222 protein-coding genes, 9 pseudogenes and 1 riboswitch (2 of these 232 only partly in view) are annotated in these 227,995 nt (G+C 51.2%); of the genes and pseudogenes, 112 read left to right on the top strand and 119 right to left on the bottom strand.

Annotated features, from left to right (window positions below):
• Together EE896_RS20485 and EE896_RS20480 are read left to right on the top strand one after the other, a co-directional pair.
• Positions 1 to 781, top strand: the final stretch of a protein-coding gene (locus EE896_RS20485; protein ID WP_140915943.1) for a DUF2534 family protein. Its footprint begins 950 nt before the window's first position; the window shows 781 of its 1,731 coding nt (coding positions 951-1,731); its start codon lies beyond the left edge, outside the window; its stop codon occupies positions 779 to 781.
• Positions 782 to 907: 126 nt separating this feature from the next.
• Complete coding sequence (locus EE896_RS20480) at positions 908 to 1,585, top strand: pirin family protein (protein ID WP_008924744.1); 678 nt, start codon at positions 908 to 910, stop codon at positions 1,583 to 1,585.
• 27 nt (positions 1,586 to 1,612) lie between these two features.
• Here EE896_RS20480 and EE896_RS20475 read toward each other — a convergent pair whose 3' ends face one another.
• Positions 1,613 to 1,840, bottom strand: coding sequence for a hypothetical protein (locus tag EE896_RS20475; protein ID WP_003851555.1), 228 nt, complete (start codon positions 1,838 to 1,840; stop codon positions 1,613 to 1,615).
• Positions 1,841 to 2,005: 165 nt separating this feature from the next.
• Here EE896_RS20475 and EE896_RS20470 point away from each other — a divergent pair, with 165 nt between their 5' ends.
• The 6 genes from EE896_RS20470 to crtB all read left to right on the top strand — a co-directional run bounded on the left by EE896_RS20470 (position 2,006) and on the right by crtB (position 8,517).
• A complete protein-coding gene (locus EE896_RS20470; protein ID WP_033742868.1) occupies positions 2,006 to 2,536 on the top strand; it encodes a YtfJ family protein in 531 nt (176 codons plus the stop codon).
• 219 nt (positions 2,537 to 2,755) lie between these two features.
• Positions 2,756 to 3,664, top strand: a complete 909-nt coding sequence (locus EE896_RS20465; protein WP_033762527.1) for a polyprenyl synthetase family protein — start codon at positions 2,756 to 2,758, stop codon at positions 3,662 to 3,664.
• A 9-nt stretch (positions 3,665 to 3,673) separates the two neighbouring features.
• Positions 3,674 to 4,969: a glycosyltransferase gene (locus EE896_RS20460; protein ID WP_140915944.1), complete on the top strand. Its 1,296-nt coding sequence runs from the start codon at positions 3,674 to 3,676 to the stop codon at positions 4,967 to 4,969.
• Complete coding sequence (gene crtY, locus EE896_RS20455; RefSeq protein WP_140915945.1) at positions 4,956 to 6,116, top strand: lycopene beta-cyclase CrtY; 1,161 nt, start codon at positions 4,956 to 4,958, stop codon at positions 6,114 to 6,116. The genes EE896_RS20460 and crtY overlap by 14 nt, the downstream gene beginning before the upstream one ends.
• Positions 6,113 to 7,591, top strand: coding sequence for a phytoene desaturase (locus EE896_RS20450; protein WP_140915946.1), 1,479 nt, complete (start codon positions 6,113 to 6,115; stop codon positions 7,589 to 7,591). The genes crtY and EE896_RS20450 overlap by 4 nt, the downstream gene beginning before the upstream one ends.
• The gene (gene crtB / locus EE896_RS20445) at positions 7,588 to 8,517 is read left to right on the top strand and encodes a 15-cis-phytoene synthase CrtB (protein ID WP_140915947.1); all 930 of its coding nucleotides are present in this window, start codon (positions 7,588 to 7,590) and stop codon (positions 8,515 to 8,517) included. Before EE896_RS20450 ends, crtB begins: the two co-directional genes overlap by 4 nt.
• Here crtB and EE896_RS20440 read toward each other — a convergent pair.
• Positions 8,456 to 8,983, bottom strand: coding sequence for a sterol desaturase family protein (locus EE896_RS20440; protein WP_033762477.1), 528 nt, complete (start codon positions 8,981 to 8,983; stop codon positions 8,456 to 8,458). The two genes, crtB and EE896_RS20440, sit on opposite strands and share 62 nt — an antisense overlap.
• 133 nt (positions 8,984 to 9,116) lie before the next feature.
• The gene (locus EE896_RS20435) at positions 9,117 to 9,386 is read right to left on the bottom strand and encodes a hypothetical protein (RefSeq protein WP_003851569.1); all 270 of its coding nucleotides are present in this window, start codon (positions 9,384 to 9,386) and stop codon (positions 9,117 to 9,119) included.
• A 320-nt stretch (positions 9,387 to 9,706) separates the two neighbouring features.
• Between EE896_RS20435 and EE896_RS20430 the strand changes: the two genes are divergently transcribed.
• Both EE896_RS20430 and EE896_RS20425 read left to right on the top strand, forming a co-directional pair.
• Positions 9,707 to 10,249, top strand: coding sequence for a DsbA family protein (locus EE896_RS20430; RefSeq protein ID WP_003851571.1), 543 nt, complete (start codon positions 9,707 to 9,709; stop codon positions 10,247 to 10,249).
• Positions 10,250 to 10,474: 225 nt separating this feature from the next.
• Positions 10,475 to 10,888: an ASCH domain-containing protein gene (locus EE896_RS20425; RefSeq protein ID WP_003851573.1), complete on the top strand. Its 414-nt coding sequence runs from the start codon at positions 10,475 to 10,477 to the stop codon at positions 10,886 to 10,888.
• A gap of 9 nt (positions 10,889 to 10,897) precedes the next feature.
• Here EE896_RS20425 and EE896_RS20420 read toward each other — a convergent pair whose 3' ends face one another.
• The 6 genes from EE896_RS20420 to EE896_RS20395 form a co-directional block, all read right to left on the bottom strand.
• Positions 10,898 to 11,866: a HesA/MoeB/ThiF family protein gene (locus EE896_RS20420; RefSeq protein ID WP_140915948.1), complete on the bottom strand. Its 969-nt coding sequence runs from the start codon at positions 11,864 to 11,866 to the stop codon at positions 10,898 to 10,900.
• Between the two features lie 9 nt (positions 11,867 to 11,875).
• Complete coding sequence (locus EE896_RS20415; RefSeq protein ID WP_003851577.1) at positions 11,876 to 12,631, bottom strand: thiazole synthase; 756 nt, start codon at positions 12,629 to 12,631, stop codon at positions 11,876 to 11,878.
• A gap of 2 nt (positions 12,632 to 12,633) precedes the next feature.
• Positions 12,634 to 12,831, bottom strand: coding sequence for a sulfur carrier protein ThiS (gene thiS, locus EE896_RS20410; RefSeq protein WP_003851578.1), 198 nt, complete (start codon positions 12,829 to 12,831; stop codon positions 12,634 to 12,636).
• A complete protein-coding gene (locus EE896_RS20405; RefSeq protein ID WP_140915949.1) occupies positions 12,815 to 13,759 on the bottom strand; it encodes an FAD-dependent oxidoreductase in 945 nt (314 codons plus the stop codon). The genes thiS and EE896_RS20405 overlap by 17 nt, the downstream gene beginning before the upstream one ends.
• Positions 13,760 to 13,890: 131 nt before the next feature.
• Positions 13,891 to 14,010: riboswitch (TPP riboswitch) on the bottom strand.
• A gap of 141 nt (positions 14,011 to 14,151) precedes the next feature.
• Positions 14,152 to 14,466 (bottom strand): ArsR/SmtB family transcription factor, encoded by a 315-nt coding sequence (locus EE896_RS20400; protein ID WP_008924754.1) that lies wholly within the window; start codon positions 14,464 to 14,466, stop codon positions 14,152 to 14,154.
• Positions 14,467 to 14,482: 16 nt separating this feature from the next.
• Positions 14,483 to 15,601 (bottom strand): alkene reductase, encoded by a 1,119-nt coding sequence (locus EE896_RS20395; RefSeq protein WP_105099678.1) that lies wholly within the window; start codon positions 15,599 to 15,601, stop codon positions 14,483 to 14,485.
• Positions 15,602 to 15,815: 214 nt separating this feature from the next.
• On the opposite strand from EE896_RS20395, the gene EE896_RS20390 reads away from it, so the two are divergent.
• Positions 15,816 to 16,364, top strand: coding sequence for a P-loop NTPase family protein (locus tag EE896_RS20390; RefSeq protein ID WP_085980545.1), 549 nt, complete (start codon positions 15,816 to 15,818; stop codon positions 16,362 to 16,364).
• 15 nt (positions 16,365 to 16,379) lie between these two features.
• Here EE896_RS20390 and EE896_RS20385 read toward each other — a convergent pair whose 3' ends face one another.
• The 3 genes from EE896_RS20385 to EE896_RS20375 all read right to left on the bottom strand — a co-directional run bounded on the left by EE896_RS20385 (position 16,380) and on the right by EE896_RS20375 (position 18,177).
• A complete protein-coding gene (locus EE896_RS20385; protein ID WP_105099677.1) occupies positions 16,380 to 16,808 on the bottom strand; it encodes a GFA family protein in 429 nt (142 codons plus the stop codon).
• Positions 16,809 to 16,897: 89 nt separating this feature from the next.
• Positions 16,898 to 17,530 (bottom strand): LysE family translocator, encoded by a 633-nt coding sequence (locus tag EE896_RS20380; RefSeq protein WP_140915968.1) that lies wholly within the window; start codon positions 17,528 to 17,530, stop codon positions 16,898 to 16,900.
• A 137-nt stretch (positions 17,531 to 17,667) separates the two neighbouring features.
• The gene (locus EE896_RS20375; protein ID WP_008924758.1) at positions 17,668 to 18,177 is read right to left on the bottom strand and encodes a GNAT family N-acetyltransferase; all 510 of its coding nucleotides are present in this window, start codon (positions 18,175 to 18,177) and stop codon (positions 17,668 to 17,670) included.
• 63 nt (positions 18,178 to 18,240) lie between these two features.
• On the opposite strand from EE896_RS20375, the gene EE896_RS20370 reads away from it, so the two are divergent.
• Complete coding sequence (locus tag EE896_RS20370; RefSeq protein WP_039661367.1) at positions 18,241 to 18,819, top strand: XRE family transcriptional regulator; 579 nt, start codon at positions 18,241 to 18,243, stop codon at positions 18,817 to 18,819.
• A 495-nt stretch (positions 18,820 to 19,314) separates the two neighbouring features.
• Here EE896_RS20370 and EE896_RS20365 read toward each other — a convergent pair whose 3' ends face one another.
• The 3 genes from EE896_RS20365 to EE896_RS20355 form a co-directional block, all read right to left on the bottom strand.
• Positions 19,315 to 20,346 (bottom strand): methionine synthase, encoded by a 1,032-nt coding sequence (locus tag EE896_RS20365; protein WP_003851594.1) that lies wholly within the window; start codon positions 20,344 to 20,346, stop codon positions 19,315 to 19,317.
• A gap of 27 nt (positions 20,347 to 20,373) precedes the next feature.
• Positions 20,374 to 21,354 (bottom strand): DUF1852 domain-containing protein, encoded by a 981-nt coding sequence (locus tag EE896_RS20360; RefSeq protein ID WP_140033832.1) that lies wholly within the window; start codon positions 21,352 to 21,354, stop codon positions 20,374 to 20,376.
• A gap of 281 nt (positions 21,355 to 21,635) precedes the next feature.
• Positions 21,636 to 22,346 (bottom strand): IclR family transcriptional regulator, encoded by a 711-nt coding sequence (locus EE896_RS20355; protein WP_008924761.1) that lies wholly within the window; start codon positions 22,344 to 22,346, stop codon positions 21,636 to 21,638.
• 173 nt (positions 22,347 to 22,519) lie between these two features.
• Between EE896_RS20355 and EE896_RS20350 the strand changes: the two genes are divergently transcribed.
• The 3 genes from EE896_RS20350 (at position 22,520) to EE896_RS20340 (ending at position 24,599) form a co-directional block, all read left to right on the top strand.
• Positions 22,520 to 23,212 (top strand): RraA family protein, encoded by a 693-nt coding sequence (locus EE896_RS20350; RefSeq protein ID WP_105099674.1) that lies wholly within the window; start codon positions 22,520 to 22,522, stop codon positions 23,210 to 23,212.
• Complete coding sequence (locus tag EE896_RS20345; RefSeq protein ID WP_140915950.1) at positions 23,212 to 24,162, top strand: hydroxyacid dehydrogenase; 951 nt, start codon at positions 23,212 to 23,214, stop codon at positions 24,160 to 24,162. The genes EE896_RS20350 and EE896_RS20345 overlap by 1 nt, the downstream gene beginning before the upstream one ends.
• Positions 24,163 to 24,251: 89 nt before the next feature.
• Positions 24,252 to 24,599, top strand: coding sequence for a cupin domain-containing protein (locus tag EE896_RS20340; protein ID WP_140915951.1), 348 nt, complete (start codon positions 24,252 to 24,254; stop codon positions 24,597 to 24,599).
• 60 nt (positions 24,600 to 24,659) lie between these two features.
• Here the strand turns inward: EE896_RS20340 and EE896_RS20335 are convergent, their stop codons facing one another.
• From EE896_RS20335 to EE896_RS20285, 11 genes are all read right to left on the bottom strand, one after another.
• Positions 24,660 to 25,103 (bottom strand): GNAT family N-acetyltransferase, encoded by a 444-nt coding sequence (locus tag EE896_RS20335; protein WP_105099671.1) that lies wholly within the window; start codon positions 25,101 to 25,103, stop codon positions 24,660 to 24,662.
• Positions 25,104 to 25,305: 202 nt separating this feature from the next.
• Positions 25,306 to 26,475, bottom strand: a complete 1,170-nt coding sequence (locus tag EE896_RS20330) for an alpha/beta hydrolase family protein (protein WP_140915952.1) — start codon at positions 26,473 to 26,475, stop codon at positions 25,306 to 25,308.
• Positions 26,476 to 26,846: 371 nt separating this feature from the next.
• Positions 26,847 to 28,187: an MFS transporter gene (locus EE896_RS20325; protein ID WP_003851611.1), complete on the bottom strand. Its 1,341-nt coding sequence runs from the start codon at positions 28,185 to 28,187 to the stop codon at positions 26,847 to 26,849.
• Between the two features lie 644 nt (positions 28,188 to 28,831).
• Positions 28,832 to 29,458, bottom strand: coding sequence for a LysE family translocator (locus EE896_RS20320; protein WP_003851614.1), 627 nt, complete (start codon positions 29,456 to 29,458; stop codon positions 28,832 to 28,834).
• Positions 29,459 to 29,489: 31 nt separating this feature from the next.
• Positions 29,490 to 30,461 (bottom strand): ornithine cyclodeaminase family protein, encoded by a 972-nt coding sequence (locus EE896_RS20315; protein ID WP_003851617.1) that lies wholly within the window; start codon positions 30,459 to 30,461, stop codon positions 29,490 to 29,492.
• A 15-nt stretch (positions 30,462 to 30,476) separates the two neighbouring features.
• Positions 30,477 to 31,022 (bottom strand): carboxymuconolactone decarboxylase family protein, encoded by a 546-nt coding sequence (locus EE896_RS20310; RefSeq protein WP_003851618.1) that lies wholly within the window; start codon positions 31,020 to 31,022, stop codon positions 30,477 to 30,479.
• Between the two features lie 3 nt (positions 31,023 to 31,025).
• Positions 31,026 to 31,613, bottom strand: coding sequence for a type 2 periplasmic-binding domain-containing protein (locus EE896_RS20305; RefSeq protein WP_003851620.1), 588 nt, complete (start codon positions 31,611 to 31,613; stop codon positions 31,026 to 31,028).
• Positions 31,614 to 31,634: 21 nt separating this feature from the next.
• A complete protein-coding gene (locus EE896_RS20300) occupies positions 31,635 to 32,606 on the bottom strand; it encodes a branched-chain amino acid transaminase (protein ID WP_003851622.1) in 972 nt (323 codons plus the stop codon).
• Positions 32,603 to 34,012, bottom strand: a complete 1,410-nt coding sequence (locus EE896_RS20295; RefSeq protein ID WP_140915953.1) for a phenylacetate--CoA ligase family protein — start codon at positions 34,010 to 34,012, stop codon at positions 32,603 to 32,605. The genes EE896_RS20300 and EE896_RS20295 overlap by 4 nt, the downstream gene beginning before the upstream one ends.
• Before the next feature lie 97 nt (positions 34,013 to 34,109).
• On the bottom strand, positions 34,110 to 34,532 hold the full coding sequence (locus EE896_RS20290) for a DUF2000 domain-containing protein (RefSeq protein ID WP_003851626.1): 423 nt from the start codon (positions 34,530 to 34,532) through the stop codon (positions 34,110 to 34,112).
• A 29-nt stretch (positions 34,533 to 34,561) separates the two neighbouring features.
• Entirely contained in the window at positions 34,562 to 34,918 is a 357-nt protein-coding gene (locus tag EE896_RS20285) for a Dabb family protein (RefSeq protein WP_003851627.1), read from the bottom strand.
• Between the two features lie 161 nt (positions 34,919 to 35,079).
• Here EE896_RS20285 and EE896_RS20280 point away from each other — a divergent pair, with 161 nt between their 5' ends.
• Together EE896_RS20280 and EE896_RS20275 are read left to right on the top strand one after the other, a co-directional pair.
• Positions 35,080 to 35,553, top strand: a complete 474-nt coding sequence (locus EE896_RS20280; RefSeq protein WP_003851630.1) for an Lrp/AsnC family transcriptional regulator — start codon at positions 35,080 to 35,082, stop codon at positions 35,551 to 35,553.
• A gap of 435 nt (positions 35,554 to 35,988) precedes the next feature.
• The gene (locus EE896_RS20275; RefSeq protein WP_008924768.1) at positions 35,989 to 36,789 is read left to right on the top strand and encodes an SDR family oxidoreductase; all 801 of its coding nucleotides are present in this window, start codon (positions 35,989 to 35,991) and stop codon (positions 36,787 to 36,789) included.
• 175 nt (positions 36,790 to 36,964) lie between these two features.
• On the opposite strand, the gene EE896_RS20270 is transcribed toward EE896_RS20275, so the two are convergent.
• Positions 36,965 to 37,513 carry a TetR/AcrR family transcriptional regulator gene (locus EE896_RS20270; RefSeq protein WP_003851633.1) on the bottom strand — a complete coding sequence of 183 codons (549 nt, stop codon included), beginning with the start codon at positions 37,511 to 37,513 and terminating at the stop codon, positions 36,965 to 36,967.
• 128 nt (positions 37,514 to 37,641) lie between these two features.
• Here EE896_RS20270 and EE896_RS20265 point away from each other — a divergent pair, with 128 nt between their 5' ends.
• The 5 genes from EE896_RS20265 (at position 37,642) to EE896_RS20240 (ending at position 42,193) form a co-directional block, all read left to right on the top strand.
• Positions 37,642 to 38,733, top strand: coding sequence for an alkene reductase (locus EE896_RS20265; RefSeq protein WP_140915954.1), 1,092 nt, complete (start codon positions 37,642 to 37,644; stop codon positions 38,731 to 38,733).
• A gap of 67 nt (positions 38,734 to 38,800) precedes the next feature.
• On the top strand, positions 38,801 to 39,583 hold the full coding sequence (locus EE896_RS20260) for an SDR family NAD(P)-dependent oxidoreductase (RefSeq protein ID WP_140034039.1): 783 nt from the start codon (positions 38,801 to 38,803) through the stop codon (positions 39,581 to 39,583).
• Between the two features lie 123 nt (positions 39,584 to 39,706).
• Positions 39,707 to 40,528, top strand: coding sequence for an oxidoreductase (locus EE896_RS20255; protein WP_033762490.1), 822 nt, complete (start codon positions 39,707 to 39,709; stop codon positions 40,526 to 40,528).
• The gene (locus EE896_RS20250) at positions 40,528 to 41,550 is read left to right on the top strand and encodes an NADP-dependent oxidoreductase (RefSeq protein ID WP_140915969.1); all 1,023 of its coding nucleotides are present in this window, start codon (positions 40,528 to 40,530) and stop codon (positions 41,548 to 41,550) included. The genes EE896_RS20255 and EE896_RS20250 overlap by 1 nt, the downstream gene beginning before the upstream one ends.
• Before the next feature lie 166 nt (positions 41,551 to 41,716).
• Positions 41,717 to 42,193, top strand: a complete 477-nt coding sequence (locus EE896_RS20240) for a glutathione peroxidase (RefSeq protein WP_140915955.1) — start codon at positions 41,717 to 41,719, stop codon at positions 42,191 to 42,193.
• 42 nt (positions 42,194 to 42,235) lie between these two features.
• On the opposite strand, the gene EE896_RS20235 is transcribed toward EE896_RS20240, so the two are convergent.
• Together EE896_RS20235 and EE896_RS20230 are read right to left on the bottom strand one after the other, a co-directional pair.
• Positions 42,236 to 43,594 (bottom strand): esterase-like activity of phytase family protein, encoded by a 1,359-nt coding sequence (locus EE896_RS20235; protein ID WP_128755145.1) that lies wholly within the window; start codon positions 43,592 to 43,594, stop codon positions 42,236 to 42,238.
• Between the two features lie 394 nt (positions 43,595 to 43,988).
• Positions 43,989 to 45,236, bottom strand: coding sequence for a sensor domain-containing diguanylate cyclase (locus EE896_RS20230; RefSeq protein WP_033762496.1), 1,248 nt, complete (start codon positions 45,234 to 45,236; stop codon positions 43,989 to 43,991).
• A gap of 766 nt (positions 45,237 to 46,002) precedes the next feature.
• On the opposite strand from EE896_RS20230, the gene EE896_RS20225 reads away from it, so the two are divergent.
• Positions 46,003 to 46,776, top strand: coding sequence for a COG4705 family protein (locus EE896_RS20225; RefSeq protein ID WP_003851656.1), 774 nt, complete (start codon positions 46,003 to 46,005; stop codon positions 46,774 to 46,776).
• Positions 46,777 to 46,884: 108 nt separating this feature from the next.
• Here EE896_RS20225 and EE896_RS22740 read toward each other — a convergent pair whose 3' ends face one another.
• On the bottom strand, positions 46,885 to 47,211 hold the full coding sequence (locus EE896_RS22740; protein ID WP_003851658.1) for a hypothetical protein: 327 nt from the start codon (positions 47,209 to 47,211) through the stop codon (positions 46,885 to 46,887).
• A 184-nt stretch (positions 47,212 to 47,395) separates the two neighbouring features.
• Positions 47,396 to 48,466: a LacI family DNA-binding transcriptional regulator gene (locus EE896_RS20215; RefSeq protein ID WP_003851659.1), complete on the bottom strand. Its 1,071-nt coding sequence runs from the start codon at positions 48,464 to 48,466 to the stop codon at positions 47,396 to 47,398.
• 266 nt (positions 48,467 to 48,732) lie between these two features.
• Here EE896_RS20215 and EE896_RS20210 point away from each other — a divergent pair, with 266 nt between their 5' ends.
• Positions 48,733 to 49,995: a maltoporin gene (locus EE896_RS20210; RefSeq protein WP_140915956.1), complete on the top strand. Its 1,263-nt coding sequence runs from the start codon at positions 48,733 to 48,735 to the stop codon at positions 49,993 to 49,995.
• Between the two features lie 105 nt (positions 49,996 to 50,100).
• On the opposite strand, the gene EE896_RS20205 is transcribed toward EE896_RS20210, so the two are convergent.
• The 6 genes from EE896_RS20205 to EE896_RS20180 all read right to left on the bottom strand — a co-directional run bounded on the left by EE896_RS20205 (position 50,101) and on the right by EE896_RS20180 (position 57,610).
• A complete protein-coding gene (locus tag EE896_RS20205) occupies positions 50,101 to 50,418 on the bottom strand; it encodes a PTS sugar transporter subunit IIB (RefSeq protein WP_003851663.1) in 318 nt (105 codons plus the stop codon).
• A gap of 449 nt (positions 50,419 to 50,867) precedes the next feature.
• Complete coding sequence (locus EE896_RS20200; RefSeq protein ID WP_140915957.1) at positions 50,868 to 52,940, bottom strand: beta-galactosidase; 2,073 nt, start codon at positions 52,938 to 52,940, stop codon at positions 50,868 to 50,870.
• Between the two features lie 41 nt (positions 52,941 to 52,981).
• Positions 52,982 to 54,175, bottom strand: coding sequence for a glycoside hydrolase family 53 protein (locus tag EE896_RS20195; protein WP_140915958.1), 1,194 nt, complete (start codon positions 54,173 to 54,175; stop codon positions 52,982 to 52,984).
• A 3-nt stretch (positions 54,176 to 54,178) separates the two neighbouring features.
• On the bottom strand, positions 54,179 to 55,030 hold the full coding sequence (locus EE896_RS20190; RefSeq protein WP_003851665.1) for a sugar ABC transporter permease: 852 nt from the start codon (positions 55,028 to 55,030) through the stop codon (positions 54,179 to 54,181).
• Positions 55,031 to 55,040: 10 nt separating this feature from the next.
• A complete protein-coding gene (locus tag EE896_RS20185; RefSeq protein WP_373681462.1) occupies positions 55,041 to 56,390 on the bottom strand; it encodes a carbohydrate ABC transporter permease in 1,350 nt (449 codons plus the stop codon).
• A complete protein-coding gene (locus EE896_RS20180) occupies positions 56,390 to 57,610 on the bottom strand; it encodes an extracellular solute-binding protein (protein ID WP_140915959.1) in 1,221 nt (406 codons plus the stop codon). The genes EE896_RS20185 and EE896_RS20180 overlap by 1 nt, the downstream gene beginning before the upstream one ends.
• A gap of 265 nt (positions 57,611 to 57,875) precedes the next feature.
• On the opposite strand from EE896_RS20180, the gene EE896_RS20175 reads away from it, so the two are divergent.
• The gene (locus tag EE896_RS20175; RefSeq protein WP_375150438.1) at positions 57,876 to 59,054 is read left to right on the top strand and encodes an ABC transporter ATP-binding protein; all 1,179 of its coding nucleotides are present in this window, start codon (positions 57,876 to 57,878) and stop codon (positions 59,052 to 59,054) included.
• A 148-nt stretch (positions 59,055 to 59,202) separates the two neighbouring features.
• On the opposite strand, the gene EE896_RS20170 is transcribed toward EE896_RS20175, so the two are convergent.
• Positions 59,203 to 59,760: a hypothetical protein gene (locus EE896_RS20170; protein ID WP_140033817.1), complete on the bottom strand. Its 558-nt coding sequence runs from the start codon at positions 59,758 to 59,760 to the stop codon at positions 59,203 to 59,205.
• 71 nt (positions 59,761 to 59,831) lie between these two features.
• On the bottom strand, positions 59,832 to 60,173 hold the full coding sequence (locus EE896_RS20165; RefSeq protein ID WP_003851674.1) for a hypothetical protein: 342 nt from the start codon (positions 60,171 to 60,173) through the stop codon (positions 59,832 to 59,834).
• A gap of 394 nt (positions 60,174 to 60,567) precedes the next feature.
• On the opposite strand from EE896_RS20165, the gene EE896_RS20160 reads away from it, so the two are divergent.
• From EE896_RS20160 to EE896_RS20150, 3 genes are all read left to right on the top strand, one after another.
• Complete coding sequence (locus EE896_RS20160; RefSeq protein ID WP_033762506.1) at positions 60,568 to 61,005, top strand: DUF2628 domain-containing protein; 438 nt, start codon at positions 60,568 to 60,570, stop codon at positions 61,003 to 61,005.
• Positions 61,006 to 61,370: 365 nt separating this feature from the next.
• Positions 61,371 to 63,230, top strand: coding sequence for a M48 family metallopeptidase (locus EE896_RS20155; RefSeq protein ID WP_140915961.1), 1,860 nt, complete (start codon positions 61,371 to 61,373; stop codon positions 63,228 to 63,230).
• Between the two features lie 193 nt (positions 63,231 to 63,423).
• The gene (locus EE896_RS20150) at positions 63,424 to 63,666 is read left to right on the top strand and encodes a YiiG family protein (protein ID WP_258317756.1); all 243 of its coding nucleotides are present in this window, start codon (positions 63,424 to 63,426) and stop codon (positions 63,664 to 63,666) included.
• A gap of 70 nt (positions 63,667 to 63,736) precedes the next feature.
• Here EE896_RS20150 and EE896_RS20145 read toward each other — a convergent pair whose 3' ends face one another.
• Positions 63,737 to 64,621 carry a LysR family transcriptional regulator gene (locus EE896_RS20145; protein WP_181405308.1) on the bottom strand — a complete coding sequence of 295 codons (885 nt, stop codon included), beginning with the start codon at positions 64,619 to 64,621 and terminating at the stop codon, positions 63,737 to 63,739.
• A gap of 123 nt (positions 64,622 to 64,744) precedes the next feature.
• Here EE896_RS20145 and gstA point away from each other — a divergent pair, with 123 nt between their 5' ends.
• Positions 64,745 to 65,350, top strand: coding sequence for a glutathione transferase GstA (gene gstA / locus EE896_RS20140; RefSeq protein ID WP_140915962.1), 606 nt, complete (start codon positions 64,745 to 64,747; stop codon positions 65,348 to 65,350).
• 105 nt (positions 65,351 to 65,455) lie between these two features.
• A complete protein-coding gene (locus tag EE896_RS20135; protein ID WP_140915963.1) occupies positions 65,456 to 66,166 on the top strand; it encodes an alpha/beta hydrolase in 711 nt (236 codons plus the stop codon).
• Positions 66,167 to 66,187: 21 nt separating this feature from the next.
• Here EE896_RS20135 and EE896_RS20130 read toward each other — a convergent pair whose 3' ends face one another.
• Entirely contained in the window at positions 66,188 to 66,499 is a 312-nt protein-coding gene (locus tag EE896_RS20130; protein WP_140915964.1) for a cupin domain-containing protein, read from the bottom strand.
• A 213-nt stretch (positions 66,500 to 66,712) separates the two neighbouring features.
• On the opposite strand from EE896_RS20130, the gene EE896_RS20125 reads away from it, so the two are divergent.
• Together EE896_RS20125 and EE896_RS20120 are read left to right on the top strand one after the other, a co-directional pair.
• Entirely contained in the window at positions 66,713 to 67,387 is a 675-nt protein-coding gene (locus tag EE896_RS20125; protein ID WP_140915965.1) for a hypothetical protein, read from the top strand.
• A 167-nt stretch (positions 67,388 to 67,554) separates the two neighbouring features.
• The gene (locus EE896_RS20120; RefSeq protein ID WP_003851694.1) at positions 67,555 to 68,175 is read left to right on the top strand and encodes a protein phosphatase CheZ; all 621 of its coding nucleotides are present in this window, start codon (positions 67,555 to 67,557) and stop codon (positions 68,173 to 68,175) included.
• 160 nt (positions 68,176 to 68,335) lie between these two features.
• On the opposite strand, the gene EE896_RS20115 is transcribed toward EE896_RS20120, so the two are convergent.
• Positions 68,336 to 68,773, bottom strand: coding sequence for a VOC family protein (locus EE896_RS20115; RefSeq protein ID WP_008924790.1), 438 nt, complete (start codon positions 68,771 to 68,773; stop codon positions 68,336 to 68,338).
• Between the two features lie 382 nt (positions 68,774 to 69,155).
• Between EE896_RS20115 and EE896_RS20110 the strand changes: the two genes are divergently transcribed.
• A complete protein-coding gene (locus EE896_RS20110) occupies positions 69,156 to 69,356 on the top strand; it encodes a hypothetical protein (RefSeq protein ID WP_008924791.1) in 201 nt (66 codons plus the stop codon).
• Entirely contained in the window at positions 69,340 to 69,753 is a 414-nt protein-coding gene (locus EE896_RS20105) for a hypothetical protein (protein ID WP_008924792.1), read from the top strand. The genes EE896_RS20110 and EE896_RS20105 overlap by 17 nt, the downstream gene beginning before the upstream one ends.
• A 228-nt stretch (positions 69,754 to 69,981) precedes the next feature.
• Here EE896_RS20105 and EE896_RS20100 read toward each other — a convergent pair whose 3' ends face one another.
• Both EE896_RS20100 and EE896_RS20095 read right to left on the bottom strand, forming a co-directional pair.
• Positions 69,982 to 70,587 carry a hypothetical protein gene (locus EE896_RS20100; protein WP_110411853.1) on the bottom strand — a complete coding sequence of 202 codons (606 nt, stop codon included), beginning with the start codon at positions 70,585 to 70,587 and terminating at the stop codon, positions 69,982 to 69,984.
• Between the two features lie 241 nt (positions 70,588 to 70,828).
• Positions 70,829 to 71,821, bottom strand: a complete 993-nt coding sequence (locus EE896_RS20095; RefSeq protein WP_008924793.1) for a threonine ammonia-lyase — start codon at positions 71,819 to 71,821, stop codon at positions 70,829 to 70,831.
• A gap of 52 nt (positions 71,822 to 71,873) precedes the next feature.
• On the opposite strand from EE896_RS20095, the gene EE896_RS20090 reads away from it, so the two are divergent.
• Entirely contained in the window at positions 71,874 to 72,212 is a 339-nt protein-coding gene (locus tag EE896_RS20090; protein ID WP_110411854.1) for an ArsR/SmtB family transcription factor, read from the top strand.
• A gap of 313 nt (positions 72,213 to 72,525) precedes the next feature.
• On the opposite strand, the gene EE896_RS20085 is transcribed toward EE896_RS20090, so the two are convergent.
• Positions 72,526 to 72,993 (bottom strand): DUF1203 domain-containing protein, encoded by a 468-nt coding sequence (locus EE896_RS20085; protein ID WP_008924794.1) that lies wholly within the window; start codon positions 72,991 to 72,993, stop codon positions 72,526 to 72,528.
• Positions 72,994 to 73,307: 314 nt separating this feature from the next.
• Between EE896_RS20085 and EE896_RS20080 the strand changes: the two genes are divergently transcribed.
• Positions 73,308 to 73,619, top strand: a complete 312-nt coding sequence (locus EE896_RS20080; RefSeq protein ID WP_105099641.1) for a hypothetical protein — start codon at positions 73,308 to 73,310, stop codon at positions 73,617 to 73,619.
• Between the two features lie 114 nt (positions 73,620 to 73,733).
• Entirely contained in the window at positions 73,734 to 74,105 is a 372-nt protein-coding gene (locus EE896_RS20075) for a nuclear transport factor 2 family protein (RefSeq protein ID WP_337769775.1), read from the top strand.
• Positions 74,106 to 74,304: 199 nt separating this feature from the next.
• On the opposite strand, the pseudogene EE896_RS20070 reads toward EE896_RS20075, so the two are convergent.
• A pseudogene (locus EE896_RS20070) lies at positions 74,305 to 76,243 on the bottom strand (methyl-accepting chemotaxis protein).
• A gap of 359 nt (positions 76,244 to 76,602) precedes the next feature.
• On the bottom strand, positions 76,603 to 77,346 hold the full coding sequence (locus EE896_RS20065) for a metallophosphoesterase (protein ID WP_084227965.1): 744 nt from the start codon (positions 77,344 to 77,346) through the stop codon (positions 76,603 to 76,605).
• 757 nt (positions 77,347 to 78,103) lie between these two features.
• On the opposite strand from EE896_RS20065, the gene EE896_RS20060 reads away from it, so the two are divergent.
• The gene (locus tag EE896_RS20060; protein ID WP_003848391.1) at positions 78,104 to 78,706 is read left to right on the top strand and encodes a site-specific integrase; all 603 of its coding nucleotides are present in this window, start codon (positions 78,104 to 78,106) and stop codon (positions 78,704 to 78,706) included.
• 88 nt (positions 78,707 to 78,794) lie between these two features.
• On the opposite strand, the gene EE896_RS20055 is transcribed toward EE896_RS20060, so the two are convergent.
• The 3 genes from EE896_RS20055 to EE896_RS20045 are packed head-to-tail and all read right to left on the bottom strand — an operon-like array spanning position 78,795 to position 81,593.
• Entirely contained in the window at positions 78,795 to 79,655 is an 861-nt protein-coding gene (locus EE896_RS20055) for an SMP-30/gluconolactonase/LRE family protein (protein WP_140915682.1), read from the bottom strand.
• A 58-nt stretch (positions 79,656 to 79,713) separates the two neighbouring features.
• Positions 79,714 to 80,181 carry a DMT family transporter gene (locus EE896_RS20050; RefSeq protein ID WP_003848389.1) on the bottom strand — a complete coding sequence of 156 codons (468 nt, stop codon included), beginning with the start codon at positions 80,179 to 80,181 and terminating at the stop codon, positions 79,714 to 79,716.
• A gap of 14 nt (positions 80,182 to 80,195) precedes the next feature.
• Positions 80,196 to 81,593 carry an amidohydrolase family protein gene (locus EE896_RS20045; protein WP_003848388.1) on the bottom strand — a complete coding sequence of 466 codons (1,398 nt, stop codon included), beginning with the start codon at positions 81,591 to 81,593 and terminating at the stop codon, positions 80,196 to 80,198.
• A 129-nt stretch (positions 81,594 to 81,722) separates the two neighbouring features.
• Between EE896_RS20045 and EE896_RS20040 the strand changes: the two genes are divergently transcribed.
• A complete protein-coding gene (locus tag EE896_RS20040; protein WP_140915681.1) occupies positions 81,723 to 82,640 on the top strand; it encodes a LysR family transcriptional regulator in 918 nt (305 codons plus the stop codon).
• A 91-nt stretch (positions 82,641 to 82,731) separates the two neighbouring features.
• Here EE896_RS20040 and EE896_RS20035 read toward each other — a convergent pair whose 3' ends face one another.
• Positions 82,732 to 83,922 (bottom strand): MFS transporter, encoded by a 1,191-nt coding sequence (locus tag EE896_RS20035; RefSeq protein WP_140915680.1) that lies wholly within the window; start codon positions 83,920 to 83,922, stop codon positions 82,732 to 82,734.
• 87 nt (positions 83,923 to 84,009) lie between these two features.
• On the opposite strand from EE896_RS20035, the gene EE896_RS20030 reads away from it, so the two are divergent.
• A complete protein-coding gene (locus EE896_RS20030) occupies positions 84,010 to 84,804 on the top strand; it encodes an AraC family transcriptional regulator (RefSeq protein ID WP_003848385.1) in 795 nt (264 codons plus the stop codon).
• 356 nt (positions 84,805 to 85,160) lie between these two features.
• Here the strand turns inward: EE896_RS20030 and EE896_RS20025 are convergent, their stop codons facing one another.
• Complete coding sequence (locus EE896_RS20025; protein WP_140915679.1) at positions 85,161 to 86,045, bottom strand: PhzF family phenazine biosynthesis protein; 885 nt, start codon at positions 86,043 to 86,045, stop codon at positions 85,161 to 85,163.
• Between the two features lie 859 nt (positions 86,046 to 86,904).
• Between EE896_RS20025 and EE896_RS20020 the strand changes: the two genes are divergently transcribed.
• Positions 86,905 to 87,342, top strand: coding sequence for a GNAT family N-acetyltransferase (locus EE896_RS20020; protein WP_064690675.1), 438 nt, complete (start codon positions 86,905 to 86,907; stop codon positions 87,340 to 87,342).
• An 85-nt stretch (positions 87,343 to 87,427) separates the two neighbouring features.
• Here EE896_RS20020 and EE896_RS20015 read toward each other — a convergent pair whose 3' ends face one another.
• From EE896_RS20015 to EE896_RS20005, 3 genes are all read right to left on the bottom strand, one after another.
• Positions 87,428 to 88,048 (bottom strand): LysE family translocator, encoded by a 621-nt coding sequence (locus EE896_RS20015; protein WP_140915678.1) that lies wholly within the window; start codon positions 88,046 to 88,048, stop codon positions 87,428 to 87,430.
• 168 nt (positions 88,049 to 88,216) lie between these two features.
• Positions 88,217 to 88,945, bottom strand: coding sequence for an alpha/beta fold hydrolase (locus EE896_RS20010; RefSeq protein WP_238343252.1), 729 nt, complete (start codon positions 88,943 to 88,945; stop codon positions 88,217 to 88,219).
• Between the two features lie 384 nt (positions 88,946 to 89,329).
• Positions 89,330 to 89,641, bottom strand: a complete 312-nt coding sequence (locus tag EE896_RS20005) for an antibiotic biosynthesis monooxygenase (RefSeq protein WP_140915676.1) — start codon at positions 89,639 to 89,641, stop codon at positions 89,330 to 89,332.
• Positions 89,642 to 89,773: 132 nt separating this feature from the next.
• Here EE896_RS20005 and EE896_RS20000 point away from each other — a divergent pair, with 132 nt between their 5' ends.
• Entirely contained in the window at positions 89,774 to 90,280 is a 507-nt protein-coding gene (locus EE896_RS20000; RefSeq protein WP_167518486.1) for a GNAT family N-acetyltransferase, read from the top strand.
• A gap of 147 nt (positions 90,281 to 90,427) precedes the next feature.
• Here the strand turns inward: EE896_RS20000 and EE896_RS19995 are convergent, their stop codons facing one another.
• On the bottom strand, positions 90,428 to 91,024 hold the full coding sequence (locus EE896_RS19995; RefSeq protein WP_105099652.1) for a glutathione S-transferase family protein: 597 nt from the start codon (positions 91,022 to 91,024) through the stop codon (positions 90,428 to 90,430).
• A 258-nt stretch (positions 91,025 to 91,282) separates the two neighbouring features.
• Here EE896_RS19995 and EE896_RS19990 point away from each other — a divergent pair, with 258 nt between their 5' ends.
• From EE896_RS19990 to EE896_RS19975, 4 genes are all read left to right on the top strand, one after another.
• Positions 91,283 to 91,606: an antibiotic biosynthesis monooxygenase family protein gene (locus tag EE896_RS19990; protein WP_105099651.1), complete on the top strand. Its 324-nt coding sequence runs from the start codon at positions 91,283 to 91,285 to the stop codon at positions 91,604 to 91,606.
• A complete protein-coding gene (locus tag EE896_RS19985) occupies positions 91,599 to 91,991 on the top strand; it encodes an amino acid-binding protein (protein ID WP_105099650.1) in 393 nt (130 codons plus the stop codon). The genes EE896_RS19990 and EE896_RS19985 overlap by 8 nt, the downstream gene beginning before the upstream one ends.
• Positions 91,988 to 92,698 carry an ArsR/SmtB family transcription factor gene (locus EE896_RS19980; protein ID WP_105099649.1) on the top strand — a complete coding sequence of 237 codons (711 nt, stop codon included), beginning with the start codon at positions 91,988 to 91,990 and terminating at the stop codon, positions 92,696 to 92,698. The genes EE896_RS19985 and EE896_RS19980 overlap by 4 nt, the downstream gene beginning before the upstream one ends.
• A 349-nt stretch (positions 92,699 to 93,047) precedes the next feature.
• Positions 93,048 to 93,443: a VOC family protein gene (locus tag EE896_RS19975; protein WP_105099827.1), complete on the top strand. Its 396-nt coding sequence runs from the start codon at positions 93,048 to 93,050 to the stop codon at positions 93,441 to 93,443.
• A gap of 74 nt (positions 93,444 to 93,517) precedes the next feature.
• Here the strand turns inward: EE896_RS19975 and EE896_RS19970 are convergent, their stop codons facing one another.
• Positions 93,518 to 93,760: a hypothetical protein gene (locus EE896_RS19970; RefSeq protein ID WP_105099648.1), complete on the bottom strand. Its 243-nt coding sequence runs from the start codon at positions 93,758 to 93,760 to the stop codon at positions 93,518 to 93,520.
• 157 nt (positions 93,761 to 93,917) lie between these two features.
• On the opposite strand from EE896_RS19970, the gene EE896_RS19965 reads away from it, so the two are divergent.
• Positions 93,918 to 94,424, top strand: coding sequence for a GNAT family N-acetyltransferase (locus EE896_RS19965; protein ID WP_167518485.1), 507 nt, complete (start codon positions 93,918 to 93,920; stop codon positions 94,422 to 94,424).
• Between the two features lie 216 nt (positions 94,425 to 94,640).
• On the opposite strand, the gene EE896_RS19960 is transcribed toward EE896_RS19965, so the two are convergent.
• On the bottom strand, positions 94,641 to 95,756 hold the full coding sequence (locus EE896_RS19960; RefSeq protein ID WP_231001636.1) for an FAD-dependent monooxygenase: 1,116 nt from the start codon (positions 95,754 to 95,756) through the stop codon (positions 94,641 to 94,643).
• Between the two features lie 100 nt (positions 95,757 to 95,856).
• On the opposite strand from EE896_RS19960, the gene EE896_RS19955 reads away from it, so the two are divergent.
• The 5 genes from EE896_RS19955 (at position 95,857) to EE896_RS19935 (ending at position 101,360) form a co-directional block, all read left to right on the top strand.
• Positions 95,857 to 96,765, top strand: coding sequence for a LysR family transcriptional regulator (locus tag EE896_RS19955; protein ID WP_181405303.1), 909 nt, complete (start codon positions 95,857 to 95,859; stop codon positions 96,763 to 96,765).
• Between the two features lie 337 nt (positions 96,766 to 97,102).
• Positions 97,103 to 97,804, top strand: a complete 702-nt coding sequence (locus tag EE896_RS19950; RefSeq protein ID WP_003851707.1) for a glutathione S-transferase family protein — start codon at positions 97,103 to 97,105, stop codon at positions 97,802 to 97,804.
• A gap of 248 nt (positions 97,805 to 98,052) precedes the next feature.
• Positions 98,053 to 98,616: a TetR/AcrR family transcriptional regulator gene (locus EE896_RS19945; protein ID WP_140915781.1), complete on the top strand. Its 564-nt coding sequence runs from the start codon at positions 98,053 to 98,055 to the stop codon at positions 98,614 to 98,616.
• A gap of 697 nt (positions 98,617 to 99,313) precedes the next feature.
• Positions 99,314 to 100,663: an MFS transporter gene (locus EE896_RS19940; protein ID WP_105099639.1), complete on the top strand. Its 1,350-nt coding sequence runs from the start codon at positions 99,314 to 99,316 to the stop codon at positions 100,661 to 100,663.
• Position 100,664: 1 nt separating this feature from the next.
• Positions 100,665 to 101,360, top strand: a complete 696-nt coding sequence (locus EE896_RS19935) for a cyclase family protein (RefSeq protein ID WP_003851719.1) — start codon at positions 100,665 to 100,667, stop codon at positions 101,358 to 101,360.
• 330 nt (positions 101,361 to 101,690) lie between these two features.
• Here the strand turns inward: EE896_RS19935 and hemH are convergent, their stop codons facing one another.
• Positions 101,691 to 102,662, bottom strand: coding sequence for a ferrochelatase (gene hemH / locus EE896_RS19930; protein WP_008924801.1), 972 nt, complete (start codon positions 102,660 to 102,662; stop codon positions 101,691 to 101,693).
• 681 nt (positions 102,663 to 103,343) lie between these two features.
• Between hemH and EE896_RS22855 the strand changes: the two are divergent.
• The 3 genes and pseudogenes from EE896_RS22855 to EE896_RS22725 form a co-directional block, all read left to right on the top strand.
• Positions 103,344 to 103,874 (top strand): annotated as a pseudogene (locus tag EE896_RS22855) (DUF2778 domain-containing protein).
• Between the two features lie 1,055 nt (positions 103,875 to 104,929).
• Complete coding sequence (locus EE896_RS19920; RefSeq protein WP_140915780.1) at positions 104,930 to 106,174, top strand: aromatic amino acid transporter; 1,245 nt, start codon at positions 104,930 to 104,932, stop codon at positions 106,172 to 106,174.
• Between the two features lie 376 nt (positions 106,175 to 106,550).
• Positions 106,551 to 106,780 (top strand): annotated as a pseudogene (locus EE896_RS22725) (transposase); the annotation flags it as partial.
• Positions 106,781 to 106,990: 210 nt separating this feature from the next.
• Here EE896_RS22725 and EE896_RS19915 read toward each other — a convergent pair.
• Positions 106,991 to 108,388, bottom strand: coding sequence for an amidohydrolase family protein (locus tag EE896_RS19915; RefSeq protein WP_140915779.1), 1,398 nt, complete (start codon positions 108,386 to 108,388; stop codon positions 106,991 to 106,993).
• 130 nt (positions 108,389 to 108,518) lie between these two features.
• Here EE896_RS19915 and EE896_RS19910 point away from each other — a divergent pair, with 130 nt between their 5' ends.
• Positions 108,519 to 109,436 carry a LysR family transcriptional regulator gene (locus EE896_RS19910; protein WP_140915778.1) on the top strand — a complete coding sequence of 306 codons (918 nt, stop codon included), beginning with the start codon at positions 108,519 to 108,521 and terminating at the stop codon, positions 109,434 to 109,436.
• Between the two features lie 404 nt (positions 109,437 to 109,840).
• On the opposite strand, the gene EE896_RS19905 is transcribed toward EE896_RS19910, so the two are convergent.
• On the bottom strand, positions 109,841 to 110,776 hold the full coding sequence (locus tag EE896_RS19905; RefSeq protein ID WP_140915777.1) for an aromatic alcohol reductase: 936 nt from the start codon (positions 110,774 to 110,776) through the stop codon (positions 109,841 to 109,843).
• 85 nt (positions 110,777 to 110,861) lie between these two features.
• On the opposite strand from EE896_RS19905, the gene EE896_RS19900 reads away from it, so the two are divergent.
• Positions 110,862 to 111,263, top strand: a complete 402-nt coding sequence (locus EE896_RS19900) for a winged helix-turn-helix transcriptional regulator (RefSeq protein ID WP_008924809.1) — start codon at positions 110,862 to 110,864, stop codon at positions 111,261 to 111,263.
• A 435-nt stretch (positions 111,264 to 111,698) separates the two neighbouring features.
• Here EE896_RS19900 and EE896_RS19895 read toward each other — a convergent pair whose 3' ends face one another.
• On the bottom strand, positions 111,699 to 112,151 hold the full coding sequence (locus tag EE896_RS19895; RefSeq protein ID WP_110411859.1) for a GNAT family N-acetyltransferase: 453 nt from the start codon (positions 112,149 to 112,151) through the stop codon (positions 111,699 to 111,701).
• Positions 112,152 to 112,513: 362 nt separating this feature from the next.
• Here EE896_RS19895 and EE896_RS19890 point away from each other — a divergent pair, with 362 nt between their 5' ends.
• Complete coding sequence (locus EE896_RS19890) at positions 112,514 to 114,115, top strand: methyl-accepting chemotaxis protein (protein ID WP_238343250.1); 1,602 nt, start codon at positions 112,514 to 112,516, stop codon at positions 114,113 to 114,115.
• A 363-nt stretch (positions 114,116 to 114,478) separates the two neighbouring features.
• Here EE896_RS19890 and arsC read toward each other — a convergent pair whose 3' ends face one another.
• The 3 genes from arsC to EE896_RS19875 form a co-directional block, all read right to left on the bottom strand.
• On the bottom strand, positions 114,479 to 114,880 hold the full coding sequence (arsC, locus tag EE896_RS19885; protein WP_140915776.1) for an arsenate reductase (glutaredoxin): 402 nt from the start codon (positions 114,878 to 114,880) through the stop codon (positions 114,479 to 114,481).
• A gap of 48 nt (positions 114,881 to 114,928) precedes the next feature.
• Positions 114,929 to 116,212, bottom strand: a complete 1,284-nt coding sequence (locus EE896_RS19880; RefSeq protein ID WP_008924814.1) for an arsenic transporter — start codon at positions 116,210 to 116,212, stop codon at positions 114,929 to 114,931.
• Between the two features lie 86 nt (positions 116,213 to 116,298).
• Positions 116,299 to 116,652, bottom strand: a complete 354-nt coding sequence (locus EE896_RS19875; protein WP_008924815.1) for a metalloregulator ArsR/SmtB family transcription factor — start codon at positions 116,650 to 116,652, stop codon at positions 116,299 to 116,301.
• Between the two features lie 485 nt (positions 116,653 to 117,137).
• Here EE896_RS19875 and EE896_RS19870 point away from each other — a divergent pair, with 485 nt between their 5' ends.
• A complete protein-coding gene (locus EE896_RS19870) occupies positions 117,138 to 118,616 on the top strand; it encodes a SulP family inorganic anion transporter (protein WP_105099632.1) in 1,479 nt (492 codons plus the stop codon).
• A 59-nt stretch (positions 118,617 to 118,675) separates the two neighbouring features.
• Here EE896_RS19870 and EE896_RS19865 read toward each other — a convergent pair whose 3' ends face one another.
• Entirely contained in the window at positions 118,676 to 119,596 is a 921-nt protein-coding gene (locus EE896_RS19865; protein WP_140915775.1) for an AraC family transcriptional regulator, read from the bottom strand.
• A gap of 106 nt (positions 119,597 to 119,702) precedes the next feature.
• On the opposite strand from EE896_RS19865, the gene EE896_RS19860 reads away from it, so the two are divergent.
• The 3 genes from EE896_RS19860 to EE896_RS19850 all read left to right on the top strand — a co-directional run bounded on the left by EE896_RS19860 (position 119,703) and on the right by EE896_RS19850 (position 123,500).
• On the top strand, positions 119,703 to 120,536 hold the full coding sequence (locus EE896_RS19860; RefSeq protein WP_140034279.1) for an oxidoreductase: 834 nt from the start codon (positions 119,703 to 119,705) through the stop codon (positions 120,534 to 120,536).
• Between the two features lie 488 nt (positions 120,537 to 121,024).
• A complete protein-coding gene (locus EE896_RS19855; protein WP_140915774.1) occupies positions 121,025 to 121,393 on the top strand; it encodes a hypothetical protein in 369 nt (122 codons plus the stop codon).
• Positions 121,394 to 121,442: 49 nt separating this feature from the next.
• On the top strand, positions 121,443 to 123,500 hold the full coding sequence (locus tag EE896_RS19850) for a pyrroloquinoline quinone-dependent dehydrogenase (RefSeq protein ID WP_373681453.1): 2,058 nt from the start codon (positions 121,443 to 121,445) through the stop codon (positions 123,498 to 123,500).
• A gap of 757 nt (positions 123,501 to 124,257) precedes the next feature.
• Here EE896_RS19850 and EE896_RS19845 read toward each other — a convergent pair.
• The 5 genes and pseudogenes from EE896_RS19845 to EE896_RS19825 form a co-directional block, all read right to left on the bottom strand.
• Positions 124,258 to 124,952 (bottom strand): IS6 family transposase gene (locus tag EE896_RS19845; protein WP_140915772.1). Its coding sequence is split into 2 segments (ribosomal slippage): positions 124,258 to 124,379 and positions 124,379 to 124,952, totalling 696 coding nucleotides; the frame shifts between segments, so codons are not numbered across the junction.
• 45 nt (positions 124,953 to 124,997) lie between these two features.
• A complete protein-coding gene (locus EE896_RS22805; protein ID WP_140915771.1) occupies positions 124,998 to 126,161 on the bottom strand; it encodes a PAS domain-containing protein in 1,164 nt (387 codons plus the stop codon).
• A gap of 376 nt (positions 126,162 to 126,537) precedes the next feature.
• Positions 126,538 to 127,671, bottom strand: a complete 1,134-nt coding sequence (locus EE896_RS19835) for a glutathione-independent formaldehyde dehydrogenase (RefSeq protein WP_008924432.1) — start codon at positions 127,669 to 127,671, stop codon at positions 126,538 to 126,540.
• A 328-nt stretch (positions 127,672 to 127,999) separates the two neighbouring features.
• A complete protein-coding gene (eptB, locus tag EE896_RS19830; protein ID WP_140915770.1) occupies positions 128,000 to 129,658 on the bottom strand; it encodes a kdo(2)-lipid A phosphoethanolamine 7''-transferase in 1,659 nt (552 codons plus the stop codon).
• Between the two features lie 607 nt (positions 129,659 to 130,265).
• A pseudogene (locus EE896_RS19825) lies at positions 130,266 to 131,509 on the bottom strand (esterase-like activity of phytase family protein); the annotation flags it as partial.
• A gap of 120 nt (positions 131,510 to 131,629) precedes the next feature.
• On the opposite strand from EE896_RS19825, the gene EE896_RS22710 reads away from it, so the two are divergent.
• The 3 genes from EE896_RS22710 to gapS1 all read left to right on the top strand — a co-directional run bounded on the left by EE896_RS22710 (position 131,630) and on the right by gapS1 (position 134,243).
• A complete protein-coding gene (locus tag EE896_RS22710) occupies positions 131,630 to 131,959 on the top strand; it encodes an RNase A-like domain-containing protein (protein WP_309148311.1) in 330 nt (109 codons plus the stop codon).
• Between the two features lie 73 nt (positions 131,960 to 132,032).
• Positions 132,033 to 132,371, top strand: a complete 339-nt coding sequence (locus EE896_RS19820) for a contact-dependent growth inhibition system immunity protein (protein ID WP_140915769.1) — start codon at positions 132,033 to 132,035, stop codon at positions 132,369 to 132,371.
• A gap of 285 nt (positions 132,372 to 132,656) precedes the next feature.
• Positions 132,657 to 134,243 (top strand): GapS1 family protein, encoded by a 1,587-nt coding sequence (gene gapS1 / locus EE896_RS19815; RefSeq protein WP_153574585.1) that lies wholly within the window; start codon positions 132,657 to 132,659, stop codon positions 134,241 to 134,243.
• 39 nt (positions 134,244 to 134,282) lie between these two features.
• Here the strand turns inward: gapS1 and EE896_RS19810 are convergent.
• Both EE896_RS19810 and EE896_RS19805 read right to left on the bottom strand, forming a co-directional pair.
• A pseudogene (locus EE896_RS19810) lies at positions 134,283 to 135,280 on the bottom strand (phage portal protein).
• Between the two features lie 3 nt (positions 135,281 to 135,283).
• Positions 135,284 to 135,601, bottom strand: a pseudogene (locus EE896_RS19805) (phage terminase large subunit family protein); the annotation flags it as partial.
• Between the two features lie 296 nt (positions 135,602 to 135,897).
• Here EE896_RS19805 and EE896_RS19800 point away from each other — a divergent pair.
• Together EE896_RS19800 and EE896_RS19795 are read left to right on the top strand one after the other, a co-directional pair.
• A complete protein-coding gene (locus EE896_RS19800) occupies positions 135,898 to 138,105 on the top strand; it encodes a DUF4401 domain-containing protein (protein WP_140915418.1) in 2,208 nt (735 codons plus the stop codon).
• Positions 138,098 to 138,628, top strand: a complete 531-nt coding sequence (locus EE896_RS19795) for a GDYXXLXY domain-containing protein (protein WP_140915417.1) — start codon at positions 138,098 to 138,100, stop codon at positions 138,626 to 138,628. Before EE896_RS19800 ends, EE896_RS19795 begins: the two co-directional genes overlap by 8 nt.
• An 85-nt stretch (positions 138,629 to 138,713) precedes the next feature.
• On the opposite strand, the gene EE896_RS22705 is transcribed toward EE896_RS19795, so the two are convergent.
• Entirely contained in the window at positions 138,714 to 138,890 is a 177-nt protein-coding gene (locus EE896_RS22705) for an SseB family protein (protein WP_255694377.1), read from the bottom strand.
• Positions 138,891 to 139,323: 433 nt separating this feature from the next.
• Between EE896_RS22705 and EE896_RS19785 the strand changes: the two genes are divergently transcribed.
• From EE896_RS19785 to eptA, 3 genes and pseudogenes are all read left to right on the top strand, one after another.
• Positions 139,324 to 139,932, top strand: a complete 609-nt coding sequence (locus tag EE896_RS19785; RefSeq protein ID WP_140915416.1) for a dTMP kinase — start codon at positions 139,324 to 139,326, stop codon at positions 139,930 to 139,932.
• Between the two features lie 168 nt (positions 139,933 to 140,100).
• Positions 140,101 to 141,414 (top strand): annotated as a pseudogene (locus EE896_RS19780) (NAD(P)/FAD-dependent oxidoreductase).
• Between the two features lie 512 nt (positions 141,415 to 141,926).
• Positions 141,927 to 143,576, top strand: coding sequence for a phosphoethanolamine transferase EptA (gene eptA / locus EE896_RS19775; protein WP_140915414.1), 1,650 nt, complete (start codon positions 141,927 to 141,929; stop codon positions 143,574 to 143,576).
• Between the two features lie 566 nt (positions 143,577 to 144,142).
• Here the strand turns inward: eptA and EE896_RS19770 are convergent.
• The gene (locus tag EE896_RS19770; RefSeq protein ID WP_008924444.1) at positions 144,143 to 144,712 is read right to left on the bottom strand and encodes a DUF4142 domain-containing protein; all 570 of its coding nucleotides are present in this window, start codon (positions 144,710 to 144,712) and stop codon (positions 144,143 to 144,145) included.
• 655 nt (positions 144,713 to 145,367) lie between these two features.
• Here EE896_RS19770 and EE896_RS19765 point away from each other — a divergent pair.
• Positions 145,368 to 145,877: an anti-virulence regulator CigR family protein gene (locus EE896_RS19765; protein ID WP_140915413.1), complete on the top strand. Its 510-nt coding sequence runs from the start codon at positions 145,368 to 145,370 to the stop codon at positions 145,875 to 145,877.
• A gap of 240 nt (positions 145,878 to 146,117) precedes the next feature.
• On the opposite strand, the gene EE896_RS19760 is transcribed toward EE896_RS19765, so the two are convergent.
• Entirely contained in the window at positions 146,118 to 147,197 is a 1,080-nt protein-coding gene (locus EE896_RS19760; protein ID WP_039661773.1) for an alcohol dehydrogenase catalytic domain-containing protein, read from the bottom strand.
• 104 nt (positions 147,198 to 147,301) lie between these two features.
• Here EE896_RS19760 and EE896_RS19755 point away from each other — a divergent pair, with 104 nt between their 5' ends.
• The gene (locus EE896_RS19755) at positions 147,302 to 148,072 is read left to right on the top strand and encodes a helix-turn-helix transcriptional regulator (protein WP_003855869.1); all 771 of its coding nucleotides are present in this window, start codon (positions 147,302 to 147,304) and stop codon (positions 148,070 to 148,072) included.
• A 3-nt stretch (positions 148,073 to 148,075) separates the two neighbouring features.
• Here the strand turns inward: EE896_RS19755 and EE896_RS19750 are convergent, their stop codons facing one another.
• Positions 148,076 to 148,645, bottom strand: coding sequence for a TetR/AcrR family transcriptional regulator (locus EE896_RS19750; protein WP_003855868.1), 570 nt, complete (start codon positions 148,643 to 148,645; stop codon positions 148,076 to 148,078).
• A gap of 180 nt (positions 148,646 to 148,825) precedes the next feature.
• Here EE896_RS19750 and EE896_RS19745 point away from each other — a divergent pair, with 180 nt between their 5' ends.
• A complete protein-coding gene (locus tag EE896_RS19745; protein WP_181405296.1) occupies positions 148,826 to 149,488 on the top strand; it encodes a glutathione S-transferase in 663 nt (220 codons plus the stop codon).
• Positions 149,489 to 149,615: 127 nt separating this feature from the next.
• On the opposite strand, the gene EE896_RS19740 is transcribed toward EE896_RS19745, so the two are convergent.
• The 9 genes from EE896_RS19740 to EE896_RS19700 all read right to left on the bottom strand — a co-directional run bounded on the left by EE896_RS19740 (position 149,616) and on the right by EE896_RS19700 (position 156,546).
• Positions 149,616 to 150,395: an ABC transporter ATP-binding protein gene (locus EE896_RS19740; RefSeq protein ID WP_140915529.1), complete on the bottom strand. Its 780-nt coding sequence runs from the start codon at positions 150,393 to 150,395 to the stop codon at positions 149,616 to 149,618.
• Complete coding sequence (locus tag EE896_RS19735) at positions 150,392 to 151,078, bottom strand: ABC transporter permease (RefSeq protein ID WP_039661765.1); 687 nt, start codon at positions 151,076 to 151,078, stop codon at positions 150,392 to 150,394. The genes EE896_RS19740 and EE896_RS19735 overlap by 4 nt, the downstream gene beginning before the upstream one ends.
• A gap of 9 nt (positions 151,079 to 151,087) precedes the next feature.
• Positions 151,088 to 151,813: an ABC transporter permease gene (locus tag EE896_RS19730; RefSeq protein ID WP_181405294.1), complete on the bottom strand. Its 726-nt coding sequence runs from the start codon at positions 151,811 to 151,813 to the stop codon at positions 151,088 to 151,090.
• A 6-nt stretch (positions 151,814 to 151,819) separates the two neighbouring features.
• Positions 151,820 to 152,668: an ABC transporter substrate-binding protein gene (locus EE896_RS19725; protein ID WP_181405295.1), complete on the bottom strand. Its 849-nt coding sequence runs from the start codon at positions 152,666 to 152,668 to the stop codon at positions 151,820 to 151,822.
• Positions 152,669 to 152,689: 21 nt separating this feature from the next.
• Positions 152,690 to 153,877, bottom strand: coding sequence for a M20 metallopeptidase family protein (locus EE896_RS19720; RefSeq protein WP_140915531.1), 1,188 nt, complete (start codon positions 153,875 to 153,877; stop codon positions 152,690 to 152,692).
• Between the two features lie 240 nt (positions 153,878 to 154,117).
• On the bottom strand, positions 154,118 to 154,549 hold the full coding sequence (locus EE896_RS19715) for an alpha/beta fold hydrolase (protein WP_238343248.1): 432 nt from the start codon (positions 154,547 to 154,549) through the stop codon (positions 154,118 to 154,120).
• Between the two features lie 185 nt (positions 154,550 to 154,734).
• Positions 154,735 to 155,454: a DJ-1/PfpI family protein gene (locus EE896_RS19710; protein WP_105099618.1), complete on the bottom strand. Its 720-nt coding sequence runs from the start codon at positions 155,452 to 155,454 to the stop codon at positions 154,735 to 154,737.
• A 103-nt stretch (positions 155,455 to 155,557) separates the two neighbouring features.
• Positions 155,558 to 155,881 carry an AzlD domain-containing protein gene (locus tag EE896_RS19705; RefSeq protein WP_140915543.1) on the bottom strand — a complete coding sequence of 108 codons (324 nt, stop codon included), beginning with the start codon at positions 155,879 to 155,881 and terminating at the stop codon, positions 155,558 to 155,560.
• Positions 155,878 to 156,546, bottom strand: a complete 669-nt coding sequence (locus tag EE896_RS19700) for an AzlC family ABC transporter permease (RefSeq protein ID WP_003855851.1) — start codon at positions 156,544 to 156,546, stop codon at positions 155,878 to 155,880. The genes EE896_RS19705 and EE896_RS19700 overlap by 4 nt, the downstream gene beginning before the upstream one ends.
• A gap of 111 nt (positions 156,547 to 156,657) precedes the next feature.
• Between EE896_RS19700 and EE896_RS19695 the strand changes: the two genes are divergently transcribed.
• Positions 156,658 to 157,206, top strand: coding sequence for a helix-turn-helix domain-containing protein (locus EE896_RS19695; protein ID WP_003855850.1), 549 nt, complete (start codon positions 156,658 to 156,660; stop codon positions 157,204 to 157,206).
• Here the strand turns inward: EE896_RS19695 and EE896_RS19690 are convergent, their stop codons facing one another.
• On the bottom strand, positions 157,207 to 157,545 hold the full coding sequence (locus EE896_RS19690; RefSeq protein WP_003855849.1) for an ASCH domain-containing protein: 339 nt from the start codon (positions 157,543 to 157,545) through the stop codon (positions 157,207 to 157,209). It abuts the gene before it with no gap.
• A gap of 121 nt (positions 157,546 to 157,666) precedes the next feature.
• Here EE896_RS19690 and zigA point away from each other — a divergent pair, with 121 nt between their 5' ends.
• Positions 157,667 to 158,896: a zinc metallochaperone GTPase ZigA gene (gene zigA, locus EE896_RS19685; protein WP_140915532.1), complete on the top strand. Its 1,230-nt coding sequence runs from the start codon at positions 157,667 to 157,669 to the stop codon at positions 158,894 to 158,896.
• Positions 158,897 to 158,989: 93 nt separating this feature from the next.
• Entirely contained in the window at positions 158,990 to 160,168 is a 1,179-nt protein-coding gene (locus EE896_RS19680; protein WP_140915533.1) for an NAD(P)/FAD-dependent oxidoreductase, read from the top strand.
• Positions 160,169 to 160,171: 3 nt separating this feature from the next.
• On the opposite strand, the gene EE896_RS19675 is transcribed toward EE896_RS19680, so the two are convergent.
• Positions 160,172 to 161,542 (bottom strand): aldehyde dehydrogenase family protein, encoded by a 1,371-nt coding sequence (locus tag EE896_RS19675; protein WP_140915534.1) that lies wholly within the window; start codon positions 161,540 to 161,542, stop codon positions 160,172 to 160,174.
• A 458-nt stretch (positions 161,543 to 162,000) separates the two neighbouring features.
• On the opposite strand from EE896_RS19675, the gene EE896_RS19670 reads away from it, so the two are divergent.
• The 5 genes from EE896_RS19670 (at position 162,001) to EE896_RS19650 (ending at position 171,693) form a co-directional block, all read left to right on the top strand.
• The gene (locus EE896_RS19670; protein ID WP_003855845.1) at positions 162,001 to 162,930 is read left to right on the top strand and encodes a RepB family plasmid replication initiator protein; all 930 of its coding nucleotides are present in this window, start codon (positions 162,001 to 162,003) and stop codon (positions 162,928 to 162,930) included.
• Positions 162,931 to 164,546: 1,616 nt separating this feature from the next.
• The gene (locus EE896_RS19665) at positions 164,547 to 165,746 is read left to right on the top strand and encodes an AAA family ATPase (protein WP_003855844.1); all 1,200 of its coding nucleotides are present in this window, start codon (positions 164,547 to 164,549) and stop codon (positions 165,744 to 165,746) included.
• 7 nt (positions 165,747 to 165,753) lie between these two features.
• Complete coding sequence (locus EE896_RS19660) at positions 165,754 to 166,725, top strand: ParB family protein (RefSeq protein ID WP_140915535.1); 972 nt, start codon at positions 165,754 to 165,756, stop codon at positions 166,723 to 166,725.
• 1,688 nt (positions 166,726 to 168,413) lie between these two features.
• On the top strand, positions 168,414 to 169,865 hold the full coding sequence (locus tag EE896_RS19655; RefSeq protein ID WP_003848221.1) for a sugar porter family MFS transporter: 1,452 nt from the start codon (positions 168,414 to 168,416) through the stop codon (positions 169,863 to 169,865).
• Positions 169,866 to 170,193: 328 nt separating this feature from the next.
• Positions 170,194 to 171,693 carry an alpha/beta hydrolase gene (locus EE896_RS19650; protein ID WP_105099616.1) on the top strand — a complete coding sequence of 500 codons (1,500 nt, stop codon included), beginning with the start codon at positions 170,194 to 170,196 and terminating at the stop codon, positions 171,691 to 171,693.
• A gap of 39 nt (positions 171,694 to 171,732) precedes the next feature.
• Here EE896_RS19650 and EE896_RS19645 read toward each other — a convergent pair whose 3' ends face one another.
• Positions 171,733 to 172,587: an aldo/keto reductase family oxidoreductase gene (locus EE896_RS19645; RefSeq protein ID WP_008924462.1), complete on the bottom strand. Its 855-nt coding sequence runs from the start codon at positions 172,585 to 172,587 to the stop codon at positions 171,733 to 171,735.
• A 95-nt stretch (positions 172,588 to 172,682) separates the two neighbouring features.
• Here EE896_RS19645 and EE896_RS19640 point away from each other — a divergent pair, with 95 nt between their 5' ends.
• Positions 172,683 to 173,642, top strand: coding sequence for a LysR family transcriptional regulator (locus tag EE896_RS19640; protein ID WP_105099615.1), 960 nt, complete (start codon positions 172,683 to 172,685; stop codon positions 173,640 to 173,642).
• Here the strand turns inward: EE896_RS19640 and EE896_RS19635 are convergent.
• Together EE896_RS19635 and EE896_RS19630 are read right to left on the bottom strand one after the other, a co-directional pair.
• Positions 173,594 to 178,126, bottom strand: coding sequence for an ATP-dependent helicase (locus EE896_RS19635; protein ID WP_238343255.1), 4,533 nt, complete (start codon positions 178,124 to 178,126; stop codon positions 173,594 to 173,596). The genes EE896_RS19640 and EE896_RS19635 overlap by 49 nt on opposite strands.
• Before the next feature lie 103 nt (positions 178,127 to 178,229).
• Positions 178,230 to 179,423 carry an MFS transporter gene (locus EE896_RS19630; RefSeq protein WP_140915537.1) on the bottom strand — a complete coding sequence of 398 codons (1,194 nt, stop codon included), beginning with the start codon at positions 179,421 to 179,423 and terminating at the stop codon, positions 178,230 to 178,232.
• Positions 179,424 to 179,711: 288 nt separating this feature from the next.
• Between EE896_RS19630 and EE896_RS19625 the strand changes: the two genes are divergently transcribed.
• On the top strand, positions 179,712 to 180,104 hold the full coding sequence (locus EE896_RS19625; protein WP_003848232.1) for a VOC family protein: 393 nt from the start codon (positions 179,712 to 179,714) through the stop codon (positions 180,102 to 180,104).
• A 50-nt stretch (positions 180,105 to 180,154) separates the two neighbouring features.
• Here EE896_RS19625 and EE896_RS19620 read toward each other — a convergent pair whose 3' ends face one another.
• Positions 180,155 to 180,772, bottom strand: coding sequence for a pyridoxamine 5'-phosphate oxidase family protein (locus EE896_RS19620; protein ID WP_003848235.1), 618 nt, complete (start codon positions 180,770 to 180,772; stop codon positions 180,155 to 180,157).
• A gap of 245 nt (positions 180,773 to 181,017) precedes the next feature.
• Here EE896_RS19620 and EE896_RS19615 point away from each other — a divergent pair, with 245 nt between their 5' ends.
• The 3 genes from EE896_RS19615 to EE896_RS19605 all read left to right on the top strand — a co-directional run bounded on the left by EE896_RS19615 (position 181,018) and on the right by EE896_RS19605 (position 184,309).
• Positions 181,018 to 182,571: a methyl-accepting chemotaxis protein gene (locus tag EE896_RS19615; RefSeq protein WP_105099612.1), complete on the top strand. Its 1,554-nt coding sequence runs from the start codon at positions 181,018 to 181,020 to the stop codon at positions 182,569 to 182,571.
• 204 nt (positions 182,572 to 182,775) lie between these two features.
• Positions 182,776 to 183,330, top strand: a complete 555-nt coding sequence (locus EE896_RS19610; protein WP_140034262.1) for a GNAT family N-acetyltransferase — start codon at positions 182,776 to 182,778, stop codon at positions 183,328 to 183,330.
• Positions 183,331 to 183,721: 391 nt separating this feature from the next.
• The gene (locus EE896_RS19605) at positions 183,722 to 184,309 is read left to right on the top strand and encodes a TetR/AcrR family transcriptional regulator (protein WP_008924471.1); all 588 of its coding nucleotides are present in this window, start codon (positions 183,722 to 183,724) and stop codon (positions 184,307 to 184,309) included.
• Here the strand turns inward: EE896_RS19605 and EE896_RS19600 are convergent.
• Positions 184,263 to 185,156 (bottom strand): LysR substrate-binding domain-containing protein, encoded by an 894-nt coding sequence (locus EE896_RS19600; protein ID WP_105099610.1) that lies wholly within the window; start codon positions 185,154 to 185,156, stop codon positions 184,263 to 184,265. The two genes, EE896_RS19605 and EE896_RS19600, sit on opposite strands and share 47 nt — an antisense overlap.
• A gap of 96 nt (positions 185,157 to 185,252) precedes the next feature.
• Between EE896_RS19600 and EE896_RS19595 the strand changes: the two genes are divergently transcribed.
• Genes EE896_RS19595 through EE896_RS19585 form a run of 3 tightly spaced genes read left to right on the top strand, consistent with a single transcriptional unit; the run spans position 185,253 to position 186,471 of the window.
• Positions 185,253 to 185,558 (top strand): carboxymuconolactone decarboxylase family protein, encoded by a 306-nt coding sequence (locus tag EE896_RS19595; RefSeq protein WP_039661740.1) that lies wholly within the window; start codon positions 185,253 to 185,255, stop codon positions 185,556 to 185,558.
• Positions 185,558 to 185,947, top strand: coding sequence for a tautomerase family protein (locus EE896_RS19590; protein ID WP_140915538.1), 390 nt, complete (start codon positions 185,558 to 185,560; stop codon positions 185,945 to 185,947). Before EE896_RS19595 ends, EE896_RS19590 begins: the two co-directional genes overlap by 1 nt.
• Positions 185,944 to 186,471 carry a DUF4865 family protein gene (locus EE896_RS19585; protein ID WP_140915539.1) on the top strand — a complete coding sequence of 176 codons (528 nt, stop codon included), beginning with the start codon at positions 185,944 to 185,946 and terminating at the stop codon, positions 186,469 to 186,471. The genes EE896_RS19590 and EE896_RS19585 overlap by 4 nt, the downstream gene beginning before the upstream one ends.
• 25 nt (positions 186,472 to 186,496) lie before the next feature.
• On the opposite strand, the gene EE896_RS19580 is transcribed toward EE896_RS19585, so the two are convergent.
• Entirely contained in the window at positions 186,497 to 186,874 is a 378-nt protein-coding gene (locus EE896_RS19580; RefSeq protein WP_008924475.1) for a RidA family protein, read from the bottom strand.
• 527 nt (positions 186,875 to 187,401) lie between these two features.
• Positions 187,402 to 187,812 (bottom strand): hypothetical protein, encoded by a 411-nt coding sequence (locus EE896_RS19575; RefSeq protein WP_140915540.1) that lies wholly within the window; start codon positions 187,810 to 187,812, stop codon positions 187,402 to 187,404.
• A 1,064-nt stretch (positions 187,813 to 188,876) separates the two neighbouring features.
• Between EE896_RS19575 and EE896_RS19570 the strand changes: the two genes are divergently transcribed.
• A complete protein-coding gene (locus EE896_RS19570) occupies positions 188,877 to 190,796 on the top strand; it encodes an NACHT domain-containing protein (protein WP_153574584.1) in 1,920 nt (639 codons plus the stop codon).
• Between the two features lie 454 nt (positions 190,797 to 191,250).
• Here EE896_RS19570 and EE896_RS19565 read toward each other — a convergent pair whose 3' ends face one another.
• The 5 genes from EE896_RS19565 to EE896_RS19545 all read right to left on the bottom strand — a co-directional run bounded on the left by EE896_RS19565 (position 191,251) and on the right by EE896_RS19545 (position 194,934).
• A complete protein-coding gene (locus EE896_RS19565) occupies positions 191,251 to 192,018 on the bottom strand; it encodes a hypothetical protein (protein ID WP_140915917.1) in 768 nt (255 codons plus the stop codon).
• The gene (locus EE896_RS19560) at positions 192,015 to 192,608 is read right to left on the bottom strand and encodes a hypothetical protein (RefSeq protein WP_140915916.1); all 594 of its coding nucleotides are present in this window, start codon (positions 192,606 to 192,608) and stop codon (positions 192,015 to 192,017) included. Before EE896_RS19560 ends, EE896_RS19565 begins: the two co-directional genes overlap by 4 nt.
• 247 nt (positions 192,609 to 192,855) lie before the next feature.
• A complete protein-coding gene (locus EE896_RS19555; protein WP_140915915.1) occupies positions 192,856 to 193,452 on the bottom strand; it encodes a hypothetical protein in 597 nt (198 codons plus the stop codon).
• Between the two features lie 67 nt (positions 193,453 to 193,519).
• Positions 193,520 to 194,218: a hypothetical protein gene (locus EE896_RS19550; RefSeq protein ID WP_140915914.1), complete on the bottom strand. Its 699-nt coding sequence runs from the start codon at positions 194,216 to 194,218 to the stop codon at positions 193,520 to 193,522.
• A 41-nt stretch (positions 194,219 to 194,259) separates the two neighbouring features.
• Entirely contained in the window at positions 194,260 to 194,934 is a 675-nt protein-coding gene (locus EE896_RS19545; RefSeq protein WP_140915913.1) for a hypothetical protein, read from the bottom strand.
• Positions 194,935 to 195,130: 196 nt separating this feature from the next.
• On the opposite strand from EE896_RS19545, the gene EE896_RS19540 reads away from it, so the two are divergent.
• From EE896_RS19540 to EE896_RS19525, 4 genes are all read left to right on the top strand, one after another.
• Complete coding sequence (locus EE896_RS19540) at positions 195,131 to 196,504, top strand: RES family NAD+ phosphorylase (protein ID WP_140915912.1); 1,374 nt, start codon at positions 195,131 to 195,133, stop codon at positions 196,502 to 196,504.
• Between the two features lie 249 nt (positions 196,505 to 196,753).
• Positions 196,754 to 197,560 (top strand): DcrB-related protein, encoded by an 807-nt coding sequence (locus EE896_RS19535; RefSeq protein ID WP_140915911.1) that lies wholly within the window; start codon positions 196,754 to 196,756, stop codon positions 197,558 to 197,560.
• Positions 197,557 to 198,720, top strand: coding sequence for a PAAR domain-containing protein (locus EE896_RS19530; protein WP_140915910.1), 1,164 nt, complete (start codon positions 197,557 to 197,559; stop codon positions 198,718 to 198,720). Before EE896_RS19535 ends, EE896_RS19530 begins: the two co-directional genes overlap by 4 nt.
• A gap of 1 nt (position 198,721) precedes the next feature.
• Entirely contained in the window at positions 198,722 to 198,949 is a 228-nt protein-coding gene (locus EE896_RS19525; protein ID WP_008924478.1) for an Imm74 family immunity protein, read from the top strand.
• A gap of 58 nt (positions 198,950 to 199,007) precedes the next feature.
• On the opposite strand, the gene EE896_RS19520 is transcribed toward EE896_RS19525, so the two are convergent.
• The 3 genes from EE896_RS19520 to EE896_RS19510 all read right to left on the bottom strand — a co-directional run bounded on the left by EE896_RS19520 (position 199,008) and on the right by EE896_RS19510 (position 201,542).
• Positions 199,008 to 199,946 (bottom strand): DUF1173 family protein, encoded by a 939-nt coding sequence (locus tag EE896_RS19520; protein ID WP_238343254.1) that lies wholly within the window; start codon positions 199,944 to 199,946, stop codon positions 199,008 to 199,010.
• A 464-nt stretch (positions 199,947 to 200,410) separates the two neighbouring features.
• On the bottom strand, positions 200,411 to 200,731 hold the full coding sequence (locus tag EE896_RS19515) for a hypothetical protein (RefSeq protein ID WP_110411875.1): 321 nt from the start codon (positions 200,729 to 200,731) through the stop codon (positions 200,411 to 200,413).
• Positions 200,732 to 200,846: 115 nt separating this feature from the next.
• The gene (locus tag EE896_RS19510; RefSeq protein ID WP_033761316.1) at positions 200,847 to 201,542 is read right to left on the bottom strand and encodes a B3/B4 domain-containing protein; all 696 of its coding nucleotides are present in this window, start codon (positions 201,540 to 201,542) and stop codon (positions 200,847 to 200,849) included.
• A 43-nt stretch (positions 201,543 to 201,585) separates the two neighbouring features.
• Here EE896_RS19510 and EE896_RS19505 point away from each other — a divergent pair, with 43 nt between their 5' ends.
• Positions 201,586 to 202,188: an XRE family transcriptional regulator gene (locus EE896_RS19505; RefSeq protein ID WP_033761318.1), complete on the top strand. Its 603-nt coding sequence runs from the start codon at positions 201,586 to 201,588 to the stop codon at positions 202,186 to 202,188.
• Here EE896_RS19505 and EE896_RS19500 read toward each other — a convergent pair.
• Positions 202,185 to 202,700, bottom strand: coding sequence for a MarR family winged helix-turn-helix transcriptional regulator (locus EE896_RS19500; RefSeq protein WP_033761321.1), 516 nt, complete (start codon positions 202,698 to 202,700; stop codon positions 202,185 to 202,187). The genes EE896_RS19505 and EE896_RS19500 overlap by 4 nt on opposite strands.
• A gap of 137 nt (positions 202,701 to 202,837) precedes the next feature.
• Here EE896_RS19500 and EE896_RS19495 point away from each other — a divergent pair, with 137 nt between their 5' ends.
• The 4 genes and pseudogenes from EE896_RS19495 (at position 202,838) to EE896_RS19480 (ending at position 206,068) form a co-directional block, all read left to right on the top strand.
• Entirely contained in the window at positions 202,838 to 203,992 is a 1,155-nt protein-coding gene (locus EE896_RS19495) for an MFS transporter (RefSeq protein ID WP_140915908.1), read from the top strand.
• 67 nt (positions 203,993 to 204,059) lie between these two features.
• Positions 204,060 to 204,752 carry an aspartate/glutamate racemase family protein gene (locus EE896_RS19490; protein ID WP_140915907.1) on the top strand — a complete coding sequence of 231 codons (693 nt, stop codon included), beginning with the start codon at positions 204,060 to 204,062 and terminating at the stop codon, positions 204,750 to 204,752.
• Between the two features lie 33 nt (positions 204,753 to 204,785).
• Positions 204,786 to 205,114 (top strand): annotated as a pseudogene (locus EE896_RS19485) (DHCW motif cupin fold protein).
• Positions 205,115 to 205,273: 159 nt separating this feature from the next.
• On the top strand, positions 205,274 to 206,068 hold the full coding sequence (locus EE896_RS19480) for a YoaK family protein (RefSeq protein ID WP_008924487.1): 795 nt from the start codon (positions 205,274 to 205,276) through the stop codon (positions 206,066 to 206,068).
• A 39-nt stretch (positions 206,069 to 206,107) separates the two neighbouring features.
• Here the strand turns inward: EE896_RS19480 and EE896_RS19475 are convergent, their stop codons facing one another.
• Positions 206,108 to 206,833, bottom strand: a complete 726-nt coding sequence (locus EE896_RS19475; protein WP_039661722.1) for an SDR family oxidoreductase — start codon at positions 206,831 to 206,833, stop codon at positions 206,108 to 206,110.
• Positions 206,834 to 206,932: 99 nt separating this feature from the next.
• On the opposite strand from EE896_RS19475, the gene EE896_RS19470 reads away from it, so the two are divergent.
• Positions 206,933 to 207,817, top strand: a complete 885-nt coding sequence (locus EE896_RS19470) for a LysR family transcriptional regulator (RefSeq protein ID WP_008924489.1) — start codon at positions 206,933 to 206,935, stop codon at positions 207,815 to 207,817.
• Positions 207,818 to 207,836: 19 nt separating this feature from the next.
• On the opposite strand, the gene EE896_RS19465 is transcribed toward EE896_RS19470, so the two are convergent.
• A complete protein-coding gene (locus EE896_RS19465; RefSeq protein ID WP_008924490.1) occupies positions 207,837 to 208,235 on the bottom strand; it encodes a (R)-mandelonitrile lyase in 399 nt (132 codons plus the stop codon).
• 115 nt (positions 208,236 to 208,350) lie between these two features.
• Positions 208,351 to 209,367, bottom strand: coding sequence for a LacI family DNA-binding transcriptional regulator (locus EE896_RS19460; protein ID WP_008924491.1), 1,017 nt, complete (start codon positions 209,365 to 209,367; stop codon positions 208,351 to 208,353).
• 403 nt (positions 209,368 to 209,770) lie between these two features.
• Between EE896_RS19460 and EE896_RS22700 the strand changes: the two genes are divergently transcribed.
• Entirely contained in the window at positions 209,771 to 209,965 is a 195-nt protein-coding gene (locus EE896_RS22700; RefSeq protein ID WP_003848268.1) for a hypothetical protein, read from the top strand.
• A 472-nt stretch (positions 209,966 to 210,437) separates the two neighbouring features.
• Here the strand turns inward: EE896_RS22700 and EE896_RS19450 are convergent, their stop codons facing one another.
• The 4 genes from EE896_RS19450 to EE896_RS19435 all read right to left on the bottom strand — a co-directional run bounded on the left by EE896_RS19450 (position 210,438) and on the right by EE896_RS19435 (position 212,171).
• The gene (locus tag EE896_RS19450; RefSeq protein ID WP_003848273.1) at positions 210,438 to 210,692 is read right to left on the bottom strand and encodes a biofilm/acid-resistance regulator YmgB/AriR; all 255 of its coding nucleotides are present in this window, start codon (positions 210,690 to 210,692) and stop codon (positions 210,438 to 210,440) included.
• A 160-nt stretch (positions 210,693 to 210,852) separates the two neighbouring features.
• Positions 210,853 to 211,146, bottom strand: coding sequence for a hypothetical protein (locus EE896_RS19445; protein ID WP_039661719.1), 294 nt, complete (start codon positions 211,144 to 211,146; stop codon positions 210,853 to 210,855).
• 195 nt (positions 211,147 to 211,341) lie between these two features.
• On the bottom strand, positions 211,342 to 211,587 hold the full coding sequence (gene ycgZ / locus EE896_RS19440; RefSeq protein WP_003848277.1) for a regulatory protein YcgZ: 246 nt from the start codon (positions 211,585 to 211,587) through the stop codon (positions 211,342 to 211,344).
• Between the two features lie 245 nt (positions 211,588 to 211,832).
• Positions 211,833 to 212,171 (bottom strand): hypothetical protein, encoded by a 339-nt coding sequence (locus tag EE896_RS19435; RefSeq protein WP_231001642.1) that lies wholly within the window; start codon positions 212,169 to 212,171, stop codon positions 211,833 to 211,835.
• Between the two features lie 399 nt (positions 212,172 to 212,570).
• Here EE896_RS19435 and EE896_RS19430 point away from each other — a divergent pair, with 399 nt between their 5' ends.
• Genes EE896_RS19430 through EE896_RS19415 form a run of 4 tightly spaced genes read left to right on the top strand, consistent with a single transcriptional unit; the run spans position 212,571 to position 216,011 of the window.
• Complete coding sequence (locus EE896_RS19430) at positions 212,571 to 213,485, top strand: metal ABC transporter substrate-binding protein (protein ID WP_039661716.1); 915 nt, start codon at positions 212,571 to 212,573, stop codon at positions 213,483 to 213,485.
• Positions 213,482 to 214,297 (top strand): manganese/iron ABC transporter ATP-binding protein, encoded by an 816-nt coding sequence (locus EE896_RS19425; protein ID WP_008924494.1) that lies wholly within the window; start codon positions 213,482 to 213,484, stop codon positions 214,295 to 214,297. Before EE896_RS19430 ends, EE896_RS19425 begins: the two co-directional genes overlap by 4 nt.
• A 2-nt stretch (positions 214,298 to 214,299) precedes the next feature.
• The gene (sitC, locus tag EE896_RS19420) at positions 214,300 to 215,160 is read left to right on the top strand and encodes an iron/manganese ABC transporter permease subunit SitC (protein ID WP_008924495.1); all 861 of its coding nucleotides are present in this window, start codon (positions 214,300 to 214,302) and stop codon (positions 215,158 to 215,160) included.
• Positions 215,160 to 216,011 (top strand): metal ABC transporter permease, encoded by an 852-nt coding sequence (locus EE896_RS19415; protein WP_003854336.1) that lies wholly within the window; start codon positions 215,160 to 215,162, stop codon positions 216,009 to 216,011. The genes sitC and EE896_RS19415 overlap by 1 nt, the downstream gene beginning before the upstream one ends.
• Before the next feature lie 210 nt (positions 216,012 to 216,221).
• Here the strand turns inward: EE896_RS19415 and EE896_RS19410 are convergent, their stop codons facing one another.
• From EE896_RS19410 to EE896_RS19400, 3 genes are read right to left on the bottom strand one after another with little or no spacing between them, the layout of a single operon-like run.
• Positions 216,222 to 217,049 (bottom strand): MBL fold metallo-hydrolase, encoded by an 828-nt coding sequence (locus EE896_RS19410; RefSeq protein ID WP_039661714.1) that lies wholly within the window; start codon positions 217,047 to 217,049, stop codon positions 216,222 to 216,224.
• Positions 217,050 to 217,062: 13 nt separating this feature from the next.
• Entirely contained in the window at positions 217,063 to 217,389 is a 327-nt protein-coding gene (locus tag EE896_RS19405; RefSeq protein ID WP_039661712.1) for a hypothetical protein, read from the bottom strand.
• A gap of 4 nt (positions 217,390 to 217,393) precedes the next feature.
• Positions 217,394 to 217,927 (bottom strand): hypothetical protein, encoded by a 534-nt coding sequence (locus EE896_RS19400; protein ID WP_003854331.1) that lies wholly within the window; start codon positions 217,925 to 217,927, stop codon positions 217,394 to 217,396.
• Positions 217,928 to 218,079: 152 nt separating this feature from the next.
• Between EE896_RS19400 and EE896_RS19395 the strand changes: the two genes are divergently transcribed.
• The gene (locus tag EE896_RS19395; RefSeq protein WP_003854328.1) at positions 218,080 to 218,988 is read left to right on the top strand and encodes a LysR substrate-binding domain-containing protein; all 909 of its coding nucleotides are present in this window, start codon (positions 218,080 to 218,082) and stop codon (positions 218,986 to 218,988) included.
• Between the two features lie 294 nt (positions 218,989 to 219,282).
• On the opposite strand, the gene EE896_RS19390 is transcribed toward EE896_RS19395, so the two are convergent.
• Positions 219,283 to 219,771, bottom strand: coding sequence for a DinB family protein (locus EE896_RS19390; RefSeq protein ID WP_003854327.1), 489 nt, complete (start codon positions 219,769 to 219,771; stop codon positions 219,283 to 219,285).
• A gap of 267 nt (positions 219,772 to 220,038) precedes the next feature.
• Between EE896_RS19390 and EE896_RS19385 the strand changes: the two genes are divergently transcribed.
• Both EE896_RS19385 and EE896_RS19380 read left to right on the top strand, forming a co-directional pair.
• The gene (locus tag EE896_RS19385; RefSeq protein ID WP_110411882.1) at positions 220,039 to 220,953 is read left to right on the top strand and encodes an alpha/beta hydrolase; all 915 of its coding nucleotides are present in this window, start codon (positions 220,039 to 220,041) and stop codon (positions 220,951 to 220,953) included.
• A 371-nt stretch (positions 220,954 to 221,324) separates the two neighbouring features.
• On the top strand, positions 221,325 to 221,906 hold the full coding sequence (locus EE896_RS19380; protein ID WP_140915906.1) for a DUF6886 family protein: 582 nt from the start codon (positions 221,325 to 221,327) through the stop codon (positions 221,904 to 221,906).
• 209 nt (positions 221,907 to 222,115) lie between these two features.
• On the opposite strand, the gene EE896_RS19375 is transcribed toward EE896_RS19380, so the two are convergent.
• Both EE896_RS19375 and EE896_RS19370 read right to left on the bottom strand, forming a co-directional pair.
• Positions 222,116 to 222,412, bottom strand: a complete 297-nt coding sequence (locus EE896_RS19375) for a hypothetical protein (RefSeq protein ID WP_008924502.1) — start codon at positions 222,410 to 222,412, stop codon at positions 222,116 to 222,118.
• A 398-nt stretch (positions 222,413 to 222,810) separates the two neighbouring features.
• On the bottom strand, positions 222,811 to 223,716 hold the full coding sequence (locus tag EE896_RS19370) for a LysR family transcriptional regulator (RefSeq protein ID WP_105099594.1): 906 nt from the start codon (positions 223,714 to 223,716) through the stop codon (positions 222,811 to 222,813).
• Positions 223,717 to 223,814: 98 nt separating this feature from the next.
• On the opposite strand from EE896_RS19370, the gene EE896_RS19365 reads away from it, so the two are divergent.
• Both EE896_RS19365 and EE896_RS19360 read left to right on the top strand, forming a co-directional pair.
• Positions 223,815 to 224,339 (top strand): GNAT family N-acetyltransferase, encoded by a 525-nt coding sequence (locus EE896_RS19365; protein WP_110411883.1) that lies wholly within the window; start codon positions 223,815 to 223,817, stop codon positions 224,337 to 224,339.
• Positions 224,339 to 224,602, top strand: a complete 264-nt coding sequence (locus EE896_RS19360; protein WP_008924505.1) for a hypothetical protein — start codon at positions 224,339 to 224,341, stop codon at positions 224,600 to 224,602. The genes EE896_RS19365 and EE896_RS19360 overlap by 1 nt, the downstream gene beginning before the upstream one ends.
• A gap of 275 nt (positions 224,603 to 224,877) precedes the next feature.
• On the opposite strand, the gene EE896_RS19355 is transcribed toward EE896_RS19360, so the two are convergent.
• Entirely contained in the window at positions 224,878 to 225,732 is an 855-nt protein-coding gene (locus EE896_RS19355; protein WP_105099592.1) for a LysR family transcriptional regulator, read from the bottom strand.
• A gap of 74 nt (positions 225,733 to 225,806) precedes the next feature.
• On the opposite strand from EE896_RS19355, the pseudogene EE896_RS19350 reads away from it, so the two are divergent.
• A pseudogene (locus EE896_RS19350) lies at positions 225,807 to 226,319 on the top strand (EamA family transporter); the annotation flags it as partial.
• A gap of 381 nt (positions 226,320 to 226,700) precedes the next feature.
• Here EE896_RS19350 and EE896_RS19345 read toward each other — a convergent pair.
• Positions 226,701 to 227,477 carry an SDR family NAD(P)-dependent oxidoreductase gene (locus EE896_RS19345; protein WP_039661665.1) on the bottom strand — a complete coding sequence of 259 codons (777 nt, stop codon included), beginning with the start codon at positions 227,475 to 227,477 and terminating at the stop codon, positions 226,701 to 226,703.
• Between the two features lie 176 nt (positions 227,478 to 227,653).
• Between EE896_RS19345 and EE896_RS19340 the strand changes: the two genes are divergently transcribed.
• On the top strand, positions 227,654 to 227,995 hold the 5' portion of the coding sequence (locus tag EE896_RS19340) for a LysR substrate-binding domain-containing protein (RefSeq protein ID WP_110411896.1). It continues 579 nt past the right edge of the window; the window shows 342 of its 921 coding nt (coding positions 1-342); the start codon lies at positions 227,654 to 227,656; its stop codon lies off the right edge, out of view.

The following is a 227,995-nucleotide window of genomic DNA, read 5'->3' as shown; positions in this document are numbered from 1 at the left end:
GCCTAAGAACGCTGAACAGGCATGGACAGTGTCAGAGATTGATCGCAGCTGGCCGAGCCAGGTCGATGCAGTTTCCATCAATCCGGTTAATTTCAGCGTGGTCGATCGCGTTGAGTTCGCCAGCTTCCCGCTGGTGGCGAAACTGACCCGCTGGGGCGTGGATGCCCATATGGGCGTGCTGTTTGGCCTGCCCAACCAGCTGATTCTGGCGCTGTTTGGCTTTGGTCTCTGCACAATGATTGTGCTGGGCTACCGCATGTGGTGGATACGTCGCCCGGCTGTTCCTCAGCTCAGCCCATCGCAGACGCTGTTGTCCGCCTGGCTGTCACTGCCGCGCTACGCACAGGGTACCAGTCTGATTGTCATGCTGGCCCTGGGCTATGCCCTGCCCGTTATGGGTGTCAGCCTGATAGTGCTGATTCTGCTGGATATTCAGCGCTGGCGCAGTGCGCAGCGAGCCGCTATCGTTCAGGTGGAAATCGCCCCGGATAAGCAGTCGCCGCTGGCTATCGTTCAGTCGCGCTTCGCCGGTAAACGTAAAGAGATGCGTTATTTTCTGCGCAGCGTCACGGTGCTGGCGTTGATTGTCATCTCGGTAATGGCAAATGCGATGATTGGTGGCGTGATTGATCAGTATCAGATCCCTTTCAGCCACTGGTCACTGACTATGTATATCACTCAGGCGATGATGATCCTGCTCTACTCCACCGTCTTTACCGGGCTGTTGTCGATTCCACTCTGGTATTTCTTTCTGGGTGAAAGTGACGAACAGGGCAAGTAGGCTGCCAGCACGGCAAATTGTCTATTATTCAAAATAACTGACGAAGCCGGGCAAATCCCCCGGCTTCTCATTTTACGTCTGAGGTCTATGATCGTTGTTATTGGTCACTTTATTTAAGAGCTAATCATGAACATTGTGCGAGCAAATCCTGAGCAACTTTTTGAGTACGGTCCTTTCACCGTTCGTCGCCAGCGGCCCGGCGCTGCCCTGAGCCCGCTGATCAGTGTTGACCTGATGTCGTTAAAACTGGATGCCCGGATTCCGATGCAGCAGCATCAGAATGAAGAAGTGTTCACTTACCTTTGGCGCGGTTCGATGCAACATCAGGACAGCAACGGCGAGCGCACACAGCTCTCTGCAAAGAAAGTGATGGTGGTCAATGCGGGTGAAGGTGTTCAGTACGAAGAGTCGGTGCCGCTGTATGAAGCGGAGCTGTTGCAGGCCGTGATTCGGCCTTCACAGCCGGGCGGGGAAGCGATGACTCAGGTGCTGGAACGCGACCAGGGCATTATGACCAACGGCTGGACCGAACTGGCCGGGCCAGAAACGTCTGACGCGCCACTGGAACTGCGCCAGGAGGTCTATATCTACGACACGCTGCTGGCGCGCAACCATACGCTCAATGTGCCTTCAATGCCGGGATTTGTCGCTTATCTCACCGTGCTTGAAGGCATTATCCGCGTGGGCGATCACCGTCTGGGTCGTGGAGACGCAGTCAGCGGGCTGGATGACACCATTGAAATCGTGGGCGACCGTGAGGCTAATCTGGTCTGTTTCCTGGTGAAGCCCGATAATTTTGCATAAGAAAGCGCGGGACTATCCCCGCGCTGATTAAAGCGTTTTACGTTGCTGCCTCGCCTGAACCCGTTTATAGGCATGATCAAACTGACAGACATCGTCGCGCAGCCAGTGACGCTGCGTCAGCGGGGCATCATCCAGCGCCTGTGGCAGCGGCACGCCTCCCAGCGATCCCCGACAGCAAAAGGCGCGCGCCAGCGTTGGGGTTGCGATGCCAATATAACGGGCAAATTCAGGTAGCGTCATCAGTGTTGTACTCATTTCACACCTCCAGTAATCAGATCTTCCCCGCTATTTTGACTCCAGTTATTAAATGCCTTTATTGATCTGAAACATAGATGTGATACTAATCTTCTGCCTGCTGATGAGATAGCTGGCCTACGTAAACCAAAAAGAAGTGAGGACCCTGTGCGCCATTATGGATTGATGATAGCCCTTCTTTTTTCGGGTTTCGCCACTGCCCACACCCTGAAAACGGGTTTTCCTGTCCCCACCGTCTATGTCGCCGACAAAGGCGAAATGGTGCTGAAACAGGGCGACATTCATTATCAGCGCTGGAATAGTCAGACTCTGACCGGAAAAGTGCGTCTGGTGATTCATGTGGCGGGTCGTCTCTCTGCGAAAGATCAGAGCGAGCCTTTAATCAATGCCATTCAGCAGGCCCGACTGCCGCGAGACCGTTTCCAGACCACCACCATCGTCAATACTGACGATGCTCTGCCCGGCAGTGCCATTTTTGTAGTGCGCAGCATTGCGTCCAGTAAAAAGGCTGACCCATGGCAGCAATTCATTATCGACAGCAGTGGCGTTACCGCTCACAGCTGGCATCTTCTGCCGGAAAACGCGTCAGTGGTCGTCATTGATCCGAAGGGAATTGTGCGTTTCGCCAAAGATGGCGCATTATCTGACGAGGATGTCGCCAGCGTGATAAAAACGCTGCGCGCATTACTGGGTTGATTCAGGCAGAATGCCCCGTTAATTATCGACGTTAAACACGGAATGCTGCTGAATTTACCGACATTTTTATCTCTGTGAACTACGCTTAGTTGTAATGGAATTACCCGCCGTTCTTTGAAAACCTGCCCACTATGCAAGGGCAGTCGGGGACGATTATTGAAGATGGCATCGAAGAATTTCGACCTGCTGTGACTTCCTCTGTAGATAAGGACAGCCATGATGACGGTCTGTGCAGAACAACACGTCAATTTCAACCGCAGTGAGGCTGCGAGCCTGTTGAACGAGATTGAGCAACGGCTCGACCAGCTTTTACCGGTTGAAAGTGAACGTGACCTGGTCGGCGCTGCAATGCGCGACGGTGCGCTGGCACCGGGAAAGCGTATTCGTCCGCTGCTGCTGCTGCTGGCCGCGCGCGATCTCGGTTGCGACGTCACGCCCGCCGGTTTGCTTGATCTCGCCTGTGCAGTGGAGATGGTCCATGCCGCCTCCCTGATTCTGGATGACATGCCCTGCATGGATGATGCGCAGTTGCGTCGTGGACGGCCGACCATTCACTGTCAGTATGGCGAACATGTGGCGATTCTGGCCGCGGTTGCACTGCTGAGTAAGGCATTTGGCGTGGTCGCCATGGCAGAAGGCTTAACAGCGGCCGCCAGAGCAGACGCCGTCGCGGAGTTATCCCATGCGGTCGGTATGCAGGGACTGGTGCAGGGTCAATTCAAAGATCTCTCAGAGGGTGACAAACCACGCAGTGCTGATGCCATTCTGATGACCAATCACTATAAAACCAGCACGCTGTTCTGCGCCTCAATGCAGATGGCCTCCATTGTGGCAGAAGCATCTGCAGAGACCCGCGAAGAGCTGCACCGTTTTTCACTGAATCTCGGTCAGGCTTTCCAGTTGCTGGACGATCTTACCGACGGCATGGCCGATACCGGCAAAGATACCCATCAGGATGAGGGTAAATCGACGCTGGTGAATCTGCTTGGGCCTCAGGCAGTGGAAACGCGACTGCGAGACCATCTGCGTTGCGCCAGCGAGCATCTGCTCTCGGCCTGTCAGGACGGTTATTCCACACATCATTTTGTTCAGGCCTGGTTTGAGAAAAAACTCGCTGCCGTCAGTTAAGGATGCTGCATGAGCCACTACGCGGTCATCGCACCGCCCTTTTATAGCCATGTGCAGGCGCTTCAGCATCTTAGCCAGGCTTTAATCGCGCGCGGACACCAGATTACCTTTATCCAGCAGACGGACGTCAGCGCGCTTCTCACTGACCGGCGAATTGGCTTTTTCCCGCTGGGCTTAGCCTCGCATCCCGCGGGCAGTCTGGCGCATACCCTGCAGCTGGCGGCGCATCCTCTTGGCCCGTCGATGCTGAAACTGATCAATGAGATGGCGCGCAGCACCGATATGCTCTGTCGCGAATTGCCGGTGGTGCTGAACACGCTGGCGATCGATGGCGTCATCGTCGATCAGATGGAACCTGCCGGTGCATTAGCAGCAGAGTTTCTGAATCTGCCTTTCGTTTCGGTTGCCTGTGCGCTGCCGCTAAACCGTGAGGCAGATTTTCCGCTGGCCGTGATGCCATTTGACTATGCAGGGACAGATCAGGCGCGCGAACGCTATCGCACCAGTGAAAAAATCTACGACTGGCTGATGCGGCGTCACGATCGGGTGATCGCCCGCAATGCTCATGCAATGGGATTAGCATCGCGCGAAAAACTGCATCACTGTTTTTCACCGCTGGCACAGATCAGCCAGCTTATCCCGGCACTCGATTTTCCCCGCCAGACCCTGCCCGACCATTTCCACGCGGTTGGACCTCTGCGCGCTGCGGAATCGTCATCGGCTGCGTCGAAGACACGCTATTTCACGCAGGACGACAAACCGAAGGTTTTTGCTTCACTCGGCACCCTGCAGGGTCATCGCTACGGCCTGTTTAAAACCATCGTCCGTGCCTGTCAGGAGATTGACGCGCAGTTATTGCTGGCGCATTGCGGTCGCCTGTCACCGTTTCAGGCGGAGAAACTCGCGCAGGCCAGCCATGTTCAGGTGGTCGATTTTGCCGATCAGGCAGCGGCTCTGGCGCAGGCCGATCTGGCCATCACCCACGGCGGGATGAACACGGTGCTGGATGCAGTTAACCACCTGACGCCGCTTCTGGCGATCCCCCTGGCCTTTGATCAGCCAGGCGTTGCGGCCAGAGTGGTCTGGCACGGTATCGGACGTCGCGCATCACGCTTTACCACCAGCCACTCAATGGCCCGCCAGCTCCAGACCTTGCTGGCAGATGAGAGTTACGTTGAGCAGATGAAAACGCTGCGCACCGCCCTTCGTCAGGCGGGCGGGACAACACTGGCAGCGGACATTGTCGAACAGGCGATGCTGACCCGTAAACCGGTGCTTAAGAGGAGAGATTATGCCGCGGTATGATCTTATTCTGGTGGGTGCGGGACTGGCAAACGGCCTGATTGCTTTGCGCCTGCATCAGCAGCGGCCGTCCCTGCGCATTCTCTTAATTGATGCCGAAATTGAGCCAGGCGCGCATCACACCTGGTCATTTCATGCGGAAGATCTGACTGAAACACAGCATCACTGGATTGCGCCACTGGTCGTTCATCACTGGCCCGGTTATGAAGTGCGCTTTCCTCAACGACATCGTTCCCTGAACAGTGGCTATTTTTGCGTGACCGCAGAGCGTTTTGCGCAGGTCATTCGTGACAGATTTGCGTCGGAACTGCTGCTGAACACCAGAGTGGCGAACATCGCTTCACGCTCGGTCACGCTGGAGGATGGCCGCGTACTGGACACTGACGCGGTGATCGATGGTCGTGGCTATCAGTCCGATACCGCGTTGCGTATGGGCTTCCAGTCGTTCGTGGGGCAGGAGTGGCAGCTCAGTGAACCACACGGACTGACTGAACCGATCATCATGGATGCGACGGTGGATCAGCAGGCAGGCTATCGTTTTGTCTACAGCCTGCCGTTTTCTGCCGATACACTGCTGATTGAAGATACCCATTATATTGATCACGCCACGCTGGAAGGCGATCGCGCCCGTCAGAATATCCGTGACTATGCCGCGCAGCAGGGCTGGAAACTGAACCAGCTACTGCGAGAAGAGCAAGGCGCGTTACCGATTACACTGACCGGCGACGTGGCTGCCTTCTGGCAGAAACGCGATTTACCCTGCAGTGGTCTGCGTGCCGGGTTATTTCATCCTACCACTGGCTACTCTCTGCCACTGGCGGTCTCACTGGCTGACCGGCTGGCTCAGATGCAGACGTTTACCTCTGAAACCCTGCACGCCACCATTGCGCATTTCGCCAGTCAGGCCTGGCAGCAGCAGCGCTTCTTCCGCATGCTAAACCGGATGCTGTTTCTCGCGGGTCCGGCTGACCGGCGCTGGCAGGTTATGCAACGTTTTTATGGACTTCCCGAAGATCTGATCGCCCGTTTTTATGCGGGAAAACTCACTTTGTCTGATCGGCTGCGTATCCTAAGCGGCAAGCCACCGGTTCCCGTACTGGCGGCATTACAGGCTATTATGACTCCTCACCGTCAACAGGCGATGCAATGAATAGAACGACAGTAATTGGCGCAGGCTTTGGTGGTCTGGCTCTGGCCATTCGCCTTCAGGCGTCCGGTATTCCCACCCGACTGCTGGAACAGCGTGACAAGCCTGGCGGCCGGGCTTATGTCTATGAGGATCAGGGCTACACCTTTGATGCCGGTCCAACGGTAATCACCGATCCGAGCGCCATTGAAGAGCTGTTCACGCTGGCGGGCAAAAGGCTCTCTGACTATGTCGAGCTGATGCCAGTCAAGCCGTTTTATCGCCTCTGCTGGGAGTCTGGCAAGGTATTCAGTTATGACAACGATCAGCCAGCGCTGGAAGCACAGATTGCCGCGTTTAACCCGCGTGATGTTGAAGGCTACCGGCGCTTTCTTGACTATTCCCGTGCGGTGTTTGCAGAAGGCTATCTGAAACTCGGCACTGTGCCGTTTCTCTCTTTCCGCGACATGTTGCGTGCTGCACCTCAGCTGGCAAAATTACAGGCGTGGCGCAGTGTTTACAGCAAAGTGGCAAGCTACATTGAAGATGAACATCTTCGTCAGGCATTCTCTTTTCACTCGCTACTGGTGGGCGGAAATCCCTTTGGCACGTCGTCAATTTACACCCTGATTCATGCACTGGAACGTGAATGGGGCGTCTGGTTCCCACGCGGCGGCACTGGCGCGCTGGTTCAGGGCATGGTGAAGCTGTTTGAGGATCTGGGTGGGGAAGTAGAGCTGAATGCCAGCGTTGCCCGTCTGGAGACGCTGGAAAATAGAATTACCGCCGTGCATCTGGATGACGGGCGGGTATTCCCGACCCGTGCGGTCGCCTCTAACGCGGATGTGGTTCACACGTATAGCGAATTACTGAGCCAGCATCCGGCATCGGTGGCGCAGGGGAAAACCCTGCAGAATAAGCGCATGAGTAACTCGCTGTTTGTCATCTATTTTGGCCTGAATCATCATCATGATCAGCTGGCGCACCATACCGTTTGCTTTGGTCCGCGCTACCGCGAATTAATTGATGAGATCTTCAACAAAGACGCGCTGGCAGAGGACTTCTCACTCTATCTGCATGCGCCCTGCGTGACCGATCCGTCACTGGCACCTGAAGGCTGCGGCAGCTATTACGTGCTGGCGCCCGTGCCGCATCTCGGCACCGCCGATATCGACTGGAGTGTTGAAGGTCCGCGCCTGCGCGACCGCATCTTCGACTATCTGGAGCAGCACTATATGCCGGGCCTGCGCAGTCAGCTCGTGACGCACCGCATCTTCACGCCGTTTGATTTTCGCGATGAGTTGAATGCCTATCAGGGCTCGGCGTTCTCGGTGGAGCCGATCCTGACGCAGAGCGCCTGGTTCCGGCCGCACAACCGCGATAAGACGATCAAAAATCTCTATCTGGTCGGTGCAGGCACCCATCCGGGCGCGGGTATTCCGGGCGTCATTGGTTCGGCCAAAGCCACTGCAGGATTAATGCTGGAGGATTTGGCTTGAACAGTCCGTCACTGCTCGACCATGCCGTAGAAACCATGGAAGTGGGTTCAAAAAGCTTCGCCACGGCATCGAAGCTTTTTGATGCCAAAACACGACGCAGTGTGCTGATGCTCTACGCCTGGTGTCGGCACTGTGACGACGTGATTGACGATCAGGTGCTGGGCTTCAGTAACAATACGCCGTCGCTGCAATCTGCGGAACAGCGCCTGGCGCAACTGGAGATGAAAACGCGTCAGGCCTATGCCGGATCACAGATGCATGAACCTGCCTTTGCGGCCTTTCAGGAGGTGGCGATGGCGCATGACATTCTGCCTGCTTATGCCTTTGATCATCTTGCAGGTTTTGCGATGGATGTTCGCGAGACACGCTATCAGACGCTGGATGATACGCTGCGCTACTGTTATCACGTCGCGGGCGTGGTGGGTCTGATGATGGCGCAGATTATGGGCGTGCGAGACAATGCCACGCTGGATCGTGCCTGTGATCTCGGGCTGGCATTTCAGCTGACCAATATTGCGCGCGATATCGTTGAAGATGCTGAAGCGGGACGCTGCTATTTGCCCGCCGAGTGGCTGACTGAAGCGGGTCTGACACGAGAGACGCTGGCTGACCCGCATAATCGCCAGGCACTGAGTCGCGTGGCCCGTCGGCTGGTAGAGACGGCCGAGCCCTATTACCAGTCGTCGTTAGCCGGACTGCCCGGTTTGCCTCTGCGCTCAGCGTGGGCGATTGCTACTGCTAAACAGGTGTATCGTAAAATCGGGATGAAAGTTGTTCAGGCGGGTTCACAGGCGTGGGATCAACGCCAGTCCACCAGCACACCCGAGAAACTGGCTATGCTGATGGCGGCATCAGGTCAGGCGGTTACTTCCCGGATGGCGCATCCTGCTCCACGTCCCGCTTACCTCTGGCAGCGCCCCGTTTAACACCGTGACGTTCCCGCAGCGTCGCCTGCAGTTTTGACAACGGCGGCGCATAAAGGAAACCAAACGAGACGCAGTCCTCTTTGCCACGTACAGCATGATGCATGCGGTGCGCCATATAAAGTCTGCGCAGATAACCCCGGCGCGGAACATAGCGGAACGGCCAGCGTTGATGAACCAGGCCATCATGCACGATAAAATAGAGCAAACCGTAAAGCGTCATCCCCGCGCCAATCCACTGCAACGGCCAGACACCTGTGCTGCCCAGATAAATGAGCAAAATCGACAGGCAGGCGAATACCACTGCATAAAGGTCGTTAACCTCAAACCAGCCTTTATGGGGTTCATGATGTGACAAATGCCAGCCCCAACCCCAGCCGTGCATAATATATTTGTGCGCCAGTGCAGCCGTTATCTCCATACCGATAACGGTGACCAGAACAATCAGGGCATTCCAAATCCACAACATAGTTTCTCCCGAGCATGCATCCTGCAAAGTGGCGCAGAGGTTCAATTTTAACAGAAGTTGGGGAAAACCGCGTTCAGGAGATAAACAGAGGATAACGGGAACGGGGCGGGCACCTTCGTGCGTGAAATATCTTTCAGGTTAAATCGTGATCCATTGGTGTGCGAAACGCGTGACGTGCAGCAACCATTAACTGACTGGCGGTTACCGTGGCGGGCAATCGCATTAAAATTTTACTCGCCTGCCAGTAACATAAGACCATGACCTCATCCTCCTCTTTTTCTGCCAGTTCATGCAATCGGGCGCGGAGTGACAACACATTGATACTCTGCTGCTCGTCCAGCATGTCTGAGATCGTCTGGTTAATGACGCGATGCAGAGTTTTCCAGGTGAGATCGGTATGCAAAATTAACCTCTTTTAACGCTTATCGGCTCGGGGCAGGCGATCAGCAGGAAAGTCGCAGAGATGGCTTCATCATGCAGATAGCAAACTCTGCGGGTAACTATAGCGCTCTTCAGTTCAGCTGACGATAAAGAGTCAGATAATGAGAATGCTAATGCCTTTAATTCTAGCGAGCAATGGACCTGCCTGTCTCCTGTTACGCGCCGGTCAGTGATTGATTGCTGATTTTTGTAACAATAGCGGCTGATTCTCAACTGGCTGAAATAAAGAGGATTTGCCAGAGTAAATGTCTTACCTTCCTGTTTATCTTTTAGGAGTTACCGATGTATCAGCATGCTGATGTCCTGGTGTGGGGCCATGGCCCCGAAGTATTTGAAGTTTTCCTGGAACCTACCTGTCCTTTTTCGGTCCGTGCATTCAATAAATTAGACGCATTACTGGCGCACGCGGGTGAAGGTAAAATCACCGTGAAGATCCGGCTGCAATCTCAGCCATGGCATCTTTATTCCGGGCTGATTGTCCGCTATATCCTTGCCGCCGCCTGCGAAAGTAAAGAGGCGGCGAAGAAGGTGATGCAGGCGGTGGCCGATCATCGTGAAGAGTTCGAATTCACCGACCACTGCACCGGCCCGAATCGCGATGCCACGCCAAACCAGATTCTGGACCGTCTTAAAGCGTACAGTGGCGTAGATGCCAGCGCCGCGTTTGATCAGCCTGACCTGCAGAACGCGATTAAATGGCACTGCAAGTATGCCCGTCAGAATGGTATCCACGTTTCCCCGACCTTTATGGTCAATGGTCTGGTACAACCTGAAATCAGCAGTGGTGACGACATCGAACATTGGTCGAGCTTTCTGATGCGTTAGTTTTACGTGCGCGGCCGCCGTTGCCGCGCCAGTCTTAAAACCACCGCAAGGAGTGTCAGAACGCCATCTCTTTCAATGTCCTGATAATTATGCCTGTTTTCCCGTAAGCAGGCCGGGTAAGCTGTACGGCTATTAGCAGCGTTTGAGCCGTTGCTACATCCTCTAAACGGCGCCGCTGGCCTGCAGTTATGCTGGTCAGGCGCTTATTTCACTAAGGATTTGCAGATGACAATGACGCTTGAACAGATACAGGACAAATATCCGGGTGCATTTACAGATGCATTTGGTGATTCTCCGGAATTAGCCAGCGAGCTTGCAACGCTGATTATTGCCGGAAAGAAGGTGGCTACCTGCGGTTCATTGCGGAGCTGGCAGGAGCAGGATGCCTTGCCTCAGCCGGGCGGTTACAGCATTGTTCTGAACGGCGAAAAGCAGCCGGTGTGTGTTATCCGCACCACCGGACTATTCCTGACGCGCTTTGACCGCGTGACGCCAGAGATGGCGATGCTGGAGGGTGAAGGCGATCTCAGCCTGGACTACTGGCGACAGGAACATCAGCGCTATTTCGAACGTGAAGGCTATTTCCACAGCGAAATGGAGCTGATCTTCGAGACGTTCCAGCTGGTCGAGGTGATTTAAACCCGCCTCCTACAGCGTATTCGCTGCCATCAGCGCCAGCCGCGTAACGCCCCGCGCGGCAAGGTTATCCGCCGCCTGGGCGGCGCGCATGCCACTGGCGCACACCAGCACCACGCGCTGATCGGATGGCGGCTGCCAGGCTGCTATCTGCTGCGGCAGAATCCGTAACACCCTATCAGCCACACTTTCAGACGCCTCCTCCAGACTACGCAACTCCACAACGCAGTCATCATCCCTGAGCATCAGACGATCGATAAAAGGCGTGCCCGGCGCGTCAGGCTCAGGTGCATCGTCGAAGCGAAACTGCCTGATGTGCCAGTCCACAAAGTCACACTGGATCATGCAGCCAAGCGGCGACGGCATCAGCCTGAGTAATACACTCAGTGCCATCTGTGCCTGCATTGCACCCAGCGTCGCCACCGCAGGTCCCATTACCCCAGCGGTATTGCAGTTACCCGAGGCCACGGGCAACTGCGGGAACACTGCGCGATAGCCGGGCGCACCGCCGCAGAATCCGCCGACATACCCTTTACGCCCCAGCACCGAGGCGCAGATCAGCGGCAGGTCGCGCGGATAGCAGGCGTCAGAAAGCTGATAAGTAATGGCGAAGTTATCCGCCGCATCCACCACCAGATCGATTCCCTCCAGCGCCTGCGGTAGCTGACTGGCGCTCAGCAGGTGTGAATGCGCCTCGACAAGGCAGTCAGGATTTCGCTGCGCCAGCGCACGCTGCGCACAGCGTGCTTTAGGCTCGCCCACATCGCCGACACCAAACAACGTCTGCCGGTGAAGATTGTGCAGTTCAACACGATCGCCATCGTAAAGACGAATAAATCCCACGCCCGCACCTGCCAGTAACGGCAGCAGGGTGGCGCTGAGGCCGCCCGCGCCCACCACCAGCACGCTTGCCCTGGCCAGCCGCTGCTGCCCCGCTTCGCCAATTTCAGGCAACATGGTCTGTCGCTGATAACGCGCCATTGTCTCTCCTCAGAACTCTGCCAGACCAAAAATGGGCGTAGAGGCAGAGGCCATATCACGCTGCTCCATCAGGCCCGCCTGGAATCCCTGATGTCCGCCATAAATCGCAGCAGCAAACGCACCGGCCATCCGCACCGGATCGCCTGCTTTTGCCACCGCTGTGTTGAGCAGCACACCGTCGAAACCCATCTCCATAGCCTGCGCCGCCTGACCGGGTGAGCCGATACCTGCGTCGATAATCAGCGGCACATCTTTAAACCACGCACGCATCGTGCGCAGCCCTTCGATATTGCGCAGCCCCTGACCGGAGCCAATTGGCGCGCCCCAGGGCATCAGCACTTCGCAACCCGCTTCCAGCAATTTTTCACCGACAATCAGATCTTCGGTGGTATAGGGAAAAACCTGGAAACCGTCAGCACATAGGATGCGCGCGGCTTCAACCAGTGCAAAAGGATCGGGTTGCAGCGTGTCAGCATGGCCGATCACTTCCAGTTTGATCCATGGCGTGTCGAACAGTTCACGCGCCATTTGCGCCGTTGTCACGGCTTCTTTTACCGTGTGGCAACCGGCTGTATTCGGCAGAATGCGCTTGTTGAGCTGTTGCAGTAGCGTGCGGAAGGCACCCCCTTCGCTGCCCTCCCGTCGAAGGCTGACAGTAATGATTTCTGCACCTGAGGCGTCGATCGCCTGCTGCAGAATGTCGGGAGACGGATAGCCAGCAGTACCCAGAAGAAAGCGGGATTGCGGCGCAAATTGATAGAACATCATTAACCTCCCTGCATCGGTGACAGGATTTCCAGCTGATTACCCGCCTCAAGTTGCTGGCTGGCATACCGGCTTCGCGGCACAAACTCACCGTTCAGCGCGGCGGCGACGGAGCGCGGGTCGATCTGCTGCTCCTGCAGCAGTTCCGCCAGCGTGCCTGCATCGGTTTCAATCGTGCGTCCATTAAGTTGAACTCGCATGAGTCATCTCCTGAGTCAGTTGCAGCATGAGGTTTTCAGCCATGATCGGCGCCAGCAAAAAGCCATGGCGATACAGCCCATTGAGCGAAAAACGGCCATTCTCAAAACGAACCTCCGGCAGGTTCTGTTGATAGGCAGGGCGCAGGCCGGTGCCGCTCTCCACAATCCGCGCTTCAGCCAGCGCCGGATGCAGACTGTAAGCGGCGCTTAGCAACTCCATCATGGCTCTGGCGCTAATCGGACTGCTGTCGTGACTTTCGACCATGGTGGCACCCAGCATGAAGTGCCCTTCTGCTCGGGGCACCAGATAGCAGGGAAAGCGAGGATGCAGCAGCCGGACAGGACGGGAGAGCTGAACGTCATGCGTCTGGAGGATCAGCATTTCACCCCGTACGGCGCGCAGCGCGGGCTGCTGATCCGCGGCGTGAATGCCACGGCAGTCAATGATGGTGCCGGTGGGTTCACCACTGTGTAAGGGCACGCCAGCCTGTTGTAATTTGTCACGCAGTTGCTGCAACGCGCGGCGGGGATCGAGATGCGCCTCCGCCGCAAAATACAGACCACGGGCAAAGCGATTTTCCAGCGCCGGTTCGATATCACCCGGTACGACCCACTCATGTTTTTCCGTCATGCTGGCGAAGCGCGTCAGTTCGCGGCTATCACGCGGCGGCGCAACCACCAGCGTACCCTGCTGTTCCACGCCATCAACACGTTGCGACCACCAGCCTGCAGCGTGCTGGCCCCAATCGATCACCTGCTGAGGCGCGCTTTCCGCTTCGCACCAGGGCGCGAGCATGCCACCCGCCCAGTGTGAGGCGGCACGACAGTCAGGCTGCGTAATGATTTCGACGGTTTCGCCCCGCTCCATCAGCAGTGTGGCGACGCACAGCCCGGCCACGCCACTGCCAAGCACCGACCAGCGGCTCATGATGTCCACCGGCGAGGAAGAGAGAGATTCTGGATGAGATATTTCACTTTGGCCTCGTTATACGTTAACGAAGACCCGTGATACGGAGGGAAAAGGCAGAGGCGTCGTGCATGCGCCCCTGCGGCAAGTATCTGATGCGATACCCGTCTTCCTACGCCAGTATCAACTGGGTCAGGTTCTAAGGGTCGCTAAGCCGCGCGATGCGCTATTAGCCTCTCAGTCTCTCTGGCGAGACTCCCCTGACGGGTTTAGTTGTAAGTGAAGCGGGCAGCTTCGTCAAGCGCGCACAGGATGGCTGCTAAGAATTTTAGGGGACAGGCAAGGTTTTGCGCCAGAGTCAAATGCAATGCGTTAGCAGTAGGCAATGAGAGGGTGTTTAAACTGCAGTCGCCTTACAGCGCCTGCAGTGATTGTGTCAGCACGTCGGTGATTTCACGAATACGCGGTTCAGCACGACGATAATAGGTCCATTTGCCCACTTTGCTGGCTTCGACCAGCCCGGCACTGTGAAGTGCTTTCAGGCATAACGACGTGGCGGGCTGTGATAAGCCCGCCTTGTCCTGTATGAGGCTGGCACAGACGCCATACTGATCGAAGGGATAGAGCTGGGTATAGCCCGCAAACGCTTCTTCAGGATGCTTAAGCCACTTCAGCACTGCCACTCGGGTTGGATTGGACAGTAACTTCAGGGCATTTTCGGGGGACATGCCGCCTCACAGAGTATCAGGATTGAAAAACAGGATAGTCAGTATAACCCTTCTCCGTGCCGCCATACAGAGAGGCGTGGTCGACCTCATTCAGCGGATGACCTGATTTAATGCGTGCAGGCAAATCAGGATTAGCGATAAATGAACGACCAAAACCAAACAGATCGCCCCAGCCTTTTTCCAGTACATGCTGCGCTTTTTCAGCCGTGTAACGACCGGAATAGATGATCGGAGATCGGAATGTTTCCCTCAATGCGACGCGGAAACTCTCGGGCATGTCCGGGCTATTATCCCAGTCCGCTTCGGCAATGGAGAGATAGCCGACTTCCAGCTCATTCAGCAGTTGCGCAGCACGGATGTAGGTGGCATGGGGATCGCTTTCAACCAGACCGAGATAAACGCGCTCTTCGTCAGTACTCGAAAACAGAGGGGCAAACCGAACGCCCACGCGATGGCTGCCAAAGACCGAGCTGACCGCCTCAACGACTTCACGCAGGAAGCGCAGACGATTCTCCGCTGAGCCACCATATTCATCCGTACGCAGATTAGTATGCTCTGAAATAAACTGGTTAATCAGATAGCCGTTAGCGGAATGCAGTTCCACGCCGTCGAAACCGGCTGCTTTGGCGTTCTCCGCTGCCTGTCGGTAAAGCGCAACGATCTCTTTAACTTCCTCTGTGGTCAGTGCCCGTGGCTCGCTGGGTGCGGTCAGTATCCCCGCGCCTGGCCCGGTTTCAATAAATACCCGGACGTTATCGGCTGCGATGGCTGAAGGCGCTACCGGTGGCTGTTTACCTGGCTGAAGTTCATTGTGTGACACGCGGCCAACATGCCAGAGCTGGCAGAAAATGGTGGCACCTTCCTGATGTACCGCCTCTGTAACCTTTTTCCAGCCCGCGATTTGCGCGTCGCTATGGATCCCCGGCGTCCATGCATAGCCCTGCCCGCGAGGCTCAATCTGGGTGCCTTCAGTGACCATCAGTCCCGCACCGGCACGCTGACGGTAGTATTCCACCATCATATCGCCGGGAATATTGCCCGGCTGTTCACTGCGGCAACGCGTCAGCGGCGGCAGGACAATGCGGTTTCGAAGTTTGAGATCGCCCAGGTTCAGGGGGGTAAAAAGTGACGGCATAACAAAAAGTCCTCTGATGTGTGAAGAGGCGCCATTATATTTACACATTTAAATTTGTAAATGTGTAATCTGTGCTTTTTGTTCCCGGACCTTTACCGTTGGTGGCGTTTTTACACGCTTTTTACCCGTTGAATCTCATCATTGCGGTATGCAGATGGCTATCAGAGCTGTACTCATTTATCTTTTTCCTGACAGCATAATCCCGGAAAATATTGTGACCACATTACTTTCTTTAGACGCGCTCGGACCGCGCATTTGTATTATGGGCCCGTCGAACAGCGGAAAATCGACTTTAGCGGACGCTATCTCCCACAAAACAGCATTACCTGCCATTCATCTGGATCAACTTCACCATCTTCCGGGAAGCCAATGGATTCCAAGAGCACCGGCTGAATTTCTCCGCTTGCACGCTGCCGCGGTGAGTCAGGAAAAATGGGTTATGGATGGGAATTACACAAAATGTATTGAAGAACGTCTCGCGCGCGCCACCGGATTCATTCTTCTGGATGTAAAAGTGCCAGTGGCGCTGTTTCGGTATATTCGCAGATGCTACTCATTCACGCCGCGAGTTGGCGGTCTCGGAATACGCAAAGAGCATGTAACCCTGGATATGCTGAAATATATTATCCTTACTGCCCCAAAGAACAGAAAGCGCCATAAGAAACTTTATGACCATGTCAGACTGCCTAAGCTTCTGCTGCATTCTTCAACTGATGTGAATGCCTGTCTGAAATACTGGGGCTTAACGTTTACGAATAACTGACCATGGCTGCTGTTATTAATCCAGTAACGTTAAGCTCGCCAATAGTGCATTCAGCGACTCAACAGGCCCGGCATGATTTGTCTCTGAACGGGTTGTGTCCCAGGGCATCGCGTCATCGGTACAGTAGTCTCCGATGCACTGCATATCGGCAGGTTCATTGAGTAAACCCACCGGGATCCAGATATAAGGCCTGTCACGCAGCGCGTTAGGTACGGTCGAACCACAGCTGGAACAAAAATCGTTGCGATAACCGGTCGGTTTACGCCAGGAAGCGAGCTGGCTTTCACCGGATAGCCAGCTAAAGTCTGTCTCATTCACCAGCGTTGCAAGATTGTAGCCGGTTCCGCTTTGCTTTCTGCAGAGTGAACAGTGGCACCGATAAAAGTGCCTGGGTGTAATCGATAGTTCAAAAGTCACGGTTCCGCAGAGACATGCGCCTTGCATTTTTTTGCCTTGTAAGTGGGGATTCTGAAATTACCCGATCATTTCAGGTTTTAAGCCAGAAGCAAAATTCTATCACTCATCATTGAAGGTCACGAGTTGCGGCTGAATATCAGTTTTAACCCTGCCAGACCAAAGCAGCAGGCTAACAGCGCATCGAGTTCCCGACGAATCCGACGGTAAAAGGCGCTCATGACGGCAGTTGAGAACAGCAGAGCATATCCACCGAAGACAAGCATACAAATGGCCGCACAGCCGCAGATAACAATAGGTAGCGTTGACGCCATCCCCTCTGGCTTCAGTGCAAATGACATAATGGCTACCCAGGTGAGAATCGCTTTAGGATTACCGATATGCATCAGGATCCCCTGCCGGAAAAGCCTGCCATAAGCTACACGATCATCGCTGGCGGTAAAGTCACTGGCTTCCGTGCGACGTAATGCTGATTTGCCCGCTTTAAAGGCCAGCCAGAGCAGATACAAGCCACCGCCGATTTTTAACACAATCAGTAACTGGGCGAAGGTTGCCAGCACGGTCAGCACACCGCAGGCGGCAAGCAGCGCCCAGATCATTGAACCACTCACGACACCCGCCGCCAGCGCCAGTGCGGCACCTCTGCCCTTTTTCATTGCCGTGCCCATTATGGCCATATTGCTCGGCCCGGGACTGGCCGTGGCGACAAGATAGGTGGTGAAGATCAGGACTAACTCGTGTGAAAGCGCCATCATTGCCTCGGTGATGCGTGGTTATCCGTCTGTTATATCGGCTGGTGTATGAATTTACAATTCATTCACACGATGTCGTCCAGCCTCCAAAGGATGTCCGCCACCGCATGCGCGCGTTAACGTTCAGGCAGTGATAGTCATGGATGTTTGCGGTCATCCAGACGCAACTGCATAAATGTCAGATCCAGCCAGCGCCCGAATTTATTGCCGACTTCTTTCATGGTGCCCGCCTCCGTGAAGCCCAGCTTTTTATGCAGTGTGATTGACGCTACATTTTCCGATTCAATGCCCGCCACCATCACGTGCTTTTTGCTCTTACAGGCAAGCTGAATTAACGTCCGCATCAGGGCATCACCTATGCCTTGTCCCCGCGCGTGATTATGAACATAAACAGAGTGTTCAACGGTGTGGCGATATCCATCCCAGGGCCGCCAGTCACCGAATGAGGCATATCCCAGCACGCTTTCATCGTTGTCCGTTGCCACTATCACAGGAAAACCCGCCTGCTGACGACTGTGTATCCATGCGATGCGGTTCGCGACATCTACCCTGCTTTCATTCCAGATAGCCGTGGTGTTAAGCACCGCATCGTTATAAATCTCAGCAATCACATCAGCATCACTTTCAATAGCCGCACGAATAATCATGGTAGACACCCCTTTGCCCATTCACTAAAGTAGATGAATTGTACACAATGATAGTTATCCATTATGTTAGATGAAATGTCCAGTAAAGAAGATAGCCTGAATATCCGGATCGGATTAAAGGTTAAAGAGGAAAGAGAAAAGCGCGGCTGGTCACTGACTGACCTTGCAGGTCACTCCGGTGTATCGCGGGCGATGATCCACAAAATTGAGCGTGGAGAGAGCAGCCCGACGGCAGTGCTGTTAGCGCGGCTTTCGGGCTCTTTTGACATGAGCATCTCGCAGCTTCTGGCCCAGACCGAAGTTCAGACAGGAACGCTGGTCAGGCACGAAAATCAGCCGGTATGGCAGGATCCTGAAACCGGCTATTTGCGTCGGCACGTTTCACCGGGTGAGATGCCGGTCGATCTGGTCAGTGTCGAACTGCCCGCCAATACCGCTGTGCCGATGCCCGCTATCTCGTATATTTCGAGACGTCAGCTTATATGGGTACTGGAAGGGTCATTGACCTTCGAAGCCGGCTCCAGCACGTATGAAATGGCGTCTGGCGACTGTCTGGAACTGGGCGATCCAGCTGATTGTGTCTTCAGAAATAGCACCAGCAAGGCGTGTCGATACGCTGTGATCGTCCTGCGGCCAGTCTGATCCGTTTATTGGCAGACATCCATGCTTGATGATGGATTTACACCGCGCTGTATCTGAACGGATTATCGCTGTTTAGCCGTGGTTATTTAACGATTATTCCCGGCATAGATATCAGGCCGCGTCATCGTCCAGATATAGTTCTCCCGGTTAGCCTTTTGGTCTGATTTTTTTCTTGTCGGTACTGATCAGATAATGGTTATGGCGCCACTCAAATATTGTATTCATCTTCGATCCTTTTACCTGATGATTGACTGACAATATCAGCTTTAACAACAGATATAACATGACGATATGAGTAAGGGATCAGGGCAGAAGATATTTTAACGATGAGGCTGGCGGGAAAAGAGAAGGTGCAGAAGATAGGTAGTAGCGTAATTTTAATGCTGACACGTATCCCTGTGCAAACCCACTCCCAGCACAGGGAATACTACTCAGTCCGGCTTTTGGTTTCTCACTAGCGAATCGCCAGCCGGACTGAGCCTGCTCAGGAAAAGTTTATTTTCCCAGAATCTCTCTGCGGACAATCTCTGCGCCGGCACTCAACGCATGCAGTTTGCCATTGGCCACCTGACGCGGCAGCGGGATCATGCCGCAGTTGGTAGAAGGATAGAGATTTTCAGCATCCACAAACTGCAGCGCCTTGCGCAGCGTGTTTGCCACTGCTTCAGGTGTCTCAATTTCATGGGTTGCCACGTCGATAGCACCGACCATGACTTTTTTACCGCGAATCAGCTCGATCAGGTCCATCGGAACGCGCGAGTTCTGACACTCCAGTGAAACGATATCGATAGCCGAACGCTGAAGTTTTGGGAATACCTCTTCATACTGACGCCACTCTGTACCCAGCGTTTTCTTCCAGTCGGTATTCGCCTTAATGCCGTAGCCATAACAGATATGAACGGCGGTTTCGCATTTCAGACCTTCGATGGCACGCTCTAACGCAGCAATACCCCAGTCATTCACCTCATCGAAGAAGACGTTAAACGCAGGCTCATCAAACTGAATGATATCCACGCCTGCTGCTTCTAACTCTTTGGCTTCCTGATTCAGGATTTTTGCGAATTCCCAGGCCAGCTTTTCACGACTTTTGTAGTGATTGTCATACAGGGTATCGATCATCGTCATCGGCCCCGGCAACGCCCACTTAATAGGACGATCGGTCAGTTTGCGCAGGATTTTCGCATCTTCAACAAACACAGGCTTCTGACGTGAGACTTCACCCACCACGGTCGGGACGCTCGCGTCGTAACGATTACGGATGCGGACCACTTCGCGCTTTTCAAAATCCACACCGCTGAGGTGCTCAATAAACGTCGTCACGAAGTGCTGACGGGTTTGCTCGCCATCACTGACGATATCAATACCGGCACGAACCTGATCGTCCAGACACAGACGCAGCGCATCTCTTTTGCCGTCAACTAACTCATCATCCTGCAATTTCCAGGGTGACCAGAGCACCTCTGGCTGCGCAATCCATGAAGGTTTAGGCAGGCTGCCCGCGGTGGATGTCGGTAATAAGGTTTTCATAGCAGGTGACCTTCTGGTTTTAATTAATCAAAGAACGAATTCAGCAGACCATTGTGCAAGAAGTGTCTGATTAGGCTTGATGAAATGCGCCTCAGTAAACCTGCCCTGCTCGACGGCCAGTCGGCTGCGCTCTTCGCGATCGTAAACAATGCGGGTTAATGAATAATCCTGATGCTGCAGCGTGGGCTGATAGCACTGTCCGGCTGCAGAATTGGCGTTATAAATTTCCGGGCGATAGATTTTCTGGAACGTTTCCATCGTACTGATGGTGCTGATCAGCTCAAGATTGGTGTAATCGCTAAGCAGGTCACCATGGAAGTAGAAGGCCAGCGGCGCAACACTGCCCTGCGGCATGAAGAAGCGCACTTTCAGACCCATTTTTCCGAAGTAAACGTCAGTCAGGGAAGGCGCATCCTGCTGATATTCGATGCCCAGTACCGGATGATGGTTACCGTTGCGCACGTAGGTGTTTTTGCTCGACACGCTCAGGCAGATAACCGGCGATTTACTGAAGCTCTCTTTATAGGCCGCTGAGTTGACAAAGCTTTTAAAAATATTGCCGTGCAGCTGACCAAAATCATCCGGCAGACTGAATTCTGACTGGCCTTTATTGTGCTCTGCAAGCACGACACTGAAATCATAATCACGCACATAGGATGAGAAGTTATTGCCGACAATCCCTTCAATGCGCTGACCGGTTTGATGATCCACGATGTGCGTTTTAAGAATTTCAATCGCCGGGAACAGCTCGTCGGAACTTTCCGGGCGAAGATTCAGCTCAGCAGAAATAATCTCAAGTTCAACAGAATAGCGATCGCTTTTAGGATTGTCCCAGTGCGCCAGCGCGTTAAAACGATTGTCGATCATCGCCAGGGCGTTGTGCAGATTTTCCTGACGTTTTTCGCCGCGCGCTAAATTAGCGAAGTTAGTCGTCGCCCGCGTATTTTTCGAAGGATTATAGTTTTCGTCGAAACGAATGCGCTTGAGGGTAAAGGCTAAATTGTTCATCGCTATCGGGTATCCTGGTCGCTGAGATGAATGGTTGTTTTAAGGGTTTATCCAGCGTTGCTATCCCTTTACAAGCATTCATATGACTCAAAGTTATTAACAATTCTTACTTTATGCCTCAACGCCGGGTTGAAAAAAAGTGATTAAATTTCAACGAACATGAAGGAAATTCATGTTGAGGTGGGGAAGTGGGGATTTTTTCATGAGAAGAGCGAGGCTTTTAACGCCGGTAGGTTAAATCCGTGTATAAAAGCCTCGCTGCAGGCGGGTTAAGCTGACCGCTAAATTTTATAAAAGTTATCGCACATCACTTTGTGCGCGCCTGATTTAATCGAAAGCCTGCTGGCCACCTCTTTCATCAGTTTACCCAATCCTCCGTCACACGTTGTCTGCGTCAGGCGTGATGCGGGCCCGGTCAGTGCCAGCGCCGCAATCAGTTTGTCACCTTCGCCAAACACCGGTACTGAGAACGCCGCGATATGCGGATCGCGTATACCTGACGTGAACAGGGGAAGCATAGGCGCAGTGTCAAACAGAGGTTCATTCAGACCCCAGTAGCGAAGCACCTGTCCGATAGCAGAATTATCCAGCGGCAGAAAGGTGCCCGGCAGGCGCGTTTCGCGTAAACCTTCCGACGGCTCGGCTCTGAAAAGGCAGAGTCGTTGCTCATTTTCCATCACATACCATGAGGCACTTTCGCCCGTCGCGGTCGCCAGTGCATGCAGTTCAGGCTGAACAATACTCGCCAGATGGAAGGACTGCTCATAGAGCTTGCCCAGATAAAGCAGTCTGGGCCCCAGAGTGTAAACGCCATTGTCGCGGCGAATCACATAGTTCATGCGCTCAAGTGAGTTCATCAGGCGATAAACCGTCGTTTTATGGTAGCCCGACAGCTGCGCCAGGGCGGTAAGCGTCAGCGACTCCTCGCCAGGTTTGAAACAATCCAGCAGCGCCAGCGCTTTTTCTACGGCAATTACGCCTTCATTCCCCATCGGTACGTCCTCCTGTGTGCGACGGCAGGCAGTTTACCGCGCAATTTGTGATTCACATCGTATTTACATCACAAATGAACGCTTAACACTGGTGCGATCGGAATTAACATAGATATAGTTGTTTTATATTGTACAACTTGATTGCACCTGGTAAAACAAACGAGGAATGATTTATGCCTAATGCAGAGAATACCTTTATCAATCGCGATATTGTCCGTGTCGCGCCAGAGCTCGTAAAACAGGCTGCGCAGTATCAGGCAGCGATACTCGCTGATGTTGCCGGACGACGTGGAACGCTGCATGGTCGCGTTAAACCTGTCTCCCCGACGATGAAAGTCGCCGGACCGGCAATTACCGTTGAAGTCAGGCCAGGCGATAACCTCGCCATTCACGCCGCACTGGCAATTGCTCAGCCAGGTGATGTGATTGTTGTCGATGGCAAAGGCGATATCAGCTGTGCCTTAATCGGGGAAATTATGTCCACTCAGGCTGAAGCTTCTGGTATCGCCGGAATCATTATTGATGGTGCGGTGCGTGATGCCGATTCACTGAGCGCAAACGGATTCCCGGTTTTCTCTGCAGGCTTGAATCCCTGCGGCCCGACTAAATCTGTTGCGGGACGCGTTAACTTCCCTGTTTCTGTGGCGGGCGCAGCCATTCAGCCAGGCGATCTTGTCATTGGTGATATTGATGGCGTCGTGGTTCTGCCGCGTGAAGCCGTTCCCGAGCTGCTCGAACTGGCACAGAAAAAACTGGATTTTGAGACCGGCCGCATTGCAGCCATTCGTGATGGCGACCTGCGCGCACCCTGGTTAGAGAAATCGCTTCAAATCGCAGGCATGCTGCACGAGGGGGAGACACTGTGATGACAACATCATCTTCCGTCATTCTGGTGACCGGCAACGATCTGGCACCGCAGGCGCTGAATCTGCTGACTGAATTCCGCATCGTTTATGCTGGCAACCAACCTGACGAAGACACGCTGTTCCAGCTCTGCCAGCAGCATAACCCTGTGGGGATTATCGTCCGCTACGGTAAAATCAACGCCCGCATCATGGATGCCGCACCTGCCCTGCGGGTGATTTCCAAACATGGCAGCGGCATTGACGTTATTGATCAAAAAGCAGCGGCAGAACGCCATATCAGTGTCCAGTCCGCGCCGGGTGCCAACGCAGCGGCCGTGGCCGAGCATACCTGGGCGCTGATTCTGGCCTGCGCCAAATCGGTGATAACGCTGGATCAGCGTATGCGTCACGGATACTGGGATAAATCCACCCATAAGTCCATTGATCTGGAAGGCAGAACACTGGGACTGGTGGGGCTGGGCGCAATTGGTGGTCGCGTTGCCCGCATTGGCCGGGCTTTTGGCATGAAGGTTCTCGCCTATGATCCTTTTGCCAAAACCTTCCCTGATGAGTGTGAGTCCTCCTCACTTGACGATTTGCTGCAACAGTCTGACGTCATTTCGCTGCACTGCCCGCTCACCGAACAGACGCGCCAGATGATTAACGCTGAGAAACTGGCGTTGTTTAAAAAAGGCGCCATTCTGGTGAACACCGCACGCGGCGGACTCATTGATGATGACGCGCTGAGCGCGGCGCTGAAGAATGGCACCGTGGCCTGGGCCGCACTGGACAGTTTCCACTCAGAACCCCTCACGGCACCACATATCTGGCAGAATGTTGAGAACGTAATTCTGTCGCCACACATCGGCGGCGTCAGTGATAACTCTTACGTGAAGATGGGCACTGTTGCAGCACGTAACATTCTGGATGTTCTGGCGGTAACGCTTAAGGAAGGAAGTCCAGCAGCGTAATTCTGAGTGTCAAAGATTAGACATGACTCACTCAGTGCTGTATCTCATACTGAAGGCACTCATTAGATTCAGCTAAAAGGACGATAAGGATGATTTCTAAGGAAAACGCAGAGCACTATGTATGGGGTGAAGAATGCGACGGCTGGAATCTGTTAAATCGTCAGGACATGCTGGTCATTCATGAAAAGATGCCGCCAGGCACGTCTGAAAAACGTCACTGGCACGCCGTCTCAAGACAATTTTTCTTTGTACTCAGTGGTGTTCTTGCCATGGAGTCAGAGGGTGAGAAACATGACATCAAGGCTCAGCAAGGACTCGAAATCCCTCCGGGAGCAAAGCATCAGGCCAGAAATGACACCGGGTTTCCGGTGGAATTTCTTGTGATTTCGCATCCATCAACCCGTGGCGATCGTGCTGACCTCCCTGAAAACGGCTGACAACTCATGAAAGCGTGCTATCGATTATCTTCTCTTCAGGTCAGCGTTGTGAGGATCTGATTAATCTTCAGTAGCCAGTGTTCTCAGGGAGTCACCCTGCAGAGAATAACTCACGATACTGTCGTTGATCTTTCCGCCAAGTGACTGGTAAAAACGGTTTGCCCGATGGTTGGATTTTTCCGCGTTCCAGCTCAGGCTGAGACACGCCTGCTTAAGGGCAAGTTGCGCCATAAACTGCATGAGTGATTTACCAATCCCTTTGCCTCTCTCATGTTGAGAGACGAAAAGTTCTTTGATGTGAAACTCACCGCTATACCGTGGAGAAGGATAAAGAATAGTGCAACAGGCCAGCCCAACGATGTGGGTACCACAGCGCGCCCTGATAACCTGTGTGCCAGAGAGTGTGCTGAACAGTTGAGTATGAAGATAGTTTTTCAACAGTGACTCATGAATAATTCCTTTACCGTAATAATATTCTTCCATTTCAGTAAAAATGTTCACCATTGATTCCCATTCCTCTGGAGGACACAGTTCTGCAGTTACTTCCACACCTATTCCTTTTTAACAATTAAACATCCCGGTCATGGGAAGGTGTCCTTATTAAGCCGTACACCCTTCCCGTAAACCTGATTAATGAGAATACACCGCAATATGCAGAGACGTTCATTCCACCCGAGGAATCACGTTACTGACCCATTTAATTTTATCACGGCATGAGGGTGTTATTGACAGCATAAATCCTGCACTTCACATTCGCGGTATGCTCATGCATCTGACAGTTGCTAAGCGCCCTCGCAGCAGCATCTTCCGTTGTGCGCGCCCGGTAAGACACTCCCCAATCACCTCTGACATCGGTAGCAAATGCTTTTTCATAAAGCTGTGCAGATTCATATTTTCTGAATGCTAAGGTTCCTGAGGCGCTATTGAGAGTCTGCGGCAGAGGCAGTCTTTCAATGCGTGTCGCCACTATCGCCTTGTATGCCAACCGCTGTTTCTGAAGAAATTCAGCGACAGGATGCCACCAGAAATCTTCAGGTGCGGATTCTATAAAAGTATGACCGTTAGTATCATAAGGTGGCATCACGATAAAGCTGGCGAGACCACCTGCTGAAGTATAAGAATGGAAAAAAGAGATGCCGGTGAAAGGCGGGAATAATGTGTCGTTTTGCGAATAGAGCCAAAGCGAAGGAATGCGCGAAGTGGCGCCCATGGAAGCAAAGCTTTTAAGTAACCCGGCTCTGTCACACAACGACCCACCCTTTCCGGCACCCCGCCCGCCGTCAAAGTTGATGATTGCCTGAACCCCTTTTGGCTGGCGGGCCCCCGTGGCCAGGACGCCAAAACCCCCCGCTGACATCCCGGCGAGAATGGCTGAATGATGGGATGCCCAGGGCTCATGCCTGATAGCGTTGAGCGCTCCCAGCAGGTCTTCAGCATCCCGTTTTCCGGCAAGATCATGCCGCGGCTCAACACAGGTACTGCCGGTATATTCAGCACCGCCGCTTGAATACCCGTAACCTTCACGCATAACGACCACCGCCGCATAGCCGTGCCGGGCGAATGCCAGTGCCATTCCTGACATCCAGTTCGGGTTCATTTCCAGCCGATCGAACTCAGCCGTCTCCGCCGTGCCTTGGGTGATAAGGGCAACAGGCCAGCGTTTATCTCCGGCGGGTCGCGTCACGAAAGCTTCCAGGAGTGCTGGCTTACCCTCTGGTAAAGTCACAGGTAGCATGAGTGGCTCTCTGACAAGACCGTTAATCTGCTGGTTTTCTTCAGCGTTAACCGCGTTCGCATTGGGTATGGAAACTGCCAGCCCTAACGTCAATATAACTATAAGCCCGCATGCTGAATGATTCAGAGAGGATGTAAACACGTTTAGCGGCTCCGTATATCCATTTTAATTGGATAAACTAGCCTGAGATTGTTTAAGTCAGTAGAGATGAGGAAAGGAATTTTCTTGTCAGATTGTTACTGATCTCTTTCTGGACGAGGATGAGTGTCAGATCGTTTTGTCGTCGTTTCAGCGCAGGTTCATGTGCACTTCTCTCAGACTTTTTAAAACCCGCCAGAAGGATGTGCAGCAGTATTGTGTTGCTGGTTTCATCATGCACTTTAGCGTTGAGGCTATCAGGCAGTTCTCACTGGTTGAGGTGTCTGCAGCAAGCGGCGCGTTAGTTACGAGGATAAAAAGCCGGGCGGTGTGACCAGCAGACATTTTGATTAATGTCTGCTGGCCTGGTGAGATTATTTGCCGACTGGCGAAGCGTTATTCTCAACGTTAATCGCCGACTCTTTTTTACGGCCCATGACCAGCACAGCGATACCTCCAGCACCGCAGAGGATAGCCAGTGGTACCATGGCAAGAGTATGACTGCCGGTCGCCTGATTAATAATGCCGTAAACGTTAACCATCAGTCCTCCCCCAATCAGATTGGCCACCGCGCCGATTGCAGCAAGGCCCGCAGCAGCAGTAGTGGATGACATCCACCCCGATGCCAGTGCCCAGAAAGGCCCTTTCATCGAATACGCGCCGATCAGAACCAACGACAGGATGACAACGCTTCCGGTCAGACTATTGGTGATGAAGGCGGACAGCAAACCACCCGCAATCAGAAACAGCGTTAACGCGGTGTGCCAGCGACGCTCGCCGCTGCGGTCAGAACTTCTGCCCCAGACAATCATAAGAACCGATGCCAGACCATATGGAATTGCATTGATCAAACCGGTGGTCAGGTTATCCAGACCAAACGATTTAAGCAGTTGCGGAGACCAGACGCTTAGCGTTGAGCCTGCCGCAGACGCACCTGCATAGATCAGCGCCATTACCCAGATATGTTTGTGACGCAGCAATTGCCAGAGAGAGATGTGACCAATGGCTTTCTTCTTCGCATTTTCAGCTTCAAGGGTGCTGTTCAGCCACGCTTTTTGTTCCTCATTTAACCAGCTGGCACTGGTGGGACGATTGCTTAATACGAAGAAGGCCGCAATCCCCAGAATCACCGCAGGAATGCCTTCCAGGATGAATAGCCAGTGCCAGCCACGCATGCCCAGCCAGCCATCCAGTGACAGAATCAGACCAGAAATTGGCGATCCAACAAAATTCGCTGCAGGAATAGCCACCATGAAAGTCGCAATCACGCGGGCACGGTACTTACCGGGGATCCAGTATGTCAGATACAGAATCACGCCCGGGAAAAATCCTGCCTCCGCGGCCCCCAGTAGAAAGCGCAGTACATAGAGGGTATTGGCGCTCTCTACAAAGGCGGTACAAACCGAGATGATGCCCCACGACACCATAATGCGGGAGATCCAGATTTTTGCGCCTATTTTCTGCATGGCGAGGTTGCTGGGAACCTCGAACAGGAAGTAACCGACGAAAAACAGACTGCTCGCAAAACCAAATACCGCTTTCGACAGTCCTAAATCTTCGTTCATCTGTAACGAAGCCATACCAATGTTGCCGCGATCGATAATGGCAATCAGATAACAAATAATCAGGAAGGGCAAAATGCGCCAGACCACCTTCTTAACGGTCTGCTGCTCAATATCGGCAGAGAAAGTCGTGATGTGCTGTTTTTCAGACATGATGATCCTCACAATTTTTTCATCACTTAACGCGCTAAGCGCAAAGTGCCTTGTTGTACTCAGTACAACATCAATGTACTCAGTAAAACTATTATCACGATAAAAAATCATCTCCGCCGGAAGATGTAATCAGGTTGTGTTATTTGTCACAGAAAAGTATGAGGCAGTTTTAGTTTATGTGACGGGCATGCCGTAAATGAGCAGGCAGCGGGGAATCTCTGGCGCTGATTAACGGTAATCGTCAGGAGGGACGCTGATCGTCGCGAAAGGGAAGCAGAGGTTAAGTAACGCAGGCCTGCGGAGGACGGTTAACTTCCATGAGGGTGAGTCGGTGAACTGCTGCGGGGCTTATCACCCTCCAGCTGCTGCGCTGGCAGCGGCCAGAGAAACCGTGCAGCGTTAACTATGTGTTATCCCGCAGCCGCAAGCTGCTGTCCGTTTCCCGCAGCATTCAGGCTGTGCAGCCTAGCCCCCCCTGCAGCCTGACGGCCACCGGCGTGGCGTTAAGCGATCAAGCTGATATCAAGGCGACAGGTCAGCCGCACGTCTTACCGCCCCTGCCGCTGACCGTCGGGTTCGCAACTGCCGCCAATCCCGGACAGACGTGCCAGTCCGCCCCTGCCGGCAGGCGGAGCCACCGGATTTTACAGCGTCTTAATGACCATGCCTGCCGCGGCCAGCATCATAATGAAACCGGCCGATCGGAAAAGGCGTCGTTGCGCTTTTTCGCTGGTGAGGAGGTGGCGTATTCTGAGCGCCGCCAGAATGAAAACTGCGCCAATACAGAGCAGGACAAATACGGTTAGTGGCACCAGCATTCCCCCCCACATCTGCAACGAGACATTATCCAGCGAGATCACCAGAGGTAATATCGCCATATAGAAAGCGATGGTCTTCGGATTGCCCAGCGTAATCGTCAGCCCGGAAAACCACGCCGATGCCAGTTCCCGTTTTGTCGCTTTCTGATTGATGTTTATCGCCTGCGGCTGGTGGCACCAGAACTGCCATGCCAGCACGCATAAATAGAGTGAAGCAGCCCAGTTAATCAGCGTAAAAATGGAGGTGTAGTTGTGCGCGATTACCGCCAGACCAAAGACGGCAATCGATAAATAGATCAAATCCCCAAGAATGAGGCCAGCCAGCATCGTAAAGCCGGTCATCAGACCGCCACTGACGCTACGGGCGACTAATGCGGTCATCCCCGGCCCCGGAATGGCGGCCGCGAGTCCCAATGCAGCCATGTAAGAGAGTATCTGAGCAGTTCCTGACATAGTGATTCCTGTCGAAAGAGAGGGCGAAAAGTTATTTCAGCGTATTGTTCATAGCGGACCGGCTTCCGGCGACGATAGCCCGGGCAAAAACCAGATCCTGCACGGCAAGCCCCACGGACTTAAACAGCGTTCTCTGTGACACAGGGAGGTCAGGACGATCGCCTGAGGTCAGCAGGGTGCCTATTTCCGTGCCTGAAGCGTCCTGAAGTAATAATCCTTGCTGTTTTGCCTTAAGTAGGCAGGAGGAGGCGTTCCAGACGGCCTCTCTGGAATCCAAATACAGATTGACCGCCGTGTAGATATCTGGCGCCACTTCCTGAAAGCCGGGGGCAGACGCCCCCACGGCATTGATATGACAGCGCGCAGGCAGATCGCTGGCGCGAAGAAACGGTGCTTTTGCCGCTGTCACCGTACAAATGATATCCGCCTGAGCGATGGCCTGAGCAGGCGTTTCCGCAACCGTAACGGGCAGCCCGGAATAGTGCTGGCACCACGCTGCAAACTGCGCCGCGCCAGCCCGGCTTCTTCCCCAGACTGAGATATACGTGATTGCACGAACGGCCATGATCATCTGAACATGTTTTCGCGCCTGAACCCCTGTTCCCAGGATTGCCAGATGGCTTGCGTTCTGGTGAGCAAGCAGGTCCGTAGCCAGTGCAGATGCGGCGGCTGTGCGTAATTCTGTCACAGACGCGGCATCAACCAGCACGATATCGCCCTCATCAGTGGCATCGTAAAGCAGGATACACCCCTCATGGGACGTAGACTGATTGTGATGATTGAAATCGACTCTGACTGTTTTGAGCCCGAATCCCGCATAGGGGCCATCCTCAATGTAAGCGGGCATGGTGCCCATCAGGGAACCCTGCTCAGAAGCGATAACACTCCGCAAAGTCTGTTTAACTTTGCCCCTGCTCATCAGGGTAAACGCCTCCCGGCTCAACTGCAGGCATGTCGCAGACGATAAAATCTGCTCAACCTGCTCACGATGGATAAATTGCATGGTGAATGTCCGTGGTTATCGCGACGAAAAGGTCTGAAAATGCGGTTCGATTTGGGTATCTGCCATGCTGTTAAGCAGCGTTGACATGGTTTTCTGGGCGACCCCAAGCACCACATCCAGCGCATTTTGCTGGCTGTACCCTGCAGCCAGAAGCGCCTTAACCGCGTTGTGCGATATCTGACCCTGAGCCAGAGCAACGTCGCGGGTAAAGTGGTATAACGCAGCCAGCTTCGCCGGCAGGGCTTCAGGTTGCTCAGTCAGCCTGCTCAGGATGTCGGCCGATACACCTTTATGCTGCGCAATCCAGCTATGCGCCTGAACCGTATAGGCGCACTGATTGAGCAGCCCTGTGGTGATCCAGACAACGGCCCGCTCCTCTTCTGTCAGCGAGCACTGAGAGAAGGCGTCATGGGCGAACTGGTAAGAAGCGAGCAGTGCGGGCGACTCTGCCATGAACGCACTTTGCCAGGGAATCCAGCCGAAACCGTCAATGGAGCTTTGCAGCAAAGGGCGGCTGGCAGCGGGTGCACTTTCAAGTGTGTGCATTTTAAACATTGTCATTTTTTATCCTTTACGAATCGTTGATGCGAAAACAGACCAGAGCATATGTATCGGGCGGGTGCGCGAAATAAAATTAAGGTTATGCAGTCTGGCGGCAATTTCTGTTGTTAACGCAATATCCACTTCACCGCAGGCCACCGCCTGTGCTGCCGCGCTGGTAGAAGACATCTCAACAATCTTTGCAATACGTAATCCGGCCGGGAGTAATTCGGCAATCAATGGAACAGGCGCCGGATGAGAGGCAACCGTCAAAGGCCTGTCCGGTAAAACCCTGTTAGCAACCAGCCCATAAAGAGGCGTGTCATAAAGGAATGTTGCTAAGAGTTTCAGACGGGTGTCCATATAAAAATCGTTAATTTTAGGGTACGCATTGGCGACAATTAATAACCCGTTCTCTTCATCAATATTTTTTCTTGCCAGTTCATAGGAGTCATCAAGATGAATCGTATGAGAGCTGTCAGAATAATGATCACCCATCCAGCGATGGAAAAATTGTGAGGCATATTCGCTGCTTGTTCCTGAAGGGCCTAAAGTATGAATGGGATAATTCACAACATGCGTTAAGCCCATATCCATAAAATGATGGCGCATCTTTTTACCTAAATTAATGAATTAACAGACAGGGGTCAGCCAGTGATTAAAGGCAGTTAACTGACCGCGGACTAACTTTTCATACAGACCTTTAACAGACAGGGAAATACTTTTCTCATCCATGCTATTCAGCTTGCGATGGTCGATCTGAATGACAGGCGATATTTCGACGCCCGTGCCTGTTAAAAAACATTCGTCCGCCGTCAGGAGTTCTGAAGGCAATATATCCCGTTGCTCGACACGCAGATCAAGGCAGGTTGTAGCCAGTTCAATGACGGTGCTGCGGGTAATACCCTCCAGAATATGAGCGGTAACCGGCGGAGTAATGAGCGTCCTGTTTTTCACAATAAACACGTTGGATGTGGTCGCTTCGGCAACGTAACCGTGGTGGTTAAGCATTATGGCGTCATCATATCCGCCACGATGAGCCGCCTCCATTGCCAGAGCCGAATTGACGTAGCTGCCGGTAATTTTAGCCCGCGCGGGAATAGAATTATCGGCAATGCGACGCCAGCCTGAAACCGTACACTTCACCCCCCCCTGCTTTATATAGGCGCGCATATTCAGACTATTAACCGAAAGCCCGCTACTGACGCCGGAGAGCTTTACGCCAAATCCGGTGCCAGGTAAAAGATGACGTTTATATGCTATCGGTCGGATATAGCAGTCGTCTTCGACATCATTTTTTTTCAGAAGCGCCAGCGTTAACGCCTTTAACGCCTGAGGTTCGGGTAGATCATCAATCAGCAGTAATAAGGCTGACTGAATCAGCCGGTTAATATGATCGTCCAGACGGAACACATTAACGGTGTTATCAGCATGATGCGCGTAACCACGAATACCTTCGAACACAGCGGTGCCATAATTGAAGGCCTGGGTGGTAACCGGTAACAGCGCGCTATCGGCGGTAATAAACTCGCCGTTGAGGTAGCTCCATAGATGGTGAGGCGACCGGGTTTCATCACGTTTATCAGCGTCACTGATTGTCATCATTCAAATCCCCGATTAATCAGCGCAAGTGCCGCGTCACGATCGCTGTTATCTGCCGCCGGACGCAGGTCATGAATACGTGCCGCTTTCCAGCTCACCATTGCAGAGGTGCCGGTTACGCGACTGGTTTCGCCATCAATCAGGTGAATGCTGACACCGGCAATGTTCTGTTCAATATGCCGTTTGACGTTGCTGAGTAACGAAGAAACATCGGCTTGCCGGTTAAACATCTCCACCGTGATGTTGAGCACATCTCTCCCTTCGCGGTTGTCAATCTGGATAGCGTAATCCAGACAGCCTTCCAGTTTTTCAAGAAGCGCGGCTTCAAGGTCCCAGGCACAGTAAGCCTGCCCGTTGAGCGTCAGGACATCGCGAACACGACCAATCGGCACAATTTTCTGGCTGCCATCCGGCATCAAGGTTGACCGTACCATGTCACCGGTACGGTAACGGATTAGCGGTTTCTGGCCCTTATAGAGATGCGTGATGACTAACTCACCTACCCCCTGTCCCGTGGTGATGTCACAGGCTGCGCCACTGAAAGGGTTGATAATCTCGTAGTAGTTGTTCAGCGGGACGGTGTAGAGGTGACTATCCTGTGCGCACACGGCAAGAATAGAAGACTCCTGTGAGGCATACATACAGCTATAGACTTTTGCCCCCCAGATCTCACCTATGTTTCTTAACAGAGGTGGCGTGGTCAATTCACCCACGGTAAGAATCAGCTTCACGCTGGTTGCCGATGGGTCCCCGCCCGAATCTTTAATGAAACGCGCTACAGCAATCGCCACGGCGGGCGTACAGACCAGTGCGGTTATCTGCAGTTCAGTAATTAATGCCATTACCCGCTTCATTCCCACGACGGGCGAACGCGGCCACATTTTGACGACGCTGTAACCCAGACTGCGGAATACATCCTCGAAGGTATCCCCGGTCGAATGAAGTTCTGTTGGCCCCATGACGCCCACCACATGATGGGGCGCAATTTGCTCAAAGATATTACGGTAATGAATAATCAGAGGCGTATTATTATGCACCGAATCGGTTTCATTACGCGGGCACGGCGTCGGCTTCCCCGTTGTGCCTGTCGTTTCGTAATAAATCCAGCTCTGATGAAGAGGGGCAGATGCCAGCGCTGCGCCTTGCATTCTCAGATCATCTTTAGTCGTGAACGGAAGAGACGTGAGACCAGCGGTAGTTAATGATTCAATATCGGAAGACGTTAAACCTTTAAAATGCTCGCGATAAAAGGGTGAATGCTCTGCAACATATTTCACCACTTCTCGCAGTTTATTATTCTGATGAAGACCAAGCTCATTCAGGCTGATATTACCCGCATGGAAGGCGCTATGCAGATAATAAACCTCCTTCGCCTGCGCGATGACTCGTTCTTTAAAAATAGCGTACATCTTCTCTTCCTTAGTCAGGATAAATTAAAATAAAAACAGGCAGGCATGCAGGGTGAGATCGCTATGCGATCGGCTGCTTAACGCGCTTTAAGATGATTTATTTGTAGAGCGGCAGATTCCCTGTCATTCGGGTCAGCTTCTTTTTAGGCCCGATAATGCCAATGGCGACCAGCTCAATATTCTCGCTTTTCACAGACGAAATTCTTTCGCCATACTCTTCATAGGTTTTACACGACTGTGCCAGTGCGCTGAATGGCATGACATACATCTCATCATCACTTTCAGCACTGGCCTGTAATTCATGCAGATAATCACCTGAAGCCAGTAGTACCGGGAGAGGCGCGTAAATAACACCGGGGTAATTGACTTCATCGAGGCTTTGCATATCAGGTCCAACGAGATTATCGACCGTGCGTCCAAAACTGATTCCGATAACGCTTGCTGCGTTCATGGCAAGACCGGCCGGGAGATCTTTATCAATAATAATCGTACAGCGATGCTGACTGGCGTCGAACTTCATCGTAATTCCTCACTTCTCTGGAATGGATCTTAATGTGCGTGCGAAAGCGTATTCAGTACAGAGAGCAAACCACGGTTTAATGTAAAGTCGCCGGGAAATTCAATATCAACCACCTTCCAGTCCGCAATATATTTCCATTTGGCGACGCCTTTCTGATGGTCAGGGTGGATAATATAGGCGTTCAAATCTTCGCGGTTCTCAAACAGGCCAATTACGACAAAATCCGCTGCGATGTCGCGTCGGGTGATATTCCTGCCACAGCTCCAACCTTTTATTTCATTAATATGATCCGGGTGAGCACGCGTGGCTCTCTCTGCATCAATAGTCTCCAGGGATGACCAACTCCACGGACTTTTCAGCGTAAACATGACGATGTGCATTAACATAGGATCCGTTCATTCCTTGTTCCGTTGATAATATTCATTAGAAAGATGAATGTATTATGCCGTAGCGGGGCAGAAAATTGTTACCTATATCATTTACCCGATGCGGATAATTAGGTAAAAATAACCCTCTAAAGCCTCTCTGTAGAAAGGAGTTTTCCCGCATGGCCCTTAGCCCGACAGATATGAAAATACTTGAAATCCTGCAGGATGATGCGCGCGTGACGAACCAGGTGCTGGCAGAGAAAATAAGCCTTTCAGCCTCGCCGTGCTGGCGCAAAGTCCGCAAGCTGGAAGAAGATGAAGTCATTCAGGGCTACCGTGCTGTACTTGACCGCAAAAAAATTGGTCTGGGCGTGATGGTTTTCATCCGGGTCGTCATTGACAGTCACAGCGAAGCCGAGGCCCGAAAATTTGAAGAGGAAGTGACTGCGCTGGAGGATGTGGTGGCCTGCTACAGTATCGGTGGCGATGCTGACTTCCTCCTGCAGGTGGTGGCGTCAGATCTCGACTCCTACGCCGATTTTGCCATGTCCGTGGTACGCCGGTTACCCGGCATCAAAGAGATGCAGAGCATGTTTGTGCTGAAGGAGATCAAACCACTCGTGACTTATCCTATTAAGAAAATGCCTGAATAGATGATGACACCGGCCTCGCTGAGGATGGCGGTTTCAGGCCGGGCCCTTTTGCCGGTCGGCCATCGCCGGTTAAGCGGGCGTCCGCTGTCTGCGGCATCAGGGCATTGCCTCCCGGTTACTCAGCTGAGCATCGGGCAGTCAATTGACCTGCCCGCCAGAAAACCTGCCAGGGTGAATCCACATTTCCTGCCCGCAGGCACTGCTCCTGCAAAGCCTGTGCAACGAAGATCCCGTCAGTCAAGCCCGTCATCGCTGCTAATCCTAAATTTCGCATCTATAATTCAGTGACTCAGGCCCAGGCATCGCATCCGGCTGACCCGCTAAGCCGCGTTTGAGTGCCTGAACGTCAACGTGTCAGCGAACAAACGCCATTCCATCCTGCACGATGCCTGCCGGGTTAACGATGCCCATTACTGACTGAATTAAGGAAGCCTCATGATCTTTTCTCTCAAAAATCAGGTTGCGCTGGTCACCGGCGCCAGCTCAGGTCTCGGCTATGCCTGTGCTGAAGCTCTCGCCAGAGAAGGTGCCTGTGTGGTGGTTAACTACCACAGTCAGGCGGAACCGGCAGAGAAACTGGTTGAAAACATCCGTGCAGACGGTGGACGTGCCATCGCAGTTAAAGGAGATGTATCGAAAGAAGCGGAGGTACAGAACCTATTCGACCAGACGATTGCTGAATTTGGCAGACTGGATATCCTGGTCGCAAACTCAGGGCTTCAGAAGGATGCGCCCTCCATTGAGATGACGCTTGAGGACTGGAACACCGTTATTAACGTCAACCTCACCGGCCAGTTCCTGTGCGCGCGCGCTGCGTTGCGACAGTTCCGCAGCCAGGAGCACCGCCCTCACCTCAGCCGCGCGGTGGGAAAAATTATTCATATGAGTTCGGTTCATCAGCTTATTCCCTGGGCCGGACACGTCAACTATGCCGCGTCAAAAGGCGGGGTTGATTTGCTGATGAAAAGCCTGGCACAGGAAGTGGGTGAAGATCGCATCCGCGTTAACTCCGTGGCCCCCGGCGCTATTGCCACGGCCATCAACGAGGAAGCGACGCAGGGCGAGGCAGGCAAAGAGTTATTGAAACTCATTCCTTACGGGCGCATCGGTGCAGCTGAAGACGTGGCGAATGCCGTCGTCTGGCTTGCCAGCGATTTATCTGACTACGTTCATGGGACAACGCTATTTATCGATGGCGGAATGAGCCTGTATCCTGGATTTCGCGACAACGGCTGACCGTGAGTCGCTGGTTCAGGAGATGGACGGCAGGTTTATATCCATCAGCCAGTACGAAATCCGGAACAGGAGGTCCTGATTTCGCACGCCTGCTGCTATAAATTACACGCCAGCAAGCTGAACACTCCCGTCAGTGCGTCGTGGCTTCATACCAGTGGAGCGGAAAAATAGGGACTCAATGTTCATCTTCATCCGGCGTAAGCAAACGCGTCCGGCAGACGTCCAGAATTTCGTCAGCGAGCCCGGAGTTGTCCGGACAGGCCCGCGAAAGCATTATCGCACCCACAAGATGCGCAAGGGTATTGATCAGTTCTGCGCGCGTTGCTTTTTCTGATTCCAGAATAGCCAGTTGCCGTTCAAGCCCGGCCGCAAATGTCTCCTGAATGGATTCAGACTGACGGGCTGCATCAGTCCCCAGAGCCGACATGACACATCCCTTTCCTCTATCATCGCGATGCTGTCTGGAAAGATAGTATTCGATAAACGTTTCGCGACTCACACCCTGGGTTTTTTCTGCGGATTGCGCAAAACCGCAGCGCATCGCTTCGGCTAACAGATCAGCTTTAGACCCGAAATGCTTATAAAACCCGCCATGTGTTAATCCTGCGGCTGACATCAGTTCTGCAACGCCTACTCCATCATAACCACGCTCGCGAAAAAGCGCTGACGCGGTTTCAACGACCCGCAACCGGTTTTCACGAACCTGCTCTTTGGACACTTTCATATTTTACCTCCTGACACAGAGCCTGATTATACATTGATTATGATCATAATCAAACCAGTTGACATTAATGATTACGATCATCATCATTAAAGAATTACTTTTGCCCGTTACTTCACCGAGGAATGATCATGACCAATGACGCGCTATTTCAAACTTATGAACTGGGGTCCATCACGCTGGCAAATCGCATAGTGATGGCTCCGCTGACCCGTAACCGGGCCGAAGCAGGACTGGTGCCGGGCGAACTGGCAGCGACTTACTACGCGCAACGTGCCACGGCAGGATTACTGATAACCGAAGCCACGCAGATTTCTGAGCAGGCGCAGGGCTATCAGGATACGCCTGGCATCTACACCCAGGCGCAGATTGACGGCTGGCGGAAAGTGACTGACGCAGTGCATGCGAAAGGTGGGCGCATATTTGTACAGCTATGGCACGTGGGTAGGATTTCACACGTCGATTTACAGCCCGGCGGCGCTGCACCAGTCGCACCCTCGGCCATCCGCGCTGAAACTAAAACCTTTGTGAACAACGGATTCGCTGACGTCTCTGAACCCCGCTCCCTTGAACTGCATGAAATAAACGAGATTGTCGCTGACTTCAAAAAGGCGTCGGCTAATGCCATTGCCGCCGGTTTTGATGGCGTAGAAATACATGGCGCGAATGGCTACCTGCTGGAACAGTTTCTGAAGGATGGTGCCAACCAGCGGACCGATGAATATGGCGGTTCTGTAGAGAATCGTGCGCGCCTGCTGCTGGAAGTCGTGCAGGCCGTCAAAGATGAGATCGGCGCAGAGCGTACGGGCGTTCGCATCTCACCTGTCTCTCCCGCCAATGCGATTTCATGCAGCGATCCACAGCCACAATATGACTATGTGGCAGACCAGCTTAATGCTTCAGGTATCGCCTATCTGCACGTCGTCGAAGGGGTAACGGGCGGTCCCCGTGATGCAACGCCGTTCGATTACACGTCGCTGCGTCGCCGCTTCAGAAACACCTATATCGCTAATAATGGCTATGACCTGGCGCTGGCATCTGAGCATCTTGCACAGGATAAAGCCGATTTATTCGCGTTCGGCCGCCCCTTCATTTCTAACCCTGATTTAGTCGAAAGAATGAAGACGGGCGCGCCTCTGGCCCCTCTCAATCCTGAAACACTGTATGGCGGTGGAGCACAAGGCTATACCGATTATCCGTCACTAAGCGGTACCAGCGAATAAATTCCTGGGTGTGCTTAACATACTTCGCCGACGGCGATTCTTACCCACTAACAAAGAAGATAAAATGATGAAAAAACCTTCAGTTCTTATCACCGGGGCATCCGCAGGAATTGGTGCGGTCTATGCAGAACGGTTTGCCCGCCGTGGACATGACCTTGTTCTGGTTGCTCGCGATAAAACAAAACTGGAAGCCCTTGCGAAACGACTGCGAGAGGAACACACCATTTCCGTGGATGTTCTGCCTGCCGATCTGACTCAAGCGGGTGATTTAACCACAGTAGAAGCGCGCCTGCGTGAAGATGCGGGGATAGGTATTCTTATCAATAACGCGGGTATCGCTCAGTCCGGCAGTTTTACCGAGCAAACACCGGATTCCATGGAAAAGCTTATCGCCTTAAACGTAACCGCCCTGACGCGACTTGCCAGTGTTGCGGCTACCCGTTTTGCCGACGCCGGAGAAGGTTCAATCGTCAATATCAGTTCAATCGTTGGACTCGCCCCGGAATTTGCTATGACGGTCTACGGCGCAACCAAAGCCTTTGTTCTGTTCCTGTCTCAGGGAATGAACGTAGAGCTGTCATCAAAAGGGATTTATATCCAGGCGGTACTTCCGGCGGGGACTTACACCGAAATATGGAATCGCGCCGGTATCGACATCACTAACGCGCCGAAAATGATGGAAGTCGGCGAACTGGTTGACGCCGCTCTGGCAGGCTTTGACCGCCGCGAGCTCGTGACGATTCCGCCTTTGCATCATGCTGAGCGCTGGGATGTGCTGGATACCGCCCGTCAGGGGCTGCTGTCAGACATCAGACAGGATGAAGCAGCAGATCGCTACAAAACGTTGTAATAAAGGTCATTTCAGCGGAACCCTCCATCGGGGTTCTGCTGAGAGTGAAGCCAATGATTAATCTGCGGCTGCGTCTCTTTTCCTGCAGAAAAATCCAAACGCAAACTTAAGGTCATACTCATCATGACACCAATACGTGTAGCACTTGTGACTGGCGCATCTTCAGGAATTGGCGAAGCCTCTGCTAATAAACTTCTTGCGGCGGGTTATCGGGTCTATGGCACAAGCCGGCGTGGTCCGGCGGCAGGTGAACACGCTTTTCCCTTACTGCCACTGGATGTAACGGATGACGCGTCGGTTAAGGCTGCCATTGAGGCGTTAATCCAGCGGGAGGGCCGAATCGACCTTCTCGTGAACAACGCGGGCTTCGGGGTTTCTCCGGCAGCCGCAGAAGAGAGTTCTATTGAGCAGGCGCGGCAGATCTTCGACACCAATTTTATGGGTATTGTAAGAGTGACACGGGCCGTGCTGCCCCACATGCGCCATCAGGGCAGTGGGCGCATTATTAACATCGGTTCGATTCTCGGCATCGTGCCATTGCCCTATGTCGCCCTGTATGCCGCCAGTAAACATGCCGTAGAGGGTTACTCGGGCGCACTCGATCATGAACTGCGCACACAGGGTATCAGGGTCTCCGTCATCGAACCGGCATACATAAAAACGCAGTTTGAAGCTCACAATATAGAACCAGACGCAAAGCTTGAAGCGTACGAACTCATTCGGGCTAAGTTAACGAAGGTGGTCAGTAAGGCAATGGCTACAGCAGAAAGCGCTGAGGTGGTGGCAGAGGTCGTGGTTAACGCGGCGCAGAGCGCACGGCCAAAAGTACGCTATACAGCAGGAACGCTGGCTGCAAAACTCAATTTTATCCGCCGTTTTGCGCCCGCTTCATTGCTCGACAAAGTTGTGCGAAACAGCCTTCAGCTTGATGCGAGAAATGAATGATGAAAACCCGAACGATGAAAGCTTTTACGTTTAAACGCTACGGAAAATCACCTGAACTGGGGTTTGAAGAGAGCGATTATCCTTCTCACGGCGATGAAGACATTCTGGTGAAGGTGTATGCCGTAGGTCTGAATCCCATCGATAACATGATCCCTGCGGGAACGTTCAAGCCGGTTTTGCATTTTAAGCTGCCCGCTACGCTCGGCAGCGATCTGGCGGGTGTGGTTGTCGCAACCGGGAGTCGCGTGACGCGCTTTAAGCCGGGTGATGAGGTTTACGCCAGCATTTTCGATACCGGTACGGGTTCTCTGGCCGAGTATGCGCGGGTTCATGAAAGTCACGCCGCAATAAAGCCAAAGAATCTGGATTTCGTTCAGGCGGCTTCGCTTCCGATGGTGAGTCTGACGTCATGGCAGGCATTCACAGAGAGAACCTCTCTGCAGGCGGGACAGAAGGTCTTCATTCCGGCAGGTTCAGGAGGCATCGGCAGCTTTGCGATCCAACTGGCGAAACATCTTGGCGCAAAGACAGGAACGACGACCAGTACGGCTAATGTGGAATGGGTCAGTCGGCTGGGTGCAGATGAAGTGGTTGACTATAAAAAACAGGAGTTCGAACAGGTGCTGAGGGATTATGATGTTGTTCTCGGTACGCTCCGTGGGGATGCCATTGAGAAATCCACGCAGATCCTAAAACCCGGTGGGAAAATAGTCTCTCTGATTGGACCTTTAGACGCTGATTTCGCGCGAGCCAGACACCTGAACATCGTTCTGCGGTTAATATTGAGCCTGATGAGCCGTAAGATTGTGCGGCTTACAAAAAAACGTGGCCTGCATTATTCCTTTCATTTTGTGCGTCCCGATGGCAATCAGCTCAGCCATATAGCCAGCCTGATTGAAGCGGAACACATTAAGCCGGTGATCGACAGAGTTTTCCCTTTCACCAAAACTCAGGAGGCGCTTGACTGGCTTCAACAAGGGCGTGCAAAAGGTAAAGTTGTGGTTAAGGTTCAGCAGGAATAGCCCCCGACTCTCATCGGGAGCGAAAGATCATTCTGTACGCTGGCGGCAGAGATTGGCATCAGGATTACGGGTCTGTGAGCGCACTCTCTGCCGGGCACCATCTCCCTCCGCTGTTCGTGCTGTGCTACTGTTAACGCATACCGGGTTTTGCTCAGAGGAGGGTGACATGTCTCCCTTTTATCAATTTAAGGCCGCCAGCCTCAATGGTGAGCTTATCTCAATGAACGACTTCGCAGGCAAAGTGGTTCTGGTGGTGAATACCGCCAGCCATTGTGGATTCACGCCCCAATACGCAGGTCTTGAAGACCTCTACAAAAAGTATGCTGCTCAGGGACTGGTGGTGCTGGGATTCCCCTGCAATCAGTTCGGTAAACAGGAGCCCGGCGGAGCCGACGAGATCGCGCAGACATGCCACATCAACTATGGTGTGAGTTTCCCGATGTTCGGCAAGGTAGAGGTTAATGGCGCCGCAGCCCATCCGATTTTTCGGTACCTGAAAGAGGAATTGCCCGGCGTGCTGGGTGGGCGTATTAAATGGAACTTTACTAAGTTCCTTATCGGGCGCGACGGCAAACCGATCAAACGATTTGCCCCAACCACCACGCCCGGGAAAATGGAAGCCGCCATTATTGCTGCCCTTTAAGGGGCTGCATTAAAGGCATGCAGCCCTGAGTGAGCAAAGCGTTTATTGCAGCGGCTCTGCCAGCGTAATAATCCACAACTCGCTGTCCGATTCAGGTTTCTCTAAGGGTTTCAGGCCAATGGTCGTTGCCACGGGCTTATCATCAATCGTGAGCGTCCCCTGCCCGGTCACCTGATAATCTTTACGCTTCTTACCTTTAACCGGATTTTGCATGACCGCTTTCACGCCGAAGTCATTGTCATTGGCGATCGCGAGCGTTTTCCTGTCGATAAGCGCCAGTCCTTCAGCCTTCTCCTGCTGCCAGCCGAGTTGACGTAAATCGGCCACCAGGGTTTTATCGGCCAGCTTAATACCGCGCTGCGCCAGCGCTTTCTCGTCATTAAATTCCGGATAGTCGCCCGGCTTATCAAAGGCTGTAAGATCGGTAGCCGGGCTGAGATCGACCTTGTAGATAAGGTTGCGCATTGTGTCGTTTTTGTCGCTGCCTTGCTCAATCAACAGGATATGCTGATTGTCTATCGCCACAATATCGCCAATTTTTGCGTCACTGTTTTTACTGTAAACCCCACTGTCGATGGGGTAGCCATACATCGCGGTTTTCCCGGTCGCCGGATCAAAGCTCACCAGACGCGTAAATCGCGCCTGCTTTTTACTTTTACCGTCAATATCCAGCGTGCTTTGTACTGCGGCGATGATGCGCCCATCCGGCATGCGGGTGATCCCTTCAAAGCCGCGATTTGGCTGACGCCATTTGAGAATATTCGGCAGACCACCCGCCAGAGCTTTCTCTCCCTCTGCGGCCTGCGGTCCGTGAATGGCCAGAATAGTGCCACGCTCATCAACGTTAATCAGGAACGGGCCATATTCATCACAGAGCCAATACCCGCCCTTTCCATCGGGCGTAATGCCTTCTGTATCCAGACCGCGATTATCGCCATGCAGCACTTTCAACGTATCACTTAGCGCGATTTCATTAGTTGACCCGATGACGTCATTCTGTAACGGCAATCCATTAATACTGCCTTTATTGTCATGCAACGGTCGGGCATCCGTGGCCTGAGCTTTGCCGTTCTGAACCCGAATTCTCATCAGCAGTGGCGCGAAGTCTGGCGTGACAAAGATTTTTGACTCTTTCTTACCCACATCAGGCGAATCAGCATTCGGCCCGCGATCGGTGACCGTTTCAAATGTCAGCGCATCCCCTTCCTTGCCTGTAAATAACAAACCTGAGCCAATGCCCACTGGCAACCCCTGAGGAAATGCACTGGCGAACGCGCCGTTGTAACTGACACGCGTTCCTTCCGGAAAACTGACGATGTAGCGTTCCACCTGCGGCTGCGCCGCGAATGTGGATAAAGAGAGCACACAACTGGTAACCAGAGATATCGCTTTTATTTTCATATTTCTAAAATCCATGAAGGAAAACGCACAGCGTGAAGAATGAAAATGACAGGAAAATGAAATAACCTGGAAACATTCACGGCTAAAAGCTTGATTATTACACCGTTGAGAAGAGTGGCTGGAAAAGGAGGAGTGTATAGCTTCAATGAAAGCCGTTCACGGCAGCATACCCGTCAGGCGAATCCGGCAGGCAGATTCGATGGCACACGACGGGCATGATATCGATCTGGCCTTCTCCCGGATAACAGGACGGGCATAGTGTCTGACAGGAATGGGATTAATCAGCCAGGCTTGACGGCGTTATGACCACTGTGATGACACCGTAAGCTGATTGTTCGCCGGAGCAGGAGAAATGGAGAATTCAGAGAGCGTTTCCCGCCAGCTTGATGATTGGCTAAGGCGCTGCTGACTCAAAAAACTGGTAAGAACCATCACGCCGTGCTTTGGCCTGATACATCGCCTTATCCGCATTTTCGAATAACATTTTGGCCGATACCGTGCCGAAGCGGGCAAGACTGATACCGATCGCTGCGCCGATGCGCACATCCATATTATTAATAGCAAATGGCGCCTGAAGACTGTCAATAATACGCTGAGCAATAGCAGATGCGGTTTCGCGATTATGACACTTTGCTGCCACGACAAACTCATCGCCGCCCAGTCGCGCTACGGAATCTCCGGGACGCATGCAGCGTTGCAGCCGTTGACTCACCTGTTGCAATAGCGCATCGCCCGTCGCGTGCCCCATCAGATCATTTACCGCCTTAAAGCCGTTAAGATCAATAAACATCACTGTGGTGTAGGCCTGATCCTCCACCTGAGACAGCATGCCGCCCACTTTCTCAATGATCCAGGCACGGTTATGCAGGCCGGTCAGCGTGTCCAGGGTCGCCAGCTTCTCAAGATCACGCATCCGCTCTTTGTCTCGCGTGATGTCGCGCGACACCAGTACGGCACCAATGTTTTTTCCCGTATTAGGATTGGTGACGCCACAGGCTTTGGTGCCCAGATTGATGTAGTGACCGTCACGATGCAGTTTGCGCACTTCCACCACATCCGGCCATACTCCCCCGCTAAAGATGCATGAGAGTGTTTCAGTGGCAGCGTCATGATCGTCGGGATGCAGAAAATCCAGTACTAACCTGCCCACCACCTCTTCGGCGGTCCAACCAATCATTTCGCTATAAGAAGGTGAGATCGACACGTAGCGGCCTTCCGCATCGCAATGGGCAATAAGATCGGTGCTGTTTTCAATCAACAGACGATATTCTGCCGCCGTGCGCAGCGCATCCTCCAGCGCTTTACGCTGTCCGGTGACATCAAGAATGAAGCCGTTATATTGCAAATGAGATCGCCCTGGCAGGGAATCCGGCAGACCAGACAAGAGGACACGGCGCGTCTTACCGTCCAGACAGTGAATAGGCACTTCGATATGAAAAGGCGTGAGTTCTTCCAGCGCTGCAGTCAGTTTCTGCGCAACTTTCGCATCGTCGTCAGCCTGCGCCAGCCTCAGCCATGAACTCAGCGTCACGCCTTTCAGTTCAGGCATCATACCCGCCGGGCTTGCCTGACTGGTAATGCAGATACCCTGGGCGTCAGTAGACCAAACAGCGGTAAAAGAGGGTTTGATCATTGTGTTCATGGTGGCCGACTCCGATGTTGCTGACGATATTAACTGTGCGCAATACTCGTCGCTACACACCTGATTATAACCGTAAGTCCCCGCCTGCATCTAAAACAGGCCTGTGAACAGGTTTATCATTGCAAAAATACCCGCCATAAACACTGGCTTAAACCGGCGCCACTGCGGCTACCGTTTTTGAGTCACCCTTTCCCTATGAGTCTGCGAAAACGTCCATGACAGTATGCAGTGTCAGAAGTATCAGCCTGAGTATATCGGCGCATCGGGACAGAATCTTTAGTCACATCCCTGATATATCAGGGACTGAAACGCTGGAGGTCAGCTTATCTGAAAACCTTTACGCCGCCAGCACCGTTCCTTTCCTCCTGTAACAGGGATTAGTCACTCTGGCTGGCCCTTACGGCATTCACAACAGGAGATTGACGGTAATCTGAGACACTGTGCTGGCGCGCTGTGATTCTTTAATTTTATTGCTTATAGATGGATGTTTGTCAGAGAGTTTTATTTGCGCCTGTCTGACTACCCGCATCCAGTCACGAAAACCAGCTTTCCGTCCGGATAAAAAATAACATGTGATTACATTGTGATGTGGGCACTTCATCTGAAATTCAGGTCTCATTTCAAAACGCCCTTCCCGATTCACGCCACGTTAAAAATCCTGTTAGGGAAATCTTTTTCATTCCTTCAGCTTAACATTTTCTTAAGATTAATCTCATAGAATCGCTGCGATATTAGCCCATGTTGGGCTTTTCCGGAGCACGACCTCATGCAAAATAACAACACAGCCTCTCACTCCCTAAGCAAAGTTCCGGCCGTCACCGCGGCTTTCTGGTTAATCAAAATTGCAGCGACAACCCTGGGTGAAACCGGTGGTGATGCAGTGACCATGTCGATGAATCTGGGTTATCTGACCGGGACACTGATATTTGCCATCATCTTCCTGGTCGCGGTGGTGGTGCAGATTAACCGTCACAACTTCAATAAATGGATTTACTGGTTCACCGTGGTCGCCACAACCACAGTTGGCACGACGATGGCAGACTTTGCCGATCGCTCGCTTAACATTGGCTATCCAGGGGGCACGCTGCTACTGAGCACACTACTGGTTCTCTCTCTGTTCCTGTGGAAAATCACCTGCGGCACAGTCGCAGTAAGCTCAGTCAACAATGGGGTCACGGAGTGTTTTTACTGGGTCACCATTATGTTCTCACAAACACTGGGCACAGCATTGGGTGACTGGACGGCAGACACCGAAGGGTTGGGTTACGATGGCGGGATCCTGCTGTTTGTTGGGGCACTTGCTATTATCTGGGCTGCCAGTCGCTTTACGTCACTTTCCCGCACAGCGCTTTTCTGGGCAGCCTTTATTCTGACCCGACCTTTAGGTGCCGTTGTCGGCGACTTTCTGGATAAACCCCTTGCCGCAGGTGGACTGGCGCTGAGTCGATACGGTGCCTCGCTGACGCTGGCACTGATCATTATCACCTGTATGGTCGTACTGCCACAGCGACCGGCGATAAAGACGGCAACCGAAAATTAAAAAGCGCGACCCTTAGACTTACAGGTCACGCTTTTACAGATGTCATCAGGGCCGCCAGCAATGGCGGCTTTTATATTTCTGGTGCGTCATGGTTCGCAGACAGCGAAATCAGACTGAGCGCTCAAAAGAGATATTATGACCCTCGGGCGCGGCGGAGGGCACCGGCAGACTCTCTGCTGGCTCCTGCATCTTTACCCGAAATGCGGTGTTACTGGCATCAAGAAAAACGGTTCTCAGATGACGATTACAGATAAACCATATTTCATCGCGGTCATTTGAAAGAATGTAGTAAGCATCTGAAGTTTCGGAGGGGTTAAAACAGCCCAGCGCCCGATAAGCCGTCTGGGGCGTAAAACCACTCGAAAGCGGCAGCGGCCTGGGGCCATGCGCTAACTCCTCAATCCGAAGGTAAAGTCCCTGTTCGAGCCACAGCATAATGTCACTCCCTGAAGCCAATGAAATCGGGCTGAATGTATCGGAGTGCCTTAGCGCGAATCAGAATGCACGTCACGACAGCATCAGATAATCGGGCAATCTGTCCGACATTCAGAATAATTATCCTGATCTGAGCATAGCAGCGGTGCGTTCTTGTGCTTTTTTATCTTCAGGAATTGTCGGGTTACTCAAGCCGGCTGGCGATCAGCCGCAACTGTTCGGCAATCTGCTTTAAATCCCGCTGCTGCTGCCCGGCGCTACCGGTTGAACTGCGCACCACCAGTTTTGCTGGCAGAATGGAAGAGGAACGCTGATCATCCTCTTCACTGGCTAACAACAGACGCGACACCGCTTCTTTACCCTGTAAATCCAGATCCAGCGATACCGTGGTTAACGCCGGATGGAAGAAGGCGCTTTCATAGGTGTCGTCGTAGCCAATCACCGAAATTTGCCCCGGCACCGCCACGCCGCGCTGATGCAGTGCGCTCAGCACACCCAGCGCCATCTGGTCATTGCCCACGAGCAGCGCGCTGAATTCCGGCGCTTCCCGCAACAGTTGCAATACACCGTTATAACCACTCTGCGCATCCCAATTGCCGTGGCTGACACTGACCGGCTTCAGACGATAACTTTCCAGCGTATCCAGCCAGCTCTTCAACCGCAGATTGGCAGAGACCGACTGCTCAGGCCCGGCCAGCAGCGCGAATTCGCGATGCCCCTGCTCATACAAATATTTGACGCTGGCGCGAGTGCCGTCAGCCGGGTTAAACGAAACGTTAAACACCGAACTGTAGGGATCAACATCCAGGAACAGACAGAGTATGTCCTGATTCTCCTCCACGACCTGTTCTGCGTCAGCACTCTCCAGCGGGACGTTGATAATGACTTTATCCACCCGCTGAGACTTCAGTTCATTGATACAGTCCTGCAGGCTTTGGTTGACGTTCTCATCAATCATCGCAATCAGTACCTGATAGTCCGCAGCATTTGCATAACGTTTAACGGCGGCGGCCACCTGAGAAGGCGCATGCAGGGCGAGCGATGTTGTCACCAGACCAAGCGTGGTGCTCTGCTTACCCACCAGCTGCTGCGCCAGTCTGTTAGGCACGTAACGCAGGGTCTCAATGGAGTGCTCCACCTTGCGCCGCGTTGATTCCGAGACATTTGCCGACTTATTCAAAACCCGTGAAACCGTCTGATACGACACGCCAGCATGACGGGCGACATCCTCTAAGGTGGCATTTTTTGATTTCATAATTCGCATCCCTGATGACCGAAGTCGGCATGGTATCACAGCTGCAGTGACAGCCAGGCTGCCGCAGTCACATTGCGGGAATAAAAAGCAAAAGTAATACCTTCACATAGTAAAATTTGGTGATCCAATTCACTAATCGTTACAAATAGCGCCGCTTTATTTGCAGTACGTCACACATTATCGCGATTTTATTTGTCACTCATCTGACAAAAGACGTTTACTGCCGCTGTGATGTGAACGTATTACAAATAATAATTGAGGATAACATGGAAACAAGGTTACGTACTGCTGCTGTGGCGCTTGCTGCGGCCCTGACCTCCCCGACACTCTATGCCGCTATCGACAACATTGATTTCCATGGCTATCTGCGTGGTGGCGTGGGCGTATCGCAGGATGGCGGTATTGAAGAGTATCAAAAAAACAAGGTTGGCCGTCTTGGCAACGAAGCCGACACCTATGGCGAGGTTGAGCTGGGCAGCGAGGTCTACAAAAAGGACAACGTGAGTTTCTATGTCGACACCATGGTCAGCATGTTCTCCGACGGCTCAAACGATAACGAAACCACCTTCGGCGATGATGCGCAGTTTGGTTTGCGTCAGCTGAACCTGCAGATAAAAGGACTGGTGCCGGGAGACAAAGATGCCGTGATCTGGGGCGGCAAACGCTACTACCAGCGTCACGATCTGCACATCATTGATACCAAATACTGGAATATTTCTGGTTCAGGTGCCGGTATCGAAAACTACACCCTGGGTCCGGGCGCTATCTCGTTTGCGTGGATTCGTGGCGACGCCAATGATGTGGATTACCGCGTGGATGGCGATAACGACGTCAACATTAACTACCTCGACCTTCGCTATGCCGGCTGGAAACCCTGGAGCGGTGCCTGGACCGAGTTTGGTGTTGACTACGCCATGCCGAACACCACGAACAAACAGAAAGAATATGGTGGCCTGTATGACGCGGATAACGGCGTTATGCTCACCAGTGAGATCAGTCAGGATATGTGGGGTGGCTATCAGAAACTGGTGTTCCAGTATGCCAACAAAGGCCTGGCACAAAACATGATCTCGCAGGGCGGCGGCTGGTATGACATGTGGAACGATACCAGCAATGCCACCGGCTATCGCGTGATCAATACCGGCCTGCTGCCGATAACCGATAAATTCTCCCTGAATCAGGTCTTCACCTGGGGCTCAGCCGATGATATCACCGCGCAGACCAGCAAAAGTACGCTGCTGTCGCTGGTGGGGCGTGGACAGTATCAGTTCACACAGTATGTCCGTGGTATCGGCGAAGTCGGCAGTTTCTGGCAGAAAGATGAGAATAAAGTGGGCAGCGACTATAAAGCGGCGGGACAGAAATATACGCTGGCGCTGGGTCTGGCAGCCGGTCCCGAATTTATGTCTCGTCCGGAGCTACGTCTGTTTGCTTCTTACCTGAATGATTCAGAAGACGGACACAGCTTCAAAGACAACACCAGTAACAACACCTGGAACTTCGGCGTACAGGTCGAAGCCTGGTGGTAACAGAGCAGTCTCCTCATTGTGATCATTGTTAAGCTCTTATGCAGGGGCTTATTTGGATAACCGGCGACGGTTATCCATTTTTTTGCATCATATTTTTACAGCGGTTTATTGCTCTGGCTTAAAGAAACGTTCTTCCAGCAACTGACGCAACTGGTCAGACTGCTTACCAAAGATTGCATGTACCTCATGCCCCAGGATCACCACGCCAATCGCCCCCGCTTTCTGTAATCCCGCCGTATCAACTGCCTTCAGCGACGTTACTTTTACCCGTAGCCGGGTTAAACAGGCGTCAACCTGCTGAATATTCTCACGCCCGCCAAAACAGTTCACCAGACGCTCCAGTAGTGCGCTGTCTACCTCAAGCTCTTCCACCGTCAGCGGCTGCCGACTGAAATATTGCTTAAACGATTTCAGACTCAACATGTTGTTCTCCTTCAGATAATAAAAAAGGCGGGCAATGGCCCGCCACTCACGACTGATTAATGAAAACGCGGGGGACATGCCTGGGAACGCTCACTGAATATACACGCTTCCTGCATCTATCCTGTTAGCAGCCTCTAAAAAACCGGCTCCCTATTAACAGTTAAATTCAGACCTTAGTACAGGCAAGGCCAAAACCATAAGCGATGGGAGCCAGTGCCTGTAGCAAAGCATCACGGGCCATGGAGAATAACGCCGGGAGCGTTTCTGAACAACGCAACGCGTTGGAGCGGTAACGGACGCACCTCAGGGATGAGGTGCGTAATAGCCTGTGTTGAGCGGACAGGGGCGGCATCTTTTGTGTCTTTGCCCAGGGCGCTGGTCCTCTGCGCCTGTGCTCAAACGGCCTGCCACCGCCACTAAATTTGCCCCTGACCGCTTACTGCCTCCGGTTATACCGCTCCCTGCGCCATAGGTCCGCTCAACACTCTGCACCCCCACGGCCCCAGCGTCAGCGATCCCCCAACACTCATGCCATCCACCAAATCACTCAGCCCGGCGGGCAACGACAGCTGCTGCGTCTGAGCGGTAAAGTTCTGCACAAACAGAAACGCCTGCTCACCGTCAGTTCGGCGCTGAACCACCACGCCCGGCGGCAACTCGCCCGCCAGTGCACGCGGTAAACCCAGTTGCTTAATCAATGCGCCATAAAAATCCCGATGGAATGACAGATCGTTACGCGATGCGATATACCAGGCTTTACCCTGACCGACCCGATTCATCGTCACCGCCGGGGTGCCGGCATAAAAATCACTCTCGTAACTGGCCAGCGCAGTCGCACCCTCCAGATGAATATGTTCACAAAGCTCTCTGGCCTGATAAGGTCCGCTCAACCCCAGCTCATTGCCGCGCACACCGCGCACGCCGTTAAACTCCTCGTCGGTCAGGCTGTCGATCTCTTCTGACCAGATACCGAGCAGCGGCCGCAATGGACCCGGGAAACCGCCTGGATAACAAAGGTCACTCTCATTGACGATGCCACTCCAGTAACTGGCCACGAAATGCCCGCCCCGATCAACATGCTGCTCTGCACGCGCCGCGAAACCATCGCGCACCATATAGAGCATTGGTGCAATCACCAGATCGTAACCACTGAAATCGCTGTCGCCATTAATCACATCTACCGCAACACCCTGCTCCCAGAACGCCCGATAATGCTCGTTTACCGTGCGCTCGTAATGCAGACCCAGATTGCGCGGCCCCTGCGCGTTGTCCATTGCCCAGCGACTTTCCCAGTCGAAAATAATGGCAACACGCGCCTCGACCCGGCTCCCCATTACAGGCGTCATAGCGGCCAGCATCCGGCCCAGTTCACTCACTTCACGACCGGTGCGCGTATCCAGATGACCGACATGATCGATAACTGCGCCATGAAACTTCTCGACCGAACCCCGGCTCTTGCGCCACTGGAAATATTGCACCGCGTCCGCACCGTGGGCGACCGCCTGCAGTGAAGAGAGAATATGCATACCCGGCTTCTTTAACTTGCTGGTCGGCTGCCAGTTGGTCGCACCCGGCGTCGACTCCATCAGCACAAACGGCTTGCCCTGCTTGAGGGTGCGCATCAAATCGTGATACATCGCGGTATAACAGGCGAGCGTGGTCTCATCTTTCTCGTTATGCCACATCGGATAGCTGTCCCAGGAGATAAAATCGAGCGCAGGAGCCAGCTTCCAGTAATTGTAGTCGTAGAAATATTCCATAAAATTGGTAGTCGCAGGCAGATCGGGATTGGCCTGCTTCAGCGGTTTAATCTCCTCACGGCAGAAGTCAGTCACCTGATCGGTCATAAACCGCCGCCAGTCCAGATTCAGGCCATGAATCGACATCTCACCCTGTGGCGCAGGTGACACAATCTGTGACCAGTCGCTATACGTGTGACTCCAGAAGTCGCTCCACCAGGCCAGATTCAGCGCCTCCAGCGTCTCATAACGGCGCTGCAGCCAGCCGCGAAAGGCCTCCTGACAACGATCGCAGTGACATTCACCACCATATTCATTGGAAATGTGCCAGCCGATCACCGCCGGATGGTGCGCATAACGCGCCGCCAGCCTGCTGTTCATCGCCTGCACTTTCTGACGATAAACCGGCGAGGTCATGCAATGGTTATGGCGGCCGCCATGCAACGCCGGAACGCGATCGCGCCCTGTGCGCAGTACCTCAGGATAGGCCTGCGACATCCAGGCCGGACGTGCCCCGCTGGGTGTCGCAAGAAACACCGAAATGCCTTGCAGCCACAGCGTGTCGATGACTTCATCCAGCCAGCCAAATTCATAGCGGCCCTCTTCCGGCTCCAGCTTCGCCCAACTGAAAATACCCACCGACATAACGTTACAGTTCGCCTGCTTCATCATTTCAACGTCGTCATTAATGATACCCGGCTGATGCGCCCACTGTTCCGGATTGTAGTCAGCACCATGCAGCAGCCGGTTAACCCGGGCGCTGAGCGGGGGAAATTTATTCATACCTGTTCCTCAGAGGAAGACATTAGCGTTAGCGCTAAGCGTTAATGAAAAACCTGCAGCGAAGGCAGTGCCTTGCCGTGACAGTCAAACAGCGCCTGGTTTTCGCGGGCGTTTCCCTGTTTCCATTCGTCGTGGATATATTTCATGCCAGCAGGTGTAGCCCAGGTATTGCCTGGTGCGGGGATCCACGCGGGCTCCCAATAGACCACGCCCTTGCCGCGATGGTCCGGCACCGCCAGCACCGCCTTAATCAGGTCATGCAGGTATGCCGCCTGACCCGCGACGCTGCCGGGGTAGCCACCTGCTTTCTCCTCTTTGACCTGGAAGCTGTTTTCAGCATTGTCACAGTTTTCCAGCGTGTAGCCGTAGGCGGCCTCCACCACCATGACATCCTTGTTGTAGCGCCGGGAGATATCATCCATGTTGGCTTTCAGAGCGCTGACAGGACCGTTCCAGTAGGTGTACATCGACAGACCAATCACATCGAACGGGACATCACGCTTAACGATTTCATCGAACCACCAGCGGAAAGTGTCATTTTTCGTGCCCTCGGCCAGATGCAGCATGATCTTCACCTGATGCGGATCGCTGAGGTTCTCGCGCAAACCGCTGATACCGGCCTTTAGCAGACCCGCCAGCCGATCAAACTCGCCGCCGTTCTGGCCCCAGCTCTTACCTTCTGGCCAGAGCATGCCGCCGTTAAGTTCGTTACCAATCTGCACGATATCCGGCATTACACCTTCCGCTTTAAAGCGGGCGATGGTGTCGCGTGTGTAGTCATGCACCTGGGTTTCCAGCTGCGGAAAGGTCAGCGACTGCCAGGCTTTGGGCTTGAACTGCTTGCCGGGATCGGTCCAGAAATCACTGTAGTGAATATCGAGCAGTAGCTTCATTCCCGCCGCTTTGACCCGCTTCGCCAGCGCCAGCGTGGTCGCCAGATCGTTGCCGCCACCGCCGTAGGTGTGACCGCTGCCGTCGGTGGGATCGACCCACAGTCGCAACCGGATGGTGTTGATACCACTGGCTTTCAGAATGGCGATGGCGTCCTGCTGCTGATTGTTCGCGTTGTAAAATTTTGCGCCCTGTTTCTCCAGCTCAGCCAGCGATGAGATATCTGCTCCCTTGATAAAATCGGCTGGCCACGGCCCGCCAGAGGCGATGACAGGCTGATCGGCGGCGAGCAGCGGTGTCGCCCAGGCCAGTGCCAGGGCGAGAATCAATGTTTTTGGCGTCATGATTTATCCTTTAGTACTGCCTGAGGCGAGGCCGGAAACGAAGTATTTCTGCAGGGCCAGATAGAACACCGCGACCGGCACGGCGATCAGCACCGCGCCCGCTGCATAAGTGGTGTAACTGGCACCCATTTTTTGTGACACCAGGTTATAGAGGCCAATGGGCAGCGTGAACTGCTCCGGCGTTCGCAGAATGGTGCTGGAGAGAATAAAATCACCCAGCGGCCCGGTGAAAGAGAACAGTGCCACCACCGCCAGAATCGGCTTCGACAGTGGCATGATGATCTCCACGAAGATGCGGAAATTACCTGCCCCGTCCATGCGTGCCGACTCATCCAGATCTTTGGGAATCGAGTCGAGATAGCCCTTCATCAGATAGGTGTTCATCGGGATCATCCCGCCGACATAGATCAACACCAGCGCCAGATGGCTGTTGATTAATCCCAGCAGCTGCGACAAGACGAAAATGGCGATGAGCGCCGAAAACTGCGGGATCATCTGCAGCAGCAGAAACAGCATCAGGCCGTTCTGCCGCCCCTTAAACCGAAAACGGGAAAAGGCGTAGGCGGTACAGCTGACGCTGATCAACGTCAGCACCATGGTCAGAAAACTGATTTTCATCGAGTTCCAGTACCACGTCATATACGGCACCGTGCCATTGAACAGGTCGCGGTAGTGCTGCAGCGACGCATTCTCCGGAATGATTGAACTGCTGAGCAGGCTGTTACCTGCATTCAGTGATGCGCCTACCGTCCAGACCAGCGGATAAATAATGATGGTCGAGACGGCCAGCACCACCAGCCAGGTCAGCGACAGGCGTATCCACCTTTCGCGTTTAATACTGCCGGACTTCGCCATACTTGCTTCCTTACGCCATCTCATCTTGTTTGAATGACCGGGTCGCGCGGAACTGCCACAGCGCCAGACCTACCACGAAAATCGACAGCAAAATGGTGATAGTGGCGGCAATCGCATATTGCGACGACGACATGGTGAGCTTGTAAATCCATGACACCAGGATATCGGTTCCGCCGGCATTCGACCCCGCCACGGCCGGACCGCCGTTGTTAAACAGATAGATGATGTTGAAATTATTAAAGTTGAAGGTGTATTGCGTGATGATGATCGGCGCAATGGCGTAGAGCACCAGCGGCAGCGTGATAGTTTTCAGCCGCGTCCAGGCACTGGCGCCGTCCATGATGGCGGCCTCATAAAGGTCATCCGGGATCGCCTGCAGGACGCCGGTTGTCATCGCAAACACAAACGGGAAGCCCAGCCAGGTCTGCATCATGATCAGCGCCGTTTTGGTCCAGAACGGATCGGTCATCCAGGCTTTAGGCGCGATACCAAAGAAGTCGAGAATCGCGTTGTTGATCACCCCAAAGCTGTCGTTGAACATCCCGGCAAACACCAGAATGGTGACAAAGCCCGGCACCGCCCACGGCAGGATAAAGATGGTGCGGATCAGCGGCTTAAAGCGCAGGTCTTTCTGATTCACCAGAATCGCCAGCATCACGCCCACGGTGCACTGCAGCGTCGTCGCCAGCAATGTCCAGACCACCGTCCATTGCAGCACGTCAAAGAACGTGGAGCGCCAGATCGACAGCGTGAAAATGTTGATGAAGTTTTTGAACCCCACCCAGTCCACCAGCTTCGCCGGGGGCGTGTGATAGAGGTTGTAGTTGGTGAAGGCGATGGCGAAACCAAACAGAATCGGAAACACCACCACGAATACCAGCAGAATAAAGCCCGGCGAAATCATCAGATACGGGAAGCCGTCGCGCAGCAGTAACTGATACTGCTGTCGCACGCTGTTAAGCTGCTGGCCCCTGTCGCGCCTGGCGCCATTGACCCACGCATCGCGCACAGACACGCCCCATACCGCGACGCCGAAAGCGGCAATCAGCACGCTGATAATCCCCTCAGCCAGCAGGAAAATGGAGTTATCGCGCGGAACTGATTCACCCAGCGTATACAGCCCCCAGAATCCTTCACGCAGAAAATCGTGGAAGACGCCGGTAAAGCTGCTGAGCAGAATCAGAAAGCACAACCCTTTCGCCCACTGGCGGTGGTAAAACTGGCCAAAGCCAGGCAGCAGTGCCAGCAGCGCACCGGTGGTCGCATGACGACGCGGCGGCTTAGCCGTCACCAGATGTTCATCGGAAGATATAGCCACACTCTGATCCTTATCCTGTACGGTTATCCCGCGAACCCGCATTACTGGTTGCTGGCCTGCATCGCTTCAATCTGCATGGTGATCTGCTTCACCGCGTTATCCAGCGCCGCTTTTGGCTCCTGCTTGCCTGAAACGCTCAGCTCCAGCGCCGCATTGGCCGGCCCCCACACTTCCTGCATCTCTGGTACGCCTGGCATGGCTGACGCACGTGCCGCCTGCACTGCGACCGCATTGGCCTTCTCATCATTTTTAATAATCGGATCGTTCATCAATGCTGTAACGGGCGGGATCTCCTGCGTTTTCTGATAGCGCTCTTTCACATACTGCGGCTGGTTAATAAAGGTGAGGAATTTCTGCGCCAGCGCCTGATCTTTACTCCAGGTGGACACCACATAGCCTTTTACACCCAGGAAGGAGCTCATTGGCTTGCCGTTGGGCAGTAATGGCAGCGGTGCCACGCCATAGTTGATACCGGCAGCCTGATAGGGCTGGAACGCCCATGGCCCGTTAATCACCGCCGCCGCTTTCTTCTCGGTAAACAGGGAGTCGATAGCGTTCAGGCCGTTGTCGCCCATGATGCCGCCTGGCAGTAATCCTTCGCTGAAGAAGCGCTTGAGGTAAGTCACCGCCTCCACGCTGCCTGGCGTGTTCAGCCCGATATCTTTAGTGTTAACCGCGCCTTTAGCGTCTTTGCCAAAGATGTAAGACCCCATTGGCGCCATCACGCCCCAGCTGTAGTAAATCTGGTCAAACTTCGCGAGCAGGCCATACTGTTTTGCCTCGCGCTGCTTCTGCGAGAACACACGATACTCATCCAGGGTTTTCAGCGGCGCAGGCAAAAGATCTTTGTTGTAGATCAGCACCAGCGTTTCAACCGCCTTGGGGACACCATAGACCACGTTGTTCTGAGTAAAAGCCGCCATCGCTGACGGGGTGTAGGCGCTCTGTTCTGCCATGTCGATTTTCAGTGGTGCCAGCAGGCCCTGCACGACTGCGCTGCCAAGCTGGTCGTTGGGGATCACCAGCACATCGGGTCCGATGCCTGCCGGACCATCCAGGCGCAGCTTTTCGATCTGCTGTGCAAACGGCATCTCCTGTACTTTCACTTCAACGCCAAACTGTTTCTGAAAATCGGCGATCGCCGTTTTAATGCCGTCTGACTTTTTAATGTCTTCCCAGACGGTAAGTTGCTGAGCGGCCCAGACGGATTGATTAAGCATCAATGCTGACAGGAGTAGCGTAACGCTGATTTTAATTTTCATTGCTGGCCTCGTGTGAAGGTATGACATTTTTAGCTGTCATTTGCTGTTGTTCTTTTTTCAGATACACGCTGAATAAGGATTTATCATGCATGTGAAGAGTGAATAACGTATCGCATTTGAGCCATAAGCTACGCGGAACAGGTGCTGCGCTCCAGCCCGTTTGCACCAATGTGTGATCGGTATTACAGAAATCAAAAACAGCGATAGGGTGCACTCTGGCTGAACGTTATAGTCAACACAGGCACCATCAGGGCTAACGTGAAAAATGATCAACTGTTATACGTCATACATTTTAGCCGCCAGACATCTTGTTGTGAGGATTAGCATGTCCAGTATCAGATTGAGAAACGTCACCAAACGCTTTGGTAAAACAGAAACGCTGAAAAATATTGCGCTCGATATTGAGGCCGGTGAATTTGCCGTCTTTGTCGGTCCATCAGGCTGCGGTAAATCCACGCTGCTGAGGCTGATTGCCGGTCTGGAAGAGATCAGTGAAGGCGAGATTTTGATTGGGGATGAGGTGATGAATGATGTCGCACCCTCGCACCGCGGCGTGGCGATGGTGTTTCAGAGTTACGCGCTCTATCCCCATATGACGGTGGCGGAGAATATCGGCTACGGTCTGAAAGTGAACGGTCTGCCAAAGGCGCAGATTCAGCATCAGGTGGAGATGGTGGCGAAGACGCTGCAGCTGGCGCATCTGCTGGATCGTAAACCTAAACAACTTTCTGGCGGGCAGCGTCAGCGTGTTGCGATTGGCCGCGCGATTGTGCGTAATCCTCGGGTGTTTATGTTTGATGAGCCCTTGTCGAACCTGGATGCGGAACTGCGTGTCGATATGCGGCTGCACATTGCTAAGCTGCATCAGGAGCTGAAAACCACCATGGTCTATGTGACACATGATCAGACGGAGGCGATGACGCTGGCCGATAAGATTGTGGTGATGAATTACGGCAAGGTGGAACAGGTCGGTTCGCCCATGGAACTCTACTACAACCCGATTAACCGCTTTGTCGCGGGCTTTATCGGATCACCTAAGATGAATTTCCTGCCCGCGCGCGTGGAGCAGTGTGGCCCCTCCGGGCTGGTCGCCCTGATAAATGACGGCGAACACCGGCTGCAACTCCCCTCACCAATCCGTCAGCTGCAGCCCGGTGATGAGATCACGCTGGGTATCCGGCCGGAACAGTTACAGATCAACGGCGATGCGCCACTGAACATCGACTTCCACTGTGAGGTGGTTGAGCGACTCGGCAACAACACCTATCTGTTTGGTCAGAGCCACGGCCACGACGGCTTCAAAATGCTGCTGCCGGGTGATGTGCATTTCCGCCCTTACCAGACGCTGCGTCCGTCTTTCCATCCGCATCACTGCATGGTATTTGATGCCGAGGGCGCACGCATCAGTAGGGATATTGAAATGCCTCAGGTGCGTGCGGCCTGAAGTGAGTATCTGGGGGAGATAACGAGAGGCCGGAAACGGCCTTTTATGTTTTAAGACCTGGAAAAACCGGGGACAGAGAAGGCATTACCGGCTGAGTAAACGCATGACTCACCCGTAATCCCTTCTCTTACTGACCCGCTGTCCCGGCTTATTTACCAAGAATGTTATTAACCGCTTTCAGGTGGCCAGCTTTATCTTTGTGATTTGAAACCACCTGAATAACGGAGAATTTCTTGTTGGCAACCGCCAGCAGCGTCGCCTGTTGAACATCATTACCCCCCATTTTGTCAGTGGCTTCAACGTGATAAACGGGCAGACCATTGTCATTCTCAGTTTTCTCACTGATCACCGTATAAGAAGGTGACGCCTGCTTCTGCTTGTCTTTGATAGACTTCCCGCCTTCAAGAAAATCAGCGTCACTGCCACCGCGCGCAATCAGCGGGATCTCTTCTTCGCCAATGATCAAGACGCGTTTTTCCTGCTTGTTTACATACATGGTTCCAGGTCCACCGCCCGGAACAGGCTGCTTTTCATAACCCTGCAGGTTGAAAGTCTGTTTGCCATCCAGCAACGAGATCGTCTGATTCTGCGTGTTTGCAGCCTGTGCTGTTTTCGCTTCGGCTGCTGATGCGATCATCGGGGTGCTGCCAAGTGCAGCCGTCAGGCAGAGCGCACCCATAATGTTTAATGATTGACGTAATTTCACCGTGAACTCCTTCGTGTAGTGGCTATTTCCATTTCACTGACACCGAATCGGGTGTCGGCGAGGCAGAGGCGTTATCGGGTCAGGTCGTAAATACAGATCCCTGAACCGAGCAATAACAAAATTATCGGCCAGTAAAGAACGGGGATAAAAAAGAAGTTGTGGGTTTTTTCGGGGGCCATCATCGGCTCACTTTTGGTCGCCGTTGCGATGGAGTCCAGCCATTTTTCCTGCCGGAGCGCCCAGACGAAGAGCGCACAAAAGAGGGCAGCAACGATGAGCGTTGCGCCTGTCGCCCATAAATGCGCGACAAAAAAACCATCGTAGTAATAAAAATCCAGCACCCATTTACACAGCAGATAAGCAGCACAAATTAATAGTGCGACAAAAAACCCGACTCCGCTCCAGGCGATCATATTTATATCCTATAGATGGGTGAGGAACGAGAAATTATTTTCTTGAAATTAACATATTTTTATCATTGTAGCGATATTTTCTTTGGTGCTAATATTCTCCCTGCCCCGTTCAGGGCATATCAGCCCGATTCGTTATAAAACGCCTGATGCCGCCAGGATTATTTCCTGAGGTTGTTGCTTATCCCGGATCCAGTGTGCCATTAATATTGCTCGCCGGATGCGGCACTGCTGTTTGTTGCACTGCGCTATTATTTTAGTTTGAATGAGTCGCGGCTGTGATATCGCTGTTTTTAACATTTGCATCGGCTGTTTAGGTGGGAGACATTTATGCCGCTGTCATCCGGATGAAACAGTATGGTGATCGTCAGATTTCGTGTAAAGCATGGAGGTTGATATGGAACAACTCACTGAAAATAATGGTAAAGAGAACAGATCTAAAGAATACAGTGCGAGGTGGCAGGCCCGCTTTGATTTTTTCGACCGTTATGGTGCTCCCAGTTCACCCGGCTTCAGACAGGCACTGAAGCAACTGCCTTTCAGGCAAAAATTCAGAGTGAACATGAATTTAATTGCCTTCATTTTTGGCCCGATTTATCTGTTTGTACTCGGCCTGTGGAAAAAGAACATCATGCTGATTTTAATTATGATGGCTGTTTATGTTATTTTGATCATCGCTTTAGCGATAGCGGGCATGGAGTTCCCACGGTATCTTCAGGGCGGCCTGGCCTATGGCTTTAATGCACTGTACGGCATGAGTACGAATTACAATTATTACCTGAAAGAGCGAAAAGGCGATAACGGCTGGAACCCCTTTAAAGGGATGCGCTGGTAATTTTTTTCAGCGCAACTGGCAAAACATAAAATCTGGTATAGCGTCAGCAGGAAGGCAGCTTTTTAAACTTCATGGCGGAGGCTGTCCAAAATAAATAATAAACTTTAACTCAAATTATCGGTGTTATACCTGAGCAACGTGAGCCGCCCGAAGAATAGCGAACGGGTAATGAAAAACATCCAGGAATATTTTCCGGGCTTTTCAAAATGAGTTCAGACTGGATTATAATCTCCTTGCACTCATTACACTCTCTCTGAAGCGCTTACGTGCTCCCGCACGGCATAGTCGGGGCAAGGATATTCTTGTTGAGAATTTCCTGATGTCAGCAGCTTCTCCCTTTCACTGACATATAGGATGTTATTATTTTGAAATCATTAACGGAATTGAAAAAGGGTTATCTGAAGGTATTTCTCTGGCTGCTGTTCACACTGTTTCTGGTACCTGTTATTACTCTGGTTTTTGCTGAATACGGCAATGCGCAACTCGATCAGCAGTACACCCAGTTCTTTATGAACGATGCGCAGGAGCAACATCAGGATACCGGCAAACTGCAGACATTTTTGCAGCAGCACCCGCCGTCCAGCGTCTGCGGCCCGGTCGATGAAAATCTGCAGGATTACAAAAACGCCGTCTGCGCACCGCAATCCGAGTTGTGGCAGTTCTACATGATGGATAAAGTGGCTTTCTGGACGCTGATCGGCAGCGGCGTTGTCCTGCTAATGGTGCTATTGTTCAGTGCGCTGGCTTTTAAAAGCCGCCAGGGACAGGTGATCAGTCTGGCGCTGGCCCGCAAATTCCTGATGCTGGCCTGTTCACTGGAAGTTATGGTTCAGGGCGGCATGCTGGTCTGGCTCTCATTCTGGGGTACCGCTTTCTTCACGCAAACCTACTATCCAAAGCTGGTGATGGCCGTAGGCCTGCTGGTGCTGGCCGGCATGTATTACATGATTAAAGGCATCTTCAAAAAACTCCCGCCGGAAGAGAGTATTGAAGGTGAAGTCGTGACCCGCGAAGCCGCTCCGGCACTCTGGTCACAGATTGATATGCTGGCCGCCAGAGTCGGCACCACGCCCCCCGATCATATCGTTGCGGGCATCGATACCAACTTTTACGTGACGGAAGCCCCACTCAGCGTAAACGGACACCCGCTTACCGGTCGTAAACTCTATGTCAGCATTCCGCTGCTGCGTCAGCTCACCGTTGCGCAGGCTGATGGCGTGATGGTCCATGAGCTGACACACCTGCATGAAGGTGACACCGCTTCCGGCGCACTGCTGGGACCGAAGCTGCATCGCTTTGACCTCTACATGCAATTGATGGGTCAGAATCTGGCAACACTGATCGTGTACTATCCGCTCTACCTCTATCGCATGCTGTTTGAACTGGCATGGCAGCGCAACAGCCGTGAACGTGAGTTTGTGGCGGATCGCAATGCCTCAACGCTGGTCTCCCCCGCCGCGATTATCGAATCGCTGATCAAAGTATCCGCCTATGCCAGTTACCGCAGTGAAGTTGAGCGAAACTTCTTTAATAACCGGACGCTGCATGAAAATGAACTGGGGATCAGTAAAGCTATCGCTGCCGGTCTGCCTGAGCATGTCGCGTCTCCGGACTTTATCAGCGTTGTCCGCGAACAGAATGTGCCGCACCCCTTTGACTCACACCCGCCGCTGGCAGAAAGGATGCGCAACGTCGGATACAACATCGACGAAGCCGACTATGCAGCGGTCGCCGCCGATTTCCCGGCCAAGAGCTGGGTTGATTTGATGCCGGTTGCCAACGAGATCGAGCAGCAGTTGTGGCAGAAATATGAACGCGACTTCTCTTCAGTGCATGAGGAAAGCCTGGCCTGGCGTTATCAGCCTGAGGGTGAGATGGAAACCGCGCTGGTGCTGAAGCATTTCCCCAATGTGCCTTACACGCTTAAAGATGGCTCGCAGATTGTCATCACCTGGCAGGGCATCGTGTCACCGAAAACCGACGAACTGCTGGAGTGGGATAACGTAAAAAACATCAATGTCATTCGTAATTTCGGCCGGGATAAGCTCTACCTACAGCATGAGCAGCCGAACGCTAAAGGTAAAAAGCGCAGTGAGATCCCCTTACCCGGTCTGAAGAAAGAGATTGAAGCCTTTAAAAATACTCTCGGCCTTTACTGGCATCGCCATCAGACGGTCAGGGCATTAATGAAAGAAGAATCGGCCGAAGCGTCGCAAAGCGCATAAGCCGTTTGTCATCGGCTCCCTCATCGCAGCTGATAAGGGAGCCAATGCGAATATCCATTTCCAGTCTGTATTTCTGACCACATAAAGAAAGGACCGATCGTGTTTAAAAGCGCAAGCAGTGCCAGCATGCCCGCGATGACGGTGACTGCCCTTGTGCTGCCTGGCTATCCTGTTTACCTCTCCCCATCCCGACGTGGCCGGAATGACAAAAGCGATTGATGCTTACAGTACACTGCTGAATGAGGCAGAAAAGGCAACGGCCAGCGAAGCGGGCAAGCCATTAACCTGCTCCATCTTCCAGGAGAGTGCTGAAACCTTCCTGAAAGACTGCAAAGATCGCATGCGTCGGGTCCGCGATAAAACACCTTACAGTACGGGGGATCACATAGCGCTTAAAGCAAGCAGACGCTGGGCGAGCAAGGCGCTTTACTTGTGAATCAGCCCTAGCTTTACCCGCTTTTCGACCCGTTACGCGAATTCTGAGCGATGACAATTGTTCCGCCTGATCAGCATGCCGCCTGGTGTCCCTGCCCTTTTCGCACGCCTTTCAGGAGTATCTGCGTGGCATCAGAAGCTTTTCCTGCGCGTGAACAGACCAGCCCGAACTCACGGTGTACCGCAGGGATTACCGGCAGCACGGTCAGGCCGCGCAGCTCCGCTGGCAGGGCAGATTCCGGCACCAGTGCAACCCCCATCCCTTCTCGCACCAGCAGGCAGGCACTGATCCAGTCGCGGACTTTTACCCGCACGTCGGTAAGCTGATGGCCCGCCTGTTCGATCAGGCTTCTCCCATTCACCACGCAGCCGCCTGTCGCAAGCACAAAGGGCTGGTCTGCCAGTTCCTGCAGGGTGATGCCGTTCGCGCTAGCCTGCGAAGAGCTGGCAGGCATCACCGCAACCCAGGCGTCCTGTCCTAATATCACGTCAGCACGTCCGGGCGCGGGGTTCATCACCACCCCAAGCTCAACGGTGTCTGCTGCCAGCCACGCCTCCACTTCCTCATCAGTCCCTTCAAGCACCACCACATCCATGTCCGGATGCAGACGCTTAAAGCTCCGCAGCAAGCCAGGCAAAAGTGTAGAGGTGACCGAGGGGAAGCTGGCAAGCCGGATACGTTCCCCTTTTAAACCCCTGTGCGCATCAGCCAGTTCGCGAATAGCATTGAGCTGCGCCACCATCGTTCGGGCATGTTCAATCACCTGCTCACCCAGGGCGGTTATACCGATCTGACGACGCTCCCGCACGAACAACGGGAACCCCAGCGAGGACTCTAACTGGGCAATCGCCTGACTGGCAGCAGATTGGGTCATGCCCGTCACTTCAGCGCCGCGCGAGATGTTACTGGCATCAGCCACCGCCACCAGCAGGCGCCAGTGTTGAAGATTCATCATAGTCATCAGTAGCCAGGCTTATAGTTAATTTATTAAACATTAATTTTACAGCAACAGTGAGACTGAGCACAGTGTATTCAGGCACAACACACGCTACCCGCTTTTAATGTTATCGGAGAAAAGATGAAACTTTACTACGCCGCGGATACCTGTTCGCTTTCGCCCCACATCGTGTTGCGTGAACTGGCAATAGCGTTTGAGCTGGTTAAAGTGGATAACAGGAGCAAGCTCACCGCTGACGGGCATGACTTTCGCTCAATCAATCCCAAAGGCTATGTCGCTGCGCTGGAACTGGATGACGGGCAGATACTGACGGAAGGGCCAGCGATTGTGCAGTATCTCGCTGACCTGAAACCAGAAAGCAAGCTGGCACCGCCAGCAGGAAGCTGGGAGAGGGTTCGTCTGCAGGAGTGGCTTAACTTTATTACCAGTGAAATTCATGCGGGGTCTGCGCTGCTGTTTAACACGTCCCTGCCCGACAATGTTCTGACGATTTTTCGCGAGAAGCTGTTCCGGCGGTTCGATTATCTGCAGACTTCGCTGACCGATAAAGCCTTTCTGATGGGGACGTCGTTCGGCGTTGCTGATGCCTATCTGTACACCGTGCTGGGCTGGTGCAAATTCTTCAACATTGAACTGGCGCGCTGGCCAGCGCTGGTGGCTTATCGGACGAGGATCAGCGCGCGCCCTGCTGTGCAGGCGGCATTACTGTCAGAGGCGTCGCAGTAAGCGCAGCAAAACTGCAAGGCCGGGTTCCGGAGTGGGCAAAAACTATCGTTTCACACGCGATGGGTTAGTATCACGGGACTCATGTTTCAGCAGGGAGTCGGCTTTATGATTTACAGCGAGAAGGTGGAAACCGCTGTCATCCGGCATGCCGGTAAGGATTTCGAGGTCCCGCTATTAAGAGCGAAAGAGGCCAGGCAATGCATCCTTTTCGCAGCCGGTGCTGGAGGAAGTCCATTGCGTCATCTGGCGCTCTTGCAGACCTTTAACCGGAATGGTATTGCGGTGGTCGCACCGCATTTTGATCGGTTGACCTCACCCACACCCTCAAAGATTGACCTGCTGGATCGTAGCCAGAGGCTTGCCCTCGCTCTGGATAATTTTGGTCATGATTATGAATCGATTGCCGGTGTCGGGCACTCCCTCGGCGCCGTGATTCTGTTGATGCAAGTCGGCGCGGAGGCGTGGACCCGAGCCGGAGAGAAGGTGACGTTTGCAGGCAGTCAGGTTTTAAATCAACTGTTCCTGTTAGCGCCTGCGGCGGACTTTTTTAAAGCCCCCTCGGCACTCGCATCCCTCAATGTACCGGTGAAGATCTGGACAGGCGAAAAGGACACTCTGACACCGCCGTCGCAAGCGCTGTTTATGCAATCAGAATCAGAAACGGTAATTGATGTTTGCGTGGTTAAGGATGCGGGCCATTTTACTTTTATGAACACGCTGCCGCCGCACATAATAGATACCCACCCTTCACGCGAATCATTTCTGCTCAGTCTGGGAGAGGAGATATCCTGTTTCGTCACGGATTATCAGGCCTGACCCGATAAAGAAACACTCTGATTAAACCGAGCCCTCTTTTTCAATAACCAGCACGCGTGCGACGCCCTGTGGGCGCGCGATATGCTCGGTTCCTTCACTGGCGTAAAAGATATCACCGGCGTTGAGAACACGGCTTTTAACTTCGCCCTGTTCCTTATATTGCATTTCAACGCATCCATCCATGACAGCAAAAACTTCCTGCCCATCGTTGATGTGCCACTTGTAAGGCTGATCGGTCCAGTGAAGTTTCACGCTGACATTATCAAAGCTGGCAATATGCAGTGAGTCCCATGCTCTTGAGCCAGTAAATTCTTTACTGCTAAAAAAATTCATCTTTTCTCCCTCAACAGACGTGCTTTAGCGTCATCAATATCAGAGAGAGTGGATGGATTCTATGCGTCCGCTTTATGTTGTCCTGATCTGTCCCCTGATTGTCTGTTTAAGGGCAGGTGAACACTAACTAATTAATTGAATAGCGTAAAATACCGGGCAGAAATAGCAGGGTAAAAGCCTGTATTCATTCTAATTCCAAAAGGTCTGTCATCGATGAGTCTGCAAAACCTCTATCGTTCAACAAACGAAAACACCACCGCCATCTGGGCGAAAAATGCAGGAGTTGGGGATATTAAACAGGGAAACTATTACGATCCTGTCAGGCTGGCTCTTGCCTCGGGTATTCAGCCCCCAGTTTCTCTGGATGTCTCGCGTCTTATTGGTGAATTGCAGCAGCTCACAAAAGATGACCCTCTTGCTGATGTTCTTCCCCCGGAGGGTTTCCATTTTACCTTCCTGCCCCTGACTCTGCCGTTCATGAACGAAAACGAGCCACTGCCAGAAAAAGTGGCAGAATTGACGAAGATCTGGACTGGATTTGATGCAAAACGAATCGTTATACGAGACCTTCGGTTGGTTGCGTTGCCCAGCCAGTTGTTGCTGGCGGGAATCCCTGACAGTACTGCAATCGCTATGCGCCAGTCCTTCTGCGAAAGCGTTTTGAATTCTCAATGGAAGAATGAATTGCAGCTGCGTCACAGTGGCAGCCCATTACCCGCCCCTTTCTGGCACAGCACCCTTCTGCGCTACGGCGCCGATTTTCTACCCACTTCTCTGCGTCAGTATATTTTTGAACGCCAGGCCGTTAATTTTGGCGATGTTACCGGGGATTTAAAATTGGCGAGGGTCAACTATAACTGGACGATATGTTACCCATTGACGATTTAATCAGGGTTATTTCTCGCTTCCACCAGCCTGATGACGTTCAGCCAATGCCGCCTCATTGTCATCATGTCACTTTTTACCTGAGGAAAAATTCCAGGGAAATTTAAAAATCTGCCGAGAGCTGCCGATAACCTCAGGTATCGACACTCTGTACGCAGGAAACAACATCCATGTCACCATCCGACATTCATAGTAAGCATCAGGAAATTGGCGAAATTACGGCGCGTGCTGGCCACATCCTGCGGCAGCTTCGCGACAGTCTGCAACAGCTGGGGCTTGATAAAACCATTGCCGATGTGGCGGGAAGCATTCCGAACGCCCGTGAAAGGCTGGGTTATGTCGTCACAATGACCCGCGAAGCAGCAGAGGGCGTAATCAACAGCGTGGAAATCACGCAGCCGCTGCAAACTGAGCTGGGAGAAAAAGCGGAGAAACTCACACAACGCTGGGATGCCACTTCCGGGACGCTGTCAGACAAAGAACAGACCCAGGCATTAGCTACAGATACCGTTGCCTTGCTGAATGACGTCCCTCGTGTCACGGGTCTGACACAACAGCAACTGCACGCGATAATGATGTCGCAGGGGTTCCAGGATCTTACAGGACAAATTGTGCAGGCGATGATGGCCGTGCTGAACCAGGCGGAGCAGCAACTGATACAGGTCATCCGTGATAACGCAGGCTCACATAGCAGCGCCGAACGTAATGCGCCTTCTAAACCCGCTTCCGCATCAGAAACGCCTGCCAGTCAGGATGATGTGGATGACCTGCTGGCCAGTCTGGGAATGTAGGCCGACAGAAAGAGGCCTGCCGAACACTCACACTTAATAAGAAGAGGGTTTGCGCCAGGGCAACCCGCCGGTCCTGATGTGGGCCCGTATTGTGCCAGAAGCGGACATTGCAAAGATCAATGTTTCAAATAAGCCGATAACGGGCTATGCCAGGTGGACTTCATTGACCGTGCTCCATCAACTCCAGCGTCTGTCCATCGGGGCTTTGTAAATAAATTACTCTGGTTCCCTGCATGGGACCTGATAAGACTGTCTGAGGTTTACCTGGTGTTTTCCAGCCATACTCCGATACTTTGCGCAAGAGCGTATCCAGATCCTCAACTATAAACGCAAGGTGAGCATAGCCGGGGATGTAGGGTGCTGAGGGTTCTGCTGGCTGTTTAATGTTATCGTATTGGAGTAATTCAATTTTGATGCCAGCCAGCTCAAGCAACGCCATTCGTACATCAGCCCCCCTTGCGCCTGTAACTTCATCAATGATGGGCCCAGACATTTTCCCTTCGCGTAATAACTCCCCTCCGAGAATATGAGTCCAGAAGAATAATGACTCATCAATGTTTTTAACTGAAAAACCAACGTGATCCACTCTTCTTATCATGAAGTTACCTGCTGAGTTTAAAAATTAAGCACCAAACTATCTGAAATCTCTGCTTTAGTACTTCACGATAAGTGCGGAGTTAGTTTACTCATTAAAACATATAGTTAAGGCTGACCTGACTGAAATATTTCTGATTATCCAGCGTGAGAGCTATGCATATTTATTAATCCCTGAGGAAAATTATGGGACTGCGTTGCAAGTTTTTATCAATCAGAGAGGTCCTGCGATCTTTCGTTTTTTGCTCATAGCGGACCTTGCAGTACGTAGGTCTGCTTTGTGCCATAAGCAGATGTTGTCGCCTTACTCGAATTAGATAGTTATGCTTAAAAATTTTTATGGCACATGCAAAAGGCTCGTAGAATAAAACTCACCAGGAAAAGGGATGACAATCATGCTGGCCTGCTCCAAAAAAACTGACTGGCGGCGTTATGTCCTTATTGTCAGGATGCCCGTCGCAGGTCGTCATGAGGATGCTGTGCCTGAAGCCTGTTTTGCAGTCAAGCCTCGTGCCGAAAATTTTAGCGGGTACGGTGCATCAATAAAGCTGCTCAGACAAAGAGAGAGTTATGGCGAACATTATTGACGATAACTGGATTAGGATATCTGTGATATCAGCAACATTTAGTAGTCTCGTGGGTTCATTACTGGTTTTAATCTATCTTTCCCTGGGGAAAGACAGTGCACCGGTAATGGGCCTCATATTTATTTATTTTTTCATCGTTACGATGAGTATTATTGGGACCACGATGGGAACAATGATAATCGGCATGCCATTAGCGATGATTTCGAAGCGATTTTATCCTGATGCCGCCCTGAAGGGGAGCTTTTGTATTGTGTACTCTGTGCTCTTCATGTGGCTGTTTATACTGGCATGGCCTGTTATCAGGATATGTGAGGCGTCTTATTCGGATATTTTGCTTTTAAGCCCCTATGCTTTCTGTTCAGCTGCTGCACTTGCTTACCTGGTTTACTGGGAATGATGCGTATACATCAGATAGTGCAGACCGAAGGTAAACGGCGAACGCGCCGCCTGGCATGAACGCTGTTCAGCATATTTAATGTTGTTCCGGGCTCATGCATTCTATAGCAAAGCCCGCATTTAATTTTATATCTGCCAGCATAGCACTGTTTGTCTGGGGTAAGGAGCGTAAATGGCCAATGTCATCATTTTACCTGTTCACCTGAAGTAGAGGTCAGGCCTGGGTTGTTTACCATCCTATCGACTTGCACCGGCTGAATTCAGTCTGTGGAACAATGAGCGCCATATGATTTTCTGCCATGCACTGTTTAAAAACCTCCTTTTTGTAATCCCCTGCCTGTAAACCCAGCAGGGTGCTGGTCCGTTCGGCTGCGTTTTTTTCAAGGTAATAGCCACAATTTTCTTTGAAATACTTAGCGTTATCGCTCCCAGAAATCGACCGTCTCAGCTGGGCTTCAACTGTATTAATGGACTTATCCTGTGGTACGGCTTTTGCTGATTTCAAGCCAGAATAGAGTGGATTGACCAGTAATTTCTGTGCAAATCGTTGATTTTCGGCGGTTAACTGGCCGGTTTTACACAACTGCAGATAGACCTGCGAAAGGCGTTGTTCCTCAGCGTCGGCAGCATGAGTGCATTCTTCCTGGACTTGTTCATCAGACTTAGCCGGATGTTTTTCAGTGGATCTCCAGTAACTATTTTTAAAGTCCGGAACCGTGCCTTCAAAGCTGCCAAAAGGGCATAATGCACTGGCACAACCCAGTAAAAACATGGGTACGCACGTCAGCATCAGAATACGTAACAGGTGAAAGGTTTTAAGACTGCTTTTATTCATATTATTCTCATTTTATTTAGCTTCGGAGAGAAGGTACGGACAATGTAATTATTTTGACAGACTGCGTTCAGATGAGGCCCGGTCTTCTGCACAGAGTAACATAATCGGGGCAGACCTCGCTTTTTAGGGCAAGTTCGCATATCGATCTAAGTAAAGAAGGGGGCGTGATATTTTATCAATTCTCACTCTCACACCGGCTGCGTGCTATTCTGTTTCCTGCCTGCACCTTTGCTGCGTGTCGTCAGAGTGTGGCCTCATTCATTAATTTCAGATAACGGTAACCCGATATATTTCTGCCGCTAACCACGCAGACGACCTTACGTCCACTCAGTTCTTTTGCATAACGAAGGACTGCCGCAATTGCAGGTGCTCCCGAAGGTTCAATAACATGGCTGTGCTGATTCAGCATTAACAGCATCGCTGCTTTGATCCCGGCTTCTGAAACAATAAGAACACGATCAACGCGGTCGCGTACAAGGGGCCAGGTTATTGCTTCAGGCTCAATATAGCCACTGATGCCTTCGGCGATTGACGGGGATAATTCAACCGGGATCGTTCGGCCAGCCTCTTTCCAGTGTGCAAAAGTCGGGCTGGCTTCACTTTGAATTGCCCACACTTCGGCTGCAGGGTTGATAGCTTTGACGGCCGTCGCAATACCTGACGCCAGCCCGCCGCCGCCAATATTTACGAGAATGACGTCAGCGTCTGCCCAGTCTTCCATTATTTCCAGACCGACGGTGCCGGCTCCGGCTATCATCTGCTCATTATCGTAGGCGGAGACAAACGTCGCGCCGGACTCCTGCGCAGCCACAATCGCGGCCTGTCTCGCCTCTTCAATATTTTCAAAGAACGTAACCTGAGCACCATAGCTTTTCATTGCTGAGACCTTAATCGGGTCTGCTGAATAGGGCAGAAATATGGACACCGGTACACCTGCTGCGTGACCCGCGCAGGCAAGCCCCAGTCCATGATTTCCCGCCGTCGGGGCAATGACGCCGGCAATGCGCTGGTCTGCATTAAGACTGGCAATGACGTTTGCAGCCCCCCTCAGTTTAAAGCTACCCGTATGCTGAAGACTCTCCATCTTGAGCCTGACCTCTGCTCCTGCAAGAGAAGACAGCGCCTGCGAAAGCTGCAGCGGGGTTCTGCAAACCGTTGTTTTGATGCGCGCGGAAGCAGCATAAATCGCCTTCAGCGTGACACTGTCCATTGGTCTTTGGGTGTGGTTTGTCATAATATGACCTCAGAGTTTATATTGGAAAATAACTATATAGGAGGTTGGCTATATGAACAATCCTGAAACATCAATGGCAGACCTTTTCCGCGCTCTCGGCAATGAGCACCGGCTCGTGGTGGTGGAGTGGCTTTCCGATCCCAGGTCATATTTTCCGGAACAGCAGGATGGCGATCTGGTCGAGGATGGGGTGTGTGTCGGGTTTATCACCGAAAAGATTGGTCTCAGTCAGCCTACCGTGACAGGCCATCTTCAGATCCTGGCCAAGTCCGGAATAGTGACCTCGAAACGTATCAAGAACTGGGTGTTCTATAAACTCGACCGTCAGCGGATGGATGAAGCAACCGTAATGCTGTCAGGATATGGGAAGCTTAAGACGGGTCCAAATTAACAGCCACAATCGGGCAGAATGTCCATAACGAAGCGAGCAAAACCGGTAAGTAGGTATACTTCGTTTATAGTACTCCTGCCTTTCAGAGGGACATATCGAATCATCGTTATCTGCCGTCATCTTATGTGCAGTTTAAACTTCAGAAACTACACTGGCTGATAACCATCCTGCAGGTCAGGGTGCGCTTTTCGCTCTTAGCTGACGTTCATCTGATTCCGTCCACCTCGTGTCAGAAGCGGACTTCTGGGCAGGTTTTACAACGTCAGTAATCTTCATTTTACTTTTCCCTCAAGAGTCCGGATTGCAGGCTTATCTATAAACGCTCGGCAAGACAGGCGTAACATCCTTGTTTTGCGTTATGAATATGGATATAGCTCACTGACGGGTCGTCGAAAAAAAGCTTCAGCAGCATTTCCGTATCCGCACCTTCACAGATATCTGCCTGTAACATCAGATGGTTTTCACCGAAGGCCCTTAATGAAAGGAGCCTGGCAACTATCGATTCTGGTATTTTATTGATGTATATACCTTGATCATTACATCCCTCCCACAGGTAAATTGCATGGGAGCCGTGGTAAGGAGTGTAGGCTGGCTGATAAGTATGATTGAGCAAAATCGCTGTTTCACCGACAGGAATATCTCGCAGTGAAATTCTGTCAGGATAACCGGGATGGCTGTCTACCTTTATTCTTAAAGCGCCGTGACGTTTTAAGTAGTCTTCGTCCTGCTTAAAAAGATGAATAAAGGGTTCAGCATTAAGCCCTGAAATTTTAAAACCCATATCTGCCTCCCGTTGTTGTCAGAAAGACATTACCTCTTTATTTTCATTTGCTGCTCGCTGTTTTCGGACAGGGAAATAGCTGATGTAAGGCGGGCCACGGGTTGGTCTCAGGTTACTGAGACCTGTGCTTTTCATGAAGCCTCTACACGACATTAAGTTAACCGCGAATCATTTCAAGGCACAGGAAGTCCGCTCTGTGCCAGGAGCGGACGTTGCTAACATCAATTCAGAAGTTCAACATAGAAGAAGTTGTGAATAATTTGATTGGCTTATAGTGGTAAACCACGCCAGCATATCATCATGGAGGCTGTTTAATGAGTTGCGATTGGTGCCTAAATTTATGTGTTAAATACGTTATCCGCCAACCTGAACAATTACGTAAAGCAATCCGTATTGCTAAGAATGCGCTCAGTGAAGGGGTTCTGGCCGAAATTGATGCAGCGGATGACTGGAATCAATACAGCTTTCAAGAGTGTGCTGAAAAGATGATATGGGGTGATATCGTCGATTACCATTTTGTTTGTAGGCACTGTGGAACTAAGTTTGTATTAGGTGCTGAAACTTACCATGGCAGCGGTGGGTATTGGTCGCCCGAGAATGAAAAACCATCGGAAATAATTGACTAACTTCCGCTCCTCACCTATAGCAAAACCTCAGCGCCGCAGTTTGAACTAGATCTGTGCCGGGAATGGGCGTTGCATTCCAGCGATTATTGCCTTAAGAGTTAATGTTCGATTGTGATGAGGGCAACCACTATGCTACTGGATACGTTAAAAAGACTCGAATGTTCTCTTCATGGCAGTAGGCGAAAAAATCGGGAATGGCTTGAACAGATACTCCATGAGAGATTTAGCGAAATAACGCGTTCAGGCGTATTAGTTGATCGTGCAGAAACTATTGAATCCCTTTCGGATGAAGATAGCGTTCCAGCTCTTATTAGTAGTGATTTCCGGCTTATCAGTGCTGGAGATAAATTCGCAATACTGCACTACAGAACTGTTAATCCAGATGGTAGTCGTGCATCCCTTCGTTCTTCATGCTGGGAAATATCTGAGAACGGGCAATGGAAACTGGTATTTCATCAGGGAACACCTGAGGCACAGAGCGTGTAGATGTCAAATACAACGTCCGCTCTTCGCTCATAGCGGACCTTGCAGCACGTATGTCCGCTTTGTGCCAACGTTACGTAAGGAAGGAATTAAGCCATCCCGTAGGATGGCTTATGGAATACTGTTACTGAGATGACAGGCCTAAGAAATGCGCCTGGCAGCACGCCGTTTACAGACATATAAAAAGCACTTAACAGAAATTTTAACCAGCGTTTGTGCGGAACACGCTAACCGCGTCCCTCAGATTAGCGGCTCGACTTGCAAGTTCATCAGCAGACGATGCTGACTCTTCAACGAGCACGGCATTCTGCTGTGTGACCTGATCCATCTGAGTAACGGCAATATTTATCTGCGATACGCCTGCACTCTGCTCTTCTGAAGAAGATGAAATCTCTCTCACCAGCTGTGCTGTCTGTTCAATCGCATCCATACTCTCCTTCACTTTTTCACCTGCATCCCGGGCCATCGAAATGCCCTGCTCAGCATTCTCCACAGACTGTCTCGATCAGTCCTTTAATTTCTTTCGCCGCGCCAGCCGAGCGCTGTGCCAGCGATCTGACTTCCGCCGCAACAACCGCAAAGCCCTTACCGTGCTCACCGGCCCGGGCAGCTTCAACAGCCGCGTTTAACGCGAGAATATTCGTCTGAAACGCAATCCCATCAATGACAGAAATGATTTCCTTAATCTGCCCTGCACTGCTGCTGATTTTCTCCATGGAACCCAGCACTGATTCCATTGCCTGACCGCCACGCAATGCCGCGCTGGTAGCCGAGCTGGCCATTTCTGCAGCATGGCGGGTGTTTTCAGCATTGTTGCCGATGATCGAAGAGAGTTGTTCCATACTGGCGGCTGTTTCAGCCAGCGATGCAGCCTGTTCTTCCGTCCTCGCAGAAAGATCGCCGTTACCGCGGGCAATCTCCTCAGATGAGGTGGCAATGGTGACAGCATTACTTTTAATGTTTTCTACCGTCACCGTCAGGCGCTGACTCATCTGCAGTAATGCCTTAAGCAGACCGGCTGTTTCATTGCGTCCTGTCACGGAAAAAGATGCGGTCAGATCGCCTTCTGCCACTTCAAGCGCAAGCTTGGACGCGGCACCGATAGGTCGTGTTACAGAACGGATAATAATCAATGCGAAAATGACAGAAAGCAGGACCATAAAGAGAAGAACGCTCAGCAAACCATACTGTGCATGCCGGTGGTCCGTAATCTGCTGGTTCAGCATGTCATTCAGTTCATTACCGCCCGCAATCGCGTAGGTGCTGAATCTGTTAATCGCGCTGGTAAAAAGTGCGGCATAGTCCTGAGGACTCTGATTCGTCATACTGCGGCTAATAAATAACTCACCTGCAGTTTTCAGGGCATTTTGAGCTTCCTGTACGGCCCCGTCGGCATCGGCACTGAATTTCTGCTTCAGCCCTGTATCAGACGAAAAAAGCTTCTCTGAGTCCTGAGCAAACATATCCAGGTTATAGGCACCCGTGCTGATTAATGATTCCATACGGACAGAGTCAGCCTCACTAACGGCTTCTTTCCTGGCAAGCAGTGAAGTCCCGAACGCACGAATTTTACCCAGACTTTCGGTAAGCTCAGGCAATGATGAGAAATTGCTGGTAATCAGGCGGTACGTACTGATATCTGAATCAAGCGACAGACCGTAAAAATCCAGCACGTCGCGGTTTGTGTTAAGAAGTTTGCGGATGAGTTGCGCATGTGCGTCAAGGCTGGCCGTTTGATCCAGTTTCGAAGCATCAATGTCCTGCTGCAGCGCGTCCCACTGTGCACGCACCCCATTAATTTTATCGATTAAACCCGCACTGCCTTCTGTCTGCGCCATCTCTTTCTTGATGACATCGGTGATAGTAACAATGTCATCTCTAACACTTAGACGCGATGAGGTGGCAGGATTTTTTTGCGCAATAGCGAGGGCTGTTTCAGCGCGATGGCGCTGTATCAGATTCAACAGGGCAAGGATTTTGTTTTCAGCAGGCACTCCTGTTACTTCTTTCTGCTTGTCCTGAATATATTTATTACCTTCTGACACAAAAAGCACGGTAGGAACTGAAAAAAGAACAAGGCAAAACAAGCCCAGAATTGCAAACTTAGCGGTAAGATTAATATTGTTAAGAATATTATTCATTTTTACATCCTGCTGAATTAATTATTATAAGAACAAAAATAATGCAGATTGAAAGCATCTTAATCATCATTATCGGTTAACTGTTCATTAACTTTATAGCAGGCGTAAGAAAGTGAATGTTTAGGTTGAATTGCAACAAGGTCTAACCTGTCACCCAGTAATTAGCCCATGCTGATGTTATTAATTACCTCATAAGAGGTAGGAAAGATTGTTAATATCAATTTCTCTCTTAACGAGTTTTATACATGATTCATGTCCGCTTTGTGCCAAGGGCGGACGCTGATTCCTCACAATATTATGTGTTAAACACTGGGGATGTGGTCGTTTTCTATGTGATCTATGCGTTTTCTGAATGTCAGTTAAACGCAAACGCAAACGTAATGACTGGTAAGAGAGTTACTGACGTAGCGGTGAATCATCAACGCTGGCGGGTCATTCGCAGGAGGAGCTTTTACTGTTCCAAACCAGACTGGATTTGCCGGGCAGACGGAGCCACAAATGTAAGCAGGTATGCCCGCAAATGTACCTGCTATTGGTCTATGGACATGACCTGTAGAAATGGCAAGTAATCTGGCCGGGGCGCGCCTAATCAACTCTTCCATCTCAGGTAGACCTCTGCACATCGTTTCGTCTAGCGTTGGTATGCCAGATGCAAATACGTGATGGTGCAGAAACAGCAATGACGGAGGGTTGTCTGCGTCGCTAAGTTGATTATCTAACCATCTCAGATGGTCAGCCACACTGCCGTAATCCTTATAATCAATCGTCGAATCCAGACCAATCAGATGAATGCCACCCATGTTATGGGTAAAGTGTAGGGCCTCTCCCTGGGCATCAAGCGCCCACCTGTTCTCATCCCAAACAGAACGCATCAGACTTCGGTCGTCTGAATTACCTGGCAGGATCAACGAAGGGTAATTTTGCTGATTCAGGCGGTCAGCTATCTGTTTATAACCTTCCTGCCAATGCCCATCCGTTAGATCGCCAGTAAGTACCAGTAAGTCCGGTTGCAAATGCGTAAGCCAATTTAGTACCCGGTCGAACCGAAACAGATGATCATTTTCGGTTGAGGCGTGAATGTCTGAAACCTGGGCTATCAGCATAAAGACCTCATACGATTATTGTGTGGGAACAAGACCGTTATTCATGGTCATGAATCTGGTTTCAAATTTCATTTTTTTCACCACTATGGCAACAATGGATAGGTTAATTAAGATCAGTTATTCAATTGTTACGGTGAGTCCGACTGGTAGAAAAGACGGTCGGAAATTCACAATTAATCGCTAAGTTCACTTCCGACTACTCAGAGCCAATGTTAGCAGGGATGAGTAAGGTCCGCTTTTCGCTCTAAGCAGACCTGCTACCGGTCTCGGTCCGCTTAGTGCCAAAAGCTGACGTTGCTAACTTTCAAGTAGTAAGTATAAAAAACACCTATCCCCCGAGGAGGAGGACAGGTGCGAAACGCGGTGGTAGCGTATTGTGCTGATATATAGTTTTCGACGTTGCGAGGAAGACGCCTGGCAATCCCGTCAGACATTCTTCTGTCACTGAGCGGTAGAACTGCTCACCTATGACACAACATTAACTATCTTAATTAATTAAGAATCAGTCGCAAGCGTAAGCGGTAAATTAAAACAACGACGCGAGAACGAATCGACCAAGTGGCCGATATGTACTGGGCCCATCTCAGCAGGCTTCGTCATTAGTGATTTTAAAATAGTCGCTTGTTAAGCTTTAACAAAAAACTTGGCACCCCAGACCTGCTCCCTGTTGATTAACACAGAATGCTATTAACAACGTCCGCTTCTCGCTCAAATGAGACAACCATAATCACATCTCCTCACCCAATGGAGATTGAACATGACAGTATCCCCCTGGAACAAAAGCCGCCTTATTGGCCAGAAACGACCTCTTCAGATCTCTCATATCTGGGGAATTCGTATCCGTCTTGAGCTGGAAGGAAAAGTCCGCGATTTGGCTCTGTTTAACATGGCTCTGGACAGTAAACTTCGGGGCTGCGATCTGGTTAAGTTGAAAGTTTCTGATGTGGCCTATGGACACACTGTTTCGGGCAGAGCGACTGTGCTGCAGCAAAAAACGGGCAGCCCTGTTCAGTTTGAACTGACGAAGGGAACCAGAGAGGCTGTATCCGCATGGATCAAAATCGCTCATTTACGTAGTAGCGACTATCTTTTTCAGTCCCGCATTGGTTCTTCAAGACACATTTCAACCAGACAATATAACCGTATTTTTCATGGATGGATTGAGAAGCTGGGTCTCGATGAAACACTCTACAGTACGCATTCCATGCGCAGAACAAAGCCATATCTTATCTATAAAAAAACGAAAAACCTTCGTGTTATCCAGTTACTTTTGGGTCATAAAAAACTCGAAAGCACTGTACGTTACCTGGGCATTGAAGTAGATGATGCCCTGGAGATATCAGAGTCGATTGAAGTCTAATTTGTCAGGGCTGCTACAGCAGCCCTGTGCCAGAAACGTACATTTTCTTTGAGCCTGAACTGGCAAAGTTCTCTCAGTATCAAAACCGTTAAACTGGGTGTGCCGCAAAGCGCTTTTCAGGTAAGCCGGGGCTGACATCAGATTCAGCCTTGAGCAGTGCACCGTCATATTCAGACAGCGCAGTAAGCCCCACAGAAGCAGTGGTGCAATAGAGACGGGTAAAACCCTCACCGGCAAGTGCTGGACAGGTGCTCTGCATTCCAGGTGATGTCAGAATAGCAGCGGTGGTCCCATCCGGGCGGTAACGGACAACACGGCTCCCTCCCCATTCAGCATTCCATAGATATCCCATCGCATCCACGCAGCAGCCGTCAGGCGCGCCGCTGCCTTCGGTTTCTGCGAACACGCGCTGGTTTCGCAGCGAGGGATAATCACAGCACATTATCCGGCCCTGCATCGAGTCACAGTAATAGAGCGTGCCACCATCGGGGCTGAAACAGATGCTGTTCGGGATAGCCACATCGGGCAGTGCAAGCGTCTCAACAGTCAGCGTCGCCGCGTTGAGCCGGTGAAATCTACCGATGACTTTAACGGGATAACCGTCATCCATCGTTCCGAAGACAAAATTACCGGTACGGTCACACCGTCCATCACCTATGCGGGTGCCGGTGTCTCCCGGTGAAGGGGCCACCGGGGTAAGCAACCCGCTGTTGAGATCATAGAAAGCCAGCCTGGATGCAAATCCCATCAGCAGAACGTTGTTTTTTTCAGTCAGGGCAAAAGAGCCGAGACGTTCAGGAAGCGACCAGCGCATCACAGCGCCAGTGCCTTCTTCCAGTGCGAGCAGTTCACTGGCTTCGATGTCAGTCCAGTAGAGCCTGCGGGTTCTTTCACACCACAGCGGGCACTCTCCCAGCGTATTCCTGACATCAACTGCGATTGATAACATGTTAAGCCTCCGGATTATTTAGGGTTTTACCGTTCGTCGGCAGAGGTGGGTAACGCCGTTACTGCAGAAAACGTGCTGAGAGCCGCTCGCCGAAAAGCATGACGGCGAGTCCGGCCAGCATGACAACCAATCCCCCCAGCCTGAGTAACGAAACCGGCCGACGCACAGCCCCCAGCAGGCCAAAATGGTCAAACATCTGCGAGGAAAGTAACTGTCCGACAATAGCCAGCCCGAGCAGGGCTGAAAACCCGATTTTCGGTGCAAGCACGACATAGCTGAACAGAGCACATGCGCCAATAAGACCGCCCGCCAGACTCCATAGAGGCTGCGATGGGATTGCTGATAACGATGTTATCAGCCCACCTCGCAGCAGGGCGTAAATACCCAGACTGAACGCGCCCGCCGTAAAGGAAAAAAGCGCAGCAGTGACCGGGTCGCCGCCCAGTCCTTTTGCCAGCTGGCTGTTCAGGGTCGTCTGCAGGGTGATCCCCAGACCTGCGGCAAAGGCGATTACGTAATAGATCATGCTTTTCATCCCGGTCAGTCTGACTGCTCCAGCGGCAGGAAGGTGTCAGCAAACATGTCAGGCTGGTAGCCAGAGGCGGTAAACAGGTGCTCACGTGACTCATCAATTGCCGCACGCAGTCGCGAGCTGTCCACGCCCAGCACCTTGCCGTTCTGTTTAAGGATTCGCCCGCCGATCATGACGGTATCGATGTTGCTGCGCTCGGCGGCATGAACCACCGTGCCAAAGGCATTGCCGGACGGGTAAAGGTTGAGGTCACTGGCGTTAATCAGAACCAGATCGGCTTGTTTGCCTGGCGTCAGGCTGCCCACTTTGTCCCGTAACCCTGCACAGGCTGCGCCATCGAGAGTCGCGGCTTTAAGGAGTTGCGCCGCCGGAAGCGTTTTCAGCGCATGTTCAGAATCGCAGCATTGCTCCTGATGCATCCCCATCACCCGCTGAAGGTAAAAGGCAACGCGCATCTCCATAAACATGTCGGTGCTGTACGACGTTTCATTGTCTACGCTCAGGCCTGGACTGATGCCATGACGCTGCGCGGCCTCAATGGCGAACATTCCGCTTTCAATGCCATAGTGCGAATCTGAGCGTGGACAGACGTTCACCCGGACACCTGCTTCCCGCAGAATTTCCCATCCACGGTCAGACAGCGCCGTGCAGTGATTGAAAATATTGTCCGGGCCCAGCAGCCCCTGCTGATGCAGCGACTCAAGTTCAGACCCCATCTCAGCCCCAAAGAACTCCGTTACAATCGGCAGTCCCAGCCTGCGTGCCTCGGTCCACAACGCTGGCTCCAGCTGCGCCATAACGGCGAGGGAGACCAGGCTTTCAGGGGCGCTGGTGAAATACTTCTCCTGCAGGCGCTGCCAGTTTCCCGGCCAGTGCGCTTTATCCCATTCGCCGGCTACCGGTGCGCCGGAAGCATGAATGGCACGAATGCCGGTATCAAGCAGGGCCTCGACGGCGGCATCGGAATGCGCTGCGGTCCGGCTATTGTGCGAGTTATCAATCATCGTGGTAATGCCCGCATCAATAGCGCCCAGCGCTGTCAGCAGATTGCCGACATAGATATCGGCAGGACGATAATATTTTGCGAACGAGAAGTGCGTGGCATTGCTGTAGTCATCCAGACAGGTGGCGTTCGGGTTAATGCGGCGCAGCTGTCCTTCCCATGCATGACGATGAGAATCGACCATTCCCGGCATGGCAATCATGTTAGTTGCATCAATCACCTGCGCACCAGGCGCGTCAAGGTTCTGGCCTACAGCGGTGATCGTTGAGCCGCTGATAAGAATATCACCACGTTCAATGTTACCGACGTTCTCGTCCATGCTCAGTATCGTCGCGTCACGGATCAACGTTACCTGAGACGTGATGTTTTGATTATTAACAATATTTCTGATGTAACCGCTCATTGACTTGTCTCTTTCCTGATTGATTGGGAAACGATACGCTACGCCATTAACCTGAAAAAGATGCTTAAAACGTTTTCATAATTCATAATTCGCGAATAATTACACTTACGTTTATTGCGGAACAGAACCATGGACAGGATTCAGGCTATGCAGGTTTTCATGCGGGTCGCTGAAGCCGGAAGTTTTGTGCGCGCGGCCAAAACGCTGTCACTGCCCTCATCCACCGTCACCAGCACGATTAAAAATCTTGAAAAATATCTGCAGGTGCGCCTGCTTAACCGGACGACAAGGCGGGTCAGCCTCACGCCTGAAGGCCTTCAGTATCTGGCGCAGTGCCGGGAGATCCTGTCGCTGATTGAACACACTGAATCCAGCCTGACTGATTCCGTCAGACGCCCCCAGGGACGGTTGCGGGTTGATATGCCTGGCGGGATCGCCCATTTCATCGTTATGCCCAACCTGAAAGATTTTTACCGGCTCTACCCGGATATTTACCTGATGATTGGCGTCAGTGACCGGCAGGTCGATCTTGTTCAGGAAGGCGTGGATTGCGTCATCCGAACCGGAGAATTGACTGACTCCACACTGGTTGCCCGTCCGCTTGGCCGGTTTCGCTGGGTGACCTGCGCCTCGCCGGACTATCTCAGAGAGCACGGTATTCCTGAGACGCCGGAGGCGTTGTTGCAGCATCGGGCGATTCATTACTTTTCCGGTTCGGGAAGACGCACTAATGAACTGCGTTTTACACGAGGCACGGAGGTACTATCCATCCCGGTCGCGGGCGATGTAGCCGTTAACGAAACGGGACTCTATATCAGACTGTGTCTTGAGGGTTTTGGACTGGCGCAGCTTGCTGAGAATGTCATCTCGGAGAAACTGCAGCAAGGGACGCTGGTCGAGGTTCTGGCGGACTGGCAGCCAGCTTCAGTGCCGGTGACGATGCTCTATCCGCATCAGCGCTTTCTCTCTCCTGCAGTGCGTGTTTTTGCTGACTGGGTCGCCGGGCTTTTTAATGATAGCGCGGCGGAGAATCTGTCTTCCCTGTAAAAGATGCCTCCGATAGCAGTAAGACGCTGCAGAACGATAATTAATAACATCCACAGCAGGGAAACCATTGTCCCCCGCGGTATCAGCAATTTCAGCCAGGCTGCTGTGAAGGTTCCAGGTGAGCGTTTCGTCCGGCAGCCATTCCAGTGCAGGCACCTGCGACCGCGATTGCTGCGGTCATCAGTAACGGCACCGTCCAGCCTCCGGACAGCTCCTGTACTTTACCAAGCAACAGTGGCCCCATTGCTGCCATCAGATAACCGACACTCTGTGCCATGCCTGACAGCGCGGCAGCATCACCGGCGTTTTTGGTACGCAGCCCGATGAAGGTCAGACCCAGCATCATGCTGGCGCCACAGCCGAAGCCGAGAAGCGCCGCCCATAGCATCGCCAGATTCGGCAAATACAGGATGCCGATATAGGACACTGCGGTTACCAGGCTGACGCCAGCAGCAGCTAATTTCTGATCGTTAAGACGGCGCAGCGTGGCGGCCAGAATCAGGCCGGGAATGGCGGTGGTCAGTTGAAGGATACCGTGTACCTCACCAGCCTGAGCTGAGGAGAGTCCACTGTCCGTAAGAATGGCTGGCAGCCAGCCGACCGCAACATAAAACGGCATCGCATTCAGGCCCATAAACAGGGTGACCTGCCAGGCCAGAGGCGAGCGCCAGACCGCGACGGTCGCCGCTTTTTTCTCCCCCACAGCTGGAAGCTGATGCTTTTTCTTCAACTGGGGCAACCATAAAAGCAGCGCCAGCAGAGGTGCAATCACCAGCATGGCTAACGCGATGTTCCAGCCCCAGCTCTGCGTCAGAGGAATGATAATGGCTGAACCAATAGCACCAGCCGCGCCCATGGTGATGGAATATGCCCCCGTCACGGAAGCCACGTTGCCGGAAAAGTCGCGCTTTATAAGGCCAGGCAGAAGAACATTGCCCAGGGCAATCCCGATACCTATCAATAGGGTTCCGCCATAAAGCGCCCAGACGCTGTCTGTGGAGCGAAGCAGAATACCAGCTGAAATCACGGCGAGTGCACCAAAAAGGGTGCGTTCCAGACCGTACTTCCTGGAGACGGAGGCGCTCAGGGGTGAAAAGGCGGCAAAGGCCAGTAAAGGCAGTGAGTTAAGCAACCCAACGGCAGTAATACTTAGCCCAAAATCATGGCGAATGGACTTTAAAACGGGTGCGATAGCGGTAAAAGGAACACGCAGGTTAATGGCGATAAAAAGGATGCCGGTCACAAGTATGACTGAAGACCACTTGTTCGTAGTGTGAGACATAAATTTTGCTTTCTCTGGTAAAAAGAAAGACTTTAAAGGACGAATGAGTTACAGAATATAGACAACCTGACAATATATAACTAAATCATGCCAGTTGATAAAAAACCGGTGACCTCACCGGATGAGTTTAATGCCGATGCTTTCAGTCAGGCTGCTATCGCGCTACATGTATCTTCGTCTGGCGAGTATGCCGGGCAGAGTCCGCACGCTCACCGTAAGGGACAACTTATTCTCTCTTTGCGCGGTGCAGTGAGCTGTGAGGTTGAGGATGCGCTGTGGATTGTTCCACCGGGACATGCTGTCTGGGTTCCGGGTGAAATCCCCCACAGTTGCCGGGTCACGAAGAATGCAGATACCTGCTTTCTGTTTATTGAACCCGGCGCAGCAGCGATGCCGGAAGCCTGCTGTACCCTGGCGATTAGTCCTCTTGTCCGCGAGATTGTTCTGTATCTGGCAGAGCAGGAACATGCTTATTCGCCTGACAGTAAAACCGCGAGGCTGGCAGCGGTGCTGCTGGAACATATAACGGATGTGCCGGTTAAAGCGCTCCACCTGCCTGTATCCGGCCATCCTAAAATCAGGGCTATGGCTGAGAGACTTTTTAAGGATCCTGATGACCGGAGGACGTTAAAAGAGTGGGCTGTACACCTGGCAACCAGCGAGCGATCGCTGGCCAGGCTGATAAAAAATGCTACAGGACTGAGCTTTGGTCGCTGGCGTCAGCAACTGCATTTAATGATTGCCCTGAGCCATCTGGCTGAAGGGCTGTCTGTGCAGCGCGTAGCCGGTATGCTGGGTTATGATTCGGTCAGTGCGTTTATCACCATGTTCAGAAAAGCGCTGGGGAAGTCACCGACGCAATATTTTTCTTCCCTAGACTAATGCAATAAAACGCAAACCGGATTTTTACAACGACTGTCAGCGTCCGCTTTTCGCTCATGGCGGACATTTAGAACTCTTTACAGTTGATCGCGCTACGCCAATTCTATTGGAAATCCGCCATGGTTACCTCAAAGCGTAAAAGTTGGCTGGGTATACCCAAATGTCATGGCTTAGTTGTTGTCATTATGAACTAACGTCAGCGCGAGCAGGCCCCTCGATTACGCTCTCAGCCAGGCGACATACTTAGCCACTGACATAAGCAACACCGCCGTGCACTAGCACCGGAACATAATTACCCTTAGGGGCCGGTGGTTCGGGCAACTGCAGATTCATCTCTCTCAGCTTTGCATGATGACTCATATCTTCTCTTCGACAAAACCTACATTTCCACCGAGCCAGCAGCCCTGAACTTGCCCCTCGGCATTGCGCCGAAAGCGCAATGAAATTTCGGAAGGGCGGCCCATGGCTCTGCCCTGCCGAATCCTCACCGTTCGATCATCTGCGCTGACCAGGCCGTGCTCCAACAGTCCGAAGGCCAGTGCGGCCGCAGCAATGCCGGTTGCTGCATCTTCGGGATATCCGGAGGACTTAGGAAACTGCCGCGCATCGAATTGTCGGGCATCAAGATCCGAGGCAGCGTAGGGATATAAACCGGTTGAGCCAATACGCTCACACAACTGTTTCATCCTGCGGAAATCAGGTTTCAAACTGTCCAGCACTGCTACGTTCTTGAGTGGGATTAAAGTCTTGATCCTGCTGGTCGAGGCATTCTGGATTGGTAGCGGTGCTAATTCATTTGAACTGATGCCAAGCACCGAAAGGATGTCTGCTTCGATGTCTGGCGCCAAAAGTGTCTCAACTAAGCCTTGAGGCTGGGTAATTTCAACATGCACCATATGGGCTTCGTCACGCGACACTCTCGCCTCTACCCGGCCACTCAGAGTCCAGATTGACAACTGATCCTGCGGCAGCAGTCCGAGTTTGTCCAACAACCATACCGCCCCGACCGTGGCATGTCCGCACATATCCATCTCATGATTAGGCACCCAGAAATGGAACGCGAAATCGCAGTCCGAATTGGCCGGCGGTGAACAAACAAAGCCACATTCATGCCCGTACGCGTGGGCGACCGCCTGCATATCTGCCGAGGTCATGCCATCCGCATGAGCCACGATGGGAGCCGGATTACCGCCGTTACGGGCAGCAGGAAAGACATTAATCAAATGAACTTCTGGCGTCATTTTGACATTCCTTGAGCTTGAGGCATATTAGGTGCAACTGCGTCTACGATAGCGTCTGTGTATACCGCTACAGACGTCGTGCGTCCGTTTTGCTCACCTTTGAAACGTAGCAGCGCATGCTCGGGCACCATGAGCATGAACTCATTATGCTCATGGGCACCGGTTTCTTAAGCACCGTTGGAATTGAAGACGCTGTAAATTTCACGCATTGGCTACGGTCACCAGCCGCGCTTGGTACAGAAAATTAAATCGGTTTACCAGACCGAGTTTTTTTCGCCTTAGATATGCCGTTTCCGGTACTAGTCAGATCCTAAGAGCATTTCATTTATTCCCCTAATTTTTTTGCCAACCAAAAGCGGCCTTTTCTCTCTTTTTCCGCCATTTAATAAAACGCCAATTCTGCCGAATAACCTTATACTCCTGCCTACAAAAAAACCGCCCTTAAGGCGGCATTTTCTGAGACAGTCGCCACGCTGCTTACTGGCCGCGACACGGGCGCACAGAGCCAGGACTGATACAAGGCGCACGACAAAGAGCGCAAAGCAAATGCAGTAAAGCCTTCCATCCGCGCGGCACCGAAGACTTTCGCAACGCCATTGATGCCACTGTAGACGGCGGTTCTATGACAAAGAGTAGCCCTAATAAGAGTTGGTAGATTAGACAGGCCAACAGCAGGCGGCTTTTTCGTGTTTCGTCAGCCTTTTGCATAAAGCTGACCCTGTTCAGCCCATGTCCGCTTTGTGCCAGAAGCGGAAGTTGACCATGCGGCTTGAACGCAAACCATAAATGACAAGACTCTTGTGCCTGCATCAAGGAGCTGTATATTTAAACACCTCTTTAATTTATAAGGACATTTCAAATGAATGGCATTTTTGAAGGTTTAAATTTAGAGGTCTGCGAAAATCCTAACGCTAAGCAATTAATTCCGATTGAAGAAGGTCTTAATGATTTCAATGATTTGATGACGGGAATGAGTGATCGTCTGCCATTATCTGTATTAATAAAATCAAAGACAAACGGTGAGGTACTCGGAGGGATGCAGGGGCGCTCTTCGTTGGGTCTACTTTTTATAGATCTGTTCTATCTTCCACCGGAATTGCGGAGTAAAGGGATTGGTACAGAAATCCTTTTACACTTCGAGGAGGAAGGAAGAAGAAGGGGCTGTACCGCAGCATTTTTATACACAATTAGTTTTCAGGCCCCTGACTTCTACAAAAAGCATGGTTGGGAAGAATTCGGACGTATTGACTGCAAACCCGAAGGAACAAGTCGTATCTTTATGAAAAAGTCTTTATAAAAAGTGTGCTATTCGCACATAGCGGACATCAGCCGGCCGTTAGTCCGCTTTGTGCCAGAAGCGAACGTTTACAGTTAGCCCAAGGCTATCTCGTGCTCATAGCAAGTTTAGCCGCAAAGCATAAAAATAAGCCCCCTGTTGCTCTGTCCATCACCCGAACAACGCGACTTTTCTTCAATACGGCTGACGCAAAATGCGTGGATAAAATGAGTGTGACTGACCATACAGTCCCGATCGCAACGTGGATGCTGACCAGTATAAAAGTCCATATCAAAGGTGAGTGACCGGCAGGTATGAACTGCGGCAAAAAGGAGACATAGAAAATGCCCATTTTGGGATTGAGCACATTCCCCAGCATTCCTCTGATAAACCAGCTCACCTGAGAACCATTGTCATCATCGCCATTACTGAAAGATGATCGGGGACGTATCAGAAGTTGTAAGCCCAGCCAGCTCAGGTAGACCGCGCCACAAACTTTGAGCACAGTGTAAGCCATCTCTGAAACCGCCAGAATAGCACCAAGACCTAACGCAACCAGCGTGCCCCATACAAAACAGCCAGCATCAATGCCAAGCGCCGCGTGAAAAGCCTTTTTGCCACCCTCAGCACAAGCAGTGCGCAGAATAAGTGCCGTATCAAGGCCTGGAGTCAGGGTAAGTAACAGGGCTGCGAGGGAGAATGCGAAGAGGGAATCGTTAACAGTCATTTTCTTTGTCCGAAAGAGCAGATGCTAATCATTTAGTTCCCTGCAATCAATCTATCAAATATAACTTTTTAAATGTCCGCTTCTCGCTCATAGCGGACCTTCAGCTAAGCCCGCCTGTCCGCTTTGTGCCAGAAGCGGACATCACGCCAGCTATCATAATTTATATTTTTATGAACAAGTGACAGGTGATATTGAACCCTCATGCGTTTCAATAAATTTAAAAATTTCATTTATTGATGCTTTGTCAGGATTGTTAAATTCACTCAAATGATCCCCCTTTCCAAAGGTCATCGATAAGCCATATTGTTGCGCTATCTCAGCCATAGCTGAGTTATAAGGGTCGCTGGCACCGGCCCAAAGTAGAATTGGTGTCTTATAAGGAAATAAAGCTTCTTTTTTTCCAGAATACTGCCTTAATTCATTGAAAAAGCATCTGACACTTTCTTTATCGTCCAGCGAAAGTCCACGGGTAAGCTCTGGGGCTGTGCTTGCTGCATAAGACATAAACATATCAAAACTAAGTTTGCCTTCAGGCGTTTCCGGAAGGCCATTCTGTAAGTCCCATCCGCCTAAAACGACAGAATGCAGTCGTTCCGGATGATGATTCAGTAGTCCTAATGCAGCCCATGCGCCAGAGGAATAACCTATGACATGCGCTTTCTCATAACCCAGCTCATCCATAATTTTCACAATGGATAAAGCCTGGTTTTTTTGTGTGTATAATTCTGGCACTGGCTGCTTTTCGCTTTCGCCGTGGCCCAAAAGATCCGGGCAAACAACGTGGTAAAATGGGCTAAATAAGGAGATAAATCCATTATTCCGCCACGATTTTCCGTCCATTAAAAGACCATGAAGCATTATAACTAATGGGCCTTTTCCTTCTGCAACATATGACAATTGTGGCGATCCTGACGTGAATAGCATACGTGTCCCTTAAAATTTAGAGTGGACAGAAAGCATACATGCCTCTAGACAAGCTGCTTAACAAGTAATGGTATAACTTACGCTTTTCGCTCATAGCGGACCTTAGAACTACGTCAGTCCGCTTTGTGCCAGAAGCAGGCATTTCCAACATCTGCATGCATTGATCTTTTGAGACGAGCACGCACTGCATAGCCATGCAGACGTGTCAAAATCATCAAGCGCGTTTTTCAGGGGTATGGACAGGGAAAGCGCTGAGAGGCTTTCAGGGGTGGCGACCAAGCACTTTCATGTTGAATATGAGTGCTGGGCAGAATCAGAAGAGGGAGAGGCCGCCTCATAGGTGCGGCCAGCAAATAACTACAGGGAGGATACGGCTTGCACGTCGTGCTGGAAGACGTAAGGATCGGATAGCAGCTCAAATTGCTCATCGTCCGGATAGGTGACTGCAACCTGATACTGTTCTCCTGCGAATGCTTTTACGGCCTCAAGATCTTTCCAGTAAGTAGCCAGGAAGAAATGCTCCCATTCACCCTGCGTTTCTCTGCGTACATATGTCCCCAGATTTCCTGGTGTCCTCTCTGAATGTTCGACGCCGGTTTTTTGCAGATGGTTTGCAAAGCCTTCTGCATGCTTGAACGGTACGCATCCGTGCCATGTTCTTACGATCATGTTTCTATCCTCATGTTCTATAATGGGTTTAAACATAACATGATGTGAAAGGTGATGTGATTTGTGATCGAAATCTTATGTTGAATTGAGTGGGCTATGGCAATCTAAATCAGTGACAGCAAGGAGCCAGCAGTGGAAAAATTTACGGTACGGCGCATCACCGAAAGCGATTCTGGCGACTTCAGAGAATTGAGGCTGGAGGCTTTGCGGCTTCATCCTGACGCCTTTGGCGCCTCTTACGAGGAATGCAATCATAAGCCACTGCAGTTCTTTGCCGAACAGCTGAGAGCCAGCCATGTTTTTGGCGGATACGATAACCATAATATTTTGCAGGGCATGATTGGCGTTAGCCGCAGCTCGCTACCTAAACTGAGCCACGTTGCAAATATCTGGGGAATGTATGTTCGCTCCGGGATGAGAGGGAGTGGCCTGTCATCTGGTCTCATGGAGGCGGCGCTGGAAGCCGCCAGCTCAGCTAAAACAGTGAAACTCTCAGTGGTTACCACTAACCGGTCTGCTTACGCGCTTTATCGTTCCTTCGGATTCACCGAGTGGGCAACAGACACCGCTGCACTATGCGTTGACGGGGTATTTCATGACGAGTTCCTCATGAGGAGGAACTCTGAGACCGGTTCATAACAGGGTTGTTATGTCTAATGTGGCATAACAACTCTACTTCATAGGCTTGACGTCCGCTTTTCGCTCATAGCGGACCTTAGAACTACGTCAGTCCGCTTTATGCCAGAAGCGGACATCAATGCACCTTTAAAAGATGACAAAACCTGATTAGCGATTATTTACTTCCTGAGCCTTTAAGAAAGCGGGGCGACTCGTTGATCTTAATATGTAGCTATCAATCTCTTCGGTGATTTCCAATCCGCACAGTTTTGCCCATAACAACGTATGAGAAAGAAAAATATCGGCCAGTGTAAAGTTGTTGCTCGCAATCCATGTTTGAGTCGGCTTAAAGCGAATCTGAGAGATGACTTTATCTGCTTCCTTACTGAAATAATTCATTAAATCCGGGGAACGCTGGTTTTCGGGAGTGAAGACAATATGTTTGAGCAGACTCCATACGGGGGCTTCCAGATCGGATAGCGTGAAGCTTAACCACGAATTTACAGAGGATTTTTCTTCAGCGGTTGCGGGATAAATAGAGATGTTTTTATGTTGTTCACACAGGTAAATACAGATCGCTAAGGTTTCACTGATTGACACGTCACCATCGGTCAAAAAAGGCACTTTTCCCAATGGATGGGGTGATCTCACCTCAGAAGTAGGGTTCAAAAGATCGACTCTGATGGACTCGTAATTCACTCCCATTTCTTCAAGAGCCCAGAGTACTCTTAATGATCGGCTTTTGGGGTAGGTATAGATCTTCAATTGAATATCCCTTTGTTGTGGAAAAAATTTTATAAGGTAAGTGGGCAGCTCATGTCAAAATTTCCGCTCTTCGCTCACAGCGGACATTGGCCAGGAACCCATACCTCTATGTTGTCCCGCCTTTCAACTTATGAATTTGCTGTTCATCGCTTATCCATGTCGATGGCTTCGCTAACGCACAGGCATACTTCGGTGCCGACCGAAGCAGCGTGCCCTCATCATCATTAAACTGTCCGTAAATTAACAACGGAGCGGACCATGATTGCAGTACTTTTTGAGGCAGATGCCCTGCCAGAGGCTCAGGAAAGATACCTTCAGCTCGCTTCGGATCTGAAGCCTCTCTTATCCGACACGCCCGGCTTTATTTCAATTGAGCGTTTCCAAAGCCTGACTACGCCCGGAAAGATTCTTTCTTTGTCGTGGTGGGAGAATGAGGAGTCTGTAGCCGGATGGAAGCGGAATCTAATGCATCAGGCCGCTCAGAAAGAAGGTAAGCAGTCGATTTTTTCATTCTACAGAATACGGGTAGCCAGCGTATTCCGTGATTACTCTTCTGATAAGGGAACAAATCAGCATGTATGACATTCACGTTATTCTAAAAAACAGCCCGGGCTCACTTGGTTCACTGGGTAGTGTACTGGGTGAAAACGGAGTGGGGCTTGAAGGCGGTGGCGTATTTGCAGGAACTGAAGGCGGGCACGCACACTTCCTGGTTGAAGACGGCTATAAAGCACGCAAGGTGTTGACTGAAGCCGGTTTTGATGTGTGCAACGTGTGCCGTCCCCTGGTAAGAAAATTACCTCAGGAACGGCCCGGAGAGCTGGGAGAAATAGCTGACACAATTGCCCGGAACGGCATCAATATTCTGGTACAGTACAGCGATCACAGTAACCGGCTCATTCTCATTACGGATGATGATGCCCGGGCAGCCGAAGTAACCCGAAGATGGGCAATACCTTCTGAATGAACCTCGTTAAAACAAAGCGCGACATTGAGCCAGATGGTGTCCTTGAAACATCAATGGCAATGGTGGCTTCTGCGCTGTCTGATCCGTCAAGGGTAAGCATTCTGTGCGCCCTGATGGACGGGCGCGCATGGACAGCTACAGAACTTAGCGTAGTGGCTGGCATAGCAGCCTCTACGACCAGCGGACATCTGAACAGACTTCTCAGCAACGGTCTGGTCATTTGCCTGACGCAGGGGCGTCATCGCTATTACAGCCTTGCGGGCCATCATATCGCCGGACTGCTGGAAAACCTGATGGGAGTTTCCATGGGTACTTCCAAAGCTCCCGTTTCCAGTACGCCGGTCTATCTGCGTTATGCGCGCACCTGCTATGACCATCTGGCAGGCGAGCTTGCTGTCAATATTTATGAATTTATGCTGCAGGAAAAATGGCTTGAAGCAGATGGCTCGGAACTGACATCAGCCGGCAAAATACATTTTGAGAAAATGGGCGTTTTGCTTAACTCTCGCACACGACGCAAGCCCTGTTGCGGCTGTCTGGACTGGAGTGAAAGACGTTTCCATCTCGGCGGTGACGCTGGCTCAGCCTTGTTTACACTTTTCCTGCAAAAAGAATGGTTAACGCGTACACAGGGATACCGTGAAGTGAACGTAACCGATCCAGGCCGGGTTGCATTATATCGGCTGTTTAAGCTGAAGATCACCTGAACTTAAGTCATATACCGGTTAATTTGATGAGGTGACTCAAGATGCCTTCATCTGACTCTTCCATTTTACGTAAACGGTCCGCTCTTCGCGCATAGCGGCCGTTACAGCGCGAGTGTCTGCTCCATGCCAGAAGCAGACGTTTCCAACATCTGCATGCATTGATTTTTCAAGACGAGCACTCACTGCATAGCCATGCAGACGTATCAAAATCATCAGGCGCGTTTCTCAGGGGTATGGACAGGGAAAAGGTGCAGGAAACGGCCCTCAGGCCGCAGAAACGCGCTGAGGGGCTTTGGGGGGTGCGACCAAGCACTGTTATGGTAAATCAGGATGTAAAGTGGAGGCATTTATGGTTTTGCAGCACTTGAGGATAGCCAGGCCTGTCAGCGCACTAAGTAAAAGCTGTGAAATGTACTGTAACGGGCTTGGGTTAGAAAAAATCGGCGACTTTACAGACCACAATGGATTCAGCGGATACATGTTAGGACTGGATAGTTTGTCTTGGCATCTTGAGTTTACCCAGTGCCATGATCATCCGGTGCACCCCTCACCCTCAAATGAAGATCTTTTGGTACTGTACATTCCAGAGAAGAACAGTTGGCGAACCACTTGTAAAAATATGGATGATGCTGGCTTCGCCAGAGTTAAATCATTCAATCCCTACTGGGAACGCGATGGCGTTACCTTTGAAGATATGGATGGATACAGGGTTGTAATTCAAAACATGCATTGGGGCAAGCTCTGAGCCACAGTTTGTAACCGTAGCCTTATGTTAAAAGCGAGTGGCTGGCAGGGTCATTAAACGCGGCCAGTCGTCCGTTATTTGAGAATGGCTGTGAGGAGACTGCTGAATACGGACCCCGTTATGAAAGCGCGCTCCGTCGTCACTTCCTCTTTTCGCATATCTGCCAGTCTGGCGAGCGCGCTTTCGGCATCGGCGGCGCTAACCTCTTCAAACTGCTTTTCCCAGCCTTCACCGGCAAGTTGTGCGGCTTTTTCCGAGTCAGATCTTTCCAGGGCGGCGATGTGCTGACCTTTCTTAAAAAAGCAGAACTCCGGCATGGTGTACTCCATGAATATGGTGGCATGTCATGGGTAACATATCTGAAGTTAGCTGATTCTGTACAGCGGAGTCTGCCTGACGCGATTCGGGATCGAACTCTTATGTTAAATTGAGTGAGCTATGAAAATTTAAATCAATGACACCAGGGAACCAGCAGTGGAAAAATTTACGGTACGGCGCATCACCGAAAGCGATCTTGGCGACTTCAGAGAATTGAGGCTGGAAGCTTTACGGCTTCATCCTGACGCCTTTGGTGCCTCTTACGAGGAATGCAATCATAAGCCACTGCAGTTCTTTGCCGAACAGCTGAGAGCCAGCCATGTTTTTGGCGGATACGACCATCATAATATTCTGCAGGGCATGATTGGCGTTAGCCGCAGCTCGCTGCCTAAACTGAGCCACGTTGCAAATATCTGGGGAATGTATGTTCGCTCCGGGATGAGAGGGAGTGGCCTGTCATCTGGTCTCATGGAGGCGGCGCTGGAAGCCGCCAGCTCAGCTAAAACAGTAAAACTCACCGTGGTTACCACTAACCGGTCTGCGTATGCGCTTTATCGTTCCTTCGGATTCATCAAGTGGGCAACAGACACCGCTGCACTATGCGTTGACGGGGTATATTATGACGAGTTCCTCATGAGGAGGAACTCTGAGACCGATTCATAACAGGGATGTTATGTCTAATGTGGCATAACATCTCTACTTCATAGGCTTGACGTTTGCTTTTCGCTCATAACGGACCTTCAGCGCCGATCGTCCGCATTGTGCCAGAAGTGGACCCTGCCAGGTCCGGGCTCAGATAACCATCGGCGCGCTGGTTAATTCTGTGTCCAGCTGACATATAGACAAATCCGGTCACCATGACTGGGTTTTAAATGGCTATTACGTCAAACCTTGCATCCAAAACCGACTGAGTTCAGCAGTAGAAATATTAGTGGCAGGCAACAGTGGTTCAGGTTGTTCAGAAAAAATCTTATCAGCGAATTGTCTTCCAGTCAGCTGTGCTGCTGAGGTCTTGCTATGTCTTAGTTGGTAAAAGCTTTCCGGAACAATGTTTATATCGTCGATCTCCCTCAATAAGCGAGCCAAATGCCATGCATCTTCCAGCGCCTGGCATGCTCCCTGCCCGGAAGTCGGTAAGGAAGCATGAGCCGCGTCTCCGATCAGTAAAATATTGTCCTGATGCCAGAAAGGAAGTGGATCAATGTCATGAACAAAAATGCACTTAATTAATGCTTTATCACATGACTGCAATACATTCTGCACAGGATCAGGCCAGTCCTGAAAACGCTGATGCAACTCATCGAAATAATGCGCTCGAAGGCGTTCATCGTTAACAGGAGCGTTCCATGCACCTGCCCAATAGCACCACTCGTTATTCACCGGCACGATGCCAAAACGCTCCCCCCGGCCTCGAAAATCATCGATAGCATTGCTCAGGCTGCCCTCTCGTTGCCTGCCTACTCCTATTACGTTCACAAAGCCATGATAATGAGGAGGTATTCTCTCCGCATACAACGCCTGGCGGACGACTGAATTCATACGCCCGTCAGCCCCCACGACCAGGTCAAACTCCTGGCTTAACTTCATTACGTCTGCAGTAGTGATTGCACAACTGAATTTGATCTCGCAATCCAGACTATCCAGCGCACCGATCAGTAAGCTGAGTAGCTCACGTCGTAAGACTGTCACGCTGGGAAAACCGCATAGTGAATTTACTGCTGAAATATCGAACTCAGACTGAAGAAGACCATATCGGTCAAACTGGCGCATCATGCAGGGCGTACCACCCACCTGAATTACCTTTTTGTCCAGACCCATCTTCTGCATGACGAACATGGCATTGGGCCACAACGTCACACCCGCTCCTGAAGTGGATACGGTGCTGCCACGTTCAAATATGCTGACCTGATGGCCCTGTCTGATTGCAAGTATTGCCAGCGCCATTCCAGCAATCCCGGCCCCTACGATGGCAATTTTCTTAGGTCTGGTCATCATCTTCTTCCTGTTACGAAACGTAATAGAAATTGTAATGACCGCCTTATTACTGATAAATATGGCAATATAGTTTTATTAATCTCATTTACTGGGATAATTTATGATTGAGAAATTTGAGATGCAGTGGCTGATCTGCTTCCAGGCTGTTTATGAAAAGTTGAGCTTTAAGCTCGCAGCAGATCAGCTTCAACTGCCATCATCCAATGTCAGCCGTCATGTCGTTTTACTTGAACAACAACTTCGCGTGCGGCTGCTGGAGCGCACAACCCGCAAGATAATTCCGACCGCAGCCGGTAAACAACTATATCAATCCATTACACCGCTCACGCGCGCTTTGGACCATGCCCTTGAAGAAGTATCCCTATTCGGTGATTCACTTTCAGGCCATCTGAAGATCATTACCCCAGACCTTCCATTCATGGCCGATATCCTTGCTGACTTCTGCATCAGGCATCCACAAATACAGCTCAGTTGTGACACTCAGCTGGATCCAACAGAAGGATTACTGGACGGATTTGATCTAGTATTACGCTTTGGGCGTGGACCACTGGAAGATTCCAGCTGGGTTGCCAGGGAAATTCTGCGCTGGCCAAGCTGTGTGGTGGCCGCACCAGAACTTCTGAAACGTTACCCCTTGCCACGATCGCCAGATGAATTAGCCAACATCCCTTGCATTACCAGTATGTCGGTACTCCAGGGAACGCCCTGGAGATTTAAACAAAACCAAACCGTCCGGGTACATTCCAGTTACAAGGTGAACAGCGGACAGATGGCGAGAGCCGCTGCATTAAAAGGACTTGGCTTCGCCATTTTGCCTCTCCATGCGTGTGAATCCGAAATCGACAACGGCTCCCTTATAAAAATTAACTGTAATCGCGAACCTGAAGATCTGGTGCTCTACGCGCTGTATTCCGGCAGAAAATATCTACCTGTCAAAGTGAAGGCGTTTCTGGAACATTTGCAATTATCTATTGCCGATTTAGAGGTACGCAGCAAGGAAGGCATATAACTGACTAAACAATCCGGTATCCCGGACCGAGGTAAAAGGTCCGCTTCTCGCTCTTAGCGGACCCTGAACTGCCGACAGCAATCGCGAAATTGCATTGCACCCTTACACCTGTATGTATCAGACCTTACCAGTCTTGGTATTCGCCCTACCCTCTGGACTCATCCTATTCCCTGCCTTCAGCGATGCACGCGGTGAGATATCGTATCAACCGGAAAGACACACAAAACGATTTACCTAACAAATGTTAGATAGGTATTGACGTACGTCAGGTTGCCCGCTAAGGTTTGTTTACCTAACGTTAGTTAGTTATCCCAGCCACTCACTTAAAGGATTGACCATGACTGCTAAACTTCACCTTTTCACCTCGCCTTCAGCTTTTCCGAACCCTCAGCGTCTACGCCTGTTCCTGCACGAAAAGGGCATCGCTGACCAATTTAATGAGACCATCTATGACATGTCTTCTGTAGGAGAACAGCGTGGCTGGCGTCACCTGAATATGAACCCGTGGGGCGAAACGCCCACCCTTCAACTGACAGATGGTAGTTACATTTCCGAAACGGCTGCCATCGTCCGTTATCTGGACCAGGTTTATCCTGGTCGCAGAATCATGGGGGAGACAGCACTGGAACAGGGTCTGGATAACATGTGGGATAACCGGGTGTGGGTGCATATTCTGTATCGCATCGTTACTGCGTTTCACGTGTTGCACACCGGTCTCGGCTTTAAGCTGGAACTGACCAAAAATGAGGCGTGGGGCGAACACTGCCGTAAGGAAGCTTTGGCTCACGCCGCACTGGTCAATCGCCACCTTTCAGACGGCCGCGAATGGCTGCTTGGCGGCAATGAACCGACCTTTTCGGACATAACGCTGGCAACCGCGATCGCCTTCTCGAAATTCCCGGTCAATGCCACTCCACTGGACGAGCGTTTTGAGTTCTTAGATGCGTACTGGCAGCGCTGGACAAAACGTCCCGCTTTCCAGGCGGCCTACTCTGATCGCAACAGCGGCATTCCTGAGCTGGATTCGCCAGCCCAGTAAGCGCTTCTCAATCAACACTCCGGTACGCCGGGATCGCCATTCCCTGACTTTCCCGGTCACCGCCTTGTGCCTGATAGCGTCATTTGTCGATGCCGCTTGCCCGATTATGATGGAACGACATCTGCATGAACCCTCTGGAAGGAGTGAACTCATTGCGCTAACTGATAATCTACCTGTCAACCGTTAGGGGTTTGCTATAAAATAAGCTTACCAGTTTAAAAGATCCTACCAGGTCGGGAGGCACCAGGATGAGCACGAACTCAAAGGAAGCCATTTTGTTGGCGGCCAGGAAAATTGCCCAATCTCAGGGCTACAATGGTTTGAATTTCCGCGACCTCGCGCAAGAGGTTGGTATCAAAGCGGCGAGTATTTACTACCATTTCCCAAGCAAAGCCGAGCTGGGTGTTGCCGTTGCCAGACGATATTGGGAGGATGGCGCGCTTGCACTTGAGATGATCGAATCAGAAAGTCCCTCTCCGCTTGACGCTCTGCATCGCTTTCCTGAAATCTTCCGAAGATCGCTTGAGGCCGACAATCGTCTCTGTCTGGGCAGTTTCATGGGCGCTGAAAAAGATAATTTACCTGTTGAATTGACCAAAGAAATCCAGACCTTTGCTGATGTCAATATTGCGTGGCTAAACAAGCTTCTGCTGGCTGCGGAGGTGTGCGAATCAAGTGAGAGTGAATCCAGAGCACGCGCAATTTTCGCAGCTATTGTTGGTGCCCAGCTTTTTGCCAGAAGTCGCTCAGATATCTCGCTTTTCGATGCACTGGTCGACTCATACCGCGCGTTCGGACCTGTGCCGGCTTAGCAACTGCCAGCAATGCGGTTCCATGAACGGGCAGCTTTGCCGCATGCGCCCTCAATGCGAAGCGGCGCCCGATCGTGCATGTGCTTTTACACTCAGGAATGCATCACTTTTGCCAACGGTTCGTAACGATGAGCCCACTATCTATGCCATCTATGCTGATACGCAATGTGGGCTCTTCAGAAGAACGCTTACGTATTATCTGACCCCGCGCCTGTTAAGCTAAACCGGAAAACGATCCACCTGGCACAGGGAGTCAATTTGCGTTCTTCGTTTCATAGCGACATCCAAACTTCTTTAAGAATAGCGTTTGTGACCCATTAAGTTCCAGTCTCACAGCAGACAGAGTGCTAGCGCGCATGTCCGCTTTGTGCCAGAAGCGGACACTCGGATTTTACTGCTTTAAACTCAATTTAATACCTGAACAGCCTGCCTGGTTATAAATCACCCGACAAATCAGTCCAGTTATGTGATCTCTTTAATGGTTTTTTTATTTAATCATTGATTAACCGTGATCAAGGTCAAGTATCAACTGCAAGCTACTTGTATGGTAGTAGCCGCAATAGCTATGTTACCAAGGTGTTTAAATTTTGATCTATTGTTTCCTTAAACATAACAATAATAACTACAAATAGGGGCTGGGCTCGCCAGCGGCATCAGTAGGGCTGCTGACAATAAATATTTTTCTAAGGCACCAGATATGACAACTTCCACATCTGAACAGACGAAAAAGTCGCCAAAAGAGACCTGGACTGACGGTGAACACGCTCCGCGCACCGGGCTATATCGTTTTCTCCCTAAAGCGCATCCTCTCTCCTGGTGGATGCTGGTCATTACGACTCTTGCGATCCTGATGAACTCAATTGACAGGATTATTCTTCCTACTCTGCTTCCGGCAATAATGCAGTCATTTAACCTGACCGAAGTTCAGGCAGGTTGGCTCAACTCACTTAGCTTTGTTGGAACCTTAGCTGGCGCTGTGGTTTTCGGTTTGTTCTCAGACTGGTTAGGTGCCGGGCATAAGCGCTGTTACAGCTGGTGCGTAACGGTGCTTGTGGAAATTATCTCAGGTGTTGCGACTGCCTTTTGTAAGACGCTGGGAGCGTTCCAGGTTCTGCGTGTCACAATGGGCATGGGAACCGGGGGGTCGGAACCGATAAACGTTGCTCTGCTCGGGGAGTGGTGGCAGAAAGAGAACCGTGGATTTGCTATTGGAGTACATCATACCGGATTTCCGCTAGGACAATTTATTGGTCCTATCCTGATCGCAGCCATTCTGGCTTTTGCGACCTGGCGTGAAGCATTTCTGTTTATTCCACTGATTGGCTTAGTTATTTTGGTGGCACAGTTAATCGTTGGTACACGTAAAAATCATCAGAGGGTTAATGACTGGATTGTTGATAACAATCTGACCCCGCCCGTTACGGAATCATTGCAGAACACCATTGAAAAGAGTTCGGTATGGGCTAATGCCGCATCTTGCCTGAAAAACCGCAACTGCCAATTGAGTATTCTGCTGATTTTTGGTTTTACATGGGCAGAGATGGGGATAGCTAACTTTCTGACGCTGCAACTGACGCGTGAAGTTGGACTCGACCTCTCGACCGCAGCAATCATCTCTGGTGCATCCGGATTGACTGGCTGGATTGGGCAGATTTTGTGGGGCAGCTTCTCGGATTTGAAAGGGCGTAAACGCTCTCTGGGCATCATTATTACGGGCTGGATTCTGGCAGCGGCGCTTTGCATGTTCATCCATTCCGCAACACTTGGCTGGGCCATTCTTATCTTTTGGGGCCTGTTCCGCAACTCACCTTACCCTGTGGCTTATGCTTTACTTATCGACTCATCTCCTCGTGCTGCAGCGTCCAGCATGGGATTGATGATCGGCCTCGCAGTTGGCATCGCTGGTATTCTGGTCGCACCCATTAGTGGTTGGATTATTCACAACTACGGTTTCACCGTGCACTATTTGGTTATTGTCGCGGTATTACTTATCTCATGTGTTCCACTTTGGTTCATTAAAGAAACGGTAACGTTGAAAAAGGCCTGATATGACCAGCGATCTGATCACTTTATTACGTCACCATAAACTCATTGAGTTAAACCATCTCTATGAAGAGTTCATGCCAGTCTGGCCAACCCATGGAAAATTCTTCTGCAGCCGTGCCGAAGACTACATTGCTGGTGATGGCAATTATAACTGTCAACTTAGCCTCGGCGATCATTGCGGTACTCATGTGGATGCGCCTGTTCATTTCATTGAAGGTGGAAAAACTATAGAGCAGATTGACGTGCGCCAGCTCACCGGACGGGGTCGCTGCCTGGATATGTCGCATCTGGCAGAGAACAGTGACATCACTGTAGAAATGATCCAGTCCTGGGAAGCTGATAAAGGAAAAATCATTGCAGAAGATATTGTGATATTTCGAACGGGTTATGATGAGAAGTGGAGCTGTCGTCCAAACCAGGCGCCATTTTTGCAAAACTGGCCAGGCTTATCAGGCGAAGGAGCAGATTATCTGATTGAAAAAGGCGTTACTGTTTTCGGTACAGATGCCATGTCGCTGGACAGATATAATAATGAAGCATACCCGGCTCACCTTGCCGTTCTCGGCTCTGATTGCCTGATCATTGAGAATCTGGCTAATCTTCAAGCCTTGCCTTCCGAATTTATTTTCATGGCATTTCCGCTCAGGATTAAAGGTGCATCGGCTTCGCCAATCCGGGCAGTGGCGCTAGTAGAGTAAATGGCGCGGGTGTTTGCCTGAACAGGACGCAATTTTAACGAGACTCAGGATTAATTAACGGGGAGCAGGCGATGTTTAACCTGCTCCCCGCTGATTCATACAGAACGCTTTTAGCAATGTCCGCTCCTCGCTTATAGCTGACCTGCCCTCGAATAATCTTCGACTCATACCCACGTATAAGACAGTTGCTTGCAGCTGGCGTAGCGGGTTTTCCATGCGGCCCCTATAAGGCCGTCCCGGCACGTATCAAATACATGTCCGGGAGGGCCCACTTCTGGTTTCACTATGAATGTTGACACCTGCAACATCCTGCTCACAAGAATGTGAAAATCATGCCTGAAACCGATTAAGGTTCACAAGTTGTCGCAGCATCTCGATATGAATCGGTTTATCATTAAGCGCCGGTATGTAAGTAAACGATTTACCACCCGCATGCATAAAAATCTCCCTGTTCTGCTCATCAAGCTCCTCAAGCGTTTCTAAACAGTCTGATGCGAACCCCGGGCTGATTACATGCAGGCTTTTTATTCCTTCATTCGGCAGATTTTTAATTGTCTCATCAGTATAAGGCGTTAACCATGGCTCTCTGCCGAATCTTGACTGGAACGTCATCAATATTTTCAATGACGGCATATTGATTGCTTCAATGAGTAACTTTGTCGTTAACTCACATCTTTCCTGGTATTGATCCCCCTCTTTGACAAACCTTACCGGTATACCATGATATGAAATCAACAATGCATCTGGAATGCCGTTAGCTTCGAAAGATGCCAGAACGGATGCTTTTAACGCTTCAATGTAGGCAGGAAGATCGGCATAGTCATTGATGAAATTTATGGAGGGTGTATAGCGGTTCTTCATTGTCTGCAGGTGACGGCTCACGCTATCCCAAACAGAAGAAACGGTCGAAGATGAAAACTGGGGATACAAAGGAATGACGATAATTTTATCGACGCCTTTTTCCAGTAGCCTGTCAATTGCACTACCTATACCCGGCTCGCCATAACTCATCCCCAGCTCGACGGGCAAACCTGTCACTTCTTCAAGCGCACGGGCTTGCCTGACGCTGTAAACCATGAGAGGGGAACCTTCCTCCATCCAAATCGAAGAGTATAATTTCGCCACTCGCTTCGCACGTAATGGGATAATCACGCCATGTAGAATGGGGCACCAAATGATTCTCGGTAAGTCGACCACTCTGTAGTCATGCAGAAATTTAGATAAAAATTTCTTAACCGCAGCAGGCGTTGGTTCATTTGGTGTTCCAAGGTTAACAATCAAAACACCCTGTTTATTCGTCATTAAGTGGGGCCCTCAAAGCCATTGTCACTAATTCACTCATGCCAGTCACTCCGTAGCTGCTTGTCTTCAGGCCTCAATTTGACCTCATTTTGTAGAAATATTTGCAATGCAGCTTTACGGTTTCACGGCTTATGATTCTATGCAACTGATTGCAGCCATCGCTTTGACTGAACGATCATGATTTTAGGGCATATCATCAGTAAAAACATTACTTTCTCTATCGTCAGATTTAACCGGTGCGGGGCTACGCGACGTCATTATCGAAGTCGGCGTGTGGGGGTTAGTTGGCTGGAGGAGGTGAGAAAAACCGCATCTGGATGCTCGCGCAGATGCATGCCTCAGGCTTTATCTTTTTATGCGTAAAAGTGATGTAGGCGACTGACCTGCTCCCTGTTAATTCATACAGAACGCTTTTAGCAACGTCCGCGACTTGCTGAAAAGCGGACCTTGCCTAAGACGCACTTCTGCTTTGTGCCAGAAGCGGACATACGTATTTGTGCTGAAGGATCGCGCCGAATGCCTATGACGGGATGCGGCAAATAGTCTTATGATAAATAATGCTGTCTGGCTCGCAGAAGAACACTGGCTGTCAAGCGCCCGCCTGCCCGTTAACTTCTCTATGAATGAATGGTAGCATTGCCCGGTTCACTGGCATGCCTTATAACCTGCAGGGAGCGTTTAATGCAGTTAAAGAGAATGACCTACGACGATCTGACAAAGGGCGGCGGCGAAGCAAAGCTACACGTTTACGGCGTGGGTACCTTCCCGGTATTTTCCGGCCAAAAGCCTTATACCAATGATCCAAACTGTACTTACAAGCCTAACAGTGCCATTCCGGTCGGGCGCTACTGGATTGTTCCGCGTCCTGAAGGCAGTATCGCTAACCGGATCAGAGGATAGGCCGTCGACACCTGGAACAACTCAAATCATTCTGAATGGTTTGCGCTCTTTAATTCGGAAACGATGAGTGTTTCCATCTTCATCAATGGCGTTGCCCGCGGCGGTTTCCGCCTGCATCCTCTTCGGCCAGACGGCTCCGGAGAAAGTGAAGGGTGTATCACCTTCGTGCGGCGCACTGATTTCTATACGGTAAGACAGGCGCTGCTCCGGAGAAAAACAATTCGCGAGCCGGGTTCGCGAAACAGCTTGATGGCATGCGGCTACGTTGACGTTCAGGGAGAAAGTAATTTTGCAAACAGCAAAATTCGCTAGAAAAGCAGCGGGTTTTTCGTCTGCTTTATTGCGGCCTTTATGGTATCGCGTTACGGGATGCCACTCTATCCGCTGACGGCGTGGCTCGTTGAACATTCTCATCAAATTTTCGGCAGTTATCAGGATGACGTATACGAAGCCGGTAAGGATCCGGTTACGTTCTTTTCCCTTGTGACCGTTATCGCTTTTTACGCTTTAGCCATGTATTGGTTAGTAAAAATGGCAATTAAAAAAGTAAAACGTGGATAGGCTGGTTGCATTAAAAACCTGGGGTTTATATTGCCCTGCACTTCTGTCTGAAAAATCAACACCAACAAGGGTTCGCGAGCGTATCGTTATATTTGATATAGCAGAACGTCCCTATCGATACTATTTCACGTCCGCTTATCGCTCAAAGCGAACCCTGACCTTCGGAGCAGCACACTTTCTCTAAACAAGTATTAAACCTGTTAAACTCCCCCTGCCCGCCTCTGAACCCCACAGATTTTGCATAATCTATGCCTGAAATCAGCGCTCAGTCCCGCCGTGAAACCTGTTGCTTAGGTGCTCTTTGTCGCTGATTTCCCCGGGAGCGGGTAGTTATAAGCAGCGGCGGAAGTATCGCATCGGTAGCTGCCGGTATGTGCGCATTTTCGCAGGGAAGTTATTCAGCCGGGGTATTGTTCCTATATCCCTCACCAAAGATACCCCTGGATTTGTTGCCCCGACAGTCAGCAACTTGTCGCTACCCGACGCAGCAGTGATGGGTGAACCCGCTGTTATCCCTCGTCTGCCTGCATGATCAGGGCTACCGGCTGAGTCTATCCGACTCTGTGGTGTGAAGTGCCACGAATCGGTAATGCCGGTCTACCTGATATTTCCAATAAACTTATTCGTAACACCGACATTGCCAGCAGCACAGGTGTGCCCAGCATAAAATGCCGGTTACTGGCCGGGGACATTTGTCAGCAGGATTATCGTCAGATGGGTTGCCGAAAGAAGATCGTCAGTTAATTAGCCATGCCCTGGCTATAGAGGCTATCCTTCAGCGCTAAATTTTCACTTCAGGAACCCCTATGTCAGATATTGCAATTTCAAGGCGTTCTCCTTCGGTATTTTGGGGAGCGGCCATCATTTGCGGCACCGTGGTGGGTGCAGGCATGTTCGTCCTGCCGGTCGTGATGGCCGGGGCATGGTTTGGATGGGCGTTACTGATACTGACGTTTAGCTGGGTCTGTATGTTAATCAGTGGTCTGATGTTTCACCGTGTGAGCCAGCATTACCCTCTGGAAACCGGCTATGACAAAATCGTCCGTGATGTATTAGGCCGTAACTGGGCTGAAGTAAATGGCCTGAGCCTGGTTTTCGTGCTGGGCATTCTGACATACGCCTATATTTCAGCGGTCGGGCCTGTTTATGATCACTCACTGAGCAGACTGACCGGCAAAACGGTTTCATCATCCGAAGCCAAAGTTATGTTAAGCCTGACCGTGGCTGCCATCGTCTGGTTAGGCACCAGCAGCATTGGCAGGATAATGTCTGTTTTGCTCATCACTAAAATTGTTCTGTTACTTATCCTGTTTGGTGGTTTATTTACTACCGTGAATGTCGACTACCTGCTGGACAGTCAGAATCCGGCAGCATCCTACTGGCCCTATATGTTAGGCATCGTGCCATTCTGCCTTGCTTCATTCGGTTATCATGGAAACATTTCTGGTCTGATTAGCTATTACAATGGCGATCATCGACGCGTGAAAAGATGTCTGTGCACAGGCTCCGCCGTGGCGCTGGTTATCTATCTTTTCTGGATAATCTGCACGATGGGTAACCTTCCGCGCTCAGCCTTTCCGGAAATTGCCAGCCAGGGCGGCGACATTGCCGCGCTGATGCACGCGTTTAGTCTGCGCGGTTATACCGCCGGGATGTCGCTGTTGTTCTCAATATTTTCGCATTTTGCCGTTATCTGTTCGTTCGTGGGGGTGACAGCGGGCCTTGTGGATTACATCAGTGACCGCCTGACTCTTCCCAGGACCAGAACGGGACGCCTCAAAGCCACAGCGATCACGTTCCTGCCGCCATTGAGTTTATCTCTGCTTTTTCCGGATGGGTTTGTTAGGGCGATTAGTTATGCCGGGCTAATCGCGACAGTATGGGCAGTGATTGTTCCGGGATTACTTCATCTGAAAATGCGATCCCGTCATGACTCAGGCTATCAGCGCAGCCAGTGGGACGGGCTTCAGTTGTGCATGATTATGGTATTCGCCGCCCTGAACATCCTTTCATGGGCGCTGAGCGAGTTTGATCTGTTGCCGGTATTTTAACGTCATCAGAAAGGTTTGATGACATAATAATTTCCTGCAAAACAGCCTGTAATTTAATGATTAAGCCGGTCAGGAAGTGCGTCAATTGCATACTTTCTGGCCGATTGGTTAACAACACACCGTACGGCCATGAACATCGCAGGCAAAATCCCGTGCTTAACTATCTACCCCGCCACCAGCTTTGTATTAGCTGATAAAGGTCAAATTAGCAGTTCTGATTTACATCTCTTATCCTTAAACCAGAAAAGCTTTTGTAATATAACCTCCTCCATAAACAGGCTGACCTGCCCTCCGCTGATTAACACAGGCGATGTAAGTGATGTCCTCATAAGCCACCTGCGTACACCCCTACCAGGAAGCTTTTTCCGACGAACAGATCATCAGTATCCTCCGCTCAGATGAGGCTGTTTTTTCTTCCGGTGAATTCTGCCGTAAAAAGCTATTTCCGACGTCATCTTTTTCACCTGGCGCAAGAAGTTTAGCGGCTTGAAGGTTCCTGAAGTGAAGCAGCTCAAGTCGCTTGAAGAGGAGAATACACGCATCAGGAAGCTGCTCGCTGAAGCCATGCTGGCCAGGGAGGCACTTCAGATGACTCTGATCCGTAAGTTCTGGCAATTAATCAAAAATATGAAGTCTTGTAAGTCAAGTGTGAGGCTCCAGGTCTTTAGCACTGTCGTACCTGCGGGCTGACAAGTTTGTCCCCAATATTCGGTTCAACGCCCAGCACTTCGCTGGCCTGGTGATAGTTCTGGTTGATTCGAAACTCCACGGGACACAATGCTGCTAGCCGGCGATTAATCATGCTGTTCGTCTCTGTCAGTCAGACTGAATAAGTGGCAGGAATTTTTCCGCAAAGATGTCTGGTTCATACCCTGCTGCCGCAAAAAGGTGCTCACGTGATTCGTCAATCGCTGCGCGAAGGCGCTCGCTGTCCACACCCAGCACTTTGCCGTTCTGCTTGACGATGCGACCGCCGATCATCACGGTATCGATGTTGCTGCGTTCAGCAGCATGCACCACCGTGCCAAACGCATTCCCGTTTGGATAGAGGTTGAGGTCAGTCGCGTTAATCAGGATCAGGTCAGCCTGTTTGCCTGGCGTCAGGCTCCCGATTTTGTCCTGCAGTCCGGCACAAAACGCGCCATCAACGGTTGCCGATTTCAGCAACTTAGCAGCCGGAAGCGTTGTCAGCGAATGCTCTGAATCACAGCAGTGCTGCTTATGCATACCCATCACACGCTGCAGATAGAACGCCACGCGCATTTCTGTAAACATATCGGTGCTGTAAGACGTTTCATTGTCCACGCTAAGTCCAGGATTGATGCCATGACGCTGCGCGGCTTCAATGGCGAACATCCCGCTTTCGATCCCATAGTGCGAATCTGAGCGCGGGCAGACATTGACCCGGACACCGGCGTCGCGCAGGATTTCCCATCCCTCATCAGGCAGGGCTGTGCAGTGGTTAAAGATATTGTCCGGGCCAAGAAGACCCTGCTGATGCAGTGATTCGAGCTCGGAGGCCATTTCAGCACCAAAGAACTCGGTGACAATCGGCAGCCCCAGTCTGCGGGCCTCAGCCCACAATTCCGGCTCCAGCTGAGCCATGACGCCCAGCGTCACAAGACTCTCTGGATTATCCCTGAAATATTTTTCCTGCAGACGCTGCCAGTTGCAAGGCCAGTGCGCCTTGTTCCATTCACCCGCAACCGGTGCGCCGGAAGCATGGATAGCGCGAATACCGCTATCAAGCAGGGCCTCGACTGCGGCATCGGCGTGTTCTGCGGTGCGGCTGTTATGCGAATTATCAATCATCGTGGTAATGCCCGCGTCAATCGCACCCAGCGCCGTCAGCAGGTTACCGACATAGATATCTTCAGGGCGGTAATATTTAGCGAACGAGAAGTGCGTGGCGTTGCTGTAGTCGTCCAGACAGGTGGCGTTAGGGTTAATTCGGCGCAGCTGACCTTCCCAGGCGTGACGATGAGAATCAACCATCCCCGGCATGACAATCATATTTTTGGCATCAATGACGTGAGCACCCGGCGCGTCAAGGTCCTGACCCACAGCGTTAATCGTTGAACCGTTGATGAGAATATCACCGCGTTCAATGTTACCGACACTCTCGTCCATGCTCAGTATCGTGGCACCACGTATCAACATAGCCTGTGAAGTGAGATTCTGATTGTTAACAATATTTCTGATATAGCCGGTCATTAACTTGCCTCTTTCCTGATCAATGTGGAAACGATACGCCACGCCATTACCCTGAAAAAGGTGCTTAAACCGTTTTCATAATTCATAATTTGCGAATAATCAGACTCAATTTTTACCCATGGGAAGGATGATGGATCGGATTCAGGCTATGCAGATTTTCATACGGGTTGCTGAGGCCGGGAGCTTTGTACGCGCGGCAGAAACGCTGTCACTGCCTTCTTCCACTGTTACCAGTACTATTAAAAACCTGGAGAAATACCTGCAGGTACGTCTGCTGAACCGCACAACAAGACGGGTCAGCCTTACGCCTGAAGGCCTGCAGTATCTGGCGCAATGCCGGGAAATTCTGGCTTTAATTGAACATACTGAAGCCAGTCTGGCTGATTCGAACAGGCGCCCCCGTGGGCGCCTGCGGGTTGATATGCCCGGTGGGATCGCGCATTTCATCGTCCTGCCCAACCTGAAAGACTTTTACCGACTTTATCCGGATATTTACCTGATGATTGGTGTGAGCGACCGGCAGGTCGATCTTGTGCACGAAGGTGTGGATTGCGTCATACGAACCGGTGAATTAACTGACTCCACACTGGTTGCACGTCCGCTTGGCCGTTTTCGCTGGTTGACCTGCGCCTCGCCGGACTATCTCAGGGAATACGGTATTCCTGAGACGCCGGAGGCATTATCGCAGCATAGGGCGATTCATTACTTTTCCAGTTCGGGAAGACGCACTAATGAGCTACGTTTTATACGAGGCGCTGAGGCCTTCTCTGTTCCGGTTGAGGGGGATACAGCCGTCAACGAAACGGGACTTTACATCAGACTGTGTCTTGAGGGTTTTGGTCTGGCGCAGCTTGCTGAGAATGTGATTTCAAAGAATCTGCAGCAAGGCAAACTGGTCGAGGTTCTTGCGGACTGGCAGCCACCCTCCGTGCCGGTGACGATGCTCTATCCGCATCAGCGTTTTCTCTCTCCCGCCGTGCGTGCTTTTGCTGACTGGGTCGCCGGGCTTTTCAACGAAGGCGCAGGTGAAAAGCAGTTTTCCCCATAGAAAACGGCTCAGGCAGCGCGTTTATTACAATGTTCAGAAAAACATAGGGTAAATAACCGACGCAATATTTTTCGACTACAGACTAATGCAAAAAGATACAAACCAAATTTTTAAAAAATAACGTTAGCGTCAGCTCCTCGCCTAAAGCGGACGTTGGCCATGCATCAGTCCGCTTTGTGCCAGAAGCGGACATTAAAACCTTGATCCAATACAAAGGCCCTCCCTAACTAAGTTAGGGCCATCACTTTACGTTCTGGCCTTTTTAGCATACGTGGGCCAATCGTCTTGTCAGCAAAACTGCCAGGAAATTTTTTTCGGTGAAATATAGAGCAATATATTAACGACATCGGTATCAGACTTTGGCATGCACCGCGTAATGTTGTGCTTTTGTCAGTACCGGACTGCTACATTCCATGCTGTTTTGCAAGCCACTGACGGGCCGTTGTAGTTGCAATCCCCTGACGTTGATTGTAAGTATCGCTCTTATTCCAGGCTACTCCGTCAGGCCGTGCGAAAGCAAGTCGGTAATTTGCCCCGACATCCTGCGGATTATGTTGCACATCATCCTGGAGCTTTTGCCTGTCCAGTAATTTTCTGTTTACTTCAGCACCCCAGTGGTCACGCATTAAATCAGCAAGTTCACTATAAGTTAGCGTATCACCTGCAATATAGATAATCTCGTTTTGGAAAGTGGGCTGATGGAAGAAAATGTCCGCTGTCAGTTGGCCGATATCTTCAGGTGTGGTCAGCGTTACGGCGTGCTGCCAGTCTCCCAGAGCACAGACAGTTTTACTTTTTGCGTCAATCACACCAAAATCATGCTCAAACAGATAGCTGGTAAAAATACCTGTAGATACAATGACCCATCCTGTCGCATTCTGCTGGCGTAGAAGGTGGCGAACTTCAAGCTGTTCATCCCAGACTTGTTGCCCGCTGCCTTTACCCACAACGTCATAATCAACGCCAAACTGCCATGGAAAGTAGCGGGCTACAGCCGCTTTCAATACCGCCTGCGTAATTTTTATCTGCGTTCCCGGGCCGCCAACAAAACCACTGCAGTTGATGACGGCGTCGAAAGAAGCAAATAGCTCACTCAGTTCATCAATACTGTTTTCCTGCAGATCGCCCTCCACCAAAGCGATCCCAAGCTTCATCAGTTCATCCAGCCGTGCCCTGCGTGAACCAGAAACAGCATGAGCGGCTTCGCGTCTGAGTAACACGCTAATTTTTACATGAGTATGCGCCTGCGCTTTATTGCTCATCGCTCTCAGTACCTGAATACCAAGCTCTCCAGCACCCAGTATAAGAACAGTGTTTATAGGTTTTATGTCGAAATTCATTCTTGCTTCCTGTTGTATTAAAACGTCATCCTGACAGCTGACATAGCCTGGTTCAATTAGGCACACACATGATACCGGAGGTGATATGGAGTCTGAACGGGAAGCACTGTTGCAATTTTCAAAGGAGTTTTGTGAAGAATTAAGCAACGATGATGAGGGACTGAAACGTGAGATCCTGGCGCATGCAGGTAATCGCTGGTCGCTGGGCGTGCTGCATATTCTTGGTACCAGCGGACCTCTTCGCTATGGTGAGTTACGCCGCTACCTTACGGATGTCACTCAAAGAATGCTGACGCGAACATTACGCCATCTGGAGCGGGACGGGCTTATATCCCGCTGTGATTACGAGGAAAAATTGCCCCGGGTGGTTTATGCGATTACCCATATGGGAAAAGAAATGCTTATGCGGATGTTACCTTTATGGTCCTGGATTATCACCTCCTCCAGCTATTTTCGGGTAGCAAGAGAACAGTACGACGGTGATTGAATGTTCAGGTGACAAACTGGTTGGCAGAGAACAGAGGACCTTATGAATGTTGAAACTCTAATCAAAGCAGACGGTTTAACATACTCTCTTTCAGAAAAAATGCCGATTGGCTAATCGCTATGAATATTGTCTTCATTAACATGATGCAGGATACCTCACTGCACAATAAATCAGCATAATGGTATTGCAGCCTACATTCTTAGCCTACAGGTCCGCTCTTCGCTCAAAGCTGCCAGTCAGTTCATTTGATATCCTGAAGATTTTCCAGTCGCCGTTCTGCAAACCTGCTCAGAAACGCAGTGTGTCCAGGCGGCATGGATTTAATGTAATGTCTCTGATTTACGGTTTGATTACGCCAGGACTATACCCTGGCCGGCATTCCTGTAAAAAAGGTTCACTGGACAGAATATGTGGTCAATCCACAAGATGACTGTATTAACGCGCTGGGTCTCTGAGGCAGAGATGGTGGGTGACTTTTTCTATGCCAGTTAAAGCAACAAAGCCAGCTCGTTCATAAAAAATGAATGCCAATGGAGGAGCGTTTGTGTTGATAAAATCAAACCAGCGGTCAGAATCCTTAATTATCTCACTGAGCAGGGCACTGCCGATCTGCCTTTTTCTCCATCCTGAGTCTACATAGAGATGTCGCAGACGTCCGATGCCAGTTTCTGAGGTAAATGGATCGATGTTAAGTCCACAAACGCCAACCATTAATCCATCTATAGATGCCCCAATTAGTTTTTCTCCTGGTCTATCAAAGCGATTCTGTCCGCTAAGCCAGTTATCTTGCAGTCGGCGTAACATGTTAAATCCTTCAGCCATGCTCTGCGATCTTAACTCAGCAAATCCTGGGCTGTCCGGGGTAACGCTTGTGAGTTGGATGTCCATAATTCTTCCTGTGATTTCAATTTGCATGGTCTGGACAGAATTATAATTGTGTCCAGTATGACAATTGCACCCTCTCATGGCTAATGCCATCAATGTTCGCTTTGTGCCAGAAGCAGACGTTACTCCCAACCTGTATTTCTGATCCTTACGACGACTATGCCAGTCAAGACACTGCACTGAACTTCAGTTACCTGAAACATCAGTTTTTTTCTAATTAAGTTCATCTTTATGCCGATAGATATGCTGAATATTTTCAAATAGACAGCCCATATCATTAACCACTTAAAAAAGCAGGAATAAAGATGACAATTACACAGCGATTATTGCTCACCTTTTAACTTCTCTCTACCGCGCTGGTCGCGATGGTTATTGTGGCCGTCTTCGTTGCTAGCGGATTTCAGTCCCGCTTTCAGTATGTGCAGGAAAACACGGTTCCATCGCTTCTGGATCTGGGCAAACTGGTTGACGACAGTAATACGCTAATTATCTGGCTGTACCGCCACCAGAGTGCAACAGAACCCCGGCGCCAGGCTGAAGTTGAAAAAAAAATTGATGAAACTATCAGCAATATCAAATCCATGAATCAGTTTTACCTCAGCAACGACATTTCCAATGAGGAAGACCGGCAGTTAACTGAGGATGCATTCTCTACCATAAAAAAAATTGACGCCTCACTTCCGGAGTTTCTTGCTGGCTCACGCGCACAGAATGACGCTGTTGCGCTAGGCGCGCTTCAAAGTAATGACGGCCTTGGCGAATGGGCACGCCAGTTGATTGCAGGTTACAAGAAACAGCTTCAGCTTAATGTGGACATCAGTAAAGCCCTGAGAAAAGAGAACGACCGGAGTTATCAGGTGACACTCTGGAGCCTGATGGGTGGCTCCGCGCTGGCTATCACTATTCTTGCATTCTTTGCGTTGAAAACTATTTTCGCCATCCGTAGTCAGCTGAATGGTATGCGGAAGACCATGGAAACAGCCAGCGAGAAGCTTGACCTTACCCTCAGGGTGGACGAGTCACGCCGGGATGAAATCGGCATGACCGCGAAGGCCTTCAATCAGCTCATCGGCAATGTCTCAGCCTCGCTTTCAAAAGTAGAAGCTTCTGCTCAGTCGGTCAGCTCAGCCTCGGCGCAGATATCTGCCGGTAACGAAGATCTCTCATCCCGTACTGAGGAGCAGGCTGCCTCACTGGAGCAAACGGCTGCCAGTATGTCTGAGTTGAGTGAGACCGTCCGTCAGACCGCAGAAAACACGCGTCTTGCCAGCCAGCTGGCAAAAAATGCGCATGAAATCTCAGAAGACAGTGCAGGTCGTGTGCACACTCTGCTGTCAACAATGAGCGATATCCGGGGAAGCTCATCGAAAATCACCGATATCATTTCACTGATCGAGGGGATCGCTTTTCAGACCAATATTCTGGCCCTCAACGCCGCTGTAGAAGCTGCCCGTGCTGGTGAGCAGGGCCGTGGCTTTGCCGTCGTGGCCGGTGAAGTCCGCAATCTTGCGCAGCGTTCATCGTCTTCAGCGCGTGAAATCAAGGCGCTTATCGAATCGTCTATGGGCTTTGTTCAGGCTGGCTCAGCACAGGCAGAAGGTGTGGGCGAAAATATTGCCAGAATGAACGATGCCGTTCGTCAGGTTACTCATCTGGTCGATGAAATATCCGTGGCGGCCAGTGAGCAGTCTCAGGGAATCGGACAGGTTCATCAAGCCGTGGATCAGATGGACGATGTAACACAGCAAAACGCCGCGCTGGTTGAAGAGGCTTCTGCAGCCTCACGTTCGCTGATGGAGCAGGCGGCGTCACTTAACCAGCTGGTCAATACTTTCACGCTCGCTTCATCGTCTGTCCCTGCGTCGCCATCACACAGCAATGTAAACCGCCCGGTACCGGCCGCACCCGTTTTGCGCACAGGTCCTGCCGTCGCGGCAGCAGGTGATCAGAACTGGCAAAGCTTTTGATGATTCAGCGCTTTAATCTGTTTTAATATTAATTCGTCTTGCAGAATTTGCGTTTTCTTCCAGGCTGAAATGTGCCACTTCACTGCTGGAGCTGGCGCCTGGAATAAAACTTGAACGACTTAACTGTTCAACCCGCTGAAGATGGCGGGTTTTTTATCATTAACTGAGAACCTTTCACAATTAAATTGAGAGTAACCAGCCGTTTTACGGTCAGGTTACCTTCGCGCTTTTATCCGCTGCGGATAACATCGCTCTCTGCGGCCCTGCCGTATCCGCTCTGATACATGCCCACAAGGTATTCTCAGGTCTGCCTGAAGCGTAACCGAATCTGCCCACGTTGACGTTATCAGACGCGCTGATGTTTCACTGATTACTCCCACCCTCTTCTTTGGTAAACGGTCCCTGCTGCGGGTCCGGCAGAATCTCCAGAACCCCCTCCGACGGACGACAAAGCTTTGTGCCGAGCGGCGTCACCACCACCGGACGATTAATGAGGATAGGATGAGCCAGCATGGCATCAAGCAGTTCATCATCGCTGAACTTGTCCTCTGCCAGCCCCAGTTGCTCATACGGTTCCGTGTTTTTGCGCAGTAATTCGCGCACGCTTATTCCCATCTCTGCAATCAGTTTTTGCAGCTCGTCGCGGGTCGGCGGCGTCTCCAGATACAGAATCACTAAAGGCTCTACACCACTGTTGCGGATAAACGCCAGGGTGTTACGAGACGTCCCACAGGCCGGGTTGTGATAAATAGTTATGTCAGTCATTAGCGATGTTCCTTTAAGACGGTGCGTGCACGCAGCGCCAGATTAAGGTTAAACAGAGAGACGCAGGGCCAGCGCGGCCAGCGTCACAAAAAGCACCGGCAGGGTCATGATAATGCCCACGCGAAAGTAATAGCCCCAGCTGACGCTGATGTTTTTCTGTGCCAGAACGTGCAGCCACAGCAGGGTTGCCAGGCTGCCAATCGGAGTGATTTTCGGGCCGAGGTCGCAGCCAATGATGTTGGCATATATCATCGCCTCCTTCACCACACCCTGAGCGGTGCTGCCGTCAATGGAGAGCGCTCCGACTAAGACCGTTGGCATGTTGTTCATCACTGATGACAAAAAGGCTGTGAGAAAACCGGTACCCATCGTCGCACCCCAGACGCCGTGCTCCGCAAACCGGTTCAGTGCAGCCGATAGGTAATCCGTGAGTCCGGCATTGCGCAGGCCATACACGACGAGGTACATGCCCAGCGAAAAGATGACTATCTGCCAGGGCGCACCTTTCAGCACTTTACCGGTATCAATAACCGCCCCTTTTCGGGCAACCAGCCAGAGGATAAATGCCGCCACCGCCGCAACCAGACTAACCGGCACGCCGAGCGGCTCCAGACCAAAAAAGCCGGCCAGCAGCAGGAGCAGAACCAGCCAGCCGGCTTTAAAGGTTCGCCTGTCACGAATAGCTTCCCGTGGAAGCTTCAGCCTGGTCAGGTCATAGGTGACCGGAATCTCTTTGCGGAAAAACAGATGCAGCATTCCCAGCGTGGCGGCAACAGAGGCGATATTCACCGGAACCATGACGGACGCATACTCACTAAAGCCCAGCTTAAAGAAATCCGCCGTCACGATGTTGACCAGGTTCGAGACGATAAGCGGCAGGCTGGACGTGTCCGCGATAAAGCCGGCCGCTATAACAAATGCCAGCGTGGCAGCCGGACTGAAACCCAGCGCAAGCAGCATAGCGATGACGATGGGCGTCAGGATAAGTGCAGCACCGTCATTGGCAAACAGCGCCGCCACCGCCGCGCCCAGCAAAATAATGCAGGTGAACAGCAGTCTGCCTCTGCCGCCTCCCCAGCGGGAAACATGCAGAGCCGCCCACTCAAAAAAGCCAGACTCATCTAACAGCAGGCTGATGATGATGACCGCAATAAACGTGGCCGTGGCATTCCAGACAATCTGCCAGACAACCGGAATATCATCGATATGCACCACGCCGGTGAGCAGTGCCAGCGCAGCACCAATAACGGCGCTCCAGCCAATACTGAGCCCTTTCGGCTGCCAGATAACCAGTACCAGTGTCAGGATAAAAACTGCACCCGCCAGAAACATACACTCTCCTTTAATACTGCGCCTGTCATAACGGGCACAGCAATTCAAAATACATATGAAAAAACATATGTGTATGTATAAAATTTTTAAATGCAGACAGATTTGCCGTTAGTGGTCACGTTGTCCCGTTCAGCCTGCTTGCTGAGATCCAAAATGTCATCCCGCTGACAAAGATAAGCCTGTTCAATCACCGCTGCCGCCCAGGCGGGCATGTGAGGTGACAACCGGTAATGAATCCATTTGCCCTCTCGCCTGTCAATCAGCAGGCCTGTATCTCTGAGTAAAGCGAGATGCCGCGATATCTTGGGCTGGCTTTCTTTCAGTATAAGCGTCAGCTCGCACACACAGAGTTCGCCTTTTTCGCGCAAAAGCAGGACAAGGTTTAAACGCGTTTCGTCCGACAGCCCTTTGAAGAGCTGAAGAGGAGAAAGCTGGGGCATGATAGAGCTCCCGATAACAGGGGTAAAAAAACAGTGTGACTTTCTATCTCTGTGCCGTCAACACACATGCATCATTCCACATATATTGTTCAGCTGGTTTCACATATTACTGTGCTATGCCCCGGATGGCGCGTACCTGCATGCCCGTTTCTGCGGCTGTCACCGACACCCTTCTGCGCGCTCAAATGTTGACCTCACATCCCTTTCGTTTATAGTTGATTGCCTGTCCGGATAAGAACGGACATCACCGTCAGCGCAGCCTCCACCGTCTCTGCTGGCTAAATTCAGTCCTGCAGGCACCTTTTTGCCTTAAAGGAGAACTCAAAAATCATGCGTCTTACGCCACCCTGAGTCTTCACCCTCCCCTGTCGCACTGAGTAATCTCAGTCGCACACTCGAAAACATCCTGTCTGCGGATGTGCTTTTTTGTACCTGAAACTTTTTGCCCTCCCGGGCTGACTGTATTCAAAATCTGAGAAATTACTATGCTGCTGTCCTCGACGCGTAAGGACTGGCTGGGCAACGTCCGTGGTGACGTCCTTGCTGGTATTGTTGTCGCGCTCGCACTCATTCCAGAAGCGATCGCCTTTTCTATTATCGCTGGCGTAGATCCGCAGGTTGGACTCTACTCCGCATTCTGTATCCCCATCGTCATGGCTTTCTTTGGCGGCCGTCCGGCGATGATCTCTTCTTCAACCGGCGCAATGGCGCTGCTGATGGTCACGCTGGTTAAGGACCACGGGCTGCAGTATCTGCTTGCTGCCTCGGTAATGACCGGCATATTGCAGCTGCTCGCCGGCTACCTGAAACTCGGCAGCCTGATGCGCTTCGTATCCCGTTCGGTCGTGACCGGCTTCGTCAATGCGCTGGCGATACTGATCTTTATGGCACAACTGCCAGAGCTCACAAACGTCACCTGGCACGTCTATGCGCTCACCGCCGCAGGCCTGGCAATCATCTACCTCTTTCCCTACCTCAATAAAACCCTTCCCTCCCCGCTGGTCTGCATCGTGGTGCTGACCGCCATCTCCATGTGGCTGCATTTAGATGTGCGCACCGTAGGCGACATGGGCAAGCTGCCGGATAGCCTGCCGGTGTTCCTTATCCCGGACATTCCACTGAACATGGATACGTTGCTGATAATCCTGCCTTACTCCGCCGGCCTTGCCGTTGTAGGGCTGCTGGAATCCATGATGACCGCCACTATTGTGGACGATATGACCGACACCCCGAGCGATAAAAACCGCGAGTGCAAGGCGCAGGGTATTGCCAACGTCTGTACGGCATTTATTGGCGGCATGGCGGGCTGCGCCATGATTGGTCAGTCAGTGATTAACGTGAAGTCGGGTGGACGGGGGAGGCTTTCCACTCTCACGGCCGGCGTGGTGCTACTGTTGATGGTGATCTTCCTGCGCGATTGGGTGTCTCAGATACCCATGGCGGCGCTGGTTGCGGTGATGATTATGGTTTCCATCGGCACCTTCTCATGGCGATCAATTACGAACCTGCGGACCCATCCGGTTTCAACCAGCATCGTAATGCTGGCGACCGTTGTCGTGGTGGTGGCAACCCACAATCTTGCGTTTGGTGTGCTGACCGGCGTGCTGATTGCGTCACTGAACTTTGCCACAAAAGTGGCCCATTTTATGACAGTCAGGTCGTCACTGGAGGGTGATACCCGAACCTACACAGTGACAGGCCAGGTCTTTTTTGCCTCAGCAGATCGTTTTACCCGCCACTTTGATTTTCAGGAAACTCAGGAAAGAGTGGTGATTGACGTAACGTTCGCGCATTTCTGGGACATTACGTCGATCAACGCGCTGGACCGCATCGTGATTAAATTCCGCCGCGAGGGTGCCAAAGTGGAAATCCGGGGCATGAACGACGCAACCCGCACGCTCATTGACCGTTTTGGTGTGCATGACAAACCTGAAGAGGTTGAACGGATAATGGGTGGCCATTAATCCACATGAGATCACTGGCGTGCCAATCCGCACGCCCTATTCCGCGAAACTGAGAAAGCTTAATGCGATGAAATGAATACCGACGCTGGCTGCGGAGGCGGGACAACAAAATGACGCTGCATACGTTTTATCTCCTCTGCTGGCGGCAAGCCAAACAGGCGTTTGAACTCGCGATTAAATTGCGACGGGCTTTCATAACCAACGGCATAACTCGCGGCGGCCGCGGTGATCTGCTGGCGTACCATCAGCATGCGCGCCTGATGCAGGCGTATCGATTTCACATACTGCATCGGCGGCATCCGGGTTATCGCTTTAAAATGATGATGGAACGTCGGTACGCTCATTCCCGTCTCCATCGCCAGTTGTGTCAGCGTTAACGGCTCCGCGTAAGTGGCATGGATGCGCTGTAACGCTTTGCCGATTTTGCCAAACTGGCCCTGTAAGGCCAGCGCGGCACGCATTGCGTTGCCCTGTACGCCTGTCAGCACGCGAAAATAGAGTTCACGAAGGCGTGCAGGACCCAGGATCTCCGCCTCAAGCGGATCATTCAGGACTTCGAGCAAGCGCAGCACAGCCGTTTTAACCCTGTCATCCATTATGCTCGACATCATGCTTTGCGGCACTGCCGAGGGATGCGGGGTGCCATGCTTCTCAATCTGCAGCATCAGTTCAGCGGCAAGCTGAAAGTCCAGATGCAGATACATCGCCAGTAACGGATGTTCTGCCGACGCGTCGGTTTCCATCACAAAGGGTACGGGCACTGAAACCGCCAGATAGTGCTGCTCATCATATAGATAAGTCTGCTGACCGAAATAACCGCATTTACTGCCCTGGCAGACGATCACAATGCCCGGATCGTAAAGGACAGGCGTTCTCCTAAGCGGTCGGTCGGAGCGCAAAATGCGCACATCGGGTAAGGCAGTGAGGTTGTATCCCTCCTGCACCGCAAGTGTTTTCACCAGAGAAATGATTCCTGACATCCCGCCACCTCATAAAATCAGGCAAGAAAAAGAGAAGATACGGCCTAAGAATGCGGCGATACTGAGAATACCATGCAACCTTCACACTGTATGGGAGTTCTTTTTTATGACATCTGCAAAAACCATTTTAATCACCGGCGTCAGCAGTGGCTTTGGTCTCGCGCTGGCACGGGAAGCACTTGCCGCAGGCCATCAAGTCATCGGTACTGTGCGCAACCGCGAAGCCCAAAAGGCTTTTGAGGCGCTTGATGCACAGCGCGCTTTTGGACGACTGCTTGATGTCACGGACGTTGAGCGTATTGATAAGGTAGTCAATGAGATTGAGTCCGACGTCGGGCCCATTGAGGTCCTGGTAAATAATGCCGGTTATGGCCATGAGGGCATTCTGGAAGAATCCTCGCTCGCTGAGATGCGACGGCAGTTTGACGTGAATGTGTTTGGCGCAGTCGCGATGATCAAAGCTGTCCTGCCGGGAATGCGCCATCGGCGCCGTGGACACATCATTAATATCACCTCAATGGGCAGTTTCATTACGCTGCCCGGCATAAGCTATTACTGTGGCAGCAAATTTGCACTGGCAGGAATATCGGAGACATTAAGCAAAGAGCTGGCACCCTTTAATATACATGTGACTGCCGTGGCGCCCGGCTCGTTTCGCACGGATTGGGCCGGGCGTTCAATGGTGCGTAGCGACCGCAGTATCCCGGACTATGACGCTTTATTCGACCCCATTCGTCAGGCACGTCAGGAAAAAAGTGGTAAGCAACCCGGTGATCCCGTCAAGGCTGCTCACGCCATCCTGACATTAATTAACAGTCAGAACCCACCCAGGCATTTGTTATTAGGCAGTGATGCATTATCGTTAGTACGGCAGGATCTCGCCGCATTAGGTCGGGAAATAGATCAATGGGAAAACCTCACACGCTCAACGGATGGGTAAACCGTTACTGATACAAAGCGTTCCCTGAATAATGATGGCCGCTCGCACCAGCGGCCATTTCACTCCGGCGCTTTACTGATCTTTATGCTGCTCTTTATTCAAGATGTCATGCGCCTGCACGTCCTGTATTTGGGCACAGCGATGTCTTAATTATCCGTTGCATAACATCATTTCTCCTGTCGAAATAAAACACTGCTGGCTGCATTAACTGATTACGACTGTGGTGATGAGCATAGTTTTCATATACGCCTTCTCAAGACGCGCAATTCCGCGTCGATACCCGTACTCTCTGACCGCTTTGGGCTGAAAGACAGAAGAACGGGGAAAACAGTTGGGCGCTCACCTTCCGACAGGAGGTTTAGTGACCAATAATCGTTGTGTGGATTGCGTGAATAGTTCCCTTTACCGGGTTCAGGAAAAATAATCCGCAAAATTACGTCAGTGCGCCATATTTAATGACTGATCGAATTCAAAAAGGATTTACCGGTATGATGCACTCTCAACCTTCCCGCCTGGGCGGCTTACTCATGCTACTCGCCGCCGTGATTGGCTTCGCGGTCGCTTTGTATGCGTGGCTCACACCACTGACCGGCGTGACTGGCACCATCGGAGCGCTGGGTGTGGCTATTGCCAGCGTAGTACTGGCGTTGCTGACGTTTCTTTTGCGTGGCGCATCCAGGCGTGGTGCGCGCATTACGTTAATGGTGCTGACTTTACTCCTGTTGATCGGTATCGGTTTTGCTGCTGCGCTGCTGCATCAGTACATCATTACCGCAGCGATGGTGATCGGCCTGATTGGCCTGATTGGCCTGATTACACTTAACAATCACTCCGTCCGCCATCGCGTCAACGCCTGAGGAACCCCCTGTGCAAAACAATCACTATTCTCCACTCATGAAAGTCAGTATGACGGCACTGGCGCTGCTGCTTGCGCCGCTCACTCTCCATGCGCAGGATAAAGCCGCAGAAGCCTCAATGGGCGCGCGCGAAAAAGTCGATGCTGAGGCGGCCAATCAACAGTCGCCAGGCACGACAAAAACGACTGATGAAGCATCAAGCGGTACGCATAGTGCAGAAAATGTCCTCTCTGCGGATAATCCCGCCACCCCATTGGTGCCCGCCTCTGCCACCTGGGACAGCTTTCATGGTCAGCTGAATGCGCAGAAATACAGTCCTCTTAAACAGATTACCGCTGACAACGTCAGCAAACTGAAGAAAGTCTGGGAGTTTCATACCGGCGATGTCTCCGATGGTAAAGGCGATACACCCGCTACCGTCTGGTCAGCAACACCCATTTTTGCCAATCAGACACTCTATATCGGTACACCGTTTGATCGCCTGATCGCGCTTGACCCAGGCACAGGTAAAGAGAAGTGGCACTATGACACTAAATCATCCCGTAAAGCGCTGACTCAGCCGGTTCTGAAAAACCGTGGCGTATCCTACTGGCAGGCTAAAAATCCGGTTGCCGGCCAGGCCTGTCAGAAGATCGTCTACATGGGAACCGTGGATGGCAAACTTTTTGCGCTGGATGCGGATTCCGGTAAACCGTGCAGCGATTTTGCGGAAAATGGCATATTAGATCTTAATCAGTGGAACACTGTGAATGCCAAATACCCGCTGTCGGTGCTACAGCCACCCACGGTTGTCGGTAACCATCTTCTGATTGGCTGGGCAGGTAAAGACTGGGCCTATGCTGAAGCCCCTCCAGGCACCGTTTTTGCCGTCAACGCGCAGACCGGCAAACGTGAATGGACATTTGAAGCCATTCCGGCGGAGGTTCGCAAACGCACCGGTACGGCTAACGTCTGGACGCATATGTCTGCCGATGAGGCGCACGGTCTGGTCTATCTGCCTGTCTCGTCGCCGTCTCCTAACTACTGGGGCGGTAACCGCACCGCGCCTATTCCACTAGGTACCTCGACCACGGCACTGGATATTGATACCGGTAAAGTTGTCTGGTCCCGCCAGTGGGTACATCACGATGTATGGGATTACGACATCAACTCTGCGCCAACGCTGATGGATATCACCGTCAACGGTAAACAGATCCCGGCACTGATTCAGGCCACCAAGCAGGGCTTTTTGTTTGTGGTTAACCGTCTGACCGGCGAGGATGTCTGGCCGATTGAAGAGCGACCGGTGCCTCAGGGTGATGGATCCGTAGAGGGTGAAGTGCTCTCGCCAACCCAGCCATTCCCAACCAAACCTGCGCCGCTGCTCGATCAGTCGAAAAAACCAGCGATCTGGAAACTGGCGGATGTGGTGGGTGCTGGTCAGTGTTCACGACTGTGGGATAAGCTGACCTATGAGGGTATGTATACGCCGCCAACGACCAAAGGCGAAGGTGCACTGACCTACCCGGACAGTGCCGGTGGCGTACAGTGGGGCGGCGTGGCGTTCGATCCACAAAAACAGATTGCTATCGTTAACACCTCTCACATTGTGCAGTATGTGAAACTTTACAGCCGCAAAGATTATGAAAAAGCGGATAACGGTTCCGGCAATGAAAGCGGTTTTGCCCCTCAGGAAGGCGCGCCCTACGGCCTGCGCCTGATGGTTGCAAACAACTGGCTGGGTATGCCGTGCTGGCAGCCGCCATTTGGTGAAATTGTCGCAATTGATATGCACACCGGTGACGTTAAATGGCGTCGTCCTGTTGGCGCATCACAGCAGTATGGCTTCTTTATGCCAGAAAGCTGGGGCTCCCCGACGATTGGCGGCCCGGCTGTAACGGCAGGTGGCGTCATTTTCATCGGTGCTTCAATGGATGCAAAAGTTCGCGCCTACTCTGTTGAGAGCGGCGAAGAATTATGGTCCGATCAGGCAGAAGCCCCTGCGGTAGCTAACCCATCGGTCTACGAGTACAAAGGCCGTCAGTATGTGGCGTTTGTCGCGGGTGGTAATACCATCCTGAAAGATCAGGTGGGTGATCAGGTGGTGGTTTACGCCCTGCCTGAATAACAGACGCCGAAGAAACGCTAAGTAGCATGGGGCCTCAGGGCCCCATTTTTTTTCGTCCAGGCATCACGTGCCTGTTAAAACCAGACCATTTAACTGCGTTTTGGCCGTAATCCTGTGAAATTTTTACAAGCCTTGTTGACTGATGAGGTGCAGTTCATTTGACCGATTAAAGCACCCCGTTAGCTTTGTTACTGCGCCAGCTTAACCAACCCCGCTTTAGCATGCTTTTTAACCAGCTCTGTAATGGACGATGACGCAATGTTGTCGATCAGGGCTCTGAAATGCACCATTACTCCTGGCCTCGCGGCGCAATTCCTTCCATAAGTGTGTGATGCCTGTCAGTAAGGTTGATATCAGTGATGGCGCATCTGCTGCTCACTTAATGCGAACCGGGTCTGTTGCCCTGTCTGCTTGATCGATGACTGCTGAAATAGTGGCCACTCTTCTGTCGTTCCGGACTGAAGAAGCGATCAGATTCCCATGCATAGGCTGTGCACCACTTAAGTGAAAACAGAGAGTCTATCTGCTGGCCGCTGCAACGCAGCCAGCTGAGCCTGCTAGTTACCGTTGGGATACGCGGGCCGGGCTCGCGGAGCGATCCGAGCCGGATAAGCCGGGTACACAGTGCTGCCCCGATAGTCAGGCAGGCGACCATTATGAGAAGCGAAATGAGAAAGGCATGGGTAATGGCTGCGCCGCTGTGACGGCTCTGTCGCATTAGCGTAGACAAGTCAGCAAAAGTGGCATTGCCGATTTATTAAACAGCCAATTGATAAAATTGCTCTGCCGGTGACAATTCACTGTTGGCTGAATGATGAAATTGACCCTTGCGTATCATGTGCAATAATTCAATGCCAGCCAGTATCGTCTGCGCTCGCCAAATGATTTGAATCCCAGCATGGGCCGTATCCGGCGCTTGATGTTTCGGTGATCCTGTTCCACCAGGTTGTTCAGGTGCTTACTCTGTCTGACCCTGATGCTTCCATCTGCTGATTTACCGGCGTTGAGTATGGTCAACGCTGCCGTATTGGCGCCACTTTTATCAATGGTCACAACCTCCGGTTCACCGTGGTGGCGCATGGCCTTGCGGAAAAAACGTAGTGCTGCCGCTGCATCCCGTTTAGCCGTCAGCAGAAAGTCGATAGTCTGACCATCAGTGTCAACTGCCCGGTACAGGTATTTCCACTCACCTTTAACTTTTATGGAGGTTTCATCCATCCGCCATCGACGACCCACTGTGCGTTTACATCTGCGAAACGCCCTGTCCAGCCGGGGTACCATGCGGATGACCCAGCGGTGAAGTGTGGAGTGATCAACAATAATACCCCGCTCAGCCATCATCTCTTCGAGGTTGCGCAGGCTGAGTGAGTACGCCAGATACCAGCGGACACACTGCGCGATAATATCAACGGGATAATGGAAGCGTCGGAAAGATTTCTGGATCAAGGACATATTCGGCAACATTACAAAAAAAACAGCATGTTACCTGACGGCTCCTTAATGCGACAGAGCCTCCAGCCGGACCTGCAGGCGGCTAATGTTTTCGGTTATCTCAGCGGTTCTGTCCGCCAGTTCGCGAATTTCACTGGCAATAACGGAAAAGCCCCGCCCCTGTACCCCTGCTCTTGCGGCCTCAATGCTGGCGTTCAATGAGATGAGTTTGATCTGAGCAGCGATATTTGCATTTTCGGAGACCAAATCAGCAATTTCACTGACAGACGCTGCAGCCTCATGTTTTCGTTGACGTTCATGCTCAGCCTGAGCTTCCCGGTCTTTCAGTGTCTGGATATCAATCAGGGCACCGACCGCCCGCAAAGGTACGCCGTCTTTGTCGCGTCGGGTCTGACCGCGGGCCCGGAACCATCGGTAATTGCCGTTTTTGAGTTTGACGCGGTAGTCAACGTCATAACCTGTTGCGCCTGAATGATCGTTAAGGTGTTTTATAAAGGCATCCAGCGTGTGATGGCTGTCGTCCGGGTGAAGACGCGAAGCCCAGCTGTCAATCACATCAGGAAACTCTTCAACAGTTTCGAATCCGAGCAGTTTCCTGAACTGTGGAGACCACCAGAACACATTTTTCGGATGTAAAGGGTCACCATTAATAATCTGAAGATCCCATAGGCCGTCATTCAGCATTTCACGTGACAGGTTGAAACGGGTCATGGCGATGTCGTATTCACTTTCGTGCGCAACATCATCGTTAATGTTCAGCAACATTCCAGTCAGTCTTTGACTCTGGCTGTCCGGGCTGCGCTCACGTTTTACCGCCACCTGAAACCACTCATAACTTCCGCCCGCTGTCTTAAAACGGCATTTTTGCTTTACGTCGCGAGAAACTGGGGCCTGCGTGTTTCGTAAAAGATGCCTGAAATGGCTTTTATCTTCTTCATGAACAAGGGAACAGAGCGCTGAGAGCGTCGTGGTATTACTGCTTCCGCGTGACAAACCTAACGACGCTGCCGATGAAATCCATAGCGTCGTGCTCTCGTTGATGTCTTTACCCTCACATATCCATAACACTTCTGGCAGCAGGGCCAAAAAGCTGTCCAGACGTTCGGGTAGCTGACTACGTGGCTGGAACTCTTCAATTAACACTTCAGGCACTGTGGATGAAATGACCTCTGCGGCGGAGGGTGATTTTTTGAATAATTTACCTAACATAACGGCTCCCGGTGAGAAAAAATAAATAACAGTCATGTTATCGGCCATATCACAGCTTATATAAGCGAGATAAATCGTTAAATTTTCTATTGTTTGTTTTAGCGGCATGGGCTGCAGGTGATTTAATGCAAGGCCCGACGCTGCTCCCGGTTATAGGGCGCCGGTCTCTTTCAAAACAGAGAACAGAAGCATTCCAGGGCTACACGACATGATGTGATGTGATGATAAAAAAAACAGAACGGAATGCCTGTTTAATAAGTGGCTGACGAGAGTCAGAGCGGCTGGTTGCTGCAGAAAAATATGATGACGGGATACGCAATGATATCCCGTCGGCACTTCAGCATTTCTACGATTTTTGCTTACCGGCCAACTTATGTTATGGCTTCAGTATAACCTTCGTCCATCCTTCATCGCGGTCGTCAAAATGCTTATATCCCGCAGGCGCTTCTGCAAGCGAAAGACGGTGTGAGATTATGTCTCCCGGGCTGGCTTTACCTTGATGAATCAGGCGTGACAACTGACGATTATAGGCTTTGACATTAGCCTGACCGGTGCGGATTGCCTGTCCTTTAAACCAGAAACTCCCGAAATCAAAGGGCATCTTACCTTCTTTAGCAAGGTCCGAAGAAGCTCCCGGATCCTGAGGAACAAATACGCCAACAACACCGATTCCCCCGGTTGCTTTCGTTGACGCAACGAGACTGTTCATGGTGACTGAATTGTCTTCATGGCCATGTTTGTTACAGCACTGATAACCCACACATTCACAGCCACAGTCGGTGCCACGCCCGTCCGTCAGGTCGAGAATTTTCTGCACGGCCTCATCACCAACAGCATTGATGGCCGTTGCCCCCAGTTTTTCTGCCAGCGCTAAACGGTCTTTATGTGTATCCACAACGAATACCTGTGAAGCACCTTTTATGATGGCTGAGTGTGCAGCCATCAAACCCACCGGCCCCGCGCCATAAATGGCAACGCTTTCGCCGGGCTTTAATCCGGCAAGTTCTGTTGCATGCCAGCCGGTAGGGAAAATGTCCGAGAGCATCACATAGTCATCTTCTTTTTCCGCTGCGTCAGGCGGAAGCACGAGGCAGTTAAAATCTGCAAAAGGAACCCGAAGCAGTTCCGCCTGACCGCCTTCCCAGGAGCCCATTTCGGCAAACCCATAGGCCGCTCCCGCGGTACCCGGATTGGCGGTAAGGCAATATCCCGTCAGACCTTTTTCACAATTCTCGCAAAAACCGCATCCGATATTGAATGGCAGACAGACATAGTCACCGACCTTGATACGCTCAACGCCCGAGCCAATTTCAACCACCTCACCCATGTTTTCGTGCCCCAGAATACGTCCCTGCTCAAAGCTGGTCCGGCCCTCATACATGTGCAGGTCAGACCCACAAATGTTAGTGGTGGTAATGCGGACAAGGACATCTGTAGGACGAACAATTTTCGCATCAGGGACATCTTTAACTTTTACATCATAGGGACCGTTATAAATTACTGCTTTCATGATCTTCTCCTGCTTGCGTCCGGAAGTAGACTCTCTTTCGGCCGGGTGATTGTCAGCTAAGCTTAGCTGCCATGGCTGATAACGCGATCGGCAGCACAGTAATCGGGATATTTCCTGGCTGGCTGTGTTGAGGCGTGCTGCTGCGGGGATGACGCACAAAAGCAGTCTGAGAAAGATGACGCTTCTGAATCCTTGTGGAGCCGGCGATCACGGGCAGTATTAACAGTGTGAGCGCAGGCAAAAAAGAAAAGGTGAAATGAAATAATTCAGTTCACCTTTTCGTAATGATTTCATTTTTAGTCAGATCTTATAAGCGCTGACCACCCTTTTACTGCGAATGGGAACACCAGTTTCTTAACGGATTAATACCGCCATCAGGTGATGTAAATCCAGAGCAACCTAAAATGCTGTCAAATAGCTTTTCATGAAATACCGGTGTTTTTTTGTCCTGCAGTTGTCTTAATTTTTCAAAAGAGGCGTTGTTATCTTTATCCTCAAGGAATTTGTCAGAAGCCCAGACCATCACAGGAATAGTGCGCTGGGCTAAGGGTGCGTGATCGCGTGGTGTACCATGAAAATGCATATTCTCAGAAATCGACTCACCGTGGTCTGATGCGTAGAAAACGATAGCATTTTTATCTCTCAGGGTATCGAGTGTCTGTTTAATAAAGTAGTCCATATATAGCAGACTATTATCATAAGAATTCACCATCTCCCGTGTACTGCAGGCATCATCGATCCCCTGACATTCAGGTTTAAAACGTGCAAATTCGCGCGGATAACGCTCTGTATACATGTAGTGTGAGCCTTTCGTATGCAGAATGACGATATGTTTTCCTTTGGGATGTTGCTGTATTGAATCCTTTAATTCACTCACCAGAGCCATATCATCCACCGGCTGACCGGTGTGACGTTTCTCGGCCTGAATAGATTCCCTGAGCGAGTAACTGTCCGCCATGACCTTGTTATAAAACCATGCCTCACTTTGCATGGAGTATAAGTCTTCAGTAAAACCTTGCTTTTTCATTACCGTAAATACGTTCATCTCTTTTAAGGTGCGCTGTGGTGCTTCGGATGCGCCTCCCATTCTGACAAACATGCAGCGGAGCGAGAGCTTGGTCGAGGTATCGCATGAGTAACCCTGCAGGTGAACCAGATTTTTTTCACGATCGAGATAAGGCGTATTATCGCGGGCATAACCGTATAACCCCATATGGTCACGCCGTGCGCTCTCACCAATAATGAACACAATATATAAATCATCTGATTTTTTGGGTGCAACATATCGGAAATGTTCGGAAGGATCGAAAAGATTATGATTATCTTCAGCCTGACTGAGCGAACTGTATGCCAGCAATCCGATGCCTGACAACCAGTTAGATGGAGAATAAGTACCTGCAACAATGCCGCCATAACTCGCCATCATTCGATTGGTTTTTTTATCCTGTTCGTTCTGAAGTTTCCCCATGACATTTAAGGGCAGCCAGCAACATAAAGCGGCGATGAAAAATACTGAACTTCTGCAATACCAGTCGCGCTTTTTTGTATTTTTTGAAGCAGGAAGCGTACGCGATCCGCGCCAGACTGCCCAAAGGGGCAGGATGCTAACAAAGATTAACCAGATAATAAAATGCCATCCAACAGACTCTTTTGAAAGATCTAAGGAGTCAGTTGCTAAAACGGCAGCAATAATGCCATAACCAATATCAATGTTATAAAATATCATGTAGTAACTGGCAGCACTTGAAAAAATAACAAGTAACGTCAGGAGTACGCGTGTCAGAATTTTTCCTGTCAGGGAAATCAGCAGCGTTAATGACATGACAAAAAAGAAGGCGGCTATAACTTCGAAAGTTATCGCAAGTTTATTATCAAAATGCAGTTGATTATAACGGCGGATAAAAACAGGCGTGTTTAATAAAACACCAATATAAAATGAAATGAATGCTGGCATGTAAAATTGCTTTAGCCACTGCCTTTGAAACATTATGATGCACCTCGTCCTTAAATTCTTAAAATCAGTCAGTTACCTACTGCTGCTGAGACGACAGATTAAAGAAAGGGTTCAAATATGCGACATTTTTAGTTACGTTATAATGTAACAATAAATAATAGCCATCGAGATTACTGTTCAACTCAATGAAAAACAAAGTTATTTCCCGAAAGGCAATTGCAGGCATTACCCTTTTGAAAACTTCTGAACGAATGTCGTTTTCAAAATTTTTCATCTTCATACGCTGATAAGCGGGGGATACATAATTAAGGAAGCATCATTAACAGGAGAAATTGAGATGACTAAATGCACGATCAGCAAACGACCACTTTTCTGATGCCATCAGGTTCACAGATGGCCGTAGTGCGCTCGCAATTGCAAGTTACTCTGTTTCGGCCAGGCGCACAGAACTCACCCATGAAGATTAACGCCGCAAAGCATCAGAGAAACATTTGAATGGTAAGAAATGACTAGCGGACTGCCACACCTTGTGACAAAACGGCCGGGAAATATCTGTCGGTGTTAAAATCGGGCTGTTACATCCGGCTCTTTTACAGCAGGTGATGCAATTAAGGAACACAGCCCGGGTTAGGGATATCGTTTATTTAAGCGGTTCCGCCAGTGTTACGATCCACAACTCGCTATCCACCTCAGGTTTCTTCAGCGGCTTCAGGCCGATTGTCGTGGCCACCGGCTTATCATCTACCGTCAGTGTCCCCTGATCCGTCACCCGATAATCTTTGCGCTTCTTGCCTTCAACCGGATTTTGCATGACTGCTTTCACACCGAAGTCGTTATCATTCGTGACCGCCAGCATTCTATTATCGATCAATGCCAGTCCTTCGGCCTTTTCCTGCTGCCAGCCGAGTTGACGTAAATCGACCACCAGCGATTTCGCTGCGAGCTTAATACCGCGCTGCGCCAGCGTTTTCTCGTCGTCGAACTCCGTCGCCAGGCTTATCAAATGCTGAAAGCTCGGTAGCCGGACGCAAATCTACCTTGTAGACAAGGTTACGCATCGCGTCATTTTTGTTGGTGCCTTGCTCTATCAGCAGAAGATGCTGATTGTCGATCGCCACGATATCGCCAATTTTTGCATCACTGTTTTTACTGTAAGCCTCGCCGTCGATAGGGTAACCATACATCGCGGTTTTTCCGGTCGCCGGATCGAAGCTAACCAGCCGTGTAAAGCGCGCCTGCTTTTTACTTTTACCGTCGATATCCAGCGTGCTCTGCACTGCACCGCAGCGATGATTCGCCCATCTGGCATGCGGGTGATTCCCTCAAAACCACGATTAGGCTGACGCCATTTGAGTATGTTCGGCAGTCCGCCCGTGATGGATTTTTCACCGTCTGCTGCCTGAGGGCCATGCATCGCCAGAATTTTACCGTGCTCATCAACGTTAATCAGGAACGGGCCATACTCATCGCACAGCCAGTATCCGCCCTTCCCATCCGGCGCAATGCCTTCTGTATCCAGACCGCGGTTATCTCCCTGCAGCACTTTCAGCGTATCGCTTAATGCGATTTCATTGGTTGCTCCGATGACGCCATCCTGCAACGGCAATCCGTTTACGTTGCCCTTATCGTCATGCAACGGTCGGGCATCCGTGGCTTCGGCTTTGCCGTTCTGTACACGAATATTCATCAGCAATGGGGCGAAATCTGGCGTGACAAAAATTTTTGACTCTTTCTTACCCCTATCAGGCGAGTCGGCATTCGGTCCGCGATCGGTGATGGTCGCAAAGGTCAGCGCATCCCCTGCCTGCCGGTAAAAAGCAAACCTGAGCCGATACCCACCGGCAAACCCTGGGGAAACGCGCTGGCGAAGGCGCCGTAGTAGCTGAAATTGCGGCGGGTGAGTTAGGGGCGGATTATGCTACAGCTTACAAAGTAGGGGTAACCGTTGATCTTGCCGTACCCTTTATTTTCGCCTCAGCCGCGGGTGCTGCAAGAGTTGCTTCGGTGTATTCTGGCCGTATCAGGCTGACTGAGCATGAGGGCGGAGTGCTGGGACATACGATTGCGCGTCACGTAGGAAGGACACCGGAACAACTGATTGCCCGTTTTTCAGAACCCCGCGCGCCCCATGTATCTAGTAGCTTCAAAAATCTCAGGCAGGCAGAGCTGGTCATATCTGAAGTGCTATCTGTTAAAAGAACACAGATTGAGTATGCTTTGAAGTATTCACATGCACGCACCACACTTGTTTATGCGCACAAGTTCAATTTTCCGATCGGTACATACATTGAGCGGGGGCGGCAGAGGTTAAGAAAGCCTATGGTGTCCGAATAGTCATCAGGCCCACGACTTTCAATGGTAAGCAATATTATCTTGTTACTGCGTTTCCTACGCCATAAGGAGTTATATGGATACTGATATGACTAAATCTTGCGAGATGGATAATCTCGTTGTGGCGTATTATGGTCAGGATTGTGATATTTTCGACCCTGATTGTGATTTTGATAACCTGCTAAATGAATATCTTGCCACTTCCAACCCTGTCAATCTGAGAATGCTACTGGCTAATATTCAGGATTTTGAACAGGAATCTGATGGCCTAAAGGTTTTTTCCGACCGGTACAGGTATGACTTTGCACCGGACAGATGGGATATGACAGCAGCGCAATGGCTCAGTATCGTTAAGGAAAGAGTGATCGAACACCTTCACGCTAACGGCCATTCCTCAGAGTTGTCGAAGTTTTGAGTGATCTCAGCGCGCTTTAGCCATGTGCATGTCTATGCTGCATGAATCCGCATGATCCCACAAAGATCGTTTACCCTCCGGCCCGCCAGTACTGGCGGGCTTTTGTTTGTGTCATGCAGGTGCATGAAAACCACTCCATAAAGCGGGCAGGCGTGGCGGGGCTACGAGCGCGCGCTGAGGGTATTTATATTAAAGAGCCAATTTTTTTGGCTTGAATGTTAAATCATCGTATATAACTTGCTTACAATAAAATCTCAGGCACTTACAGCACTAGTTAGGTGGAAAATGTCAATCAGAGTAAAAACTTTAACTCCTATTTCATACTCTCTGAAAGTTGATGCCATAAAGAAAAAACTGGCTAGATTTAATGATTGCGACTTTATCACAAACTTTTACAGGCACTTCCATTCTTTTCGTGATGAACATTCTGGAATAGCTGCCAATTTCCCATGGTGTTGTTTTCTTGCATTGAAGTGGAAGTTTTCAAATATAGAAAATAGAGATGCAAAAAGCATGTCTTATTCAGATTTCATTTCAATAGTGAATAGAATCTACGATCTTCAATCGGAAGCATCTAATCTTAACTCGGAAAGTAATTTGGTTTTAGGTATTAGAAGGCTGATGATAAATCAGTTTCTTTATCAGCACACAGACAAGTTTAATTATGCATCTCTAATTAGGCAGTATATTTGGTATGGTGATGACTTATATTTTAATGATAGATTTTTTGAAATTACAGGACTCAGCCTTAGTAATTACTACCGAATGGCGAGCTACTTCGTTATTCTATCCTCAATAAATAAAAGAAATGACTCTGAGATTTTCCCTCATAAGCTTTTCATTCTTCATTGGGCTCCATTGATTGGCATTGAGCAGGTTAAAAGGTTTTTCGATCTAATTACTGTCATGCCTGAGGGTCTTAGAAATTTCATGGCAGATTTTAAATTAAATAAAAACCTCACCATTGAATATTATGAAGATACCCCTATGTTAAGAAAACCTGCATTTCTTGCAGAAGATGGATTGGTTGTACTTTCAAAAAAAATCTTGAAAGCAGGCTTAGTAAACTTAGTGCCGGAAATACTTAAGAGCCATTTCAAAGAAGATTATAAGGTTGCTTTCGGAACAGCCCTTGAAGCATATACTGCTGATGTCTTTAGTCACTACGGTTATGGTTTTATTAGGGAAAATGACATAAAAAAATTGTATAAAACTCACGGGTTAGATGGTAAATCTGTTGATTTTCTGATTCATGAGGATGAAGGTTTTACTCTAATAGATTGTAAGGCTATTGAGCCTGCTCCGTACATTAAAACCACTAGTGACCCGGAGCGATTAAGGCAAAGGCTAAAATCCAGCTTTATTAAAGGTATCTTTCAGGGTCAGCACACTGCTTTTAATCTTTTGAGTTCAGGGTTGATTGATTCTTGCAAGAAAAAATCCATCATTATAGTTGTACATAGAGACCACTATCTTTCAACTGGTACCGATGTTGAGTCATTAATTTATCAATCATTGAGCGAGGAACTCATTCAGGAGTATGGGGTTATACCCATTCCTCTAAGTCGCGTTTATTATATTACTATCGATGGTTTAGAGCACTTATTAGGAATGTGCAGAGAAAAGAATGTTTCTATTAACCAATTTATAGATTATTGCTCTGAATGCGACTCTTCTTTTAAGACAAAAAAAGCCAGCATTGACATGCATATGACCGATTTCTTACCAGAAGGCGTACAAGATATAAAAAAAATAAAAGATGCTGGTGATTTGTTGTTTCGCAACATTACTGATGTGATAGGCGATGGGAGTAAAATATGGCAGGGAAAGGTAGAGGAATATATGAAAATGCTAAACTACCTGCGTTCATAATTCATGTTTTTATGACGGGGGTTTAGTCCCCCGTCATGCTTAATTTAGAATATATTCTTCAAAATTGATGACATCTTCACCCAGCCAGCTGTTTAACTCTTTGAAAAGCCTTTGCAGCGGCATGAGTTCATTACGCACAAACACTTTGCTTGCCTTTTCCACGTCACCGAACCCGCCCGTGTTGCTGGGGATAATCCCCATCAGCTGAGGTGGAACCCGATGCACGGCCAGCATGTCGTCACGGCTCACGTTTTTGATGTTCAGAAATTCATCCTTCGCCGCCACCTCAGACAGCGGGATGATCTGGATGCCGTTTTTTTCCCGTTCGGGCTGTACATAAACAGGTTGCGGAAGTTGCCAGGGCCCTTCGCGCTTTTCATAGCACCTCGGATATTGTCCACGTCCTGCTGGCTCTGCGCCGGGTCAGTCATGTACATGATGAACCCCGCATGGCTGCCGTTAAGGTAATACTTGCGGCGGAACAGTGTAGCCGACTCATTCAGCAGCGCCGACGGTATAGCCGACAGGTAGCCCGGTAGACCGTAAATCTCCTGATTAATGTCCGGCTCCATCAGGTGAAACACGCTGCCCTTCTCAAATTCATACGTCTCCGTATCAATGCAATAGTGCGCATACCAGTACGTGTCCAGGTCGAGTCCGCGCCGGGTGAACTTCGCCAGCGACGGTTCCAGCTTCAGCACGCTGCCTAGGCGGCTGGTCCGCTTCTCCAGGTAGGCATTACCGAAAATCAAATAATCCAGCGCAAAGTGGCTAAACGCCTGCTGACTCAGCAGCCGATGTGGGATAAAGGTACTCGCCAGAATATTGCACTTTACGCTGATGGGTGAGCTGTGAAGCACGGCGGCGCGGAACGCGCGCGCCAGCCCGTCAACGCTGACAGGCAGTTCATACCAGCGATCATTGATAACACACTCCAGGTAGTCCAGCAGTTCGCGGCGGTCCAGTACCGGGTTCGGGTCGCCAAAGGTAAAAGCCTCCGACGCTGCCCCGCTGGTCATGTTATCCGGCCGCGGCATGGGCTACGAGCGGATGCGGTTACTGCGTTTGCTCATCAGTAAATTTCCACAATGTTCTGCATTCTGCGTGTGTGCCGCCTGTCCCTGCAGCGGCTCGTTTGCCAGCGCGTGCATGGTCGCCCAGGCTAAATCGCCGTGGCTGACTCCTTCGCTGCGGCTGGCGTCAAACTCCAGCCGCCCGCTGGCGATGGTGTCGTAACCCTTCAGCACCAGGGTGTTCTTAACATTTGGGTTATAGACAAACTCCTTCACCTGCGGGAAAAATGCTTTGACGTTCTCATATACACCCAGCCCAACGCCGGTGAAGTCTATGCCGATATAGATACCCCGATGAGAAAGCAGGATGAATCTGTCTGTTCAGACACAATGGTCCGAATTTTTACATCAGTAAATGTAGATGTTTCTGGTCAGCGATACTCATGAGCATAAGCATGCGGCGGATCGCGCAGAGCTCCCTCCTCTCCTTTGATTTACGCTGTTATATCCCGGAAAAGATGTTTACATTTGTGCAGCAAACTTATCTGCTGCTCAGCAGAGCAACTCATGGATTGATCACAGGGAAAAGCAGTGGTTAACGTCATCATCAAAGTCACACCGCAAACAGAGGCAGGGAAAGTATGAGGGAGATTGCACCCGATGGCATAACCGGAATGCCGTCACGGACGGCAGCGTATCTTTGTCGTCAGATCGCTGACCTGGTGAAAGCCGGAAGCCTTACGCCGGAGACCTGCCAGCGTATCTATACTTTCTGTGGTATCAGACCGTCAGATGCTCAGTGGCGACAGTTTCTTATCCCGGTACTTTGCTGTCTGGGATTGCTGTCACTGGTTGCTGGCGCGGTTTTCTTTGTTGCCTGGAACTGGGTCTGGCTGCCGAAGATGGCGAAATTTGCCCTGGCTGAACTGCTGATCGTCGCGCTCTCGGTATTGGTCTGGTGGCGATGGTATAGCACGCTGGCTCGCAGCGCATTGCTGGCGGCAGGTTTAGGGTTCGGCGCCCTGTTTGCACTCTACGGGCAGATTTACCAGACCGGAGCTGACAGCTGGGAGCTCTTCAGGGCCTGGTTATGCGTTCTTTTGCCGCTGGCGCTGATAGCCCGGCAAAACAGCCTGTGGTTTTGCAGCTGGCTGGTCGCTAACCTGGGGTTTCAGCTCTATTACACCACGTTACCCACGTCACTGCTGGATCTCGCTGTCTTTGACAACGTTACCCGGCTCCCGACAGCTGTGCTTTATAGCTATCTGGCGCTGCTGGCAGCCTGCCTGGTTGTCCGGGAAGCGCTGGCCTGGCGGGCGATTACCCATCGCCCTAAAAGCTGGCTGGCAAGCCGCTGGTTCTCACGCGTCATGGCAGGATTTTTACTGTTGCTGCTGACCACCATCGTGACCGGAAATCTCTCTGACTGGCAAGGGTCTAACCACGTTACATCTGTCACGATAGGCTGGATGATCACCCTGCTGGCCGGTTATTACCTGTACCGTTATCGCTACGTGGACCTTTGCATGCTGACGCTGGGTGTTGCCAGTCTGACCGTTGTGGGCTGCGCGCTGATCATGCAGCTATTCCTGCTGGCCTATGATACGGGTGACCTGTTTCTGACCGGTGCACTAATGATTTGCTGGGTATTGGTCAATGGTTCTATCCTGCTGAACTGGCAACGCAAACTGGCTGAAAAGGGGCCAATCGATCTGGTTCCTGCCAGGCTGACCTTACTGACAAGCACCTTGCGTCAGCAGGGTTTGCTGAGCGCCTCGCAGATTGAGGAAATTAATCAACGCGGTCACGCATCGGATCTGCCCTGGTATCTGAGGCTCGCGCTGAGTGTCGGAGGCTGGATCGCAGCCATCATCATTCTGTTACTGATGGCGCTGGTGCTCTATACCGCTGACTTACTCGACGATCCGAATTCTGCCACCCTTATTCTTCCTTCACTGCTGCTCGCCGTCATTGCGCGAGGCCTGTTACGCAATGAGCGTGATGATAAACATCACCTCGGGCTGGCGTGGGCTATTGCGGCAACGTGCGGGCTGATCTTCGGCGTTCTGCTGCAAATCCAGAGCAGTGACTTCAGCTTTATGATGTCTGGTTCATTGTGTGCCTTGCCGATTCTTGCCGTGATGGCCGTGTCGATGCCTGACCGCACCTACCGTTTTATGGCCATCACGGCCATGACCTTTTTTCTGGTGCTGGCGGGCTATTCACTGGCCCGGCTGACCCTGTCGCCGACGGCGGGTCACTTTGCTGTTTCCATACTGGTGGCGGCGGTCATATTTTTGTGGCTAGGGATTGTCAGCCATCAACTGAGGTTACAGGCTGGGCCATATGCTGACGCGCTACATCCCCTGCTGTATGGCATACCGGCTGGTCTGATGATGCTGAGTTTCCTGGGAATAAACGCGGCGTTTATCACGGATTTGTTCTGGTCCGCTGCGCAGTTTGCTACGCTTCAGTCTGCTATGGGCACAGGGATCGCGGCAGGTTTAATGCTAAGTGTGCTCAGTCAAAGAAAGAACGGCCAGCCGCTGTTTTCGATAATCACACTGCCCGCGGCCCTGATCTGCGGTGCTGCCGCTCTTTTCGCACCGGGTATCGGGCTGGGCTTGTGGCTGATTCTGATGGCGCGTTATCAGGGAAGTCCGGGATTGCTGGTGGTCAGTAGCGGTTTCTTAGTTCTGTACGTCATTGGCTGGTATTACTTCATGGAAGTGACGCTGTTGCAGAAATCCCTGCTGCTGCTGGCGGGCGGTCTGGTTTTACTGGGCCTGGCATGGGGAGTCAAAAAAGTATTACCTGCACAGATTGGAGGTGCCCGTGAGAATGCGTAAACAGAGCCGATGGCTGGCAGCCGCGGTAATAGTGCTGGCGCTGATAGCCGTCAATGTCAGCATCTGGCAAAAAGAGCAGCTGCTGAAGCAAGGCGCGGTCATGATTTTACCTCTTGCCCCGGTTGACCCACGATCCCTGATGCAGGGCGACTACATGGCACTGAATTATGCCCTTACCCGCCCTCTGGAGTTGACGTTGTATCAACAGGCTGAGGCCTGCGGTGCGACACTGTCAGCGCCATGTCTGCCCACCAGCGGAACCCTGATTGTTGATCTCGATGCGCAGCGTCATGCGACTCAGGCCCGGTTTGATCAGGGTGAATCTCTGCAACCCAATCAGCTGCGGGTGAAATACCATCAACATTATGGTTCGCTGACCGTCGGCACTAACGCTTATTTCTTTCAGGAAGGCCATGGCGAGCGTTTTGCGCAAGCTCGTTTCGGAGCCTTCCGGGTGGGGAGCGATGGCACGGCACTCCTGACGGATCTGCTTGATGAGCAGGGTAAGGTGATTCAGCCTTAAGGGTAAGGGATGCTTGCGGGTCTGACTGAATTTTAGCTCTGTTCCGCGCGCGGTATTTAAAATCCTGTACGTCGCTGGCAATTCATTAACCAGAAGTCCAGACCCCCGGCTCTCTTCGCTGCGAACTGAATACCGGAATGACTGGCGTGCCATCCGGTTTTTCCCAAAGCTGAATTGATATATTCTCACCCGCCTTCAGTTCGACCTTACCCTCACCCATTTTCCGTCCGGAAGTACAAGGGAGGTAAAGCGATGACGCCAAAAGTACCCGTTAAAATTCAGGTCGTTCTGCTTGATGATCGGCCGCCAGTTTTAAAGCGGTCTCCAGTTTGGTTTCCTCTTCATAAGACATCAAAGCCACCTTTCGCAGGATTAGAATAGAAGCAATTTAACGAGGCGCTATGAGCATAATCGAGACGTGTATTGCTCACCAGACTCCAGCCTGTGCTGGAGGTTTCCTTTAACACCTTGTTATTTCCAATGAAGGCGTGGATTTGAATAGATAAACCAGAGACAGACACTCGCGGGATTTTTTCCGTTTTATTGACGCTTCCCTTAAACTACACCGTACTGATCTCAATCCATGCGCTTATACGGCCTCAGCGAACGACGTAAGCTCAGCTTTATCAGGTAAAAAACATGCTTTTGGCAAGTACCCGCTATATAAACTCCCCGACTCCCGTGTCATCGGGATCATGAGTCGTCAGCTTTTTGTGACTCTGGATGGGCCCAAGGGAACCGGTAAAACCACCCTGCTGGAGTCCATTACGCAAGTGCTAAGAGCAGATAACAGCAAGGTGATCCGACTTAGCGAGCAAAAAAGCGATCCCTTCAGGGCGGAATCCATGGCGCTGGTCAACCGACTTGCCAGAGATCCCTCCGTCGATCTGGAACGGGAGATTTGTGAACGCTTTGCTTTAAGCCGTGCCTGGATTTCACAGAACGTACTCACTAAGCAGCCTGAGAACTGCATTATTCTGATGGATCGCTGGTATCCGTCGGATGCCGCATTTCGACGAATGGTGCCTTTCGCGGAGATAGTGCAGCTAAATATAGAGCACAACGTGCGAGCACCAGACCTGCATGTCGGGGTGGTCACGGCACCAGAGGTATCATGGGAAAGAGCCGCAGCGCGTTCGCGGGGTCTGGGAAGTACGGTGATTCACCGCCTGGAAGAACATATCGCCTGTACCCGTGCTTTTGAGCTTGAGGTTGCCAGGCACGGCTGGTTTTTATGCCGCAATGAAGGAAGCATTGAAGAGGCCACAATGCAGGTAGTCGCTGAAATTAACAGAGTGCTTTGACGCCCTACAGGCATCTTTGCGATGCTCTCCCCCTCTTTACCTGTTGAGTAATAATCATCCACCGGAATTTTACTTGTCTGAAATCAACAATAGTCAGATTACCGCTGGCACAGTTATCCCACTTTCCCTTATAAAAATTGCTTTATTTTTCAAATAAGGCACAGGGAATTGCGCTATTCATCAATACCGTTCAATCATAATCATTCAGGCTGACCTGCGGGTGAGTCATGTTTCCCCTCGCAACCTATGTTGCGGGGGGATATCACTGCCGACTGGGTCATTGTCGGCGCGGGATTTGCCGGTGTCGCCTTTGCGCGCCGCCTGGCTGAAATTAATCCCACCCTGAAAATCATCATCGTCGACGCGTACACCACAAGGGAAAGCGCATCCGCACGCAACTCCGGGTTTGTTATCGGGCTGCCTCATAATATTGGCAGCTCAACGGCCGAATTAAAAAAGGCCAACGCTTACCGTAACCTGCTACAGGAAGGCATTCGTCAGCTGGAGCAGATTATTTCAGAGCATGATCTTCAGTGCGACTGGGAACAGGTCGGTAAATATCACTGTCAGGCCGCGAATAGCAACGATCGTGTTTTGAAAGAGTACGCCAGCCATCTCGATTTAATGAATGAGTCGTGGCAGATGTTAAGCAGCGAAGAACTGTACCCTAAACTCGGCACGCGCTTTTACAGCAAAGGAATATTCACGCCAGTTTGCGTGTTGGTTAATCCGGCGCAGCTGATTGCTGGCCTGAACCATTATTTACCTGAAAATGTTCAACGTTACGATAATACACCAGTACTGGATATTCGTTATGGCAGCGTGGCTGAAGTGCTGACGCCATTTGGCGTGATCAAAACACCAAAAGTGATGCTGGCTACCAATGCACTCTCGCCAGAGCTGCGTCCGGGACTCTCGCGTCAGGCCGCTATGGCCACGTTTGCCAGCATTACCGATCCACTGACAGATGAACAACTCGCGACCCTTCCTCCTATGCAGAGTTGGGGGCTGACGCCCGTCAATGCCATTGCCGGAGCAACCTTCCGTTTCACAACAGATCGCCGCTTCCTGATTCGCCAGCATGTAATACCCGCGCTTAAAGGTCAGGTGAGTACCGCCAGGACTTACCTGGCAACTCAACTGCATCAGCGTTTATTTAATAAAGTCTATCCGACCCTGAGCAGTGTCAAGTTATCTCACACGTGGTCCGGTACCATCAGCGTTACGCGGAACGGGGCGCCTGAATGGGGCATGCTGAACAAATTTGTTTGCACAGCGGGTGGCTGTAACGGTGCTGGCGTTTCTAAACAGACCGTAGCGGGCAGTCTGCTGGCAGATTTCATTATGAAGCAGGATAACCCGCATATTGCGGATATGCTGTCGCTGGGAAAAGCCAGTTTTATGCCACCCTCACCGGAGCTGGATATCGGCATTGCGTTTTCTCTGATGAAAGAGCGTTTTTCTGGACGAAAAGAGGTGTAACTGTTCCTGGTAAAAACGGACGGGGAAACCCGTTCGCTTTCTATCCGGATTGAGCCTTTTCTGATGAAGCCGATTGCGTATGAGACGCAGGGCTAATATTACAGAGGATAGACTGAACGGGCGCTGACTCTTTTTATTTTATAGATTCCTGTCAGATACCAGACGTTCAGCGTCTCTCAAATTGTTATGTAATCCCCCAGCCACACTAATCAATTTCAGGGCCTCAGTTTAATTAATGAGATACAGATCACAAAAACCCAAGATATACCGCACAAACTGTAGCAATAAGTTCATTTTAGCTTCACATTAGCTAATGTGAATACGCAAACTTTCAGGCACCCGCCATGCTCAAATTTTCATTAAGCGAATGTTTTTCTTTGGCTATTTCAGTATTTACTGTGCTGAGCTTCATCTATCTGTGGTATATGGCACATAGTTTTTATTAATTTTTACTAATCAATTTTAAAAACAATCTTTTTGGATCCACTTATTCAAGGTTACGGAATACCTTTATGGCACGCTTCAGAATGAGTCAGCCTGTATTGCCCCGCATTACATTCATCCTGTTATTCTCACTCTATATTTCTGTTTTTCTCAATTTCGCCTTTTACCGCCAGGCTTACTCGCTTATAGAGATGAACGGGCTTAGCAAATATCTTTTTTTCCTCTCCATGCCAATCGTCGCTTTCTGCGTCATTAATATTGTGCTGACGCTTGCCTCATTTTTGTGGCTGGACAGGATAACCATTGCACTGTTTGTCATTGTCTCCGCTGCGGCTCAGTACTTTATTCAGCACTATGGCATCGTCCTTGATCGCTCGATGATCACCAATATGGTGGATACCACGCCAGCAGAAAGTATGGCGCTCCTGACACCAAAGATGATTGCGGTGATATTTTTTACCGGTATTTTTATGGCTGCTCTGGCCTTCTGGCCTGCGTTTAAAAAGTCGGCTCCGGTATGGAAAGGCGTGATTCAGCGCGCGGTGAGTCTGGTGATTTCTGTTGCACTGATAGCCATCATAGCCATGTTGTTTTATAAGCATTACGCCTCACTGTTTCGTAACAATCATGAGCTGGTGAAATCCCTGAGTCCGTCTAATTTCATTGCTGCCTCGCTCTCCTACTATAATCACCGCGAGCGGGCCAATCTTCCGCTGGTGAAAATAGGTGAAGATGCCCATCAACTTCCGGTCATGCTGGATGGCCCTAAAAAGAACCTGACGATTCTGGTGGTGGGTGAAACGTCTCGTGCCGCCAATTTTTCTCTGGGCGGTTATCAACGACCGACCAACCCCTTACTGGCGAAAGAGGACGTTGTCTATTTTCATGACTTCTCCTCCTGTGGCACCTCCACGGCTGTCTCTGTTCCCTGCATGTTCTCGAACATGCCACGCAGGCATTACGATGACGCCCTGGCCAGTCATCAGGAAGGATTGCTGGATGTGATTCAGCGTGCAGGTCTGAGTGTTCTATGGCATGAGAACGATGCGGGATGCAAAGGGGCGTGCGATCGCGTGCCTAATCAGGATATGACCGCGCTGAATCTTCCGGGAATGTGCATCAAAGGCGAGTGCTATGATGAGATTCTTTTCCATGGCCTGGAGGAGTATATCAACCAGCTTCAGGGCAGTGGCGTGATCGTGCTGCACACTATCGGCAGTCATGGCCCGACCTACAATCACCGTTATCCTCCGGAATTCGGCAAATTTAAACCCACCTGTGAAACTAATCAGATTCAGGAGTGTTCGCAGGAACAGTTGGTTAATACCTATGACAACACCATCCTGTATGCGGACTATATCGTCGATAAAGCGATTGAATTACTGAAAGCCCATCAGGAGAAGTTTACGACCAGTCTGGTTTATCTGTCTGATCACGGTGAGTCACTGGGTGAAAAAGGTGTTTATCTGCATGGCCTGCCCTATGCTATCGCGCCTGAAGTCCAGACCCGCGTGCCGCTGCTTATCTGGCTGTCGCCCGATTACCAGCAGCGTTATGCCGTGGACTACACATGTTTGAGCCATCAGGGTTCGACGCAAAAATACTCTCAGGACAATCTGTTTTCTACCATGCTGGGTATTACCGGCGTTCAGACTCGGGAATATGTTGCGACGGACGATATACTGGCGACATGCAGGAATAAGCCTGGTGGAAAATAAAAATCATTAAGCCTCGTTTCGGGGCTTTATTCAGGCTGGATGTTAGCAGCGGAACCGGGCTAACCGGCCAGTTTATGGCGCGGTTGTTTTCGATAATATCCTGAGGAGAAGGTGCACTACCCAGCTTTGCGAAGCTGGCGTAAAGCAGTGGCAACCGGGCCTGACCTTCTCCCTCGTTGGTTACCACCTGAGCACGCAGCATAACGGATGCTTTCCCGGTCACAGCAGTAACAAGGCTGCTGACGCCATGATTCCGCGATCGGCACTGAGTACACGGGTTCAAAGCCGGTATCGTTGACCGGAGACATAGCAGTTTGCACCGCGTCATAATGATCTCCGGCTACTGAGTGCTGGCAGCGGAATGGCGTGAATGACGGCTTCCACGTCAGTGTCTGAGCGCATGCCACTTCATCATCCAGAGGTCACCTGAACGAGTCATATCCACTGCACGCCACAAAAAATCGCTCTTCATGCGTGCTGTCGAAATCGGGATCCACGTAGATGTGAATCCGCTTAATTGATCCCGTAACAGCGCTGGCGGATAATTCGGAAACCGGGCAGCCCCGTTACATCGACATGTGCTGGGCGGACGTCAGATGCTGTTCTACAACAGGGGTGTGTGCATCGGCCAGCGCCTTCACATCGGGATCCTTTATCTTCGTCGCGTCACTTTTCAACGTCGCCAGCACCTTCTTATGGTCCATTACACCGGCATTTTCCATATACATTTTGTCAAAATTACCACCGCTCTGCTTTTCCAGTTTGTCGGCCATGGCCTTATGTTTAGCATCTGGTGCAGTCGGTAATGCCACCTCTTTTTGCTTAGCAACCGCCTGAACTTTTTTCAAGGCACTGCCATGATCTTCAACCATCTTCTGCGCAAAGGTTTTAACTTCTGCGCTTTGTGTCGTGTTCAGCGCAATTTTGGCGGCGGCAATTTCATTGATATTGGCCTGAGCCATATCCTTCAGTGCTTTTTCGTCACCAGGACTGAGCTTGTCATTCTTAATGGTCTGCGGTGTATTCCCACCCTGCGGGGCGCTTGTCTGCGTCTCAGCCTGCACGCTGGCAGTGCTGAAGAGAGCGACAACGGCTGATACAGCCAGCCATCCTTTATAGCTTTTATTAATTTTCATTTTGAACTCCTGAATATTATGGGGAGACCGGTATCAGAAAACTCAGCTCAGCCTGATAGTGAAATAAGTCCAGGTATCAGTTCGCGCGTGAACTCGCGTATTGCTAAAGCCGTTCAGATTTTTAATACAGGAAATGGTAGCTGGCAATCACGGTAGAAAGAGATGAAACTTGCAGGTGCGAAGTGTCGGCCAGAGCCGCCTTTGCTTTCCGCTTCTTCAGTCCGCTGCGGGTTTTCCAGGAAATTACCTGATCCGCCTCGATGAATCGTCATCTTTTCTACCTCGCTTAAGGTGCCATATATTGCAGAGTTATTAAGCGTCGTAGTAATTTCAGGTAATCGCAAATATATACAATGAATTGCAGCATTATAAAAATAATGAAAAGGCATTCCGCCTCGCTTAAAGCCGGATTTTTATCTATTACAAGCAAAGGCTTCAGCATGAAATTCATACAAAATATCAAAACACGGTACAGCTTTTTAGGATTTTTTTTTGAGATAATTCTTAAGATTGCTATGCGCTTGTCGACCGTTTAATGCTGGGTAATAATGAACAGGTGGAATAATAATGTGATGAGGTTGAACTCATGTCACCTCCTTACATCGCTTTTTAATGTCCTGGTTCAGAATATTGAATAATATTAAGGAAAGATAACATGATCAAATCTCGCTCTTTAAAAGCCGCATTTGCGGTGGTTATATCCTGTACCGTGCTTGCTGCACCAGTTTCTGCAAATCCGGGCAACGGCAACGGTGGTGGCGGTCAGGGTAATGGTAATAGCGGAACCCAGGGTAATAACGGCAAAAGCGGAGAGCACGGAAACAAGGGGCATGGTAATGCGGGCGCAAAAGACAAACACGGAAATCGTAAGCACGATAGGCAACCCAATCACGTTGAGTCAGATATCAACTTCTCTCTTGCGCGTAATCTTGCCGTCAATCATGGACTGGTCGATTATCAGTCCCTCCCGCCAGGAATAGCAAAAAAAGTTGCTCGTGGTAAACCTTTGCCGCCGGGTATCGCCAAAAAAACGTTGCCTCTATCAATGATAAATGAACTGCCCTATTATCCTGGCTACGAGTGGAGAGCCGTAGGAGATGACCTGGTGCTTATTGCTCTAAGCACCGCTATCGTAACCGCCGTCATCAATGGTGTCTTCGACTAACCACATTTTAGTGATTCAGTTTAATTAAGCCTGAACCTGACTGAATGTCCTGTTACTGTTATTTAGCTGCCATGGGTAGTCACGACTACGACTCTGTTATTTACCGGGATTCCCTGGCGCATTCAGTTGCGCAGAAATTATAAATCACTCGACATTTAATGGGTTAGTCCATGAGGCGTCGTTATTGAGCGTAAATGAATAGCGCATCTAAAAGTAAGCAACAGGCTTTCTCTGAAACCGTTACGGGCGGATCACCGTCAGCTTAAAGGGACCGCTATTTTCAGCGGCATGCGTGATGGCGCGATTAATATCACTCAGTGCAAATTCCGTTACCGCGTAATGGCTGAGATCCAGTAATCCTGCCCGGATCAGCCCCACGAGCGTGTACACAGCCTGAGGTTCATACATCCACTGTCCTTTAATGGTGATGAGATTGCGCATGATCCACGGATAAGGCAGCGCCAGATCATCCCCACCCAGCATGCCGACGCCCCCCATCAGCACCGCACGACCATAGGGCCTCACCGACATAATGGCATTGCGCGCCGCGGATGCCGGAGCTGAAGGCGGGAGCAAGTCCAGCACCGCATCAATGGGACCCTCCGCAGCACTTTTCATTGCAGAAATATCTTCATCAGCGACACCGCTGAGCGTGACGGTTTCAATCCGCGAGCCAAACCGTTTCCTGAGCTCCTGCAAAACCCGCGGGTTGCGTCCGGGCGCGATGACTTTACTGACTCCCATGGCGAGGGCAGCCAGTACGGCTGAACTGCCAAAATTACCGGTGGCCCCACTAACCAGTAAGTTCTCACCGGCTTTAAGTTCCATCGCCAGCAAACCACCATAGGCCACCAGTAACGTATTGATGGCGCACCATGCAGCGGCTTCAGCAGGATCGATATCACCCATTGCCACAGCATTTTCAGTGGGCACACGAATCTGTTCGGCGAAGCTGCCATTCAGATGGTATTGCTGGATTTTTTGTCCGCCTTCCCCCCGTGCACTCCAGCCCTGTAACACGATTTCAGGCGACTGCGCGTTATCTCTTGATCGGACGGTGGGATCGCAAAAAACCCAGTCACCCGGTTTAAGCCATGCAGCATCGGGCCCTGTTTCGCGCACCCGGCCAATGGCCCCACACCCAGGAATAACCGGTGGAGGTAAAAGATATCTTCTGGCGCCACTGAATACTTCGCTGGCGTAGGAAAGAACGGGAGCGGCTACAACATCCACGATCACCTCCCCTGTTCCGAGGATCGGCGGCGGGACATCCTGAATGCTGAGTGGATTACCGAATGATTCGAGTACAGCTGCTTTCATAGTGTTACCTCTCATCTGCTGTAGAGAACACGACTATAAAAGGGCTTAACGGTGGCGAAAATAGACTAGTTTTATAGGGGTATAAATCACGACCAGGTTAACTCATGCAGCCAAAAAGTGAATTAAGTCATTTCCTGCGTTCGCGCCGCGCCAGGACCAAGCCTGACAGCAGGGATTTAAGAACCCGTGAAAGGCGTCGCACGCCGGGATTACGGCGTGAAGAGGTCGCAGCAAGAATTGGCATCAGTACAGAATGGTATACAAAAATCGAACAGGGCCGGGTAGACACGCTCTCAGACCGGATCGTCAGCGCGCTGGGCCGGGCGCTGGAGCTTGATAAGGTCGAGGTGCTGCATCTGCAGTCGCTTACTCGCCGGAAAACAGAGACTGAGAACGACGGCGTTATTCCGGAGGGCGTAATCAAACTGATTCGGAGCTTAGCCGAGCCCGCCTACGTCACTAACGCACACTGGGATGTGCTGATATGGAACAGCGCTGCTGCAGAGCTGATCACCGACTTCGGCCAGTTATCGGTCAAAGACAGGAACATCCTGATTTTCATGCTGACCACAGCTGAGGCCCGTGCCCTGTTCGGAGACACCTGGCATAAAGAAGCCCAAAGAATGCTGGGCCTGTTTCATGCTGACTACGATCGAAATGCGCATAACCCCGCATTTCCATCACTCATTAGCCGGCTTGAGCGCGAGTGTCAGGAATTCAGCGAATGGTGGAACGAGCATGTGATAGCTGCTCCCGTCTCCGGGACAAAATGCCTGACAGGCAAGGATGGCGTGAAGCGAAATTTCAGTTATTCCAGCTTCATGTCGAATGATGCGCCCTCGCTGAAGATGTCGATTTATGTGCCTGAAGGATAATGTTCATCGCGACAGCGGAATCAGGCCGGTCTCCTGATAGGTCATAATCAGGCTATCGAAAAGGTTAATATCCTGACGCGTGCGGGCAATTAATTGCGCACCGGCCACTGCGGTGTAGATCGCCAGTCCGCGCTGAGCATTTTTCCCGGTATTATCAGGTTCCTTTTCATTAAGGACCTGCGTCAGCCACTCAACGTTCGCCTCAACGAAACACTGCACCTCGCGCTTCACTTCCTCCGGCAGATCGTCATATTCCGCTGCCATAAAGCTGGAGAGACAGAGCCGGTTGGCATCTTCCAGCGACATACGGAAAATCTGCGGATAACGCTGCAGCGCCTCATCCGGTGACGCACTTTGTTCGCGAATGGTTTTTAAATTCTGCGCCGTGTCCTGACAGTATCGGTTAGCGACGGCGGCCCCCAGGTTGGCTTTGCTGGCGAAATGATAATAGATACTGGCATTCTTAATCCCCACCTCATCAGCGATGCTGCGAAAGTTAATCCCGTTATAGCCATGATTCTGAGCAGCACTCTTTGCTGCTGCCAGGATAGCTTCACGTGCGTTCAGGCTCATCAGTCGGTTTTCCTTATTGAAGTTTAAACCCATTATAAAGAAAAAATTTTACCTGCCAACTGGTAGATAGGTCTTGACAGGATAAAAATCTGGCGCCACTATCTACCTACCAATTGACAGGTAGGTATTTTAATCATGACTGATATCAACAATGCATCTGCAGCTTCTTCACTCCCCTCGATGAAAATCTATGACTGGTATGATGGCCCTTATCCTGCTCGGGTAAGAATTGCCCTGGCGGAAAAAGGATTACTTTCTCAGGTGAAATTTATTCCGATCAATCTGTGGAAAGGCGAGCACAAAAAGCCTGAATTTTTAGCGATCAATTACTCAGGAACCCTGCCAGTATTAGCGCTGAAAGATGGAACGCTGATCGCAGAGTGCACCGCGATTACGCAATATCTGGACGTGCTGGATGAAAACCCTGTTCTGACGGGCGTCACGCCGGTAGAAAAAGGCGTTATCCATATGATGACCAAACGGGCTGAAATCGAATTTCTTGATGCGGTCAGCGTCTATTTCCACCATGCCACCGCAGGATTAGGGCCAGAGGTTGAGCTCTATCAGAATGTGGAATGGGGTGAGAAGATGCGTGAAAAGGCCATCCGTGGCATGCACTATTTCGATGCCGTTTTACGCTCACAGCCTTATGTCGCGGGCAATACGTTTACGATGGCCGACATCGCTGTAACCGGCGGCATGATCTTCGCGGCTCTGGTGAACCTTGCTGTGCCAGACGAATGTACTGCTCTGAAAGCGTGGTATTCAAACATCCAGCGCCGTCCCAGCTATCAGCAGTGGCAGGCACTGGTTGAAGCGGGCCGCCCTGTTTTCAATCCTTAATTTCAGGATATTGCGTTTACAGGCTCATCTGAATCACCCAGCCTGGCTGAAAAAAACCCCGGAAATGCTTCCGGGGTTTTCTGATTTTAAGACACGCGGCTTAGCGGTAATACGTTCCCCTGCTGCTCTAGCCTGCATTACGCTCAAAGTGGCTGTTCACGAAGGTTCGGCAGCGTGGCGAGATGGGGTCAAGGAACACCTGCTCCGGCGAACCGGACTCCTCAATCATGCCCTGATGCAGAAACACCGCTTTGTTCGACACGTCACGCGCAAAGCCCATTTCGTGCGTCACGATAATCATGGTGCGTCCCTCTTCTGCCAGGCTGCGTATCACTCGTAATACTTCCCCCACCAGCTCCGGATCCAGCGCAGAGGTCGGCTCATCAAACAGGATCGCTTTCGGCTGCTGCGCCAGCGCCCGGGCAATTGCCACGCGCTGCTGCTGTCCGCCAGAGAGTTGCGACGGCCAGGCGTCGCGTTTTGCATAGAGTCCCACTTTATGCAGCAGCGCTTCGGCTTCTTCAACTGCCTCTTTATGACTGCGCTTCTGCACATGAACCGGCGCTTCGATGATATTTTGCATCACGGTTTTATGCGGCCACAGGTTGAAGCTCTGAAACACAAAGCCGAGCTGCATCCGCATCAGCTTGATACGGCGGCGCTGCTCGCGACTTAGTTTTTCATCGGCGTTATCCAGCGTAACGTTTACCTCCCCGACCGCGATTTCGCCCGCCTGCGGCACTTCCAGAAAGGGAATGCAGCGTAATAACGTACTTTTACCCGACCCACTCGCACCAATCAGCGAAATCACATCGCCATCCTGCGCGGTCAGGCTGATGTCGTGCAGCACTTCATGTCCCGCATAACTCTTTCTGAGATGACTCAGCATGATGGTTGGTGCGGTCATGAGCGTGCTCCAAAATAGTAAGGTGATAAGCGTCGTTCCAGCATCGATACCCCTTTGCTGACCAGCATGGTGAGTATCAGGTAGATCACCGCCGCGCTCAGGAACACTTCAAGCGCGCGGAAAGTGGAAGAGACTATTGAGTCAGCAATACCGGTCATCTCCATCAGGCTGATGGTGCTGACCAGCGACGTCGCTTTAATCATCGAGATGATTTCATTGCTGTAAGCCGGTAGCGCCTGTCGAATCGCAATCGGTAAGGTGATGCGGGTAAAGATCTTATAGGACGACATGCCCGAGACTTTGGCAGCCTCTAGGGATTGCTGACTGACCGCGCGCAGCCCGCCACGCAGGATCTCCGAGGTGTACGCCGCATCGTTGAGGATCAGCGCCAGCAAACCACACCAGTAAGGATCGCGCAGCAGCGGCCAGAACAGGCTTTCACGCACCGCCGGTAAACTGCCGAGGCCGTAATAGACCATAAAAATCTGGATCAGCAGCGGCGTACCGCGAAATAGCCAGACGTAGAAACGACAGAAAAAACTGCCGACGCGCGTCATGCGCAGCAGATTAAGCAGCAGCGCCAGCACGCCCCCGCCCAGTAGCGAGAGCAGCGCCAGGTTGATAGTCAGCGGTAATCCTTTCAGCAACGCCACCAGCGTCTGCTGTAAAAACATCATATCCACGTGGACTCCTTACCCCTTCACGCGCTGTTGACCGCGCATCGCAAACTTTTCCACGTAGCGGAAAACCATATCGGAACAGGTGGTGATAATCAGGTAGATCACCGCACCCACGCTGTAGAAGAAAAAGGACATTTGGGTGGAGTTGGCTGCCGTGGAAACCTGATTCATGGTTTCGACCAGTCCGGTGACAGAGACCAGCGCCGACTCTTTGATAACAGATTGCCACTGGTTGCCCATGCCCGGCAGCGCAGTGCGTAACGCCTGCGGCACGATAATGCGTCGAAACATCATCAGCCGCCCCATGCCGGTTACCGTCGCGGCTTCCAGCGTACCGCCCGGAATGGCGTAGAACGCGCCGCGAAACACACCACTTTGATAGGCGCCGGAGATCAGCCCGATGGCGATCGCACCCGCGACAAAACCGTTCACATCGAACGGTCCCTGGAATCCCAGCGCGTTGCCCACGGTGGAGACCACCTGGCGTCCACCAAAGTAGAACAGATAGATCACCAGCAGTTCCGGCACGCCGCGAAACAGCGTGATGTAGCCTGCCGCAAGCCGCTGCTGCCAGCGCGATCCAGCAATCTGCATCCAGCAAAGTACGCTGCCCAGCATCGCTCCCAGCAACCAGGCGCAGAGTGATACGCTGACAGTAACGGCTGCGGCGTTAAGCAACACACCACCCCATCCCTCATCGCCGAAACCCAGAATCTGCCAGTCAATATTCATCAACATCAGCCGTTACGCTTTTGGCGCGACATCTTCGCCAAACCATTTAATCGACAGTTTGCTCAGCGTTCCGTCTTTGATCATGGAATCCAGCGCCTGATTCAGCACCTGCTGCAGCTCGCTGTTGCCTTTACGCAGACCAATGGCCGATCCCGCACCCAGCACGCCACCGGAGAAGCCGTAGCCGCTGCTACTGATCGCATCGCTGTTTTTTTTCACAAAGGCGTTAAGGTTGGTGCGCGAAGCCATGACGGCATCGACGCGGCCATTCATCAGGTCGGCGAAGGTTTCAGGACCGGCCTGATACGTGCGAATGGTGGCGACATCGCCCAGATATTTTTGCAGGAAGTCCGCCTGAATGGTGGCAACCTGTACCGCGATCGTTTTTCCTTTAAAGGTGGTTTTCAGATCGTCGATCGCTTTTTTCATGCCAGCGGCATCATCCGCCGTCACAACCGTGCCACTGCCTGGCAGCGTGGCCAGTGGGCTTTTTTTGGCGGTCACAAAACTTGAGACGCTGACGGTGTACTGATGGGTGAAATCGATCGCTTCAGCACGCTTTGGCGTCACAGTCACGGCGTCGACCACTGCATCATATTTACCGTCGATCAGGCCAGGAATCATGCCCGACCATTTCTGCGCGATGATTTCATATTTAAAGCCTGCACGCTTTGCCAGTTCCGCCACCATATCCGGTTCATAGCCCACGATTTTACCGCTCGGCGTAGTCTGGTTAAACGGAGGATAGGCCGCTTCGGTAGCAAACTTCAGTGTGCCGAAATCTTTCGCCTGGCTGAATGCGGAAGTGGCGAGCAGTGCCACGGTCAGAGAAGCCGTGAACAGACGGTTGCGCATCATCATAAAAACCTCATTTATTTATTATTAAGAGAGCAAATCAATTGCAAGGCGGGTCAGCGCCTGCGTCCCGGCGGTAATGCTTCGTTCATCAGGCTGATAATCGGAATTATGCAGATGATCGTCCCGGCCTGGCGTGGCCGAACCAATATGGATCTGGCAACCCGGAACCCGTTCGGTGAACAGTGAAAAATCTTCGGCGCCAAAGCTGGCGCTGGGCTGCGCGATGATCGCTTTATCAAACTGATGCGACAGAATCTCTTCCAGTGAATCAATCAGGCGATCGTCATTCATTAATGGCGGCACACCACGCTGGAAGTTAACCTCCACGCGCACGTTCTGTGCCAGCGCCACCCCCTCGCACATCCGCTTAAATGAGGCTTCCATGGCAGCACGCACTTCTGGCGATTTGGTGCGGATGGTGCCCTGGAACAGACAGCTGTCAGGAATGATATTGTGGGTAGTCCCACCCTGAATGTGCCCAATAGTCAGGACGGCAGAGTGTGCAGGATCGCGTTCACGAGAAATGATGGTCTGCAACTGGCTGATAAGATGCACGGTGGCGAGTATTGGATCGGTGCCCATGTGCGGACGTGCCGCGTGTGTGGATACGCCGTGTACCGTGACATCGAATTCGTCGCTGGAGGCGGTGCTGGCACCGCGTGTCAGGGCAACTTCCCCCGCCGCCAGTTCAGGCTTGTTATGCAAAGTGACAGCCCAGTCGATGCCCTCCGCTACGCCGTCCGCGATCATCGCTTCAGCACCACTTTCGGGTGTTTCTTCTGCAGGCTGGAAAATCAGCCGGACGCGCCCTTTAAGCTGCTGACGATAGCGTGGTAATAACGTTGCCACACCCAGCATCGTCGCAGTGTGAATATCGTGACCGCAGGCGTGCATTTTACCAGGATAGCGGCTGGCAAAAGGTAAACCGGTCTGTTCCTGGATTGGCAGCGCGTCCATGTCGGCGCGCAACAGCAATGTTTTGCCCGGCTCTGCACCGTCGATATCCACCACCACACCGCTGCGACCTACACCGGTGCGGGGATGAAGTCCCAGCGCCTGCAGATAGTCGGTGACCAGCCTGGCTGTGCGCAGCGTATCAAAGCCTAATTCAGGATGCGCATGGATATCACGTCGAATCGCCACTAATTGCGATTCCAGTTCATTAACTCCGGCTTTAATTTCTCCGGCCAGTCGTGCCTTTTCCTGATTCATCGCAGCCCCGGCAATATGCTATCGGCAGTCTGCTGCCGACGGTTTTATTTAACTCATCCTGAAGGTGGATGATAATGACGGTTTATTTATTCACAGCACGACTCAGAAAGCAACGCGGAATAACCCACAGTTAGTGATTTAAAATCAATAAGATAGACATATTTACTGGAAAGGCGTATGAGATAGCAGCGGATCAGCAAGAATATTAATAATCCGCTGCACACTATTACTTTCCCTTATTTACAGAGGCGTTAATTCGCTTTTATTCGTGGTGTGAGTAAAAAAGTTTGCCAGTATTTCCGCTAATTTCACCGGTTGTTCGTCAGGAATAAAATGACCACAGTTAAGGATAATTTGACTGCTAACCTGGTGCGCAACGGCGCGTAACGGTGTCGCCATATCAGGAATCGATCCCTGATCGGCGGTAATTGCCAGCAGTGGCACAGCCAGTTTACCTTTTCGCGCACGCTGGCGATTCGGCTCTGCCGACTGCGCAAAGGCCCGGTAAAAAGCCAACCCAGCCCGCAATGCGCCGGGTTGCTGAAAAACACGCAGATATTCATGACGGGCCGCCGCATCGATGCGATGTGGATTGGCTGACTTACGGTTAAAAAACCAGTCGGGATAGATCGCTTCTCTGCCGGTAATCAGTGCTTCCTGTAAATCATCCACGCAGTGAAAACCGAAATGCCAGGTTTTCCAGGCGCTTATGGTGCAGCTTATCTTTACTGAAGAAACCGGGTGATGGGACAGTGCTGATTAACTTGCAGACCGCCGCGATCCACATCCCGACGCCGGGCGATAAATTACGGGTTATCGCCCTGACATTGCTCCTTTCGATGTCACTCTTACTGCTGCTATTGCGTATTCCCGGCATCCGGAAGCTGTTCAGCCTGTAGTCGCTGTGCGGCACGCATGGTTGCGGCCCGGCGCGTAGCAATAAACGCCGCCATCTTCGCCTTTGCCTGCTCGACTTCCTGTGGCGGTGCGGTCTTAGGGGAACCGCTGGTGAATGGCGGTTGTGGATCATATTCCATCTGTAGCTGAACCGCTTTCGCCACTGCGTCACCTGCGATTTCTGCCACCAGCGTCAGGGCAAAATCGATGCCCGAGGTCACACCTGCCCCGCTGATGCGATTACGGTCACGCACCACCCGCTGACTGACCGGATCCGCACCCAGCAAGGCCAGCTGATCGATTGAACTCCAGTGCGATGTCGCGCGATATCCTTTAAGCAATCCGGCAGCCCCCAGCACCAGCGATCCGGTACAGACCGATGTAATCCACTGTGCCTGAGCGGCCTGCTTTTGAAGGAAGTTCAGCGTAACGTCATCTGACATCAGGGCGATTTGACCCGGTCCGCCGGGCACACAGATCACATCCAGTTGCGGGCATGTATCAAACGTCATGGTGGGCAATACAGACAGGCCTCGATCGGAACGCACTGGCTGTAGATCTTTCCAGACCAGATGACAACTGGTGTCGGGCGTGCGCGCAAACACCTCCCAGGGACCGGTTAGATCGAGTTGTGTGACATCAGGAAAGAGTAAAAGGCCAATCTGTAACGGACGATTCATAGGTGAACTCCGATCAGGTGATAAACCCTCATCATGCCGTTATGCCCATGCAGATAGCAATCCTGGACGGGACGCAGTTAAGCAGCCACAGGACAAATCAGCATCAGGATACGCCAAGGAAACGTAACAGCGCCGTCATCACCGCCGCCCCCAGAATAATCACAATCAGCGGAGCCCGACGCCACGCCAGTAATAGCGCAAAGCCTACGCCAGCCACACGAGCCTCACCGGCAAAATGGTGCCCCTCAAACAACGTGGTGGTCGCAGCTACCGCCAGCAGCAAGACAGTGGCAGCGTCAGAGAGTATCTGCTGGGTGCGCTCGCTGACAGGCAGACGGTTTCCCAGCCTGACGCCTGCGAAACGCATCAGATACGTCCCTGCGGCCAGCATAGCAATGCCGGCAATGATCATTCCCTGATGCGTCATTTGCGCGATCTCCATGTCAGCAGGCCCAGCAGTGAGAACAACACCGGCATGCCCGCCGGAACCAGTGGCGTCGCCAGCAGCGAGAGTAACGCCCCGACAGTGGCAGGGATCCGGGTTCGTCGCTGTCGCAGCGCGGGAAAAATGAGGGCAATCAGAATGGCCGGGAATACCGCATCCAGCCCAATCACCGAGACATCAGGAATAAACTGCCCTATCGCCGCGCCGGTCATCACGCTGACAGGCCAGATAAAGCCGATGCCGATGCCGCACAGCCAGTAAGCGCTACGACGCTGAGCCAGTTGAGGCTGAGAGATTCCGAATACCACGCTTTCATCGTTCATGATGTGACAGCCAAACCAACCCCGCGGGCCCGTTCCCACCAGATCTTTTACCGCAATACCGAACGGCAGATGACGCGCGTTCACCAGCAAGCCCGCAGCGGCGGCGGTAAAGGGGCTGCCGCCACCGGCCACAATGCCAATAAACAGAAACTCTGACGCCCCCGCCAGCACCAGCGTTGAGAGCGCCAGTGGCACCCAGAGCGGAAATCCGTCGGCGGAGGCCAGCGAGCCATAAGATAAACCGACGATCCCATCAGCCAGGCAGACCAGGAAAATCGCTTTAATTACCCCTTTGTCCAGCAACTGCATTTGCGGAAAACGCATCACTCTGTCTCATAATGAACGTATAATCCGATATAATGAACATCGCCACGGCGATTTACAAGATGAACGTTATGTTCGATATAAAAAACACTTTGAGTTTCGGGAGTGCATTTGAATACCCCTATCAGCATTATTGCTAACGCTTTAGTGCGTGAACGTCAGCGAGCAGGTCTGTCACTGGCTGAAGTAGCACGCCGCGCAGGGATCGCCAAATCTACGCTGTCACAACTGGAAGCGGGAAATGGTAATCCGGGCATTGAGACGCTGTGGTCGTTGTGCGTGACGCTGAATATTCCCTTTTCACGTCTGCTGGAACCTGATGCACGTCGCCTGCAGGTGATACGACGTGGAGAAGGTCTGTCGGTTACCGCCGATCTGGCCGATTATCAGGCCGTTTTGCTGGCATCCTGCCCACCCGGCGTGCGGCGTGATATTTATCTGCTGGAGGTCCAGCCGGGGAGCGAACGCATTTCACAGCCTCACATCCCCAATACCATTGAGCATATTATTATTGCCAAAGGGCGTGCGCTGGTTGGTCCGGTAGAGAGTGCTGTGGAGCTGGATGTGGGTGATTACATTACCTATCCGGGCGATGAGCTTCATATCTTCCGGGCACTGGAAGCCGATACGCTGGCACTGCTGGTCATTGAGCACAGTTAATTAGCGTTCGGCGAGCTTTACCTGAGTTTCGGCGGGCGTGAGGTGTGTGATCAGCTGCACCTCACTGCTCAGACTGATCTCTGGATAGTGTTCGCGCATCCCCGCCAGCAGCACCGCATCCGGCCATTCAGCCTCCTTCCCCAGCCGTGCGGCGATGTGATTCAGGCGCAGCGTTTCGATCCTCGTCACCCATACAATTACCGTGTCGGTTGCATCCTCCTGATTGACCAGTTTCAGTGGACCGGTGACGACATCACCTTCCTGCCAGCGTATCGTTGAGGTTTTCACGCCGCTTCTGACGTCCGGTACAAGACGCGGCACCAGAGTGAGTGTTTGCATCACTTCTCCTTCTTTTTAACTATTTTCATTATCAAACAGGGGAACAGAAATCGCGATTGAAAAGAGGCTGATTAATGTTATGTTATAACATATATATTAATCACTACTGACAGGTAACACTATGCCACTCTCCCTCCTGACATCCGAGGATCCCCGACTGCCGGTTACCGTTCTCTCTGGCTTTCTCGGTGCCGGTAAAACCACCCTGCTCAACCATATTCTTAATAACCGCGAAGGACGGCGGATTGCGGTCATCGTCAATGATATGTCTGAAATTAATATCGACGCTGCGCTGGTGCGCGACGGCGGCGCACAGCTGTCACGTACCGATGAAAAGCTGGTTGAAATGAGTAACGGCTGCATCTGCTGCACGCTGCGAGAAGACCTGCTGCTGGAGGTGAAACGTCTGGCGCTGGCCGGTCGCTTCGATCATCTGGTAATTGAGTCTACCGGGATCTCTGAACCGCTGCCGGTTGCTGAAACCTTTACGTTTGAAGATGAAGAAGGTGAAAGTCTGTCGGCTTATGCGCGTCTGGATAGCATGGTTACCGTGGTGGATGGCTTCAATTTTCTGCGAGATTATCGTTCAGTCGATGATCTTCAGTCCCGCGGCGAGTCACTGGGCGAGGAGGATACGCGTTCTGTGGTTGATTTACTGGTAGATCAGATTGAGTTCTGTGATTTGCTGGTACTGAACAAAACGGATCTGCTCAGCCAGACGCAATTGCATGAACTGCAGGGCATGCTGCGTGCGCTCAATCCAGATGCCCTTATTGTGAACAGTGAGTTTGGCCAGGTTCCGCTCGATTGCCTGCTCAATACCCGTCGCTTTAATTTTGATCGTGCAGCACAGGCACCAGGCTGGTTGCAGACCCTGCGTGGTGAGCATCAACCGGAATCGGAGGAGTATGGCATTCGCAGTTTTGTCTATCGCGCCCGCCGTCCGTTCCATCCGCTGCGTTTCTGGGAAGTTGTTAATCACCAGCTTGACGGTGTTATCCGTTCTAAGGGCTACTTCTGGCTCGCCAGCCGGCCTGACTATGCTGCGATGTGGTCGCAGGCGGGCGCTGTGGCTCGTCAGGGTTATGCCGGGCGCTGGTGGGTAAGTGTGCCGCGGATGGACTGGCCACAGGATGCGGATACTCTCAATTTCATCGCTGAACACTGGCAGGAAGGGACTGGCGATGCGCGCCAGGAGCTGGTTTTTATCGGCATTGAAATGGATGAAAAGCGCATTCTTTCCGCGCTCGACCACGCACTGCTGACACCCTATGAGATGGCTGCGGGCCCTGAGCAGTGGATCAATCTGCCCGATCCTGTGCCTGACTGGTTTGATGAAGCCACTATCTGAAGCTGCGGTTGACGTCCTTTGTCGACTTCGCAATAGTGAAACGACCCGGCGGGAAGCAGTTTTCCACTCATCCCTGTTCAGGAGAGACCAGATATGCCACAACGTATTGCCGTAATCGGTGCAGGCGTGCTGGGTTTAGCCGTCGCGCAATCATTGTCGCGACGGGGCGCGCAGGTCACCGTCTTCGATAAAAACTATCCTGGCAGCGGAACCAGTCAAATCAGCTATGCCTGGGTTAATGCCAACGGCAAGGAACCCACCAGCTACCATGATCTGAATGCCCATGCGATAGACGAGCACAAGCGCTGGCAGGCCAGTCATCCTGCATCACCCCAATGGCTGCTGGAAACCGGCACGCTGGAGTGGGCAGCCGATCAATCGTCCCTGTGCCAGCTGGCGCGACGCGCAGCAAAGCTCACAACGCTTGATTATCCCGTTGAAAAACGTAGCCGCGCCGCACTTCTGGATGCTCTGCCCGCGTTGCGGCTCGATCCCCGCATTCAGCACGCATGGTTTTTCCCGTCGGAGTGCCTGCTCTATCCGAGCTTGTTTATCGCCTCTCTGCTGGCGGACCTGCGCGCCAGTGGCGGACAGCTGGTCTGCAACAATGAAGTGACAACGCTGACTGAAACAAATCGGGATGTGCATCTGACACTGGCCAGTGGTGATGAATGGCGTGGCGATCAGCTGGTACTGGCGACTGGCCGCTGGGCACCGGAACTCATGAGTCAATGTGGGCTTGAACTGGCGATGACCGATGCAAATCGCGCCGATCCTGTTGCCTGTAGTTTTCTGGCGCAGACGCAGCCTCTGCCGATCCCACTTAAATGCAATTTGATAACCCCGGAACTGAATGTACGGCCGGATGGCGGCGGCCGCCTGATGCTGCAGGCGCTGGATCTGGATCAGCATGCAGATCCGGCACGGCCGGTCTCGCCGGATGGACTGATCGGTAAAGAGATGCTGCGCCGATTACGTCGGCTGTTTAAAAACGCGGAAGGTGCGAGAATTGAGCGGATTGAAACAGGACAGCGGTCGCGTCCGGCTGATGGCTTACCGGCAACAGGCTACATCAGCGCGTCAGCACGCGTTTATCTGATGGTCAGCCATAGCGGAATGACCCTTGCCCCGTTGCTGGGCAGGCTGGTGGCTGAGGAGATGCTGAGCGGCACAGCGTCACCGATGCTGAGTGCGTTTGCACCGGATCGGTTGCTGCGTCCGCTCAGTGCGGTCGCTAAAGCAGCGCCCGCTTATCTTCCATCGGCGCAATAAGAACTAGCGGCGGTTTTTCCACACGGTCTGCACGTTACAGAATTCGTGCACACCAAAGTGCGACAGCTCACGGCCGTAGCCGCTTTTCTTCACGCCACCGATGGTAACGCGCGGATCGGACGCGCCGTTGCCATTGATAAACACCGCACCAACCTCCAGCTGCCGCGCCAGTTGATCGGCAATCTCTTCGTTACCGCTCCAGACGGTTGCACTGAGGCCAAACTCACTGTCATTGGCGATCTCCAGTGCATGTTGAGGATCCCGTGCCACAGCAATAGCCGCGACCGGGCCAAACAGCTCCTGTCTGAATGCGGTCATGTTACTGGTGACATCTGCGAGAATGGTCGGCGCATAGTAGTTACCCTGCCCTGCTACTTTTTCACCACCCAGCACCAGACGTGCGCCTTCGCTCAGTGTCGCTTTAACCTGTCCATCCAGTTCGTCACGCAGATCGGCGCGAGCCATTGGGCCCAGGAAGGTGTTTTCATCCAGAGGATCGCCCATGGTGAGCGCCTGAACCGCGGCCGTGAAACGCTTTTCAAACTCTTCTGCAATTGGCGCTTCAATAATAAAGCGTTTAGCGGCCATGCAGACCTGCCCGGTATTCTGGAAACGCCCAATGACAGCAGATTTAACCGCTTCATCAAGATCGGCATCTGCCAGCACGATAAAGGGATCGGATCCGCCCAATTCCAGCACGGTTTTCTTCAATGCTGCACCTGCCTGTGCGGCGATGGCTGCGCCAGCCCGTACGCTGCCGGTTACGGCGACGGCAGCAATACGATCATCTTTGATGGCGACTGAGACACCGTCGTTGTCGACGTTGACCAGGTTGAAGCCACCCGCTGGCAGATCGGTTGCGCTGAACAGCTCAGCCATCAGTGTGGCGCTGCCCATGACGTTAGGCGCGTGTTTCAGCAGATAGGTGTTACCTGCCAGCAACATGCTCACTGCGCCTCGCAGAACCTGCCACAGTGGGAAATTCCATGGCATCACCGCCAGGATCACCCCGATGGGACGGAATCGTTGCCATGCATCAGCAATCTGGGTGGGCTGGTCGGCCAGCATTGCAGGGCCATGCTCAGCATACCAGTCGCATAAGTTGGCGCATTTAAGGACTTCAGCGCGTGCCTGCGAAATGGGTTTTCCCATCTCCGTTGTGATCATACGGGAAAGATCAGGCTCTCGCAGACGCAGTTGCTCACCAAGCTGGCGTAATACGCGAACCCGATCGGTCATGCTGCTGTGTTTCCATGTGGCAAAAGCTGATGCGCTGGTTTCAAGCGTCTGCTCCAGCTCTGCCGGGTTTTGCAGTGGATAGCGTGCCAGAATTTCACCAGTTGCGGGGTTATGTGATAGGGCATGTTCAGTCATGGTGCCGTTTTCCTCATTCTGTCAGTGATGGAGAGACGATACGCGCTGTAGTTGATGATGAAAAATGAATAATAGTGAGGAAGTTGTTTATTATATGAGAATCTGGAATTTGTGGTGCGAAGATTCAGTCAAGTAATCTGCTAATTGCTAACAATCATTTGCTGATAAATAACATGTACGAAGATTACGTTTTGAAGCAGTTTTCCACTTATACAGTGACCAGATCCTAAAAGACGATCCTTAATAGATCATAGAGAGATCCTAAGAGATCCCCGATCGTCGCAGGCCGCGCCCACCAAGGGCTAAAAGGGTGATCGTGTTCACTATAATCAGTAAAGTGTTCACTGTAATCAGTACTTTATTCACTGTACCAGGTAGAATGTTCACTGTAAACAGTGCTAATGTTCACTGTAGTCAGAAAACGATCCCTTTCATCCACAGAATGAAGATCTTACGCCATGGCAGATAAAGACAACGAAAACAAAGCGTTACTAGAACCTTTTCTGTCTGTGACAAAAAACAGTGGTGAAGTTATCCAGCTTCATCCCAACAAGAATAATACCGTTCAGCCCGTCGCATTAATGCGTCTCGGGCTCTTTGTGCCAACGCTGAAATCGACCGCTCGCGGGAAATCCGGGGCGATGGCCTCAACAGATGCGACGAAAGAGCTAAAGAACCTGACGCTGGTGAAAGCGGAGGGTTACGAAAAGATTACCATTACCGGCGCGCGGCTGGATATGGATAACGATTTCAAAACCTGGGCAGGTATTATTCAGTCATTCTCGCGTTATCCGACCAAAGGCGACACGGTCACCCTGCCGTTTATTGATTTTGTGAAGATGTGCGGCATTCCCTCTGCTAACTCTTCCGCTGCGCTACGAAAACGCCTTGATGCCTCGCTACGACGTATTGCGACCAATACCCTCTCCTTTGAAGGCAATGGCAAGGCGTATCATACCCACCTGGTGCAGTCTGCTTATTACGACCGTGAAAAAGATATCGTCCGCATTCAGGCTGATCCTAAGCTGTTCGAACTTTATAATTTCGACCACAAAGTACTGCTTCAGCTCCGGGCCATCTCCCGCCTCAAGCGTAAAGAGTCTGCGCAGGCGCTCTACACCTTCCTGGAGAGTCTGCCGACCAATCCGGCACCCATCTCCCTTGCACGTTTGCGCATGCGTCTTAACCTCGGTTCAAAGACCACTACGCAGAACCACGTGGTAAGGCGCGCGATGGAGCAGCTAAAAGAGATCGGTTATCTGGATTATTCAGAAGTGAAGCGCGGCCGCTCTGTGTTTTTCATTATTCACAGTCGCACGCCTAAGCTTGATGGTATCGGTAATCTGGAGAGCATTGATTCGCTGGATGAGATCGAGTTTGAAGATTAACGCCTGACGTTCACTGTAATCAGCATTCCTGCGTGGCAGTGTCACTTCCTCTGAGCAGGATGACATTGCTTCCATGACTTCACCCTTCACTGTAATCAGTACTCCTCAGGCATTCACTGTAATCAGTATTGTTCACTGTAATCAGTAAAGGCTATGTGATGACCCACGCCCCGATGTTAGCCTGCAACTCTCTACGCGGTTATTTATAAGGCTTTTAGAGTAAGTATGTACTTACATACTTTATTGCTAGTATCTGTCTCTGCCCTGTTTACTGATTACAGTGAATGTATGGATTCAGGCTAAGGGCACGTCTCTCTTTTACCGATTACAGTGAACGCTACTGATTACAGTGAATGTTAGTACTCTGTTGTGCCACTCAGGCTCATCGCGGGATCGTGCCTCCCAGTCAGTGATGACGGACAGGCCAGGCTGTTGATCAACGTGACACTGTTACTGATTACAGTGAATGTATGCAGGCTGACATCGTCCTCTTTCCTGCGCATTGCTGCCATCCCGTTTGCCATCTGGTCTACTGATTACAGTGAACGTTTATACCTGAAGCCCCATTCAGGGCAGTCCAGGTTGCTATGATTGAGCAGCGACGTCCTGCTGATTACAGTGAACGTTCTACTGAATACAGTGAATCTTTGTTGAGAGAATAGACGAGTTGTTGCGTCGGCTACTGATAACAGTGAATGTTACGTCACAAGAGTCATGCCCTTATTGATGTACAAAAGCAGAGGACCGCCTGATCCAGGCTTGTCAGTCATAGCGTACACGTTGAAAGTCATAGTTTGTTTGTCACGGCTGGGCACCGGTTGGCGCTGTAAGAACGCGCACTCTTGACTGACTACAGTGAATGTTTGTGAAGTCCTTACTGTGTCTACTGACTATAGTGAATGTCGTTCGCTTCAGTCAGGATTTACTGATTACAGTGAACGCAGACGAACCCTTATCCTCTTCACCACCGACCTACTCTGGCCTGGAATTTGGCGATGTCTGGCCTTTCATTTGGTCCCAATGCTTTTATGACTCACTCACATTTAAATAGCCTGATATTGCTGACTACAGTGAACGTTTATGTCGCCCTACTCTTTCACGCTGACACCTGAAGGACGCATCTACTGACTACAGTGAACGTTCTTCCTGGCAAGACGCCACCCGGAGCAATTCTACTGATTACAGTGAACGTTTATACAGACAACGTTCAAATTCAGCATAGTGGGTGGAGCAACTGGCTACGTACCCACTAATCTCTTTAAAATACAGCTCATGACTGACTCACAAATCATCTGATATGACGTGGATTTGCTGATTACAGTGAACGCTTAATGAGTATTGAGAGATACCCTGAACTCGTCTGCTCTCGTTTTGCATCAGGTTTTCGTATTCCACTCCCTTTTGATCTGCTCACTACAGTGAATGATCTGCTGATTACAGTGAATGCTCTGCAAATTTTATCTGCAAAGACTATTCATACAGAATCAATAATGTGATGAAGCTCACCAAAAACCGTGTACTCACATAAAAACGCATATCATGTTGAGATGATAATTTATTGCCTCACGTGCAGGATTTCTGTATAAAGTCATAAATCCTACATGTTTGGAGCAACCATGGCTAACGATGACAAACAGGTGATGAAAGTTGCACAGCGTTCAGAACGCATGCTTCTTAGCCTTACCGACCAGATTCAGGCGCAGAAGCAGGAACTGCATGAAAATACGTACTATCAGGTCTATGCCAAAGCGGCGTTAGCAAAGTTGCCCAAACTGACCCGTGCCAGCGTCGATTACGCGGTGAATGAGATGGAAGAGAGCGGTTATCAGTTTGATAAAAGGGCTGCCGGTTCTTCTGTTAAATATGCCATGTCGATTCAGAATATTATCGATATCTACCATCATCGTGGCGTGCCGAAATACCGGGATCGTCATAGTGATGCTTTCACTATTTTTGTGGGTAATCTCAAGGGCGGCGTTTCCAAAACCGTCTCTACGGTTTCACTGGCCCATGCGCTTCGTGCCCATCCTCATCTCTTATATGAAGATTTACGCATTCTGGTTATTGACCTCGACCCGCAGTCATCGGCAACCATGTTTTTGAATCACGAGCGTTCCGTTGGGCTGGTAGAAGCCACTGCCGCACAGGCGATGTTGCAAAACGTCTCCCGTGATGAACTGGTTAATGAATTTATTGTTCCGTCGATTATCCCTGGTGTGGATGTGCTGCCCGCGTCGATTGATGATGCTTTTATCGCCTCAAGCTGGGACCAGCTTTGTGCTGAGCATCTGCCAGAACAGAACGTTCATGCTGTGCTGTACGACAATGTGATTGCCAAACTTAAAAAAGATTATGACTTCATCTTTATCGACAGCGGCCCACATCTTGATGCTTTCCTGAAAAATGCGATTGCCGCTTCAGATCTCCTGATGACGCCGGTGCCACCCGCTCAGGTTGACTTCCATTCAACATTAAAATACCTGACACGTTTGCCGGAACTGATTGCGATTATCGAAGACTCCGGCGCCACCTGTCGCCTGCAGGGCAACATTGGCTTTATGTCAAAGCTCTCTAATAAAGCTGACCACAAACTCTGCCATAGCCTGGCAAAAGAGATTTTTGGCGGGGATATGCTCGATGCCGCCCTACCCCGCCTGGATGGGTTCGAACGTTGCGGTGAATCGTTTGATACGGTTATCTCAGCCAATCCGTCAACCTATGTCGGTAGCAGCGAAGCGTTGAAGAATGCACGTTCCGCGGCAGAGGATTTTGCAAAAGCCGTCTTCGACCGTATCGAATTTATTCGCCTGAACTGAGGTTTGTATGAGCGCAAAAAGAATTACGATTGGCAGAACCTTCAGCCAGACTCCACTGGAAAATGACACGAATGACAGCCAGCATAACCAGACATTTGTACTGGCAACGGGCAAGCGCGCCCAGTTTCGTTTTGAACGTATTGCGGCAAGTGATGTTGAAAGTAAGACATTCGTCACGATGGAAACGAATGGCCGCGATCAAACAGGACTGACACCTGACTCACTGCGCGACATTATTCGCACCATCAAGCTGCAGCAGTTTTTCCCGGCTATTGGCGTAATGCGTGATGAGCGCATAGAAATCCTGGATGGCTCTCGCAGACGTGCAGCCGCGCTTATCTGTAAAACCGGGCTGGACGTGCTGGTTACTGATGCTGCAATTACACCGGATGAAGCACGCAGACTGGCACAGGATATTCAGACTGCTCGCGAACACAATTTGCGTGAAGTGGGAATGCGACTGTTAACGCTTAAAGATGGCGGTCTGTCGCAGAAAGAAATCGCAGAAAACCAGGGCTTATCGCAAGCGAAAGTCACACGTGCGCTTCAGGCCGCCAGTGTGCCGTCAGATTTAATTGCACTCTTTCCTAATCAGGCTGAGCTTACCTATCCCGACTACAAAGCACTGCTTCAGGCTGCTGACAAATTGAGTGAGTCCGGACAAAGCACAGAAGCCCTGATTAAATCGATCTCGCGAGAAATTGATGTCGTCTGCGCCCGTGACGGGCTGGCTGAGGATGAGCTTAAAAATCACATTCTGCGTTTGATTCGACAGGGAAGTCAGACGCTGATGAGAGAACCGGAAAAAGACAAAACGCAGGCGACTGCGCTATGGTCATTTGCTGATAAAGATCGCTTTGCCCGTAAAAAGGTACGCGGTCGTATGTTTAGTTATGAATTTAACCGGCAATCAAAAGAGTTGCAGGAAGAGCTTGATAAAGTCATCGCTGAAACGCTCAAGAAATACCTTAACCGTTGAATCAACCTCACACCAATCAGCCAGCGCTTAACGCTGGCTTTTTTATTGGGCCTGAGAGCAATTAAAGGGGATGCAGAATCATGAATTTCAGGCTGAAATCGCCAGCCCGGAGCAAGGTGGTTCTTGTTTAAGCTTATGATTATTATTGGTTTTATAGAGTTTTCCCAGTCTTGCTGGCGCCTGAAATCGCCATATTATGTTGTCATGTAGTCAGAGCTGAAAATTATGAGTTAGCCGGCTGGAATACAATGAATAACAAAAGCGAATTTAATCTGATACAACAATAATCAACTTGCATCGATGTCAGCCTTCACTGAAAAAATAGTGTTAATGCAAGCACGTATTTTTCTGCTGGTTCATTAGTAACCAGTAACCTGAGATTTAACTTCTCCATAACTCGCTCCCTGAGGATAATGCGTAGCTCCCTCTGCGAAACTTTTGTCTGCAAAAGCCTCCGCCAGTATAATGTTCTATTAAATCATTGTTTTTAAATGTAAATTGCAGTTAATTTCAGCCTGAAATCGCCACTTGGTTAATGGCTATTCTTTGTTGAAACTGCACATGCCTGGAAAAATGAGAGCCTCTATGAATCTCACATTACGGTCAGAGAGGTCATGGATAGTGCATGAAAAAAGATACTCATAAAATATCCCTCACTTATCCACAGAAAAAGTGGATAACTTTTTTCTCGTAACAAACTTATTTTCTGAGCAATAGCATGTTCACGGTGTGGATCTCAGCGTAAAGGTATCAGGAATGGGGTTAGAGTAACGAAAGTGTCAGTGTTGAATTACAAACTGAAACCCGGTAAGCATCAGATTCACTATGTTGCGTAGACTAACTGAGCGTCGCCAGCTAAACCCTATGCAGATGTCATTAAGCAGCATGATGACAAAAACTATAAACAATCGCTGTTTACAGTGAATCTGGCATTACGCCGTTCTCAACGTAACCATCCCCTTTATCAGTGCCAGTTTACCCGCACTATCAGAATCAGGCGGCAGATAAACCCGCTGACCACTGCAATCAGTAAACAGAGTGTTATGCAGCGTTGCACCACAGCGCTTTTTATCATCCTGTGATATTTCATAAAGCAGGCTTTGAAGTGGCGAATAGATCTTAATGCCCGGCATCTCAAAAACATCTGACGTCCATATCCCACCAATATGTCTATTCCTTTACCCGCTTTGAGCTCACCTCGCGACCTTATCCCAGTCAGCAAGCAGTAATCAGCAATCAGCAATCAGCAATCAGGATTGTTGATTTGATTCGCTTGTCGCTAGGGACTTCACCACTGATTAAGCAGCGAACCAGACAACCGTCACGTCTTCAGTAGTGGATGGTTGCCTGAGAATGAGCTGCGCACCGGCACTCAGCAAACAAGAAACGGTATGGTCAGCACATTCAATAGAGCTGTGAACACAGACCTGTACTGCTTCACAGCATGGCGAGTCTGTGGCGCATTCCAGTCGGTACGTCAGGGATTCGAAGTCAGAAAAGACGTTCAGGTGGTCACGGTTACTCCAGTCTCTTTCTTTAATTATTTATCTCCCCCTGAAAGGCGTATTGCTAAAGCTAACTTTCAAATACCGTCTACACTTCGTTGCCCAATCGGTAAATATGTTCCATTTCTATTCCGTATGAAATGTAATCAAACGGATGTTTAACTTATTAATGGCAGGAATATTATGAGTACGAATACACCAGACTCTGGTGAAGCAGGCGATCATGCGCCTGCGGATACGGTACGCCAGCGCATTTTTCTCGTGGTGCTGGTCGCCACTATGGGCGCGCTGGCTTTTGGCTATGACACCGGGATTATTTCGGGTGCGTTACCTTATATGAGCTCACCACCCGGTCAGGGCGGCCTGGGACTGAATTCATTCACTGAAGGCCTGGTAGCTTCTTCGCTTGTGTTCGGCGCGGCCATCGGTTCTTTCCTGAGTGGTTTCTTTTCTGATCGTTTTGGCCGCCGTATTACGTTACGCAGCCTTGCAGTCATTTTTGTTCTGGGTTCACTGGGAACGGCGCTGGCGCCCTCGGTGAATATTATGGTGGCGATGCGCTTCCTGCTGGGGATTGCTGTCGGCGGTGGCTCTTCAACTGTACCGGTGTTTATTGCCGAGATTGCCGGACCGCGCCTGCGTGCACCTCTGGTAAGCCGCAATGAGCTGATGATCGTGACCGGACAGCTTATTGCCTATGTCGCCAGTACGCTTCTGAGTTATCTGCTGCATGATGAACATCTGTGGCGTTACATGCTGGCGATTGCGATGGTACCGGGATTCCTGCTGTTCATCGGCACGTTCTTCGTTCCTGCGTCCCCACACTGGCTGGTGGCGGAAGGGCGCTTAAAAGAGGCGAAAAAGATTCTGAAGTATCTGCGTGAAACGCCGCGCGAAGTGCGTCATGAGATGGCGCAGATGAAGAAGCAGGCGAGGGCGGCAGAACGCGGGCCGGATGCGAAAACACTGATCCGTGAGAAGTGGGTTATCCGTCTGATGATTATTGGTGTCGGACTGGGCTTTGTCGCGCAGTTTACTGGCGTCAACGGCTTCATGTACTACACACCGATCATTCTGAAGTCGACTGGTCTGGGGACCAGTGCCTCAATCGCCGCCACCATCGGTAATGGCGTGGTTTCTGTTCTGGCCACGTTTGTCGGTATCTGGGCCATTAGTCGCTTCCCGCGTCGCACCATGCTGATTACGGGTTTATGTCTGGTCATCACGGCACAGATCATGCTGGGCAGCGTGCTGACCTTTATGAGCTCCAGTGTGATGCAGAGCTATCTCGCCCTGGCATGCATTCTGATGTTCCTGTTCTGTATGCAGATGTGCATCTCGCCGGTTTACTGGCTGATGATGTCGGAGCTGTTCCCGATGCAACTGCGTGGCGTATTAACCGGTGGTGCCGTCTCACTACAGTGGATATTTAATGCTGTGGTGGCATTTGGTTTCCCACCTGTTATGGAATATGCAGGCAGCACAACCTTCTTTATCTTTGCCGCAATTAATGTCGGGTCGCTATTCTTTGTGATGGCAATGGTTCCCGAGACGCGCGGCAAGAGCCTTGAAGAGATTGAGTCCCACATGAAAGAGAAGTTCGGTGAAAAGCGCAGAGAGGCTGAAGCGTTATAAGCCCTCAACGGATTCGGCCTGACGGTCGGATCCGGTTTTACGCCGTTACCATTCCCCTCTAATTCATCCCTAAGCGCTTCCCTTCATCTCCAGGCCGCCAAAGCATTCACTGTAATCAGCAAATATTCTGTTCTATTTTTATACAGCGCTGGCGATTTCAGGCTGAAATCGCCAGCGTCTCTCTCTGCATTTTTCCGCTAAGTCTTTCTGTAAATCCGGATTAAGCTAGCATGACTACTGACAATGATCGCATCCCACTCTCCGCTATAATCGCAGCTTTTTATTCGCGTGGTGTCATTATGGGTTTTAATTTTTCAGGAAAGGACGTATGAACCGGAAGTGGAAAACGGCTAAACGCAGACTCTGGCGGCTGGGGATAGTGACGGGGCTGGTATTACTGCTACTTCTGATTATCCGCATTTATGAAGCCGAGCGCGGACCGGAGTTAAAGCGCTGGCACACCTGGATTCCCCATGAGCTGACCGCGAGCCAGCTGGATAACGCAACTTATGCTGATTATCTCAATGCCGAAGACCATCTTTTTAATGAGATGAAGCAGCAGGTCAGCGACAAACTTGAAGCTGAAGACAAAACGCCACTTAATCGATATTACGCCGGCAGCATGATCTACCCTGGCCGTTTCGTGCAGGACTGGAACCGTTCTTATATCCTGCGACCAACGGGCACCCCGCGCGGTGCCGTTGTCCTGTTACATGGTCTGACCGACAGTCCCTATAGCCTGCGCCATGTGGCAGACGTTTATTATCAACAGGGTTATGCGGTCGTCGCGATAAGGTTACCGGGTCACGGTACGGTGCCTGCCGGTTTGACGGATGTAGACTGGCAGGACTGGATGGCCGCCACACGTCTCGCAGTAAGAGAAGCGACCCGTCTGGCAGGCACGCAGACGCCGCTGCATCTGGTCGGTTTCTCTAACGGTGGGGCGCTGGCGGTAAAATACGCGCTCGACAGCCTGGATGATCACACACTGCGTCGTCCGCAACAGCTCATACTGTTATCGCCGATGATTGGTGTAACGCGTTTTGCCCGCTTTGCCGGTATTGCCGGGCTGCCCGCTGTATTTCCGGCGTTTTCAAAAACCGCGTGGCTGAACATCGTGCCGGAGTTTAATCCCTTTAAATATAACTCTTTCCCGGTTCACGCTGCCCGTCAGACCTATTTGCTGACGCAGGCGCTGCAGAAAGAGATCCAGCATTACGCACGGAATAAACAGCTGTCTGCCTTCCCGCCGGTACTCACTTTCCAGTCGGTTATGGATTCTACTGTCAGCACATCCTCGGTGATCCGCTCGTTGTACAATTTCCTGCCGGAGAATGGCAGTGAGCTGGTGCTATTCGATATCAATCAGGCGGTCAGCGTCAGTCCGCTATTTCGTCACTCCTCATACACTGCGGTAAATCAGCTTTTGCCCGCTGCCCGTCGCCGTTATGCCTCAACGGTTATCACTAATGCCTCAGCGACGTCGCTGGAAATGGTAACGAAAAGCGTGCCTGCCGGTGAGATTCAGGAACAGATTAAACCGCTGGCAATTGATTATCCGGCAGGTCTCTACTCGCTGTCGCATGTTGCCATTCCATTTCCTGCTGAGGATGGTTTATATGGCAGTGCACCCGCTAAGAAGAATGAGTTTGGTATTAGTTTTGGGACGCTGTCACTACGCGGAGAGAGTGCCGTGCTGATTGTCGGGCTGGACTCGATCATGCGTGCTACCTCCAACCCGTTTTACCCTTACATGATTGAACAAATTGATCACCACATCAGTTGCAGCGACAAGCCGCCATTGGCAGCCTGCCTGAGCCATTTCTGAACCACCAGAGAATCAGGCCCGCAAATTGCGGGCCTGATGTTATATCGCGTTCAGCTTTTCCATCACCTCATCTGACAGTTGCAGACTGGCACTGGCGAGGTTTTCTTTAAGGTGTTCCGGCGATGACGTACCCGGAATCAGCAGAATATTGGGCGAGCGCCGCAGTAGCCACGCGAGTGCGACCTGCATCGGCGTAGCCTTCAGGGATACTGCGACCTCATTAAGCCGATCCGATTGCAGCGGGGAGAAACCGCCCAGTGGAAAAAACGGCACGTAAGCGATGCCCTGTTGCGCCAGCTGATCCACCAGTTCATCATCCTGTCGATGCGCGAGGTTATACATATTCTGCACGCAGACAATCGGTGTGATGGCCTGCGCTTCTGCAATTTGTGTGGCAGTGACGTTGCTCAGGCCAATGTGCCGAATCAGTCCCCGAGCCTGTAACGCCAGCAACGCCTCCAGCTGTGGCATCAGGGAGCCCTCTTTAGGTTTAGCCGGATGCAACATACTGCGCAGGTTCACGACCTCAATCACGTCCAGCCCAAGGTTGCGCAGGTTATCTTCCACTGCCTGCGTCAGCGCCTCGGGTTCCATCGCCGCCTGCCAGCCACCTTTCGCATCGCGACGGGCGCCTACTTTGGTGACAATGCAGAGATCCTGAGGATAAGGATAGAGCGCCTTTTTGATTAACTGATTGGTTTCATGCGGCCCGTAAAAGTCGCTGGTGTCGATATGATTGACACCAGCCGCGATAGCGTCGCGCAGAACCTGTATTGCCCTGGCTTCATCTTTCACTGGGCCGAAGACACCTGGCCCGGCTAATTGCATCGCGCCGTAACCAAGACGGTTGACTTCACGATCGCCTAACGGATAAGTCATGGTGGTATTTGACATGAAAACCTCCTGCGTGAATGTAGATCAATTGTAACGGTGATTTAGCTGTGCAACTATCGGGTGAAATCAGGACGGACTGTACGGGGTGGTGCACAATGGCGATCGATATGGCGCTGCTTGATGCTGTAGTCGCGGTAGCAAAAGCAGGAGGATTTCGGGAAGCGGCGCGTGTGACCGGAAGCAATGCCTCACGGCTCAGCGATGCGGTGCGCCGGGCAGAACAGCAACTGGGTATCCGACTGTTTCACCGCACCACCCGCACCGTCGTGTTAACCGAAGCGGGCAGGGCGCTGATGGAACGTCTGCTGCCTGCGATGAACGAAGTTAATGCTGCACTGGATGCGGTCAATCGCTACCGTAATACGCCTGGTGGGACGCTGCGTCTGAATGTCCCGGTTAGTGCCACCCGGCTGATACTGCCCGCGCTGGTACCGGAATTTCTGCAGCGTTATCCTGATATCCGGCTGGAAATCGTTGCGGAAAGCAATGTACAGGATGTTTTTCGTGACGGCTGTGACGCCGGGATTCGCTACGATGAGCGGCTGGAGCAGGATACGGTGGTGATACCCATAGGCCCGCGTCTGCAGCGTTTCGCGCTGGCAGCCTCACCGGCCTATCTTGCTGAATATGGCCGCCCGGAACATCCACGCGATCTTATCCATCATCGCTGTCTGCGGGGTCGCTACGCCAGCGGCATCATGGCGGAGTGGACCTTCAGCCGCGAGGGTGAGGAAATCAGTGTTGAAACCAGCGGGCCGCTAGTGGTCACCGTCGGGGGTGCTATGGATCTGGCGGTAGACGCGGCCATTGCCGGAAGCGGCATAATTTATCTGTTTGATGAGTGGCTCCGTCCAGCCCTGGACAGCGGCAAACTGGAACCGCTGCTGCAGTCCTGGTGGCTGACCTTTTCCGGCCCGTGGCTCTACTACAGCGATCGGCGTCTGATTCCGGCGCCGCTTAAGGCTTTCATCGACTTTGTACGCGAAACAAACGAGCGCGAAAAAACTCAGCTATACCAGCTGAAGCCTTGCGGCACGCGTGAAAATCCGGCGTGACGCAGTGCGTTAAGCAGCGATGACTGCGTCACCGGTTCCCCATCTACCGTTTCCAGGGTAAAACTCGCCGACTTATCCCGTTTCAGCGCCATGCCCAGCACCGCCACCGCCGTCTGAAGCCGCGCGGGCTCTTCACTGAACGTCAGTAACTCTTTACCTGCTGGGGTCAGATAAAGTATCAGCGCACCGCCTGCGATCACAACCCGGCCACCCTGACGACGGGTCGGGCGAATACCGCTGGCGTGGATCGGCCAGCTCAGCATTGCCCCAAACGGATTAGCCGGGTCGAGTGCGCTGAGTGCTACGGCCTCTGTCAGCGTTTCCGGGTTATCTGCCAGCACCCGAAGCCGCTCAATGGTCTGGTGGTCGGCAAACTGCGCACCGCCTGCCCCGGCGACAAACTGACCGCGCAGCAGCCGACCGGCATCTTCCATGCCACGTAAAACCGGCTGCAAAGCCGGAAATCCCCCGGGGATCTGTTCCGATATCACGCAGCCACGGGTGATCACCCCATAACGGTCGAGCAGGTTTTCTGCCAGTGACAGGCCAAGCCGGGCAGGCGTAATTTCCTGTCTGCGAATCCGCGACCAGCGACCCGCCAGCCTATTAACCGCAGGCCGGCGGGTGGGAAGCGCGCCTGGAGATAAGCGCTGTCCAAATCGGGTGCGCAGAGAACGCGTTGGGCGCGAACGGGTCATGACTGGTGTGGTCAGTAATCCACGTACCGCAATCCAGCTGTCGGAACTGACGTAGCCCTGCCACACCAGCTGCCACAGGGCATCATTGATTTCAGTGGGATGGGTCTCCTCATTTTCCATCTGCGCCATGATCTCATGAACAAACCACGAGCCACCGCGGCTTAATGCGTCGATAGTTGCTTGTTGTATCGATGTAAGGGGCTGGGTTGTGTCAATGACCGGCAGCGTTTCATCAGCAAATTCAGTCAGGTGAAACGAGATCAGACCATCACTCTGGCCCAGCGCTTTATGTCCGCACCAGATTACTTCGCCATTGGCTAACAGTTCGTCGAGCATCGCAGGCTGATAGTCGACTATCCGGGCGCGCAAAATTTGTGACTCCCACAACGAGGCAGGCAACGGCACACCGGCCAGTTGCTCGATCACCCGTAATAGCCCGTTGGTGCCCGATAGTTCTTCACGCTGCGCGCTAAGCAAGCCGTGACGCTCCAGCAGCAGACTGACCCAGGCGGTGGGTGAAACAGGTCGGGTTGCTTCGCGTGCTGACTGCAGTGAACGTAAGCGCAGCCGTTTGAAGATGTCTGAGGAGACCCACTCTGTTTCCGATTTGTCCGCTACTGTGCCCATATTCAGCAGGCTGCCCTGCTGAAGCAGGGTAAACAGCACCTCATTCACTACGGCCACTCCCAGTCCAAAATGTGTAGCCAGCTGTTGAGCGTTAAAGAGCGTATGGGTCCGTGCGTAGCGGTTAATCAGATCGGGTAGTGGAGCAGCTTGTGGCACCAGAAATGTCGCGGGCAGGTCATCAGGCAATACCACGGAAAGCGCATCACGCAGGCGAGCCGCATCTTCAATCACCGCCCAGCGCAGTTCATCCGCGAGGATAACCGGAATGATTCGCCGGGCCGCAGAAAACTGCGCCAGTGCTTCTTTGATCTGCGTATCGTTGCCGCTAAAACGTGCCGCGATATCAGCAAGGGAGAGAGGACCGAGGTCGCGGAGCAGGTCGATGAGGCTTTCGGCATGCTGTGCGTGATAGCGGGTGTCAAGACGCTGCAATTCCTTTTCAACCTGTTCAACAACGTCTGGTGCCAGTAAATCACGCTTGCTGGTCTGGCCAAGCAGTTCACCCAGTAGATTACTGTCCAGCGCCAGCAATGACGCGCGCCGTTCTGCCTGAGGTGCATCGCTGGCATAGATAAACTCGGCGACATAGCCGAAAAGCAGTGGCGCAGCGAAAGGGGAGGGGTGTTCGGTCGTCACCTCTACCATTTTTATCTGGTCCAGAGCCAGCTTTTCCATGAGCTGGTGCAATGCAGGCAGATCGTAGACATCCTGCAGGCATTCGCGGGCGGTTTCGATCAGGATCGGGAAGTCGTCAAACTGACGGGCGACTTCCAGCAACTGACCTGCACGCAACCGCTGCTGCCAGAGCGGCGAACGCTTGCCCGGATTACGCCTCGGCAGCAACAGCGCGCGTGAGGCACATTCCCGGAAGCGGGCGGCAAACAGCGCCGACTGGCCGACACTCTGAGTGACCTCCTGAGTAAGCGAGTCGGCATCGAACCGGAACAGGTCAGCGGCGGGTAAATGCCCCTCACTGGCAGGAAAGCGGGCTACAATGCCGTCATCGCTGGCCGCAACAGAGGCATCGATACCCATACGTTGCTGGATACGAGCAGCAATCGCCAGCGCCCAGGGCGCATTAACCCGTTTTCCCCACGGCGAATGCAGGATGACCCGCCAGTCGCCGATTTCATCACGGCAGCGTTCTATCAGCAACGTGCGATCATCCGGCACGACACCGGTAGCCGCGCGCTGTTCAGCCAGCAAAGTCAGCAGATTCGTTACTGCACGGGCATCGAGTCCCAGCGCGTGAAGCTGTTGCTGTGCATCGTCCGGTGATGCCGCGTTTAGCTGACGCAAAAACATTCCCAGACTTGCCCCCGAATCCGCCGAGCGACCCACGCCTTCTCCTCTCCAGAAGGGCAGACGAGCGGGACGACCAGGTGCGGGCACTACCTGCACCTGATCATGGGTAATCTTCTGGATTCGCCATGACGTCGCGCCCAGGGTAATGATGTCGTTGACCCGCGACTCATAAACCATCTCTTCATCCAGTTCGCCAACCCGGCGGGATCCCGCCTGTTCTTCACCTTCTGGCAGAATGACGCTGAACATCCCGCGATCGGGAATGGTGCCGCCGCTGGTTACGGCCAGATGCTGCGCGCCAGGTCGTGCCGTGAGCATTCCACTCAGGCGATCCCATACCAGTTGCGGGCGCAGCTGAGCAAAGGCATCTGAAGGAAATTTCCCCGCCAGCATATCGAGAGTGGCATCAAAGAGACGTCGTGACAGCGTGCGGAACGGATCAGCACGGCAGACCTGCGCATACCATTCGTCGGCCTGCAGGGGATCCATAGCGACGGCGGCCAGCGTCTGCTGCGCCAGGATATCGAGCGGGTTACGCGGCGGCGCCAGCGCATCAAGCTGACCCGCCCGCATCGACTCTATTATGACGGCGGAATCCAGCAGATCGCGTCGGGTGCGCGGAAACAGAATGCCGGTTGATACGCCGCCCACCTGATGTCCGGCGCGACCCACACGCTGCAGTGCACTGGCCACTGACAAAGGTGAGCCCACCTGGACTACCAGATCCACCGGCCCCATATCAATGCCAAGTTCCAGGCTAGACGTCGCCACCACGCAGCGCAGTCTGCCCTGCTTCAGCGCGGCTTCAATCTCGCCTCGCTGTTCTTTGGAGACAGAACCATGGTGCGAGCGGGCAATTAGATCGTCGTCAACTGTGCGCTCTGCATCCTGAACCTCAGCAGTTGCCTGCTGCGCCAGATAGCGCGCATTGAGCCGTGCAGTCAGTTTCTCTGCCAGCCCTCGCGAATTCACGAATACCAGCGTAGCGCGATGGGCCATGACCTGCTGCAGAATGCGCGCTTCAATGTGCGGCCAGATCGATCCGCTGGCAGAGGTGACGTCATCTGTCAGGTTATCAGCGCTGGCAATGTCAGTCATATCCTCAACCGGCACCTCAATCGTCAGATGCAGCGTGCGATTGGCCGCTGGGTTTACCACCTGCACTGGCTGACAGCCGCCCAGGAAGGCCGCGACCCGTTCCACCGGCCGCACGGTGGCGGACAGGCCAATGCGCTGGGCGGGCTTCGGCAACAGCGCATCCAGCCGTTCCAGGCTCAGTGCCAGCTGAGAACCGCGCTTTGATCCCGCGACTGCATGCACCTCATCGACTATCACCGTGGTCACGCCCTTCAGTGTCGTGCGCGCTTTTGACGTCAGCATCAGAAACAGTGATTCAGGTGTGGTGATCAGGATATCAGGCGGGCGACGCAATAATCTGGCGCGCTCAGTGCTTGGCGTATCGCCCGACCGCATGCCAATATTCAGTGTGATTTCGGGCTCATTCAGTGCCTGCCGCTCGGCGTAAACGCCTGCCAGCGGCAGATTCAGATTGCGCTGCACGTCGGCGGCCAGCGCTTTAACCGGAGAGATATAGAGTATGCGGGTAGTGGTTTCACGCGTGGGTGCTGGCTGGCTGGTTCTGACCTGAAACAGCGTGTCGATGGCGGTGAGGAAAGCCGCCAGTGTTTTTCCTGAGCCGGTAGGCGCGATGACCAGTGCATGTTCACCACGGGCAATCGCCTGCCAGGCCGCCTGCTGTACCGGTGTCGGCGCAGCAAACGCCCCTGAAAACCAGCGTCGGGTGGCGGGAGAAAACCTGGCTAAAACGGTATCTGATTGGGATTTCGACATCATACTCACGGTATTACGCAACCACTGCGCCTGAAATTTATCCGTTGAGTGTAAGTGAAAATCACGGTTTCAGGACGACAAGGCAGACATCTTACCGCCGCGGGCGTCAGGAACTGGCCGCGCCGGCCGGATCGCGACCTCTGACAGCCAGCAGCGACACCAGCGCCAGCACAATAATCGTCATGCCATAGCACCATGCGGTCTGATTCAAGCCGATATGGGGTGCAGCAATGCCTGCGGCAATAGCAGGCAGGGCAAAGGCAAGATAGCTTTTTATTAAAAAGGCGGCGAACAGCCCGGCACGCTCATGGCTTTCGGCTAACGGCATAATGATCTTCAGCACACTGGCGAAAATCGATCCAAAACCCTGACCCGCAATGGCGGTGCCCGCATAAAGCCAGACCACGCTATGCAGAGAAAGGCCCGTCAGGGTTACGCTGACACCCGCCATCAGCATCACTGTACCAATGACTAAAGCTCGTGCGGCGGGTAAAAGACGAAAAATGAACACCGCAGCCGTCGCGCTCAGCATCAATGTCGCCACAATCGAGCCACCAATAAACGGCGATGTCAGGCCGGTTGCGTTCGCGACCATCGTGGGCATCAGTGACAGATAAAATCCGCCCAGCATCCAGGTCGCAATGTTAACCGGCGTCACTTTTAGCAACGGCCCCAGCGCGCGTCGCGGAATGCTGACCTGAGGGCGCAGTGCGGCCAGGACGCCAGGCTGGGGTGCAATCGTTTCAGGTATCAGCGGTAACAGTGCAATTGCGGCCAGCATCAGTAATAGCAGCAGCGCATAGAGCGTCACGGTAGGATAGGGCGCAAAAGTGACCAGGATTCCCCCTGCCAGCGTGCCGAGCGTCATTCCCAGAAAGGCGGTAATTGAGTTCAGAAGTGGACCGCGGGTTTTACTGGCGTCAATCAGGCTGGCTCCAAAGGTCGGCAAGGCGATACCGGTAGCAAAGCCCTGCACCAGCCGGGCAGCAATTAAGGTTGTGGCAGCGCTGGCAGTCATGAAGATCACTAGCGCAACCGCATTGATCCCCAGCGCCATCAGCATTAGCGGACGGCGGCCGGTAAAGTCTGACACTTTACCCACCGTCAGTAGCGCTGCCAGCAACGCGAAAGCATAAGCGCCAAATATCAGCGTCAGCATGGTCGGCGTGAGGTCAAACAGGCTGCGATAAAGCGGGTAAAGTGGCGTTGGCGCACTGCTGGTGGCTGAAATCAATGCCGCACCGGTAAAACTAAAAAGCGTGGTCCGGGTTGCGGCCTGAGGTGTCAATGCAGGATTCATGGAAATCACCTTAATGCAAAATATTAGCTTTTGCTAAGGTATACGACTACCCGCGTCTTAATGCAATATCTTTGCTTTAACGATTCCTGCGATCGTTACCAGGGTGTGCGTGTGTGCTTTTGAGGAAGAGGACGTGTTGAGAGCGCACATTGTATTGCCAGCAGCAATATAGAGTCGAAAAATCCAGTTTCATGACGCTCATCAATGAGTCATTTTTTGTTTTGCGGGTTGTTTTACAACAACATTTAGTCGAGTCTTTCTGCGAATAATAATCAGGGAGTCAGAGTAATGAAAATAGCTGAGATCGACCATATTCATCTTTACGTTGAAAATATTGAGCAGGCAGAGACGTGGTATAACAAGATCCTGGGCTTTTCCCGCGACAATGCACTTTATTTCTGGTTCGAACAGGGTGGACCGCTGGTTATAAGGAATAACCGGGCATCACTCTCTCTTTTTCTCAGAAGCACTCAGCTACCCGGTCACACCGTGGCCTTTGGCGTGGCAGCATCCTCATTTAGCGAACTCATCCCTGTTCTCAGAGACAATAAGATCCCATTCACCGTCAGTGACCACGCTGTGTCGATGTCCGTCTATTTCAGCGATCCCAGTGATAATAAAATTGAAATCACCTCATACGACTACGTTGATGCAAAGCAGATCCTTGAGGACCTGGTATGACGCCATCGCTGCCTGGCTTACTGACAGGATCTACTGATCCTGAACAGCATTCAATAAAGTGTGTTCTTCAGGCGTTCAGGCAGTGCTTTGTCGTAGGCATCGCCATCAATTTCTGCAATCTGTTTAAGGATTGAGCCGGTGCTGGGCAGTGACTGGCGGGATATTTGCGTTTCGGCATCCCATAATCCGGAGCGGATAATCGCCCGGCTACACTGAAAGAAAACACTCTGCACGCTAATGCGTAACACCGTTTTGGGGCGCTGGTTGTTGACGGCGAAGCGCTCAAGTAGCGCCGGATCGGTGCTGATCACCGCCGTGCCGTTAATACGTAATGTCTCACCAATACCAGGAATCAGAAAAAGCAACGCGACCCGATTGTCATGCAGAATATTACGCAGGCTGTCGATGCGGTTGTTGCCGCGCCTGTCGGGTAACAGCAGGGTTTTTTCATCGTCGATTTCAATAAATCCTGCCGGATCGCCGCGGGGAGAAACATCCAGACCCTCCTGCCCGGACGTTGCCAGCGCGACAAAAGGCGAGGCAGCAATAAAAGGCCGATAGGCGGGGTGAATATGATCGGTCACCTTAGCAATTGAGGGCCTGGCAACCGACCCATAAAGATGCTCAAGTTCAGTCAGTTCAGTGATGATGTTGTGCTGCTCAGCCATTTTCATCGTCCTTTCATTGATAAATTTCCAGAATACTCACGACGATACGACACAGATCTTAAGCATGAAGCTAACGTCTGAAACGCGTCACAGAGTCCGGTTATCGCCGAGGAATAATAAACCGATACGTGCCGTAGTGTCAGCGACGAAATAATTTAATACCGGTCGTGTCTACATGTTTTCCCTTCTCTGCCGATACCAGGAATACATTACAACCTTATTACAACCGTTCATGAGACTCGCCAGTGAAAATTTCAACTCGACTGTATACCGGCTTTGGCCTGCTCATTTTGCTGTTTATTCTTTGCAGCGGAATCGCGTTACATGCCCTCAGCAGTGCCCGTAATGGCATGAATGATGTGGTCAATGTAAAGATGAAACGCTATCAGATGGTACTCGACATGCGCGGCAGCTTGCGTGACATGGGCATTGCGGTGCGCAACATGGCGCTACTGAACGATACCAAAGCAATGGAGCCGGAATGGAAACGGTTACTGGCCCAAAAGGCAATTTATATCACTAACCGTGAGAAGCTGGCCCGCATGATGGATGATGCGACTCCCGCTGCGCGCCAGGCTTTCGATAAAAGTCTCTCTGCCGAAAAAGCGACACTCGACTCACTTGAGCAAGCTGGCCGGTTGGGGCTGGAGAATAAGTCACAGGAAGCTACTGCCTATCTTCTGACGGTGACACGCCCCGCACAGCGTACTCTGCTTGATGCACTTAATACCCTTTCAACGATCCAGAGTGAGGAGGGGCAGAAAGCGGTGGTAATGAGCAGCGACTCCTCGGCGCGTACCGGCTTCACGCTGATGATTCTGGCGGGCATTTCCATCCTGCTGGCTCTGGCGACCTGTCTGTTCACTGTCCGCACGCTCATGCGTCAACTGGGCGGTGAACCCGCTCAGGCTCAGGTGCTTGCTGCCGCTATCGCCTCTGGCGATCTTACGACGACGGTGGCATTGCGTCGCGGTGATACGCAAAGCCTGCTGGCTTCACTGGATAGTATGCAGACCAATCTGCGTGAACTGGTCTCCCGCATCAAAGAATCTGCAGGCTCTGTTGCGCTGGCGGCGGATGAGATTTCCCGTGGCAACAGCGAGTTGTCTTCGCGCACTGAAGAGCAGGCGGCGGCATTGCAGGAAACGGCTGCCAGCATGGAGCAGCTTACCGCCACGGTGAAGAGTAATACGCTGGGTGCACAGCAGACAGCAGGCTCGGCCCGTGAAACCGCATCACTGGCACGCAGCGGTGAAAATGATGTTCATCAGATGTCCGAGACCATGAATGGTATCTCACTCAGTGCTGCAAAAATTCGCGATATCACCAGCGTAATCGAAGGTATCGCTTTCCAGACTAATATCCTGGCGCTGAACGCGGCCGTTGAAGCCGCAAGGGCGGGAGAAGATGGACGTGGATTTGCGGTTGTGGCGGGTGAAGTCCGTTCCCTTGCGCAGCGAAGCGCGACCGCAGCACGGGATATCAAATCACTGATTGAGCAGACTGTTGGTCAGGTAGAGCAGGGCGTCTCGGTGGCAGCCGGAACCGGCCAGAGCATTCTGAAGATTGTCGGCATGGTAAGTGAACTGGCTGAAGCGATGGATAATATTTCCCTCTCCTCATCTGAGCAAATGCAGGGCATTTCTCAGGTCAGCATCGCCGTGAGTCAGATGGATGGCGTGACGCAAAATAACGCCGCGCTGGTGGAAGAGTCTTCGTCAGCGTCTCAATCGCTCTCTGAACAGGCCCATGCGCTGCGTGGCATGGTCGATTCGTTTCGTGTTCACAGTCCAGCTTAATTGTCAGGCGTAACAAATAAACGGACGCGAGCAACAGGCGCGTCCTTTTTTTTATCGCAGATTAACGGCCTCGATCCAGCGTGCTCGCCTCAGTCGGGCCACAACTCAGCGTGTTCATCGGGCACAGAAGCGTCGTAAAAGTTGGTCTCAGAAAGGGATGCTGCTATAAAAGGGTATCTGATCAGTACCTAAAAGGAGCGCAGGATGGTCTGGGAATCAGAGCGATTACTTTACAGATTTACCCTACGTGAGGATCTTGACGACCTCTTCAGAATCTATGGTGACCCTGAAACGCATAGGTTTAATCCACGAGGTCCCTGGCCTGACAGGGAATATGCTGTGCAGGCTATGGAGCGTATACAGGAGAGTTATCGGGACCAGGGTTTTGGCGACTGGACGATATTCGAAAAAGCGCATCCGGAAAAAATCATTGGTTTTGGTGGGGTATTCCGAAGCCAGTTCGATGGCCGTCAGACCAATAATCTCGGATACCGGTTTGAGCCCGCGGCCTGGGGAAAAGGGTATGCCACAGAGCTTTCCCGCAGAGCTATTCGTTATGGCTTCGAGGAAGCCGGACTCAGCATTATCACCGGTGTAACGCGCGAAAACCACCTGGCTTCACAGCGGGTGTTGGAGAAAGCGGGCTTAACCTTTTTGAAAAGAGTCGAGGATGCAGAGGGCTTGCCTGCCAGCCTGATGTATACCCTCAGCCGATCCGACTGGATTGCGGCGGGCAACACTGTCGCCAAACCTGTCTGATTCTTCTTTATATCACCGGGCGTGGTCAAATCTGCGCCATCTTTTCGTATCTGGCGTCTTTAAAGCACCGCTAATCCCGCGATTGACTCTCCGCAGCATGAATTATTTTATTCACCTTATTCCGGGGAGGATTTATGGATATTCGAACAATTTTTATTTCAGCGGTAATGGCAGTCGGTCTTTTATGGATAGGAGCATCGGATAATTCATCGTCCCATCTCAATACAGAACCGGTCAGTTCAGTCCTGAGTAAAATTCAGCCCTGATAAGACCTCGCCTGATAGCACACTTTAACGCCTGTTCAGCCTGAGATGCGGTACACTGCCAAATTCCGTTAACGCAATTTTGTTGCTTTAACTGTGACGTTATCACTGACAAAAGCGGGAGAAAGATGGCACGGGAAATGATTCGTCAGGGTGGGCGCAGCGCACGTATTCAGGCAGAGGTGCATAACACCGTCAATCGATTACTGGAAACCGTTGACCGTTCGGCTATTACCGTTCCGATGATCGCCGAACAGGCAGGCGTAACGCCCTCTACAATTTATCGACGCTGGGGTGATCTGGCCCAGTTGCTGGCAGATGTCGCAGTAGCGCGGATGCGGCCAATCGCCGAACCGGAAGATACAGGATCGATGATCAGCGACCTTACTTTGTTCCTCCAGCAATACGCTGAAGAGATGTCGTCTAAAGTCGGTCGTGAACTGCTAGCCGATGTGATCGGCAGTCATGCTGAAGAAGCCAGCCAGAAGTGCTGTGGATTCACCTATCAGCATCTGGAAACTTTGAACATCCGCGCACGTGAACGTGGCGAACCCGGCTTTGATGTTGATCGCATGGTTGATGTGGCCGTGGCTCCCGTTATGTTCCACATTCTGTTCGGTGATCGCGATATTTCATCAGCCTACTGTTCTTCGCTGATTCAGCAGGCATTTAGTCAGGCCTCTGGCGCTGAACAAAGGGCAGGGCAGCTTCCGTGATGAGATGCTCCAGCAGCATACGCGCCGGATCGTTGCCCTGATCTGAGCGGGCCAGCGCGATTCCCAGATAGCCGGGTTGTGGCAACCGGTCTGACTCCGTCACCAGCTTTTCTGGCATACCTGCGCGGGTGCGCAGGGTTATACCCAGCCCGGCCTGAACTGCCGCCCAGATCCCGCTAAGACTGTGACTGGTGAACACGATCCGCCAAGGAATGCCTGCCTTATCCAGTGCCTGGGTGGCGCGCGTTCGCATCACACAGGGCGCATCAAATGCCACCAGCGGCAGCGCTTCGCCGCGCCACAGAAACCCTGCCAGATCAAATGCCGGATGCTGAATCCAGGCTAACGGACATTGACCAATCAACTGTGTGCCAGTCTGCTGCTCCGCCTGCCAGAGCAGCGCCAAATCCAGCTCATGACGCGCCAGCGCCGTGTGTAGCGGCTGATTTCTGTCGACGCGAGCGGTCAGCCTCACTTCCGGATGCTGGCGATTAAATGCGCCGAGAATGGCAGGCATCAACGCCTCGCCAAAATCCTCCTGCATGCCAATACGTATTTCACCCTGTAACGCCTCGCCCTTCACCGCCCGCAATGCCTCATCGTTCAGTGACAGCAGCCGTCTGGCGTAACTCATAAGCTGTTCACCACTTCGTGTCAGTTGGAGATGCCGCCCTTTTTTCAGCACCAGTGCCGTGCCGCATTGCTGCTCCAGTTTCTTGAGTTGCGCACTGACAGCCGACGTTGATCGACAGAGATGCTGTGCTGCCAGCGCGAAGCTGCCAGCATCGATTCCAGCAACGAAACTGCGCAGCGCATCCATATCCAGTGACTCTGGTAGTTTATTCATTATCGTCCTGTAAATGCGGATGGTGAATGCTGATTAATTTGATTTTCAGGATTGAGACTATGAATAACACTCTCTCTGACCACTGAGGAGTGTGCAATGAAAAATTCACTGGATCGGGAAACACTGGCGCAACGCGCGCCAAAACTGGCCGAACTGACACAGCAGCTGCTGTTTGGTGATATCTGGCAACGTCATCTGTTGTCACCACGTGAGCGCAGCCTGCTGACGCTGGCAACGTTAACCGCGATGGGGCGCGTTCAGCAGCTGCCGTGGCATATCGATTTTGCCCGTCAGAACGGGCTGACACAGGATGAGCTGGTGGAGAGCTTTACACATCTGGCGTTTTACGCTGGCTGGCCCGCCGCCGTCACCGCGCTGGGCTATCTGGAGGATAACTGCTGATGCCATTCACCCGAATCACGTTGCGTCAGGGCTACAGCGATGCGGCACTGAATACGATTTCAACATTACTCCAGAAAGCACTGGTGACGGAGTTTGACGTGCCTGAGCATGATTGCTTTCAGGTGATTGAGATGTTGCCAGCCTGTCAGCGGGTATTTGATATTCACTATCTCAGTGGCGGGCGCAGCGACAATTTCGTGCTGTTTCAGGTGACAGCAGGCCGACCGCGATCCCGGGATCAGAAGCAACGGTTTTATCATGCCCTTTGTGCGGCGCTGCAGGTGGAAATGGCGATCGATCCCGATGATGTCATGATCATTATTCACTTCAACAGCACCGAAGAGTGGAGCTTCAGCGGTGGCCGGATGCTGGCACAGGAGGCGTTATGATTATCATGCACTACCGTTTTACCCTGCCTGCGGACTACGATATGGGCATCATTGAACAGCGCATCAGGCTAAACGGTGCCCGGCTGGATGGCTTTCCGGGGCTGGTGGCGAAGGCGTATCTCTGGGCCTGCCGTGATGATGGCGGACTGAATGAAAACCGTTATGCACCCATCTATTTCTGGCGGGAGGCGAGTGGTATGCAGCGTTTCCTGCAAAGTCCTGGCTTCGCGACGCTGGTCAGAGATTTTGGCTGGCCGATCATCGAAAGCTGGCTGGCACTGGAAGGACAGAACCATCTTCCGAATCTGGCCGACGCCCGGTTTATGACGCTGAATCGCTGGACGATCCCCCGGCATTCGGACCTGATTACACTGCCACTGACGGCAGGATTAAGTGCCTGGGATGTGACCCGCTGGCAGGGATTAAGCATTGACGCGTCACAGCAGCGTTCCGCAGACCAACAGGAGGTCTACCGCATCGGTTATCTGGCGCGGGGTTCCGCTGCTGCTGATCTTCAGCTGTAAAACTCGGGTGCCTGATGCCTGTTACTCAGAGGGCAAAAATGGCCTCGATCTCAATGCGCAGGTCAGCGGAGAAAAGGCCGTTGACCTGGACCAGCGAACTGGCAGGCAGATGTCCACCATAATTACGATAAAGTACTTCCCTCAGCGCGGTGATCTCAGTGAAAGAGGTGATAAATATTGTGACCTTGAGCAGTGCGGCAAGCGAGGTATGCTCTGCGGCGGTAATATGCCTGAGCTGATCAAAAATAGCTTCTGCCTGTTCAGCCATATCGCCCTGCTGAGCGGGTGTGCCAGCCGCAGTGAGCCCTGAAACATAAAGCGTGTTGCCATGCTTAACGGCATGCACATAAGGTGCTTTTACTTCGCCCAGTTCTGCGTAATTTTTGCGTTCTGGCTGGGTCATATTTCCTCCTTCACTATTTTCACAAACAGATAATAACGCCCGCTATTGCTCAGTGCGTCAGCAATTGCTAGCAGGGTCGACAATCGAATAATAACCCCTTTCATCTTTTCTCTGGGTGATTGTTTAGGTCAGCTTCAGTCCGGCAATGTTTTTTATCTGCGGGGACCACGCAGTGGTGGCGCGAAAAACGATAAGCTCTGCCGTCAGGCTTATAACTATCGTCCTGGCGGCAAGCCGCGTCGGCAGGATGTTCTTTCCATCTCCCGGCAGGTTCTGAATAGAGACCTGGGTACTTCCCGTGGGGTGCAGCTTCCTCATAGGTTGCGGCGCTGGCAGAGGACGCCGTTTCAGCCAGCAGGACAGAACAGCTAAACAGACATGCTGGCCATTTCATTTTTCATAATCCTTTTGCAAAGTTGTCTGCAGCTGCAACCGGGTCAGGAAAATCAGTGCCCGCTGTTTGAGTTTCTGAATCGTATCTGGTTGAGAAACTGCTGATGCCAGACTGTCAGCATTTTCCTCGGGCGTCAAAGTCTTGGCCCTCTAATTCTTGTTGTGGGAGGGACTGGAGTTGAGCCTGGTTTCAGATTACCGATTAAAATTTCTTTCTGAGTCAGAGTCCAGGCTTCATCTAGTGGCATGTCCCTGACTTCGCCGTTACCTTCAGGAGACTTTGGCATTAATATATTATCGGATTCGCCACGCTTATAGATGTAATCGTTCATTTCCCTGAAACTCCCGTTTGGCATGATCTCTAATAACCCTCTGTCCGAATGCGTAACAATATTCCTTTTGATTATTTTTGCGTGTCCCACAATCTGTGTTGTCTCTTTAATACACAGTTCATTCATCTCAATCACACCTTTCATCTTTTTGAGGATAGCTTCCATCAAAGGTTCTTCACTAATCTTTATAAATAGCACGTTATTATTGGCCATAAAATAATATCCATTCTTATAGGGTATGAATGAGATTACCGCACAGCCTAACCGACATGATCCGACTTTTTCCTGATACAGCAGTAACCGGAAGCACAGCACGGCGGCGGGGCGGGGAAAAGCTAGACCTCGCCGGGTCCGGCAGCCGCCTTTATACCATATCTTGTATTTTACCTAACTAACAACGCACTATATGTAGTTGTATGTAGAAAAACGCCGGTGAGGCGCAAATATCCGTTTCCACCCTTTTCCGGATCTCTAAGATTCAGCAGGAAAGCTTTATGCAGAATGCCGAGGATAAAGTCAAAATGCAGCACAGAAGTGTGTATTTTGCTCTTGGTGATGTTTGTTACATTAATACGTATAAGCAGGCAGAGTGCAGTAAAGACTGCTTTGAAAGAATGTGGACATAACATAAGAAGAAGGGCTGACATGAGAAAATCACGCCGGTAGCTCACAGCACACTGTTTAAACGCTCGTCGCCTATAGCACGTTACTTACTGCACTTGGCCTGCCGGTAGCACTTTGCCAGAATTGAGATCTCAGCACGCAGAATTTCTTTTCGGTAAATATAATTAATTCTGCGAAAGTTCGCGGGGTAACCCTCTCAATTTTTCATTCTCCGCTGTCCGTGGTCATGGAACGTATTTCGCGCATCTGTCCAGAAAAACCGACCGCAATAAATCGGTGATCGGGTAAGGCTGGATCGGTCTTTTTTCCACTATACGCTATATAACCTTGTACGCCTGCGCACGCACGCGGCCCATTCGCTATGATCGGCACGTTTTCAGCACAGCTATCTATCTGACGAGGTTACCTTTATCCGCGCTCAGTGCCATGAATGGCTTGGGCAGGGCGGTAACAGGCACTCTACGGTGAATGCCTGGAGTTTTAAAAAGTAAGGTAAAACAAAATGAAACAATATCATGCGTTATTATTCAGATGCATAAGTACTTAAACCGGCTTTTCCAAGCCTATTTACACAGGGTGAAGAATGGAAGTGAATTACAGATGCAGTCGTATTATTATTTATATAGGTAAAATAAATTATTGAGGAAAGTACCATGTCAGAAGTATTGGGAGCTATGGTTTTAAAGGCAGTTGTTGTAAAGAGCGTTGAATTAATGCTGCAAAAAGTTCTTAATTCAAACTGGAGTAAGCATTTTGAGGATGCAAAAGAAATTGTAAAAGAACTTGAGAGCGAGTGGCCAAAACAAAACTATCTTCGTAAACATGTACAGCACACACTAAAAATGCGCACACTTATAAACCCAAATGATGATGTTACACTTGAAGATATTTATTATCCTCTGACATTAATTACGGCATCCAATAGAGACAAAATTATTGTTGGGGATAATGTAACCCTCCCATTTAGCGGGATAGCAAATATAATAGGTATCGCAGGACAAGGAAAAAGTACAATTCTTCGAAAACTATTTCTGGAAGAGATAAACTACGGCAACAGGATTCCCTTTTTCATTGAACTCAGGAACGTCGAGAACGGTGATGTAATCGCCTATTTTAAAAGTCTTCTGAGTAGCTTACATCTAAATGTAACAGACTCAAATGTTGAATATCTTCTGCAGTCAGGAAAGGTCGTTTTGTTACTTGACGGGTTTGATGAGGTACGTCAGGAACTCACAACAAAAACACTAAGCTCAATAATGCTATTAAATAACAGCTTTTACTGCCCAATAATCATTACAAGCAGACCTAACACTGAAGTTTGCACAATGCCAGGAATACATAACCTGTTTGTTGAAAATATAGACCTTGAGGATAAAATACGCATATTAAATTTAATTGAGCAAAGGGATGTTAATTCAAACGGAAGCACATTCCGCTACCTGTGTGAACTTCTCATATCCAGAGAGTCTTTTTCAGATACAATATGCAATCCCATAATGGTGACGCTTTTGTATCACTGCTTCCCTTATATGGACGAAGTCCCTAGCGATATCAGTGAATTTTATCGTCAACTCTTTGGCGTTCTTTATGCAAGACACGATAAAACAAAAGGTTACAACTCAAGAGAAAGAGAATCTGAGATTGATGTTGAGCCTGCCCGCGAATTCTTTTCATTTTTAAGCTTAAAATCTTTACTTCTGGAAGAATATGAACTTGATTCATATACACTACATCAGTATGTAGAGGCAGCGCTAGAAACCCGTTCGTATGATGTAAAAAAAGCAGAAGCCTTCATCAAAGATATTGTGAAAATAACATGTCTTTTACAGGCGGATGGCAATGACAGATTTGTATTTCTTCATAAGTCCGTTCAGGAATTTTTTGCTGCGTTTTACCTTAGCATTATGAAGGCAAAGGATACTAAAGCTAAAATCTATAAGAACCTGAGAGCAAAGGTGCGACTTTCTAGCAATTTAGACAATTTTCTGCATTTTTTATATCATCTGGATAATAACACCTTTATAGAAGAACTTACCCTTGAAGCTTTCAGAGACTGCGAATACAAAAATTATGCTGATCTGAATTATGATGACTTCTCACTTTCTTTTGACCAAATACTAAAGGATATAATGGTAAGAGGACAGTGTAGACAGAGTGACAATCTGATAAAAATTGATTGTAATATTGCAATGAGTAGCGTTTTAAAGCTTGATTTCCTTGATGTCATCAGTGGCAACCGAAGAAGGTCTGGCTTTTTTGTTGACATGCCTCTTTTTGAGGCTATGGATAAGGGAATTACGAGAGATAATTTAAAAAACATTGGCCACATCGTTAAGGTACTGCCAAACAATGAATATAAAAGTGGTAAATCAATACAGAGAGAAAATTCCGATCCAATTGAAAATTATGCATTCCAATTAATTGATTACTTAAAATTTTCGAATACTTATGATGAATACAAGAGAATTTTTTTTGATTCTATAAATGAATACAACAATAAGGTTTATAAGGTAAAGTACAAAGAATCACTGGAAAGAAGAAACGCTATAGACAATAGTTTTGATTTCCTATAGGCATTGAAAAACATTCCGCTAATTGAAACTTGCTTACCAGGTAGTCTGCTCTTAATGCCTGGTGAACGGGAAGCCTGGGAGAAGTACGCCAGTGGCGAGCTGGTGATCGTGGTCATCCGCCCGCCGACAGGGAGCGGACCAGCGCAGTGTTTTACCGCTCCGGCGTGCTTGCTACTGGTACAATTCGGGACTCAGCGCATCTTCAGGCGAGGCTCCGGGGAAAGATCCAAAGTTAGGCAGAGAAGTAGAAGGAGGGCAGATACGCGCTGACAGTCAGGCAGAGGGAGAAACGAAGCCGGAAAACGCAGGGTGCAAAACAACCGGAAGGATGTATCCTCGTTTCCGGGCGGTTATTATTGCAGAAATGATTGGTTTATTTCGCGGGCAATATTTTCGCTAAGGCTGGTTATTAACGGCCTTAGCGGGGTGACGATTCCCGTATTTTATAGAAATATTATGGTACAGGATTTGAAGTGCGGTTATACATGGAAGCATCAATCGATGCCTTCATGTGATCAACGAATTCTTTAATGTCCTTCATGGCCTTAAGTAAGATCTCTTTATTCAGCGGGACGTAGTTGCCGTCCTTGTCCACGCCGTTACGGTGAACAATGTCATGCCGGACTTTGGCGATTAGGATCACCGACGGCATGTTATTTCTGACGTCGGCCGGCGTCTTCTCGCCAAGTATCGCGCTGTATACAGGCACGATTTTTTCAATATTATGATACAGGTAATCGGAGAGCGTTTTTAATACGACCTTTTTAACGACAGTGTTGTCTGAATAAACCTCCATCAACGACAGCTTGATGATTTTTAATTCGGTTACGCTTGTAATGGCATTTTTCAGATAGTAGTCATCACTGAGCACCACGCTTTTAATCATGTCACCGAGGCAGGTTTCCATCAGCGTGACGGAATAGGAATAGGTCATTTTCAGTAGTGACTCAGACGGTGAATCTGGTAGATCATCTTCCAGAGCGGACATCTGATTGAAGAACGATGCGTGGGCCAGGTCATCCTGGGTTAATCGCGCCAGTTCTTGCTCGAAATTCTCTTGCTCCCAGTCAGGTTCCCACGTGAGGCCAGCCAGGTACTCTTGTTTGGCTTCCTCCCATTCTGGATCGCCCTCCACCACCCCCCAATCGACGTGATCGCGAAGCCATTCATTCATCGCTTCTTCTTCTTCAGCCTCTTCAAGCAGCCGCTTAGTAAAACTCATTTCGATTCCTCCCTCTGATTTGCTTGAGATCCCGTAGATGTCCCGGCATCTGCACCCGGCGCTGAAAGATGGCCGTACAGCGCAACAGTCCACGTTTCCTGAACCAACGCGGCGAGTTCCCGGCACTCCTTCAGTATCGGCCTGAAGGTTTCTTTATCAACGGTGAAATTTTTTATCTCTGTTCCTGTACTCGTATTGACAATTTTATGTCCGTTTGCGTGAGTAAACTCAGTTTCATCACCGTTACCCCATCCTACGAAAATCGTACCATGGATGTACTGGTTACGGGTTTCAGTGAGCTTTATCATTCTCCGGTTAATGTCCTTGAGGGATTGTTCCACCTCCGTGCTGATCCATTTAGAATCCATAAACATGGAGCGGAATACTTTCAGCAGCGGTGCGGCTGAATATTCAGCCATCGCCGCTTGCATAATGTTCTGATCCTGAAGCCCGGATTGCGTTGCCAGCATAGAAATACCCATGCGCATGTTCAAGCAGATGATTTCAAACTCTACGGCAAATTCGCCCATTAAGCTGTAAAGCGCGGCTTTCTGCGAACGGTAATCATTGTCACTTATTGCTCGGGTCATGACTGTTATCCTTTATCTGAGGTGAGTTCCTGTTAGTCATTGTGACTTAGTTTATCGGCTGAAGACCTTTTGGGTTTAATCCTATGACCCGATTATGCAGGCTGGGAATTCCAAGAGATTCCCATACGATTTTCTCCTGTGCCCTTCATTCACATCCAGCGCTGGTTTAGATCGGATTCAGTGATGCCACTACTTTCTCCCCAGGCACTCTTCTCTCAATGCCTGGTCCCGCCGGGAAAAGCAAAAATCAGGCGGGTACAGGAGGAAGAGCGTCGTCGAGGTGCTTGAGGATCTTATCGATAGCCGTTGAGGTATCTGTCACAAATTCCTGAGTTACGACGAAGGGTTGTCCCAGCGTTCCAAGCCCCTTCGTGTTTTTCTGAAAGTATTCATCCACAATGCTCATGTTATGGATACCAATATGCCTGACCTGAAAAGCAATACTTACCAGATCAATATCTTGCTGAATGGAGGTAAAATCTATCCCCGTTTTTTGCAGTTCCTCTATAACAAGACCAAACCTTTGGTAGAAGTTATTATTTTTTTTTGGAAGATGTGGATATTTATCAAAAAGAGTTTTAAAAAAATATTCTAGTTCTGAACAGTGAGATATTATGCATATCTGATATAAACGATTATAGTCAACATCCCACATCATACGATATTCATACATGTTAGTTATATGAGCAGGCCAGCCAAAGACTAGCTTGGCGCTTTCATTGAAAGAAAAACCCTTATCGATATCCTCAGCTCTTAAGGCCAGCATAAATATTAAATTATTTAACTCCCTGATCTTCCTAGCAACGCCCCTGACAAAAAGATTATTAAAATCATGCGATGGCATTTCCTGTCCTTAAAAAATTAAATATTGATTTGTAAAAATAACTTTTTTATGACTTTTTCCAGATAATTCAGTCATAGATATCAGTATTTTTTTTGAGAAGCAGGAGTGCCTCATCCATAGGTTTTTTAAGAAATGTCGCTTTCTGCATAAACTGAATGAACGAATCTGCCTCAAAACGGTTAAAGCCATTGTCCAGCCCATCAATAAGTCCTGCCAGCTGGGACTGGGTCAGCTGAGCCAGGAAGGCACGCATCCTGATTTCAGGAACAGGGCGCGTCCGGTGGCAGTCAGAACATAGCGCGCGAAATGCACTGAGCGGATACTCCCACGGCTCATAGCCCTGATTTATCGTGGTGTAATAACAGTGATGTGCGTCCAGATAGCCTTTTGCACCACAGTCCTGGCACTCTTGCCCTGCCACATCCTTGACAAGAGAGGCTTTCCGTTTCCATCTCGGATCACAGAGTTTTGATGCATAGGTACCATTGAGCCTGCGATAGTCATAATTATCGGTTGGATAAAACCCTATGTTCCAGGAATAGCCCAGTTCATACCAGAAACCAAACGACTCAATCAGATCCTCAAATTCAGTGGTGTTACATCCCGTGTTCAGCAGGCTCCATAACCCGCTACCGTCAATCACCATGACCATCAGCGCATCGTCATGCACATCTTCTTTTCGTTCGTGCCATTCCATTTGGGTATAAAAACGGGCGTCACCAAACATTCCCTCTTTTATAGCCCACTCAGTGAGGGCATGTTTCATCCTTTCAAGATTTCTTATCACTATGCGACCTCTTCATATATTCAACTTGAAGAAGGAAATATATATCCTTCCGTTGAGAGAAATGGAACACTCCCAGCGTGACAGTATAAATTGAACTTCCCAATATTATTATTACTGGTATAAGTACTATCGAGAGAAAGCACACATTTTTTCTGTGATAATTCTGTTGTTTTACGGCAAATGTCAGCTATTATATTTGTTATATTATAAACACACTTAAAAAGGTCAAACCCAGGAAAATACTTTTTTCCCTCGTGAATTAGATATCGCCCCTGAGCCAGAAAAGAGTCTTGCTCTGATATATATTCAAACCCATCAATGAACTCACATATCGACTCAACATCTTTTAAGCCATCACGTCTTTTTTTTGTGTTCATTACGGCTTTAGCTATCACAGAGACCGGAATAATAATCATTTCCGTATGACTGAGTGAGAATTCATTCCTGGCATTAAATACTCTGAATTCATAAACATCCCCGACATGATGGAAATAATTTCTGATAATTCTCAGAAGCTTGAATTCCGGGTATTGAGCAATGCTTAAATCAAATTCAATAAGAATGCGATCTTGAAATGAATGCAGGTTATTAAGGAAGCTGAAGAGCGTGTTTATGTCACGTTCCCCCATGTTCCTGAAGTCAGTTAGTTCTTTACTGCTCTGAAAAAAACGGTCTATGAAGGTGTGTTGTTCCATCACCAATCACCCCTAACGAAAAAGTGTAAGTTGAGAGCTATAAAGTATGCCTGCACCTGGTGTCAATGTCAGGCCTATTTACCAGTCACCTTTTGCCTCATGACTGGTCACTGTGTAAACAAAGAAATGCGTGCCAGAGCAGAGTCATCCGGTAAAATGAAAAGACATCATCCGGTCAGATAAAAGCCTAAAAACTATGGACGAAGAAAAGTACATCTGTGACGTTTGCATCGAAGACGCTTACGTCAGCCAGCACATCCGTTCGCATGTACAAAGCGGGGAACCGTGTAGTTATTGCGGGCGTGCTGAAAGCACTGTTGAGCTAAGTGACATTGCGGACCGTATGCATGCAGTATTTAATGGTTATTACACATCATATTTTGAAAACGAAAACTATGCGTTTGGGGCAACCACTGAGGAAGTCATCTCAGAGGAACTGGGCGTGGATGAGGCGGCGTGCCAGGATATATTTGATCTTCTCTGTGAGAAACATAATGAATGGGACAATGAAACGTACAGTGAATTCTACGTTTATGTTAAAGATGCGTTTGAAGTAACGGAGTTTGATTACACATGGAAAAAACTCAAGACATCGCTAGAGACCGAAAGTCGCTATTTCAACAGCAGTCTGCGCACCTTTCTTGACCGGATATTTTCAGGCGTGGAACAAGCATACATTTCATCCGGAGCGACAGTCAGAACCATTGATGAGAATGATGTTATGTACAGGGCGAGAGCCTTTGATGATTACGATAAAATCAAAGCAGAGCTAGAACATCCTGAGCGCAATTTCGGTCCGCCACCTTCTGCCAAGGCTCGAGCCGGAAGGATGAACGCTCCGGGTGTGCCGGTATTCTACGGCGCAGCCAGTCGTGAAACGGCAATTGCTGAGGTCCGGCCCGCTGTAGGAAGCGTGGTTGTAGTTGCACCCTTCAGACCAACACGCCCGATGCGTATTCTTGACCTGTCGGCGCTTGAGAACATTGTAATAAAGGAGGGCAGCCTGTTCGATCCGGAAACTCGTGGCCAGATAGAAGTCACCTCGTTCCTCAGAACATTATCTCGAAAGCTGACGGTCCCCGTAACAGCGGCCCGGACGGACAGCGAATATCTGATAACGCAGGCCGTATCCGAATACCTCAGCATTTCTGATTCACTAAAGCTGGACGGCATAATGTTTCATTCAACGCAGAGTGCACACCCCGAAAATAAGGATGATGCTAAATATAATATCGTTCTGTTCAGAAATTCGTCTCGCGTGAAAAATGGAGGTGCGAATGGTGTAAAATACAGGGCTGAAATGTACGAAAATGCCGAAGATGACATTTGGTATCCCAGCCCTTCGATTACCTCTTTGGACCAAGCGAAACTTAATTCTTCTCCATCTAATAACCTTCATAAAAAATTTAAGAAAGCAGATCTTGTGATGGATACTGCAGGCCTTATGGTACATTTTGTAACCGGTGTACAGTATGACACTTTTCCTGCTGGCATTGCGCTGAAGTTCAGTGCTGACCTGACCGGGGGCGCTCAGACTGACCGGATGTCAGTAGGGACTGAAGGAACTTGAATTAAGGCGGAAAAGGGCACCCCGCCTTTTTACGTTTCTGAAAGTCATCTGGCATGACGACTGCATTGGCGTACCTGTAGCCTTCCCGCCAGATGGTGCAAAGGCCGCGGAATAATATTGCGCGAGGCATACAGCACCACGGCCTGTTGCATCTCCTCCAGGATTAACTTTCGGACAGGATCATAGGGAGATCATTTTTATAAACGTTGATATTCTGGTCCGGACTGAATCGCCACGGAGAAGCTTTACATGTCTGAATATACCCTGCAGGACTGCAACATTACGGTGCCTGACGTATTTCGCGATCGCACCATGAACCTCTTTACCCTCAGCCATACGAATGCCAATGAATTCACCTTCGTGATTTCACGTGCAACAGCTGCGGCAGAAGACACGCTTAAGTCAGTATCCCAGAAGCTGTCATCTGAACTGCAGGCTACTCTGCAGGATCTCTCACTCAATCATGCCCGGCTTACCGAAATAAATGGCAGGCAGGCGCTGGAACTGTTTTACAGTTTCAAATCCGGCGAAAGAATCATCTTTCAGAAGCAAAGGGTTGTACTGACATCTGAAAACAGTACAGGTAAAAAGCTGCTCTGCTTCGTTGGCACCTGCCCGGATGCGTTTGACGATTACCATAGCCGTATTTATGACAGCATCACGGACAGCATTACGTTTCCGGACGATGCACAAGGTTCGCCCGCACGGCGCAGCCAGATCCCTGCCGACAGTCAGGAAATCTTTTTCTGCTTTGACCGTGACAGCCGCGAACTGACCGTGTTCCCTTCAATTTCTGACCTGTACTCATCCATTGATCTTATCCGGGCAAGGAACGGCAGCTATCTGTTTTTTGACGCTGCCGGCGAACCGCTGATGCTATCTCCGATACCTGACGGTGAGCATGCAGGCCGCTTTGCGCTGTGGGAGATGACCGGTGCCAGAATACCGGGACTGATATCAAGCCTGCTTCTGGCCAGAAGTGTCCGGGGTATTGACGGTCTGGATACAACTGAAGCCGTTGAGGCCTACCTCAGTCAGCGGATAAATGAAAAATGAGTGGTGCAGCAGAAGCCTTTTCCGCTGCACGGGTGGGGGATGGCATAGAACACTCTGCCTCTAAAGGCTGGCTGGTGCTTGGTCTGATAGGCGGGGCAATTGCCGGCGCGGCGTTCACGCTGGCCACAGGGGGTGTCGGAGCGGTAGCCCTGGCGGCGACGGTCGCCGGTGCTGCAGGTGGTGGCGGGCTGGGAGAAGTTCTTGGCAGCATGTCATGGGCACCCCACCACGAAACCGGCCATCTGGTCACCGGTTCATCAAATGTGTTTATTAATGGAAGGCCGGCGGTGATGTCGCATATGTCCGTGGGTGACTGTGACGAACACGGTCCGGCCCTGCAACGCGTGGCAGAAGGGTCTTCACGCGTCTACATCAACGGACTGCCTGCTGCCCGGACGGGAGATCGCCTGGCATGCAGCGGTGTGATCAGCGACGGCTCACCCAACGTCTTTATTGGTGGCAGTAAAGAGCAGACTGACGCAATCAGTCCGGAAATTCCGGACTGGGTTGACAGAGTACTACTTGGCGTAGGCCTTGCTGCCACAGCTGTCCTGGCTGGGCCGGCGATAGCCCTGCTTGGTTTTGCGGGAGGACTGGGTGGAGGCTATGGTGGTGCTTATATAGGCGGGAAATTATGGGGAGAGGGCTCTGACGGTCAGAAGTGGCTTGCGCTGGGCGGTGCGTTTGCAGGCGGCCTTGCCGGCGCAAAAGGAGGCGCAGCCTTCAATACGTGGCGAAACACGCCTAAGAGCCTCATCAACCTGAAAGAAATAGAACCTCAGCTGGCGACCGATCCGGACAGTGCCTTTTTCTGGTCAGGACGGACTGAAGGTGTCGGTGGCCCTGATGTCGCAGAGGGCATAGCCAAGTCCCGGGGCGGAGTCACGCTCGAATCCACAATCAAGGATAAAAACATTAAAATGCCTGAATGGGATTTCGATAACCCCCAGAGCATCAAGGCCTGGGAGGACGTCTCCGCGTCCTATGCTAAACAGGTATCAGGAGAAGTCAGGGCCGTCGTGGGACAGTCGCTGCGTGAAGGTAATATATGGGAAAACGTTGAGTTACCGCGCCTGATGGGCAATGATAACGTCACGAAAATCACTACAATCGATCCGGTATCGCAGACGGAAAAAGTCATTTTTGTAAGGGATAACTGATATGAAAATTACAGGCACCAGTTCATATGTGATGCTCGATATAGACGGAAAGAAAATCAGGGCAGAAGGTGAAATGGTCGTGGGTGGTTTCGTGGCTGAAACAAGTACTATGAAACAATTTGAACCCCCCTACGAAAGTGAACCCGTAACTGATGCTGTTCGTCAGCACTATATTGACGAAGCAGTCAAAAAAACTCAGGGATCTCATATGGTCCTGAAGTTTGTTTAAATCTTCACAGTGAAGGTGACCTGCTAATCACCTTCGCGTCTCACTCCCGCCAGGACTTTCAGACATCCGGGAATGGTGGCATTTCCTTTCTGCTTGCTGCCTCCCAGTACCACCAACGGCTCTGACCGTATTCCACATCATAATGGGCAGTTTTTTCCTGTTTACGTTGCAGGTATTCGGGTGTGTTCATGCCGAACACTTCCATCGGCAGCGCATCCACGCCTTTCACGTCCTTCAGAACGAAGTCCGGGAAGACGTCTTCCTCTCCGTCGTAGCGCAGAGGCTTGATGAAGGCACGTTTTTCCTTCCACAGTTTGTCTTCGACAGCCGCCTCATAGCCGGAATCCAGCGGAATAAAGCGTGGGCTGACCGTCATCAGCGCCACGTCGAGTACGGTACTGCAGCTGGACGGCCGGCTACGCCCGTCTATTTTCCTGAACGATGTTTCCGGCGGCTCTGATTCAGCGATAATCACGACTTTCATTCCCCTGCGCCAGTCGCCGAGCTCGCGGCCAAAACTCCTCTCCAGTCGCAGGCGCACGTCCTCCGGCAGAACCAGGTCAGGAAAGCCAGAAAACAGCCCCAGCGGCAGCATCGTCTTCAGCCTTGCTTCACCGGTTTCACTCCAGCCAGCCAGCACAGAAACGACGATGAGCCGCCTTTTGCTCTTTTCGGCCGCTCTCAGGTGTTCCCGGTTAACTATAACCTGCGGCGTATCTTTCATGGCCATGAGCAGCAGGGATTCTTCCAGCGGCACGCGACCAATGCGAATCCGGGCAGCCGTTTGCTGCAGGCGCCAGCTCACCCAGCCAGGAGTGCGTTTCTTTTTATCGAAAGCAGGGTGCCAGACATTGATACCAGACTGTTCCCACAACAGGTGCAGAAGCCCCAGCAGGCTCATCGATGGCCGCCGTGTGCGTTTTACAGGCTCATTACCTGAAACGTTTTCAGCCGGTTTTACTTCAGAAGGGGCCTTTTTCTGGAGGCCCGTGGGCAGTCTGACGACAATCGTGCAAATTCATTCTCATATTGCTTATTCATGAATAAGTTACCTCTGATAATCAGCGCACTTCGGCATTAGTTTTTTTGCTGAAGAGGTGTAGTGAAAAGAACTCGTCTGGACAGTGTTATCGTCAACCCCCATGAATTTATTGTGCACGATGGCGTTAAGGCTACTCAGTCGTAGAATGACAATTACCCGCTTAGTTACACCGCGATTTTTCGCGCCTACTAGCGCGGCCACAACCGGTTTATGGGTGAAACTGTATGCCGCCATATTGATACGGTTTTCAGCGCCATCGATATCGTTTAACACGATTTTTTAATGTAATCCTGCCAACAACCGTAGATAAAAGATGTGCGGTGATCTCTGGTGTTGAAGGATATGCCAGGACGGGCGCGGCCATAATAATGGCCCGCGCGAAATAATTTGCCTCATCAGATAAACACCTCCGCCGGAAATCAGCGCGTCAGCAGTTGCTGGCAGGCTGCATTATCCTGGGCGGCGCGCTGTTGATCATCCGTCGTCAGTTGCTGCCAGCGGCCAATCACACGGTCGCCCAGCGCTGACTTGTAAGTTATTTTTTGCAACGCATAGTCAGAATTGCCGCCTTCTATCACGTTGCGCATCTGTGTATCAAGCGGCTGCGCACTGTGATGATCGATCGCGCAGAATACCGCGACGTAATACGCTTTATCCTCCTCACTGTCGTGCGGGATCAACCACCAGCCAGCCAGAGCCAGGATCAGCAGCAGCGGGAGAATATATTTTACTTTAGCCATTATAGTCACCGGTTGTATGCAGTTCAGTCAGCCGGGTATGGCCAGACGCAGGGCGCGTATCCTGCCACAGATTCTGGCCAACGTTAACCCTGCATCACCGGTGTTGGGGCAATGTTCAGATGGCTGGCGCGTCGATCAGCGTTGCACTGACCTGTGCCCCTGGCATCATCTGCTCTAATCCCGAGATCAGATCGTCACTGGCCTGTTGCAGCGCAATGAGCGGCATAGCCGGAAGACTTTCCAGGATAAACCACATCTGGCGTGCACTGGCATCCAGTCTGGTCCGCACACCCTGACGCCAGTTCCAGCGGCGGCAGGTTACGCCCTGATCGTCTCGCCAGATCACTTCGCCGGGTTCTGGTGACTCATCAACCACCTCGCCCTCTTTGACGGTATCGAACCGTTCACTGCCGTCAGCAATCACCAGACGTGGCGCACCAATATAAGCCGCAATATTTTCGCCTCCAACTGGCAGGGCGTAGCGAATGCTGATGGCATTGTAGAGATCGACAACCGGATCGATAGCAGGCAATGCGCCATCCCGCAGCACGCGCTTGCGCAATGCTTCAGCAGAACAGGGTGTGCGTTTCGCTTTAGCACCAAAGGCTTTGAAAACCTCGGCCCAGGCTGCCAGATGCGCATCTGCCCAGGCCACATCCTCCTGCAACACCTGCTGGCAGGCACTCTTCAATGCTTCGCTGGCGACCTCAGGTCGTGTTATCGGCGTAGCGTCTACCACAATGCTCATGGCACGAAAGCCGGGGGCGAGCGCGAGAACCGCGGGATCGATTGACGGATGAACAGATAACATCGGATACTCTCTCATTGACTAATTTATTCCATAGTAATGACCGATGACCAAAAAAGTCAATATAACGACCGATGCGGGCGCTGATGTTGCCAGTGTTAATCAGGCTGTCTCAGAGAGCATCAAAAGATGGCGTAAAAGCCAGAAACTCTCACTGGATGCGTTATCCCATCGTGCAGGGATCAGTAAAGGGATGCTGGTTGAAATTGAAAAAGGCGCCGCCAATCCCAGCATTGCCATCCTCTGCAAAGTGGCTGCCGCACTGGGTGTCTCGGTGGCGGATATCGTCAATGTCTCGCATGCACCTGACGCATGGCTGATTGAGAACAGCGAAATGCCCGTGCTGTGGCAGGGTGAGCAGGGCGGAACTGCGCAGCTGCTGGCGGGGACACGCGGACCTGATATGATCGAGCTATGGCGCTGGAAAATGTTTGCGGGCGAGGTTTTCAGCTCCACGGGTCACTCGTCGGGCACGCTTGAACTGCTGCACGTTGAACAGGGCAAACTGGCATTAACCGTGGGTGAGCAGACAATGGTCGTGCAACAGGGGTGTGCGGCGGTGGCGCGTACAGATATGCCGCATTCTTATGCCAGTGCCGATCAGCAGCCGGTTATTTTCACCATGACGGTGGCCGAACTGCAGCGCTAAAAACGCTCGTCTGTAGTGATAGCTTCGCCGGGAAACGCCAGCAGCAGCGTTTTCAGCAGCCTCTCCAGTTCGGCACGCTCTGATGCGTCCAGCGGCGCCAGCACCGCCGCCTGCGTGGCGGTGTGGACACGAAGTGCATCCTCAATCTGCTGCTGCCCGTGCGGGGTCAGCCCAACCAGCATGCTGCGCTTATCATCCGGTGCAGCCACACGTTCAATCAGATGCTGCTGTTCCAGCCGGTTCAGCCGATTTGTCATCGCGCCGGAGGTTACCAGCAGCGCCTGATAAAGTTGCGTGGGCGACAGGCGATAAGGCGAGCCCGCCCGCCGCAGCGTTGCCAGTACATCAAACTCCCCCTCCTGAAAACTAAACGGCTCCAGTGCCTGACTGCGCGCTTTCGCCAGATGTTTCATCAGACGCAACACTCTGCCAAAGATGCGCATGGAAGAAGCATCAAGATCAGGCATCGCGTTGTCCCATTGGCTGACAACGAAATCAATATGGTCATGCATAAATCACCTGTAAATGCTGGGGTTATGTTGTCGGGTTGTGCTGCACCTCTTAACAAGGCGGGATATTTATCTTAACGTTAAGATAAATGGTGGCAGCCCAATGCTGTCATCGTCAATCCTCTGTCAGAGTGTCAACGATGAAAAATAATCTCTTCCCCATTCTGTTTGCTGTGATCGTCTTTCTTATCGGGCTAAACCTGCGTCCGATGCTGGCTATTATCGGCCCGCTGTTTCCGGTGTTGCAACAGCAGGCTGGACTGTCAGCTACCTCGTTCAGTCTTCTGACCACGTTGCCGGTGGCGATGATGGGTCTGGCGGCACTTTCCGGGCCGTGGCTGATCGTCCGTATTGGGCCGGTGATGGGCATCGCCTCGGGTTTGCTTCTTCTGACGGCGGCCTGTCTGTGGCGCGGGGTTAACCTGACCTCTGCTCAGCTGATGCTCACTGCGCTGGCGGGTGGCGCAGGAATTGGTGTCATTCAGGCGCTGATGCCTGCCCTGATTCGGCAACGCTTTACAGCAGCCGCGGCGACGCTGATGGCGCTGTTCAGCACAGGCATTATGGCGGGTGCGGCACTGACTGCGGCGAGTGCTGAGCCGCTTTTTACCCTGCTGGGCCTGCAACCCGCGCTGGCACTCTCCGGAGGATTAGCGCTGGTGACGCTGCTAATCTGGCTGTCCTCGGTCAGGCGGTCGTCGCCGGTGAGTGTAGCGGTTGATGAAGCGATACTGCCTGTGCGGCGCACACTGCTACTGATGCTCTTTTTTGGCATTGGCACCGGGGCCTACACGCTGGTACTGGCCTGGCTGCCGCCATTCTATATACAGCTGGGCTGGAGTGCGCGTCATAGCGGATATCTGCTCGCCGCGCTGACCTTAACCGAAGTGGTGGCAGGATTTATTGTCTCAGCGACGTTACATCGCTTTTCCGACCGCCGTCCTTTGCTGCTTGGCGTGCTGACATTGTTACTGGCGGGGCTGCTGAGTCTGGTGTTCTACCCGAACACGATGCCGGTACTCTCTGTGTTGCTGCTGGGTACAGGAATCGGCGCACTCTTTCCGCTGTCACTGATTGTCACACTGGATCATGCGCGCAACGCCAGAGAGGCAGGCATTCTGCTGTCACGCGTTCAGGGTGGCGGATACCTGATTGCAGCACTGATGCCGCTGGTGGCCGGCTGGGTGCGCGACAGTGGTGCATCACTGACGCAGGCCTGGGTGATCATGAGTGCTGGCGTGGTGGTGTTAATGCTGATTGCCCGGCGATTCAGGCCGCAGAACAGCTCAGCCTGATTAAATCCGTTGCCGAACAATGGCAATCTGGCATGCTGAGAGTAAAACGTTGAATCAGGAGTGCAGCATGAAAGTTATTGGTTTGTTAGGCGGTATGTCATGGGAGTCAACAGCACTCTATTACCGCATACTCAATCAGCAGGTTAAACAGCGGCTGGGCGGTCTGCACTCGGCGGAGCTGGTACTTTATAGTGTTGATTTCCAGCATATCGAGCAACTTCAGGCTGCGGGCGAGTGGCAGCAGGCGGGCGAGATAATGGCTGATGCAGCACGTAATCTGGAAAGGGCGGGTGCGCAATTCATCGTACTCTGTACCAACACCATGCATAAAGTGGCCGCGCAAATCAGCGCCGCCACAGACATCCCGCTACTGCATATTGCTGACGCCACCGGACGGCGTATTCAGCAGGCTGGCGTGCATAAGGTCGGGTTACTGGCAACGCGATTCACCATGGAACAGGATTTCTATCGCGGACGACTGCATGAGCAGTTCGGTCTTGAAGTGATCACGCCTGATGAAGCGGATCGCCTGTTTGTGCACGAGGTGATTTACCAAGAGCTTTGCCTGGGTGAAATCAATCCCGCCTCGCGTCGTCGTTACAGGGAGATCATGCAGCGGCTGGTGGCACAAGGGGCCGAGGCCATTATTCTGGGCTGCACCGAAATTACCTTGCTGGTTGACGCTACCGACGCCAGCGTGCCGCTATTTGATACCACGCTCATCCATGCTGAAGAGGCCGTTTTCCAGGCTCTCTCTTAACGCTCATCTTCAACGCAGTCTCAGGGACATCGCATGAAAATAGATAATTTGCCGTTTGGGCTGACGGAATGGGATCAGGTTGAAGAGACGGTTCATCACGCGACCAGGGAGAGGCGAGATGGCGAACTGTGACGTTTAACGATATCCGGGTTCGCATGGTCGATTATTCGCCGGGCTATGTGGCCGATCACTGGTGCACCAAGGGCCATATTTTACTCTGTATGGCGGGCGAGCTTCACACAGAACTGTCCGATGGACGCCGTTTCGTACTGACACCGGGCGTCAGTTATCAGGTAGCAGACGATGCTGAACCGCATCGTTCGTTTACCTCCACCGGCGCGAAGCTCTTTATCGTTGACTGAGTTGGCTATCTGCCTCTTTTGTGGTCATCAACTGGTGAATCATCGCGTCGTTGACACTTTTAAAAGTAAACTGAATCTGCTTTATAAAAATCAGCAAAATTAATGGCTTATTTCTTCAGAGTTATCTGGTTCTGACGGGAATAATTTTTATCAGGTTGTATGCTTGAAACCGTATTAGAACGTTTTTTGCATTCACCTGATGTGGGGAAGCCTGTGCTGATAAAAAAGAAGAAAGTTCGTTCGCATACCGAAGACCGCTTACTGGCGCTGGTGCTGGCCACCACTGCCGGTATCCTTAATGCCATGGCGCTGGGCGCCTTTGGATTTTTCCCGTCACATATGACTGGCAACACCTCGCAGATCTCCCAGGAGGTAACGACCAGCGACCTGCACACCATGCTATTTTTAATGGCACTGATTGTGGCCTTTGTGCTGGGCTGTACCGTCGCCCGGCTGGCAGTGGTGGTAGGTATCAGACATAAATTACGCACCATTTTCTGTTTGATTATTCTGGCGGAAGGGGCAGCACTGACAGCGGCATCGTTCTTTGAGATCGTGTTCTACCGGCCAAGTTTTAACGGGGAAGTGCTGGTGATGCTGGGCTTTTTAATGGGGATTCATAATGCCACCTCGACGCAGCTTTCCAATGGCCGCGTCAGATCGACTCACATTACCGGCACGCTGACTGATGCCGGTATTGCACTGGGTTCCTGGATTTTTGCTCATACGTCACATGCGGTGCATCTCGAAACCGACGACCGTCGATTCTTCCAGAAGGTGCTGCATACCCATCTGACGACGGTGTTCTCCTTCCTGAGCGGTTGTATCGCCGGTCTGCTGCTGTTCAAAGCTTATGGCTTTAATGCAATGGTGGGTCTGGGGATCTTTCTGATGCTGGTGGCCTTAACGGCGATCGCCGTTACTGTCCAGCGTACCCGTCGAAGCCTTTACTGATAATACGGCCCGATGCACTCTGCGCATCGGGCCAATGGCTTAATGCTGGGTTCGGGTTGGCCGCACCACAATTTCATTCACATCTACCTCTTCAGGCTGCTCAATGGCATAGCGCACGGCGCGACCAATGGCGTCCGGCTGCAACGCGATAGCGCGATAGTGTCGCATCGCCTCAGCGGCTTCTGGATCGGTAATCGTTGATGCCAGCTCACTCTCGACCACGCCGGGATGAACACAGGTCACCCGCAGCTGGCTGTTCTCCTGCCGTAAACCATCGGAAATCGCCCGTACCGCAAACTTAGTGGCGCAGTAGACCGCCGCAGTGGGTGACACCGCCAGAGCACCAATTGAAGCGATATTGATGATGTGACCCCGCTGTTGGGTCAACATGGTCGGCAGCACCGCCGCGATGCCATACAGCACCCCTTTGATGTTCACATCGATCATCTGATCCCACTCTTCCACCTTCAGCGCCGCAATCGGTGAGAGAGGCATAATACCGGCGTTATTGATCATCACATCAATGCGGCCCCATTTCTCCAGTGCATAATCAACAAACTGCGTAACGTCTTCACGGCGTGTCACATCAAGCGCTTTGATCGCCACCTCAGCACCATTGAACCTTAGCTCTTCAGCCAGCGCGGCCAGACGGTTTTCTCGTCGTGCACCCAGCAACAGAATCGCATTCGTTTTCGCCAGTTCTCGTGCGATGCCGGCACCGATACCGCTTGAAGCGCCGGTAATTAAAATCACTTTCTGAGTCATCGTATTTCTCCAGTAAGGTTGTCACTGGCGATCATACGGTGGCTGGATTATAAAGATAATCCACCAAACACTTCACACTCTGGTAACGCAATCTAACCTATGAATGCCGATAAAAATGCTCTCGAAGTCTTTGTGATTGTGGCGCAGACCCGAAATTTTCGACTCGCAGCAGAAAAGCTTGGCGTCACGCGTCCGGCAATCAGTCAGAGTCTGCGACGGCTGGAAGACAGGCTTAATATTACGCTGATGCAACGCACCACGCGTTCGGTTCAGCTGACCGAAGCTGGCCAACGGCTCTATGCCGAGGTGGCTCCGGCGATCAACCAGCTTAACCGTGCCGTCACTGATCTCACCGAACTGGCCACGGAGCCGCGCGGTCAGCTTCGGCTGGCGATCTCATCAATTGCGGAGCGGATGCTGGGAGGAGAGCTGCTGGCGAGCTTTATCACCGCTTACCCGCAGGTTGAGCTGGATATCACCGTTACTGATGAGGAGTTCGATATTGTCGGGCAGGGCTATGACGCGGGTGTACGGCTGGGGGAGGTGATTGCTCAGGATATGATTGCCGTGCCTGTCTCCACCGCACAACGTCAGGTTGCGGTGGCATCACCCACTTATCTCGCGCGTGAAGGCACACCACAACACCCCGAGGAACTGGTCAATCATCGCTGCATAGGCTGGCGAAAAGGCCCAGGATTAGCCCCTTATCGTTGGGAGTTCGCTGAGCAGGGGTGTAATTTTGATGTTGCCGTCAATCCGCAGCTCACCACCAACGACATGGGGGTGATGATTCGCACCGCCTGCGCCGGAGGCGGCATCAGCTTTGGCATGGAAGAGACTTTCCAGCCTTACATCGCGCGTGGCGAACTCATTACTATCCTGGATGAATGGTTGCCCGGTTTTGCCGGGTTCTATCTTTATTTCCCCAGCCGCAAAAATCTGGCCCCCAAGATGAGGGCGCTAATCGATCACGTCAGGCTCTGAACAGGGTGAGCGGCTATGTTTAGTCGCGCTGGTATTGCTGGTCGCTGACCTGCTCCAGCCAGTCAACCGGCGAGCCATTCAGTGACTCGGCGATAGCAATATGCGTCATGGCATTGACCGGCGTTGCGCCATGCCAGTGCTTCACATTTTCCGGGATCCAGACGATATCTCCGGCGTTCATCACCTGAATATCTTCACCTTCACACTGAATCCAGCCTTGTCCATGCGTGATAATCAGGGTCTGCCCCAGTGGATGAGTATGCCATGCAGTGCGGGCGCCCGGCTCAAAGGTCACCGTCGCACCGCCCACACGGGCCGGTTCGGTTGCCTGGAAAGGGGCATCAATACGAACGCTGCCGGTAAAATATTCTGCAGGTCCTTTCCGTGAAGGCTGCGATCCGTTGGCAATAATTTTCATAACTGACTCCTGCTATTAAGGGAAAGCTTAAGTGTAACCGCCTGGCCGGTGCCTGATTACCCTGTTCAGCACGTATGTGGCTATAAGCAGACGTTATTAATAGCCAGAGCAGATGTCAGGTTGTCATGTTATATCGGGTGATAATATTGATTTTTGAGTAGGGTGCAGGCGGTTCGGTTTCGGGTATAAAGCCATGAAAGGCCAGCAGGGTTCGGAAGGCGTGCAGCGCATCGAGCTGTAAATTATGCTCAATCAGCGCATCAATTTTACCTGCCTGAAGCAGGTCGCAATTTTCCTGATCGAGATCGTGACCGATAAACGCATTTACAGGGCGCTTCTGTTCTTCAAACGCGCGCAGTATGCCGGGATTGCCGCCGCCCACGGTGTAAACGGCATCCGCGTCCGCATGGCTCCGCAAAAACGCCGTTACTGACTGATGCATCCTGTCATCAATACCATACCCGCCAGCCAGCACGCTCACCTGATGCTGAGGCGCAAACTGTTGCATCGCTCGCTGAAAACCCAGAATTCTTTCCTGTTCACCAATGAAATCGTGACTACCGGTCACTGCCACGATATGCGAGCGACTGACTCGCAACCATTTTGACATCAGAAAAGCTGCCACCTTGCCAGCATCAAAGTTGTCCATGCCGATGTAACGCAGACGCGCGCTGTCGGGTAAGTCACTCATCATGGTGACTACCGGAATACGCTGCTTCAGCATCAATTCAATAGTGGGATTAAGCTCGCCAGAGCAGGCCGCTTTCAGAATGACACCGTGGCTGTAAAGCGCTTTTTTATTTAGCAGCGCGTTAATCGCTTGTGCCGTAAGATTCGCACCAAAGTGGAAGCGCAGCTGAATTTTAAAGGCAGCAAAGCTGGCGATCTGACTGCTGAGCGCTTCTCGTATCAATGGCTGAAAGCGATCAGGCGTATGCATGATCACGTCGAAAAAGAGTGTTCTGCCTTTTGCCAGCCCCGCCTTTTGCATCAACTCCAGGTCCGCTATTGCCTGTTGAATTCGGTGCAGCGTTCGGGCATGAACGTTACCGCGCTGATGGAGAGCACGGTCAAGGGTTGCGAGGCTAAGTCCCGACTGGGCAGCAATCTGTTTCAGGGTAAATTTAGCCATGTGCTACTCGGGATGCCGGCGAATGAAAGTAGTTTTATCACACTGCGGGCTGTTTTCGGATGGTGATTTGACAATCGCAGTTCAGGATATTCCAGACCCTCAAGCCTGCGGCGATTCGAGAGAACATTTTTTATAATCAGATTCTGCCGGGCTTCTGTTTTAGGGATAGGGCGCTTTGGTTAAGGTCAGTCACAGTGAAATTAGATTACGGCGATGATAACCCCATTTTAGCAATTTATAAGTTAAGGGTTACAGCGGGCAAATATAAAGCAAGATAATATCCCGTGAGTGTATAAATAGTAACCTCTTTGCCGCTTCGCTTATATTTTTACAAAAACCACTTTTTTGTTTTTTACCTCCTGCTAGTGATAGACTGTATATGCATACACTGTCGGGAGGTCGTGTGAAGTACGACAACGATAATGAAATCCGTGCGCTGGTTGGCGCGGTAGTTAGTGATTTGATCAAGGCGGGAGAGCCAGTTCATTTTCACGATATTACGGACGCTCTGTTCAGACTGAGCGAAGAAACCCGTGACAGCAGGCTTAAATCACTGTGTCAGGAAGCGATAGCCTTTTTCACCCGCAAGATGCATTGAGGTTGATGGCGCCGGTTTTTGGCGCCATCCCTGACGCCTGTCCTGTTCATTCACCGGCATCGATTCACTTCAGCGAGAATAAGGTGCCCGAAATCCGTTTTCTGATGATTATGGCTGCCCCTGGTTTTGATCTTCAGGATCATATAAAACGCTTTCTCACCTTCTGAAAAATATAAATCAAAAAGGCTATTGAGATTGCTGGCCAGAGAAAATGGCAAGGGTTTAATTACTGAAGCGGTAATCTGCTCTGTTATCGTTATTATTTTCGGAAAGCTTATTTTCGTCAGGAAATAGGTTTAACGGTAATCATTAATATGAAGTTCCTGCAACATCACTGGACGCACTCTTTTTACAGGTCGATTATGGGAAATAAAATCGTGAGAAGGGAGAAGGAGAATGACGCAGGGAAATGAATGAGAATTAGCGGTTCGACAAGCAGTTAACCTGACCTGCGTTACCGCAGGTCAGTGAATCAGAAGCCGGTATCGTCAGGTGTTCGGCCAACAACGATTTCCAGCGTTTTACGCAGCACATCCATTCTGACCACATCGGAGGTGCATTCAAGTTCAGCAATCAAATAAAGGATAATCGCTTTATTCGTTACGCGCCCCTGGTCGGCCACAATGTCACGAATGACACCGCCCAGCAGTTCTGTTTCAGGAGCAAGTAAATCGCCTTCGCTACGAAAATAATCAATGATGGTTGAATCTGATGAAGAGTGTTGCATGATTTTTCATTCTCTGAAGAAAATTAGTCAGAAGCAATGTGAATAGTCAAAACGAGTGTAGACGCTGTTTTCGTTTTGCCCAACCAGCCGTAAAACATTTCTTTTTCAGGCTGCCGCTTCGGTTAAACTAGCCGCGTAATTCAGGTATCTAACCCTTCAATCAGTGTTTTTTCGAACCATCGGGCGGGCCATCGCTGTTCATGCGATGTGACTTATTATCACGCTCAGCGCTGTCACCCTTAACGCGTTTGCGCGCAGCAACCATGCCATTACGGACTTCAGTGATGGCTTTACGAATAACGGTTACTTTTTCACTGTCATCAGCATCCGCAGCCATGAGTTCAAGCTGTTCTATCAGGGCATTACTGGATACCGATTTGTCTGACTTGAGCAATGTCAGGACGGCTTCACCTATCATGACATCTGTCAGTTTCTCATCTTCACTTCTGTACATACTGGCTTCTCTGATTGCGAATCAATGGCCATGCTGCGGGTCCGTATCTCTCTGCAGGTGCGAAGAGATGCACCTGATACGGGAAAGCAGTACTGGGCTTTTTAACTAGGGTAAACCATCCTGGCGGCGTGACTAAATCGGGCATCCTGAAAAACTGTAATGACTATCACTGGCGACTATCAATCCGTGTTTGCATTAGCTTTCACGACGGAAAAGCAATGCAATGAGCTCGTGCAGATGACGCTCTTCTTCAGGTGTTGCGGCAAGTTCAAGGCGTCGCAACAGTTTACTGCAAATCGCTTTACGACTCAGGCTATGCCCTGCACGCAGAATTTCCACAACAACTGAGCCCAGCGTCTCCTGTTGCGAAGGGGAGTTAGCCTGATTGAAGTAATGGGCAATATCGCTAATTGCTTCAGGGGCTTGTCCGTTCTGGCGCATGTGGGTGTCCTCAGGTGGTTAAAATGTATCGCTCACAGGTTGTGCAAGTTATACATCTTTAGAATTCTTGTACAGAATTTTGGGTTTTTGAGGTGAGTTTTTTTGTGCAAAAAGTGCTTATTGATTTAAATCAATTAGTTAAGAGAGTGTGTGGTGGGGGGAAATTGTACCAAATACCTGTACGGTTTTCACTGCTAAAGTGCTCCGACCTGTACAGGCAGGTCGGTAAACAGGCGTGGGTAAGGTTAATGCTTCAGGAAAATGTCATCCGCGGAGAGCGGGTCAGCAGGTTCTTTACCAAATGTTGTTGATAACCAGTTCGCGGGGCTGGTGCTGCGGGAACCGATAGTTTTGAACCCCATCAGCCATTGACGCGCATGCTGTATCTGCTCAAGACGATTATCATTCACTTCAGATCCAGCCATCACTTTTAGCTCATTAATCAAAAGTTCAACGTTCACTTCCTGACCGGCATTAAACAGGTTCATTGCAGCTTCGCCAATGATGACATTCGCTTTTTCGTCGCTGGAAAAATACAAAATATCCTCCTGTGTGATTGCGGTAAGTAACATTAACTGTAGCAAAAAAATTCACGAAACTTAATCAATTCTACCTATCAATAATATTATTTTAATCGTTGAGGGTTGCATGTGTCATGCCTGTGCAATTCGCTAATACACCTGCCTCTGTTAAATGCGCAGGGTGATTGCTTTTATCCTGACACGTTAATCGCTTCTGCATTTATTTTTGCTGGCGTGAAAAAGAAGAGAGTCGCCAGATAAATTCACTGTGCACGCGTTCATGAAATAAAAAAATTATTGTATATCAATAAAATAAAGCAACTTCTTACAGAAATTGACATCCAGGCTTCACAACTGAAGAAACTTCACATCCACGCGCTACCTCAACGGTATAGCCTGTGCTATAAAGAATAGCCTATGCTAATTATGCTCTTTTCTTAATCAACTCTGGAGACCGCTCTGATGACGACAGTAAAACCAATAGCCACCTTGTTACTGAGTGCTCTGCTGACTCTGGTGACGGCTGCCAGTTGTAATGCAGCAGAAAAATTTAAGGTTGTGACAACGTTTACGGTCATTGCTGACATGGCGAAAAACGTGGCGGGCGAGGCTGCTGAAGTCACTTCCATTACTAAACCGGGTGCTGAGATACATGAATATCAGCCTACGCCCGGCGATATTAAGCGTGCCCAGGGTGCGCAGCTCATCATGGCAAATGGGCTGAATCTCGAACGCTGGTTTCAGCGCTTCTACCAGCATCTGGATGGTGTTCCGGAAGTCGTGGTCTCTGCTGGTGTAGAACCAATGGGAATTAGCGAGGGGCCCTACAACGGAAAACCAAATCCTCACGCGTGGATGTCCCCGGACAATGCACTGATCTATGTCGATAACATTCGCGACGCACTGATGAAATATGACCCCGCTAATGGGGATATCTATCGTCAGAACGCAGCAGCCTATAAGCAAAAAATCACCGCAGCGCTGGATCCATTACGGCAACAGATTGCCGGGATTCCAGCGGATAAGCGCTGGATGGTCACCAGCGAAGGCGCTTTTTCCTATCTGGCACGTGATCTGGGTATGAAAGAACTCTATCTCTGGCCTGTTAATGCTGACCAGCAAGGCACGCCGCAACAGGTAAGAAACGTCATTGATCAGGTGAAAAAAAATGCAATTCCGGCGGTGTTCAGCGAAAGCACGGTATCGGATAAGCCCGCCCGACAGGTCGCCAGGGAAACCGGTGCGTATTACGGTGGCGTGCTCTACGTTGACTCACTGAGCACCGCTCAGGGACCGGTGCCGACTTATCTTGATCTGCTTAGCGTCACCACAGAGACACTGGTCAAGGGCATTAAAGCGGGGGAGAGAGCAAAATGACCGATACCATCGTGGTTTCTGATGTCACCGTGACCTATCGTAACGGTCACACCGCATTGCATGGCGCCAGTTTCCGCGTACCCGGCGGATCGATTGCGGCATTGGTAGGCGTGAATGGCTCAGGTAAGTCAACGTTGTTTAAAGCGCTGATGGGTTTTGTCCGGCTTGCCAGCGGCAGCATCTCGGTGCTGGGTATGCCGACGCGCCAGGCACTGCGCAAAAGTCTTGTAGCCTATGTGCCACAGTCGGAAGACGTGGATTGGTCTTTTCCGGTGCTGGTTGAGGATGTCGTCATGATGGGGCGCTACGGTCATATGGGCCTGCTACGCCGGCCTAAACCGCACGACCAGCAGATTGTCAGCGAGGCGCTGGCGCGGGTCGATATGCTTGACTACCGCCATCGTCAGATCGGTGAGCTTTCTGGCGGGCAAAAGAAAAGGGTATTCCTGGCACGCGCCATTGCCCAGCAGGGCAGCGTTATCCTGCTGGATGAGCCGTTTACCGGCGTGGACGTTCAGACAGAGGCCAGAATCATCAGTCTGCTGGGTGAGTTGCGCGATGAAGGCAAGACCATGCTGGTTTCCACACATAATCTGGGGTCCGTTACCGAGTTCTGCGATTACACCGTCATGGTTAAAGGCACTGTTCTGGCCAGCGGCCCGACCCGGACCACCTTTACTGCCGCAAACCTTGAGCGCGCATTCAGCGGCGTACTGCGTCATGTCATGGTGAAAGGGCTGGACGATCAGATCATCACTGATGACGAACGGCCTTTTATTGCGCCTCGCACGACACGTGAAGATGGGAACTGACCATGGAACTGCTACTGGAGCCTTTTGGCTATCACTACATGCTCAACGCGATGTGGGTCTCCGCTATGGTTGGCGGACTCTGCGCATTTCTCTCCTGCTACCTCATGCTGAAAGGCTGGTCGCTGATTGGTGATGCCCTTTCTCACTCTATCGTGCCGGGTGTTGCAGGCGCTTACATGCTGGGGCTGCCGTTTGCGCTGGGGGCATTTCTCTCAGGTGGTCTGGCGGCGGGCAGCATGCTGCTGCTTAATCAGCGCACCCGATTAAAAGAAGATGCGATCATCGGTCTCATCTTCTCTTCATTCTTTGGTCTCGGGCTGTTTATGGTGTCGCTCAATCCGACAGCCGTGAACATTCAGACAATTGTGCTGGGCAATATTCTGGCGATTGCGCCCGCGGATATCCTTCAGCTGGCGCTGATTGGCGGACTGTCGATCATCATACTGCTGTTTAAGTGGAAAGACCTGATGGTCACCTTTTTTGATGAAAATCACGCACGCGCCATCGGATTACGGCCTGAACGCCTGAAAGTTCTGTTTTTTACGCTGCTGGCAGTCTCAACCGTGGCGGCGCTGCAAACGGTCGGCGCGTTCCTGGTGATCTGTCTGGTGGTAACACCGGGCGCAACGGCGTGGCTGCTCACCGATCGCTTTCCGCGTCTGCTGATGATTGCCGTCGCGATTGGCAGCATCACCAGTTTCCTCGGTGCATGGGTGAGTTACTACTTAGATGGCGCAACGGGCGGCATCATTGTGGTGGCGCAGACGTTGCTGTTCCTGCTGGCGTTTGTGTTTGCGCCGAAACATGGCTTGCTGGCTAACCGGCGTCGCAGCTGCCAGCAACCTGATGAGGAGCCTGGCTGATGTGGATTTTAGAACCTTTCCAGTTCGCTTTTATGAACAGTGCGTTACTCATCGCGCTGGTGGTAGCCATCCCCTGTTCGTTGCTGTCAGTATTTCTGGTGCTGAAAGGCTGGGCGTTGATGGGCGATGCCATGAGCCATGCGGTGTTTCCCGGCATTGTGCTCGCCTGGATGGTGGGGCTGCCGCTGGGGGTGGGCGCGTTCGTCGCGGGTCTCTTCTGCGCTGTCGCCAGCGGTTTTTTGCAGGACAACAGCCGTATCAAACAGGATACGGTGCTGGGCATCGTCTTCTCTGGCATGTTCGCTGTGGGGCTAATCCTGTATATCGCCGTGAAACCTGAAGTGCATCTCGATCACATTCTGTTTGGGGACATGCTGGGCATTACTGGCGCGGATATTTTTCAGACATTTGTTATCGCAGCGGTCATCGTAATGGTGATTGCGGTGAAGTGGCGTGACTTCATGTTGTTCAGCTTCGACCCGCAGCAGGCTCAGGTCTCTGGCTTACCGGCGCGCTGGCTGCATTACGGGCTGCTCTGCATGGTTTCATTGACCATTGTGGCGACGCTGAAAGCGGTGGGGATTATCCTGTCAATTTCTCTGCTGATAGCACCTGGCGCTATTGCGGTGCTTCTCACCCGTCGTTTTTCGCATGCGTTACTGGTGGCGGTCGTGGTTTCGGTGTTGGTGTCGCTGAGTGGGGTTTACCTCTCGTTCTTTATCGACAGCGCCCCAGCGCCAACGATCGTTGTGTTGTTTGCGCTGGTGTTTGTTGTGGCGATGGTGGTAGCGGGGCGAAAATCCCGGCAGCTGGCACGTCTTACACTTCGCGAAGGCGGCCGGGCTGGGTAAGATGCTGACCACGAAGAAAGGAGTAAGGCACTGATTTGAGTGCAGGCTTCCCGTTCTCATCAGGCTAAAATCTATCTGAAGTGACTTTATGTGAATAAGGTCACTTTTTATTTTGGAGAAACTTTTGGGGGCGACCTACCCTGTGCCAGAAGCGGACATTGATGATATTGAACGGTCTTAAACATGGGTGTGCTCCTCAGGCATATCTGCTTATTCATCTGAATAGAAGATGCGGTATGTACTCCCATCCCTGTGAACACGGGCAAATCCTGCCTGATTTAAATGCATGCCTGCAATGAGCAGTTTCTCGCTGACCGCTTGTTCCATTATTTTTTTACGTGTCTCCCCGGCCTGAGCAGGATCGACGTCGAATAAAATTGAAACAGCCGGTTGTGCTGACTGAATATGCGGGTAGTGGACAATATCACCCCATATTAATAATCTCTCATTCCCGGAATCGATGCGAAAACCGGTATGCCCAGGCGTGTGGCCTGGTAAAAATACTGGAAGAATCTCTTCGGCTATTTTCCCACCGTTGAAAAAGCGGATGTTTGGGGCATAAACATTTAAGGTTTGCCGTACCAGCAAAAAATTACGCTGCCCGCGCTCATTCGCCATTTCGCGTTTTTTATCATCCCGCCAGTACTGCGCTTCGAGAGGGTGCAGAATAATTTCAGCGCATTTAAAAACCGGCTCTTTTTCAGCATCGAGCAGGCCTCCAATATGATCCGGATGGCAGTGCGTTAATAAAACGGTATCCACGTCATCAGGGCGGACGCCCAATGCAGCAAGATTTGCCATAAGGTGTCCCGGCGCGCCGGGGCCAGCATCAACCAGCATCACCCGTCCACGGCCGCGAATAAGGTAACAGTTAATATGGATATCACCGGGTTTATCGATTCCGGCACGGTACTGAATAGCGTCCGCATCAGCGTTTTCAATACCTGATAGCAGCTCCAGACTGGCATTTATCGTGCCGTCACTTAGCGCGGTTATCTGAAAATCGCCAACCTGGCGGAACGGAAAAGGATTGATCATCACGACCTCGGGGTCAGTTGCGGGCGAAAAGGTGTTCTGCTTGTGAGCCAAAGCAGCGTATTCGGGCCGTCAGACCAGAGGTGTGTTGGGTGACAACATCCAGTTCTCGCATAAAATTCTCCATCACTTCAGGGGTTCTCAATGTTGTCAGCCGATAAAAGAGCTCGGCGTACACCGGCTGCCCACAGCCCGGTTTTACAACAATAAAAATGATATGCACATTTTCGCGGTCTGCGCCGAGGATGTCACAGCAGAGGGCGCTGCATGCGTCGGTAAAATCGCAGAGATTTTTGAACCGGTCAGCGTGGTTTTCAGAAAAATAAAAAGTCAGATTAGGCATGATGTTATCGCATCCCTTTTTCAGTGCTCTGCAATTGCGGAATAAGGGACTCGTAGAGGTACACTCCGGGCATATCCATGAAGGGCGAAGCAATTTCATAAGGCAGGGCATAGATAACGCGATGTAAAGGTGATTTATCCAGCGCCACCGCATCCATTTCAAGTCCGTGATAGCCCAGCTCGGTCTCCAGGACGTCAATTGTCTTAGTGCTGATAAGCAGAATCTCATCGGCAGAGAGCCCTGGGATCAGGCCTTCGCCGGCATACAGGTTACGATGCCAGTCAGTAATGAAGGCCTGCCAGCGGGAGAAATTACCGCCTCCTTTTAAACGGTACTCCTCACTGCTGAGCACCTCCGCATCATTGACGGTGTGAATAGCAAGATAAGCAGGGCAGCCAGATTTGAGAGCACGAAAACGTTGAGAGGTAGTAAAGCCAGTAACAGAGATTAATGCGGGTAACTTTTGTTGGCTGTAAAACGCATTCCAGTCAGCCTCGCTTTCAGCATCGTTATATGAACACTCTACGGTATAGAACATCAGCCCATCTCCACATGAGTTATCAACGCAAGCAAACAGGTTTGCTCAATGATTTTTCATCATGCTACAAGCTGGTTTAATCGCTTAAAATCGATAATATGTCATGTGTCAGTGATATTTAGTCACTAAAGGCAAGAGCAAAGAGCTTTTATATGCGCAGAAAAATACCCAGTAGTGCGTCGCTTCAGGCTTTTGATGCTGCAGCGCGACACGGAAACTTTGCCCGGGCGTCAGAAGAGTTATCCTTAACAGAAGGGGCGATTAGCCGTCAGATTGCGCGCCTGGAAGCGTTGCTGAACTGTAAACTGTTTGACCGTGTGGGAAGCCGGGTAAAACTTAATCCGGTCGGCGCGCGCTACGCGCATCACGTGCGTGAAATCCTTGAGCGCCTTGAAAGAGATACGCAATACATATTGGGCCTGCCACAAGGCAGTCAAAGCCTTGATATCGCCGTCCTGCCGACCTTTGCCAGCCGCTGGCTTATTCCCCGTTTGAACAGCTTCAACGCATTGTTTCCGGCAATAACGTTAAATATTGCCGCCAGAACGGATCCTTTTATTTTGCCTGGCAGTGGTTATGATGCGGTGATTCATTTTGAGCATTCCGCGTGGGCAGGTATGCGTGTGCAATTTCTGTTTCAGGAAAATCTGCTGCCTGTCTGCCATCCTGCTTTGTTAACTGATGATGACGTCAATCAGCAATTAAATAAACTTCCGCGCATTCATCGGCGGCAGAATCCTGATGCATGGCATCGCTATGCGCAGGAGAGTGGAATAGAGCTTGATAACCCGGCGCAGGGGGCGCGGTACGATCTGCATGAAATGGCCATCGCGGCCGTAATGGCGGGGCAGGGAGTCGCATTAGTTCCTCGTATGTATATTGAGAATGAATTAAGTTGCGGCACACTTGTTTCACCGTGGCCTGCATCAGATAGCCTGAGCAAAAGATTCTGTTTAATAAAACCCACGGACACGCATATAAGTGAGCCAGCTCTAAACAGTTTTGAGCGCTGGTTGCTGGCTGAAATGAATACGCACACAAGTAACACAAAAATTTGGTGATGTCCGCTTCCCGCTCAGTTTGGATCTCCGGTCTCAGCGAAGACGTTATGTGAGTACCAGATCAACGATCTAATAATCAACATTTGCTGTGGGACGGCGATTCGCACAGGCAGTGTGGGTATAAAGTCTGTGCTGTTGAACAGATTGTATGCTGGCAATTCCGCCATAATGTTGAGAAAACTCTAAGCATTGTTTCTAACGTCTTTACCCAAAAATTATTGTTATTAAGGCTGGCTTCCTGCCAAAGCGGCCATCGAAATCGCCAGATCGTTAAAGAGCTGAAGAAAATATCTGTCAGTGATTATGATCTCTCAGGAAAACTGTCAGCACATCTTTTGGCGGAGTACCCTTGCACTCAGAAATTAACCAGCCCACCGCCCCGCGATGGTAAGAACCATGAAAGAGCATGTGATTTATCATATCTGCAGCAGTCATTTCTCCTTCACTACCATCGACAAAGCTGAACTTAATTGTTTCTTTTAAATCGGCAGGAGACATCGAACTTACGCGCTGGATATACCAGTTTATACAGTCGTTCATTTTAACTTCAAGTTCATCTGCTGAGGGTGTTTCAGGGGTGTTGAGGGCAGTGTAGCCATGCTTATGCCCCGAAATATTTGCTCTAAAGATCATATCAACCACATAAATATGGTTCATCAGTCTAAGCATCAGATGACGCTTTTCTGCATAGGCAGATTCACTGATGCCTTTAATCACCTTTAGCGTTTCAGCATCAATCCAGCGTTTAAATTTTAAGAGTGTAACCAGCGAAGTGTTGTCCATGAGTTTTTCCGTGATTTTCCTGTTCCGATAGCATATCAATTATGCACGTAATGTAGCCGAGCCTCTGATTCTAAGGCATACGTATAAACAATGCTCGCTCCTCGCAGACGTCAGCCTGACGTCAGTCCGCAGAAATGCTCCATGAGGCTCAGTAGGGGAGCGTCAAAGAACGCTTATGATAAAAGCTTTCCCTCACATACAGTACAATGTGCATGCTTGATGTTAGAACTTCACAGGCAGTGAATCTTGTTAATAAGGAATTCAAACGTGATTGATTTCGCCCGTTTTATTGAGCGCTTTGAACAGCTCAATGCTCAGTTACTTCCTCCTGCTAAAGTCATCGAAAGGCAACTCAATGGATTATATATAAGGGAATATGAGCCAAAAACGATCGTGGATGAGGTTCTCATCGTATATCACGGTGGTGGTGTAAACTCTGATGCTGGTTACGACATTCTTGCAAGACAGTTGAGCTCCGCTCTATCCGTCTATGTTTATCTCATTGATCTCCGTGGGCACGGTCGCTCAACTGGGATCCGAGGGGATGCTTCAAGCCCTGAGCAAATCTGGCAGGATGTTGATGAAGTCATCGATTATGCTCGCGCTTCTTTTAATGATGCCAGGGTTCATTTGCTTGGTCATTCCAGTGGCGGTGGCATGCTGATCAACTACTTTACGCAATATTCTCTATCGCGGAAAGTTGAAAGCCTGATTTTGCTAGCCCCAGCGTTAGGCCCTTTTTCACCCCCGAATCTGAACCGGGATTCTTCCATTACCTTTGCATCGATAAACCGTTGGAGCTTCATAATCAATGCAATGAGTGGAGGTTTTCTTTGTGGTCATTCTACGGGAGTAAGGCTTAAATTTCCCTGTGAGGTGCTCAATTCGAGGCCGGACTTCGTTCAGACTTATAGCGTTAATATGGCTAATGCCCTTACCCCTCGTAATCCAGCAAGGCAACTCAAAGCGATTTCGATTCCACTAACAATCATGCTTGCTGAGCATGACGAACTGTTTGATGTAAGCAGAATGGATGAGTTTTTCAGGAGCTGCGGCAATCCGCATTTAACCAGGCGAATTGTTGAGGGCAGCACACATCTCGAGTGTATTTTTGAGTTAACAGATATCCTGAGAGAACACTTCAGACGGCTGTCTTCAATGACGGATTATAAACATGAGTAGTTATCTTTTAAAGGGCAGAATTGCCTGATCGTCATGAGGCTAACTCATGTTTTTCCTCGTCTCGGATAACTATAATCGTCTCTCCTGCCTCCTTGAAATTTTTACATGACAATCTCCTGACGTGCTTCTCATTCTCATCTGACCAGCCCCCATCCAGGGTGACTTTATGTACAGAGGGGCATTTTTATTACAAACCTCATTATGCATCAGCAGTTATGTGCCAGAAATGGACGCTTCACACATCCAGTTTCAAAGATGATCAATATCTGCCTGCCTGAAAAATTAATTTAAGAAATCATTCATAAAGACGAAACTTTATTTATTCAATATTAGTAGTTTGGCGTGCTCGATTCATTTTAAACGGAGTCTTAATGCGTCTTTTTCATTTCAGTGATAATTCTGATATTACTCTATTTAAACCTCGCCAGTTAAGGGTTCATGTTGATCGACCTGCCGGGCAGGAGTGGTTAAACGGCTCACTGATATGGGCTACGGATGAAGCGCATGAATTACTTTATCTTTTCCCTCGTGAGTGCCCACGTATCATTTACTGGCCACGACCTGACACAAACAGAGTGGACATTGAAAAATGGATGGGCAGTGACTCCCAGGCCACGGCGATTGCCTGTATTGAACATGCATGGCTATCACGTTTTCAAAGCGGGAAAATTTACAGATATGAATTGCCAGTAGATGGCTTTGAACCAACAGGAGAGGTCGGTATGTGGGTATCTCAAAATAATGTTATCCCAACTGACTTGAAAGCGTTTTCCAACCTTGATACTGAACTTGCATTGCGCAATATAACGCTTCGGGTAATGGAAAGGCTAACGCCACTCAAAAGCGTATGGCTGACATCACTTCACGCCAGTGGGATAAGATTGAGAAACGCACAAGACTGGGGCAAGCCTGGCTGGACGCATTCCAGGCCGGGTCGCCAGATTTTTGTATAAACGTGTTACCGACAGGTAAGGCCCTTACATCGGTGATGCCTGAACATCGTTAATAGCAGACCTTAGCCTGACGTCAGTCCGCTTGATACCGTAAGCGGACCGGTAAAATGCTTTGTATCTGAGCCACGCCTTAAGGGCTGGTTGGTGGCTGCGTATTAATTTAAATGACTGAGACCGGAACACTCGTGCTGGTTCAGAACGTTACGAAGTCAGAAAAGCGATTCTTTAATGCTGATTTCATCCACGCGAAGGATTGAAGACATATCAAAGCCGTCCATGTCAGACATGAACTCCTTGCTGGTCATATATTTCTGATTTAAGGCTTCTATTTCGGCCCCTTCCTGATACGTCACTGTTGCAATGACCTGACATTCTTTCCCCAGATAAACATGATTGACATATATACCAAAGGCCGGAAGAGAGACCATGTGTCGGGGCCAGTGTCTGTGAAAATAAATTTCTGCTGACTGTCTGTCTTTGAGTGTATAGATTCTGACCTGCTTCATGATATCCGTCCCGCTGTGAGAGTTTCATTTAGAGGAAAGCCAAAGCATACCAACTCTGTTGCTGAGTAATTAGCAAAAGACTGCATTTCGCCCTTACCCGACATTGTTCCCGCACGTGATGCAAACGCCATCCTTCGTTACATATCGAATGTCACTACTTACTTTCTAACAGACCCAGGCCAAAAGACCCGAAACGCCGCTTCTGGCGGTTCGGCGAAGTTAAGCTGTCTGCCAGTTAGCGTAATCAGGCCAACGTCCCGGTATGCCGGAGAGCTTAAGGTGGCGGGAGATCTATTCTGACCGCCGCGGTGTGCCGGAAGAGGCCACCGGTGGCTTAAGCTGCAGGGATATTGTCTGGAGCAAACCAGCCGCTGCCAGAAAACTTTATCGGGGAATACTTAGCTGATTTCATCTTTTGCAAAACCAGCCTGTAGTCTTTTCAGTATGACACTCATGCCCCTGCTGACAATCCGATCCTCTCGCATTACTGTCCCCAGAGTTCGATGAAGCGAGGGCGTCACAGAGTAAAGACTCAGACCCTGCCTTTCATCAATATTTGCAACAGACATACGGGGAACGATGCTGTAGCCCAGGCCGCAACGTACCATCTTTTTAATGGCCTCAATACTGCCAAGCTCCATCATGGGGCTGACAGTTAGCCCGGCATTATGAAACCATTCGTCGATCAAGGCGCGTGTCCCGCTCCCAGGTTCAAAAACAATCAGCGGCAGTGACAAAAGGGCATCGGGAGACAGCGGTTTCACGCTCTGATCTGGTGCATCCTTTTCCATGATCACAACAAACTCATCAGTGCCCAGCGGGCTTACTCTCAGGCATTTGCCGTTAGCTGGAAGTGTTACAAGCCCAATATCTATACGATTCTCCTCCACGCTCCGGACAATATCGGAAGTATTGCCCGTGCGGACGTCTACTTTTAGCAGAGGATGTGCCTGTCGCAGCTGCTGCAGTACGGGAGGCAGAAGATGAATACAGGCCGTTGCCCCCATGCCGACAGTAACGGTGCCGGTTATGTCGTCTGAGTGCAGAGACACTGACTCAATGGCTGTATTGATTACTGAATCAATTTTTATACAGTGCTCAGAAAAAGTCAGCCCCGCTGGAGTGGGTCTTATTCCCCGGCTGGTTCGCTCAATCAGGCGGACCTGGAGTGTCTGCTCCAGCTGTCTTATCTGCAGGCTGACAGCAGGTTGTGAGAGTCCGAGAGCGTCTGCTGCGCCAGAGAAACTGCCCCGGCTGATGACCATCCTGAAAGTCGTAAGGTGATCCAGGTTCAGGTTTGCCATGTCAAAGTTTTCCTTATACCGCTGATAAGTCCCGCAGTCTGACTGAAATTATTTACCCGGGTTAGTCTTTGTTTCTCAGAAGAAAAAGAGCCTTACCGATGGAAATAACAGAAGCAGATAAAAAACATATTCCTGCTATCCAGCAGATTTATGCTTACCACGTATTACAGGGCACCGCTACTTTTGAAACCGAACCGCCGGATGCAGCTGAAATAGCAGCCCGACTGGAAAAGGTGCGTTCAGCAGGACTGCCCTGGTTTGTGGCGGTTGAGGACGGACAGGTCCGGGGGTATTGCTACCTCTCCTTTTACAGGGAACGTCGCGCCTACCGTTTTACCCTGGAAGATTCCGTCTATATGGATGTCAATTATCAGGGACGAGGCACCGGTAAAATGTTGTTATCCCATGCGATAGCCTGGGCAGAAGCCCGTGGCTTTCGCCAGCTCGTAGCCGTGGTGGGAAATAGCGAAAACAGGGGCTCTCTTGCTCTGCATAGTGCCGCAGGCTTCAGCATCACCGGCACACTCCGGTCGGTAGGATTTAAGCATGGGCGCTGGCTCGATACGGTCATTCTGCAGCGCACGCTCGGACAGGGCGACGCCACGCCTGCGGAGAGCAATTGATGACAGACGGACATCTGACCGGGCGCAATATTTTCTGCGTTGGTATGGCACAGCTTATCAACTGGGGAATTACGTTCTACATGCCCGGCGTTTTCGGAACCGCCATCATGGCAGAGACGGGCTGGTCTCCGGTGGTGACTTTCTCTGGCCTTACCGTTGCCATGCTGGTCATGGGGCTGGTTTCGCCGCTGACAGGTTATGTCATGGCTCGGACCGGCGGACGATTAATGATGATGGCAGGGACCGTTGCTGAAAGTTTCTGATGCAGCCTGCGGAAATTGATGTTCTGGAGGTATCTGCGTCGATTAAAGTCTGACTTGCGAGGGCTGCAACTGCAGCCTTATTTCAGGAGCGGACATTACTTATGTATAAAATCCAACATAACAGAGCATTTTTATGTTACAGGGACATATCAGCGATATTTGCCAAAGACTAATCGATAACTGGGTAAAAGAAACAGGAGTGCTTTTTACAAGGAAACCTTTCACACAGTAATGATGAGATAAGAACATCTGATTGCAGTCATCTTATTAGCCATTTAAAGCCGGAATGATTGATGAAGCGCTTTTGAAAGCAGATCTACAGCTTCGTCCCCATATGATTGGGCGCTTCGTATGAACACGATATTATGGTCAGGAATAGTAGGCATATTCTCAAGAATAACCATGTGGCCTGATACCTTTCCCCGATCCATTAAACTTACGGCCAGTCCTGCTTCGACACATGCCTGGACCGCCTTACTTGAATGGCTCTCCAGCACGATGCGCGAACGTCGACCTGAAGCTTTGAGCGAGGCGGTAATAGCCTTACGATAAATACATGGCGCTGCGTAGACAGCCAGAGGCAGGGGGGTTTCAAGCGCCACAGTATTGTTCAGAGGACCTACCCAGACGGGCGTGGTTGACATTAACAACTGCGCATCGGGACTGGTTTTTTCTTTAGGCTGGACGACCACTGCCGCATCCAGTTTTCCTCGATCTATCCACTCTTCAAGCTCGTTACTGGGCCCCATTTTCAACTCCATTACAACGTTCGGCCACGCCGCACTAAATGGAGGAAGTATCTCCCGGATAACCTGAGCAGCATACTCATCAGGCATGCCAAGGATGATTCGCCCGGTGAGATTCGCCCCATGAAGGTCAGCCAGTATCTGATCGTGCGAGCGCAGGAGCTCTGCTGTTGAGCGCAGAAGCTTTTTCCCTAGTGCAGTCAGCATTACGGACTGATTATCGCGTTGCAGTAACTGCCCACCTGCAACGACCTCCAGACGCTGAATGTGAATGCTCACTGCCGCAGGACTCTTATGGAGGAGTTTAGCTGCAGCGCTGAATTTTCCTGTTCGTACGACAGCATGAAAAGTGCGAAGTAGCTCGATAGAAAGCGTTGTGGTCAATGTTTACCTTCTTTAAACCAGTTGTACATATCATTTTGATTTACCAGATTACACCCATCTATTACCTTTTTGGAATGAGCAAAATAAATCAATTTCAAAGAAAAAAATCGTTAAGCCTTAACTGGCTTTATACCATTCCTTTGCCGCTGCTTGAGGTAGCTTTACTGTTTTCCTGGAGTTCAGGCTTCATCGGCGCACGCTTTTCGATTAATTACGCCCCAGCATTACTGGTCGTGTTCTGGCGCTATGTTTTGTTAACGCTGCTCCTCTTACCCTTCGTGTTCCGACCCCTGTTAAAAATACCTTCCAGAGTACTAATGATAAATGCCGGAATCGGCCTGCTGGCCATGGTCGGATACATGATCGGTGTGACCCAGGGGATTGCATTAGGTGTCCCGGCGGGACTCGCAGCCCTGTGTGCTGACCTGCTTCCGTTGGGAATGGCGCTGCTGGCGACAGCATTTTTGGGGGAACGGTTAGCCACCCGGGTCTGGCTTGGGCTACTCACGGGACTGCTCGGCGTGATATGGGTGACCCGTAACGTGCTCACTTTTGGCAACGCCCCACTCTGGGCTTATGGTTTGCCGGCAGCCTGTCGATATATACGTTTTCAGCCCGCGCAGCCGTCACATAGGATGCGGTGAGGCAGGCATTAAAAGCAGCCAGCAGCAGCTCCTGCGGGCCGGGTGCTGAACTGCTACCGCCCAGCAGCTCAGGTTCATCAGAAAGAATCCGGTGCCCCGTGCCGCTCAGTGTCTGTCCATCTACGATGGATGCATTACAGACCGTCTCACTTTGCAGTCCACCCTGCCAGCAGGTACTGACGCTGAAAACCGCCTGTCCGGGAGTCTTTTCAGCTGAACTGTCGTCCGGCTGATGATGCCGCGGGACCGGTGCAGCCTTATTCGTGTATGTGTCCATGTGAATAACCTATCTGGCCCGGACGCATGGGTCCGGGCCGGGTAAAATCAGGCGTTGCGACCAGCCATCACGCCACCGTCAACATCCCATACGGCGCCCGTGACCCAGCCGGCTTTGTCAGACAGCAGGAAACATACGGCTTCAGCGACGTCCTGCGTCGTACCGACACGACCAATCGGATGGAAGCTGTCAAAGCTGTTCATGACGTCCTTAACGTCATCTTTTGGAATAAAGCCTTCATAGATAGGCGTATGAACCACTGCTGGCGAAACGGCATTCACGCGGATCCCTTTTTCACCCAGTTCAACGGCCAGGTTTTTCGTCAGCGCATGGAGGCCAGCCTTTGCCATTGAATAAGCAGATGACGGCGTTGCGCCGATAGCCTGTTGTGCCCACATAGAACCGATATTCACGATAGAGCCTTTGATATTCTCGCTTACCATATTGCGGACCACGTCACGGGTAATGAAGAATGACGCACGGTTAATGGACATATACATGTCGTAATCCGCCTCTTCATGTTCGGTGAACGGTTTCGGGAAGAAAACGCCGGCAGCGTTAACCATCAGGCTGATGTCTTTATGCTCGCGGTTAATGACGTCAGTCACGTGATGCATGCCTTCTTCCGTCATGAGGTCGGCGACGATGATCGAGACCTGACCTTCAGCTGACAGCGTGCTGCGTGCCTGCTCGGCTTTATCCTGACGGTTTCCTACCAGGACCACGCTGCCACCATTTCTGAGCACCTGACGCGCAGTTTCAAAGCCCATGCCGCTTGTACCGCCAACAACCAGAAGTTTTTTACCTGAAAATAATGCTGTCATCATATACCTCAATCTTTAAATTAATTTATGGAGTAACGGAAAAGGCCGTCATCTCCCTGCCAGAAAGAGATTGCCATGAGACCAGGGGCCGAGCGAGGCATAAGAACTTGCACGACGGGAAAGAAAAGCTATCTCGACAGGAATCTGTGTGGCAGCATAGAGGCCGGAGGAAACCTATGCGATCACTTAACAGACTGAAATGGCTTCATGCCTTTGAAGCAACCGCGCGTCATGGAAGTTTTAAAGGGGCGGCTGACGAGCTGGGCGTGACGCCTGCAGCCGTTGGGCAACTGGTCCGGGCACTGGAAGAGTGGGTCGGACATCCCCTGTTGTTGCGTTCCCGCAGCGGAAAAACACGATTAACGCTGGTCAGTGAGGCTCAGGATGCCCTGCAGGACATCTCACATGGCCTGGATGAGCTTGAGTCAGGGCTGAACAAGCTGCGCGGGCGCAGAGCGCGCTCGGTGATCCTGTTAACGGCTTCCCAGGTTCTGCTGATGAACTGGCTAATGGAGCGC

It is taken from the genome of Pantoea eucalypti, assembly GCF_009646115.1.
Lineage (GTDB): Bacteria > Pseudomonadota > Gammaproteobacteria > Enterobacterales > Enterobacteriaceae > Pantoea > Pantoea eucalypti.
Note: the sequence above shows the minus strand (reverse complement) of the source record. Positions and strands in the feature narration are given on the sequence as shown.

Excerpts from the sequence above, each read along its gene's own strand:
- EE896_RS20080 (WP_105099641.1), top strand. The coding sequence starts at position 73,308 with ATGAGTTGCGATTGGTGCCTAAATTTATGTGTTAAATACGTTATCCGC.
- EE896_RS19410 (WP_039661714.1), bottom strand. The coding sequence starts at position 217,049 with ATGATCAATCCTTTTCCGTTCCGCCAGGTTGGCGATTTTCAGATAACC.
- EE896_RS19555 (WP_140915915.1), bottom strand. The coding sequence starts at position 193,452 with ATGCCATCGCATGATTTTAATAATCTTTTTGTCAGGGGCGTTGCTAGG.
- EE896_RS20385 (WP_105099677.1), bottom strand. The coding sequence starts at position 16,808 with ATGCAAGGCGCATGTCTCTGCGGAACCGTGACTTTTGAACTATCGATT.
- EE896_RS20135 (WP_140915963.1), top strand. The coding sequence starts at position 65,456 with ATGATTTACAGCGAGAAGGTGGAAACCGCTGTCATCCGGCATGCCGGT.
- EE896_RS20060 (WP_003848391.1), top strand. The coding sequence starts at position 78,104 with ATGACAGTATCCCCCTGGAACAAAAGCCGCCTTATTGGCCAGAAACGA.
- EE896_RS19820 (WP_140915769.1), top strand. The coding sequence starts at position 132,033 with ATGGATACTGATATGACTAAATCTTGCGAGATGGATAATCTCGTTGTG.
- EE896_RS20230 (WP_033762496.1), bottom strand. The coding sequence starts at position 45,236 with ATGAACACAATGATCAAACCCTCTTTTACCGCTGTTTGGTCTACTGAC.
- EE896_RS20320 (WP_003851614.1), bottom strand. The coding sequence starts at position 29,458 with ATGTCAGGAACTGCTCAGATACTCTCTTACATGGCTGCATTGGGACTC.
- EE896_RS19610 (WP_140034262.1), top strand. The coding sequence starts at position 182,776 with ATGGTCTGGGAATCAGAGCGATTACTTTACAGATTTACCCTACGTGAG.
- EE896_RS20295 (WP_140915953.1), bottom strand. The coding sequence starts at position 34,012 with ATGTACGCTATTTTTAAAGAACGAGTCATCGCGCAGGCGAAGGAGGTT.
- EE896_RS20355 (WP_008924761.1), bottom strand. The coding sequence starts at position 22,346 with ATGGGGAATGAAGGCGTAATTGCCGTAGAAAAAGCGCTGGCGCTGCTG.
- EE896_RS19940 (WP_105099639.1), top strand. The coding sequence starts at position 99,314 with ATGACAACTTCCACATCTGAACAGACGAAAAAGTCGCCAAAAGAGACC.
- EE896_RS20240 (WP_140915955.1), top strand. The coding sequence starts at position 41,717 with ATGTCTCCCTTTTATCAATTTAAGGCCGCCAGCCTCAATGGTGAGCTT.
- EE896_RS20300 (WP_003851622.1), bottom strand. The coding sequence starts at position 32,606 with ATGATGACAATCAGTGACGCTGATAAACGTGATGAAACCCGGTCGCCT.
- EE896_RS19595 (WP_039661740.1), top strand. The coding sequence starts at position 185,253 with ATGAAAAATTCACTGGATCGGGAAACACTGGCGCAACGCGCGCCAAAA.
- EE896_RS19580 (WP_008924475.1), bottom strand. The coding sequence starts at position 186,874 with ATGACCCAGCCAGAACGCAAAAATTACGCAGAACTGGGCGAAGTAAAA.
- EE896_RS20425 (WP_003851573.1), top strand. The coding sequence starts at position 10,475 with ATGACAATGACGCTTGAACAGATACAGGACAAATATCCGGGTGCATTT.
- EE896_RS19545 (WP_140915913.1), bottom strand. The coding sequence starts at position 194,934 with ATGGAACAACACACCTTCATAGACCGTTTTTTTCAGAGCAGTAAAGAA.
- EE896_RS20160 (WP_033762506.1), top strand. The coding sequence starts at position 60,568 with ATGGAACAACTCACTGAAAATAATGGTAAAGAGAACAGATCTAAAGAA.
- EE896_RS20110 (WP_008924791.1), top strand. The coding sequence starts at position 69,156 with ATGACAATCATGCTGGCCTGCTCCAAAAAAACTGACTGGCGGCGTTAT.
- EE896_RS19850 (WP_373681453.1), top strand. The coding sequence starts at position 121,443 with ATGACGGCACTGGCGCTGCTGCTTGCGCCGCTCACTCTCCATGCGCAG.
- EE896_RS19745 (WP_181405296.1), top strand. The coding sequence starts at position 148,826 with ATGAAAATCTATGACTGGTATGATGGCCCTTATCCTGCTCGGGTAAGA.
- EE896_RS19625 (WP_003848232.1), top strand. The coding sequence starts at position 179,712 with ATGAAAATAGCTGAGATCGACCATATTCATCTTTACGTTGAAAATATT.
- EE896_RS19490 (WP_140915907.1), top strand. The coding sequence starts at position 204,060 with ATGAAAGTTATTGGTTTGTTAGGCGGTATGTCATGGGAGTCAACAGCA.
- EE896_RS19865 (WP_140915775.1), bottom strand. The coding sequence starts at position 119,596 with ATGTCAGGAATCATTTCTCTGGTGAAAACACTTGCGGTGCAGGAGGGA.
- EE896_RS19860 (WP_140034279.1), top strand. The coding sequence starts at position 119,703 with ATGACATCTGCAAAAACCATTTTAATCACCGGCGTCAGCAGTGGCTTT.
- EE896_RS20315 (WP_003851617.1), bottom strand. The coding sequence starts at position 30,461 with ATGCAATTTATCCATCGTGAGCAGGTTGAGCAGATTTTATCGTCTGCG.
- EE896_RS20225 (WP_003851656.1), top strand. The coding sequence starts at position 46,003 with ATGCAAAATAACAACACAGCCTCTCACTCCCTAAGCAAAGTTCCGGCC.
- thiS (WP_003851578.1), bottom strand. The coding sequence starts at position 12,831 with ATGCGAGTTCAACTTAATGGACGCACGATTGAAACCGATGCAGGCACG.
- eptA (WP_140915414.1), top strand. The coding sequence starts at position 141,927 with ATGGCACGCTTCAGAATGAGTCAGCCTGTATTGCCCCGCATTACATTC.
- EE896_RS20165 (WP_003851674.1), bottom strand. The coding sequence starts at position 60,173 with ATGATCGCCTGGAGCGGAGTCGGGTTTTTTGTCGCACTATTAATTTGT.
- zigA (WP_140915532.1), top strand. The coding sequence starts at position 157,667 with ATGCCACTCTCCCTCCTGACATCCGAGGATCCCCGACTGCCGGTTACC.
- EE896_RS19670 (WP_003855845.1), top strand. The coding sequence starts at position 162,001 with ATGGCAGATAAAGACAACGAAAACAAAGCGTTACTAGAACCTTTTCTG.
- ycgZ (WP_003848277.1), bottom strand. The coding sequence starts at position 211,587 with ATGCGCCAGAACGGACAAGCCCCTGAAGCAATTAGCGATATTGCCCAT.
- EE896_RS20465 (WP_033762527.1), top strand. The coding sequence starts at position 2,756 with ATGACGGTCTGTGCAGAACAACACGTCAATTTCAACCGCAGTGAGGCT.
- EE896_RS20480 (WP_008924744.1), top strand. The coding sequence starts at position 908 with ATGAACATTGTGCGAGCAAATCCTGAGCAACTTTTTGAGTACGGTCCT.
- EE896_RS20450 (WP_140915946.1), top strand. The coding sequence starts at position 6,113 with ATGAATAGAACGACAGTAATTGGCGCAGGCTTTGGTGGTCTGGCTCTG.
- EE896_RS19660 (WP_140915535.1), top strand. The coding sequence starts at position 165,754 with ATGAGCGCAAAAAGAATTACGATTGGCAGAACCTTCAGCCAGACTCCA.
- EE896_RS19900 (WP_008924809.1), top strand. The coding sequence starts at position 110,862 with ATGGAGTCTGAACGGGAAGCACTGTTGCAATTTTCAAAGGAGTTTTGT.
- EE896_RS19990 (WP_105099651.1), top strand. The coding sequence starts at position 91,283 with ATGATTGCAGTACTTTTTGAGGCAGATGCCCTGCCAGAGGCTCAGGAA.
- hemH (WP_008924801.1), bottom strand. The coding sequence starts at position 102,662 with ATGACGAATAAACAGGGTGTTTTGATTGTTAACCTTGGAACACCAAAT.
- EE896_RS20250 (WP_140915969.1), top strand. The coding sequence starts at position 40,528 with ATGAAAACCCGAACGATGAAAGCTTTTACGTTTAAACGCTACGGAAAA.
- EE896_RS20130 (WP_140915964.1), bottom strand. The coding sequence starts at position 66,499 with ATGAATTTTTTTAGCAGTAAAGAATTTACTGGCTCAAGAGCATGGGAC.
- gapS1 (WP_153574585.1), top strand. The coding sequence starts at position 132,657 with ATGTCAATCAGAGTAAAAACTTTAACTCCTATTTCATACTCTCTGAAA.
- EE896_RS20030 (WP_003848385.1), top strand. The coding sequence starts at position 84,010 with ATGCCAGTTGATAAAAAACCGGTGACCTCACCGGATGAGTTTAATGCC.
- EE896_RS19895 (WP_110411859.1), bottom strand. The coding sequence starts at position 112,151 with ATGGACATCCAACTCACAAGCGTTACCCCGGACAGCCCAGGATTTGCT.
- EE896_RS20120 (WP_003851694.1), top strand. The coding sequence starts at position 67,555 with ATGTCACCATCCGACATTCATAGTAAGCATCAGGAAATTGGCGAAATT.
- EE896_RS20125 (WP_140915965.1), top strand. The coding sequence starts at position 66,713 with ATGAGTCTGCAAAACCTCTATCGTTCAACAAACGAAAACACCACCGCC.
- EE896_RS20270 (WP_003851633.1), bottom strand. The coding sequence starts at position 37,513 with ATGAAAGTGTCCAAAGAGCAGGTTCGTGAAAACCGGTTGCGGGTCGTT.
- EE896_RS20020 (WP_064690675.1), top strand. The coding sequence starts at position 86,905 with ATGAATGGCATTTTTGAAGGTTTAAATTTAGAGGTCTGCGAAAATCCT.
- EE896_RS19875 (WP_008924815.1), bottom strand. The coding sequence starts at position 116,652 with ATGCCCCAGCTTTCTCCTCTTCAGCTCTTCAAAGGGCTGTCGGACGAA.
- EE896_RS19665 (WP_003855844.1), top strand. The coding sequence starts at position 164,547 with ATGGCTAACGATGACAAACAGGTGATGAAAGTTGCACAGCGTTCAGAA.
- EE896_RS19505 (WP_033761318.1), top strand. The coding sequence starts at position 201,586 with ATGACCAAAAAAGTCAATATAACGACCGATGCGGGCGCTGATGTTGCC.
- EE896_RS19655 (WP_003848221.1), top strand. The coding sequence starts at position 168,414 with ATGAGTACGAATACACCAGACTCTGGTGAAGCAGGCGATCATGCGCCT.
- EE896_RS19630 (WP_140915537.1), bottom strand. The coding sequence starts at position 179,423 with ATGAATCCTGCATTGACACCTCAGGCCGCAACCCGGACCACGCTTTTT.
- EE896_RS20115 (WP_008924790.1), bottom strand. The coding sequence starts at position 68,773 with ATGATAAGAAGAGTGGATCACGTTGGTTTTTCAGTTAAAAACATTGAT.
- EE896_RS20085 (WP_008924794.1), bottom strand. The coding sequence starts at position 72,993 with ATGGGTTTTAAAATTTCAGGGCTTAATGCTGAACCCTTTATTCATCTT.
- EE896_RS19540 (WP_140915912.1), top strand. The coding sequence starts at position 195,131 with ATGGACGAAGAAAAGTACATCTGTGACGTTTGCATCGAAGACGCTTAC.
- eptB (WP_140915770.1), bottom strand. The coding sequence starts at position 129,658 with ATGTTTCAAAGGCAGTGGCTAAAGCAATTTTACATGCCAGCATTCATT.
- EE896_RS19720 (WP_140915531.1), bottom strand. The coding sequence starts at position 153,877 with ATGAATCAGGAAAAGGCACGACTGGCCGGAGAAATTAAAGCCGGAGTT.
- EE896_RS19975 (WP_105099827.1), top strand. The coding sequence starts at position 93,048 with ATGGTTTTGCAGCACTTGAGGATAGCCAGGCCTGTCAGCGCACTAAGT.
- EE896_RS20430 (WP_003851571.1), top strand. The coding sequence starts at position 9,707 with ATGTATCAGCATGCTGATGTCCTGGTGTGGGGCCATGGCCCCGAAGTA.
- EE896_RS19750 (WP_003855868.1), bottom strand. The coding sequence starts at position 148,645 with ATGAGCCTGAACGCACGTGAAGCTATCCTGGCAGCAGCAAAGAGTGCT.
- EE896_RS19515 (WP_110411875.1), bottom strand. The coding sequence starts at position 200,731 with ATGGCTAAAGTAAAATATATTCTCCCGCTGCTGCTGATCCTGGCTCTG.
- EE896_RS20065 (WP_084227965.1), bottom strand. The coding sequence starts at position 77,346 with ATGCTGATAGCCCAGGTTTCAGACATTCACGCCTCAACCGAAAATGAT.
- EE896_RS20460 (WP_140915944.1), top strand. The coding sequence starts at position 3,674 with ATGAGCCACTACGCGGTCATCGCACCGCCCTTTTATAGCCATGTGCAG.
- EE896_RS19380 (WP_140915906.1), top strand. The coding sequence starts at position 221,325 with ATGCGTCTTTTTCATTTCAGTGATAATTCTGATATTACTCTATTTAAA.
- EE896_RS20210 (WP_140915956.1), top strand. The coding sequence starts at position 48,733 with ATGGAAACAAGGTTACGTACTGCTGCTGTGGCGCTTGCTGCGGCCCTG.
- arsC (WP_140915776.1), bottom strand. The coding sequence starts at position 114,880 with ATGACTGACATAACTATTTATCACAACCCGGCCTGTGGGACGTCTCGT.
- EE896_RS19620 (WP_003848235.1), bottom strand. The coding sequence starts at position 180,772 with ATGGCTGAGCAGCACAACATCATCACTGAACTGACTGAACTTGAGCAT.
- EE896_RS19605 (WP_008924471.1), top strand. The coding sequence starts at position 183,722 with ATGGCACGGGAAATGATTCGTCAGGGTGGGCGCAGCGCACGTATTCAG.
- EE896_RS20200 (WP_140915957.1), bottom strand. The coding sequence starts at position 52,940 with ATGAATAAATTTCCCCCGCTCAGCGCCCGGGTTAACCGGCTGCTGCAT.
- EE896_RS19740 (WP_140915529.1), bottom strand. The coding sequence starts at position 150,395 with ATGACCGCACCAACCATCATGCTGAGTCATCTCAGAAAGAGTTATGCG.
- EE896_RS20395 (WP_105099678.1), bottom strand. The coding sequence starts at position 15,601 with ATGCCGTCACTTTTTACCCCCCTGAACCTGGGCGATCTCAAACTTCGA.
- EE896_RS19920 (WP_140915780.1), top strand. The coding sequence starts at position 104,930 with ATGTCAGATATTGCAATTTCAAGGCGTTCTCCTTCGGTATTTTGGGGA.
- EE896_RS19395 (WP_003854328.1), top strand. The coding sequence starts at position 218,080 with ATGCGCAGAAAAATACCCAGTAGTGCGTCGCTTCAGGCTTTTGATGCT.
- EE896_RS19550 (WP_140915914.1), bottom strand. The coding sequence starts at position 194,218 with ATGAAACATGCCCTCACTGAGTGGGCTATAAAAGAGGGAATGTTTGGT.
- EE896_RS20275 (WP_008924768.1), top strand. The coding sequence starts at position 35,989 with ATGATCTTTTCTCTCAAAAATCAGGTTGCGCTGGTCACCGGCGCCAGC.
- EE896_RS20095 (WP_008924793.1), bottom strand. The coding sequence starts at position 71,821 with ATGACAAACCACACCCAAAGACCAATGGACAGTGTCACGCTGAAGGCG.
- EE896_RS20475 (WP_003851555.1), bottom strand. The coding sequence starts at position 1,840 with ATGAGTACAACACTGATGACGCTACCTGAATTTGCCCGTTATATTGGC.
- EE896_RS19725 (WP_181405295.1), bottom strand. The coding sequence starts at position 152,668 with ATGATGATGCGCAACCGTCTGTTCACGGCTTCTCTGACCGTGGCACTG.
- EE896_RS19955 (WP_181405303.1), top strand. The coding sequence starts at position 95,857 with ATGATTGAGAAATTTGAGATGCAGTGGCTGATCTGCTTCCAGGCTGTT.
- EE896_RS20335 (WP_105099671.1), bottom strand. The coding sequence starts at position 25,103 with ATGGTGAACATTTTTACTGAAATGGAAGAATATTATTACGGTAAAGGA.
- EE896_RS22740 (WP_003851658.1), bottom strand. The coding sequence starts at position 47,211 with ATGCTGTGGCTCGAACAGGGACTTTACCTTCGGATTGAGGAGTTAGCG.
- EE896_RS19600 (WP_105099610.1), bottom strand. The coding sequence starts at position 185,156 with ATGAATAAACTACCAGAGTCACTGGATATGGATGCGCTGCGCAGTTTC.
- EE896_RS19640 (WP_105099615.1), top strand. The coding sequence starts at position 172,683 with ATGGCGATCGATATGGCGCTGCTTGATGCTGTAGTCGCGGTAGCAAAA.
- EE896_RS19980 (WP_105099649.1), top strand. The coding sequence starts at position 91,988 with ATGAACCTCGTTAAAACAAAGCGCGACATTGAGCCAGATGGTGTCCTT.
- EE896_RS20040 (WP_140915681.1), top strand. The coding sequence starts at position 81,723 with ATGGACAGGATTCAGGCTATGCAGGTTTTCATGCGGGTCGCTGAAGCC.
- EE896_RS20075 (WP_337769775.1), top strand. The coding sequence starts at position 73,734 with ATGAGGGCAACCACTATGCTACTGGATACGTTAAAAAGACTCGAATGT.
- EE896_RS20090 (WP_110411854.1), top strand. The coding sequence starts at position 71,874 with ATGAACAATCCTGAAACATCAATGGCAGACCTTTTCCGCGCTCTCGGC.
- EE896_RS19755 (WP_003855869.1), top strand. The coding sequence starts at position 147,302 with ATGCAGCCAAAAAGTGAATTAAGTCATTTCCTGCGTTCGCGCCGCGCC.
- EE896_RS19495 (WP_140915908.1), top strand. The coding sequence starts at position 202,838 with ATGAAAAATAATCTCTTCCCCATTCTGTTTGCTGTGATCGTCTTTCTT.
- EE896_RS22805 (WP_140915771.1), bottom strand. The coding sequence starts at position 126,161 with ATGTTAGGTAAATTATTCAAAAAATCACCCTCCGCCGCAGAGGTCATT.
- EE896_RS20005 (WP_140915676.1), bottom strand. The coding sequence starts at position 89,641 with ATGATCGTAAGAACATGGCACGGATGCGTACCGTTCAAGCATGCAGAA.
- EE896_RS19785 (WP_140915416.1), top strand. The coding sequence starts at position 139,324 with ATGAGTCGTCAGCTTTTTGTGACTCTGGATGGGCCCAAGGGAACCGGT.
- EE896_RS20050 (WP_003848389.1), bottom strand. The coding sequence starts at position 80,181 with ATGATCTATTACGTAATCGCCTTTGCCGCAGGTCTGGGGATCACCCTG.
- EE896_RS20405 (WP_140915949.1), bottom strand. The coding sequence starts at position 13,759 with ATGAGCCGCTGGTCGGTGCTTGGCAGTGGCGTGGCCGGGCTGTGCGTC.
- EE896_RS20420 (WP_140915948.1), bottom strand. The coding sequence starts at position 11,866 with ATGGCGCGTTATCAGCGACAGACCATGTTGCCTGAAATTGGCGAAGCG.
- sitC (WP_008924495.1), top strand. The coding sequence starts at position 214,300 with ATGGAACTGCTACTGGAGCCTTTTGGCTATCACTACATGCTCAACGCG.
- EE896_RS20235 (WP_128755145.1), bottom strand. The coding sequence starts at position 43,594 with ATGAAAATAAAAGCGATATCTCTGGTTACCAGTTGTGTGCTCTCTTTA.
- EE896_RS19795 (WP_140915417.1), top strand. The coding sequence starts at position 138,098 with ATGCGTAAACAGAGCCGATGGCTGGCAGCCGCGGTAATAGTGCTGGCG.
- EE896_RS19465 (WP_008924490.1), bottom strand. The coding sequence starts at position 208,235 with ATGAAAATTATTGCCAACGGATCGCAGCCTTCACGGAAAGGACCTGCA.
- EE896_RS20175 (WP_375150438.1), top strand. The coding sequence starts at position 57,876 with ATGATCAACTGTTATACGTCATACATTTTAGCCGCCAGACATCTTGTT.
- EE896_RS19760 (WP_039661773.1), bottom strand. The coding sequence starts at position 147,197 with ATGAAAGCAGCTGTACTCGAATCATTCGGTAATCCACTCAGCATTCAG.
- EE896_RS19645 (WP_008924462.1), bottom strand. The coding sequence starts at position 172,587 with ATGTCAAATACCACCATGACTTATCCGTTAGGCGATCGTGAAGTCAAC.
- EE896_RS19970 (WP_105099648.1), bottom strand. The coding sequence starts at position 93,760 with ATGCCGGAGTTCTGCTTTTTTAAGAAAGGTCAGCACATCGCCGCCCTG.
- EE896_RS20280 (WP_003851630.1), top strand. The coding sequence starts at position 35,080 with ATGGCCCTTAGCCCGACAGATATGAAAATACTTGAAATCCTGCAGGAT.
- EE896_RS19765 (WP_140915413.1), top strand. The coding sequence starts at position 145,368 with ATGATCAAATCTCGCTCTTTAAAAGCCGCATTTGCGGTGGTTATATCC.
- EE896_RS19365 (WP_110411883.1), top strand. The coding sequence starts at position 223,815 with ATGGAAATAACAGAAGCAGATAAAAAACATATTCCTGCTATCCAGCAG.
- EE896_RS20305 (WP_003851620.1), bottom strand. The coding sequence starts at position 31,613 with ATGCGCCATCATTTTATGGATATGGGCTTAACGCATGTTGTGAATTAT.
- EE896_RS20185 (WP_373681462.1), bottom strand. The coding sequence starts at position 56,390 with ATGCGGGTTCGCGGGATAACCGTACAGGATAAGGATCAGAGTGTGGCT.
- EE896_RS19375 (WP_008924502.1), bottom strand. The coding sequence starts at position 222,412 with ATGAAGCAGGTCAGAATCTATACACTCAAAGACAGACAGTCAGCAGAA.
- EE896_RS19855 (WP_140915774.1), top strand. The coding sequence starts at position 121,025 with ATGATGCACTCTCAACCTTCCCGCCTGGGCGGCTTACTCATGCTACTC.
- EE896_RS19590 (WP_140915538.1), top strand. The coding sequence starts at position 185,558 with ATGCCATTCACCCGAATCACGTTGCGTCAGGGCTACAGCGATGCGGCA.
- EE896_RS19935 (WP_003851719.1), top strand. The coding sequence starts at position 100,665 with ATGACCAGCGATCTGATCACTTTATTACGTCACCATAAACTCATTGAG.
- EE896_RS19690 (WP_003855849.1), bottom strand. The coding sequence starts at position 157,545 with ATGCAAACACTCACTCTGGTGCCGCGTCTTGTACCGGACGTCAGAAGC.
- EE896_RS20400 (WP_008924754.1), bottom strand. The coding sequence starts at position 14,466 with ATGTCCCCCGAAAATGCCCTGAAGTTACTGTCCAATCCAACCCGAGTG.
- EE896_RS20380 (WP_140915968.1), bottom strand. The coding sequence starts at position 17,530 with ATGGCGCTTTCACACGAGTTAGTCCTGATCTTCACCACCTATCTTGTC.
- EE896_RS20345 (WP_140915950.1), top strand. The coding sequence starts at position 23,212 with ATGACAACATCATCTTCCGTCATTCTGGTGACCGGCAACGATCTGGCA.
- EE896_RS19510 (WP_033761316.1), bottom strand. The coding sequence starts at position 201,542 with ATGTTATCTGTTCATCCGTCAATCGATCCCGCGGTTCTCGCGCTCGCC.
- EE896_RS20370 (WP_039661367.1), top strand. The coding sequence starts at position 18,241 with ATGTTAGATGAAATGTCCAGTAAAGAAGATAGCCTGAATATCCGGATC.
- EE896_RS19400 (WP_003854331.1), bottom strand. The coding sequence starts at position 217,927 with ATGTTCTATACCGTAGAGTGTTCATATAACGATGCTGAAAGCGAGGCT.
- EE896_RS20325 (WP_003851611.1), bottom strand. The coding sequence starts at position 28,187 with ATGTCTGAAAAACAGCACATCACGACTTTCTCTGCCGATATTGAGCAG.
- EE896_RS20310 (WP_003851618.1), bottom strand. The coding sequence starts at position 31,022 with ATGACAATGTTTAAAATGCACACACTTGAAAGTGCACCCGCTGCCAGC.
- EE896_RS20105 (WP_008924792.1), top strand. The coding sequence starts at position 69,340 with ATGGCGAACATTATTGACGATAACTGGATTAGGATATCTGTGATATCA.
- EE896_RS19730 (WP_181405294.1), bottom strand. The coding sequence starts at position 151,813 with ATGTTGATGAATATTGACTGGCAGATTCTGGGTTTCGGCGATGAGGGA.
- EE896_RS19425 (WP_008924494.1), top strand. The coding sequence starts at position 213,482 with ATGACCGATACCATCGTGGTTTCTGATGTCACCGTGACCTATCGTAAC.
- EE896_RS19345 (WP_039661665.1), bottom strand. The coding sequence starts at position 227,477 with ATGACAGCATTATTTTCAGGTAAAAAACTTCTGGTTGTTGGCGGTACA.
- EE896_RS19635 (WP_238343255.1), bottom strand. The coding sequence starts at position 178,126 with ATGATGTCGAAATCCCAATCAGATACCGTTTTAGCCAGGTTTTCTCCC.
- EE896_RS19415 (WP_003854336.1), top strand. The coding sequence starts at position 215,160 with ATGTGGATTTTAGAACCTTTCCAGTTCGCTTTTATGAACAGTGCGTTA.
- EE896_RS19585 (WP_140915539.1), top strand. The coding sequence starts at position 185,944 with ATGATTATCATGCACTACCGTTTTACCCTGCCTGCGGACTACGATATG.
- EE896_RS19535 (WP_140915911.1), top strand. The coding sequence starts at position 196,754 with ATGTCTGAATATACCCTGCAGGACTGCAACATTACGGTGCCTGACGTA.
- EE896_RS19800 (WP_140915418.1), top strand. The coding sequence starts at position 135,898 with ATGAGGGAGATTGCACCCGATGGCATAACCGGAATGCCGTCACGGACG.
- EE896_RS19570 (WP_153574584.1), top strand. The coding sequence starts at position 188,877 with ATGTCAGAAGTATTGGGAGCTATGGTTTTAAAGGCAGTTGTTGTAAAG.
- EE896_RS19360 (WP_008924505.1), top strand. The coding sequence starts at position 224,339 with ATGACAGACGGACATCTGACCGGGCGCAATATTTTCTGCGTTGGTATG.
- EE896_RS20340 (WP_140915951.1), top strand. The coding sequence starts at position 24,252 with ATGATTTCTAAGGAAAACGCAGAGCACTATGTATGGGGTGAAGAATGC.
- EE896_RS20375 (WP_008924758.1), bottom strand. The coding sequence starts at position 18,177 with ATGATTATTCGTGCGGCTATTGAAAGTGATGCTGATGTGATTGCTGAG.
- EE896_RS20265 (WP_140915954.1), top strand. The coding sequence starts at position 37,642 with ATGACCAATGACGCGCTATTTCAAACTTATGAACTGGGGTCCATCACG.
- EE896_RS20145 (WP_181405308.1), bottom strand. The coding sequence starts at position 64,621 with ATGATGAATCTTCAACACTGGCGCCTGCTGGTGGCGGTGGCTGATGCC.
- gstA (WP_140915962.1), top strand. The coding sequence starts at position 64,745 with ATGAAACTTTACTACGCCGCGGATACCTGTTCGCTTTCGCCCCACATC.
- EE896_RS20180 (WP_140915959.1), bottom strand. The coding sequence starts at position 57,610 with ATGAAAATTAAAATCAGCGTTACGCTACTCCTGTCAGCATTGATGCTT.
- EE896_RS19500 (WP_033761321.1), bottom strand. The coding sequence starts at position 202,700 with ATGCATGACCATATTGATTTCGTTGTCAGCCAATGGGACAACGCGATG.
- EE896_RS20055 (WP_140915682.1), bottom strand. The coding sequence starts at position 79,655 with ATGTTATCAATCGCAGTTGATGTCAGGAATACGCTGGGAGAGTGCCCG.
- EE896_RS19945 (WP_140915781.1), top strand. The coding sequence starts at position 98,053 with ATGAGCACGAACTCAAAGGAAGCCATTTTGTTGGCGGCCAGGAAAATT.
- EE896_RS20195 (WP_140915958.1), bottom strand. The coding sequence starts at position 54,175 with ATGACGCCAAAAACATTGATTCTCGCCCTGGCACTGGCCTGGGCGACA.
- EE896_RS19950 (WP_003851707.1), top strand. The coding sequence starts at position 97,103 with ATGACTGCTAAACTTCACCTTTTCACCTCGCCTTCAGCTTTTCCGAAC.
- EE896_RS20035 (WP_140915680.1), bottom strand. The coding sequence starts at position 83,922 with ATGTCTCACACTACGAACAAGTGGTCTTCAGTCATACTTGTGACCGGC.
- EE896_RS20415 (WP_003851577.1), bottom strand. The coding sequence starts at position 12,631 with ATGTTCTATCAATTTGCGCCGCAATCCCGCTTTCTTCTGGGTACTGCT.
- EE896_RS19445 (WP_039661719.1), bottom strand. The coding sequence starts at position 211,146 with ATGTACAGAAGTGAAGATGAGAAACTGACAGATGTCATGATAGGTGAA.
- EE896_RS19480 (WP_008924487.1), top strand. The coding sequence starts at position 205,274 with ATGCTTGAAACCGTATTAGAACGTTTTTTGCATTCACCTGATGTGGGG.
- EE896_RS19890 (WP_238343250.1), top strand. The coding sequence starts at position 112,514 with ATGGTTATTGTGGCCGTCTTCGTTGCTAGCGGATTTCAGTCCCGCTTT.
- EE896_RS19915 (WP_140915779.1), bottom strand. The coding sequence starts at position 108,388 with ATGACCGGCTATATCAGAAATATTGTTAACAATCAGAATCTCACTTCA.
- EE896_RS20470 (WP_033742868.1), top strand. The coding sequence starts at position 2,006 with ATGATAGCCCTTCTTTTTTCGGGTTTCGCCACTGCCCACACCCTGAAA.
- EE896_RS20350 (WP_105099674.1), top strand. The coding sequence starts at position 22,520 with ATGCCTAATGCAGAGAATACCTTTATCAATCGCGATATTGTCCGTGTC.
- EE896_RS19450 (WP_003848273.1), bottom strand. The coding sequence starts at position 210,692 with ATGCAACACTCTTCATCAGATTCAACCATCATTGATTATTTTCGTAGC.
- crtY (WP_140915945.1), top strand. The coding sequence starts at position 4,956 with ATGCCGCGGTATGATCTTATTCTGGTGGGTGCGGGACTGGCAAACGGC.
- EE896_RS19680 (WP_140915533.1), top strand. The coding sequence starts at position 158,990 with ATGCCACAACGTATTGCCGTAATCGGTGCAGGCGTGCTGGGTTTAGCC.
- EE896_RS19960 (WP_231001636.1), bottom strand. The coding sequence starts at position 95,756 with ATGATGACCAGACCTAAGAAAATTGCCATCGTAGGGGCCGGGATTGCT.
- EE896_RS19565 (WP_140915917.1), bottom strand. The coding sequence starts at position 192,018 with ATGAGTTTTACTAAGCGGCTGCTTGAAGAGGCTGAAGAAGAAGAAGCG.
- EE896_RS19430 (WP_039661716.1), top strand. The coding sequence starts at position 212,571 with ATGACGACAGTAAAACCAATAGCCACCTTGTTACTGAGTGCTCTGCTG.
- EE896_RS19910 (WP_140915778.1), top strand. The coding sequence starts at position 108,519 with ATGGATCGGATTCAGGCTATGCAGATTTTCATACGGGTTGCTGAGGCC.
- EE896_RS19710 (WP_105099618.1), bottom strand. The coding sequence starts at position 155,454 with ATGAATCGTCCGTTACAGATTGGCCTTTTACTCTTTCCTGATGTCACA.
- EE896_RS20290 (WP_003851626.1), bottom strand. The coding sequence starts at position 34,532 with ATGAAGTTCGACGCCAGTCAGCATCGCTGTACGATTATTATTGATAAA.
- EE896_RS19460 (WP_008924491.1), bottom strand. The coding sequence starts at position 209,367 with ATGGCTAAATTTACCCTGAAACAGATTGCTGCCCAGTCGGGACTTAGC.
- EE896_RS19475 (WP_039661722.1), bottom strand. The coding sequence starts at position 206,833 with ATGACTCAGAAAGTGATTTTAATTACCGGCGCTTCAAGCGGTATCGGT.
- EE896_RS19905 (WP_140915777.1), bottom strand. The coding sequence starts at position 110,776 with ATGAATTTCGACATAAAACCTATAAACACTGTTCTTATACTGGGTGCT.
- EE896_RS19675 (WP_140915534.1), bottom strand. The coding sequence starts at position 161,542 with ATGACTGAACATGCCCTATCACATAACCCCGCAACTGGTGAAATTCTG.
- EE896_RS19405 (WP_039661712.1), bottom strand. The coding sequence starts at position 217,389 with ATGCCTAATCTGACTTTTTATTTTTCTGAAAACCACGCTGACCGGTTC.
- EE896_RS19530 (WP_140915910.1), top strand. The coding sequence starts at position 197,557 with ATGAGTGGTGCAGCAGAAGCCTTTTCCGCTGCACGGGTGGGGGATGGC.
- EE896_RS19835 (WP_008924432.1), bottom strand. The coding sequence starts at position 127,671 with ATGAAAGCAGTAATTTATAACGGTCCCTATGATGTAAAAGTTAAAGAT.
- EE896_RS19700 (WP_003855851.1), bottom strand. The coding sequence starts at position 156,546 with ATGCGTTTTCCGCAAATGCAGTTGCTGGACAAAGGGGTAATTAAAGCG.
- EE896_RS19650 (WP_105099616.1), top strand. The coding sequence starts at position 170,194 with ATGAACCGGAAGTGGAAAACGGCTAAACGCAGACTCTGGCGGCTGGGG.
- EE896_RS20045 (WP_003848388.1), bottom strand. The coding sequence starts at position 81,593 with ATGAGCGGTTACATCAGAAATATTGTTAATAATCAAAACATCACGTCT.
- EE896_RS19985 (WP_105099650.1), top strand. The coding sequence starts at position 91,599 with ATGTATGACATTCACGTTATTCTAAAAAACAGCCCGGGCTCACTTGGT.
- EE896_RS19390 (WP_003854327.1), bottom strand. The coding sequence starts at position 219,771 with ATGGACAACACTTCGCTGGTTACACTCTTAAAATTTAAACGCTGGATT.
- EE896_RS20260 (WP_140034039.1), top strand. The coding sequence starts at position 38,801 with ATGAAAAAACCTTCAGTTCTTATCACCGGGGCATCCGCAGGAATTGGT.
- EE896_RS20100 (WP_110411853.1), bottom strand. The coding sequence starts at position 70,587 with ATGAATAAAAGCAGTCTTAAAACCTTTCACCTGTTACGTATTCTGATG.
- EE896_RS19880 (WP_008924814.1), bottom strand. The coding sequence starts at position 116,212 with ATGTTTCTGGCGGGTGCAGTTTTTATCCTGACACTGGTACTGGTTATC.
- EE896_RS19470 (WP_008924489.1), top strand. The coding sequence starts at position 206,933 with ATGAATGCCGATAAAAATGCTCTCGAAGTCTTTGTGATTGTGGCGCAG.
- EE896_RS19525 (WP_008924478.1), top strand. The coding sequence starts at position 198,722 with ATGAAAATTACAGGCACCAGTTCATATGTGATGCTCGATATAGACGGA.
- EE896_RS19770 (WP_008924444.1), bottom strand. The coding sequence starts at position 144,712 with ATGAAAATTAATAAAAGCTATAAAGGATGGCTGGCTGTATCAGCCGTT.
- EE896_RS19560 (WP_140915916.1), bottom strand. The coding sequence starts at position 192,608 with ATGACCCGAGCAATAAGTGACAATGATTACCGTTCGCAGAAAGCCGCG.
- EE896_RS20025 (WP_140915679.1), bottom strand. The coding sequence starts at position 86,045 with ATGACGCCAGAAGTTCATTTGATTAATGTCTTTCCTGCTGCCCGTAAC.
- EE896_RS20215 (WP_003851659.1), bottom strand. The coding sequence starts at position 48,466 with ATGAAATCAAAAAATGCCACCTTAGAGGATGTCGCCCGTCATGCTGGC.
- EE896_RS20205 (WP_003851663.1), bottom strand. The coding sequence starts at position 50,418 with ATGTTGAGTCTGAAATCGTTTAAGCAATATTTCAGTCGGCAGCCGCTG.
- EE896_RS20190 (WP_003851665.1), bottom strand. The coding sequence starts at position 55,030 with ATGGCGAAGTCCGGCAGTATTAAACGCGAAAGGTGGATACGCCTGTCG.
- EE896_RS19705 (WP_140915543.1), bottom strand. The coding sequence starts at position 155,881 with ATGACGCATCAGGGAATGATCATTGCCGGCATTGCTATGCTGGCCGCA.
- EE896_RS20360 (WP_140033832.1), bottom strand. The coding sequence starts at position 21,354 with ATGAACAATTTAGCCTTTACCCTCAAGCGCATTCGTTTCGACGAAAAC.
- EE896_RS20285 (WP_003851627.1), bottom strand. The coding sequence starts at position 34,918 with ATGTTAATGCACATCGTCATGTTTACGCTGAAAAGTCCGTGGAGTTGG.
- EE896_RS20440 (WP_033762477.1), bottom strand. The coding sequence starts at position 8,983 with ATGTTGTGGATTTGGAATGCCCTGATTGTTCTGGTCACCGTTATCGGT.
- EE896_RS19870 (WP_105099632.1), top strand. The coding sequence starts at position 117,138 with ATGCTGCTGTCCTCGACGCGTAAGGACTGGCTGGGCAACGTCCGTGGT.
- EE896_RS20255 (WP_033762490.1), top strand. The coding sequence starts at position 39,707 with ATGACACCAATACGTGTAGCACTTGTGACTGGCGCATCTTCAGGAATT.
- EE896_RS20015 (WP_140915678.1), bottom strand. The coding sequence starts at position 88,048 with ATGACTGTTAACGATTCCCTCTTCGCATTCTCCCTCGCAGCCCTGTTA.
- EE896_RS19575 (WP_140915540.1), bottom strand. The coding sequence starts at position 187,812 with ATGGCCAATAATAACGTGCTATTTATAAAGATTAGTGAAGAACCTTTG.
- EE896_RS19370 (WP_105099594.1), bottom strand. The coding sequence starts at position 223,716 with ATGGCAAACCTGAACCTGGATCACCTTACGACTTTCAGGATGGTCATC.
- EE896_RS20365 (WP_003851594.1), bottom strand. The coding sequence starts at position 20,346 with ATGAAAACCTTATTACCGACATCCACCGCGGGCAGCCTGCCTAAACCT.